This is a genomic window from Arthrobacter sp. 10T416 (assembly GCF_056394165.1).
This window is the reverse complement of sequence record NZ_JBFTHI010000001.1, coordinates 226,098-455,152: the sequence shown is the minus strand read 5'-3', so window position 1 is coordinate 455,152 and position 229,055 is coordinate 226,098. Positions and strand designations below refer to the sequence as shown.

At 67.7% G+C, this 229,055-nt stretch carries 203 protein-coding genes and 1 tRNA gene (2 of these 204 cut by a window edge); 98 read left to right on the top strand and 106 right to left on the bottom strand.

Annotated features, from left to right (window positions below):
• The 9 genes from carB to AC1DBE_RS02010 all read left to right on the top strand — a co-directional run.
• Positions 1-2,030 carry the 3' portion of a carbamoyl-phosphate synthase large subunit gene (gene carB / locus AC1DBE_RS02050; protein ID WP_476903351.1) on the top strand. It extends 1,321 nt beyond the left edge of the window, so the window shows 2,030 of its 3,351 coding nt (coding positions 1,322-3,351); its start codon lies beyond the left edge, outside the window; the stop codon is at positions 2,028-2,030.
• Positions 2,023-2,901, top strand: a complete 879-nt coding sequence (pyrF, locus tag AC1DBE_RS02045) for an orotidine-5'-phosphate decarboxylase (protein ID WP_476969447.1) — start codon at positions 2,023-2,025, stop codon at positions 2,899-2,901. Before carB ends, pyrF begins: the two co-directional genes overlap by 8 nt.
• A gap of 281 nt (positions 2,902-3,182) precedes the next feature.
• Positions 3,183-3,500: an integration host factor, actinobacterial type gene (mihF, locus tag AC1DBE_RS02040; protein WP_476880617.1), complete on the top strand. Its 318-nt coding sequence runs from the start codon at positions 3,183-3,185 to the stop codon at positions 3,498-3,500.
• 39 nt (positions 3,501-3,539) lie between these two features.
• Entirely contained in the window at positions 3,540-4,109 is a 570-nt protein-coding gene (gene gmk, locus AC1DBE_RS02035) for a guanylate kinase (RefSeq protein ID WP_476880618.1), read from the top strand.
• A gap of 44 nt (positions 4,110-4,153) precedes the next feature.
• Positions 4,154-4,417 (top strand): DNA-directed RNA polymerase subunit omega, encoded by a 264-nt coding sequence (gene rpoZ, locus AC1DBE_RS02030; RefSeq protein WP_138769242.1) that lies wholly within the window; start codon positions 4,154-4,156, stop codon positions 4,415-4,417.
• A gap of 26 nt (positions 4,418-4,443) precedes the next feature.
• Positions 4,444-5,733: a bifunctional phosphopantothenoylcysteine decarboxylase/phosphopantothenate synthase gene (locus AC1DBE_RS02025; RefSeq protein WP_476969446.1), complete on the top strand. Its 1,290-nt coding sequence runs from the start codon at positions 4,444-4,446 to the stop codon at positions 5,731-5,733.
• Between the two features lie 79 nt (positions 5,734-5,812).
• Complete coding sequence (gene metK, locus AC1DBE_RS02020; protein ID WP_476903353.1) at positions 5,813-7,048, top strand: methionine adenosyltransferase; 1,236 nt, start codon at positions 5,813-5,815, stop codon at positions 7,046-7,048.
• 147 nt (positions 7,049-7,195) lie between these two features.
• Positions 7,196-9,343: a primosomal protein N' gene (locus tag AC1DBE_RS02015; protein ID WP_476903354.1), complete on the top strand. Its 2,148-nt coding sequence runs from the start codon at positions 7,196-7,198 to the stop codon at positions 9,341-9,343.
• A gap of 55 nt (positions 9,344-9,398) precedes the next feature.
• Complete coding sequence (locus tag AC1DBE_RS02010; protein WP_476878911.1) at positions 9,399-10,004, top strand: NUDIX domain-containing protein; 606 nt, start codon at positions 9,399-9,401, stop codon at positions 10,002-10,004.
• On the opposite strand, the gene AC1DBE_RS02005 is transcribed toward AC1DBE_RS02010, so the two are convergent.
• Genes AC1DBE_RS02005 through AC1DBE_RS01990 form a run of 4 tightly spaced genes read right to left on the bottom strand, consistent with a single transcriptional unit; the run spans position 9,981 to position 13,894 of the window.
• Positions 9,981-11,066, bottom strand: a complete 1,086-nt coding sequence (locus tag AC1DBE_RS02005) for a glycosyltransferase family 4 protein (protein WP_476878910.1) — start codon at positions 11,064-11,066, stop codon at positions 9,981-9,983. The genes AC1DBE_RS02010 and AC1DBE_RS02005 overlap by 24 nt on opposite strands.
• A complete protein-coding gene (locus tag AC1DBE_RS02000) occupies positions 11,063-11,992 on the bottom strand; it encodes an alpha/beta fold hydrolase (protein ID WP_476878909.1) in 930 nt (309 codons plus the stop codon). Before AC1DBE_RS02000 ends, AC1DBE_RS02005 begins: the two co-directional genes overlap by 4 nt.
• Before the next feature lie 11 nt (positions 11,993-12,003).
• The gene (locus AC1DBE_RS01995) at positions 12,004-12,873 is read right to left on the bottom strand and encodes an aldo/keto reductase (RefSeq protein ID WP_476878908.1); all 870 of its coding nucleotides are present in this window, start codon (positions 12,871-12,873) and stop codon (positions 12,004-12,006) included.
• 58 nt (positions 12,874-12,931) lie between these two features.
• Positions 12,932-13,894, bottom strand: a complete 963-nt coding sequence (locus AC1DBE_RS01990) for a sugar-binding transcriptional regulator (protein ID WP_476878907.1) — start codon at positions 13,892-13,894, stop codon at positions 12,932-12,934.
• Between the two features lie 125 nt (positions 13,895-14,019).
• Between AC1DBE_RS01990 and AC1DBE_RS01985 the strand changes: the two genes are divergently transcribed.
• From AC1DBE_RS01985 to holA, 8 genes are all read left to right on the top strand, one after another.
• Positions 14,020-15,804: a glycerol-3-phosphate dehydrogenase/oxidase gene (locus AC1DBE_RS01985; RefSeq protein WP_476969445.1), complete on the top strand. Its 1,785-nt coding sequence runs from the start codon at positions 14,020-14,022 to the stop codon at positions 15,802-15,804.
• A gap of 152 nt (positions 15,805-15,956) precedes the next feature.
• Entirely contained in the window at positions 15,957-16,706 is a 750-nt protein-coding gene (locus tag AC1DBE_RS01980; protein WP_476878905.1) for an MIP/aquaporin family protein, read from the top strand.
• 77 nt (positions 16,707-16,783) lie between these two features.
• Entirely contained in the window at positions 16,784-18,298 is a 1,515-nt protein-coding gene (gene glpK / locus AC1DBE_RS01975; RefSeq protein WP_476878904.1) for a glycerol kinase GlpK, read from the top strand.
• Positions 18,299-18,642: 344 nt separating this feature from the next.
• Positions 18,643-21,177 (top strand): leucine--tRNA ligase, encoded by a 2,535-nt coding sequence (gene leuS, locus AC1DBE_RS01970; RefSeq protein WP_476969444.1) that lies wholly within the window; start codon positions 18,643-18,645, stop codon positions 21,175-21,177.
• Positions 21,178-21,246: 69 nt separating this feature from the next.
• Complete coding sequence (locus AC1DBE_RS01965) at positions 21,247-22,272, top strand: DegV family protein (RefSeq protein ID WP_476969443.1); 1,026 nt, start codon at positions 21,247-21,249, stop codon at positions 22,270-22,272.
• Between the two features lie 49 nt (positions 22,273-22,321).
• Positions 22,322-23,203 (top strand): helix-hairpin-helix domain-containing protein, encoded by an 882-nt coding sequence (locus AC1DBE_RS01960; protein ID WP_476969442.1) that lies wholly within the window; start codon positions 22,322-22,324, stop codon positions 23,201-23,203.
• A 1-nt stretch (position 23,204) separates the two neighbouring features.
• Complete coding sequence (locus tag AC1DBE_RS01955; RefSeq protein ID WP_476969441.1) at positions 23,205-25,166, top strand: ComEC/Rec2 family competence protein; 1,962 nt, start codon at positions 23,205-23,207, stop codon at positions 25,164-25,166.
• Complete coding sequence (gene holA, locus AC1DBE_RS01950; protein WP_476878899.1) at positions 25,085-26,098, top strand: DNA polymerase III subunit delta; 1,014 nt, start codon at positions 25,085-25,087, stop codon at positions 26,096-26,098. The genes AC1DBE_RS01955 and holA overlap by 82 nt, the downstream gene beginning before the upstream one ends.
• A gap of 183 nt (positions 26,099-26,281) precedes the next feature.
• Here holA and rpsT read toward each other — a convergent pair whose 3' ends face one another.
• Both rpsT and AC1DBE_RS01940 read right to left on the bottom strand, forming a co-directional pair.
• Positions 26,282-26,542 (bottom strand): 30S ribosomal protein S20, encoded by a 261-nt coding sequence (gene rpsT, locus AC1DBE_RS01945; protein WP_307036225.1) that lies wholly within the window; start codon positions 26,540-26,542, stop codon positions 26,282-26,284.
• A 241-nt stretch (positions 26,543-26,783) separates the two neighbouring features.
• Complete coding sequence (locus AC1DBE_RS01940) at positions 26,784-27,347, bottom strand: type II toxin-antitoxin system PemK/MazF family toxin (protein ID WP_476878898.1); 564 nt, start codon at positions 27,345-27,347, stop codon at positions 26,784-26,786.
• A 232-nt stretch (positions 27,348-27,579) separates the two neighbouring features.
• Between AC1DBE_RS01940 and lepA the strand changes: the two genes are divergently transcribed.
• On the top strand, positions 27,580-29,433 hold the full coding sequence (gene lepA / locus AC1DBE_RS01935; protein WP_476903357.1) for a translation elongation factor 4: 1,854 nt from the start codon (positions 27,580-27,582) through the stop codon (positions 29,431-29,433).
• 2 nt (positions 29,434-29,435) lie between these two features.
• Positions 29,436-30,674, top strand: coding sequence for a radical SAM family heme chaperone HemW (gene hemW, locus AC1DBE_RS01930; protein ID WP_476878896.1), 1,239 nt, complete (start codon positions 29,436-29,438; stop codon positions 30,672-30,674).
• A gap of 30 nt (positions 30,675-30,704) precedes the next feature.
• Here hemW and AC1DBE_RS01925 read toward each other — a convergent pair whose 3' ends face one another.
• On the bottom strand, positions 30,705-31,124 hold the full coding sequence (locus AC1DBE_RS01925; RefSeq protein WP_476903358.1) for a DUF4870 domain-containing protein: 420 nt from the start codon (positions 31,122-31,124) through the stop codon (positions 30,705-30,707).
• Positions 31,125-31,245: 121 nt separating this feature from the next.
• Positions 31,246-32,100, bottom strand: coding sequence for a DUF3097 domain-containing protein (locus tag AC1DBE_RS01920; RefSeq protein ID WP_476969440.1), 855 nt, complete (start codon positions 32,098-32,100; stop codon positions 31,246-31,248).
• 227 nt (positions 32,101-32,327) lie between these two features.
• On the opposite strand from AC1DBE_RS01920, the gene hrcA reads away from it, so the two are divergent.
• The 3 genes from hrcA (at position 32,328) to AC1DBE_RS01905 (ending at position 35,321) form a co-directional block, all read left to right on the top strand.
• On the top strand, positions 32,328-33,341 hold the full coding sequence (gene hrcA, locus AC1DBE_RS01915) for a heat-inducible transcriptional repressor HrcA (protein WP_476879365.1): 1,014 nt from the start codon (positions 32,328-32,330) through the stop codon (positions 33,339-33,341).
• 79 nt (positions 33,342-33,420) lie between these two features.
• Entirely contained in the window at positions 33,421-34,548 is a 1,128-nt protein-coding gene (gene dnaJ / locus AC1DBE_RS01910) for a molecular chaperone DnaJ (protein ID WP_476969439.1), read from the top strand.
• A 2-nt stretch (positions 34,549-34,550) separates the two neighbouring features.
• Complete coding sequence (locus tag AC1DBE_RS01905) at positions 34,551-35,321, top strand: 16S rRNA (uracil(1498)-N(3))-methyltransferase (RefSeq protein WP_476969438.1); 771 nt, start codon at positions 34,551-34,553, stop codon at positions 35,319-35,321.
• Between the two features lie 9 nt (positions 35,322-35,330).
• Here AC1DBE_RS01905 and AC1DBE_RS01900 read toward each other — a convergent pair whose 3' ends face one another.
• Positions 35,331-36,272, bottom strand: a complete 942-nt coding sequence (locus tag AC1DBE_RS01900) for a GerMN domain-containing protein (protein WP_476969437.1) — start codon at positions 36,270-36,272, stop codon at positions 35,331-35,333.
• A 333-nt stretch (positions 36,273-36,605) separates the two neighbouring features.
• Here AC1DBE_RS01900 and AC1DBE_RS01895 point away from each other — a divergent pair, with 333 nt between their 5' ends.
• From AC1DBE_RS01895 to AC1DBE_RS01875, 5 genes are all read left to right on the top strand, one after another.
• Positions 36,606-37,694 carry a PhoH family protein gene (locus AC1DBE_RS01895; protein WP_476903360.1) on the top strand — a complete coding sequence of 363 codons (1,089 nt, stop codon included), beginning with the start codon at positions 36,606-36,608 and terminating at the stop codon, positions 37,692-37,694.
• A complete protein-coding gene (gene ybeY / locus AC1DBE_RS01890) occupies positions 37,691-38,164 on the top strand; it encodes an rRNA maturation RNase YbeY (RefSeq protein ID WP_476903361.1) in 474 nt (157 codons plus the stop codon). Before AC1DBE_RS01895 ends, ybeY begins: the two co-directional genes overlap by 4 nt.
• Positions 38,161-39,492 carry a hemolysin family protein gene (locus AC1DBE_RS01885; protein WP_476903362.1) on the top strand — a complete coding sequence of 444 codons (1,332 nt, stop codon included), beginning with the start codon at positions 38,161-38,163 and terminating at the stop codon, positions 39,490-39,492. The genes ybeY and AC1DBE_RS01885 overlap by 4 nt, the downstream gene beginning before the upstream one ends.
• Entirely contained in the window at positions 39,476-40,435 is a 960-nt protein-coding gene (gene era, locus AC1DBE_RS01880) for a GTPase Era (RefSeq protein ID WP_476879372.1), read from the top strand. The genes AC1DBE_RS01885 and era overlap by 17 nt, the downstream gene beginning before the upstream one ends.
• Positions 40,436-40,573: 138 nt before the next feature.
• On the top strand, positions 40,574-42,157 hold the full coding sequence (locus AC1DBE_RS01875; protein WP_476879373.1) for an LCP family protein: 1,584 nt from the start codon (positions 40,574-40,576) through the stop codon (positions 42,155-42,157).
• A gap of 128 nt (positions 42,158-42,285) precedes the next feature.
• Here AC1DBE_RS01875 and AC1DBE_RS01870 read toward each other — a convergent pair whose 3' ends face one another.
• Positions 42,286-44,238, bottom strand: a complete 1,953-nt coding sequence (locus AC1DBE_RS01870; RefSeq protein WP_476969436.1) for a M13 family metallopeptidase — start codon at positions 44,236-44,238, stop codon at positions 42,286-42,288.
• 253 nt (positions 44,239-44,491) lie between these two features.
• Between AC1DBE_RS01870 and leuA the strand changes: the two genes are divergently transcribed.
• The 3 genes from leuA to AC1DBE_RS01855 all read left to right on the top strand — a co-directional run bounded on the left by leuA (position 44,492) and on the right by AC1DBE_RS01855 (position 47,917).
• Complete coding sequence (gene leuA, locus AC1DBE_RS01865; RefSeq protein WP_476880165.1) at positions 44,492-46,231, top strand: 2-isopropylmalate synthase; 1,740 nt, start codon at positions 44,492-44,494, stop codon at positions 46,229-46,231.
• Positions 46,232-46,319: 88 nt separating this feature from the next.
• The gene (gene recO / locus AC1DBE_RS01860; RefSeq protein WP_476880164.1) at positions 46,320-47,075 is read left to right on the top strand and encodes a DNA repair protein RecO; all 756 of its coding nucleotides are present in this window, start codon (positions 46,320-46,322) and stop codon (positions 47,073-47,075) included.
• 2 nt (positions 47,076-47,077) lie between these two features.
• Entirely contained in the window at positions 47,078-47,917 is an 840-nt protein-coding gene (locus AC1DBE_RS01855; RefSeq protein ID WP_476880163.1) for an isoprenyl transferase, read from the top strand.
• Here AC1DBE_RS01855 and AC1DBE_RS01850 read toward each other — a convergent pair.
• Together AC1DBE_RS01850 and AC1DBE_RS01845 are read right to left on the bottom strand one after the other, a co-directional pair.
• On the bottom strand, positions 47,914-48,900 hold the full coding sequence (locus tag AC1DBE_RS01850) for an alpha/beta hydrolase (RefSeq protein WP_476969435.1): 987 nt from the start codon (positions 48,898-48,900) through the stop codon (positions 47,914-47,916). The two genes, AC1DBE_RS01855 and AC1DBE_RS01850, sit on opposite strands and share 4 nt — an antisense overlap.
• Before the next feature lie 20 nt (positions 48,901-48,920).
• Positions 48,921-50,618 (bottom strand): FAD-binding dehydrogenase, encoded by a 1,698-nt coding sequence (locus tag AC1DBE_RS01845; protein WP_476969434.1) that lies wholly within the window; start codon positions 50,616-50,618, stop codon positions 48,921-48,923.
• 79 nt (positions 50,619-50,697) lie between these two features.
• Here AC1DBE_RS01845 and AC1DBE_RS01840 point away from each other — a divergent pair, with 79 nt between their 5' ends.
• Complete coding sequence (locus tag AC1DBE_RS01840; protein WP_476969433.1) at positions 50,698-51,771, top strand: quinone-dependent dihydroorotate dehydrogenase; 1,074 nt, start codon at positions 50,698-50,700, stop codon at positions 51,769-51,771.
• Positions 51,772-51,863: 92 nt separating this feature from the next.
• On the opposite strand, the gene AC1DBE_RS01835 is transcribed toward AC1DBE_RS01840, so the two are convergent.
• A complete protein-coding gene (locus tag AC1DBE_RS01835; RefSeq protein ID WP_476880364.1) occupies positions 51,864-52,463 on the bottom strand; it encodes a DUF3043 domain-containing protein in 600 nt (199 codons plus the stop codon).
• 93 nt (positions 52,464-52,556) lie between these two features.
• On the opposite strand from AC1DBE_RS01835, the gene AC1DBE_RS01830 reads away from it, so the two are divergent.
• The 5 genes from AC1DBE_RS01830 (at position 52,557) to AC1DBE_RS01810 (ending at position 57,756) form a co-directional block, all read left to right on the top strand.
• Positions 52,557-53,981: a M20/M25/M40 family metallo-hydrolase gene (locus tag AC1DBE_RS01830; RefSeq protein WP_476969432.1), complete on the top strand. Its 1,425-nt coding sequence runs from the start codon at positions 52,557-52,559 to the stop codon at positions 53,979-53,981.
• 172 nt (positions 53,982-54,153) lie between these two features.
• On the top strand, positions 54,154-54,543 hold the full coding sequence (locus AC1DBE_RS01825; RefSeq protein WP_476880362.1) for a HesB/IscA family protein: 390 nt from the start codon (positions 54,154-54,156) through the stop codon (positions 54,541-54,543).
• A gap of 205 nt (positions 54,544-54,748) precedes the next feature.
• A complete protein-coding gene (ctaC, locus tag AC1DBE_RS01820; RefSeq protein ID WP_476903366.1) occupies positions 54,749-55,621 on the top strand; it encodes an aa3-type cytochrome oxidase subunit II in 873 nt (290 codons plus the stop codon).
• 12 nt (positions 55,622-55,633) lie between these two features.
• Positions 55,634-57,358, top strand: coding sequence for an aa3-type cytochrome oxidase subunit I (gene ctaD / locus AC1DBE_RS01815; protein WP_476903367.1), 1,725 nt, complete (start codon positions 55,634-55,636; stop codon positions 57,356-57,358).
• Positions 57,355-57,756, top strand: coding sequence for a cytochrome c oxidase subunit 4 (locus AC1DBE_RS01810; RefSeq protein WP_441417762.1), 402 nt, complete (start codon positions 57,355-57,357; stop codon positions 57,754-57,756). Before ctaD ends, AC1DBE_RS01810 begins: the two co-directional genes overlap by 4 nt.
• Before the next feature lie 106 nt (positions 57,757-57,862).
• On the opposite strand, the gene AC1DBE_RS01805 is transcribed toward AC1DBE_RS01810, so the two are convergent.
• The gene (locus AC1DBE_RS01805) at positions 57,863-58,153 is read right to left on the bottom strand and encodes an HPr family phosphocarrier protein (protein ID WP_476969431.1); all 291 of its coding nucleotides are present in this window, start codon (positions 58,151-58,153) and stop codon (positions 57,863-57,865) included.
• Between the two features lie 183 nt (positions 58,154-58,336).
• On the opposite strand from AC1DBE_RS01805, the gene AC1DBE_RS01800 reads away from it, so the two are divergent.
• Positions 58,337-59,104 (top strand): GntR family transcriptional regulator, encoded by a 768-nt coding sequence (locus AC1DBE_RS01800; RefSeq protein ID WP_476903478.1) that lies wholly within the window; start codon positions 58,337-58,339, stop codon positions 59,102-59,104.
• 72 nt (positions 59,105-59,176) lie between these two features.
• On the opposite strand, the gene qcrB is transcribed toward AC1DBE_RS01800, so the two are convergent.
• The 4 genes from qcrB to ctaE all read right to left on the bottom strand — a co-directional run bounded on the left by qcrB (position 59,177) and on the right by ctaE (position 63,555).
• Complete coding sequence (qcrB, locus tag AC1DBE_RS01795) at positions 59,177-60,856, bottom strand: cytochrome bc1 complex cytochrome b subunit (RefSeq protein WP_476903369.1); 1,680 nt, start codon at positions 60,854-60,856, stop codon at positions 59,177-59,179.
• Complete coding sequence (qcrA, locus tag AC1DBE_RS01790) at positions 60,834-61,904, bottom strand: cytochrome bc1 complex Rieske iron-sulfur subunit (protein WP_476969430.1); 1,071 nt, start codon at positions 61,902-61,904, stop codon at positions 60,834-60,836. Before qcrA ends, qcrB begins: the two co-directional genes overlap by 23 nt.
• Before the next feature lie 100 nt (positions 61,905-62,004).
• Entirely contained in the window at positions 62,005-62,793 is a 789-nt protein-coding gene (qcrC, locus tag AC1DBE_RS01785) for a cytochrome bc1 complex diheme cytochrome c subunit (RefSeq protein WP_476879240.1), read from the bottom strand.
• An 87-nt stretch (positions 62,794-62,880) separates the two neighbouring features.
• Positions 62,881-63,555 carry an aa3-type cytochrome oxidase subunit III gene (gene ctaE, locus AC1DBE_RS01780; protein ID WP_476879239.1) on the bottom strand — a complete coding sequence of 225 codons (675 nt, stop codon included), beginning with the start codon at positions 63,553-63,555 and terminating at the stop codon, positions 62,881-62,883.
• A 112-nt stretch (positions 63,556-63,667) separates the two neighbouring features.
• Here ctaE and trpD point away from each other — a divergent pair, with 112 nt between their 5' ends.
• Positions 63,668-64,726 (top strand): anthranilate phosphoribosyltransferase, encoded by a 1,059-nt coding sequence (trpD, locus tag AC1DBE_RS01775; RefSeq protein WP_476879238.1) that lies wholly within the window; start codon positions 63,668-63,670, stop codon positions 64,724-64,726.
• A 3-nt stretch (positions 64,727-64,729) separates the two neighbouring features.
• Here trpD and AC1DBE_RS01770 read toward each other — a convergent pair whose 3' ends face one another.
• From AC1DBE_RS01770 to AC1DBE_RS01760, 3 genes are all read right to left on the bottom strand, one after another.
• Positions 64,730-65,011 (bottom strand): Lrp/AsnC family transcriptional regulator, encoded by a 282-nt coding sequence (locus AC1DBE_RS01770; RefSeq protein WP_146337532.1) that lies wholly within the window; start codon positions 65,009-65,011, stop codon positions 64,730-64,732.
• Between the two features lie 86 nt (positions 65,012-65,097).
• On the bottom strand, positions 65,098-65,514 hold the full coding sequence (locus AC1DBE_RS01765) for a DUF3054 domain-containing protein (protein ID WP_476969429.1): 417 nt from the start codon (positions 65,512-65,514) through the stop codon (positions 65,098-65,100).
• Between the two features lie 71 nt (positions 65,515-65,585).
• Positions 65,586-65,927: a YnfA family protein gene (locus AC1DBE_RS01760; RefSeq protein WP_476969428.1), complete on the bottom strand. Its 342-nt coding sequence runs from the start codon at positions 65,925-65,927 to the stop codon at positions 65,586-65,588.
• Positions 65,928-66,032: 105 nt separating this feature from the next.
• Here AC1DBE_RS01760 and AC1DBE_RS01755 point away from each other — a divergent pair, with 105 nt between their 5' ends.
• From AC1DBE_RS01755 to AC1DBE_RS01735, 5 genes are all read left to right on the top strand, one after another.
• Positions 66,033-66,605, top strand: a complete 573-nt coding sequence (locus tag AC1DBE_RS01755) for a cysteine hydrolase family protein (protein WP_476903370.1) — start codon at positions 66,033-66,035, stop codon at positions 66,603-66,605.
• Positions 66,606-66,639: 34 nt separating this feature from the next.
• Positions 66,640-67,176, top strand: a complete 537-nt coding sequence (locus AC1DBE_RS01750) for a GNAT family N-acetyltransferase (RefSeq protein WP_476969427.1) — start codon at positions 66,640-66,642, stop codon at positions 67,174-67,176.
• A 9-nt stretch (positions 67,177-67,185) separates the two neighbouring features.
• Positions 67,186-67,704 (top strand): GNAT family N-acetyltransferase, encoded by a 519-nt coding sequence (locus AC1DBE_RS01745; protein ID WP_476879233.1) that lies wholly within the window; start codon positions 67,186-67,188, stop codon positions 67,702-67,704.
• A 148-nt stretch (positions 67,705-67,852) separates the two neighbouring features.
• Positions 67,853-68,608: a hypothetical protein gene (locus AC1DBE_RS01740; RefSeq protein ID WP_476969426.1), complete on the top strand. Its 756-nt coding sequence runs from the start codon at positions 67,853-67,855 to the stop codon at positions 68,606-68,608.
• Between the two features lie 148 nt (positions 68,609-68,756).
• Positions 68,757-69,695, top strand: coding sequence for a methyltransferase family protein (locus tag AC1DBE_RS01735; RefSeq protein WP_476969425.1), 939 nt, complete (start codon positions 68,757-68,759; stop codon positions 69,693-69,695).
• 960 nt (positions 69,696-70,655) lie between these two features.
• Here the strand turns inward: AC1DBE_RS01735 and AC1DBE_RS01730 are convergent.
• Positions 70,656-73,049 (bottom strand): ATP-binding cassette domain-containing protein, encoded by a 2,394-nt coding sequence (locus tag AC1DBE_RS01730; RefSeq protein ID WP_476969424.1) that lies wholly within the window; start codon positions 73,047-73,049, stop codon positions 70,656-70,658.
• 130 nt (positions 73,050-73,179) lie between these two features.
• Here AC1DBE_RS01730 and AC1DBE_RS01725 point away from each other — a divergent pair, with 130 nt between their 5' ends.
• Genes AC1DBE_RS01725 through AC1DBE_RS01715 form a run of 3 tightly spaced genes read left to right on the top strand, consistent with a single transcriptional unit; the run spans position 73,180 to position 76,274 of the window.
• Positions 73,180-74,415: a type III polyketide synthase gene (locus tag AC1DBE_RS01725; RefSeq protein WP_476969423.1), complete on the top strand. Its 1,236-nt coding sequence runs from the start codon at positions 73,180-73,182 to the stop codon at positions 74,413-74,415.
• Positions 74,416-74,425: 10 nt separating this feature from the next.
• On the top strand, positions 74,426-75,142 hold the full coding sequence (locus AC1DBE_RS01720) for a class I SAM-dependent methyltransferase (protein WP_476969422.1): 717 nt from the start codon (positions 74,426-74,428) through the stop codon (positions 75,140-75,142).
• A complete protein-coding gene (locus AC1DBE_RS01715; RefSeq protein ID WP_476969421.1) occupies positions 75,135-76,274 on the top strand; it encodes an FAD-dependent oxidoreductase in 1,140 nt (379 codons plus the stop codon). The genes AC1DBE_RS01720 and AC1DBE_RS01715 overlap by 8 nt, the downstream gene beginning before the upstream one ends.
• Positions 76,275-76,285: 11 nt before the next feature.
• Here AC1DBE_RS01715 and AC1DBE_RS01710 read toward each other — a convergent pair whose 3' ends face one another.
• The gene (locus AC1DBE_RS01710; protein ID WP_476969420.1) at positions 76,286-76,690 is read right to left on the bottom strand and encodes a nuclear transport factor 2 family protein; all 405 of its coding nucleotides are present in this window, start codon (positions 76,688-76,690) and stop codon (positions 76,286-76,288) included.
• Positions 76,691-76,769: 79 nt separating this feature from the next.
• On the opposite strand from AC1DBE_RS01710, the gene AC1DBE_RS01705 reads away from it, so the two are divergent.
• Together AC1DBE_RS01705 and AC1DBE_RS01700 are read left to right on the top strand one after the other, a co-directional pair.
• Positions 76,770-77,726: a hypothetical protein gene (locus AC1DBE_RS01705; RefSeq protein WP_476969419.1), complete on the top strand. Its 957-nt coding sequence runs from the start codon at positions 76,770-76,772 to the stop codon at positions 77,724-77,726.
• Between the two features lie 9 nt (positions 77,727-77,735).
• Positions 77,736-78,431, top strand: coding sequence for a peptide deformylase (locus AC1DBE_RS01700; RefSeq protein WP_476969418.1), 696 nt, complete (start codon positions 77,736-77,738; stop codon positions 78,429-78,431).
• Here AC1DBE_RS01700 and AC1DBE_RS01695 read toward each other — a convergent pair.
• Positions 78,428-80,488 carry a S9 family peptidase gene (locus AC1DBE_RS01695; protein WP_476969417.1) on the bottom strand — a complete coding sequence of 687 codons (2,061 nt, stop codon included), beginning with the start codon at positions 80,486-80,488 and terminating at the stop codon, positions 78,428-78,430. The two genes, AC1DBE_RS01700 and AC1DBE_RS01695, sit on opposite strands and share 4 nt — an antisense overlap.
• A 120-nt stretch (positions 80,489-80,608) precedes the next feature.
• Between AC1DBE_RS01695 and AC1DBE_RS01690 the strand changes: the two genes are divergently transcribed.
• The 4 genes from AC1DBE_RS01690 to AC1DBE_RS01675 all read left to right on the top strand — a co-directional run bounded on the left by AC1DBE_RS01690 (position 80,609) and on the right by AC1DBE_RS01675 (position 83,830).
• Positions 80,609-81,478, top strand: coding sequence for a methyltransferase domain-containing protein (locus AC1DBE_RS01690; protein WP_476969416.1), 870 nt, complete (start codon positions 80,609-80,611; stop codon positions 81,476-81,478).
• Between the two features lie 101 nt (positions 81,479-81,579).
• Complete coding sequence (locus AC1DBE_RS01685; RefSeq protein WP_476880091.1) at positions 81,580-82,041, top strand: NfeD family protein; 462 nt, start codon at positions 81,580-81,582, stop codon at positions 82,039-82,041.
• Between the two features lie 121 nt (positions 82,042-82,162).
• Positions 82,163-83,131 (top strand): SPFH domain-containing protein, encoded by a 969-nt coding sequence (locus AC1DBE_RS01680; RefSeq protein WP_476969415.1) that lies wholly within the window; start codon positions 82,163-82,165, stop codon positions 83,129-83,131.
• 351 nt (positions 83,132-83,482) lie between these two features.
• Complete coding sequence (locus tag AC1DBE_RS01675) at positions 83,483-83,830, top strand: RNA polymerase-binding protein RbpA (RefSeq protein WP_026266329.1); 348 nt, start codon at positions 83,483-83,485, stop codon at positions 83,828-83,830.
• Positions 83,831-83,924: 94 nt separating this feature from the next.
• On the opposite strand, the gene AC1DBE_RS01670 is transcribed toward AC1DBE_RS01675, so the two are convergent.
• The 18 genes from AC1DBE_RS01670 to AC1DBE_RS01585 all read right to left on the bottom strand — a co-directional run bounded on the left by AC1DBE_RS01670 (position 83,925) and on the right by AC1DBE_RS01585 (position 104,832).
• Positions 83,925-84,662 carry a polyprenol monophosphomannose synthase gene (locus AC1DBE_RS01670; RefSeq protein ID WP_476880093.1) on the bottom strand — a complete coding sequence of 246 codons (738 nt, stop codon included), beginning with the start codon at positions 84,660-84,662 and terminating at the stop codon, positions 83,925-83,927.
• A 142-nt stretch (positions 84,663-84,804) separates the two neighbouring features.
• Positions 84,805-86,463: an amidohydrolase gene (locus AC1DBE_RS01665; RefSeq protein WP_476969414.1), complete on the bottom strand. Its 1,659-nt coding sequence runs from the start codon at positions 86,461-86,463 to the stop codon at positions 84,805-84,807.
• 97 nt (positions 86,464-86,560) lie between these two features.
• Positions 86,561-89,539: a DEAD/DEAH box helicase gene (locus tag AC1DBE_RS01660; RefSeq protein WP_476903377.1), complete on the bottom strand. Its 2,979-nt coding sequence runs from the start codon at positions 89,537-89,539 to the stop codon at positions 86,561-86,563.
• 24 nt (positions 89,540-89,563) lie between these two features.
• Positions 89,564-90,358, bottom strand: coding sequence for a twin-arginine translocase subunit TatC (tatC, locus tag AC1DBE_RS01655; RefSeq protein WP_476903479.1), 795 nt, complete (start codon positions 90,356-90,358; stop codon positions 89,564-89,566).
• A gap of 48 nt (positions 90,359-90,406) precedes the next feature.
• Positions 90,407-90,676 (bottom strand): Sec-independent protein translocase subunit TatA, encoded by a 270-nt coding sequence (gene tatA, locus AC1DBE_RS01650; protein ID WP_476880435.1) that lies wholly within the window; start codon positions 90,674-90,676, stop codon positions 90,407-90,409.
• A 35-nt stretch (positions 90,677-90,711) separates the two neighbouring features.
• On the bottom strand, positions 90,712-91,110 hold the full coding sequence (locus AC1DBE_RS01645) for a hypothetical protein (protein WP_476969413.1): 399 nt from the start codon (positions 91,108-91,110) through the stop codon (positions 90,712-90,714).
• Positions 91,111-91,115: 5 nt separating this feature from the next.
• Positions 91,116-93,134: a helix-turn-helix transcriptional regulator gene (locus AC1DBE_RS01640; protein ID WP_476969412.1), complete on the bottom strand. Its 2,019-nt coding sequence runs from the start codon at positions 93,132-93,134 to the stop codon at positions 91,116-91,118.
• 187 nt (positions 93,135-93,321) lie between these two features.
• Entirely contained in the window at positions 93,322-93,717 is a 396-nt protein-coding gene (locus AC1DBE_RS01635) for an FKBP-type peptidyl-prolyl cis-trans isomerase (RefSeq protein WP_175323652.1), read from the bottom strand.
• Between the two features lie 37 nt (positions 93,718-93,754).
• On the bottom strand, positions 93,755-94,687 hold the full coding sequence (locus tag AC1DBE_RS01630; RefSeq protein ID WP_476969411.1) for an FKBP-type peptidyl-prolyl cis-trans isomerase: 933 nt from the start codon (positions 94,685-94,687) through the stop codon (positions 93,755-93,757).
• Positions 94,688-94,799: 112 nt separating this feature from the next.
• On the bottom strand, positions 94,800-96,164 hold the full coding sequence (gene pafA / locus AC1DBE_RS01625; protein ID WP_476969410.1) for a Pup--protein ligase: 1,365 nt from the start codon (positions 96,162-96,164) through the stop codon (positions 94,800-94,802).
• 1 nt (position 96,165) lies between these two features.
• On the bottom strand, positions 96,166-96,873 hold the full coding sequence (gene prcA / locus AC1DBE_RS01620; RefSeq protein ID WP_476969409.1) for a proteasome subunit alpha: 708 nt from the start codon (positions 96,871-96,873) through the stop codon (positions 96,166-96,168).
• Position 96,874: 1 nt separating this feature from the next.
• Positions 96,875-97,702: a proteasome subunit beta gene (gene prcB, locus AC1DBE_RS01615; RefSeq protein WP_476969408.1), complete on the bottom strand. Its 828-nt coding sequence runs from the start codon at positions 97,700-97,702 to the stop codon at positions 96,875-96,877.
• 111 nt (positions 97,703-97,813) lie between these two features.
• Positions 97,814-98,014 carry a ubiquitin-like protein Pup gene (locus AC1DBE_RS01610; protein ID WP_476969407.1) on the bottom strand — a complete coding sequence of 67 codons (201 nt, stop codon included), beginning with the start codon at positions 98,012-98,014 and terminating at the stop codon, positions 97,814-97,816.
• 108 nt (positions 98,015-98,122) lie between these two features.
• The gene (gene dop, locus AC1DBE_RS01605) at positions 98,123-99,733 is read right to left on the bottom strand and encodes a depupylase/deamidase Dop (RefSeq protein WP_476969668.1); all 1,611 of its coding nucleotides are present in this window, start codon (positions 99,731-99,733) and stop codon (positions 98,123-98,125) included.
• A 47-nt stretch (positions 99,734-99,780) separates the two neighbouring features.
• Positions 99,781-101,583 carry a proteasome ATPase gene (arc, locus tag AC1DBE_RS01600; RefSeq protein WP_476969667.1) on the bottom strand — a complete coding sequence of 601 codons (1,803 nt, stop codon included), beginning with the start codon at positions 101,581-101,583 and terminating at the stop codon, positions 99,781-99,783.
• Between the two features lie 80 nt (positions 101,584-101,663).
• Positions 101,664-102,746 (bottom strand): tRNA (adenine-N1)-methyltransferase, encoded by a 1,083-nt coding sequence (locus AC1DBE_RS01595; protein WP_476903380.1) that lies wholly within the window; start codon positions 102,744-102,746, stop codon positions 101,664-101,666.
• Positions 102,747-102,845: 99 nt separating this feature from the next.
• The gene (locus AC1DBE_RS01590) at positions 102,846-104,000 is read right to left on the bottom strand and encodes a site-2 protease family protein (protein WP_476879335.1); all 1,155 of its coding nucleotides are present in this window, start codon (positions 103,998-104,000) and stop codon (positions 102,846-102,848) included.
• Positions 104,001-104,073: 73 nt separating this feature from the next.
• Positions 104,074-104,832: an HAD family hydrolase gene (locus AC1DBE_RS01585; RefSeq protein WP_476969406.1), complete on the bottom strand. Its 759-nt coding sequence runs from the start codon at positions 104,830-104,832 to the stop codon at positions 104,074-104,076.
• 121 nt (positions 104,833-104,953) lie between these two features.
• On the opposite strand from AC1DBE_RS01585, the gene AC1DBE_RS01580 reads away from it, so the two are divergent.
• Complete coding sequence (locus tag AC1DBE_RS01580; RefSeq protein ID WP_476879332.1) at positions 104,954-105,859, top strand: PAC2 family protein; 906 nt, start codon at positions 104,954-104,956, stop codon at positions 105,857-105,859.
• A gap of 57 nt (positions 105,860-105,916) precedes the next feature.
• On the opposite strand, the gene mshC is transcribed toward AC1DBE_RS01580, so the two are convergent.
• A complete protein-coding gene (gene mshC / locus AC1DBE_RS01575) occupies positions 105,917-107,200 on the bottom strand; it encodes a cysteine--1-D-myo-inosityl 2-amino-2-deoxy-alpha-D-glucopyranoside ligase (RefSeq protein WP_476969405.1) in 1,284 nt (427 codons plus the stop codon).
• Between the two features lie 15 nt (positions 107,201-107,215).
• Positions 107,216-108,049 carry an undecaprenyl-diphosphate phosphatase gene (locus AC1DBE_RS01570; RefSeq protein ID WP_476879331.1) on the bottom strand — a complete coding sequence of 278 codons (834 nt, stop codon included), beginning with the start codon at positions 108,047-108,049 and terminating at the stop codon, positions 107,216-107,218.
• 51 nt (positions 108,050-108,100) lie between these two features.
• Here AC1DBE_RS01570 and AC1DBE_RS01565 point away from each other — a divergent pair, with 51 nt between their 5' ends.
• Together AC1DBE_RS01565 and AC1DBE_RS01560 are read left to right on the top strand one after the other, a co-directional pair.
• Entirely contained in the window at positions 108,101-109,036 is a 936-nt protein-coding gene (locus tag AC1DBE_RS01565; protein WP_476969404.1) for an aldo/keto reductase, read from the top strand.
• Between the two features lie 62 nt (positions 109,037-109,098).
• Positions 109,099-110,424 (top strand): alpha/beta hydrolase, encoded by a 1,326-nt coding sequence (locus tag AC1DBE_RS01560; RefSeq protein ID WP_476903383.1) that lies wholly within the window; start codon positions 109,099-109,101, stop codon positions 110,422-110,424.
• Here AC1DBE_RS01560 and AC1DBE_RS01555 read toward each other — a convergent pair.
• From AC1DBE_RS01555 to AC1DBE_RS01545, 3 genes are all read right to left on the bottom strand, one after another.
• Positions 110,414-113,119, bottom strand: a complete 2,706-nt coding sequence (locus AC1DBE_RS01555) for a bifunctional lysylphosphatidylglycerol flippase/synthetase MprF (RefSeq protein WP_476969403.1) — start codon at positions 113,117-113,119, stop codon at positions 110,414-110,416. The two genes, AC1DBE_RS01560 and AC1DBE_RS01555, sit on opposite strands and share 11 nt — an antisense overlap.
• A 218-nt stretch (positions 113,120-113,337) precedes the next feature.
• Positions 113,338-115,872, bottom strand: coding sequence for a bifunctional lysylphosphatidylglycerol flippase/synthetase MprF (locus AC1DBE_RS01550; protein WP_476969402.1), 2,535 nt, complete (start codon positions 115,870-115,872; stop codon positions 113,338-113,340).
• Positions 115,873-116,045: 173 nt separating this feature from the next.
• A complete protein-coding gene (locus tag AC1DBE_RS01545; RefSeq protein ID WP_476880701.1) occupies positions 116,046-116,312 on the bottom strand; it encodes a hypothetical protein in 267 nt (88 codons plus the stop codon).
• Positions 116,313-116,351: 39 nt separating this feature from the next.
• Here AC1DBE_RS01545 and AC1DBE_RS01540 point away from each other — a divergent pair, with 39 nt between their 5' ends.
• Positions 116,352-116,585, top strand: coding sequence for a DUF5703 family protein (locus AC1DBE_RS01540; protein ID WP_476969401.1), 234 nt, complete (start codon positions 116,352-116,354; stop codon positions 116,583-116,585).
• A gap of 10 nt (positions 116,586-116,595) precedes the next feature.
• Here AC1DBE_RS01540 and AC1DBE_RS01535 read toward each other — a convergent pair whose 3' ends face one another.
• Both AC1DBE_RS01535 and AC1DBE_RS01530 read right to left on the bottom strand, forming a co-directional pair.
• Complete coding sequence (locus AC1DBE_RS01535) at positions 116,596-117,771, bottom strand: acyl-CoA dehydrogenase family protein (protein ID WP_476969400.1); 1,176 nt, start codon at positions 117,769-117,771, stop codon at positions 116,596-116,598.
• Positions 117,772-117,786: 15 nt separating this feature from the next.
• The gene (locus AC1DBE_RS01530; RefSeq protein WP_476879157.1) at positions 117,787-119,091 is read right to left on the bottom strand and encodes a M20/M25/M40 family metallo-hydrolase; all 1,305 of its coding nucleotides are present in this window, start codon (positions 119,089-119,091) and stop codon (positions 117,787-117,789) included.
• Between the two features lie 150 nt (positions 119,092-119,241).
• Here AC1DBE_RS01530 and AC1DBE_RS01525 point away from each other — a divergent pair.
• Positions 119,242-119,324 (top strand) — tRNA-Leu (locus AC1DBE_RS01525).
• A 137-nt stretch (positions 119,325-119,461) separates the two neighbouring features.
• On the opposite strand, the gene AC1DBE_RS01520 is transcribed toward AC1DBE_RS01525, so the two are convergent.
• Positions 119,462-119,752 (bottom strand): hypothetical protein, encoded by a 291-nt coding sequence (locus AC1DBE_RS01520; RefSeq protein ID WP_476879158.1) that lies wholly within the window; start codon positions 119,750-119,752, stop codon positions 119,462-119,464.
• A gap of 127 nt (positions 119,753-119,879) precedes the next feature.
• Between AC1DBE_RS01520 and AC1DBE_RS01515 the strand changes: the two genes are divergently transcribed.
• Positions 119,880-120,284, top strand: coding sequence for a nuclear transport factor 2 family protein (locus AC1DBE_RS01515; RefSeq protein ID WP_476879159.1), 405 nt, complete (start codon positions 119,880-119,882; stop codon positions 120,282-120,284).
• Positions 120,285-120,320: 36 nt separating this feature from the next.
• Here AC1DBE_RS01515 and AC1DBE_RS01510 read toward each other — a convergent pair whose 3' ends face one another.
• The 3 genes from AC1DBE_RS01510 to AC1DBE_RS01500 form a co-directional block, all read right to left on the bottom strand.
• The gene (locus tag AC1DBE_RS01510) at positions 120,321-120,953 is read right to left on the bottom strand and encodes a GNAT family N-acetyltransferase (protein ID WP_476879160.1); all 633 of its coding nucleotides are present in this window, start codon (positions 120,951-120,953) and stop codon (positions 120,321-120,323) included.
• A 177-nt stretch (positions 120,954-121,130) separates the two neighbouring features.
• Positions 121,131-123,317, bottom strand: a complete 2,187-nt coding sequence (gene malQ / locus AC1DBE_RS01505; RefSeq protein ID WP_476969399.1) for a 4-alpha-glucanotransferase — start codon at positions 123,315-123,317, stop codon at positions 121,131-121,133.
• Between the two features lie 7 nt (positions 123,318-123,324).
• A complete protein-coding gene (locus AC1DBE_RS01500) occupies positions 123,325-123,882 on the bottom strand; it encodes a hemerythrin domain-containing protein (RefSeq protein WP_476879162.1) in 558 nt (185 codons plus the stop codon).
• Positions 123,883-124,076: 194 nt separating this feature from the next.
• Here AC1DBE_RS01500 and AC1DBE_RS01495 point away from each other — a divergent pair, with 194 nt between their 5' ends.
• The 5 genes from AC1DBE_RS01495 to AC1DBE_RS01475 are packed head-to-tail and all read left to right on the top strand — an operon-like array spanning position 124,077 to position 128,785.
• Entirely contained in the window at positions 124,077-124,430 is a 354-nt protein-coding gene (locus AC1DBE_RS01495; protein WP_476969398.1) for a TraR/DksA family transcriptional regulator, read from the top strand.
• Between the two features lie 36 nt (positions 124,431-124,466).
• The gene (locus AC1DBE_RS01490) at positions 124,467-125,261 is read left to right on the top strand and encodes a M50 family metallopeptidase (protein WP_476879164.1); all 795 of its coding nucleotides are present in this window, start codon (positions 124,467-124,469) and stop codon (positions 125,259-125,261) included.
• A 54-nt stretch (positions 125,262-125,315) separates the two neighbouring features.
• Positions 125,316-126,377 carry a glutathione S-transferase family protein gene (locus AC1DBE_RS01485; protein ID WP_476879165.1) on the top strand — a complete coding sequence of 354 codons (1,062 nt, stop codon included), beginning with the start codon at positions 125,316-125,318 and terminating at the stop codon, positions 126,375-126,377.
• A gap of 43 nt (positions 126,378-126,420) precedes the next feature.
• Positions 126,421-127,566, top strand: a complete 1,146-nt coding sequence (locus tag AC1DBE_RS01480; RefSeq protein ID WP_476969397.1) for a serine hydrolase domain-containing protein — start codon at positions 126,421-126,423, stop codon at positions 127,564-127,566.
• 58 nt (positions 127,567-127,624) lie between these two features.
• Positions 127,625-128,785, top strand: coding sequence for an FUSC family protein (locus AC1DBE_RS01475; RefSeq protein WP_476879167.1), 1,161 nt, complete (start codon positions 127,625-127,627; stop codon positions 128,783-128,785).
• Between the two features lie 36 nt (positions 128,786-128,821).
• On the opposite strand, the gene AC1DBE_RS01470 is transcribed toward AC1DBE_RS01475, so the two are convergent.
• The 4 genes from AC1DBE_RS01470 to AC1DBE_RS01455 form a co-directional block, all read right to left on the bottom strand.
• Positions 128,822-129,355: an SRPBCC domain-containing protein gene (locus AC1DBE_RS01470; RefSeq protein WP_476969396.1), complete on the bottom strand. Its 534-nt coding sequence runs from the start codon at positions 129,353-129,355 to the stop codon at positions 128,822-128,824.
• Positions 129,356-129,519: 164 nt separating this feature from the next.
• Positions 129,520-130,434 (bottom strand): MaoC family dehydratase, encoded by a 915-nt coding sequence (locus AC1DBE_RS01465; protein ID WP_476903388.1) that lies wholly within the window; start codon positions 130,432-130,434, stop codon positions 129,520-129,522.
• On the bottom strand, positions 130,431-131,771 hold the full coding sequence (locus AC1DBE_RS01460; protein ID WP_476969395.1) for a 3-oxoacyl-ACP reductase: 1,341 nt from the start codon (positions 131,769-131,771) through the stop codon (positions 130,431-130,433). The genes AC1DBE_RS01465 and AC1DBE_RS01460 overlap by 4 nt, the downstream gene beginning before the upstream one ends.
• Before the next feature lie 9 nt (positions 131,772-131,780).
• A complete protein-coding gene (locus AC1DBE_RS01455) occupies positions 131,781-133,151 on the bottom strand; it encodes an acetyl-CoA C-acetyltransferase (protein WP_476880466.1) in 1,371 nt (456 codons plus the stop codon).
• 67 nt (positions 133,152-133,218) lie between these two features.
• Here AC1DBE_RS01455 and AC1DBE_RS01450 point away from each other — a divergent pair, with 67 nt between their 5' ends.
• Positions 133,219-133,953, top strand: a complete 735-nt coding sequence (locus tag AC1DBE_RS01450) for a TetR family transcriptional regulator (RefSeq protein WP_476969666.1) — start codon at positions 133,219-133,221, stop codon at positions 133,951-133,953.
• A 92-nt stretch (positions 133,954-134,045) separates the two neighbouring features.
• On the top strand, positions 134,046-136,184 hold the full coding sequence (locus AC1DBE_RS01445; protein ID WP_476969394.1) for an acyl-CoA dehydrogenase family protein: 2,139 nt from the start codon (positions 134,046-134,048) through the stop codon (positions 136,182-136,184).
• A 75-nt stretch (positions 136,185-136,259) separates the two neighbouring features.
• Here AC1DBE_RS01445 and glgA read toward each other — a convergent pair whose 3' ends face one another.
• Complete coding sequence (gene glgA, locus AC1DBE_RS01440; protein ID WP_476969393.1) at positions 136,260-137,459, bottom strand: glycogen synthase; 1,200 nt, start codon at positions 137,457-137,459, stop codon at positions 136,260-136,262.
• Positions 137,460-137,560: 101 nt separating this feature from the next.
• Here glgA and glgC point away from each other — a divergent pair, with 101 nt between their 5' ends.
• From glgC to AC1DBE_RS01425, 3 genes are all read left to right on the top strand, one after another.
• Entirely contained in the window at positions 137,561-138,961 is a 1,401-nt protein-coding gene (gene glgC, locus AC1DBE_RS01435) for a glucose-1-phosphate adenylyltransferase (RefSeq protein WP_476969392.1), read from the top strand.
• A gap of 39 nt (positions 138,962-139,000) precedes the next feature.
• Positions 139,001-140,509 (top strand): SDR family NAD(P)-dependent oxidoreductase, encoded by a 1,509-nt coding sequence (locus AC1DBE_RS01430; protein ID WP_476969391.1) that lies wholly within the window; start codon positions 139,001-139,003, stop codon positions 140,507-140,509.
• Between the two features lie 86 nt (positions 140,510-140,595).
• A complete protein-coding gene (locus tag AC1DBE_RS01425; protein WP_476878335.1) occupies positions 140,596-141,063 on the top strand; it encodes a pyridoxamine 5'-phosphate oxidase family protein in 468 nt (155 codons plus the stop codon).
• 40 nt (positions 141,064-141,103) lie between these two features.
• Here the strand turns inward: AC1DBE_RS01425 and AC1DBE_RS01420 are convergent, their stop codons facing one another.
• Positions 141,104-141,547, bottom strand: coding sequence for a universal stress protein (locus AC1DBE_RS01420; RefSeq protein WP_476969390.1), 444 nt, complete (start codon positions 141,545-141,547; stop codon positions 141,104-141,106).
• A gap of 369 nt (positions 141,548-141,916) precedes the next feature.
• Between AC1DBE_RS01420 and AC1DBE_RS01415 the strand changes: the two genes are divergently transcribed.
• Positions 141,917-142,645 carry a response regulator gene (locus AC1DBE_RS01415; RefSeq protein WP_476878333.1) on the top strand — a complete coding sequence of 243 codons (729 nt, stop codon included), beginning with the start codon at positions 141,917-141,919 and terminating at the stop codon, positions 142,643-142,645.
• 43 nt (positions 142,646-142,688) lie between these two features.
• Here AC1DBE_RS01415 and AC1DBE_RS01410 read toward each other — a convergent pair whose 3' ends face one another.
• The gene (locus AC1DBE_RS01410) at positions 142,689-144,386 is read right to left on the bottom strand and encodes a GAF domain-containing sensor histidine kinase (protein ID WP_476969665.1); all 1,698 of its coding nucleotides are present in this window, start codon (positions 144,384-144,386) and stop codon (positions 142,689-142,691) included.
• Positions 144,387-144,546: 160 nt separating this feature from the next.
• Between AC1DBE_RS01410 and AC1DBE_RS01405 the strand changes: the two genes are divergently transcribed.
• Positions 144,547-145,032 carry a pyridoxamine 5'-phosphate oxidase family protein gene (locus AC1DBE_RS01405; RefSeq protein WP_476969389.1) on the top strand — a complete coding sequence of 162 codons (486 nt, stop codon included), beginning with the start codon at positions 144,547-144,549 and terminating at the stop codon, positions 145,030-145,032.
• A 28-nt stretch (positions 145,033-145,060) separates the two neighbouring features.
• Here the strand turns inward: AC1DBE_RS01405 and AC1DBE_RS01400 are convergent, their stop codons facing one another.
• From AC1DBE_RS01400 to AC1DBE_RS01390, 3 genes are read right to left on the bottom strand one after another with little or no spacing between them, the layout of a single operon-like run.
• Complete coding sequence (locus AC1DBE_RS01400; RefSeq protein WP_476969388.1) at positions 145,061-145,912, bottom strand: transglutaminase family protein; 852 nt, start codon at positions 145,910-145,912, stop codon at positions 145,061-145,063.
• On the bottom strand, positions 145,909-146,835 hold the full coding sequence (locus AC1DBE_RS01395) for an alpha-E domain-containing protein (RefSeq protein WP_476878330.1): 927 nt from the start codon (positions 146,833-146,835) through the stop codon (positions 145,909-145,911). Before AC1DBE_RS01395 ends, AC1DBE_RS01400 begins: the two co-directional genes overlap by 4 nt.
• Positions 146,828-148,423, bottom strand: a complete 1,596-nt coding sequence (locus AC1DBE_RS01390) for a circularly permuted type 2 ATP-grasp protein (RefSeq protein WP_476878329.1) — start codon at positions 148,421-148,423, stop codon at positions 146,828-146,830. Before AC1DBE_RS01390 ends, AC1DBE_RS01395 begins: the two co-directional genes overlap by 8 nt.
• 109 nt (positions 148,424-148,532) lie before the next feature.
• Between AC1DBE_RS01390 and AC1DBE_RS01385 the strand changes: the two genes are divergently transcribed.
• Together AC1DBE_RS01385 and pepN are read left to right on the top strand one after the other, a co-directional pair.
• Positions 148,533-149,567: a YeiH family protein gene (locus AC1DBE_RS01385; RefSeq protein WP_476969387.1), complete on the top strand. Its 1,035-nt coding sequence runs from the start codon at positions 148,533-148,535 to the stop codon at positions 149,565-149,567.
• A gap of 46 nt (positions 149,568-149,613) precedes the next feature.
• A complete protein-coding gene (gene pepN / locus AC1DBE_RS01380) occupies positions 149,614-152,238 on the top strand; it encodes an aminopeptidase N (RefSeq protein ID WP_476969386.1) in 2,625 nt (874 codons plus the stop codon).
• A gap of 5 nt (positions 152,239-152,243) precedes the next feature.
• On the opposite strand, the gene AC1DBE_RS01375 is transcribed toward pepN, so the two are convergent.
• From AC1DBE_RS01375 to AC1DBE_RS01355, 5 genes are all read right to left on the bottom strand, one after another.
• A complete protein-coding gene (locus tag AC1DBE_RS01375) occupies positions 152,244-153,347 on the bottom strand; it encodes a lipoate--protein ligase family protein (protein WP_476969385.1) in 1,104 nt (367 codons plus the stop codon).
• A gap of 122 nt (positions 153,348-153,469) precedes the next feature.
• Positions 153,470-153,727, bottom strand: a complete 258-nt coding sequence (locus AC1DBE_RS01370; protein ID WP_056739465.1) for a type B 50S ribosomal protein L31 — start codon at positions 153,725-153,727, stop codon at positions 153,470-153,472.
• 199 nt (positions 153,728-153,926) lie between these two features.
• A complete protein-coding gene (locus AC1DBE_RS01365) occupies positions 153,927-154,736 on the bottom strand; it encodes a TrmH family RNA methyltransferase (RefSeq protein WP_476969384.1) in 810 nt (269 codons plus the stop codon).
• 7 nt (positions 154,737-154,743) lie between these two features.
• On the bottom strand, positions 154,744-155,529 hold the full coding sequence (locus AC1DBE_RS01360; RefSeq protein WP_476878324.1) for a sulfite exporter TauE/SafE family protein: 786 nt from the start codon (positions 155,527-155,529) through the stop codon (positions 154,744-154,746).
• A 19-nt stretch (positions 155,530-155,548) separates the two neighbouring features.
• A complete protein-coding gene (locus AC1DBE_RS01355) occupies positions 155,549-156,334 on the bottom strand; it encodes an ABC transporter ATP-binding protein (RefSeq protein WP_476969383.1) in 786 nt (261 codons plus the stop codon).
• A gap of 133 nt (positions 156,335-156,467) precedes the next feature.
• On the opposite strand from AC1DBE_RS01355, the gene serB reads away from it, so the two are divergent.
• Positions 156,468-157,364: a phosphoserine phosphatase SerB gene (serB, locus tag AC1DBE_RS01350; RefSeq protein ID WP_476878322.1), complete on the top strand. Its 897-nt coding sequence runs from the start codon at positions 156,468-156,470 to the stop codon at positions 157,362-157,364.
• A gap of 76 nt (positions 157,365-157,440) precedes the next feature.
• On the opposite strand, the gene AC1DBE_RS01345 is transcribed toward serB, so the two are convergent.
• The 3 genes from AC1DBE_RS01345 to fabG all read right to left on the bottom strand — a co-directional run bounded on the left by AC1DBE_RS01345 (position 157,441) and on the right by fabG (position 159,635).
• Positions 157,441-158,205, bottom strand: coding sequence for an SDR family oxidoreductase (locus AC1DBE_RS01345; RefSeq protein ID WP_476878321.1), 765 nt, complete (start codon positions 158,203-158,205; stop codon positions 157,441-157,443).
• A gap of 171 nt (positions 158,206-158,376) precedes the next feature.
• Positions 158,377-158,796: an Hsp20/alpha crystallin family protein gene (locus tag AC1DBE_RS01340; protein WP_476969382.1), complete on the bottom strand. Its 420-nt coding sequence runs from the start codon at positions 158,794-158,796 to the stop codon at positions 158,377-158,379.
• A gap of 113 nt (positions 158,797-158,909) precedes the next feature.
• Entirely contained in the window at positions 158,910-159,635 is a 726-nt protein-coding gene (fabG, locus tag AC1DBE_RS01335) for a 3-oxoacyl-ACP reductase FabG (RefSeq protein WP_476969381.1), read from the bottom strand.
• A 150-nt stretch (positions 159,636-159,785) separates the two neighbouring features.
• Between fabG and AC1DBE_RS01330 the strand changes: the two genes are divergently transcribed.
• The 4 genes from AC1DBE_RS01330 to AC1DBE_RS01315 are packed head-to-tail and all read left to right on the top strand — an operon-like array spanning position 159,786 to position 161,849.
• Positions 159,786-160,241, top strand: coding sequence for a DUF3099 domain-containing protein (locus AC1DBE_RS01330; RefSeq protein WP_476969380.1), 456 nt, complete (start codon positions 159,786-159,788; stop codon positions 160,239-160,241).
• Positions 160,238-160,492, top strand: a complete 255-nt coding sequence (locus tag AC1DBE_RS01325) for a hypothetical protein (protein WP_476969379.1) — start codon at positions 160,238-160,240, stop codon at positions 160,490-160,492. The genes AC1DBE_RS01330 and AC1DBE_RS01325 overlap by 4 nt, the downstream gene beginning before the upstream one ends.
• The gene (locus tag AC1DBE_RS01320; RefSeq protein ID WP_476969378.1) at positions 160,493-161,371 is read left to right on the top strand and encodes an SURF1 family cytochrome oxidase biogenesis protein; all 879 of its coding nucleotides are present in this window, start codon (positions 160,493-160,495) and stop codon (positions 161,369-161,371) included.
• Positions 161,355-161,849 carry a YbaK/EbsC family protein gene (locus AC1DBE_RS01315; protein ID WP_476969377.1) on the top strand — a complete coding sequence of 165 codons (495 nt, stop codon included), beginning with the start codon at positions 161,355-161,357 and terminating at the stop codon, positions 161,847-161,849. Before AC1DBE_RS01320 ends, AC1DBE_RS01315 begins: the two co-directional genes overlap by 17 nt.
• Positions 161,850-162,049: 200 nt before the next feature.
• On the opposite strand, the gene AC1DBE_RS01310 is transcribed toward AC1DBE_RS01315, so the two are convergent.
• The gene (locus AC1DBE_RS01310; protein WP_476903396.1) at positions 162,050-163,648 is read right to left on the bottom strand and encodes an ABC-F family ATP-binding cassette domain-containing protein; all 1,599 of its coding nucleotides are present in this window, start codon (positions 163,646-163,648) and stop codon (positions 162,050-162,052) included.
• A gap of 289 nt (positions 163,649-163,937) precedes the next feature.
• Here AC1DBE_RS01310 and AC1DBE_RS01305 point away from each other — a divergent pair, with 289 nt between their 5' ends.
• The 3 genes from AC1DBE_RS01305 to AC1DBE_RS01295 all read left to right on the top strand — a co-directional run bounded on the left by AC1DBE_RS01305 (position 163,938) and on the right by AC1DBE_RS01295 (position 166,143).
• Positions 163,938-164,681, top strand: a complete 744-nt coding sequence (locus AC1DBE_RS01305) for a biotin transporter BioY (protein WP_476969376.1) — start codon at positions 163,938-163,940, stop codon at positions 164,679-164,681.
• Between the two features lie 62 nt (positions 164,682-164,743).
• Entirely contained in the window at positions 164,744-165,514 is a 771-nt protein-coding gene (locus AC1DBE_RS01300) for an energy-coupling factor ABC transporter ATP-binding protein (RefSeq protein ID WP_476969664.1), read from the top strand.
• Entirely contained in the window at positions 165,511-166,143 is a 633-nt protein-coding gene (locus tag AC1DBE_RS01295) for an energy-coupling factor transporter transmembrane component T family protein (protein ID WP_476969375.1), read from the top strand. Before AC1DBE_RS01300 ends, AC1DBE_RS01295 begins: the two co-directional genes overlap by 4 nt.
• A 516-nt stretch (positions 166,144-166,659) precedes the next feature.
• On the opposite strand, the gene AC1DBE_RS01290 is transcribed toward AC1DBE_RS01295, so the two are convergent.
• Positions 166,660-167,937, bottom strand: coding sequence for a thiolase family protein (locus AC1DBE_RS01290; protein ID WP_476969663.1), 1,278 nt, complete (start codon positions 167,935-167,937; stop codon positions 166,660-166,662).
• A 7-nt stretch (positions 167,938-167,944) separates the two neighbouring features.
• Positions 167,945-169,396 (bottom strand): class I adenylate-forming enzyme family protein, encoded by a 1,452-nt coding sequence (locus AC1DBE_RS01285; RefSeq protein WP_476969374.1) that lies wholly within the window; start codon positions 169,394-169,396, stop codon positions 167,945-167,947.
• Between the two features lie 58 nt (positions 169,397-169,454).
• On the opposite strand from AC1DBE_RS01285, the gene ypfJ reads away from it, so the two are divergent.
• A complete protein-coding gene (ypfJ, locus tag AC1DBE_RS01280; protein WP_476879619.1) occupies positions 169,455-170,339 on the top strand; it encodes a KPN_02809 family neutral zinc metallopeptidase in 885 nt (294 codons plus the stop codon).
• Between the two features lie 151 nt (positions 170,340-170,490).
• Here ypfJ and AC1DBE_RS01275 read toward each other — a convergent pair whose 3' ends face one another.
• From AC1DBE_RS01275 to AC1DBE_RS01250, 6 genes are all read right to left on the bottom strand, one after another.
• Positions 170,491-170,823 carry a metal-sulfur cluster assembly factor gene (locus AC1DBE_RS01275; RefSeq protein ID WP_138769377.1) on the bottom strand — a complete coding sequence of 111 codons (333 nt, stop codon included), beginning with the start codon at positions 170,821-170,823 and terminating at the stop codon, positions 170,491-170,493.
• A 13-nt stretch (positions 170,824-170,836) separates the two neighbouring features.
• Positions 170,837-171,634 carry a Fe-S cluster assembly ATPase SufC gene (gene sufC, locus AC1DBE_RS01270; protein WP_476903397.1) on the bottom strand — a complete coding sequence of 266 codons (798 nt, stop codon included), beginning with the start codon at positions 171,632-171,634 and terminating at the stop codon, positions 170,837-170,839.
• Between the two features lie 112 nt (positions 171,635-171,746).
• Positions 171,747-172,106, bottom strand: coding sequence for a non-heme iron oxygenase ferredoxin subunit (locus AC1DBE_RS01265; RefSeq protein WP_476878767.1), 360 nt, complete (start codon positions 172,104-172,106; stop codon positions 171,747-171,749).
• An 18-nt stretch (positions 172,107-172,124) separates the two neighbouring features.
• The gene (gene sufD, locus AC1DBE_RS01260) at positions 172,125-173,411 is read right to left on the bottom strand and encodes a Fe-S cluster assembly protein SufD (protein WP_476969373.1); all 1,287 of its coding nucleotides are present in this window, start codon (positions 173,409-173,411) and stop codon (positions 172,125-172,127) included.
• A complete protein-coding gene (gene sufB / locus AC1DBE_RS01255) occupies positions 173,411-174,874 on the bottom strand; it encodes a Fe-S cluster assembly protein SufB (RefSeq protein ID WP_476969372.1) in 1,464 nt (487 codons plus the stop codon). The genes sufD and sufB overlap by 1 nt, the downstream gene beginning before the upstream one ends.
• The gene (locus tag AC1DBE_RS01250) at positions 174,874-175,704 is read right to left on the bottom strand and encodes a helix-turn-helix transcriptional regulator (protein ID WP_476878770.1); all 831 of its coding nucleotides are present in this window, start codon (positions 175,702-175,704) and stop codon (positions 174,874-174,876) included. Before AC1DBE_RS01250 ends, sufB begins: the two co-directional genes overlap by 1 nt.
• 113 nt (positions 175,705-175,817) lie before the next feature.
• On the opposite strand from AC1DBE_RS01250, the gene AC1DBE_RS01245 reads away from it, so the two are divergent.
• The 4 genes from AC1DBE_RS01245 (at position 175,818) to AC1DBE_RS01230 (ending at position 179,264) form a co-directional block, all read left to right on the top strand.
• Positions 175,818-176,783: an ABC transporter ATP-binding protein gene (locus AC1DBE_RS01245; protein WP_476878771.1), complete on the top strand. Its 966-nt coding sequence runs from the start codon at positions 175,818-175,820 to the stop codon at positions 176,781-176,783.
• Entirely contained in the window at positions 176,780-177,559 is a 780-nt protein-coding gene (locus tag AC1DBE_RS01240) for an ABC transporter permease (protein WP_476969371.1), read from the top strand. The genes AC1DBE_RS01245 and AC1DBE_RS01240 overlap by 4 nt, the downstream gene beginning before the upstream one ends.
• 7 nt (positions 177,560-177,566) lie before the next feature.
• Complete coding sequence (locus AC1DBE_RS01235; protein WP_476903399.1) at positions 177,567-178,511, top strand: COX15/CtaA family protein; 945 nt, start codon at positions 177,567-177,569, stop codon at positions 178,509-178,511.
• A gap of 114 nt (positions 178,512-178,625) precedes the next feature.
• The gene (locus AC1DBE_RS01230) at positions 178,626-179,264 is read left to right on the top strand and encodes a DedA family protein (RefSeq protein WP_476969370.1); all 639 of its coding nucleotides are present in this window, start codon (positions 178,626-178,628) and stop codon (positions 179,262-179,264) included.
• Here AC1DBE_RS01230 and AC1DBE_RS01225 read toward each other — a convergent pair.
• The gene (locus AC1DBE_RS01225; RefSeq protein ID WP_476878775.1) at positions 179,261-180,223 is read right to left on the bottom strand and encodes a heme o synthase; all 963 of its coding nucleotides are present in this window, start codon (positions 180,221-180,223) and stop codon (positions 179,261-179,263) included. The two genes, AC1DBE_RS01230 and AC1DBE_RS01225, sit on opposite strands and share 4 nt — an antisense overlap.
• 504 nt (positions 180,224-180,727) lie before the next feature.
• Here AC1DBE_RS01225 and tkt point away from each other — a divergent pair.
• The 6 genes from tkt (at position 180,728) to pgl (ending at position 189,013) form a co-directional block, all read left to right on the top strand.
• Positions 180,728-182,845: a transketolase gene (tkt, locus tag AC1DBE_RS01220; protein ID WP_476969369.1), complete on the top strand. Its 2,118-nt coding sequence runs from the start codon at positions 180,728-180,730 to the stop codon at positions 182,843-182,845.
• Positions 182,846-182,914: 69 nt separating this feature from the next.
• Complete coding sequence (gene tal, locus AC1DBE_RS01215; protein ID WP_476969368.1) at positions 182,915-184,033, top strand: transaldolase; 1,119 nt, start codon at positions 182,915-182,917, stop codon at positions 184,031-184,033.
• Positions 184,034-184,039: 6 nt separating this feature from the next.
• Entirely contained in the window at positions 184,040-185,689 is a 1,650-nt protein-coding gene (locus tag AC1DBE_RS01210; protein ID WP_476903402.1) for a glucose-6-phosphate isomerase, read from the top strand.
• Positions 185,690-185,704: 15 nt separating this feature from the next.
• Positions 185,705-187,267 (top strand): glucose-6-phosphate dehydrogenase, encoded by a 1,563-nt coding sequence (zwf, locus tag AC1DBE_RS01205; RefSeq protein WP_476878778.1) that lies wholly within the window; start codon positions 185,705-185,707, stop codon positions 187,265-187,267.
• Positions 187,264-188,205: a glucose-6-phosphate dehydrogenase assembly protein OpcA gene (locus AC1DBE_RS01200; RefSeq protein ID WP_476969367.1), complete on the top strand. Its 942-nt coding sequence runs from the start codon at positions 187,264-187,266 to the stop codon at positions 188,203-188,205. Before zwf ends, AC1DBE_RS01200 begins: the two co-directional genes overlap by 4 nt.
• Complete coding sequence (gene pgl / locus AC1DBE_RS01195; RefSeq protein ID WP_476969366.1) at positions 188,195-189,013, top strand: 6-phosphogluconolactonase; 819 nt, start codon at positions 188,195-188,197, stop codon at positions 189,011-189,013. Before AC1DBE_RS01200 ends, pgl begins: the two co-directional genes overlap by 11 nt.
• Here the strand turns inward: pgl and AC1DBE_RS01190 are convergent.
• From AC1DBE_RS01190 to AC1DBE_RS01105, 18 genes are all read right to left on the bottom strand, one after another.
• Entirely contained in the window at positions 188,966-189,361 is a 396-nt protein-coding gene (locus tag AC1DBE_RS01190) for an RNA polymerase-binding protein RbpA (RefSeq protein WP_476969365.1), read from the bottom strand. The two genes, pgl and AC1DBE_RS01190, sit on opposite strands and share 48 nt — an antisense overlap.
• 117 nt (positions 189,362-189,478) lie before the next feature.
• Positions 189,479-189,736, bottom strand: coding sequence for a preprotein translocase subunit SecG (gene secG / locus AC1DBE_RS01185; RefSeq protein ID WP_120950437.1), 258 nt, complete (start codon positions 189,734-189,736; stop codon positions 189,479-189,481).
• Between the two features lie 49 nt (positions 189,737-189,785).
• Entirely contained in the window at positions 189,786-190,601 is an 816-nt protein-coding gene (gene tpiA, locus AC1DBE_RS01180) for a triose-phosphate isomerase (protein ID WP_476879180.1), read from the bottom strand.
• A gap of 77 nt (positions 190,602-190,678) precedes the next feature.
• Positions 190,679-191,905 carry a phosphoglycerate kinase gene (locus tag AC1DBE_RS01175; protein WP_476879181.1) on the bottom strand — a complete coding sequence of 409 codons (1,227 nt, stop codon included), beginning with the start codon at positions 191,903-191,905 and terminating at the stop codon, positions 190,679-190,681.
• 10 nt (positions 191,906-191,915) lie between these two features.
• Entirely contained in the window at positions 191,916-192,926 is a 1,011-nt protein-coding gene (gap, locus tag AC1DBE_RS01170; protein ID WP_476879182.1) for a type I glyceraldehyde-3-phosphate dehydrogenase, read from the bottom strand.
• A gap of 266 nt (positions 192,927-193,192) precedes the next feature.
• Positions 193,193-193,816: a superoxide dismutase gene (locus AC1DBE_RS01165; protein ID WP_476879183.1), complete on the bottom strand. Its 624-nt coding sequence runs from the start codon at positions 193,814-193,816 to the stop codon at positions 193,193-193,195.
• 175 nt (positions 193,817-193,991) lie between these two features.
• Positions 193,992-194,972 (bottom strand): DNA-binding protein WhiA, encoded by a 981-nt coding sequence (whiA, locus tag AC1DBE_RS01160; protein WP_066438143.1) that lies wholly within the window; start codon positions 194,970-194,972, stop codon positions 193,992-193,994.
• Positions 194,973-194,982: 10 nt separating this feature from the next.
• Entirely contained in the window at positions 194,983-196,002 is a 1,020-nt protein-coding gene (locus AC1DBE_RS01155; protein ID WP_476969364.1) for a gluconeogenesis factor YvcK family protein, read from the bottom strand.
• Positions 196,002-196,925, bottom strand: a complete 924-nt coding sequence (rapZ, locus tag AC1DBE_RS01150; RefSeq protein WP_476879185.1) for an RNase adapter RapZ — start codon at positions 196,923-196,925, stop codon at positions 196,002-196,004. Before rapZ ends, AC1DBE_RS01155 begins: the two co-directional genes overlap by 1 nt.
• A 116-nt stretch (positions 196,926-197,041) precedes the next feature.
• Positions 197,042-199,051 (bottom strand): excinuclease ABC subunit UvrC, encoded by a 2,010-nt coding sequence (gene uvrC / locus AC1DBE_RS01145; RefSeq protein WP_476969363.1) that lies wholly within the window; start codon positions 199,049-199,051, stop codon positions 197,042-197,044.
• A 92-nt stretch (positions 199,052-199,143) separates the two neighbouring features.
• The gene (locus AC1DBE_RS01140) at positions 199,144-199,812 is read right to left on the bottom strand and encodes a lysophospholipid acyltransferase family protein (RefSeq protein ID WP_476879187.1); all 669 of its coding nucleotides are present in this window, start codon (positions 199,810-199,812) and stop codon (positions 199,144-199,146) included.
• 404 nt (positions 199,813-200,216) lie between these two features.
• Positions 200,217-203,072, bottom strand: a complete 2,856-nt coding sequence (uvrA, locus tag AC1DBE_RS01135; protein ID WP_476903481.1) for an excinuclease ABC subunit UvrA — start codon at positions 203,070-203,072, stop codon at positions 200,217-200,219.
• Between the two features lie 183 nt (positions 203,073-203,255).
• A complete protein-coding gene (locus AC1DBE_RS01130; RefSeq protein WP_476879510.1) occupies positions 203,256-203,648 on the bottom strand; it encodes a GntR family transcriptional regulator in 393 nt (130 codons plus the stop codon).
• A complete protein-coding gene (locus AC1DBE_RS01125; RefSeq protein WP_476969362.1) occupies positions 203,645-205,504 on the bottom strand; it encodes an ABC transporter ATP-binding protein in 1,860 nt (619 codons plus the stop codon). Before AC1DBE_RS01125 ends, AC1DBE_RS01130 begins: the two co-directional genes overlap by 4 nt.
• Complete coding sequence (locus tag AC1DBE_RS01120; protein WP_476969361.1) at positions 205,501-207,252, bottom strand: ABC transporter ATP-binding protein; 1,752 nt, start codon at positions 207,250-207,252, stop codon at positions 205,501-205,503. Before AC1DBE_RS01120 ends, AC1DBE_RS01125 begins: the two co-directional genes overlap by 4 nt.
• Before the next feature lie 169 nt (positions 207,253-207,421).
• Entirely contained in the window at positions 207,422-208,201 is a 780-nt protein-coding gene (locus tag AC1DBE_RS01115; protein ID WP_476969360.1) for a trans-aconitate 2-methyltransferase, read from the bottom strand.
• A gap of 96 nt (positions 208,202-208,297) precedes the next feature.
• Positions 208,298-208,930 carry an alpha/beta hydrolase gene (locus tag AC1DBE_RS01110; RefSeq protein WP_476969359.1) on the bottom strand — a complete coding sequence of 211 codons (633 nt, stop codon included), beginning with the start codon at positions 208,928-208,930 and terminating at the stop codon, positions 208,298-208,300.
• On the bottom strand, positions 208,930-209,571 hold the full coding sequence (locus AC1DBE_RS01105) for an NADPH-dependent F420 reductase (RefSeq protein WP_476969358.1): 642 nt from the start codon (positions 209,569-209,571) through the stop codon (positions 208,930-208,932). Before AC1DBE_RS01105 ends, AC1DBE_RS01110 begins: the two co-directional genes overlap by 1 nt.
• Before the next feature lie 184 nt (positions 209,572-209,755).
• On the opposite strand from AC1DBE_RS01105, the gene AC1DBE_RS01100 reads away from it, so the two are divergent.
• The 3 genes from AC1DBE_RS01100 (at position 209,756) to AC1DBE_RS01090 (ending at position 214,153) form a co-directional block, all read left to right on the top strand.
• A complete protein-coding gene (locus tag AC1DBE_RS01100; protein ID WP_476969357.1) occupies positions 209,756-212,302 on the top strand; it encodes a DEAD/DEAH box helicase in 2,547 nt (848 codons plus the stop codon).
• A 20-nt stretch (positions 212,303-212,322) separates the two neighbouring features.
• A complete protein-coding gene (locus AC1DBE_RS01095; protein WP_476969356.1) occupies positions 212,323-212,823 on the top strand; it encodes an N-acetyltransferase family protein in 501 nt (166 codons plus the stop codon).
• Positions 212,824-212,887: 64 nt separating this feature from the next.
• Positions 212,888-214,153, top strand: a complete 1,266-nt coding sequence (locus AC1DBE_RS01090) for an alpha/beta fold hydrolase (protein ID WP_476969662.1) — start codon at positions 212,888-212,890, stop codon at positions 214,151-214,153.
• 4 nt (positions 214,154-214,157) lie between these two features.
• Here AC1DBE_RS01090 and AC1DBE_RS01085 read toward each other — a convergent pair whose 3' ends face one another.
• The 4 genes from AC1DBE_RS01085 to coaE form a co-directional block, all read right to left on the bottom strand.
• Positions 214,158-215,510, bottom strand: coding sequence for an MFS transporter (locus AC1DBE_RS01085; RefSeq protein WP_476969355.1), 1,353 nt, complete (start codon positions 215,508-215,510; stop codon positions 214,158-214,160).
• Positions 215,511-215,584: 74 nt separating this feature from the next.
• Positions 215,585-216,613, bottom strand: coding sequence for a TerC family protein (locus AC1DBE_RS01080; RefSeq protein WP_476969354.1), 1,029 nt, complete (start codon positions 216,611-216,613; stop codon positions 215,585-215,587).
• Positions 216,614-216,791: 178 nt separating this feature from the next.
• Entirely contained in the window at positions 216,792-218,873 is a 2,082-nt protein-coding gene (uvrB, locus tag AC1DBE_RS01075; protein WP_476878378.1) for an excinuclease ABC subunit UvrB, read from the bottom strand.
• Positions 218,874-218,913: 40 nt separating this feature from the next.
• Positions 218,914-220,155, bottom strand: coding sequence for a dephospho-CoA kinase (gene coaE / locus AC1DBE_RS01070; protein ID WP_476969353.1), 1,242 nt, complete (start codon positions 220,153-220,155; stop codon positions 218,914-218,916).
• Positions 220,156-220,177: 22 nt separating this feature from the next.
• Here coaE and AC1DBE_RS01065 point away from each other — a divergent pair, with 22 nt between their 5' ends.
• The 3 genes from AC1DBE_RS01065 to AC1DBE_RS01055 all read left to right on the top strand — a co-directional run bounded on the left by AC1DBE_RS01065 (position 220,178) and on the right by AC1DBE_RS01055 (position 222,613).
• A complete protein-coding gene (locus AC1DBE_RS01065) occupies positions 220,178-220,903 on the top strand; it encodes an IMPACT family protein (protein WP_476969352.1) in 726 nt (241 codons plus the stop codon).
• On the top strand, positions 220,887-221,450 hold the full coding sequence (locus AC1DBE_RS01060; RefSeq protein WP_476969351.1) for a GNAT family N-acetyltransferase: 564 nt from the start codon (positions 220,887-220,889) through the stop codon (positions 221,448-221,450). The genes AC1DBE_RS01065 and AC1DBE_RS01060 overlap by 17 nt, the downstream gene beginning before the upstream one ends.
• Positions 221,451-222,175: 725 nt before the next feature.
• The gene (locus tag AC1DBE_RS01055) at positions 222,176-222,613 is read left to right on the top strand and encodes a DUF1810 domain-containing protein (protein WP_476969350.1); all 438 of its coding nucleotides are present in this window, start codon (positions 222,176-222,178) and stop codon (positions 222,611-222,613) included.
• Positions 222,614-222,735: 122 nt separating this feature from the next.
• Here the strand turns inward: AC1DBE_RS01055 and rpsA are convergent, their stop codons facing one another.
• From rpsA to polA, 3 genes are all read right to left on the bottom strand, one after another.
• On the bottom strand, positions 222,736-224,211 hold the full coding sequence (gene rpsA, locus AC1DBE_RS01050) for a 30S ribosomal protein S1 (RefSeq protein ID WP_476903408.1): 1,476 nt from the start codon (positions 224,209-224,211) through the stop codon (positions 222,736-222,738).
• 237 nt (positions 224,212-224,448) lie between these two features.
• Positions 224,449-225,735 (bottom strand): GNAT family N-acetyltransferase, encoded by a 1,287-nt coding sequence (locus AC1DBE_RS01045; protein ID WP_476969349.1) that lies wholly within the window; start codon positions 225,733-225,735, stop codon positions 224,449-224,451.
• Between the two features lie 135 nt (positions 225,736-225,870).
• A complete protein-coding gene (gene polA / locus AC1DBE_RS01040) occupies positions 225,871-228,510 on the bottom strand; it encodes a DNA polymerase I (protein WP_476969661.1) in 2,640 nt (879 codons plus the stop codon).
• Between the two features lie 247 nt (positions 228,511-228,757).
• On the opposite strand from polA, the gene AC1DBE_RS01035 reads away from it, so the two are divergent.
• Positions 228,758-229,055 carry the 5' portion of a hotdog fold thioesterase gene (locus AC1DBE_RS01035; protein WP_476969348.1) on the top strand. The gene runs 167 nt beyond the window's last position, so 298 of the gene's 465 nt are visible here — the first part of the coding sequence; its start codon is at positions 228,758-228,760; its stop codon lies beyond the right edge, outside the window.

Genomic DNA, 229,055 nt, shown 5'->3' with positions numbered 1-229,055 from the left:
TCGGCGGCGCCACCGTGGAGCAGCTGTTCGAGGCGACCAAGATCGACCCCTGGTACCTGGACCAGCTCCAGCTGCTGAACGAGATCTCCCAGGAAATCCGCCGCTCCACCGCCCTGACGCAGGAGATGCTGCAGCGGGCCAAGCGGCACGGGTTCTCCGACGCCCAGATTGGTGCCCTGACGCACAACTCCGAGGACGTCGTCCGCGGCGTCCGGCAGGCCCTGGGCATCCGCCCCGTCTACAAAACCGTCGACACGTGCGCGGCCGAGTTCGCCGCGTACACCCCGTACCACTACTCGTCCTACGACGAGGAGGATGAGGTGGCCCTGCACTCCAAGCCGTCGATCATCATCCTCGGATCCGGTCCCAACCGGATCGGCCAGGGCATCGAGTTCGACTACTCCTGCGTGCACGCCTCGATGGCGCTGCGCAAGGCCGGCTACGAGACCGTGATGGTCAACTGCAACCCGGAGACCGTGTCCACGGACTACGACGTCTCCACCCGGCTCTACTTCGAACCGCTGACCCTTGAAGACGTCCTCGAGGTCATCGCGGCGGAGGAACGCACCGGCGGCGTGATGGGTGTGTTCGTCCAGCTCGGCGGCCAGACCCCGCTCAAGCTGGCGCAGCAGCTCGCCGACGCCGGAGTGCCGATCCTCGGCACGTCCCCGGAAGCCATCGACCTCGCCGAACACCGCGGCGCCTTCTCCCGGGTGCTGGACGAGGCCGGCCTGGTCTCCCCGAAGAACGGCACCGCTGTGTCCTTCGAGGACGCCAAGAAGATCGCCGACGAAATCGGCTACCCGGTGCTGGTCCGCCCGTCCTACGTGCTGGGCGGCCGCGGCATGGAGATCGTCTACGACGAACCCAACCTCTCCCGCTACATTGCCAACGCCACCGAGATCACCCCGGACCACCCGGTCCTGATCGACCGCTTCCTTGAGGACGCCGTGGAGATCGACGTCGACGCCCTCTTCGACGGCAAGGACATGTACCTCGGCGGAATCATGGAGCACATCGAGGAAGCCGGCATCCACTCCGGCGACTCGGCCTGCGTGCTGCCGCCGATCACCCTAGGCAACAACGTGGTGGACCGGGTCCGGACCGCCACCCGCGCCATCGCCGAGGGGGTGGGCGTCCGGGGCCTGATCAACATCCAGTTCGCCCTCGCCTCCGACGTGCTCTACGTCCTTGAAGCCAACCCGCGTGCCTCCCGCACCGTCCCGTTCGTCTCCAAGGCCACGGGCGTGCAGATGGCCAAGGCTGCCGCGCTGATCGGCACCGGCGTGACCGTCAACCAGCTCCGCACCGCCTACAAGATGCTGCCGGAAACCGGTGACGGCTCCACGCTGCCGCTGGACGCACCGGTGGCGGTCAAGGAGGCTGTCCTGCCGTTCAGCCGCTTCCGCACCCTTGAGGGCAAGGTTGTTGACTCCCTGCTGGGGCCGGAGATGCGGTCCACCGGCGAGGTTATGGGCATCGACAAGCACTTCGACACGGCGTTCGCCAAGAGCCAGGCCGCGGCGAACAACGCACTGCCCACCGAAGGCAAGGTCTTCGTGTCCGTCGCCAACCGGGACAAGCGCGCCGTCATCATGGCCGTCAAGCGGCTCTCGGACCTCGGGTTCGAGATCGTCTCCACCGGCGGCACCGCCGACGTGCTGCGCCGCAACGGCCTGCAGGCCACCACGGTCCGCAAGGTCGCCGAGGGCTCCAGTGCCGAGGGGGAGGGCACCATCGCCGACCTCATCGTCGCCGGCGAGATCGACATGGTCTTCAACACCCCGTCCGGCGGCGAGGCCCGCGGTGACGGCTACGAAATCCGTGCCGCCGCCACTTCGATCGGCATTCCCTGCATCACCACCGTGGCCGAGTTCAACGCGGCCGTCCAGGCCATCGAGGCCATGCGGACCTACGAATGGTCCGTCACCAGCCTGCAGGAACACGCCAGCGCCCTCGCCGAGTCGCAGAAACGCGACGCCGAGGAACGGGTCGCGCAGGCTGCCGGTACGGTGTCCCAGCATGCCTGAGGCCGCCGGTACCGGCGGCCGCACCGGCCGGGAGTCCTTTGGCTCCCGGCTCGGGCGGGCCATGGCCCAGCGCGGCCCGCTCTGCGTGGGCATCGACCCGCATCCGTCGCTGCTGCAGCACTGGGGCCTGAACGACGACGCCGCCGGGCTGGAGCGCTTTTCGCTGACAGTACTGGAGGCCGTGGGATCCCTCGCTGCCGCGGTAAAACCGCAGGTGGCGCTGTACGAGCGTCACGGGTCGGCCGGGATGGCGGTGCTGGAACGCACCCTCGCCGCTGCGGCTGACTCCGGTGTGCTGACCATTGCGGACGCCAAGCGCGGCGACATCGGCTCCACCATGGCAGCGTACGCGGACGCCTGGCTGCGCGACGGCTCGGCCCTCGCGGCGGACTCGGTCACCCTGAGCCCTTATCTGGGGTTCGAATCCCTGCGGCCGGCCCTGGACCTCGCGGCAGAGAGCGGCCGCGGAGTGTTTGTCCTGGCGCTGACCTCCAACCCGGAAGGCGCCTCCGTGCAGCACGTCGGCGGGGACGACTCCGTCGCACGCCGGATCACCCGGGCCGCCGCCGTCGAAAACCAGCGCTACACCGCTGAAGCAGGTGAACTGGGGTCCGTGGGCCTTGTGGTCGGCGCAACCGTCGGCTCAGCCCTACAGGACCTTGGTCTGGACCTTGCGGCTGTGCGCGGCCCGATCCTCGCCCCCGGATTGGGGGCGCAGGGCGCCACGGCGGCCGATTTGCGGCGCACCTTCGGCAACGCGTACGGGCAGGTTCTGGGCACCTCGAGCCGGGACATTCTCGGCGCCGGACCGCGCCCCGCCGAACTCCGGGACGCGGCCCAGCGGACCCTCGACGGACTCCGCGACTCTTAGACGCGACGCAGCAGTACACCGTTTGCCAGGAATGGCCGCTATAGCCTCGGCTTTGCGGCCATTTCTGGCAAACGGGCGGCGACGGCGGGAGGCCAGCCGGCCGTCCGACGTCGGGCTGGTCCCCAAACATTGATTTCAGGTCCATCGATTTCGGATCCATTGATTTCAGCCGCTCCCAGCGGGTAGGTTCAGGATGAGTCCGCGGCACGGGCCCGGTGCCGCCCGGCTCGTCCGGCCGGGTGGTTATGCATCGCCTGTCCAGTTACGCAGGGAGGACCTCAGTGAGCTTGCGACCCCTCACCCCGCAGGAACGTTCCGCCGCCCTGCACAAGGCCGCCGCGGCCAGGGTGTCCCGGGCCGCCGCCAAGGAACGGCTCAAGACCGGGGACCTGTCAATCGAGGACCTGCTCAGCGCCGGCGAAACGGACGAGGCCATCGCGCGGATGCGGGTGGTGGAGCTGCTGGAGGCCTTGCCGGGCATCGGGCAGGTGCGGGCCGCGGCGATCATGGAGCGTTTCGGCATCGCGCCCTCACGGCGCATCCGCGGGCTGGGAATTCACCAACGCCGGGCGCTGGTAGATTTTATAGACGAGAAATAGTTTGGTCCGCCAGGCTGCCCCACCGCGACAAAGGAATACGTGAGCAAGAAACCCGGACTGACAGTCCTCGCCGGACCGACGGCCGTCGGCAAAGGCACAGTGTCCACCTACATTAGGGACAACTATCCCGGCGTCTGGCTTTCCGTGTCGGCCACGACGCGTGCCCCGCGTCCCGGGGAGCAGGACGGTGTTCACTACTTCTTCAAGTCCGCCGAGGAGTTCGACTCCCTGGTCGAGAACGGCGAGCTGCTCGAATGGGCGGTTGTGCACGGACGGAACCGCTACGGCACGCTGCGCAGCACGGTTGACGCCGCCATCGCCGATGGCCGGTCGGTCCTGCTGGAGATCGACCTGCAGGGTGCCCGGCAGGTAAAACAGGCCGTTCCGGACGCCCAGTTTGTCTTCCTCGCCCCGCCGAGCTGGGACGAAATGGTCCGCAGGCTCGTCGGCCGCGGCACGGAATCGGCCGAAGAACAGCAGCAAAGGCTGGAAACCGCTAAACTAGAACTTGCTGCTGAACCGGAGTTCGACCACACCGTCGTTAATGATGATGTTCGCCGGGCAGCGGACGAGCTTGTTTCACTCATGGGGCTGACCCCGAACCCGTAACCCAGGCCACGGGAAGTATCGGCCCGTAAGAATTTGGAGAATTCGTGTCCACGAACCTTGAAGGCATCATCAACCCGCCGATCGACGAGCTGCTGAAGGCCGCCGATTCGAAGTACGGACTGGTGATTTTCGGTGCCAAGCGCGCCCGCCAGATCAACGCCTACTACGCCCAGCTGCACGAGGGCCTCTTCGAGTACGTTGGCCCGCTGGTTGACACCAAGCTGAACGAAAAGTCGCTTTCCATCGCCCTGCGCGAGATCAACGAAGGCAAGCTCGTTTCCACGCCGATCGAGGCCGCCGCAGAGTAACAACTCTGCTGCTTGACGGAGGTCACGTGCGCATAGTCCTCGGAGTCGGGGGAGGGATTGCCGCCTACAAGGTGGCATCGCTCCTCCGGCTTTTTACTGAAGCCGGTCATGACGTCACTGTCATTCCCACTGAGGCCGCCACCCGGTTCGTAGGGGTGGCCACTTGGGAGGCGCTCTCCGGGCACCCGGTCAGCAACAGCGTCTTCGACGAGGTGCACACCGTTAACCATGTCCGGCTCGGCCACGAAGCGGAGCTGATCGTCGTCGCCCCGGCGACCGCTGACCTGCTGGCCCGCGCCGCGACCGGACAGGCCAACGACCTCCTGACCAACACCTTGCTGATGGCCGGCGGCCCGGTCCTTATGGCCCCGGCGATGCACACCGAAATGTGGCGCAACCCCGCGACCCAGGCCAACGTCGAAACCCTGCGCAGCCGCGGCATCACCGTCCTGGAACCGGTCTCCGGCCGGCTGACGGGTGCGGACTCCGGCCCCGGCCGGTTGCCCGAGCCGCAGGCGATCTTCGACGCCGCACTGGCCCTCGCGGGCGCCGCCGCCACGCCCGATCTAGCCACGCCCGGGCACCCGGACGGTCCGGCGTCGGACGCGCACCCCGCCGCCCACGGGCCGCTGGCCGGGCTCACCGTCACCATCAGCGCCGGCGGCACCCGCGAACCCCTGGACCCGGTCCGGTTCCTCGGCAACCGGTCCTCCGGCAAGCAGGGCGTGGCACTGGCCGCCGCCGCCCGCGACGCCGGCGCCCGGGTCCGCCTGCTGGCAGCCCACATGGACGTCCCCGCCCCCGGCGGCGTCGAAGTGGTCCGGGTGGAAACCGCGCTCGAGCTGCGCAAGGCTGCCCTGCACGCCGCCGCGGACTCGGACGTTATTGTGATGGCCGCGGCCGTCGCGGACTTCCGGCCGGCGGACGTTTCCGGGACCAAAATCAAGAAGCGGGACGACGTCGCGGACCCTGTCATCACCCTCGTCCGCAACCCGGACATCCTGCGCGAACTCGTCGAAATCCGGGACACGGCGGCGCGGAACCAGCTGATCGTGGGTTTCGCGGCCGAGACCGGTGACGACAACGGCGACGTCCTCGAGTACGCCCGGGACAAGCTGCGGCGCAAGGCGTGTGACCTCCTGGTGGTAAACCAGGTGGGACAGGACCAGGTCTTTGGCCAGGACCGCAACGCCGTAGTCATCCTTGCGCGGTCCGGCTCCGAACCCCAAGAGGCGTCGGGTTCCAAAGCCGACGTCGCGGCTGCCGTGATTGACCGCATCAGCGCCGAGTTGAGCCGGGTTGTCCCGCCCGCTTGAGCGCTGGCGTAATCAACGTCTCCTTAGCAGGACGACACACGCCGCCGGACGCCCGTATCCCAACCAGTAAGGTAGTTGAGTGACTTTACCGCTGCACATCCCAGACTTCCACGGGTCCACGCCCGCTTCGCTCCGGCTCTTTACCTCCGAGTCGGTGACTGAAGGACACCCTGACAAGATCTGTGACCAGATCAGCGATTCCATCCTTGACGCCCTGCTGGCCAAGGACCCCGAGTCCCGCGTGGCCGTGGAGACCCTGGCCACCACCGGCCTGGTCCACGTCGCCGGTGAAGTCACCACGGATGCTTACGTCGAGATCCCGCAGATCGTCCGGGAGACCATCCTCGGCATCGGCTACGACTCCTCGGCGAACGGATTCGACGGCGCCCGCTGCGGTGTCTCGGTGTCGATCGGCCAGCAGTCCAACGACATCGCCGGGGGCGTTTTCAACTCCCTCGAAGCGCGCGAAGGACGCCAGGAAGACGACTACGACCTGCAGGGCGCCGGCGACCAGGGCATTATGTTCGGCTACGCCAGCGACGAGACCCCGTCCTACATGCCGGTCCCGATCTGGCTCGCGCACCGCCTTTCCGAGCGGCTCACGGAGGTTCGCAAGTCCGGCCAGCTGGGCTACCTCCGCCCCGACGGCAAGACGCAGGTCACCGTGGGCTACGACGGCGACCGCCCGGTCTCGCTGGAAACCGTAGTAATTTCCAGCCAGCACGCCGAAGGCGCCAGCCTCGATCAGCTCCGCGCTGACCTCGCCGAGCACGTCGTCGACCCGGTGATGGCGCTCTCCAACCTGGACACCTCCCGCTCGCGCAACATCCTCAACCCGGCTGGCGCCTTTGTGATCGGCGGCCCCGTGGGCGACGCCGGCCTGACCGGCCGAAAGATCATCGTCGACACCTACGGCGGCATGGCCCGGCACGGCGGCGGTGCGTTCTCCGGCAAGGATCCGTCCAAGGTTGACCGCTCGGCCGCCTACGCCATGCGCTGGGTCGCCAAGAACGTGGTGGCGGCCGGCCTCGCGAAGCGGGCCGAAATCCAGATCGCCTACGCGATCGGCCAGGCCCGTCCGGTTGGAACCTACGTGGAGACGTTCGGCACCGAGACCGTCGACCCCGCGCAGATCAGCACGGCGATCGCCGAGATCTTCGACCTGCGCCCGCGGGCCATCATCGATGCCCTGGATCTCAAGCGCCCGATCTACGCCAAGACGGCCGCCCACGGCCACTTTGGCCGCGAGGATCCCGACTTCACGTGGGAGCGCCTCGACCGCGTGGATGACCTGAAGGCCTTCTTCAACGCCTAAGAGGCTCCGGTTCCGCTGAATGTCGTAGCTTTGTGATGTGCTGTAGCCAGGCCGCCAACCGGTGGCCTGGCTACAGTTCTTTGCCAGCAGTGCTGTGGCACCGGACCTTGACCACCCGCAACCAGCGATCGAAGGGAGACCGGTACCGTGGCTTCCACCCGTGGCAGCGCGACCGCCCAGGAAGAGCCCCTGCAGCTCTCCCTGCTGCAGGGCTTCCCTGCCTCTGCCGCTGCTGCCGGGCCGGCCCTGGCCGCGGAACTGCCGGTGGCCCGCGTCCTGCTCGAGTCCCCGCTGCCGCATCTCGACCGGCCCTTCGACTACAGCGTGCCGGCGGAGCTGGATGCCGCGGCCCGGCCCGGAGTCCGGGTCAAGGTCAAGTTCAGCGGCCAGGAACTCAGCGGGTACCTGCTTAAACGGGTAGCCGCCTCCGACGCCGGCCATACGCTGGTGCCCCTGCACAAGGTGGTCTCCCCGGTGCCGGTCCTCATTCCGGCCGTGGCCGAGCTTGCAGGGAGGGTTGCGGCGCGCTACGCCGGAACCGTCAGCGACGTGCTGCGTGTTGCCGTACCGCCGAGGATGGCCAAGCTTGAGAAAGAGTACGCCCCGGACGGTGTGCTGGACCCCGCACTGTTCGGCGCTGATGAGGCCACCGCGGCTCCTGCGGTGGCGGGGCACTCCAGCTGGGCGGACTATCACAACGGCCCCGCGTACCTTCAACACCTCGGCGCCGGGGAATCACCCAGGGCCGTGCTGAGTGTCCTGCAGGGGTTCGGCTCCAACAGCTGGCCCCGGATGATCGCCGAGGCCGTGGCTGCTGTCCGCCGGTCCGGCCGCGGTGCCGTGGTGGTGGTACCGGACTACCGGGACCTTGACCGCGTGGAGGCGGCGCTGCTCGAGCTTCTGCCCGCCGGTGACGTGGCACGGCTGACCGCCGACGACGGCCAGACGCCCAGGTACCGGAGCTTCCTGCGCCTGCTCAGTGGCGCCGCGGGCGTGGCCGTCGGCACCCGCTCTGCCGCCTACGCCCCGGTCCGCGAGTTGGGGCTAGTGGTGTGCTGGGACGACGGCGACGACCTCCACATCGAACAACGCGCACCCTACGCCCACGCCCGCGAGGTCCTCCTGCTCCGCGCAGCCCACGAGGGTGCCGCGTGCCTGCTGGCCGGGCACACCCGCAGCACTGAGACGCAGCGGCTGGTGGAATCCGGCTGGGCCAATGCCGTGGAGGCCGGCCGGTCCGTGCTGCGCCGGACAGTTCCCCGCGTCGTCAACACCGCGGACAGTTTTGAGCAGGAACGCGATCCGCTGGCCCGCATCGCCCGGCTCCCCGGGGCCGCCTGGCGGGCGGCAAAAGAAGGCCTCGAGCGCGGTCCGGTCCTGGTGCAGGTCGCCCGCGCCGGCTACGCGCCCTCCCTGGCATGTGAGCGCTGCCGCGAACCTGCCCGTTGCACCGCCTGCAGCGGCCCGCTCGCGATTGCCGGTCCGGCCGGCAGCGCAGCGGTACCCGTCTGCCGCTGGTGCTCTGCGGCGGCCCCCGAGTGGCGCTGCGTGCACTGCAACGGGGTCCGGCTGCGGCGTGGGGCCACCGGAGCCCTGCGGACAGCTGAGGAACTCGGCCGGGCCTTTCCCGGCAAACCCGTGATCACCTCATCCGGCGACCGTGTCCTGGCGGTCGTGCCCGATTCCAAGGCCCTCGTGGTCGCCACGGTGGGCGCGGAGCCGGTCGCACCCGGCGGGTACGCCGCGGCGCTGCTGCTCGACGGCGATTCGCTGCTGCGCCGGGAGAACCTGCGCGCGGGAGAGGACGCCGTCCGCCGCTGGTTCAACGCAGCGGCCTTGGTCCGGCCGGCCTCCGCAGGTGGCCTGGTGGTCATCACGGCCGAGGACGCGGCAGGGGTCGGGGCGTTGCTGCGCTGGGACCCCGCCGGATACGCCGGGCGCGAGTTGGCCCTGCGGCAGGAGCTGTCGCTTCCGCCGGCGGTGCGGATCGCGTCCGTCACCGGCGGCCGGACCGCCGTCGGGCACTTCACCCAGGCCGTTGAATCCGGGCTCGCCAAACAGGGGATTGTGCTGCGGACGGCCGGCCCCGCCCCGGTGCCCGGATCCGGCGCGGGCATGCCGGCGCCGGCCGGGGCAGGCCGGCCCGGGGGAGATGACGTCCGGACGCTGCTGTTTATCCCGTACGCCCAGGCCGCCGAGGTTACCAAAGCGCTGCGTGCCACGAAGGCAGCCGCCGCGGCCAAGCGCAGCGACGACCCCGTGCAGCTTCGGCTCGACGGTGTGGACGTGCTGTAGCGCCTGCGTCCAACGGTGGGGAACCACCCGCATCCGGCAACCACCAGGAGGTTCCATGCAGTACAAGCGTGTTGTGGATGAGGCGCTGCGGGATCTGTCGCTGGCGCATACCGCCGAAGAGGGACTCCAGGAGTGGATCGAATCCATCTGGCGTGCGGACCAGCGACCGCTGGCCGCCGACGTGTGGGTCTTCTCTCCGGACTTCCGCAGGATACTCGTTGTGGAGCATCGTTGGCGCGGGCTGGTGCCGCCCGGCGGAGAAGTCGAGGCGGGGGAGGCGCCGCGGGAGGCCGCCATCCGGGAGCTGGCAGAGGAAACAGGTCTGCGACCGGTTATTGCCGGCCGCCCGGCGCACGCCGCCCTCCGCTCCTACCACCGGGACCTGCCGGAAACTCTGAACGTGTCCTACTGGGCGACGGCGGACCCGGATGCGGAGCTGGTCCCGGAACCGGGCCAACCCGCGCTGTGGGTCGAAGTGGACTCGCCCTGGCGGACGTACCACGCCGACGACGCCGCGGTGATCTCACATTTCGCCGCCAGCCGTTTCGACGCTCGCCGTTTCGACGGTTCCGGGCCCACTCGACGTCCAGTCGCGTCCAACGGGCAGGGAACCGTCGAAGTGGCCGACGGGTGTGGGCTACCGCCGCTTGCGCCGCCGTAGTTCGACGGCCTCTTCGGCGGCGGCGAGCAGGTGCTGCGCGGAGGCGTCCCAGCTGAACTGCGACGCCCGCTGCACGGCCCGGGCGGACCGGTCCTTCCAAAGCGAGGGCTCCGCGAGTTCGCGGACCGCGGCTGCGAAGGCCGACGGCGACTCCGGATCGACGTAGCTGACAGCGTCCCCGCCCACTTCGCGGAAGATGGGGATGTCGCTGGCAATGACCGGTGTGCCGTGCGACATCGCCTCCACCAGGGGCAGGCCATACCCCTCGGCCCTGGAGAGGCTGACAAGTGCCGTGGTCCGGGCCAGCAGGGCCTCATACTCGGCGTCCGTCACCCCGTTGTGGAACACGACGTCGGCTCCCGCCGGCGTCAGCGCCTCCAGCTCGGTCCGGCGCTCCGGCGTGATCCGGCTCAGGAGATGCAGGGTCATGCCGGGCAGTTCCGCCATGCCGCGGACCATGGTTTCGACATTCTTGTACGGCATAAACGACCCCATGTAGAGCACCGTCCGGTCGGAGCCGGCGCCCGGATCACGCGGGGCCGGCACAGGCTGCGGAGCGTTGCCCACAATCCGGACCGGACGCTTGGTCAGGCGGTACTTGGCCATCAGCGCCTCGGTGGTGGCGCTAATGGTGGCGACGACGTCGGCCCTGTTCAGGAGGACCCGCTGCGGCCAGAACGCCTTGTGGTAGAGCCGCCACAGGACCCGGACGGGAGCAGGAAGGAAGCCCGGAGGGGCAGGGTGTTCATAGTAGATGAGGTCGTGCAGGGTCAGCACCAGCGCGTATTTCCGGCCCCAGGTGCCCATGGTCTGCATCGGGCAGACCACCACGTCCGCCCCGAGCGGGTTGATTTTGGCGGCCACGAACAGTTCGGCCGGGGACAGCGGGCTGTTGATCAGCGTGTAGGGGACGTCCGGCAGCAAGGCCAGCTGGCGGGTGTCACTGATCAGCATGGAGACATCGGCCACCTTAGCGGCAGCAGCGATGAGGCTTGAACCGTAGCGGCTGATGCCGTCGTGGTGGCCAATCCGGGTGAAGCGGGCGTCGATGAGGATTTTCACGCGGTGTGGTCCTTCAGGAAGCGGCGGATGAATTCCGCGGCGGGTTCCGGGGTCTCGTAGTGGATCAGGTGCCCGACGCCGGGAATGACCTCGAGGGTTCCGTCCGGCAGCAACGGCAACAGTTTGTACTGGTCGGGAAGGGTGGCGATCTCGTCCTTTTCGCCCGCCACCAGCAGGACGGGCAGGGTGAGCCGCGGCGCCACCTCGGCGACGTTGCTGCCGACAGAAGCCTTGAAGGCCTCAAGCAGGCTGTCCCGGTCCGCGAACGCCGAAAAGTACGCGCTGTGCTGGGCGTGGACGAACTCCCGCAGCGCCTTGTCCTTGGTCTTGGCCATGGTCTCGCTCATCACCCGGACTATCAGCTGGTTGCGCAGGAGCGCGTTCCCGAGCCTGCGCGGAAGCCGGGCCGCCGCCTCGTAATACAGCACGGCCGCCTTCGTCATCAGGCCCTTGGGGCCTTCCAGGGCGGGCGCGGCGATCGGATTGATGAGGATCAGTTCGGCGACGGCGCCGGGGTGGCTGGCCACGAAATGGCTGGCGATGATCGAACCGAAAGAATGGCCCAGGAGCACCGTGTCCGGCCCCAAGCCGAGGGCCGCCATAAAGTCGGCAACGAACCCGCCATAGCCGGCGACGCTGTGCCCCCCGGCACCGAAAGCACCCGATGCGCCGAACCCGGGCAGGTCGGGCATGATGAGGCGCATCCCGTGCAACTGGTCCACCACCCGCAGCAGGCCGTGGTGGTCGCCGCGGAAGCCATGGATGACGAGGATTGTCCGGGTCTCTGGCGATACGTGGGCCGGTTCGTAGCTCCAGTACGCCACCCGGGTGCCGTTGAGGTCGACGGCCGAGGCACTGGTGCGTGAATCAAGTTCCGCGCTGAGCAGTGGACGCGGGGGAGAGGGCTCGGTGGCCACGTGTTCCATTCGTTCGGATCCTAGTTGACGTTGTCAGGGTTCGAGCCGGTGCGGAACCCGCGCTCCAGTCCGGCGAGGACATCCAGGTCGGTGGTGCTGAGGCTGAAGCCGAAGATGTCGTGGTTCTCGCGGATCCGGGCGTAGGAGCTCGCCTTGGGAATGACCACGTTGCCCAGTTCCAGGTGCCAGCGCAGGATGATCTGCGCGGCGCTGCGGCCGTGCGCCTCAGCAAGCTGCAGGACCACCGGGTCCTCGAGGAGCTGTCCGCGGCCCAGCGGACTCCAGGCTTCGGTGGTGATGCCCAGGGAGGCGTGAAGGGCCCGCAGTTCGGCCTGCTGGAGCCACGGATGCAGCTCGATCTGGTTCACGGCCGGCACCACCTCTGCCGACTGCAGCAGCCGGTCCAGGTGCGCGGGCTGGAAGTTCGACACCCCGATGGCGCGGACCCTGCCCTCGCGGTACAGCGTTTCGAGGGCGCGGTAGCTCTCGGTGAAGAGCCCGCGCTGGGCGCACGGCCAGTGGATCAGGTACAGGTCGATGTATTCGAGTCCCAGCTTGGCGATGGACGTGTCGAAGGCCCGGAGTGTCGCGTCGTAGCCTTGGTCGTCGTTCCAGAGTTTGGTGGTGACGAAGATGTCCTCGCGGGCCAGGGCGGGGTGCAGTTCGCCGGAGCCCCCGGCCGAGCCGTCGAACGCGGAGAGGGCCCCGATGGCCTTTCCCACGCCGGTCTCATTCCCGTACATCGCGGCTGTGTCGACGTGCCGGTAGCCGGCCTCCAGCGCCATCGTGACCAGTCCGGCGGCGTCGGCCGGCGGTACCTTGTAGAGGCCGAACCCGAGGCGGTCCATCATCACGCCATTGTTCAAGGTCAGCCGGGGGGAGATTCGCATACCCCGACTCTACCCAGTCCGGCGCCCGGGACGGTGCTGCTGGGGGACGGCAACGCCGTCAGGCCAGGCCCTCGGAACTGACCAGTCGCCGGGCACTGGCCTCGTCCAGTATCAGGTCGGTGGCGAGGCCCGCGGCGAGCGCGCCCCGCAGTCCGTTGATCTTGGAGGCCCCGGACACCACGCAGATCCGGCGCCGGACCTGCCGCAGCTGCGCCAGGTCCGGCCCGGTGGACCGTTCGTTGAGCGTAATACCGTCGGAGGAGCCGTCGGCGCGGAAGAAGACGGTTGCGACGTCGCCGACGACGTCGGAACCTGCCAGGACGCTGAGATCGTCCTCGTCCAGGTAGCCGCCGGCGTACACATGGCTGGGGTAATCGGCGTCGACCGATCCGACGCCGAAAATGGCGATGCTCATCCGGGACTGCAGTTGCAGGATCCGCTGCACACTGCGCTCATTCCACATGGCCTTTTTGGTCTCGGCATGGTCAAAGAAGGCCGGCACGGGGAACTGCTCCACCCGGGCGCCGTAGGCGCTGCCGAAGCGCCGCATGATGTCCGAGGCGTAGGTGATGCCGGTGGTCTGCATGTTCCCGGCACCGTTGAGCTGGACGATGATGCTGTCATGGGTGATCTTCCGGGTCAGGTGCCGGCTGACGGCGCTCAGCGTGGAGCCCCACGCGACCCCGATGATGGCGTTCGAGTCCACCAGCGGCCCGATGGTCCGGGCCGCCTGCATGGCCACCCGGTCCAGGGTTTCGGCTTCGTTGAGCGTGTCGACCACCGGAACCACATGGACGTCCACCTTGTATTCGGCCCGGATCATGCTGGCAAGTTCGGGTCCGGTGTCCAGCGGGCTGCGGATCTGGATCTGCACCAGCCCCGACTCCCGGGCCGCTGAGAGCAGCCGCGAGACGGTCGACCGGGAGGTCCGCAACTCCCTGGCGATGGCGTCCATCGTGAGGTCCTGGAGGTAATAAAGCTGGGCGGCCCGGAGCGCATCGGACGGGCGTGTTGGCGACATGATGATTCCGATCTGCACGTTTGTGCATAGTGCTTGACTCCATTTTCCATTAGTCCAAACAATAGTGATGAACGACGGCGTGCCCTATTGGCGCGTCGCACAGCACCAATCCCTAGGGAGCAGTTTTGGGAAACAAGGTTTCATCCGGCCATCCGGCGTCGAGCGCACCCCGCACATCCGTGCAGGAGCTGCGAAACAGGCCCCACGCGCAAGTGCTGATCATCGGCGGCGGCATCAACGGAGTCGGAACCTTCCGTGACCTGGCGCTCCAGGGCGTCGACGTCGCGCTCGTTGAACGCGGCGACTTCTGCCAGGGCGCCAGCGGCGCCTCCTCGCATATGATCCACGGTGGTATCCGGTACCTCGAGAACGGCGAATTCCGGCTGGTCCAGGAGTCCGTGGTGGAACGCAACCGCCTCCTGAAGATCGCCCCGCACTACGTCAAACCGCTGCAGACCACCATCCCGATCTTCAGCACCTTCTCCGGCATCCTCGCCGCGCCGCTGCGGTTCCTGACCCACAAACAGCAGGGTGCGCCCAAGGAGCGCGGCGCCTTCCTGATCAAGCTTGGCCTGAGCATGTACGACTCCTTCTCCCGCGACGGCGGGACCGTTCCGCGCCACCAGTTCCGCGGACGCAAGCGTGCCCTGGCGGAGCTGCCCCGGCTGCACCCCGGCATCAAATACGCCGCGACCTACTTCGACGCTTCCGTGCACAACCCGGAGCGGCTCACCCTCGATGTCCTGCAGGACGGCGAGAAGGCCGGCGAAGCGGGCGGCAACGGAGCCCGCGCCAGCAACTATCTCTCGCTCGTCTCCATGGACGGCGCATCCGCCGGCGGAAAAGCAGGCACCGTCCAGCTCCGCGACGAACTGACCGGCGAGGTCTTCGACTTCAGCGCCGACGTCGTGGTCAACACCACCGGCGCCTGGGTGGACCTGACCAACCAGGCCATGGGTTCCGCGTCCGCCTTTATGGGCGGCACCAAGGGCTCCCACATTGTCCTGGACCACCCCGAGCTGCTGGAGGCCTGCCAGGGCCGCGAGATCTTCTTCGAACACACCGACGGCCGGATCGTCCTGATCTACCCGATGGGTGACAGGGTCCTCGTCGGCACCACCGACATCGACGCCGATCCCGCCGAGGACGCCGTGTGCACCGAGGCTGAGATCGACTACTTCTTCGACCTCATTGGCCACGTCTTCCCGGACGTCGCCGTGAACCGTGAACAGATCGTCTACAGCTTCTCCGGAGTCCGCCCCCTGCCCCGGCACGACGCCACGCAGCCGGGATTCGTCAGCCGCGACTACCGGATCGAACGCCGCGGCGGAGCCGGCAAGTCAGGCGCGGAAACCCCGGTCGTGCTCAGCCTGGTGGGCGGCAAGTGGACCACGTTCCGTGCCCTCGCCGAGCACCTGAGCAACGACGTACTCGCCGAACTCGGCCTGGAGCGGAAAGTCTCGACGGCGAAGCTCCCCATCGGCGGCGGTGCCGGCTTCCCGGAGACCGATGACGGCGTCCAGCGCTGGATCAAGTCCCACATGGCCGCCGGCCGCGACGCGGACCGCACCGCCGGCCTGCTGACCCGCTACGGCACACGCGCCGTGGACGTTATGGCCTATCTTGACGCCGGACAGGACCGGGCCTTGCACTCCACCCGGGAACTGAGCGTCCGTGAATTGGAGTTCATGGCCCACAACGAGCAGGTCGGCCACCTGATCGACGTCCTGGTCCGCCGCACCTCACTGGCATTCCGCGGGCTGGTGACCGGCGAACTCCTCAATGAGGTGGCCGGAATCCTGGCCGGACCGCTGGGCTGGGATGCGCAAAAGCGCAGCGCCGAGATCAACCACGCCCAGGAGGTGCTGCGGCGGAACCACGGCGTCCAGGTCCACAGCCTGGTCGCCTAAGAGCTTGTGCGACCGGACGGGTTTGTCCGGGAGCAAAGACTGCGGCTCCTTCCGGGGCGTCGCAGTGGCCGGCCGGCAGCGCGAAACCGCTGCCGGCCCAACGGCCCTTCAAACTCGCGAAGGGCTGACAACAGAAAATAGAGGAGTCAAAGATGTCTCTTGGAATAGTTTTCCTGTCCGAAGTATTCGGCACCGCAATGCTGACCCTGCTGGGTTGCGGCGTTGTGGCCAACGTTGCGCTCAAAGGCACCAAGGGCAACAACGGCGGGTTCCTGATGGTCACGTGGGGATGGGGCATTGCTGTCTTCTGCGGTGTCTTCGTTGCCGCCAAGTCCGGAGCGCACCTAAACCCGGCCGTCACCTTCGGCCTGCTGCTCAACGGCAAGAAGGAATACGCCCCCGGTGTCGCGGTGGACTTTGGTTCCACCCTGACCTACTTCGGCGGTGAACTGCTTGGTGCCTTCCTCGGCGCCGTCGTGATGTGGCTGGCCCACAAGCAGCACTTCGACGCCGAACCCGAGCCCGCCAGCAAGCTCGGCGTGTTCTCCACCGGCCCGGCCATCCGCTCCACCCCCTGGAACCTGATCACCGAGATCATCGGCACCTTCGTCCTCGTTTTCGTCATCCTGACGTTCGGCGGGACCCCCTCGGGACTTGGCCCGCTGGCAGTCGCCCTGCTCGTTGTCGGTATCGGTGTCTCCCTCGGTGGCCCCACCGGCTACGCCATCAACCCTGCCCGTGACCTCGGTCCGCGCATCGCCCACGCGCTGCTGCCCATCAAGGGCAAGGGCGCGTCGGACTGGAGCTACTCCTGGATCCCGGTCGTCGGCCCGCTCGTTGGCGGCGGACTCGCCGGCATCGTCGCAGCCATCGTGCCGATCATCGCCACTGCGGCCGCGTAGCCCCGCCGATCCAACCGTATTAGCCCGCTCGAATCGCATCACTTCAACCGTCAGGCCCACAAGACAAGGACGTCAGCATGAACCAGTATGTAATTGCCATTGACCAGGGAACCACGAGCACCCGTGCCATTGTGTTCGACCACAGCGGCAACATCGTTTCCTCCGGCCAGATGGAGCACGAGCAGATCTTCCCGCAGGCAGGCTGGGTTGAGCATGACCCCGCGGAGATCTGGAACAACACCCGCGAGGTCATCGCCTCGGCGCTGTCCAAGGCCAACCTCACCCGCCACGACATCGCCGCCGTCGGCATCACCAACCAGCGTGAGACCGCGGTGGTCTGGGACAAGACCACCGGCAAGGCCGTCTACAACGCGATCGTCTGGCAGGACACCCGCACACAGTCGATCGTTGACGAACTTGCCAAGGACGGCGGGCCGGAGCGCTTCAAGCAGAAGGTGGGCCTGCCGCTGGCGACCTACTTCTCCGGCACCAAGATCAAGTGGATCCTGGACAACGTCGAGGGCGCCCGCGCCAAGGCCGAGGCCGGGGACCTTGTCTTCGGCAACACCGACTGCTGGGTGCTCTGGAACCTGACCGGCGGTACCGACGGCGGCGTGCACGTAACCGATGTCACAAACGCCTCGAGGACCATGTTCATGGACCTTGAAACGCTGTCCTGGGACCAGGAAATCCTGGATGCCTTCGGTGTCCCGGCCTCGATGATGCCGGCCATCAAGTCCTCCTCCGAGGTCTACGGCAATGTCCACACCTCCCAGCTGCTGCGTGAGGTTCCGGTCGCCGGCATCCTCGGCGACCAGCAGGCGGCCACCTTCGGCCAGGCGGCGTTCGATACCGGCGAGGCGAAGAACACCTACGGCACGGGCTGCTTCCTGATCTTCAACACCGGTGAGGAAATCGTCCACTCCAAGAACGGCCTGCTCACCACCGTCGGCTACAAGCTCGGCGACGCCAAGCCGCACTACGCCCTGGAAGGCTCGATCGCTGTCACCGGTTCGCTGGTGCAGTGGCTGCGCGACAACCTCGGCATGATCGGCAGCGCCCCGGAGGTCGAGACCCTGGCCGCCTCCGTCGAAGACAACGGCGGCGTGTACATCGTTCCGGCGTTCTCCGGCCTCTTCGCACCGTACTGGCGTTCCGACGCCCGCGGCGCGATTGTCGGGCTGACCCGCTTCGTGAACAAGAACCACATCGCCCGCGCGGCCCTGGAGGCCACGGCCTTCCAGACCCGCGAGGTGCTCGACGCCGTGAATGCGGACTCGGGGGTTCCGCTCACGGAGCTGAAGGTCGACGGCGGTATGGTCGCCAACGACGCCCTGATGCAGTTCCAGGCCGACATCCTCGGTGTGCCGGTGATCCGGCCGAAGGTCGTCGAGACCACCTCCCTGGGTGCGGCCTACGCGGCCGGCCTGGCCGTCGGGTTCTGGAAGGATCTGGGCGAGTGCTCGGCCAACTGGTCCGAGGACAAGCGCTGGGAGCCGCAGATGGATCAGGCCGAGCGTGACCGCCAGATGCGTCTGTGGAAGAAGGCCGTCACCAAGTCCATGGAGTGGGTCGACGAGGACGTGAAGTAGGCCACAGCTCTGACGAGGGAGGCCGCACCCGCCCCGCCCGCTTCGCGGTGCCCACCACACCCTGGCGGGGTGCGGCCTCCCTCTTCTCAGCGTTCCGATCCAGCCGCTCGTGGCGACTTACCTTGGGGGCGGCGGGCTTTGCGCTAAAGTAGTCGTATGCGTGCGATCCTCCTGCTTAGTTAGCCGCCCGGCATCCCGACGAACAGCCGGATTGCCGAGCGGCAGCCCCTCCGTGTCGAGGGGCTTTTGTGTGTCCGGGGCAGTTACCGGCCAGCAGCAGGGGACCTGGGATCAGGCAGGACAGTCCTGATCCGACAAGATCGAAAGAACAGAAGAGGCCAGCAGTGAGCGTTCAGCCGGAGACAGAAACCGGAACAGCAGCAGCCATCGCAAGCGAAGGCCCCGAGGAGGGCGCCTACAGCTTCGCCGCCATGGAGGCCAAGTGGCCGCAGGTCTGGGAGGACCTCAAGGTCTTCACGCCGCTGGATGACGGGTCGAAGGAACGCCGCTACGTGCTGGACATGTTCCCGTACCCCTCCGGTGACCTGCACATGGGCCACGCCGAAGCGTTCGCGATGGGCGACGTCGTCGCCCGCTACCTGCGCCAGCAGGGCTTCGATGTGCTGCACCCGATCGGCTGGGACTCGTTCGGTCTGCCGGCCGAGAACGCCGCCATCAAACGCAACGCGCACCCCAGCGAGTGGACCTACGCGAACATCGACACCCAGGCGGCGTCGTTCAAGCGCTACGCGATTTCCGCGGACTGGTCCCGCCGGCTGCACACCTCCGACGCCGGGTACTACCGCTGGACCCAGTGGCTCTTCAAGCGCTTCTACGAACGCGGCCTGGCCTACCGCAAGAACTCGCCGGTCAACTGGTGCCCCAAGGACCAGACCGTGCTGGCCAACGAACAGGTCGTCAACGGCGCCTGCGAACGGTGCGGCACCGCCGTCACCAAGAAATCGCTGAACCAGTGGTACTTCAAGATCACGGACTACGCGGACCGCCTGCTCGATGACATGGACGAACTGCGCGGCCACTGGCCCGAGCGCGTGCTGGCCATGCAGAAAAACTGGATCGGCCGTTCCGAGGGTGCGCACGTCAACTTCGTCATCGAAGCCGACGCCGGCAAGCCCGCCAAGGACGTCACCGTCTTCACCACCCGTCCGGACACCCTGTACGGCGCGACGTTCTTCGTGGTCGCCGCGGACGCCCCGCTCGCCGTCGAACTGGTCACCGACGAGCACGCCGCAGCCCTGGACGCCTACCGCGAACAGGTCAAGGCGCTGTCCGAAATCGAACGGCAGTCAACCGAACGGGAGAAGACCGGCGTCTTCACCGGCCGGTACGCCACCAACCCGCTGAACGGCGAAAAGCTGCCCGTCTGGGCCGCCGACTACGTGCTGGCGGACTACGGCACCGGCGCCATCATGGCCGTGCCGGCCCACGACCAGCGCGACCTCGACTTCGCCAAGACCTTCGACCTGCCCGTCCGGGCGGTGCTGGACACCGGCGAGGAGGACCCTGCCGTCTCCGGCACGGCGACCTCCGGCGAGGGCACCCTGATCAATTCCGGCGCGCTGGATGGCCTGCCCAAGGCCGAGGCCATCCCGGCCGCCATCGAGATCTTGGCGCAGCAAGGAACGGGCGAGAAATTCGTGAACTTCCGCCTGCGCGACTGGCTGCTGAGCCGCCAGCGCTTCTGGGGAACCCCTATCCCGATCATCCACTGCCCGTCCTGCGGCGAAGTGCCGGTCCCGGATGACCAGCTCCCGGTCACCCTGCCCGAGGACCTGCGCGGCGAGGACCTGTCCCCGAAGGGCACCTCCCCGCTGGCCGCCGCCGAGGCCTGGGTCAACGTCGAATGCCCCACCTGCCACGGCCCGGCGAAACGGGACACGGACACCATGGACACCTTCGTGGATTCGTCCTGGTACTTCCTGCGCTTCGTTTCCCCGGACTACACCGAGGGACCATTCGACCCGGCCAAGATCAACGACTGGATGCCCGTGGGGCAGTACGTCGGCGGTGTGGAGCACGCCATCCTGCACCTGCTGTACGCACGCTTCTTCACGAAGGTCATCCACGACCTCGGACTGATCGAAGCCGACGAACCCTTCCGTGCCCTGCTCAACCAGGGCCAGGTTCTCAACGGCGGCAAAGCCATGAGCAAGTCCCTGGGCAACGGTGTGGACCTGGGTGAACAGCTGGACAAGTACGGCGTCGACGCCGTGCGCCTGACCATGATCTTCGCCTCCCCGCCGGAGGACGACGTCGACTGGGCCGACGTATCGCCGTCGGGCTCCGCGAAGTTCCTCGCCCGCGCCTGGCGGCTCGGCCAGGACGTTACGAGCGCACCCGGCGTCGACTTCTCCACCGGCGACCGGGCCCTGCGCACGGTCACCCACCGCACCATCGCCGACGCGCAGGCGCTGCTGGACCACAACAAATTCAACGTGGTGGTCGCCAAGCTGATGGAGCTGGTGAACGCGACCCGCAAAACGATCGACGCTGCAGGGGGCGCCGGCGGTGCGGATCCGGCCGTCCGCGAGGCTGTGGAAGCTGTTGCCGTCATCCTGAGCCTCTTCGCCCCGTACACGGCCGAGGACCTCTGGAACGTGCTGGGACACCCGGCGTCCGTCGCCAACGCCGGCTGGCCCACGCATGACGAGGCCCTGCTGGTGCAGGACTCTGTCACCGCCGTCGTCCAGGTCCAGGGCAAGGTGCGTGACCGGCTCGAGGTATCGCCGGACATCAGCGAGGACGAACTGCGCGAACTGGCCCTGGCGTCCGAGTACGTCCAGCGCGCAATGGACGGACGGGGCATCCGCACGGTTATTGTCCGGGCCCCTAAACTGGTCAACATCGTCCCGGCCTAGCCGGGCAGGCCATTTTCGATCCGGCCGCCGGCAGACGCCKGCGGCCGGAACTCTTCCAGGAGGTGTGTGGTGCCCGACCGTGAGCCCCCTGGCTGGCCCTGGCTGCGCGAACGCCTCATCAGGCTCCGCCAGGCCACCCGTCCGGGCGCCGTTGTTGAACCCGTGCCAGCGGTGGCCGTGCGGACCGCAGTGGTCACGGATTCGGCAGCCGCGCTGCCCGCGGAGTGGGTGCGCGACTTCACCGCCGACGGCCGCCTCACCGTGGTGCCGATGCCGGTGATGGTGGGCACCGAGATCTACGGCGAAGGTGAGGACGACATCGCCGAGACCATCGCCGTGGCGCTTGCCGGCGCGGTGCCGGTCCACACGTCGCGGCCCTCGCCCGGCCAGTTCGAGCAGGCTTACCTGGCGGCTGCGGCCCGCGGCTTCGAAGCAGTCGTCTCGATACACATCTCCGGCGAGCTCTCCGGTACAGCCGATTCCGCCCGGCTCGCCGCGGCCAGGGTCGGGATCCCAGTGGAGATCCTCGATTCCCGCACGGTCGGGATGGCTCTCGGCATGGGCGTGCAGAGCGCCGTGGTCGCGGCCGCCGACGGCCGGAGCGCCGGACAGGTCAGGGCTTTCGCCGAGGAACGGCTGGCCCGCACCAAGGTCTATTTCTACGTGCCGAGCCTCGAGCAGCTGCGCCGCGGGGGACGGATCGGTGCGGCGGCCTCCCTGTGGGGCACCATGTTCTCCATCAAGCCGATCCTCGCGGTCGACGGCGGCAAGGTAGTGCCGCTGGAAAAGGTCCGCTCCGCTGCGCGCGCCGTTGGCCGGCTCGAAGAGATCGTGGCAGCCGATGCGCGCTCCCGCCCCAACGGCGAGGCCCGGATCGCGGTGCACCACTTCGGTAACCGGGTGGAGGCTGAACAGATGGCCGCCCGGCTGGGTCAGCTGCTTCCGGATTGCCCGCCCGCCCAGCTCAGCGCACTGCCTGCGGTGTTGGCTGCCCACGCCGGGCTCGGCGTCCTGGCCGTCATTGTGGGGGAGAGCAGCACTCCACTGCCCGGGAGCGGTCAGACGCCGGAGACTGCCGGGCCGCTTTCCACATAGCCGTTTCCGCCCCTGTCGGCCCGATGGCTGCCGTTTTTACGCTGGGTGCATGTCAGGCCGATATCCGGACGCCGGGTCCCGCGGCGGAGCCGTCCCGGCCCGGCACCGCTGGGCCGCCACCTTAGGCGCCGCCCCGGACGAGGGGCTGCTCGGGCCCATGCCGGGCAGCAGGAACCCGACGGCGGTCTTCCCTCCGGTGCGGGGCGAGGCGAACGACGACGCGGGGGCCGCCGCGGGCGAGGCCGGTGTGCAGGGCGGGGCCGGATTCCGGTGGCGGACAGGCCGGCGGGCCGCTGCGCTCCTGGCGGTTGTCTCGGTGCTGCTGGGCGGCTGGTTCTGGTGGCAGGCGGCGAGCGGCGCACCACGGGTCGAGTCAATAGCGCAGAGGGCCGGAGCCGACGCGGGGGCCGGCGGAGAGCCCGGGACTGGCGCGACCGCAGCCCCGGCGGCCACCGCGCCCGCCGGAGGGACGGCAGCAGTCATCATCGTGCACGTCGCCGGCGCCGTCGCCAAAGCCGGAGTGGTGGAGCTGCCGCGCGGGAGCCGGCTCCACGAAGCCATCAAGGCTGCCGGCGGAAGTACCCGCACGGCCGACCTCGACCGGCTCAACCTCGCCGCTGTCCTCGAGGACGGCCAGAAGATCCTCGTTCCGGAGCGGGGCAGCCCGGACCCTGTGGAACCCGCAGGCCCGTCCACAACTTCGGGTGCAGGCACGGCAAATGGATCCGGAGAGTCTTCGGGGAGGGTCAACCTGAACACCGCCGGCGTCGAAGAACTCACCACCCTGCCCCGTGTCGGGCCGGTGCTGGCCCAGAGAATCGTGGACTGGCGGAAGCAGCACGGCCGGTTCGGCAGGGTCGAAGAACTCGATGCTGTAGATGGCGTCGGCCCAAAGATGCTTGCGGCGCTCCTACCCCTGGTGAGGGTCTGACATGGCAGCCTCACCCCGGCCCCGGTGGCAGATCATGCGGGACGCCGCCGCCGCAGGGATGGCCAGGGGCCCGGACACACCGGACCACACCCCGTCCGGGGACGGCGCCCAAGCGCGTACCCTGCGCCAAGTGCTGTCTGGGGCCCTGGCGGATGCGCTGCACCGGGCGAGGGGCCGGGAGCGGCAACAGAGCCCGAGCCCCCAGCGCCGCCGGACCGACGTGCGGCTGGTCCCCGCCACACTCCTGGTCTGGGCTACAGCGTTGGCCGGCGGTTGGCTGGCGCCGGCCGCCCTCGCCGTACTGTGCGCTGCTCTATCAGCCGCGGCTGCCGCCCTGTTGCTTGGGGTCCAGTCCCGCCGCCGGAGCCCCGTAGCGCGCAGCCTCCGGGCCACGATGGCCGTCGGTTTGCTGCTTTCGTCCGTCGCCGGTGCCCATTCGGCGGGGGCGTCCACGTTACGGAGCGAGGGAGCGGTGTCGGAGGCCGTCGCCGCCGGCGCCTCCGTGGTGGCCGAGGTCGACGTCGCCGCCACGCCCAAACGGCTACGGGCGCCAGGACGTTCCGGCCTCGCGGACCGTTGGCTGGTCCCGGTGACCCTTCGGGTTCTGGTCTTCGATGGCCGCAGGGTGGAGGCCCCCGCGAAGCTGCTGGTCGTCGGCGGACGCGGGTGGCAGATCGCCGAACCAGGCCAGCGGTTCCGGACAACTGGCACCCTCAAAACGGCCGGGCAAGGCGAAGCCGAGGCAGGAATGCTGGCCGCGTCCTCCGCGCCGCAGCAGCTGTCGGCCGCCCCGGGCTGGGAAAGCCTGCCAGCCAAGCTGGGCCAAGGGTTCCGTACCGCCGCAGAACGCCTGGCGGGGGACGCCCGCGGCCTGTTGCCCGGCATGGTCACGGGGGACACCGCCGCCCTGGACGCGCAGCTGGCCGCAGCCATGAAAACCGTCGGCATGACGCACCTGACCGCTGTCAGCGGAGCCAACTGCAGCCTCATCCTGGGCGCCCTGCTGCTCGCGGCCCGCAGCCTGCGGTTCCCCCGTGCTGTAGCCGCGACGGTTGCGGCCACCGGACTGGGGCTCTTCGTCCTAATGGTCGGCCCCGACGCCAGTGTGCTCCGGGCGGCCCTCATGGGGGCCATCGGACTCTCGGCCCTGGTGTTCGGCCGGGCCGGGCGCGGCCTCAGCCTGCTCTGCCTGGCGTCAACTGGACTATTGCTCGGGAGCCCCGAACTCGCCGGCGACTTCGGGTTTGTGCTGTCCGTCCTGGCGACCCTGGGCATCGTCGTCGCCGGAGGCCCCCTCATGGGCTGGTTTCCACCGGCTGTGCCTCGCTGGGCGGCTGCGGGCCTCGCGGTCCCGTTGTCGGCGCAACTGTTCTGTGGTCCCGTGATTGTGCTGCTTCAGCCCCAGTTCAGCAGCTACGCCCTGGCGGCGAACCTGGCCGCCGCTGCGTTCGTGGCGCCCGTGACGCTTACGGGTACGGCCGCGGTACCGCTGGTGCCACTCGTTCCGGACGTCGCTGCACTGCCCATCGCAGTGGCCGGCATGTTCGCCGACGGAGTGGCCGGAATAGCACGCTACTTTGCAGCCCTGCCTGGCGCGGCGCTGCCGTGGCCGGAGGGAGCCTTCGGTGCAGCCACGATGGCGGGCTTCTCCGCCGTGTCCCTGGCCGGGACGTGGGCGGCCACCCACCCCGCCGCCGTCCGGCGTCTGGTCCTGATCCTGCATGGGCAGGCCACACTGTTGCTCACCCGGATCCTCGACCACCCTGCGGCATCCGCAGCTGCCCGGAAACCGCCCGTCCGGCACAGACCGCGCGGCTTGGAGCACCGCCCCGGCCGTGGCACGCTTAGAGTCTGCAAACCAACTTCCCGGAGGAACCACCAGTGGCTGCTGCCCAGACCCAACGCACCCGGACCACGGCCGCGAACACCGCCACCTGGCGGGACGTTACGCCGGCGCCGGTAGTGCTGGTGGGCGGACCGGAAGACTATCTGGGGTCCCGGGCCATGGACCGGATCCGCTCCCAGGTCCGCGCCGCCGCGCCCGACGTCGAGGTCACCCGGCTCAACGCCGGCAGCTACGACCCCGGGGCCCTGGCCATGAACGTCAGCCCGTCGCTGTTCGGTGAGCAGAAGCTGATCGAAGTGGAAGGCCTCGAGGCAATGAATGATGCCTTCCTCGCCGACGCGCTCAAGTACCTGGCCCAGCCGGAACCGGACGCAGTCCTGGTGCTGCGGCACGGCGGGGGAGTGCGCGGCAAGAAACTGCTCGACGCCATTAAGGCCGGCGGGTGGCCCGTGGTTGACTGCCAGCCGTTGAAAAAAGACGCTGACAAGGTGGCCTTCGTCACCACGGAGTTCAAGGCGGCCTCGCGGCGCATCGAGCCTGAGGCAGTGCAGGCCCTGGTCAATGCCGTCGGGGCAAATCTGTCCGAGCTCGCCGCGGCCTGCAGCCAGCTGATCGCCGATGCCACGTCCGCCGTCGATGCCGAACTGGTGGACCGCTACTACGGCGGCAGGGTCGAAGCTTCCGGTTTCAAGGTCGCCGACGCAGCGATGGCCGGAAACGCGCCCCTGGCCCTGTCGACCCTCCGGCACGCCCTGGACACCGGGGCGGACCCCGTGCCGATCGTTGCCGCCCTTGCCTCGAAACTGCGCTCCCTGGCCAAAGTTGCCGGCGCGCAGGGTTCGTCTGCCCAGATCGCGAAACAGCTGGGCATGCAGCCCTGGCTGGTGGAACAGGCGCAGCGTGAGGTGAGGCGGTGGACCCCGGAAGGCCTGGTCCGGTCCATTCAGGTCACCGCCGAGGCAGACGCCCAGGTCAAAGGGCTGTCCCGTGATCCGGTTTATGCCGTCGAGCACGCCGTCACGGTCATCGCGGGATCGGTCCGGCGCTGACCCTCGGGGGCGCGGGCCGGTTGCCGATAGCTCCGCAGTGTGTCCCCGCAGGCGAGGGGCTGATCCCGCTCAGGCTGGCGCCGGCCCGCACCGCCGCAGAAAATGTGGCCGGGTTTTTAACTGGCTGTGGCCGGCACCCTGGGGTGCCGGCCACAATCGTCAGTTCAGTTGAACTGGAAAACCTTAGAGTGCGTTGACCTTCTTGGAGATCGCCGACTTGCGGTTTGCAGCGTTGTTCTTGTGAAGAACACCCTTGCTGACAGCCTTGTCGAGCTTCCGGCTGGCAGAAACCAGTGCAGCAGCAGCGGCATCCTTGTCGGTGGACGCAACGGCAGTGTTGACGGCGCGGATGGCCGTCTTCAGCTCGGACTTGACTGCGTTGTTGCGCAGGCGAGCCTTTTCGTTGGTCAGGATGCGCTTCTTCTGGGACTTGATATTAGCCACGTGTGAACTCTCTTTTTCAATGCGGAAAATGGTCTAGAGGGCTTTCAGATTGGCCATTGACTGAGCGGCGTGGGGATACCTATGGCGACCAACCATCTGTGGCCGTCGACCTGCACGGACACACAGCTGTCAATAATAGCAGAGCAGTGCACCCGCTGGCGATTTCGGGCCGGTTGCGCGGGTCGCGTCCGGCCGGACGGGGAGCGGCCGGGCCCCGCCGGAGTAAGACCTCCCGGCGGGATCAGGACCAGCCGTGGCGGGTGCGCAGGGCCGCGGCGATATCGCGGAACCGTCCGGCATCCAGGATTGCCCCTTCGCGGCGCACATCCTGGGGATTGATCTGCAGGACGCGGTCCACCCTGGCCTCGCTGGGGCGCCACTGTCGGTCCCAGGGTCCGGTACCGATGTCCACGTAGTCATCCGCGCGTCGGGCGTCGCTGTCGTGGTCCTTGCTGGTGAGCATCAGCCCCAGCAGATAGCGCCCCCGGGTCCCGACGAGCAGTACCGGGCGGTCCTTGCCGCGGCTGTGGTCCTCCTCGAACGGAACCCACGTCCAGACAATCTCGCCCGGCTCAGGCAGGCCGTTGACGGCGGGCCTGTACTGGACGGTGGATGTGCCCTGGAAGTCACCGGGGTAGCGGCCGCTCAGGCCAATGCTGCCTGCGCCTGCCTTGCCGGGGGCAGACGCGCGGCCGCGGGCGGTGCCCGAGGGCCGCCGGGTGGGTGCCGGCCCACCGCCCAGCCGGTCCAGGAAACGCAGGGTGCGGCGGAGGGCGTTGCCAAAGGAGCGAAGGTTCAGGGCCATGGGCACACCATACCGCCCGCCGCGCCCCGGCCCCGGCAGCAGCCCGGAGCTAGGTTCCTTTGCGCCGGCAATGGCCGGTCCGTGGCGGGAATGCGGTGCCGGAGACGCGGACGTGGGAGACTATAGGAACGACAAATGCGGTGCGCCGCAGCACGGCGGACAGCCGGCAGCGCCACCCCATGGATAAGCCCTCAGTACCGCTCCCGCGTATTGCCAACAGTAAGGACCCTGCGTGTCTCCCATGGCCCGCACCGCCCCGGTGCCTGCCGCAACAGATCCGGCCCTCATCCGGAACTTCTGCATCATTGCGCATATTGACCACGGCAAGTCCACGCTGGCTGACCGGATGCTCCAGTACACCGGCGTCGTCCAGTCCCGCGACATGAAGGCCCAGTACCTGGACCGCATGGACATCGAGCGCGAACGCGGCATCACCATCAAGTCCCAGGCCGTCCGTATGCCCTGGGAGCTCGATGACACCAGTTACGCACTGAACATGATCGACACGCCCGGCCACGTTGACTTCACCTACGAGGTCTCTCGGTCCCTCGCAGCCTGCGAAGGCGCCGTCCTCCTCGTGGACGCAGCCCAGGGCATCGAGGCGCAGACCCTCGCCAACCTCTACCTGGCGATGGAGAACAACCTCACGATCATTCCGGTCCTGAACAAGATCGACCTGCCGGCCGCCCAGCCGGAAAAATACGCCGATGAACTGGCCAACCTGATCGGCGGCGACCCGGACGATGTACTGCGCGTCTCCGGCAAGACCGGCGCCGGCGTCGAAGCCCTCTTGGACAAGATCGTCCACGACCTCCCGGCTCCGGTCGGCGACCCGACGGCGCCCGCCCGCGCCATGATCTTCGACTCCGTCTACGACACCTACCGCGGCGTCGTCACCTACGTCCGTGTGGTGGACGGCATGCTGCACCCGCGCGAACGCATCCAGATGATGTCCACCCGCGCCACCCACGAACTCCTTGAAATCGGTGTGAGCTCCCCGGAACCCACCCCGTCCAAGGGCCTGGGCGTCGGCGAGGTCGGGTACCTGATCACCGGCGTGAAGGACGTCCGCCAGTCCAAGGTCGGCGACACCGTCACCAACCTGGCCAAACCCGCCAGCGAGTCCCTCGCCGGCTACGCCGACGCCAAGCCGATGGTTTTCTCCGGCCTCTACCCGCTGGACGGCACCGACTACCCGGTGCTCCGCGACGCGCTCGAGAAACTGATGCTCAACGACGCCGCGCTGGTCTACGAACCGGAAACCTCCGCTGCCCTGGGCTTCGGCTTCCGCGTGGGCTTCCTGGGCCTGCTGCACTTGGAGATCACCCGTGAGCGGCTCGAACGCGAATACAACCTGGACCTGATCTCCACCGCGCCAAACGTGGAGTACGAGGTGACGCTTGAGGACAAGAAGGTGGTCCACGTCACCAACCCCAGCGAATACCCCACCGGCAAGGTCGCAGAGGTCCGCGAGCCGATGGTTTCCGCCACCATCCTGGCACCGAACGACTTCGTCGGCGCCATCATGGAGCTGTGCCAGAGCCGCCGCGGCGTGATGGGCGGCATGGACTACCTGTCCGAGGACCGGGTGGAGATCCGTTACCGCCTGCCGCTGGCCGAGATCGTCTTCGACTTCTTCGACATCCTCAAGTCCAAGACCCGCGGCTACGGCTCGCTGGACTGGAAGGCCGACGGCGACCAGGTCGCCGACCTCGTCAAGGTGGACATCATGCTCCAGGGCGAACAAGTGGACGCCTTCAGCGCCATCACGCACCGCGACAAGGCCTACGCCTACGGAGTGATGATGACCGGCAAACTGCGCGAACTGATCCCGAGGCAGCAGTTCGAGGTGCCGATCCAAGCAGCCATCGGCTCCCGGATCATCGCCCGCGAGAGCATCCGTGCCATCCGCAAGGACGTCCTCGCAAAGTGCTACGGCGGTGACATCACCCGTAAGCGCAAGCTGCTCGAGAAGCAGAAGGAAGGCAAGAAGCGCATGAAGATGGTGGGCCGCGTCGAGGTACCGCAGGAAGCCTTCATCGCCGCCCTGACCACCGAAGAGTCCAAGGACAAGGCCAAGAAGTAGCCATGCCAAGCGCGCTTCCCCTCGGTGACCCCGCGCCGTCGGACGGGCTCCTGCCCGCCCAGGCGCTGGAGGGCGCCGCGGACCGGGCTTTCGGGCTCTACGTCCACATCCCGTTCTGCGCCGTCCGCTGCGGCTACTGTGACTTCAACACCTACACCGCCACGGAGCTGGGCGGCGGCGCCTCGCAGGACGCGTATGCCAGCACAGCCGTCGCCGAAGTCGATTTCGCCGGCCGGGTCCTGAAGGCCTCGGGCCTGCCGGAGCGGCGGCTGGGCACGGTGTTTTTCGGCGGCGGGACACCCACGCTGCTGCCGGCGGAGGACCTCGCGAAGATCCTCGCCGCCGCGATCGGTACCTGGGGCCTGGAACCCGGCGCCGAAGTCACCACGGAAGCCAACCCGGATTCGGTCACGCCCGAATCCCTCCAGCTGCTCGCGGACGCCGGGTTCACCCGGGTGTCTTTCGGTATGCAGTCCGCAGTGCCCCACGTCCTCAAGGTCCTGGACCGAACGCACACGCCCAGCCGTGTGCCGCAGGTCGTCCAGTGGGCCCGGGACGCCGGCCTGGCGGTGAGCCTGGACCTGATCTACGGGACTCCCGGCGAGTCGTTGGATGACTGGCGGTTTTCGCTGGAAACCGCGTTGTCCTATGGACCGGACCACATCAGCGCCTACGCGCTGATCGTGGAGGACGGCACCAAGCTGGCCGCCCAGATCCGCCGCGGCGAAGTGCCGGGGATCGACGACGACGACCACGCGGCCAAATACGAGCTCGCCGAAGAACTGATCTCCGCTGCTGGCCTGGGCTGGTATGAGGTCAGCAACTGGGCGCGCACCCCGGACCAGGCCTGCCGGCACAACCTGGCCTACTGGCGCGGGGACGACTGGTGGGGGATTGGCCCCGGGGCGCATTCGCACGTCGGCGGCGTCCGCTGGTGGAACGTCAAACATCCCACGGCTTATGCCGGGCGGCTGGCCTCGGGTGTGTCACCCGCGGCTGGCAGGGAAACCCTCGACGCGGAAACCCGGGACATGGAACGCGTGATGCTCGAAGCGAGGCTGGTGACCGGCCTGGCGATTACCAGCCTGGGCGGCCTGGGCGACACCGGCCGCCACGCCATCGCCGGTCTGATTGCGGACGGCCTGGTGGACCCGGCGGCTGCCTTCAAGGGGCGCCTAGTGCTGACCCTCCGGGGCCGGCTGCTGGCCGACGCCGTTGTCCGCCGGATCCTGCCGGACTGACCTGCATGACCCGGCGCAATTAGTCCGGCGCTACTTGATCCAGCGGAGGTTGTAGTCGTAGCGGTGCGGCTGGCCACGGTTGACGTGGATGCCGGCCGCGACGGAGAAGCAGGCGAGGGCGATCCAGATGAGGGTCGCCAGCACGGCGAACAAGTTGCCGACCACCGGAATAAAGACCAGGAGATTGGCCACCACCGCGGCGATGGTGGGCGGCAGGGTGAAGTTCAGCGCCTCTTTTGATTCCTGGGCGGTGAACGGGCCCCGGTCCTTGAAGATCAGGTAAATCAGCAGTGCGGGGATGCAACCCAGGATGCCGCCGAAGTGCGCGAGGGTGGCCCACTGCCGGTCCTCGGCCGCCGTCAGCGGCAGTGCATTGGCGGGAACGCCGTGGTACGGAGGCTGGTCGTGACCGGCCTGGTGGTCCGGGTGTTCGCGTGCGTCTTCTGACACGTTTCATCCTTTGGATTGCGGTGGAGCTGCGGTACGGCAACGAGCAGCGGCTGCCGCAGTTCGCAGCAGGCGCCCTTCAAGAATACGTGCTCCGGCCGCCGGACGACGCACCCGGCCGGCGTTAGGGCACAGTGAGGAAGTCGATAACCTCTTCCACCCGGCCCAGGAGCGAGGGCTCCAGGTCCGCGTAGCTGCGCACGGCGCCGAGCAGCTTCTGCCAGCCCAGGCCGATGTCCTCCTTGGTGCTGTGCGGCCAGCCGAAGGCCGTCAGGATGCCGGTCTTCCAGTCCACGCCGCGCGGAATCACGGGCCACCGTTCAATGCCGAGGACCGCCGGCCTGATCGCCTGCCAGACGTCCACATACGGGTGGCCGACAATCAGGACGTTGCCGGCGGCACCCGGGGACGCCATCACGGCGTCGGCGATGCGGGATTCCTTCGAATCGGGGACCAAGTGGTCCACGAGGACGCCCAGGCGGCGACCGGGGCCGGGCCGGAAGTCCCGGACGGCGACGGCGAGGTCGTCAATGCCGTGCAGGGGTTCGACGACGATGCCCTCCACCCGCAGGTCATCGCCCCAGACTTTCTCAACGAGTTCGGCGTCGTGCTTGCCTTCCACCCAGATCCGGCTGGCCTTCGCCACCTGGGCGCGCTGCCCTTCGACGCGGACGGAACCGGACGCGGTCCGGACGCTCCGGGCGGGGCCGGCCGGGGCAGCCCGCGGGGCCGGCGGCATCAGCCGGATGGGCTGCCCCTCGAGCAGGAAACCGAAGCCCAGCCGGAAGGACCGCGACTTACCGCGCCGGTCCTCCAGGGCCACGACGTACATACCCCCGGATTTCTCCACCCGGGTCACGGCGCCGACCCAGCCGGACTGCACGTCCTCCAGCACCATTCCGCGTTCCACCGGGATCTCGGGCAGTTGGGCCTTGGCGGGCGCGGTGAGATCCTGCGCACCCCAGTTCTCGTACGACATCTGCTACACACTGCTTTGCACTCGGGAAATTCGGGGAAGGACCATGGGCGCGGCGCGTTGTCTGCCCGGAGACACGGTTCCCGGGGTTCACGCCCGCAGCGAATCCAATGCTAACAACGGCGCGACTCATATTAGACTGGTTAGCACTTAGGCATGTCGAGTGCTAACCGGGGGATTCAGGACCGGCCGGCACCGGCGAAGCGATACGTGTCGATTGGAGGTGGAGCGTGAGCGAGCCACGCAAACTCGAAGTGCTGCGCGCCATCGTCGAGGACTACGTCCACTCCCGCGAGCCCGTGGGGTCCAAAGCGTTGGTGGAGCGCCACCATTTGGGCGTTTCCAGCGCGACGATCCGCAATGACATGGCCGCACTGGAAGACGAGGGCCTGATCACGGCACCGCACACCAGTGCCGGCCGGATCCCAACGGACAAGGGTTACCGCCTGTTCGTGGATCAGATCTCTGCGGTCAAACCCCTGTCGCAGGCGGAGCGCCGGGCTATCCAGGCGCTCCTTGAGGGATCCGACGACCTCGACGACGTCCTTGACCGGACCGTGCGGCTGCTGTCGCAGCTGACCAACCAGGTGGCCGTGGTCCAGTACCCGCTGCTGAGCCGCGCCCGCGTCCGGCACATAGAGTTCGTGCTCCTGGCCCCGCGCAAAGTACTGACGGTGCTGATCGCGGACACCGGCAAGGTGGAACAGCGCGTGATCGACGTCGGACAGGACTTCGGCGACGACGCCCTGGCAGAGCTTCGTGCCCTGTTCCTCAATCGGCTCGCCGGGACGCGGTTGAGCCTGCTGCCGCAGTCGTTGCAGGCCGTGGTGGACAGCTGCCCGCCGGTGCGGCGCGGCCCCGCCCAGGCCCTGGCGCGGGGGCTGGAATCCCTGGCCGCCAGCAGCCGCGAGGAGCGGATGGTGATGGCCGGTACGGCCAATCTGGCGCGCTCCAACGTGGATTTCCCGCTCAGCATCGGTCCCGTCCTCGAGGCGCTGGAGGAGCAGGTAGTGATGCTGCGGCTGCTTAGCGACATGGCCCAGGACCCCCGCGGCGTCACCGTCAGCATCGGCCGGGAGAACCCCTACGACGGGTTGTCTGAAGCCTCCGTGGTTGCCACCGGCTACGGGCCGGACGCGACTGCCAAGGTAGGGGTCCTCGGCCCCACCCGAATGGACTATCCCACCACCATGGCCGCCGTGCGCGCGGTGGCCCGCTACCTGTCCCGGATCCTCGGCCCCTGACGGGCGGACCCGGTCACCACTTTGTTGCCTCTACCAGGCAGTGCCCCACTGGCAGTACAAAAAGGAAGAGATACACACTTTGAGCAGCCACTACGACGTTCTTGGAGTCTCCCGCGAAGCGACGGGCGAAGAGATCAAGAAGGCCTACCGCAAGCTTGCCCGGACCCTGCACCCGGACGTCAATCCCGGTGATGACGCCTCGGAGCGCTTCAAGGCGGTCACCCACGCCTACGAGGTCCTCTCCGACCCGCAGAAACGCCGCGTCTACGACACCACGGGCAACGAGAACGGGACGGACAACGGATTCGGCGGCGGCTACGCCGGCCAGGGCTTCGCGTTCCAGGACATCTTCGAGACGTTCTTCGGCGGGGCGGGCGGCCAGGGCGGTCCCGCGTCCCGGGTCCGGCGCGGCCAGGACGCCTTGATCAGCGTTCGGATCGACCTCCGGGACGCCGTGTTCGGCGTCAACAAGAAGCTGGAAGTGGACACGGCCGTCACTTGCCCCACGTGTGAGGGTTCCTGCTGCCGCGAGGGCAGCCACCCCGAACGCTGCGACATCTGCGGCGGAAGCGGCCAGGTCCAGCGCGCCGTGCGCTCCATCCTTGGCCAGGTCATGACCACGGCCCCGTGCGGAAGCTGCGAGGGCTTCGGCACCGTCATCAAGGACCCGTGCAACGAGTGCGCCGGCCAGGGCCGCATCCGCAGCCGCCGCTCCCTGACCGTGAAGGTCCCCGCCGGTGTGGCCACCGGCACCCGCATCCAGCTCTCCGGCCAGGGCGAGGCCGGTCCCGCCGGCGGCCCCGCGGGAGACCTGTACGTCGAGATCAGGGTCAACAGCGACTCCACCTACGTGCGCGAAGGCGATGACCTGCACGCCAGCCTGAACATCCCCATGACGGCCGCAGCCCTGGGCACCGAAGTGACCCTGGAAACCTTTGACGGCGAACAGGAGATCGACGTCAAGGCCGGGACCCAGTCCGGCGAGGTCATCACCCTCCGTGGCCTGGGTGTGACTCACCTGCGCGGCTACGGCCGTGGCGACCTGAAGGTCCACCTGCAGGTGGACACGCCCGGCAAACTCGACGCCGCCCAGGAGGACCTGCTCCGGCAGCTCGCCAAACTCCGCGGCGAGCAGTTCACCGAAGGCAAGCTCGCAGCCAGCGGCGGCGTGTTCGCAAAGCTGCGGGGACGGCTGGGTAACCTGTAGCAGTGAGCAACCCCGTCTTTTTCACCCCCGCAGGCACCCTGGACCAGCTGGTTCCCGGCGCGCACTTCGTCCTGGACGGCGCCGAGGCGCGCCATGCGGTGACGGTCAAGCGGCTGGCTGTGGGGGAGTCCGTTGACATCGCCGACGGCGCCGGGAAACGCATCACCGGCACCGTCACGGCCGTGGCGCCGCAGGAGCTGACGGTGGAGTGCGGTGCCCTGGCCGAGGAGCCACGGCCGGAGGTGCGGCTCGTGCTGGTGCAGGCCCTGGCCAAGGGCGACCGCGACGAACTCGCCGCGGAGACCGCGACCGAGCTGGGGATCGACGCCGTGATCCCCTGGCAGGCGGAGCGCTCGATCGTGCGGTGGAAACCCGAACGCGCAGCCAAAGCCCACGCTAAATGGCAGTCGGTGGTGACGGCCGCCGCGAAGCAGGCCCGGCGTGCCTGGATCCCGGAGGTCCGCGCCGCCGTGGACGCCAACGGGCTGCAGGCCGCCGTCGCCGCCGCGGACCTTGCCGTGATCCTGCATGAGGACGCGGTCCGGCCGCTGCGGCGGGTGTTGGAGGCCTGGCATGCCGACGCCGGCGACGGCGGAGGGTCCCGCGAGGTGCTTCTGATCGTTGGGCCCGAAGGCGGGATCAGCCCTCGTGAGGTGACCCGGCTCTGTGATGCCGGTGCGGTCACGGCCCTGCTGGGCCATCACGTGCTGCGTTCGTCCACCGCGGGCCCGGCCGCCACTGTTGTGGCCAGCGACATCCTCGGCCGCTGGTAAACCGCCGGGCTAGCGGACGGTGAACCCGCGGGTATCGACGTTGAGGTCCTGAACCTTGCCGGTCGGGTCCACCTGCGAGACCCGTGCCTCGTAATTCCCCTGGCCGAGGTTCACGGAGATGTTGAACAGGCCGGACTGGGCGGCGTCGGCGGACGCCGTGACGCTGCCGTTGAGATAGGGCGTCTTGTTGGTGCCGTCGACCCGCAGGATCTCCCAGTGCAGCTTTCCGCCGGGGACGGTGCTCCGGCCGGAGATTTTGACCGAACCGTCGGCTTCCTGGGTGCCCTCCTGCGGATCAATGATCCACACCGGCGCCACCATTCCCGCGCTGCGTGATGTGGGGGAGCCGAGCCGCACCCGGTTGAAGGCGACGTAGTCGGTATGGCCGTCGACGAGGATTACCACCTGGATCTGCTGCCCGGTATCGGTCAGCCCGGAACTGGCCCCGGCCGCGGTGGCTGTGTAGACCAGCTGCTGGATAGCGCGCTCGGCCATGTCGCCGTCGACATTGCTGTTGAACGCATCCGCGGAGACGTCCACGGTGATCACGTTCTTGCCGGAAATCGACGTGGCCAGCAGCCGGGGGTTCTGCCACGGGGTGAAGAAGTCAGGGTCCAGGGGTTTTTCCGACATCATGACCCGCAGGGCCCGCGTGATCGGATTGTCGTCCTGGGAGACATCCCGGAATTCGCGGTACAGGAAAACGTTGTTGTTGCTGCGCCCGATCCAGTACACCGGGGCCTTGTTGGACGCCTGCGTGGACTCCAGGGGTGCACTGGTGGTGGCGATCCCTGCGGCTGGCCCCGGAACCGCCTGTGACGGCGTCGTCGAGTTTGTGATCCCCGGCTGGGGCGTGGCCACGCAGCCGGACAGTGCGAGGGCGACGGCGGCAGGCAGCACAAGGCGCAACAGGCCGCGGCGCGTACGCCGTCCTGCAGTTGTCCTGGTCATTCCACGCCTGCTGATGGTCTGGTTCCCTTGCTGTTGCCCCGTCGAATCCGGCTCGTGCCGGGAAGGGCCCAATCCAGCATGTCACAGCGGCCTTGGAGTGCAGCCGGGTTTGCGGGCTGCCGGACGAACTGCAACGGGAACGATATGAGGCCGATATGAAGTTGATACCTAAAGACGCCGCCGCCCGGCCCGCGCGGCCACGGGACTGCACTGGCGTAAGATGGAAGGACCCGCTGGAACCCGGCGCGGACGGCCCCGACCGCCGTCGGCCGGCAACTGCAGCGGGCGACCGTTTCCGAACTGGAGGGGACCAGAGGCCCGCGGGCCAACACTATGACTGAAGCAGCCAACGGCAAGGCGCGGATCAGCGCGAGCGAGCGCACCGCAGGGGAATTCCCCCACTCCCTCCCAGGCCTGCGGACGGAGGTGGTCGTCTTCGACAATTCCGATCAGATGGTGCAATCCCTGGGCAGTCACGACGAGGCCCTGCGCTTTATTGAAACCCAGTTCCCGAACGTAGATTTCCACGTTCGCGGCAATGAACTCTCCATCAACGGCCCGGCCGCCGACGTGCCCCGGATCATGCGCCTGCTCAACGAGGTGCGGGGACTCGTGGCACGCGGAACGGTGATCACCCCCGCCGTTCTCCAGCAACTCGTGTCCCTGCTGCGCACACAGTCGCTGCAGAATCCGGTGGAGGTCCTGACCCACAACATCCTCTCCAGCCGCGGCAAGACCATCCGGCCCAAGACGCTGAACCAGAAAAACTACGTTGACGCGATCGACGCGAACACGGTGATTTTTGGAATCGGGCCCGCCGGCACCGGCAAGACCTACCTGGCCATGGCCAAGGCCGTCCAGGCGCTGCAGCAAAAGGAAGTCAACCGGATCATCCTGACCCGCCCGGCCGTCGAGGCGGGGGAGCGGCTGGGCTTCCTGCCCGGCACGCTCAGCGACAAGATCGACCCCTACCTGCGGCCGCTCTACGACGCCCTGCACGACATGATGGACCCCGAATCGATCCCGCGGCTGATGGCCGCCGGCACCATCGAGGTCGCCCCGCTGGCGTACATGCGCGGGCGCACGCTGAACGACGCGTTCATCATCCTCGACGAGGCGCAGAACACCACGCCGGAGCAGATGAAGATGTTCCTCACCCGTCTGGGCTTCGGGTCCAAGATGGTGGTCACCGGTGACGTCACCCAAGTGGACCTGCCCTTCGGCACCCGCTCCGGGCTGCGCATCGTGGAGGACATCCTGCACGGCATCGAAGACGTCAACTTCTCGGTCCTGGACGCCTCCGACGTCGTCCGGCACCGGCTGGTGGGCGACATCGTCAACGCTTACAGCATCTGGGACGAGACACAGAGGAACCGGGTCAAGCATTCTGTCACCCGGGAGAACCGGGGAGAACACGCATGAGCATCGAGGTCAACAACGAATCAGGCGTCGCCGTGGACGAAGCGGAGCTGGTGGCACTGGCACGGTTCGTCTTCGAGCGCCTCTTCATCCACCCGCAGGCGGAACTGTCCATCCTGCTGGTGGACGAGCCCGCGATGGAAAAGCTCCACATTGAGCTTATGGACGAGCCCGGCTCAACCGACGTGCTCTCCGTACCGATGGATGAGCTCACCCCCGGCACCCCGGACAAGCCGACGCCCCAGGGCATGCTCGGCGATATCGCGATCTGCCCGCAGGTGGCCGAGGTCCAGGCCAAGAACGCCGGGCATTCGACCCAGGACGAGATGCTGCTCCTGACCACCCACGGTATCTTGCACCTGCTCGGCTTCGACCACGCGGAACCGGAGGAAAAGGAGGAGATGTTCGGCCTGCAGCGCGAACTGCTCTCCGGATTCACCGGTAAGGACGCCCCGGCAGAGACGATTCAGTGACCCCACTGATTTTGGCCTGCATGGCGCTGGTCTTCCTGAGTTTTGCCGCCGTACTGACTGCGGCCGAGGCCGCCTTCAACTACCTGCCCCGGCACGACGCCGAACTGGCGATCCTGCAAAGCCGCGGGACGGCGCTCAAACGGATCATGGCCCAGCCCGTGGCCCACATGCGTGCCCTGCGGTTCTGGCGCATCTGGTTCGAGATGGCCTCCGCGGTGGCCGTCACCGTGCTCCTGCACAGCATGCTGGACAACGTCTGGCTCGCGGGCCTCGCCGCCACCGGGATCATGGCGCTGCTGGGCTTTGTGATCGTCGGTGTGTCCCCGCGCCAGCTCGGCCGGGTCCACTCGGCCGGCATGGTCCGCTTCGCCGCGCCGCTGATCCGCTGGCTCTGCTGGGTCCTCGGACCCATCCCTGCCTGGCTGGTCACCCTCGGCAGCGCCGTGGCCCCCGGGGCGCCGGCGGACAACGAGGCCTTCTTCAGCGAAGAGGAATTCCGCGAACTCGTCGAACGCGCCAGCGAATCCGACGTCATCGAGGACAACGAGGCCGAGCTCATCCAGTCCGTCTTCGATTTCGGCGACACCCTGGCCCGCTCGGTCATGGTGCCCCGCACCGACATCCTCTGCATCGACTCCGGCTCCAGCCTGCACCGGGCCATGTCCTTGTTCCTGCGCTCCGGCTACTCCCGGATCCCGGTCATCGGCGAGAACACCGACCAGATCCTCGGCATCGTCTACCTCAAGGACGTCGCCGCCGTGATCCACAACCTTCGCCCCGGCGAGGAGCCGCCGGTCGTCGACGAACTGGCCCGCGAAGTCCGTTATGTCCCCGATTCCAAGCCCGTGAGCGACCTGCTCCGCGAGCTGCAAAAGGAATCCACCCACGTGGCGATCGTCATCGACGAATACGGCGGAACGGCCGGACTGGTCACCCTCGAGGACCTCATCGAGGAAATCGTCGGCGAGATTGTGGACGAATACGACACCGAGGCTGCCGAAGCCGTGGAGCTGGGCGACGGCAGTTACCGGGTCAGCGCCCGGATGAGCATCGATGACCTCGGTGAACTTTTCGACCTCGAGCTCGACGACGACGAGGTGGACACCGTGGGCGGCCTCCTCGCGAAGGCGCTCGGCCGGGTGCCGATCGTTGGAAGCACGGTGGCCGTCGACGGCGTCACCCTCCGTGCCGACCGGCTCGAAGGCCGCCGGAACCGCGTCAGCCACATCATTGCGGCGGCCGTTCCAAAGGAAGAAACTGACCTTGACGATCTTCTCGACGAGGCCGAATCAACGCAACAGGGAGTTCCACGTGAGCAAGCAGAATAAGACCGACGGCGGCGCGCCCTTCGGCGGTTACCGGGCCGGGTTCGCGGTGCTGGTGGGACGGCCGAACGCGGGGAAATCCACCCTCACGAACGCCCTGGTGGGCCAGAAGGTCGCCATTACGTCGGCCAAGCCGCAGACCACGCGGCACACCATCCGCGGCATCGTCCACCGCGAGGACGCCCAGCTGATTATGGTCGACACCCCGGGCCTGCACCGCCCGCGCACCCTGCTGGGCAAACGCCTTAACGAACTCGTGGCCGACACGCTCGCTGAGGTGGACGCCATCGGTTTCTGCCTGCCCGCCAACGAGAAAATCGGGCCCGGCGATAAGTTCATCGCGGCGCAGCTTGCCGCGATCGGCAACAAGCCTGTCATTGCCATCGTCACCAAGGCCGACACCGTTGACCGCCAGGCCCTCACCGAGCAGCTGCTGGCCGTCGCCGCCCTGGGCCGCGAGGTGCTCGGGGAGGACGGCTGGCGGGACATTGTGCCCGTCTCCGCCACGGACGGCTTCCAGGTGGGCACCGTCGCCGACGTGCTGATCGGACACATGCCGCCGTCGCCCCCGCTGTACCCGGACGGCCACCTGACCGACGAGCCCGAGGCGGTTATGATCGCCGAACTCATCCGCGAGGCTGCCCTGGAGGGCGTCCGCGACGAGCTCCCGCACTCCCTGGCCGTCGTCGTCGACGAGATCGTCCCGCGCGAGGACCGGCCCGAGGACCGGCCGTTCCTGGACGTCCGCGTCAACCTCTACGTCGAACGCCCCTCCCAGAAGGCAATCATCATCGGCAAGGGCGGCGCCCGGCTGCGCGAGGTCGGGACCACCGCACGCAAGGCCATTGAGGCGCTGCTCGGGGCCCGCATCTACCTCGACCTGCACGTCAAGGTCGCCAAGGACTGGCAGCGGGATCCCAAGCAGCTGGTGAAACTGGGCTTCTAGGCCCACTGACCGGCCGCCGCTTGCCGCCGGACCGGGCCGCGCACACGCCGCGGCCCCGCGCGGGCATGCCCATCGGGTTTTTCCCAGACTCGGCCCGTAAAATAGGGAAACTCCCGTTCGCTAAGGAAGGCACCACCCGTGGTTCGACCCCCTGATAACCGTGCAGACGGAACCGGCCGTCCGGTTCGGTCCCACGCGGCTGCCCGGCATACGGGCGACTCCTCCGTCGGCCCGGCGCGCCATCTGGGGGGCGCCCGGCGGATCCCCACCTGGCTGAAAGCCACCACGATCGTGCTCTCCGTGCTGCTGGTCGGCGTCATCGCTTTTGGGGCCTACTGGGTCATCCGACTGCAAGGCAACATCAGCACCGAAGCCCTCGGCGCCGGCAACAACCGCACCGAGGCGGCCCCCGACGACGCCACCGGGCGCATGCAGATCCTGATCCTGGGCACGGATACCCGGGACGGCAAAAACTCGCAGTACGGCAGCAAGGATGACTCCTCCGGCTACGGCCACTCCGACGTCATGATGCTGATGGATATCTCGGCGGACAATAAACGCGTCAGCGTCATCAGCTTCCCCCGCGACCTCCTGGTGGACACCCCCGCCTGCAAGGATCCGAAGTCCAACAAGCAATACCCGGCCCAGAGCGGCGTGATGATCAACGCGGCCATGTCCGAGGCCGGCATCGGCTGCGCCGTGGACACCGTCAACAAGCTCACCGGCCTGGAGATCGACCACTTTATGATGGCCGACTTCAACGCCGTCAAGGAACTCTCCAACGCTGTCGGCGGCGTCGACGTTTGCGTCAGCGACTCCATTTACGATCCCGACTCCGGCCTCCGCCTGAAGAAGGGCACCTCACAGGTCAAGGGCGAGCAGGCCCTCGCGTTCGTCCGGACACGGCACGCCTTCGGTGACGGCAGCGACCTCGGCCGGATCAAGGCGCAGCAGGGCTTTCTGTCCTCGCTGGTACGGAAGATCAAGGACGACGGAACCCTGAGCAACCCGGGACGAATGCTCGGGATCGCGGACGCGATCACCAAGAACCTCACCATCGACGAGGGACTGGCATCGGTCCCGACGCTACTCACCGTCGGCAACCGGCTGAAGAACATCGACGTCGGCAAGGTGGCCTTTGTGGCCGCCCCCACCGAGCCTGCGGTCTCCGACACAAACCGGCTCCAGCTGGCCGAACCCGCTGCATCCGAGCTGTTCGCGGCTTTGCGCAAGGACGTCGACCTGACCGATCCCACCGCCAAGCCCTCGCCCACCCCGGCCGCTTCCAGCAGTGCTTCGGCCAGCGCCAAGCCGACGGCCACCAAGGCGCCGGCCGCGCCCGCTTATGACAAGACCCTCCAGCAGGTCGCCGTGGCGAACGGTTCCGGCACCCCGGCAAAAGCCCAGGAAGTGCTCGCTTCCCTCAAGGCCGGCGGCTTCACCCAGACCAGCCAGTTCGATGCCCAGGCGGTCGCCACCACGGCCGTCTACTACGGCGCCGACTACGCCGACGTCGCCGCCGACGTCGCCAAACTGCTGGGGATCCCGGCGCGGCAGGTCCTCCCGGCAGGGGTCAACGGGGTGCAGGTGTACCTTGGCAGCGACTTCAAATCCGGCACCAAGCAGACTGACGCACCGGTCTCGCTGCCGCCGGACATCGTCAACCAGACGGCCGGCGACACCGTCTGCCAGCAGGCGAATCCGGTCCTGATCGTGCCCTAGCCCGATCCCGGGACGCCTAACCCCATCCAGGGACAAAAAACCCCGGGGACACAAAAGAGGAGCCGGCCCACTGTGGGCCGGCTCCTCTTTTGCATAACACCGTTTCGGGGCCGTTGGACGCCCCCCGTTTACCAGATGCTGACGCGGTCCTCCGGTGCCAGCCACATTCCGTCCTGGTCCGTGGTCGCGAAGGCCGTGTGGAACGCATCAAGGTTCTGGGCGATGTTGTTGGTGCGGAACTCGTTGGGGGAGTGCGGATCCGTGGCGAGGCGGCGGATGGCTTCCTCGCTGCGGATCACCTGCCGCCAGCTGGCCGCCCAGGACGCGAAGAACCGCTGGGCGCCGGTGAGGCCGTCCAGGACCGGCGGTTCCTGCCCGCCAAGGCTGATCAGGTACGCCTTGTACGCAATGGTGAGGCCACCGAGATCGCCGATGTTCTCGCCCAGCGTCAGTTTGCCGTTGACGTGCTGGCCGTCCGCCTCGGCAGGGGAGAGGGCGTCGAACTGGGCCACCAGCTTGGCGGTCAGCGCCTCGAAGGCAGTCCGGTCGGCCTCGGTCCACCAGTTCCGGAGCAGGCCGCTGCCGTCGTACTGGGACCCCTGGTCATCGAAGCCGTGGCCGATCTCGTGCCCGATCACGGCGCCGATGCCGCCGTAGTTCACGGCGTCGTCGGCGTCGGCGGTGAAAAACGGCGGCTGCAGGATGGCCGCGGGGAAGACGATCTCATTGAGCAGCGGGTGGTAGTAGGCGTTGACGGTCTGCGGCGTCATCAGCCACTTCTCGCGGTCCACGGGCTGTCCAACCTCGTCCAGGTGCCGGTCGACGTCCGCGCTGTGGGCTCGTTCAACGTTGCCCAGCAGATCCCCGGCGTCCACCACCACGGCCGAGTAGTCGATCCACTTCTCCGGGTAACCGATCTTGGCCCGGAAGGAATCGAGCTTCTTCAGGGCCTCCGTCCGGGTTTCCTCGCCCATCCACGGCAGGCCAGTGATGGAGTCGCGGTACGCCTCGGTCAGGTTCCCCACGAGTGAGCGCATGTGCTCCTTATGGCTCTCCGGAAAGTGCCGGGCCACATAGATCTGCCCGACCGCTTCGCCCAGGGCGGCCTCGACGACGGCGACGCCGCGCTTCCAGCGGTCCCGGTTGCGGGGCGTGCCGCTGAGGGTGGTGCCGTAGAAGGCGAAGTTTGCGTCCACGAACGCCGCGGACAGGTAGGGGGCCGCGGCGCTGACCACGCGGGTGGCCAGCCATTCCTGCCACGTGGCCAGCGGCACCGAGTCCAGGAGCGCTGCCGCCCCTGCGAAGAAGTCCGGGGTGCTTACCACCAGCTCGGCGCGCTTTTCGGCGGCGATGCCGGCGGCGTCGAACCAGTCGGCGAGGAGCGGGAAGAGCTCTGCGGCTTCGTCGGCTGACTTGAGGTTGTAGGTCTTCTGCGGATTGCGGAGGGTGACTTTGTCCCAATGGTGGGATGCCAGGGAGGTTTCCAGTTCCACCACACGTGACGCGGCGGCCCCGGGTTCGGCGATGCCGGCGAGCTCCAGCAGGGTCCGGACGTGCTCCCGGTAGGCCTGCACCATCGGCGCGAATTTTTCCTCACGGTAGTACGACTCGTCGGGCAGGCCGAGGCCGCCCTGCCCGGTGTAGAGCAGGATCCGGTCCGGATTGCCCGCGTCAGGGGCCGGATAAATGTAGAACAGCCCGGACACATCAGCCCGGAACAGCCGCCCGGCCAGCCGGACCAGCTCGGCCACCGACGCGGTGCCGAAGACCTCGGCCAGCCGTTCCCGGATCGGTTCCGCGCCCTTGGCTTCGGCGGCGGCCTCATCCATAAAACTGCTGTAGAGGTCCCCGATCTTGCGTTCAATGCCGGTCGCGGCCTCCCCGCGGCCCGCGGCCTCGATGATGATTTCCTTGACCGCGAGTTCCGAGCCGTCCCGCAGCGCCGTGAAGGTGCCCTCCAGCGGCCGGTCATCCGGAATGGTGGTGGTCTTCAGCCAGCGCCCGTTGAAGTGCCGGTAGAGATCGTCCTGGGGTCGGACACTGGCGTCGATGGTGGCGGGGTCGATTCCGGAAAGCGGCACTGATGCTCCTTCGAGAGGACGGCTGTACCGGGCCTGGCACCGGTACAGCGTCTGCATGGTGGACGTTGCTGGGGTATGGCTCCTTCATCTTACGCACCCGTGTTACTGTGAAAATGTGCGTGCAGAACTGCTTCTTCTTAGCTGCCGCGGCGGGGCCTCAGACGCGATCTAGCGCAAGGCCAAACCTCGCTGCGGAGTTTGTGTTGCCCGGCCACCCTTTCACCAAGAACCACAGAAAAGGCCCCGATAAGTAATGCGAAACGCACAGCAGCCCTCAGGAATGCCGGTCCACCGCTATGTCCCCTTCCAGGACCTCATCAGTGTCGAACTGCCGGACCGCACCTGGCCCGGGAAGGTCATCACCAAGGCCCCGCGCTGGTGCGCCGTTGACCTCCGTGACGGCAACCAGGCCCTGATCGATCCGATGAGCCCGGCCCGCAAGATGAAAATGTTCGACCTGCTGGTCCGGATGGGCTACAAGGAAATCGAGGTCGGCTTCCCCTCGGCCTCGCAGACGGACTTCGACTTCGTCCGGCAGCTGATCGAGGGCAACCACATCCCGGACGACGTCACCATCCAGGTCCTGACCCAGGCCCGCGAGCACCTGATCGAGCGGACCTACGAGTCCCTGGTAGGCGCCAAGCAGGCCATCGTCCACCTTTACAACTCCACGTCGGTCCTGCAGCGCCGGGTGGTGTTCAACCAGGACGAGGACGGGATCCTGGACATCGCCCTGCAGGGCGCCCGCCTGTGCAAGAAGTACGAGGAAACACTCGAGGACACGCACATCACCTACGAGTACTCGCCGGAGTCCTTCACCGGCACCGAACTCGCCTACGCCGTGCGCGTCTGCAACGCCGTTGCCGATGTCTTCGAAGCCTCGGCGGACCGGCAGGTCATCATCAACCTGCCGGCCACTGTCGAGATGGCAACCCCGAACGTGTACGCCGATTCGATCGAGTGGATGAGCAGGCACCTGCATCCCCGCGAAGGCATCATCCTCTCCCTGCACCCGCACAACGACCGCGGCACCGGGGTCGCGGCAGCGGAACTGGGCTACCTCGCCGGAGCCGACCGGATCGAAGGCTGCCTGTTTGGCAACGGCGAGCGGACGGGCAACGTGGACCTGGTCACCCTTGGCCTGAACATGTTCGTCCAGGGCGTGGACCCCATGATCGACTTCTCGGACATCGACGACGTCCGGCGCACGGTGGAGTACTGCAACCAACTGCCCGTGGCCGAACGCTCACCCTACGGCGGGGACCTGGTGTTCACCGCCTTCTCCGGCTCGCACCAGGATGCCATCAAGAAGGGCCTGGAAGCCCTCGAGAAGGATGCAGCCGCAGCGGGCAAGGACGTTGCCGATTACACCTGGCAGGTACCCTACCTGCCGGTGGACCCGAAGGACCTCGGCCGCAGCTACGAGGCTGTCATCCGGGTGAACTCCCAGTCCGGCAAGGGAGGGGTAGCGTACCTGCTGAAGAACGAGCACAACCTGGACCTGCCCCGCCGGGCCCAGATCGAATTCTCCGGCGTTATCCAGCGCCGCACCGACACCGTGGGCGGGGAGGTCAGCGGCGCCCAGCTGTGGCAGCTGTTCCAGGACGAGTACTTGCCCTCCGCCGCAGCCGAAGCCCAGTGGGGCCGCTACGCCCTGGGCGCGGTCAGCACCGAGTCGGACGAGGACGGCACCATGACCCTGACCGCCGCCCTGAAGATCGACGGCAAGCCGTTGCGCCGCACCGGGGTGGGCAACGGCCCCATCGCGGCCCTGCTCAGCATCCTGCGGGAGGACGGCGTGGACGTCCGCGTCCTCGACTACAGTGAGCACGCCCTGTCCGAAGGCGGCAGCGCCCAGGCCGCGGCCTACGTCGAATGCGCCGTGGGGGAGCGGGTGCTGTGGGGCGTCGGGATTGACGCCAACACGTCCATGGCGTCGCTGAAGGCCGTCATTTCCGCCGTCAACCGCGCCATCCGGGACGCCCGCGCCTAGAGCAGTCCCACTGCGCCGCCGGAGGTTCCGGCGGCGCAGTGCTGTTTCCAATGGCGGCGAATCCCAAAAGTCAGTGCGAAGATTAACTGTGGCCCAACCTTCCTCCTTCGCAGCCCGCGCCTACCGCGACGACGCCGTGGTCCTGCGCACGCACAAGCTGGGCGAGGCGGACCGCATCATCACGCTGCTGACAAAACACCACGGCCAGGTCCGCGCCGTGGCCAAGGGTGTCCGCCGCACCAGCAGCCGGTTCGGGGCCCGGCTTGAGCCCTTTATGGTCGCCGACCTCCAGCTCATCTCGGGGCGCACCCTGGACGTGGTGACCCAGGCGGTCGCGAAGGGCGCCTACGGTTCGAGCATCGCCTCCGACTACGGCCGCTACACGGTGGCTGCAGCGATGACCGAGACCGCGGAGAAACTCACCGACGTCGACGGCGAAGCCGGCACGGCCCAGTACCTGCTGCTGGTCGGGGCCCTGGCATCGCTCAGCCGGGGCGACCACGCCCCGGAACTTATCCTTGACTCCTACCTGCTCCGCGCACTGTCCACGGGCGGCTGGGCGCCGAGCTTTACCGACTGCGCCCGCTGCGGCGCCCCGGGACCGCACACCGCGTTCTCGGCTCCTCTCGGCGGCATGGTCTGCGGGGAGTGCCGGCCCCCGGGCTCGCCGGCCCCCGCCGCGGAGACCGTGATCCTGCTCGGGGCGCTGCTGACCGGCAACTGGGTTGCAGCAGACGCATCCGCCCCCGGCCACCGGCGGGAGGCCGCTGGGCTGGTGGCAAGTTATCTGCAGTGGCATCTGGAACGTGTCCTGAAATCCCTCAAACATGTGGAGCGAACGTAAACGTGGCCCTGGGCAAAAAGAAGAATCCCGTCCGGCAGCGCAGCACCCCCGTGGTGGCGCCGTACCCGCATCCCTCCGGTGCCGTTGCACCGGCCATCCCCGCGGAGTTCATTCCGCGGCACGTCGCGATCGTCATGGACGGCAACGGCCGCTGGGCCAACCAGCGCGGCCTGCCCCGCATCGAGGGCCATAAGGCCGGCGAGCCGGCGCTGCTGGATGTGATGGCCGGCGCCATCGAGCTCGGCATCGAACACGTCAGTGTCTACGCCTTCTCCACCGAGAACTGGCGACGCTCACCCGAGGAAGTCCGCTTCCTGATGGGATTTAACAAGGATGTGCTGCGACGCCAGCGCAACCAGCTGGACGACTGGGGTGTCAGGATCCGCTGGTCCGGGCGGCGGCCCAAACTCTGGGGCTCCGTCATCAGGGAGCTCGAGGAGGCCGAGGAGTTCACCCGCGGCAACAGCACCTGCACGTTGAACATGTGTGTTAACTACGGCGGCAGGGCCGAGATCGCCGACGCCGTGGCCGCCATCGCGGAGGAGGTGGCCGCGGGCCGGCTCAAGCCCGGTGCCATCACAGAACGCACCATCCAGAAATACCTTGACGAGCCTGACCTGCCAGACGTTGACCTGTTCCTGCGCAGCTCCGGTGAACAGCGGCTCTCCAACTTCATGCTCTGGCAGTCCGCGTACGCCGAGTTCGTTTTCCTCGACACGCTCTGGCCCGACGTCGACCGGCGCACGCTGTGGGACGCCGTCGAAATCTACGCCCAGCGGGACCGCCGGTACGGCGGCGCGGTCGACGCCGCAGTCCCGACGGGGGAGCTTCCCCGCGGCTAGCCCGCCCCGCCGTCGTCCGGGACGTACGCCCTAATCCACCGCGCCAGCCGTGCGTACGCGTCGGCGCGGACCCGCGGCGCCGAGAGGAAGACGTCGTGCAGGGCACCGTCGATCCGTTCCAGGGTCACGGTCCGGCCGAGGCTCAGGGCGCGCAAGGCGATGGTGTTGACGTCAAGGACAGCATCCGTGCGCCGCATGGATTCCTTCCAGAACATCCCGTTGGCGCTGGCGCCGGAGATCATCACCAGGATGGGGGCGTCGATGTTCAGCCCCCGGGCCACCTTCGACTGACCGCTGAGGACGGCGCTGAGCCAACCGGCGCGCACGGGGAAGGCCCGGCGCGGCCTGTAGTTGTCGTCGAGGAGCCACTCGCCCTCCGCGGCGCTGCTGATACTGCGCCAGTAAAAGGCACGCTCGGGAAGCCGGATGACATACTCGGGCCGCAGCCGTGCCAGCGGTTCCACCATGGTCCGGGCAGCCCTGCGGATCGCCGGGCTGCCATGCATCTCCAGCCACGGGCTGTCGAGGACCAGCTGCGCGGCAATCCCCGGGTGCCGGCTCGCCCACAGGGCCGTGATGAGGCCGCCGGTGGAGTGGCCCATCAGAGTCACCGGCACGGCGGGCGCGTTGTCAGGACTGAGGGACCTGATGATGCCGATCGCGGCGGTGATCTCCGCGTCGTAGTCGGCCAGGTCCGCCACGTAGCCGCCATGGGTGCCATGCTGCAGGCTCCGGCCGTGGTTGTGCATGTCCAGGGCAAAGAACTCGAAGCCCTGGTCGGTCCAGAATCCGGCGAGCTCCTCATTGAAGAAGTAGTCGCTCCACCCGTGCAGGAACAGGACGGCACGCTGCGGGGCCGGCCCGGCTCCCGCCGCGGGGACGTGCCGGACCAGTGTGGCGGTGCGCTCCACGCCGTCGGGCCCGGCCGCCTGGAAGACGCAGGACGCGAAGTCCTCGCCCAGGATGTCTGCCTGCCACTCCATCGGCTCCTCCCGGCCCGCAGCTAGACCGCCGCGGCGGCCGCGCGGCCCGCCGTCCGGCCCGAGAACAGGCATCCGCCCAGGAACGTGCCCTCAAGGGCGCGGTAGCCGTGGATCCCGCCGCCGCCGAAACCGGCCGCCTCCCCGGCGGCGTACAGCCCGGCGACGGGCAGGCCGGAACGGCCCAGCACCCTGGATTGCAGGTCGGTCTGGATCCCGCCGAGGCTCTTGCGGGTCAGGACGGAAAGGCGCACCGCGAGCAGGGGCCCGTGCCGGGGATCGAGCATCGGGTGCGGGGGAGCCACCCGCATCACCCGGTCCGTGGTGAAGCGGCGGGCGGCGCGGATCGCGGCGAGCTGCGGATCTTTGCCCAGGCCGCTGGCGAACTGGCGGTCGCGGGAGCGGACCAGCCGGTCCAGTTCCGCGGCGTCAATCAGCGGCGAGCCTGTTAGGCCGTTCATTTTCCCGGCGAGCTCGGCCGGGCTGGCCGCCTGCAGGAAGTCCACACCGCGGTCCAGGAAACGCTGCAGTGGGCTGTCGCTGGAGGGTTTGAGGCGCGCGGCGAGCAGGCGGATGTCTTTGCCGGTGAGGTCCGGATTCTGCTCGGAGCCGGAGAGCGCGAATTCTTTGAGGGCAATTGACCGGTTCAGCACGAACCAGGAGTGCTGATGCCCGGTGGCCAGGATATGGCGCAGTGCGCCGAGGGAGTCGAAGCCCGGAAACAGCGGCGCCGGGAGCATCTTCCCCGTAGCGTCCAGCCACAGCGCCGACGGGCCCGGCAGGATCCGGATGCCGTGCTTCGGCCAGACCGGATCGTAATTGTGGATGCCTTCCGGGTAGTGCCACATCCGGTCGCCGTTGATAAGCCTGCCGCCGGCACTGTCCACGGCGGCCAGGAAATCGCCGTCCACCGACGCTGGGACCCCGCTGAGCATCGCCTCCGGTGCGCCGCCGCCCGGCCATTGCCGCCGGACGGCGGTGTGGTTGCCGCCAATTCCGCCACTGGTGACGACGACGGCGCCCGCGGCGGCCTCGAAAGCGCCGACGGCCTCACGGGATGATTGCTCGCCCCGTGCCGCGCCGCTCGGGACGAGGACCTCGCCGCGCACCCCGGTGACAGTGCCGCCGCTGGTGGCCAGTCCGGTGGCGCGGTGGCGGAAATGGAAGGAGACCCTTCCGGCAGCCTGGCCCTCCCTGAGCTTGGCGAGGAAGGGCGCGACAATCGCGGGCCCGGTGCCCCAAGCGACGTGGAAGCGGGGGACCGTGTTGCCGTGGCCGTCCGGGCCGTACCCGCCGCGTTCCGCCCACTGCACCAGCGGGAAGAGTCCGACGCCGAGGGAGGCGAGCCAGGCGCGTTTCTCGCCGGCCGCGAAGTTGACGTAGGCCTCCGCCCAGGCGCGGGCATGCGTGTCCTCGCTCCGGTCGAAACCGGCCGACGACAGCCAGTCCGCCAGTGCCAGGTCCGCGCTGTCCCGTACGCCCAGCCGGCGCTGCTCCGGTGTGTCGACCAGGAACAGCCCGCCAAATGACCAGTGGGCTTGGCCCCCGACGGAAGCCTCGGGTTCCTGGTCCAGGACCGCCACCCGCCGTCCGGCCGCGTACGCCTCGGCGGCTGCCGCCAGCCCCGCCAGACCGGCGCCGACCACTACAACGTCGGCCTCGATCCGTGTGCCGGGACCGGCTCCCACTACGCCGTTGGTGACTGCATCCTCGCTGCTCATGGCTTCATGCTAGCGCCCGGGCGGGATGCGGATTGGCCGGCATTTTGGTTTGTGCGCCGGGAACCGGAAAACTAGGGGCATGCGCGTATATCCCACCTTCTTCCGGCTTGCCTTCTCCTGGATGGACGCCGAGCGCGCCCATACGATCGGTTTCCGGGCCATCCGGCTGGCCAACCGCTGCGGCGCCGGACGGGTGCTGCAGCGCTTCACCGCGCCGGCCCCGTCCCTGCGCACCGAGGCGTTCGGGCTGACGTTCCCGTCACCGTTCGGACTCGCCGCGGGGTTCGACAAAGAGGGCCACGGCATTGAGGCCCTGACCGAGCTCGGCTTCGGCCACGTCGAGGTTGGCACCATTACCGGCCAGGCCCAGCCGGGCAACCCGGCCCCCCGGCTGTTCCGGCTCATCGAAGACCGTGCCGTGATTAACCGGATGGGCTTCAACAACGACGGTGCGGCTGCGGTCGCACCCCGGCTCCGCTCCGCCCGCGCCGCCCTGCAGCGCCGCTATCCGGGCGTCCGTCCGGTGATCGGCGTCAATATCGGCAAGAGCAAGGTGGTGGAACTTGAGGACGCGGTGGCGGACTACCTGGTGAGCGCCCGCAGCCTGGCCCCGGCCGCCGACTACCTCGTGGTGAACGTCAGTTCCCCGAACACCCCCGGCCTGCGGCTGCTGCAGGACGTTGACACACTCCGGCCACTCCTGACCGCGGTCGGCGAAGCCGCGGACACCGCCGCCGGCAGGCACGTCCCGCTACTGGTTAAGATCGCCCCGGACCTCAGCGACGAGGACATCGACGACGTCGCCCGGCTGGCGCTGGACCTGAAACTCGACGGCATCATTGCCACCAACACCACCATCGGCCGCACCGGGCTCGTCTCCAGCCCGGACACTGTCGAGGCGTGCGGCGCCGGCGGCCTGTCCGGTGCTCCGCTCCGTCAGCGGTCTCTTGAGGTCCTGGCCCGGCTGAAAGCCGCCACCGGCGGTGCCCTTACCCTGGTGTCGGTGGGCGGCGTGGAGTCCGCCCAGGACGTCCGCGACCGGATCGACGCCGGCGCAACGCTGGTGCAGGGCTACACGGCTTTCCTCTACGAGGGACCCTTCTGGGCGGCGCGGATCAACCGGGACCTCGCGAAGCAGGCCGCCCGACGCTGACCGGACGCGGCTCCGGAAAGAGTCCGCGGGCGCCCGTCAGACACAAATGGGCCCCCGGCAGTCCGACTGCCGGGGGCCTTTTGACGGCTGAATTAGGCGGGGAACTCGCCGCGCTTGACCTGCGGCTTGGGGAGCCGCAGGCGGCGGAACTGCAGGGAGCGCATGGAGCCGTACCAGACGGTGCCGCGCTCCACCTCGCCGAACTTCTCGGCCAGGCGCTTCTTCAGCTTGCGGGAGAGGATAAAGACATCCACGAACACGGCCAGGAACATGACCCAGAATCCGCCCAGGACGTAGATCATCTGGTCACTGCTGGCCGGAACCAGCAGGGAGATGATCACAAAAAGCAACGCACCGAACATCAGGTACTCGCCGAGGCTGAAACGGGCGTCCACGTAATCGCGGGCAAAGCGCTTCTGCGGTCCCTTGTCGCGAAGCGGCAGGAACTTCTCATCACCGGTGTCCATGGCCTGGCGCATCTTGAGCCGCTGGTCCGCAATGGCGGTGCGTTCTGCAGCCTTGGAGGCCTTGCGATCCTCCGGAACCAGGGGCCGCTTGCGGGCGGCGACCTGGGCGCTGCGCTTAGGCGTTGGGGCTCCCTTGCCGATGGCGGCGTCCCGGGCTGCTGCCTCGGCCACCTGCTGGTCAACTACGTCCTGCGCCGAGGGCGCTTCCTTTTTACGTCCAAACACCCCTACAGAATACCCTGCGGGCACCGGGGCGAGGCCCAGGCCACACCCGGTCGCCCGCTTGGCTGTAACAGCAGGCACGGTAGTGTTTTGGCCATGACTTCATCACCCGCGGGGAACCCGCAGACCCCAGCCGGCGGCGCCATCGATGCCGACGCCCTCCGCCAGGCCGTTACCGAATCCTTTGACACCACTGTCGAACAGCTCAAGCAGCTTGTGGCCATCCCCGGCATCGCCTGGCCCAGCTTCGACCCGGCACCGCTGAACGCCAGCGCCGACGCCGTCGCCGAACTGGTGCGGGCCACCGGGTTCGACGACGTCCGGGTGCTGCGATGCGACAAGGAAGACGGCACCCCTGGCGGTCCCGCCGTCGTCGCCCGCCGTGCCGCCGCGGCCGGCAAGCCGACCATCCTGCTCTACGCCCACCACGACGTGCAGCCGACCGGCGACCTGGCCCTCTGGGAGACCGAACCTTTCACCGCCGTCGAACGCGACGGCCGCCTCTATGGCCGCGGTGCCGCCGATGACAAGGCAGGCATCCTGGCCCACGTCGCCGCCTACTCCGCCGTAACACGCGTGTTGGGCGAGGAACTGGGACTGGGCGTGACCTTCTTCTTTGAAGGCGAGGAAGAAGCCGGTTCGCCGACGTTCCGTTCGTTCCTTGAAACGCACAAGGAACTGCTGCGCTCGGACGTGATCGTCGTTGCCGACTCATCGAACTGGAAGGTCGGCATCCCGGCACTCACCACCAGCCTCCGGGGCCTGGTCGACGGCACCATCGAGGTTAAGGTCCTTGACCACGCCGTCCACTCCGGCATGTTCGGCGGCCCCGTGCTGGACGCCCCCACACTGCTGGCCCGGCTGATCGCCACCCTGCACGACGACGAAGGCAGCGTCGCGATCGACGGCCTGGTCAGCCGCGACGACGTAACCGTCGACCTCACGGAAGAGGAGTACCGCAAGGACGCGTCCGTGCTCGACGGCGTTAAGCTCGCCGGTACCGGAACCATCGCGTCGCGGATGTGGACCAAGCCCGCGCTGTCCATCATCGGTTTCGACGCACCCGCCGTGGACGTTGCCTCCAACACGCTGCTGCCGCGCGCCCGCGCCAAGTTCAGCCTGCGGCTCGCCCCGGGGCAGAACCCGGCCGACGCCATGGACGCCGTCCGCCGCCACGTCGAATCCCACGCACCGTTCGGAGCCGAGGTGGTCTTCACCCCGGGGGAGAGCGGCAACGCGTTCCTCACGGACACCACGTCCACCGCGGCCAGCATGGCCATGTGGGCCCTCGGCGAGGCATGGGGCGTTCCGGCCGTCGAGACCGGCATTGGCGGTTCCATTCCCTTCATCGCGGACCTCACCGAGCTGTACCCGGACGTACAGATCCTCGTCACCGGCGTGGAGGACCCCGACTCGCGGGCGCACAGCGCCAACGAATCGCTGCACCTCGAGGACTTCCGGAACGCCATCGTCGCGGAAGCGCTGCTCCTGGCCCGGCTGAACGCTGACGGCCTCGCCTGAGGCCCGCGGCCCCACACCGCTTCCGGGGAACATCCAGCCGGCGGTGAGGGTTACGTCAGGAGTTAGAGCTACACGTCTGATCGACGTAGCATGTAGCTATAGCCCATACCGTTTAAGTAGGGGCGGGCACCGCGCAGGCGGAGCCGCCACGACCGTCGTAAGAAGGTAGGCCATGAGCACTACAACCAATGAAAACAGCGCCGACACCACCGTCCAGGCGGACCAGGACCTGGCCAGCCACGAGGTCCAGCTGACCGACGTGGCCGCCGGCAAGGTCCGCAGCCTGCTGGAACAGGAAGGCCGCACTGATCTTCGGCTCCGCGTTGCCGTGCAGCCGGGCGGTTGTTCCGGCCTGATCTACCAGCTCTACTTCGACGAGCGCCTCCTCGAGGGCGACGCCGTCCGCGACTACGACGGCGTCGAAGTCGTTGTCGACAAGATGAGCGTGCCCTACCTGAGCGGTGCCAGCATCGACTTCGAGGACACCATCTCCAAGCAGGGCTTCACCATTGATAACCCCAATGCGGGCGGGTCCTGCGCCTGCGGAGACTCCTTCCACTAAGGGCTAAGGCCGGGCCATGGGCCCGGCCTTAGCGCCGTCCGGGGGAGGGTCACCGGAATCGCCGAAAACTCCACGGAGGCACGGCGCGGACATGTGGGCGAAAACTCGCGGGGAGCGGTAAGCTCTACACCGAGTAGTAAAACTTTTAGTGTGCCCGGAACGCTTACGGCGGCCGGGCGACAGCAACAAGTAGGAAGGGCCGTCTGTGAGTTCGCAGAACCGAACCGGCAGCCGACGCAAACAGATCACTACGATCACTGGCTTGGCACTAGCCGGCGCGTTGGCATTGACTGGATGTTCACCAGAGGTACAGAAAGGGTGGCTGCCCACTGAGCGTGGCACCACCAACCACACTGACCGCATCATGGACCTCTGGGTCAACTCATGGATTGCCGCGCTGGTCGTCGGCATCATCACCTGGGGCCTGATGATCTGGTGCATCGTGGCGTACCGGCGCCGGAAGGGCACCGTCGGCTTCCCCCGGCAGAACAGCTTCAACCTTCCCCTCGAGGTCTTCTACCTGACGATCCCGCTCTTTATGGTCCTGGTGTTCTTCTACTTCACCGACCGTGACCAGCAGGCGATCGACAACCGTGACCAGCCGGCCGACGTCGTCGTCGACGCCCGCGCCAAGCAGTGGGCCTGGGACTTCAACTACAAGAAGGGCGACGTCGTCACCGGCGACGTCCACGAGGCCGGCGTCCAGGCACACCTCACCGGCAATGATGTCGACAAGGAAAAGCTGCCGACGCTCTACCTCCCCGTCAACAAGTCCGTTGACCTGGAGCTGAACGCCCGCGACGTCATCCACTCCTTCTGGGTACCCGCCTTCCTGCAGAAGCGCGACATGATCCCCGGCAAGACCAACTACATCCGGTTCACCCCCACTAAAGAGGGAACCTACGACGGCAAGTGCGCCGAACTCTGTGGTGAGTACCACTCCGAAATGCTGTTCCGCGTGAAGGTCGTCTCCGAGACGGAGTTCAAGGCCCACCTTGACCAGCTCCGCCAGGCCGGCAACACCGGACTGCTCGGCGAAGAGTACGACCGCAACCCGGCCCCGACCGAGAACAAGTAAGGGGAGCGCGACGTGGCTACGACCTACTCTCAGCCCTCCGGGATCCTTGAGGCTCCCGTAGTACCCAAATCCAAGGGGCGCATCGTCGTCAACTGGATCACCTCCACCGACCACAAGACCATCGGGTACATGTACCTGATCGCGTCCTTCGTGTTCTTCTGCTTCGGCGGCGTTATGGCACTGCTGATCCGTGCCGAGCTGTTCGAACCCGGCATGCAGATCCTGCAGACCAAAGAGCAGTACAACCAGCTTTTCACCATGCACGGCACCGTAATGCTCCTGATGTTCGCGACGCCGCTGTTCGCAGGCTTCGCCAACGTGATCATGCCCCTGCAGATCGGCGCCCCCGACGTCGCCTTCCCGCGACTGAACGCGCTGGCCTTCTGGTTCTTCCTCTTTGGTTCCACCATCGCGGTCTCCGGCTTCATCACCCCGCAGGGTGCAGCCTCGTTCGGCTGGTTCGCGTATGCGCCGCTGTCCAACACCACCTTCAGCCCCGGCGTCGGCGGTGACCTCTGGGTCTTCGGCCTGGCGCTCTCCGGCTTCGGCACCATCCTCGGCGCGGTGAACTTCATCACCACGATCATCTGCATGCGCGCCCCGGGCATGACCATGTGGCGTATGCCGATCTTCACCTGGAACGTCCTGGTCACCGCCATCCTCGTTCTGATGGCGTTCCCGCCGCTTGCTGCCGCTCTCTTCGCCCTCGGTGCGGACCGCCGCTTCGGTGCCCACATCTTCGATCCCGAAAACGGCGGCGCCGTCCTCTGGCAGCACCTGTTCTGGTTCTTCGGCCACCCCGAGGTCTACATCATCGCCCTGCCGTTCTTCGGCATCGTGTCCGAGATCTTCCCGGTCTTCAGCCGCAAGCCGATCTTCGGCTACAAGGGCCTGGTTTACGCCACCATCTCCATCGCCGCCCTGTCCGTCACCGTGTGGGCCCACCACATGTACGTGACCGGCTCGGTCCTGCTGCCGTTCTTCTCCTTTATGACGATGCTGATCGCGGTACCCACCGGCGTGAAGTTCTTCAACTGGATCGGCACCATGTGGCGGGGTTCCATCACCTTTGAAACCCCCATGCTGTGGAGCATCGGCTTCCTGGCCACGTTCCTCTTCGGCGGCCTGACCGGTATCATCCTGGCCTCCCCGCCGCTGGACTTCCACGTTTCCGACTCCTACTTCGTGGTGGCGCACTTCCACTACGTGGTCTTCGGTACCGTCGTCTTCGCGATGTTCGCAGGCTTCTACTTCTGGTGGCCGAAGTGGACCGGCAAGATGCTCAACGAGCGCCTCGGCAAGATCCACTTCTGGATGCTCTTCCTGGGCTTCCACGGCACCTTCCTCATCCAGCACTGGCTCGGCGTCGAGGGCATGCCCCGCCGCTACGCGGACTACATGCCGCAGGATAACTTCACCTGGATGAACCAGTTCTCCACCTACTCGTCCTTCCTGCTGGGTGCCTCGCTGATCCCGTTCTTCTGGAACGTCTACATCACCTGGCGCAGCAACGAGAAGGTCATGGTTGATGACCCCTGGGGCTTCGGCGCTTCGCTCGAGTGGGCCACGTCCTGCCCGCCGCCGCGCCACAACTTCACGTCGCTGCCGCGGATCCGCTCGGAACGTCCTGCCCTGGACCTGCACCACCCCGAGCTCTCCCAGAACTACACCATCGACTCGCCTGCCCCGGCAGCGGCCGCGCTGGGTAACGCCGACCAGAAGGACACCGCGAAGTGAAGATCGAATCACGGATTTTTGGGCTCGGAGTCTTCTTCTTCGTCCCTGTAGCCATCGTCTACGGTTTTATGACGCACTGGTCCGAATGGGTGGGCATCCTCGGGGTCCTGCTGGTCGCAGGCCTCGCCGGCATGATCGGCGCCTACCTGGGCTTCACCGGACGCCGGGTCGGTATGCGCCCGGAGGACCGCAGCGACGCTGAGATCCACGAAGGCGCCGGCGAGCAGGGCCACTTCAGCCCCTGGAGCTGGTGGCCCCTGGTGCTGGGCCTCGCCTGCGCCGGCGGCTTCCTCGGCCTAGCCGTGGGCTTCTGGATCACGTTCATCGCCGGCGGCCTCGCCGTCGTGGCACTCGTGGGCTGGGTCTACGAGTACAGCCGCGGTGACCACGCGCACTAGCACTCAATACTGAGAACAACGACGGCGGGCCCCACCTTTGAGGTGGGGCCCGCCGTCGTTTGGATGTTCCGGGGACCATGCTGGCCCAGCGTAACCAGGTCCAGCGCTAGCCGGACTGTGACTCCAGCAGGGCGCAGAGCTCCGTCAGGGCGTGCTCGGCGTCGGCCTCGCTCGAGCCGTCCGGAACCGAATCTGCCCGGACCGCGAGCTCCACTTCGCAGCCGTGCCCGAAGTCCTCGGTCATGACTTCCAGGAGGGACCGTGCATCGACGCCGGGCCGGCCTTCCTTGCTGATGGTCACGGCGAAGCCGGTCTGGGTGACCGCCCTGACGAACACGGCCGCGGGACGGGCGTGCAGTCCGATCGAGGCCTGGACGACCGCCTTGCGAGCTGGCAATGGAACTCCTTTGAAACAGGTGGGCCGGGAGTGCTCCGGCAAGTGTGCTTCCTAAGCGTAGCCGGGGGATTAGCACCGGGCGAACCGTAACGGCTGAGTGGTCTAGACCTGCTCCCATGGTGGCTTAAGATTGGAGCATGAAGCATTCCATCGGGCGGTTCCGTGGGTTCTAACGCAGCACGGATGGCCGGCGGGATCGACCGCAGCAGCGGAGTCCCCATCTACGTCCAGCTCCGGGAAATACTCCGCGCCCACATTGCCAGCTCCTGTCCGCCCGGATCGGCATTGCCCTCGGAGCGAGACCTCTCCGAGCGCTTCGGCCTCGCCCGCATGACCGTCCGGCAGGCCATCGACGCCCTCGTGGGCGAGGAAGTGATTGAACGCGTCGTGGGTTTAGGCACGTTCGTGCGCAAGCCCAAACTGGACCTCCAGGTGAAGCTGACCTCCTACAGTGAGGAGATGCAGCGCCGCGGCATGGTTCCGGCAGCCAAGGTCCTGAGCTTCGAACAGATCAGTGCCAGCGCGTTCCTCGCCCGTGAACTGCAGCTGGAGGAGGGCACCCAGTTGGTCCGGTTCCGGCGCCTCCTGCTCGCCGACAACGAACCGATGAGCGTCGACGAGAACTTTATCCCCGCGCACCGGGTGCCGGGGCTCCTGGACGGTCAGCCGCCGACGTCCCTCTACAACGTGCTGAGCGAACGCTACGGGCTGGTGATGGAGTGGGGGGAGGACATGATCGAGGCCACGGCCGCGTCGCCCTCCACGGCCCGCCTGCTGAATGTGGAGGTTGGTTCGCCGCTGTTGAAGATCCAGCGGCACGCGTTCGTCGCCAGAGCCATGGTGGACTACTCCGTGTCCTACTACCGGGCCGATCGCTACAAGCTGTGGGTGCCGCTGCAACGGCCGGGCGTCCGGCCCACGCGGAACTACGCATCGGGGTACCGCCCCTGATCAGCAGCCCGCGGCACACAAAAAAGGCCCGGTCCGTATGGACCGGGCCTCTCCTGTGGCTAGCGACGTGAACTAGTGGCTGAGGGTCTTCTGATCCGCAGCCGCGTCGATGGATTCGTGCGCGCCGTGGTGGCTGTGTGCCGCCGCGAGTTCCGCCGGGCTGGCGGGAGCAACGCGGTCCTCGAAGAACCACTTGGAGAGCAGCGCACGGCGCTTTTCCTTGCGGTCCACGATTCCGTGGCTGTTCGGCACGGCCGGGAGCGGCGACGGGGATTCGAAGCCGACCAGCTTGTAACGCTTGTACTCATCCAGCGGGGCGTGGACCTCGATGAACTCGCCGTGCGGCAAGCGGACGATACGGCCGGTCTCGCGGCCGTGAAGGGCAATTTCGCGGTCCTTGCGCTGCAGGGCCAGGGCGACGCGCTTCGTGACGATGAAGGCGAGGATCGGGCCGATGAAGAACAGGGCGCGGAGCCAGTAGGTGACGTCGTTCAGGGCCACGTGGAAGTGCGTGGCGATGAGGTCGGAACCTGCGGCGGCCCACATCACGCAGTACCAGACGAAACCGGCCATACCGATGGCGGTCCGGGTCGGGGCGTTGCGCGGGCGGTCCAGGACGTGGTGTTCACGGTCGTCCTTGGTGATCCAGCGCTCAATCCACGGGTAGGTGAACATCACGGTGAACAGGATGCCGGCCGGCACCAGGGCCGGCAGGAGGACGTTGAACGTGAAGACGTGGCCGAACCAGACCTGCTCAACGTGCCAGTTCCCGAAGGTGCCCGGCATAAGGCGCAGGGCACCGTCGACGAATCCGATGTACCAGTCAGGCTGGGTGCCGGCCGAGACGGGGGAGGGGTCATACGGGCCGTAGTTCCAGATCGGGTTGATCGTGAAGAAGCCTGCCATCAGCGCGATAACGCCGAACACGATGAAGAAGAAGCCGCCGGCCTTTGCCGCGTAGACCGGGCCGAGGGGGTAGCCGACGACGTTGCCGTCGTTGCGGCCCGGGCCGGGGTACTGGGTGTGCTTGTGCACGACCACCATAAAGAGGTGCGCAACGATCATCAGGAGGATGAGCGCCGGAACCAGCAGGATGTGGAGCATGTACAGGCGGCCGATGATCGCGGTGCCCGGGAACTCGCCGCCGAAGAGGAAGAACGAGATGTAGGTGCCGATCACCGGGATGGACTTGATCACGCCGTCGATGATGCGCAGGCCGTTGCCGGAGAGCAGGTCATCGGGGAGTGAGTAGCCGGTGAAGCCTGCAGCCATGGCCAGGATCAGCAGGACGCTGCCCACAACCCAGTTCATTTCGCGCGGCTTGCGGAAGGCGCCGGTGAAGAAGACGCGCAGCATGTGCACGGACACCGAGGCCACGAAGAGCAGTGCGGACCAGTGGTGGACCTGGCGCATGAACAGGCCGCCGCGGACATCGAAGGAGATGTTCAGGGACGAGTTGTACGCCACGGACATTTCAACGTTCTTCAGCGGCAGGTAGGAACCCTGGTAGTGGGTTTCCGCCATCGACGGATCGAAGAAGAACGTCAGGAAGGTGCCGGAGAGCAGCAGGATGACGAAGGAGTACAGCGCCACCTCGCCGAACATGAAGGACCAGTGGTCGGGGAAGACCTTCCGGCCGAATTCACGGAGGATGCCGGAGCCGCCGACGCGCTGGTCGACGAAGTCGGTGATGCGGCCGCCCTTGGTCTTGGCGACGAAGGTGGGGGTGTTAGCTGTTGACGTTGCGCTCATGCTCATCACGCTCCCAGTAGCTAGGTCCAACAGGTTCTTTGAAGTCGCTCGTAGCGTAGAGGTAACCTTCGTCGTCTACGGCGATGGGCAGCTGCGGGAGCGGCCGGCTGGCCGGGCCGAAGATAACCTTGCATTCCTGGGTCAGGTCGAAGGTTGACTGGTGGCACGGGCACAGCAGGTGGTGGGTCTGCTGCTCGTACAGGGCAACAGGGCAACCGACGTGGGTGCAGATCTTGGAGTAGGCAACGATGCCGTTGTAGCTCCAGTCCTCACGGCCCGGGGAGGGCTTGAGGGACTCGGGGTTCAGGCGCATGAGCAGGACGACCGACTTGGCCTTCTCGTTCAGCTTGCCTTCGTGCAGCTCGTTCAGGCCTTCCGGGATGACGTGGAAAGCCGAGCCGATGGTGACGTCCGCAGCCTTGATGGGGGTGCCATCGGGGTCGCGGGTCAGGCGCTTGGTCTTSCCGYCAACMGGGGCCCACATGGTGTGYGCCAGCTTGTTGTCCGGACGGGGGCCGAGGTCGCCGAAGACGGCCAGGGCCGGCAGCGGGGCGAGGGCGACGGCGCCAAGCAGGGTGTTGCGGATCAGCGGACGGCGCTTGATACCAGTTTCCTCGACGATGTCGTCGACGATCCGGACGGCGGCCAGGCGGTCCTCTTCGGTGCGGATAGCGTGGCGCTCTTCCGACACTTCGTGGTCCGGCATAAGGGCCTTGGCCCAGTGCACGATACCGGTGCCGATACCCAGCATGGCGAAGGCGGTGCCAATGCCCAGCAGGGTGTTCTGCAGCCGGATGGTGGCGATCGAGGAGTCATTTCCAAGATCGATGGCGAAGTACGCCACCAGGAATATCAGGGTGCCCACGACCGAGGCGCCGAACAGAAGGGCCACCTGCCGTTCCGCTCGCTTGGCGGCCCTCGGGTCCGTGTCAGCCAGGCGCAAACGATGCGGGGGAATTCCAGGATCCTGGAACTTCTCCACCTCATTCTGACCAGCCGTAGCTACGGTGCCCGAGTGGTTCGGACTGCCGTCACTATGGTTGCCCATAATTCGCCTCATCCTTCTCTCGTCTCGACCAGTGTCGAGTTAGTTTTCAATTCAAACTGCTGACGGATCAGCAGAAAATTCTTACAAGTGCCGCTGACGCCTAGGACGTCCGCGAAGTCAGCCAAATGGTGAAGGCGATGATGACGCCCAGGCCGGCGATCCAAACAAACAGGCCCTCGGAGACCGGACCCAGGGCGCCGAGGTCGTTGCCGCCCGGTGAGCCGTTGGCCTCAATCTGCTTGAGGAAGGTGATGATGTCGCGCTTGCCTTCAGGGGAGACGTTGGCGTCGCTGAAGACGGGCATGTTCTGCGGGCCGGTGACCATGGCCTCGTAGATGTGCTTGCCGGAAACGTCGGCGAGGGCCGGGGCGAACTTGCCCCGGGTCAGCGCACCGCCGGCGGCAGCGGCGTTGTGGCACATCGCGCAGTTGGTGCGGAAGAGCTCGCCGCCCTTGGCGGCGTCGCCCTTCTCATCAAGCACACCGGCCTCGGGGATCGAGGGGCCGGGTGCCAGCGAAGCGACGTACGCCGCGAGCTGGTGGGTCTGCTCCTCGTTGAACTGCGCCGGCTTCTTGTAAGCCTGCGGGCCGTTCATCTGCATGGGCATACGTCCGGTGCCAACCTGGAAGTCAACGGCGGCGGCGCCGACGCCCACAAGCGACGGTCCGGCCTGTGAACCACTGGCACCCATGCCGTGGCAGGTGGCGCAGTTGGCGGCGAACAACTTGCCGCCCTCTTCCGCGTCACTTGCACTGAAGGTGGTGGTGTCGGCCTTGGCCTGGTTGACGGTGGTGGCGACGGCGTACAGCCCACCAGTGATGAGGAGACCCATAAGCAGCAGCGCAACTGCTGCCAGTGGGTGACGTCGCTTCTGCGAGAGTGCCTTCACGTGGTGGTTCCTTTTTTCGATGCTGCGTTGGCTCCGGGAGCCGCTTCTTGAAATTCTGCCTCTTGTAGAAAAAGAGTCAAGCCGTGGCTACTTGAGGACGTAGATGACCAGGAAGAGGCCGATCCATACGACGTCGACGAAGTGCCAGTAGTACGAGGTGACGATCGCGGAGGTTGCTTCGAAGTGCCCGAACTTCTTCGCTGCGAAGGAGCGTCCGATGATGAGCAGGAAGGCAATGAGGCCGCCGATAACGTGCAGGCCGTGGAAGCCCGTGGTCATGTAGAACGCCGAACCGTAGGCGTTGGTGGAGAGCGAGACGTGCTCGGAGACGAGCATGGCGTACTCGGTCGTCTGGCCGGCCACGAAGAACGCACCCATGATGAATGTGAGTGTGAACCACTCATTCATTCCCCAGCGGGTGAAGCTCAGGGGACCGCCAAGCCGACGCGGCTGAAGCCGTTCGGCGGCGAAGACGCCCATCTGGCAAGTAAAGGAACTGGCCACGAGGACGATCGTGTTAACGAGCGCAAAGGGGAAGTTGAGCTTGGCTGTCTCTTCAGCCCACATCTGTCCGGACGTCGAACGGAGTGTGAAGTACATGGCAAAGAGACCGGCGAAGAACATCAACTCACTGGACAGCCAGACAACGGTTCCAACGGAAACCATGTTCGGGCGATTCAGCGTCGGGTGCGCCGGGGTACTGGGGGCATGGGTCGCAGATGTCACATAGACATTATGTCTGTAAAACTCTGTCCTGCCCAACGCAAACCGCGTTTTGAGGGGACTTTTTCTACAAAGACGCGAAATCACGCGGAAAAGTTCCCGGACCCCTTCGCATTGGGCATTGCAGCCCCCGGGTCGATAGCATCGGAACGTGACTTCCCAGGCATCTGAACAGGCGGCAGGCAAGACGTGGCCGCGCCTCATCGGCGCGCTGATCAACGGCACGGACCTCACCGCCGGCGACACGGAGTGGGCCATGAACTCCATCATGTCCGGCGAGGCCACCCCGGCCCAGGTGGCCGGCTTCCTGGTGTCTTTGCGCGCCAAAGGCGAGACGGTGGAGGAACTCACCGGTCTGGTCGAGGCAATGATTGACTCGGCGAACCCGCTCGAGATCGCCGGCCAGAAGCTCGACATTGTCGGTACCGGCGGCGACCAGTTGAACACCGTCAACATTTCCACCATGGCTGCCCTTGTCTCAGCCGGGGCGGGGGCCAAAGTGGTCAAGCACGGCGGCCGCGCGTCGTCGTCGACGTCGGGTTCCGCGGACGTCCTCGAAGCGCTGGGTGTCCGTCTTGACCTGCCGATCCCGCGGGTGGCCCGGAACGCCGAAGAAGCCGGCATCACGTTCTGCTTCGCCCAGGTGTTCCACCCGTCGATGCGCTACGCCGCCGTCGCACGCCGCGAACTCGGGGTGCCAACGGCATTCAACTTCCTGGGACCGATGACCAACCCGGCCCACGTCCAGGCTTCCGCCGTCGGAGTCGCCAATGAACGCATGGCGCCCCTGGTGGCCGGTGTCCTCGCCAAACGCGGCAGCCGGGGCCTGGTCTTCCGCGGTAACGACGGGCTTGATGAACTGACCACCACCGGACCGTCCCGCATCTGGGAAATCCGCGACGGCGTGGTCACTGAAGGCGTTTTTGACCCGCGGGACCTGGGGATCCGGCAGGCGACGGTTGAGGAACTGCGGGGCGGGGACGCCGTGGCCAATGCCGCCGTCGTCCGGTCTGTCCTGGCGGGTGAGCCGGGTCCGGCAAGGGACGCTGCCCTGTTGAACGCTGCTGCCGGCCTGGTCTCCTTCGACCTCGAGGCCACCGGCCCGTTGACTGAGCGGATGGCCGCGGCGATGGCCCGGGCCGAGGAATCGGTCGGGTCCGGCGCTGCGGCTGCGGTCCTGGACCGGTGGGTCGCGCTGTCGCGCGACTAGGTCTTACTGTTCGAAGCCCAGGGCGAAGGCCGCGTCGAGATCGTGCTGCGAGTACGCGCGGAACGCAATGTGGGTGGTGGTGTGAACCACCGCGGGAACCTTTGAGAGTTTGTCCGCGATGACGTCCGCGAGTTCCTCATGCTTGGCCACCCGGGCAATCGCGATCAGGTCCCACTCGCCGGTGACGGAATAGACCTCGCTGATGCCGGGAATCGCGGAGATTTTCTCGGCCGTTTCCGGAATTGCGGAAGCGTCAGTCTTGATCAGGACGAAAGCGGTGATCACAGGGGAACCTTTCGGATCTGTCGCGCCGTTGCCGGCGTATCGATTGGCCTCAAAGGGGCGTGCCATCTGCCTGCAAGCCTAGTGCATCAGCCCCGCTGGCGCCGTGCCTTTAGGCGACGCGCGGCCGCCACCAGCAGCCGATAGCCAAGCAGGAATACCGCGAGGCTGATCAGGGCCACGATCACGAACGGCAGCACCACAACCTGCCCGGTCAACGCCCGGAGGAGCATCCCCACCGCCACCGTTCCCAGCCAGACTGCGACGCCGGCCGGCCACACCGCGAGGGGTCCGCGCCACAGCCGGAAGGCGAGCCAGGCCGCCGCGGCCCCGGCCAGGAACGGCCACGCTGTGGCCAGGACGCCGGTAATGATTTCGCCGCGCTGGTGTGCGTCACGGCCGATGGCCGCAAAGAGGAGGATCAGGACGACGTCCGCGACGGCGGACGCCACGGTTGCGCGTGTGGTGGCGGGGCGCAGCGTCGGCAGGGAAGTGTTCGAAGGCATACTTCCAGCGTAGCCGCGCCTGACGGAGCTGCTGACCGTCGTCGGTGTTCCCGGGCATTCCTCAGCGTTCCTCAGGTCACGGGAGCGCGTGGGGCAAACATAATCACCGCGACTCCCACGAGGCAGACCATGGAACCGATGACGTCCCACCGGTCTGGCCGGAATCGGTCGAAGACCATGCCCCAGGCGAGGGATCCCGCGACGAAGACGCCGCCATACGCGGCCAGGATACGTCCGAAGTGCGCCTCCGGCTGCAGGGTGGCCACGAATCCGTAGAGTCCCAGGGCAATGATCCCCAGCCCGGCCCACCACCAGGCCCGGCCCTCCCGGATAGCCTGCCAGACTAACCACGCCCCGCCGATTTCCGCGACGGCGGCAAGCACAAAGAGCATGACGGACTTCAGAATTGTCATGTCCACATCATCGCGCATCCGGGATCCGAGCGCGCGGCGGCCTGTGGTGCATAGCGGGGCGGCGGCCTACCATGATGCCGGTAGGCGGACGCGGAGGAGAGCGCTATGACAACACTGCCCGGCAGGCCCAACACGGCCCTGATGGTCATCGATGTACAGAACGGCGTGCTGGAGGGGGTGGTGCAGCGCGATGCCGTCATCACGAACATCGCCGAGCTGCTCGGCAAGGCCCGCGAAGCGGCGGTTCCAGTCGTCTGGGTGCAGCATTCGGATGCCCAGCTGGAGCGGGGGAGTGAAGCGTGGAAATACGTGCCCGCCCTAACGCCCCAGGACTCCGAGGCCCTGGTGCACAAGTCGTACGGGGACTCCTTCGAGGGGACCGACCTTGAGGACGTCCTGGCGCACGCCGGCGTCGGCCGGCTCTTGGTGACCGGGGCGCAGACGGACGAATGTATCCGGTCCACCATCCACGGTGCTTTTGTGCGCGGGTATGACGTGACCCTGGTGGCCGATGCCCACACAACGGAGGACTTGACCGACTGGGGTGCACCCCCGCCGGAGCAGGTCATAGCGCACACCAATCTCTACTGGGAGAACCACTCCGCCCCCGGGCGTACCGCCGAGGTGGTGCAGACCAGGGATGTGACCTTCGACGGCGGGACAGAGCCGGCCGCCTGAGCGCACATTTCCAGCGGTCCGGCATGATGTTGGGATGCGACTGAGGACTGAACGGCTGATCCTGCGTGAGTACACCATGGACGACTTCGCTGCGGTCCACACATTCGCCTCGGACGAGCGGGTCGCCGAGTTTGTTGAATGGGGCCCGAACACTGAGTCCGACACCAGGGGGTTCCTGGAATCCTGCGTCCAGGCACAAGGTGCCTCCCCGCGGGTCGACTTCACGCTCGCAGTGGCCGCTCCATTGGGCGGCCCGCTGGGAACTGTCGGTTTGACTCTCGCCCACGGCCACGGGGAGCTTGGCTACGTCATCGCCCCGGACCATTGGGGCAGCGGCTACGCCACGGAGGCCGCCTCAGCACTTCTGGCGTTCGGGTTGGACGAACTGGGTCTGCAATCCGTCAGCGCCACCTGCAGGCCGGAGAACGCCGCCTCAGCGCGGGTGCTCTCGAAGATCGGGATGTCCTGTAAGGGGCTTCGGAGGGCCGACAGGCTGATTCGGGGACAGTGGCGCGATTCCCTGGTTTTCGCCGTGTCGCGGCCTACCGCTCGCCCGCTTCATGGGACGTAGGATCGACGGATGACCAGCCTGACTGCACCCGACGTTCGTTTCCATAGCTCGTGGCTGGAAGGGTCGGCAGAGTTCGACGGCGCCCATCGCGACGGCGGCGGGGGAGAGGACTGGTCGCTCCAGAACCTGCAGGACCCCGGGGCTTTCGCCGCATTTGTCGAGGAATTGGTCAGTGCCGCGTTGCCTGAAACTCCCCGAAAGCCTGGGTATGTCCCGTGCACGTACCTGTGGATTGTGGACGGCGGCACGTTCCTTGGATCGCTGGCCATTCGGCACGAGCTGAACGACTTCCTCCTCAACGAGGGTGGCCATATTGGCTACAGCGTTAGGCCGTCCGCCCGCCGTCGCGGACACGCGTCACGGGCGTTGGCGGATGCGTTGCCGGTGGCCCGGGACCTTGGGATCGGCCCCGCACTCATCACCTGCGACGAAGGCAACGTTGGATCCCGGGCAACCATCGAGAAGAACGGCGGTGTGTACGAGGACTCGCGCAAGGGCAAGCGGCGCTACTGGGTGGCAACCGCCTGACCCCGGGTTCCACCTCGGTGCCGCCAGCTGCGGGCCCGCCTGGTCAATCAAGTTTCGTAGGTGCGCCCGTAATTTTCGTCCCTCGCCGGGAAACCTAATGTCTAGCGGGCGGTTCAGCCCGCGATAACGGATATTTGGGGGTTAGACAATGAAAAGCAACCGCACCAGCCTTTGGACGACTGTCACGTTGGCAGGCTTTGCCGCCAGCCTGGTGCTCACCGGATGTGGGTCACAGGCAGGAACCGCAGCTTCACCCGAACCCCGGCAGGTGACCGACGTGTCCGATCTGGCCGCCCCGCTTTCCGTCGTTCCTGCGGCGGCTGCCCGGCCGGCGGTGCAGGCCAATGCCGCCGAGCGTGCCTTGACGGCTCCGGCGTCGCCGTCCAAACACGCACCGCAGGCGCTGAAGTCGTTCACCTTTCCGGACGGGCACATTTCCTTCCAGTACCCCGCATCGTGGACTGTCCGGACCGTGCAGCCTCCGGCGGGACTGCCCGGCATCGAAGTCATCGTCACGGACGGCGCGGGCAACGATCTGTTGTCCTTTGCCAATGGTGTCACTGCCGGCTGCGCCGCTGGTCCGGTGACACGCCACGTGCTCGACCAGGCGGCGGTTCCCGGAATGACGGCGCCCGACGGAACGGAGCCGGTCTTCGGGTTCGCCGTCGAAGCCATCGGCGACGTCAACGCCTATTACATGGGCCTGGTCGATCCACGGTCTTTGGCGCAGGGGGAGGGCATCGCTTCGTGGTGCAGCCTCGTCCAGACGGGTAACGGCGGGCTGTTCAGCCGCGTGCTGTTCGACGAGCCCGCGTTCAAGAACCAGGGCGCGGCACGGGCATGGATGAATACCGACCAGTACGCCCAGCTCAGGGCCCTCTTGCTGAGCCTCGACTACGCGTGAGCACGTCCTGATCGGACGAAGGAGCCCGCCGGCGGGGGACCGGCGGCTTTCTTTCGCGCCTGAACGGTCCGGGCGCAAGAGATCGGTAGGCTGATGCCGGAGCTGGCACGAGCCAGCTCCGGAGCAACCATTGATGGGGCAATGACGCATGACAGGCATTGACCGGTGGGGCCGGTCTTACTTCGGATTGCAAGCTGCTGCAGGGGCCTGTTGGTGGGTCGGAGTCTGGTTGTGGCCTGCACTGCGTCAGGTGACGCTCGGCAACCTCGACCCCGCAGGCATCGCCGTCGTTGATATTCCGTTGTTCGTGATGGCCTCCGCCGCCGCAGCTTTCGGTGTGCGGGCGGCAGCTGCCGTGAACGCCGGCTGGACTGCCGCCGTCGCCCTCGCCCTCGCGGTCTACGCAACGCTCACCGGCCAGGCCGGCTGGGGTGTGCTGGGCATGGGCGCCGCAACGGCGGGATCCCTGATCGCCCTGTGCGCGGTGTGGCTGGGCCGCGTTCCTACGGAATGGATCCTCCGCGGTCCGTTCGCCTTCAGGACCGCCACCAGGCGGCCGACGACGGCTCCCCATGTGCTCGCTACCTTCGGGCAGATCGTGATCTTTTGGGGATTCTTCCTTGGTCTGTTGCCGTGGGTCATTCGCTTCTTCGAGATGCGCTGGCAGGTGGCGCTTCCGTTTCCGCCGGGGGCCGGACTTGCCGGTGCCGCGGCGCTGGTAATAGCAAGTGCCCTCGGGATTTGGTCGGCAGTAGCCATGTCAACGCGCGGGCTAGGGACCCCGCTTCCGTCGGCGATGCCGAACCGGCTGGTCATTGCCGGCCCTTATCGCTGGATTCGCAACCCGATGGCGCTGGCGGGCGTCGTCCAGGGCGCGTCGGTCGGCCTCATCATGAATTCCTGGCTGGTCATCGCGTACGCCGTCGCAGGCTCGCTGGTCTGGAACTACGTGGTCAGGCCGTTGGAGGAGTCCGATCTCCGGACCCGGTTCGGGGACGACTTCGAGCGCTACCGCGCCGCTGTGCGCTGCTGGATCCCGCGACTGCCGACGGCCCACTCCGTGGCGAGCGACGCGCCAAAGGCGTAGGCCGGATGACCGTTGTAGGAGACAGGCGCTGTCGACGGCGGGGGAGAGGGACGGTGAACCTGGCTCACATCGCCCGGCTCTGTTCCGACGGCTGTACGTGTGTGATCGGAGTCCGACGTCGACCTTGCCGCGTTGGTGTATCGCCGGGTTCCCGTCGACGACGATGTTGCAAACCGATTGATCCGCTGTGGGCAGATGGTTGGGCGACGGAGGCCCGTGGCGTACCAGCGCGTAATTCCTTCGGGAGTGATCGCTGACGTCGAAGGCAACCGCATGGCGGGCGGCAGGCGGGGAGCTGTGTTACGAGAACCTGTCCAGCGCTTTTCATGTTACTTGACATAATGTTGATTATCGGCGTTATGGAATACTCCGAGAGCGGGCCCGTATCCAGGCAGATTTAGTCTCCACCGAGTCGTTTCAGTAAGCGTCTGCGGCTGACATTGTGAGTCGCGTTCGTTATTTCGCCTGACTCAACGCCAGCCAGGTTTACAGAGAACGAACGACAGTGTCGATGGCAAAAAAGTGCACTGGTGATTTCAGCAGGCTTTCCAGTGACATCAAATGATTTCATCGGTGAACCGGAAAATGCACTCAGCTAAATATGTCCGGGTTGAATTGATGAGCTCTCAGTCGCCTGCTGAGGCCGATTCGTGGGCTTACGCACAATCTCGCTGTTAGCGCTACGGCGCCGTCCGGCATCAGCTGTTCCTTGGACTCTCCTGAAGCGCATGTCCCACAGGACCGCAGGGGCAACGCAGGTGGCCACGTGACGCCACCCACGGGGACTGCGGTTGATCAAGACTGCGGTTGATCAAAAGGGCAGCTACTCCCCCGGCAATTTATGCGATAAATCCGCTTTTAGGAATAATTCTAATTAGCGTACACCGAAATTATAAGGCTTTACGAAGAATTACCGGGATGAATTCAGTTAGTGCAAACAATATGCCGCACGCGCCGGATCTATTTCCCGACATACGCTGCCAGATGTTCGCCTGTGAGCGTGGACTCGGCCGCCACCAGCTCAGCCGGCGTCCCCTCAAAAACGATCTTGCCGCCGTCGTGCCCGGCGCCCGGCCCGAGGTCAATGATCCAATCCGCATGCGCCATGACTGCCTGGTGGTGCTCGATGACGATGACGGACTTGCCGCCGTCGACCAACCGGTCGAGAAGCCCCAGCAAGTTCTCCACATCGGCCAGGTGCAGGCCCGTCGTCGGTTCGTCGAGGACGTAGACGTCGCCCTTCTCGGCCATCTGGGTGGCAAGCTTGAGCCGTTGACGCTCGCCTCCGGACAGTGTGGTGAGCGGCTGCCCCAGGCTCAGGTAACCGAGGCCGACGTCGGCCAGGCGGTCCAGCACCTTGTGCGCTGCCGGCGTCTTGGCATCCCCCTCGGCAAAAAACGCCTCAGCCTCGGTGACTGACATGGCGAGCACCTCGGCGATGTTGCGGCCGCCCAGCGTGTACTCCAGCACCGACGCCTGGAACCGTTTCCCCTCGCATTCCTCGCAGGTCGATTCCACGGTGGCCATCACGCCCAGCTCTGTGTAGATCACGCCGGCCCCGTTGCACGTGGGGCAGGCTCCTTCGGAGTTCGAACTGAACAACGCCGGTTTGACGCCGTTGGCCTTCGCGAACGCCTTGCGGATGGGCTCGAGCAGCCCGCTGTAGGTTGCCGGGTTGCTGCGGCGGGAACCGCGGATGGCGCCCTGGTCGATGATGACCACGCCGTCCCGGCCCGCCACCGAACCGTTGATCAGGCTACTTTTGCCGGACCCGGCCACACCGGTCAGAACGCACAGCACACCGAGGGGAATGTCGACGTCGACGTTCTGGAGGTTGTGCGTCGCAGCGCCACGGACTTCCAGGGCACCCGCGGACTGGCGGAAGGAGCCCCGAAGCCCGGCACGGTCATCCAGGTGTTGTCCGGTGATGGTGCCGCTCCCTCGCAAATCCTCGACACTCCCCTCGAAGACCACCTGACCGCCGCCGGAACCGGCGGCCGGCCCCAGGTCGATGACATGGTCCGCGATCGCGATGGTCTCGGGCTTGTGTTCCACCACCAGGACAGTGTTGCCCTTATCCCGCAACTGCAGCAGCAGGCCGTTCATCCGTTCAATGTCGTGCGGGTGAAGGCCGATCGTGGGCTCATCAAAAACGTAGGTGATGTCGGTGAGCGAGGACCCCAGATGCCGGATCATTTTGGTCCGCTGGGCCTCTCCCCCGGACAGCGTGCCCGCCGGGCGGTCCAGTGAGAGATAGCCCAGCCCGATGTCGGCGAACGAATCCAGCAGGTGCTGCAGACCGCGCAGCAACGGCGCGACGGACGGTTCCCGCAGCTCGCGGACCCAGCCGGCCAGGTCACTGATCTGCATGGCACAGACGTCCGCGATGTTCTTTCCGTTGATCCTGGCGGACCGTGCCTCCTTGCTGAGCCGGGTGCCGTCGCACTCAGGGCAGAGGGCAAACGTGATGGCCCGGTCAACGAAGGCACGGATGTGCGGCTGCATGGATTCCGGATCCTTGGACAGCATGGATTTTTGGATCTTGGGGATCAGGCCTTCATAGGTGAGGTTGATGCCCTCGACCTTGATCTTGGTGGGCTCTTTGTAGAGGAGGTCGTGGAGCTGCTTCTTGGTGAACCTGCCGATCGGCTTGTCCATGTCGAAAAAGCCTGAGCCACTGAAGATCCGCCCGTACCACCCGTCCATGCTGTAGCCGGGAATCGACAGCGCGCCCCCGGCCAGCGACTTGGACTCGTCATAGAGGGCCGTCAGGTCGAAGTCGGAGACCGAGCCCATGCCTTCGCAGCGAGGGCACATCCCGCCCAGGTAGACCGCGTTCTGCACAACGCTTTTCTCGACCCGGCCGGCCTTTTCCGTGCTCATCACACCGCTGGCCTTGCGTGTGGGGACATTGAAGGAGAACGCCGTCGGCGGCCCGACGTAGGGGGTGCCGAGCCGGCTGAAAAGGATACGCAGCATGGCGTTGGCGTCGGTGGCGGTCCCGACGGTGGAGCGCGGGTTCGATCCCATCCGCTCCTGGTCGACGATGATCGCCGTCGTCAGCCCCTCGAGCAGGTCCACGTCCGGCCTGGCCAGGGCGGGCATAAAGCCCTGGACGAAGGCGCTGTAGGTCTCATTGATCATCCGCTGGGACTCCGCAGCGATGGTGGCGAAGACCAGGGAGCTCTTCCCCGAGCCGGAGACTCCTGTGAAGACCGTGAGCCGGCGTTTTGGAATTTCCACGCTGATGTCTTTGAGGTTGTTCTCGCGGGCGCCCTGGACCCGGATGAGGTCGTGTGTGTCGGCAATATGCGGCGCCGGGCCCTGCGTGTCGGTGGTCGCTGCCATACTCATCGAGTCTCCCTCTGTTCCCGCCCGGCCGTCCCCAGGCGGGCTCGACGGCGTCGCCCGCTGGATGTGAACAGCTTAGAACAGTCGGTGGGCTAATCATTGTGCTATCCGCGGCCCTCACTGAGAATGAACCATGACGGTCTACCTGAGGTCCCTCGAAACTGCTGTCCCGCCCACGCTCCTGATCCAAGCCGAAGCCCGCGACGTCTTCGCCGCCCAGCCGGGGCTCAGCCGGCTCGGCGCCCGCCTGGTCAGCACCTGCTTCGACTCCGCCGCCATCGACACCCGCTACACCGCCGTCCGGGAACTCACCACCGACTTCCGGTCGGAGGATCCGCAATTCTTCGACCCGGCCACAGGGCTGCTGCTCAGCCCCAGCACCAAGGTCCGCAACGACATCTTCGCCACCGAGGCCAGCAAACTCTTCGTCGAGGCAGCAGCCAAGGCCCTCGCGGCCTGTCCCGGTATGCTGCCCGGGGACATCACCCACCTGGTCACGGTTTCCTGCACGGGTTTCTTCAATCCGGGGCCCGACTACAAAATCGTCCGCGCACTCGGCCTAAACCCCGCAGTCCAGCGCTACCACCTCGGGTTTATGGGCTGCTACGCAGCCTTCCCGGCGCTGCGGGCCGCCAAATCGTTCTGCGACGCCGACCCGGACGCTGTGGTCCTGGTGGTCTGTGCCGAACTCTGCTCGCTGCACGTCCGGACCTCTAACGATCCGGACACCATCATGGGTTCGGCGCTGTTCGCCGACGGCGCTGCGGCCGCCATCATCAGCGCCCGTGAGCTCCCGGATCAGCCGGCCCTGCTGACCCTGGACCACTTTGAGACCGTCCTGACCCCGGTGGGAGAAGAAGCGATGGCGTGGAACATCGGGGACGAAGGCTTCGAAATGGTCCTCGGCACCTACGTGCCGCACATCATCGACGACCACATCGTCGGGGCCCTCGAACCATTGCTGGCCCACGACGCGGCGCTGGCCGGTCTCGACTACGCGGATATCCAGCACTGGGCCATCCATCCGGGCGGGCGGTCCATATTGGACAAGGTCCAGTCCCGGCTCGGGCTGAGCGATGACCAGCTGGTGCCCGCGCGCGAAACCCTGCGCAACTACGGCAACATGAGCAGCGCCACGGTGCTGTTCGTCATCCGGCACATCCTTGACCTCCCGGCGGCCACGAACGACGACGACGGGGACGGAAGTGTGGACGCGGCCGACGGCGGGGAGCGGATCTGTTCCATGGCGTTCGGGCCGGGATTGACGGTTGAAACAGCGCTGTTCACTAAACTCATCCCACCGCGGGCCGTGAACAGCGACGCCCATGAACGCCGCGGGGTGCCGCGGCCGGAAACCGCCGTGGTCTGAGGGCCGGCCCATGCAAGCGCTCCGCCGGCGTGACGTCGATGCCGTCGAGGAAATGGACCGCGAGGACTGCGATCCGCTGCGGTTGCGCCGAACCTACGCCCAGTTCGCCCTGGTCAACCGCGCCGTGTCCGGCTGGCGTGGCATCTACCGGCGCGAACTGCGGCCGCTGCTCTCCGCTACCCGCACCACAACCCTGCTGGACATCGGCTGCGGCGGCGGCGACGTCCCGGTGCTCCTGGCCCGCTGGGCAGCCCGGGACGGGTTTACCCTCTCGGTAACGGCCATCGATCCTGACCCGCGGGCCGCAGCTTTCGCGACCGGCCGCCGGGGCCATGCAGGCGTCGAATTCCGGCAGCAGACAGCCGCAGAGCTGCTGGCGGGCGGCGCTCGCTACGACGTCGTGGTCTCCAACCATGTCCTGCACCATCTGGCACCGGACGAGTTGCCGGTCTTCCTCGACGAATCGGCGGCCCTTGCCAGCGGCAAAGTCATCCACAACGATCTGCGCCGCAGCGCCGCAGCGTACGCCTTGTTCGCCGTCGGCGCGTTGCCCTTGCGCGGCTCCTATATCCGGCAGGACGGTCTGACCTCGATCCGGCGAAGCTACACGGCGGCCGAGCTCTCGGCCGCCGCTCCCCCGGGCTGGGCCGTGGCCCCCCGGGCGCCCTTCCGCAATCTGCTGATCCTAGACAGCGCCACGGCCGTCCCGGGGCGAGTCAGTGAATGACGTCCTGATCATTGGCGGCGGCCCGGTGGGGCTCTTTGTGGCCGCCCTGCTGGTGCAGGACGGCGTTCCGGTAACCGTGCTGGAACAGCGCTCCGGACCGGAGCCGAACTCGCGGGCCATCGGAATCCACCCGCCGGCCCTTGAGGCACTGCGGCGGATCGGGGTAGACCGGGAACTCATCCACCGCGGCGTTCCCATCCGGCGCGGGGTCGCCCTGGCCGGCGGGAGCATCAGGGCTGAAATGTCCTTCGCACGGGTATCGGAGCGGTATCCGTTTGTCCTGTCGCTGCCGCAGGACCGGACCGAAGCCATCCTTGAGCAGCGCCTCCGCGCCCTCGACCCGCAGGCGCTCCAACGCGGCGTGCGGGTGTCCTCGCTGAACGACGACGGCCGTCAGGTCGCCGTGCAGGCATGGGCCGGCGACCAACAGCTGACATTCACGGCGCCTCTGGTGATCGCCGCCGACGGGGTGAGGTCCACGGCCCGGGCTGGCCTGGGCGTGCACCTGCGGCGCCGCGACTATCCGGACTGCTACGTCATGGGCGACTTCGCCGACGGCACGGGCCTGGGTCCTGACGCCGCGCTGTTCCTGGCCGGCGCCGGGATTGTGGAGTCCTTCCCGCTGCCCGGCCGGCTGCGCCGCTGGGTTGTGCGCCTATCCCAGGCATCCCCCGGCGCGGAAGGGGTTGCCGACGCCGCCTGGCTCGCCCGAGAGATCCGGCGGCGGACAGGGATCGACGTGGACGCCGGGAGCAACAGCATGCTGAGCAGGTTCGGCGCCCGTTCAGGCCTGGCCCGCAGGATGGTGGCAGGCCGCGGGATCCTGATCGGGGACGCGGCCCATGAAATCAGTCCGATCGGCGGGCAGGGTATGAGCCTGGGGTGGCTCGACGCGCTGGCCCTGGCGCCGCTGGTACCGGCGCTCCTGGCCGGGGACGCATCCGGGCTGCCGCTGTTCGAAACAGCCCGGATGCGCCATGCGGCGCGGGCGGCCCGCCAGGCCGAGCTCAACATGGCACTGGGCCGGCCGCTCCGGCAGGGCCCCCTGGTGGTGCGCAACCGCGCCATCGCCGCCGTTGCGGGGGTCCCGGCGATAAACCGGTTCGTGGCCCGCAGGTTCACCATGCACTAGGGCCCTGCGGGCTACTGCGGCTTGTAGTAGCAGTCGTAGCTGTGCTGGCTAACGATCCTGCCGTCGCGGACCTCGAAAATCGATGCCGTCCGGGCCCGGATCTGCTCGCCCCGGTCCCAATGCGGCAGGTCGATCTGCAGCGTCGCGGACCATTCGGCCTCCACCACCACCCGCCCGCCCTCACACGTGGTGCGCTCCACGTCGAAGCGCTGCCCGGAGACAATTTCACTGCTGTGCTCGGCACCCTCAAGGACCTGGGACCGGTTGCGCGTGGACCCGTCCGGGCCCAGTAGGTGCGGGGCTTCGGTGAGGACGTAGTCGTCGGCCAGGAACGGTTCCAGCGCCGCCGCGCCGCCGTCGGCTTCGATGGCGCGGAGCAGGCCGAGGACGCAATCGAGCGGAGTGGGGGAAGTCATGGACCGAGACTAGCCGACGCATGGCCGGCGGGAGGTACAACGCGGTGCGCCCGGACCCGGCCCCGCCTAGACTGACCGCATGGGCCGCCTTTCCCTGATGCTCTGCCGATCCGCCACCGTACTGGCGGTGGTGGCCGCCGCCTCCTGCAGCGCGGTTCCGGCCCCGGGGACACAGACCGGTTCGACGACGGCGGGTCCTGCCGCCGGACCGCTGACGGCCCAGATCAACCAGTTCCGCGACAACTACAGCAAACAGATCATCGAGATCCAGCTGACCAACACCACGGCCGTGCCCATGACCGTGATCGCAGCCGGCCTGCGGAGCCCGCAGTTCGAGTCCGGTATCAACTGGAGCTCGGCAGCGGCCGGGACGGAGCTGCCGCCGGGCCAGACCAAGAGCCTGCCGGCCCGGCTGCCGCCCGCGTCATGCAGGTCTCTGGCGCAACCTGGTCAGGCGCAAGCCGGCCAGCCCTCCCCCGACGGAAGTTCGGCACAGTCCGCCGTCGTCGAGGTCCGGGTGGCGGCGGCCGGCGGGGAGCCGGCGAGGACGGTGACGGCACCCGCAACGGACCCTTTCGGCGTCTTGGACCGGAACAACGCCGAACTCTGCACCGCCCAGGCGGCCGCCGCGGTGGCCGACTTCCGGCTGGGGCCCGGACTCGCGGTGTCTGCGGACGGCCGGAGCGCCGTCCTGACCCTGGTGGTGACCCCGCGGAACCAGACCGGAACGGCCGGCCCTGCCGGGGCGGGGCTGACGCTTGACAGCATCGGCGGGACCACGCTGGTGGAGGAGGATCCCAGCGCCCGCTGGCCGGTCGGGCTACGGGTGTCCTCAACCGGCCCGGCGTACGAAATCCGGCTCGGTATCCGGCCGGCCCGCTGCGACCCGCACGCCGTAGCTGAGGACAAAGTGGGGACCCTGTTCCCCGTGCGGATCACCGTCGCCGGCCGGCAGGGCATCCTCAAAGTGGGTGCCAGCACTCAGTTGAAGGGACGCGTGCAGGATTTCGTCACGTCGGCATGCGGACGACAGTAGTCTGTTGCCATGTCCCCCAACGTACGGAACGAACACGACCATAACGCCCCGAAATCCCGGGTCAGCGACGACCACATCCGGGAATCCGTCGTGGAGGTCGTCAACGCCGGGGTGCTGCCACCCATCGTCCAGGTAGGCCATCCGGCCCTCCGCCACGTGGCTGTTCCGTACACCGGCCAGCTCACCGACGACGAGCTCGGCCGCCTCATTGACCTGATGCGCAGGGTTATGCACAAGGCGCCGGGCGTTGGACTTGCCGCGCCCCAGCTGGGCATCCCGCTCCAGCTGGCCGTCCTCGAGGACAGGTTCGACGTCGACCCGGATGTCGCCGCCGTCCGGGGCCGGGAACCACTGCCGTTTTTCGCCATGCTGAACCCCAGCTACGAGCCCCTCGGCGCGGCCCGGGCGGCGTTCTACGAGGGTTGCCTGTCCCTGAACGGTCTGCAGGCCGCCGTGATGCGTCCCGAGTCGGTGCGCCTGACTTTCATGGCCGTGGACGGCAGCACACAGCAGCGGGATTTCACCGGCTGGCAGGCCCGGATCGTCCAACACGAAACCGACCACGTGCACGGGATTGTCTATCTGGACCGGGCCGAGCTGCGCTCGCTGAGCAACAATGCCGAGTATGCGGCGCGCTGGGCACAGCCGGACATCGGGCACGCCCGGCAGGAACTCGGATTCCTGCCGGACGAGCCCACCGGCTAGCCTGCCGCCGGCGCCGGATTGGACGCCGTCGGCAAGTGCTTGGCCCACCAGGCCAGGATGTGATCGAAGCGCTGGCGGCGGTGGTGCGGGGTGCCGGACCGGGAGAGTTCATGGTTCTCACCAGGGAAAACCAGGAACGCCGCTTCGACGCCCTGCTGCTTGAGCGCCGTGAAGTACCGCTGCCCCTGTTCCACGGGGCACCGGAGGTCCTCCTCGCTGTGAATGACCAAGGTGGGCGTCCGGACGTGCTCCAGCCGGGCCATGGGACTCTGTGCCGCCATTTGTTCTGAGGACCGGCCGGTGTATTCACCGCCGAAGAACCAGCCGATGTCCGAGGACCCGGTGAAGCTCACAGGATCCAGGAAGCCCCGCTCTACGATCGAGGCCCTGAAGCGGTGGTCGTGGCTGATGGTCCAGGCTGTCAGGTAGCCGCCGTAGGACCCGCCCATAATGCCCAGCGCGCCGCCGTCGAGCTCCTGGAACTTCTGCAGGGCGCCGTCCAGGAAGGCCAGGACGTCCTGCATGTCCACCGTGCCCATACGCTCCTTGATGGAGCGGCCGTGGGCCTGGCCGTACCCGGCAGAACCGCGCGGATTGCACATCAGCACCGCGTATCCGGCCGCCGCGTACACCTGGGCTTCGTCGAACAGCGCGCCGGTGAACTGCGCGAACGGGCCGCCGTGGATGTTCAGCAACACCGGGTGCGGACCCTCGCCGGCCGGTGCGACCAGCCAGCCGTGCACCGGATAGCCGTCCGCGGAGGCGAACGTCAGTTCCTGCGGCGGGATGATCCCGGCCTGGTCCCGCAGCGGTGCGGAGAAATCGGTCAGGCTCCGTGGCCGGCCGGCCTCGAGGACCGCGACATCGCCTGAGGTGGTCGCGTCGGTGTAGCTCAGCACCACCGCTCCCCCGTTCTCGGCGGCGCCCGTGACGACGCGCCCATCGGCCACCAGCGCCGCCCGTTGCCCCGACGGCCCGAACTCGAGAAGCTGCACCGTTCCTCGGGCGTTGTTGAGTGCCAGGACCCCGTCCGGGCCCATCAACTCCAGGCTGCCCCCGACGTCCATTGTTTCCACGTCGCTCAGCGCCACCGGTTCTCCGCCGGCAGCGGGCATGACGTAGAGCACCGTGTTGCGGGCCACGAAATCCTGGCCGGCGTCCCCGAGGTCCTGTGCGGCGAAGTACAGCCACTGCCCATCCCGGCTCTGCCGGACTGCGGTGACGGACAGCCGGGCAAGCGCGGCCGGGGCTACCGCCTCGGGATCAGCAGCCGCAGTGTCCACGTTCGCAGCACTGTCCAGCGGCAGCCGGTAGATCCCGGTAATGAGGTCGTTGTCGCGGCCTTCATGCAGGGCGGCCGTGAAGTACAGGAACCGTCCGTCGTTGCTGTAGTTGGCTCCCTCGTGGTCAGTGGCCGCAGTGGTGAGCTGGCGCGCCTTCGGCAGGTTGCCGGGTTCCTCTCCGCTCTTGTCCGCAGAGGCCCCGGCGGCCTTCAACGCCCGGCCCGCGGGGGCGACCCACGGCTCCTCGTCAAGGCCCGGGACGTCGATGGCGAACAGCTGGACGGGCTTGTCAGCGGTGTAGCCGACGCCGTTCATCCGGTACTGGTACGTGGTGATCAGCCGTGCATCTTCACCGCCGGCAGAGACTCCGTCGACGGTGCCGTAGCGGCCCTCGTCGGGAGTCCGCGCGCTGAAGACCAGGCCGCGCGAGTCCGGCGACCAGGTGAAGGCGCCGACCCCCAGCGGAGCATCGGTCAGCTGAACCGGCTCGCCGCCGGTGGCTTCCACGATGTACAGCTGGGGCTTGCCCCCGGCCGGCGCCCGCAGGAACCCGAGGACGCGCCCATCCGGGGAAAACGCTGGAGCGGAGTCCCGGAACCCGCGGGTCAGCCGCCGCGGAGGCAGCGCCGGATCCACCGGCACCGTCCACAGCTGGCCCACGTAGGCGTCGGCGTCGAAATCGGGGCGGACCACGGACACTACGGCTTTGGAGCCGTCAGGGTGCACCGCGGGAGCCGAAACGGACTTGAGCAAGGGAAGATGTTCGGATTTCACGAGTGCGAGCCTAACCGCTGCGGCGCGGGAGGTGAAGTAGCTCACACCGGCGCGGCGTTCCGCCCGAATGGCCGGGAAGGAGAGCGGCGGGGCCGGCGCCGCGGCCCTACGATGGACTCTATGCTCCCCGCTTCCCTCGCCGCCCTGGCGTGCCCCGTGTGCCGGAAGCCCCTCGCGGCCGACGCTGGGATGCGTTCGCTCATGTGTTCGGCCGGGCATAGTTTCGACGCCGCCAAACAGGGATATTTCAATGTCCTGACCGGCAAAGGCACCGTCTTCGAAGCGGACTCGGCCGCGATGGTGGCCGCCCGCTTCGACTTTCTCTCCGCCGGCCACTACCGGCAGGTGGCGGCAACCCTTGCCGAGCTGGCCGGTCCTTTCCTCGCCGGCCCCGAGGCAGCCGTGCTCGACGCCGGGACGGGTACCGGCCACTATCTCCGGGCCCTCCTGGACCGCTCCCCCGCGGCCGCCGTCGGCCTCGACATCTCCAAGTTCGCGCTGCGACGGGCAGCCCGGCTGAACCCCGAGGCGGTCAACCTTGTGGCCGATGTCTGGCAGCCGCTCCCGCTCGCGGACGACGCCGTCGACGTCGTGACGGTGGTCTTCGCGCCGCGCAACGCACCCGAGTTTGCCCGGGTGCTCCGGCCGGGCGGCCGCTTGATCGTGGTCACACCGCTTCCCGGGCATCTCGCCGAGGTGGCGACGGTCACGGGAATGCTGGGCATTGAGCCGGCGAAGGAAGAGCGCCTCGCGGCGACCCTCGGCACACATTTCAGTGCCCACGAAGTCCAGGAACTGAATCTGGCCCTGGAGCTGGCGCCGGAAGACGTCGCGAAGCTGGCCATGATGGGACCGGCCGGGCACCACCTCGACCCCGCGTCCCTGTCAGCCATTGCGGCGGGGCTGCCGCCGCGCACCCCGGTCACTGCCCGCTTCAGGGTCAGCGTCTTCGAGCCGCTGCCCTCCCCCGCCGCGCCGCAGTCAACGTAACGACTTGGCCACGTTCGCCCCCTAGTCCGGACTGCCCGCCCCCTGCACCACCCTCCGGCCTAGGATGGGAAGACAAGGTGCAGCGTGGCTAAGGGGGAAAAATGTTCGACTGGCTGGCCGACAACTGGTGGGCTCTCTGGCTCACGGTCTTCCTGGTGTTCGCTGTGGTGGAAATGCTCACCCTCGATCTGTTCTTCATCATGCTCGGCGGCGGCGCGCTGGCCGGACTCGTTGCGGCCTTTGCCGGCGCGGATTTTTGGCTCCAGATCGTCATTTTCAGCGTCGTGTCCCTGCTCATGATCGGCTTCGTCCGTCCCGTCGCCCTCAAGCACCTGCGCAGCAGCCCGGCTGACCAGCGCAGCAACGTCGAGCGCCTCATCGGCGAATCGGCCCTGGTGATGGAACCCGTCAGCGCCACCGGCGGACTGGTCAAAATTGGCGGCGATGTCTGGAGTGCCCGCATGGAGGTGGGCGAGCTCGCCCCCGGGCAGCACGCCGTCGTCCGCTCGATCGACGGCGCCACCGCCGTGATTGTCCCGGAGCCGGATCCGGCAGCCGAGTAGGCAGCCCGCCCGGGAACAGAACCCGGGGCACAGTCTTCCTGCCGCCGCCACCGGCTTCAGGATCTGCGGCAGTACCGCTGCCGCGCACAGCAAAACCACATATCTGGGGAAAAGGTGATGTATGGATATCGCAGTCGCAATAGTGCTGCTGGTACTCGTTGCGTTCGTAATAATCGTCCTGGTGCGCTCGGTGCGGATTGTTCCGCAGGCACGGGCCGGCGTCGTCGAACGGCTTGGCAAGTACCAGCGGACGCTGAATCCGGGCCTGACCATCCTGATTCCGTTCGTTGACCGGCTGCTGCCGCTCCTTGACCTGCGCGAACAGGTGGTTTCCTTCCCGCCGCAGCCAGTCATCACCGAAGACAACCTGGTGGTCTCCATCGACACTGTGGTCTATTTCCAGGTGACGGACGCGCGGGCAGCAACGTACGAGATTGCCAACTACATCCAGGCCGTCGAACAGCTCACCACCACCACGCTCCGAAACGTCGTGGGCGGACTGAACCTCGAAGAGGCGCTGACTTCCCGTGACCAGATCAACGGCCAGCTGCGCGGCGTCCTGGACGAAGCGACCGGCCGGTGGGGTATCCGTGTATCCCGGGTTGAGCTGAAGGCGATCGATCCGCCCCACTCCATCCAGGATTCGATGGAAAAGCAGATGCGCGCCGAACGTGACCGCCGCGCGGCGATCCTGACGGCCGAGGGCACCAAGCAGTCGGCCATCCTTACGGCCGAAGGCCAGCGGCAGTCCTCGATCCTGAAGGCCGAAGGTGATGCCCAGGCAGCCATCCTGCGCGCCGACGGTGAGGCCCAGGCCATCCAGAAGGTTTTCGAGGCCATCCACAAGGGCAACCCGGACCAGAAGCTGCTGGCCTACCAGTACCTGCAGACGCTGCCGAAGCTTGCCGAGGGCACATCCAACAAACTGTGGATCATCCCCAGCGAAGTTGGCGAAGCGCTCAAGGGCATCGGCAACGTCCTGGGCGGCACCAACCCGGATCCGACGTCGGACGGCCCGTTCGCTGGGCCGGCCGCACAGTCTTCGCCGTCAGAACCAGCCGCGTCGTCCACCGGCGTCCCGGGCGCCTAGCCGCGAAGCGAGATGGACCGCTCCGTGCGGCCAGGCTAAACAGGGAGGCATCCGCTGCGGCGGGTGCCTCCCTTCCTGTTGACCCCGCCCGCTGCCGGAAGGCTCCCCCGCCGGGCTGCCCGGGTCCGCTCCGCCGGGAGGTCCCGGGTTTACCTGGGACGCTGGGGCCGCGTATACTTGTGTATTTGTCCGGTCGGTTCAGCCCGCCGGAACATTTACGCTTCGCGGCGCGTTATATCTACTGACGATTTCTGCAGTGGGAACGCAATGCAAAAAGTAGTCCGGCGGGGTCCTCGTGGCCCCCGGCTAGCGCAGGGCCCGGCCCTGCGAACCGATCATAAGGGAGAAAAGATGAGCGATCGCAGCCTGCGGGGTATGCGCCTTGGCGCACAGAGCATGGAGACCGAATCCGGTGTCGAACCGGCTCCGCGCCAGCGTGTTGAGTACCGTTGCGAGGACGGCGAGCAGGTCTTTGTGACGTTCTCCTCGGAAGCGGAGATCCCCCCGGTATGGGTTTCGAAGACCGGTAAGGAAGCCCTCCTGGTCGACGGCGAACGCCCCGTCAACAGCAATGAGAAGGCTGTCCGCACCCACTGGGACATGCTGCTCGAACGCCGCTCGCTGCCCGAGCTGGAGCAGATCCTCGAAGACCGCCTCACCATCCTGCGTGAGCGCCGCGGCGAACGCCGCTCGGCCTAGGGTTCCTCCGCTGCCCGGCAGCCGGCACCATAGCAAAAAGGCCGGTCCGGCACCTGAGAAGGTGCCGGACCGGCCTTTTTTGCGCCTGCTGTGGCTACTTGCGGCCGAGCTTGCCGGCCAGCGTGTTCCAGCGGGCGCTGAGGCCCCACTTGGTCACGTTGATCATGGCCTCGACCACAATGTTGCCGCTCATTTTCGAGGCGCCGAGTTCACGCTCCACGAAGGTGATGGGGCGTTCGACGATGTTCAGTCCCAGCTTGGCCACGCGCCACGCGAGGTCCACCTGGAAGCCGTAGCCCACCGAATCCACCGAATCCAGGTTGAGCTTCTCGAGGGTGCTCCGGCGGAACGCGCGGAAACCACCGGTGACGTCCTTGATCTTGACGCCGAGCATCAGGCGGGCGTAGGTGCTGCCGACGCGGGAGATCGCCTGCCGGTACAGCGGCCAGTTGACCACGCTGCCGCCCGGAACCCAGCGGGAGCCCATGGCGAGGTCGGCGCCCTGTTCCACGGCCTCGATCAGCTGGGGCAGCTGCTCGGGCTTGTGCGAGCCATCGGCGTCCATCTCGACCAGGATGTCGTAGCCGGCGTCCAGGCCCCACTTGAAGCCTGCAATGTAGGCCGCACCCAGTCCGGCCTTGCCCTGGCGGTGCAGGACGTGGACCTGGCTGTCCTCGGCGGCGATGCGGTCCGCGAGCTGGCCCGTGCCGTCGGGGCTGTTGTCGTCAACGACCAGGACGTCGGAGGCAGGCACGGCAGTGCGCAGACGCCCGAGGGTCTTGGGCAACGATTCCAGCTCGTTGTAGGTCGGGATAATCGTGAGGACACGCACTGCGGGGCCTTTCCTTGGAGGGAGCGGTCGGTGGGCCGGGCCGGCAATTAGCCGGCGACAGGCACAGCTCCCCATTATAGACAGTCAGGGGCCGGGAACCCGGCCTTCCGGGACGGTGGCGTGCACCACGCCACCGTCCCGGTCAGGCTCCGAGCGAGCCGTTGGAGAAGAGTTCGACGCCGTCGCGCACCGTCTGCAGGCAGATCGGATCGGCGCCGGTGTCCAGCGCCGGGAGCAGCGGTGTGCGGGCCCGCGGGTCTGTGCTCCAGGACTGCACCCGGCCGTCGGCCACCTGGACCATAAGCTCTTCGACTTCCCAGACCGCAAAGCTGGCCGGTGCGCCCGGGACCAGCTGGCCGGCCATCGGGTTGCGGTAGCGGGCGGCCCGCCAGCCGGCCCGGGTGTGGCCGAGGAAGGCTGCCCGGGCAGAGATTTGCTCGGCGGCGTTGTGGTGCTCCAGGCAGGCCCGCACACTGGACCAGGGCCGGAGCGGGGTGACGGGGCTGTCGCTGCCGAAGGTGATGGGGACGCCGGCCGAGTAGAACGACGCGAACGGGTTCATCGCCGTGTGACGGGCTCCGAGCCGCTGCGCGTACAGGCTGTCCCCGCCGCCCCAGAGCGCGTCGAAGACAGGCTGGGCGCTGACGGTCACCGAGTATTTGGCGAGACGCTGGATAGCCGCCGCGTCGGCGATCTCGACGTGTTCGAACCGGTGGCCCGCGGCGCGGACCCGCTGTTCACCTACCTCGGCGGCGGCACGGTCCAGGGCGTCGAGGGCGGCGTCGAGCCCGGCGTCGCCGATCACGTGGAAACCGGCCTGGATGCCCAGCACCGAACAGGCGGCAAGGTGCGCGGCGGCCTCGTCCACAGAGAGGTACTGGCTGCCCCGCTCCCCCGGGGCGTCGGCGTAGTCGCCGCGCAGCGCCGCGGTCCGGGATCCAATGGACCCGTCGATATTGAGGTCGCCGGCAAGACCGAGGACGGCGACGCCGAGGCTGTCCAGGATGGACCGGGCCTCGTCAGCGGAAGCAGCGAGCTGGCCCCAGTAGGGCAGGACCTCCGGGACAGCCTGCCCGGGACGGCCGGCCGCATTCCAGCCGGCGGCCAGCTGCAGGTCTTCGATGCCGCCGATGTGCGGGGCCGCCATCTCAGCCAGCGCCACGTAGCCGTTGGCAGCCGCCTCAGACAGGGCCGCCTGCTGGTAGCCGCGAAGCGTGTCGGCGGGCAGATCGCGGGCGGCCAGCCGCGCCGCGGTGTGTGCTGCACGCTTGAGATGGCCGTCGGCGTCGTACCCGTCGAGGGTCTCAATGCCGGTCGTCGAGGCCAGGGAACCGGAGACAAGCGCCGAGTGCACGTCAACCCGGGACAGGTAGACCTTGCGGCCCCCGGCCGCGCGCTCGAGTTCTTCCCGACTGGGCAGGGTCTGGTCGTCCCAGAGGGTTTCGTCCCAGCCGTGGCCCAGCACCGTGCCTTCCGCGGTCGAGCCGGCGACGGCGTCGAGCAGCTCGGCCGCGGAGCGGACCTCACCAAGCCGGAGTGAGTCCAGGGCGAGGCCGGTCTCCGTCAGRTGCACGTGGGAGTCCACGAACCCCGGGGCGAGGAGGGCACCCTGCAGGTCGATGACGTCCATGGGGGAGTCCGCAATGGACGAGGCCGCCTGCTCGGAACCAACCCAGGCCACGGTATCGCCGTCCACCAGCATGGCCGAGGCGAAGGGATCCGCAGCGGTGTAGACGGAACCGTTGCGGTACAGCGTCACTTTGCGCGGGGCACCGGCGGCCGGGGTTGGTGAAGCAGTCATGATGGAGAACTCCTCGTAGGGGGTCCGGCGGCTGGCCGGCCCGGTGGGATGGGAAAAGTGGATGGCGGCCCGGGATAACCGGGTTTCGGGAAGGGGGTCAGGCCACAGCGGAGTAGGCGACGACGCCGCGTTTGATCAGGGTGATCGCCTCGCCGCAGAGGCGGGCGACCCGCGGGTCCAACTGGGGGATCTTGGCCAGCTGGTCCAGGAGGTCGATGACTTGTTTGACCCAGCGGACAAAGTCGCCGGCGGCCAGGTCGGTGCCGCTGAGGACCTCCTGCAGGTGCCGGCCCTTGGCCCATTTGAAGATGGGCCATACCAGGCCGAGTTCGGGTTCGCCGGTCAGCGGGAGCTTGTTGGCTTCCTCGACATCCTCAAGGGCTGACCATTCACGCACCACGGTGTCCACCGCTGACTCCAGGGAGATGCTGGGCATCTTGGGCCGCAGGCCCCGGTCCTCCCGTTTGGCCTGGTACACCAGCACACTGGCCAGCGCCGCGATTTCGGCGGCATCGAGGTCACCGAAGGCACCCATCCGCAGACTCTGCGAGATCAGCAGATCCTTCTCACCGTAAATCCGGCGCAGCCGCTGCCCGTCAGCGCTGATGGAGATCACGCCGGAATCGGAGGTTTCCAGGTAGCCGTAACTCGACAGGACCCCGCAGACCCGGTCGAAGGTCTTGGCGATGGTGTTGGTGCGCCCCTGGATCTGGCGGATCAGGCCGTCGGTCTCCTGGCGCAGCTTCCACCAGCGGTCAGACCAGCGGGCATGGTCTTCGCGGTCGCTGCAGCCGTGGCAAGGGTGCGCCCGGAGTTCGCGGCGCAATTCGGCGATCTTCTTCTCCATGTTCGGCTGGGCCGCGGCACGGCCGAAGTCCTCGTTGCGGTTCGGCGGTGCCGGCGGCCGGTTTTCCCGGACCGCGTTCCGGACGGAGGATGCCAGGTCCCGGCGGGATTTTGGCACCTTGGCGTTGAACGATTTGGGGATCCGGACCCGGGTGATTGGGGCCAGGGGGCCCTCGACGTCGTGCAGCCCGATCCGCCGCAGCTGGTTGTCCAGGGTCATCACCGCCGGGCGCGGCTCGCGGGAGTGGTGATCGGAGCTGAGCACGACCGCGAGGCCAGGCGCGCGGCCGGACGGCACGTCCACCACGTCGCCCGGCAGAAGCCGGCTCAGCGAATCCTCGGTGAGGGATTTCCGGGCACGCGAGGTGCTCTTGGACGCCGTCTTTTCGGCATCGTTGAGGGCCCGGCGGAGCCTGGAGTACTCAGTGAAATCCCCCAGGTGGCAGTTCATGGCGGCGCTGAAACCGGCCAGTGATTCCTCCCGGCTGCGCACCTGCTTGGCCAACCCGACGACGGAGCGGTCGGCCTGGAACTGGGCGAAGGACGATTCGAGAATCTCGCGGGCCCGGGGCCGGCCGAACTGGGCCACGAGGTTGATCGACATGTTGTAGGTGGGCCGGAAGCTGGAGTTCAGCGGGTAGGTCCGGCGGGAGGCGAGGCCGGCGACGGCGGCCGGATCCGTTCCCGGCTGCCACAGCACCACGGCGTGTCCCTCGACGTCGATCCCGCGCCGGCCCGCCCGACCGGTTAGCTGGGTGTACTCCCCCGCGGTGATGTTGACGTGCGCCTCGCCGTTGAACTTGTCCAGCTTCTCGAGGACGACACAGCGTGCGGGCATGTTGACGCCGAGGGCCAGGGTTTCCGTGGCGAAGACGGCCTTGACCAGGCCCTCCACGAAGAGCTTCTCCACGACTTCCTTGAAGGTGGGCAGCATGCCGGCGTGGTGCGCTGCCAGGCCCCGGAGCAGGCCGTCGCGCCAGCTCCAGAAGCCGAGGACGTCGAGATCGTCGGAGGGGATGTCCTGGGCCGCCTCATCGACCATCCGGGCGATGATGGCCTGTTCCTTCTCCGTGGTCAGCCACAGTCCGGCGGAAACACACTGGGCCACGGCGGCATCACAGCCGGCGCGGGAGAAAATAAAGGTGATGGCGGGCAACAGGTCCATCCGGTCAAGGCTGGCGATGACCTGGGGCCGGCTGGCTTTCCGGACCGGGCTGCGGGTGCCGCCCTGGGGTGCCTCATCCCGCTGGCGTTGTTGCCGGCGCTGGTTGCGGCCGCCGTGGCCGAAGCGGCCGCGAAAGTTCATCTGGCTCTCGGCGCGGGCCATGGAGAGCAGCTCGGGATTGACCTCGTAGCCGGCCCGCTCGGTGGTGACAGTGCCGGAAGCCACGCTGCCGGCGGAGCTGGCTGCAGCGGCGCCCCGGGCAGCGTGACCACCGGCGCCCCGGCCTCCGCCGTCGGCTGCCGCAGCAGCGCCGTCGTCCTCGACGTCGGCGTCGGCGCCCGCGGGCGCGATCTCATCGAAACTGGTGTCGCCGGCGAACAGGTCCACAATCTTGCGGCCCACCATCACGTGCTGCCACAGCGGTACCGGGCGGTGCTCGGAGACGATTACGTCGGTCTGGCCGCGAACGGTGTCCAGCCAGGCACCGAATTCCTCGGCGTTGGAGACCGTTGCGCTCAGCGAGGCGACCTGCACTTCGCTGGGCAAATGGATGATGACTTCTTCCCAGACGGCACCGCGGAAGCGGTCGGCGAGGTAGTGCACCTCATCCATCACAACGAACCCGAGGTCGTCGAGGGTTTCCGAGCCGGCGTAGAGCATGTTGCGAAGCACTTCGGTGGTCATCACCACCACCGGCGCCTCGCCGTTGATGCTGGTGTCGCCGGTTAGCAGGCCCACCTGCGAAGCGCCGTACTTCTCGGCCAGCTCGGAGTACTTCTGGTTGCTCAGCGCTTTGATGGGGGTGGTGTAGAAGGCCTTGAGGCCGCGCTGGAGGGCCAGGTAGATGGCGAATTCGCCCACGATGGTCTTACCAGCGCCGGTGGGCGCGGCAACGAGCACTCCCCGGCCGGCCTGCAGGGACAGGCATGCCTCGCGCTGGAAGGGATCGAGATCAAACGTGAGGGTGCGGGTAAATCCGCCCAGGTACGTTTTGGCTTCGGCGGCCCGCTCGGCGCTGGCGCGGTAGCGCTCGGACGGCGATTCCGGCCCGGGTTGTGACGACATGTTTCCAGCCTAATGGGCGGAAGGCTACAGATTCTCCAGCTCGGAGCTGGGAGTCGCCTGGTCTGCTGTGGCTTCGGTCTCGGCGGCCACCTTGGCGGCACGCTTCTCCCGCCGCCGGTCGTTCAGAAGGCAGAGCCCGATCGCGGTGAAAAACAGCACCAGCATGGGGACGGCGAGGTAGAACATGCTCATCGCGTCCGCTCCCGGGGCGGCCATGGCGGCGAAAAGGCACACCAGGAACACCGTGATCCGCCAGCTCTTGAGCAGCTGCTGGCCCTTGATCAGTCCGGCGAGGTTCAGGCCGAACAGCACCACCGGGAGCAGGAACGCTATGCCGAACGCGAGCAGGAGCCGCAGCACAAAGGACAGGTACACCTGGGCGCTGATGAAGTTGGAGCCGCCGGACGGTGTGAAGTCGGTCAGCACCCGCACCGCGTTCGGGAGGACCAGCCAAGCCAGCAGGACACCGCCCACAAACAACGGGACGGCGGCCGCGACAAAGGACAGGGCCAGCCGACGTTCCTTTTTGTGCAGACCAGGGACAATGAAGGCCCAGAGCTGGTAGAGCCAGACGGGGCTCGCCACGATCAGGCCCAGGAACACGGACACTTGGATCATCAGGTCGAAAGAGCTCGCCACGCCGTCGAAGTTCAGCGACGCCTGCCGACCCTCATGCAGGTTCAGGTCGCGGATCGGTTTGATCAGTGCGGCCAGCATGGGCTGGTAGACAACGAACCCGGCGACGGTTCCGAGGACGACGGCGATCGCTGACTTAAAGAGCCGGTTCCTGAGCTCTTTGAGGTGATCGAGGAGGGCCATCCGGCCCTCGGGGTTCGATCGGCGGTTCATGGTTACTGCCATGTGGTTCTAGGCGCGGTTCGGCGGCGGAACGTCAGTTCCCTCGCCCGGGCGGCTCTCGGTGCCGTTGGACCGGGGGTGGTTCACAACTTTGCCCTCGACCGCGTCCGGATCAGCCTTCGCCTCGGGCGTGCCGTCCTTTTTCATTTCGCGGACCTCGGATTTGAAAATCCGCATCGACTGGCCCAGGCTGCGGGCCATTCCGGGCAGCTTGGGCGCCGCGAAGAGCACCAAGGCCAGGACGATGATGATGATGAGATGCCAGCCTTCAAGCCTCATGCCGGGTGGTCCTTTCGTTTGTGTACATCCTATGTCTAACGGAGATCGATGTCGCGCAGCGCCTGTGGCTGGCCACGGTCCGTTTTGCGCCGGATCCGGCGTAACCTCCGGGCTTCCTGCCGGGCGGCTTTGGATGCATGGTAATCATGACGCATCGACGCAGGCTCGGCAAAAACGGCAGACCCGGGGACGGCGTGCGCGCCGGGCCGTTGACCGGCGTCGATGTCATCCGAGCCTACGGACTCGACATGAACAACGGCTGAACTGGCGGTTCGGGGGCCGGCAGCGAAGTCGGAGAACCGATCCCCTGCCTCACCAAGTTCCTTGACGGTGGCCATGAATTGCCGGAAGAGCCGCACGCCGAGCACACCGAAGAAGAGCAGCGACAGGGCGACGAGCGCTATCCAAATTACGATCCAGGACCACCAAGGCATGCTGATCAGTCTAACCGGCGGGCGGCCGGCTCCCCGTACACCGCAAGGGCCGCGTCGAGCCATTCACGTACCGTGTCTGCCAGGGACGCAGGCTGCAGGATGCGGACGGCGCCGCCGTGCTGGGCCACGAACATCGGCAGCCAGTCTGCGCTGCCAAAGCGGATTTCCGCCAGGGTGTTGCCATTTGGAAGCGGCGCGGTCCGCTCGGCGTAGTACTCGTCAGCCAGCCCGGCACCTTGCCGGGTCAGTTCGACCACCACCACGGCGTCGTCGTCGTTCGGGGTAAACAGCTTTACGGGAAAACCGTCGGCCGGGCTGGCGGCGGAGGACACCGGACGACCGTTGGGCTCCAGGCTCCGGATCCGGTCCAGCCGGAAGTTGCGCAGGCCCTGCGCCGAGTGGCAGTACGCCTCCAGGTACCAGGTGCTGTCCATCGAGTAGAGCCGCAACGGGTCGATATCCCGGTCGCTGACCGTGTCCCGCTGCGGGGACAGATAGCTGAGCCGCAGCTGGGAACCGTTACGGATCGCCGTGCGGGCGGTCTCCAGGGTGCCCGAGTCTTCCGGTGCGACCTCGGGTCCGGAGACGGCGGCAGCCTTCAGGCCCTCCTCGCCGGCGGCGGCCATCAGTTTGAGGGTCACCGACTCCAGCGTGCCGCCCTCGGCGATGCCGGGAAGGCCGTTGAGGGCCTCCAGCCCGGTGAGCAGGGCGCAGGCTTCGTCCACCGTAAAACGGACCGGCCGGTTGAGGTCCAGGTCCTCCATGATGTAAACGTGGTCATCGTCCCAGCGGATGTCGAGGAGATCGTCGGGGTAGCCTTCGGGCAGCCCGGAACAGATCAGGATGCGCAGGTCCTCTTCAAGTTCCTTGCGGGTAATGCCGAAACGCTCCGCCACGTCGCTGATGTGCAGGCCCTGGTTGTGGACGAGGAACGGCACCAGCTGCAGCATCCGCTTTAGCTGGTCCTCGGAGGTGCGCTTCCGCGACCGCTTGTCGGGTCCTGTGCGCGGGAAGTCGATGGCCGGGGCCGGCTCTGCCGCGAATGCCGCAGCGGAGGCCAGACGCCGGCGGACAGCGGTGTGCAGGTCCGCGGGCGCAACAACGACCGCTTTGGGGCCGTACGAGGCGAGTTCCTGGGCGAGGGTTTCGAGGTCCCGGTACGGTACCGAGAGGCGGTCGAAGCCGTCGCGGGCCGGGGCGGGCTGCCCGGCGTCGGCCGTCCTGTCGAACGGTGCTGAGTGGCCGCGCAGGCCGAGCAAAGCGCCGGCGGCGACGTCGACTAGTGCGGACTGCACGGGTAGCTCGGGGAGCGTGGCCAGCTCGTCCCGGACGTTGAACGTCGACGGCGGGTTGAAGTCCTCCTGCTCGAGGACGGTGACGGCGGAGGTGAATCGCGAGAGCCGGAAGAACCGCCGCTCTTCGCGGGCCCGGTCGTAGCCCACCAGGTACCACTGCCCGAAGCGGCTCCCGAGGCCCCACGGCTCGACAATCCGTGTCTCTTCCCGGCCGGTGCTGCCGGCCAGGTAGCCGAAAGTCACGGGGTGCTGGGCGTGGATGGCGGCCACGAGGTCCTCGAAGGCCTGCCCGGCCGGCCGGATGCGCGGCTGGACGCCGGGTGGAAGTTCGGCCTCCAGCGGGCCGCCGGCGGCCTGCAGCTTGCGCACGGCGTTGCGGGCGGCCGATCCGAGGGCAGCCTGCTCCCAGAGCTGCGCCGCCAGGATCAGGACGGTGCACTCGGCCGGGGTGAGGCTGACATCGGGCAGGCGGTTGGACTCTTTGCCGATCCGGTACCGGGTGGTCGCGGGATCGTCGGAGCCCCAACCCTTGTCTGTCACCGCTTCGACGTCGAACCCGAACTGGCGCAGTTCGCCCTTGTCCCGCTCGAACATCCGCCCGAAGGCAACCTCGGAGCTGGTGGTGTCGTGGTAAACCTTCTCGCGCAGCTCGGCGCGGCGCAGCCCGTACTTGGTGTTGAGCAGGGCGATCAGCAGGTTCAGGAGGCGTTCTGTACGTGAGGCGGACACTCCGCAAGGGTACTAAAGCCGCGGCGCCAAAAACGCCGAAAGCGCGGCAACAGCCGGAAGAACTTTCCGATTGTTACCGCGCTTTCGAGGGCCCGGGCCCGAGCTTGCGAGGGCAGGGAGCCGGTGGGTGGGCCCACGCCGGCGGGGGCCCCGGCCCGAGCGTGCGAGGGCTGGGAGCCGGTGGGGACTAGCGGACCGCCACGAGGTCCACGACGAAGATCAGGGCCTCGTTGGGGCCAATCGCTCCGCCGGCGCCGCGGGCGCCGTAGGCCATCTCCGAGGGGATCTCCAGGCGGCGGCGGCCGCCGACCTTCATTCCGAGCAGGCCCTGATCCCAGCCCTGGATAACCTGGCCGACGCCAACGCGGAAGTCCAGGGGCGCGCCCCGGCCCCACGAGGCGTCGAATTCTTCGCCGGTGGACCAGGCCACGCCGACGTAGTGGGTGGAGACGGTGTCGCCGGCCTTGGCCTCGGCGCCGTCGCCTTCGATCAGGTCGGTGATGACGAGTTCGGTGGGTACGTCGCCTTCGGGGAAGTCAATTTCCGGCTTCTGGCGGTCGAGGTTGCGCTGTCCAAATGACATGGTTGCTCCTTCTGTGGTGGTTTGCTGGCGGGGAGTGCTACTTGACGCCGAGGATATCGACGACGAACGTCAGATCGCCCTTGGCATCGCCCTGGCCCTTGTCGCCGTAAGCGAGTGCCTTGGGGATGACGAGGAGGACACGGGAGCCCACGGTCTTGCCGGCAAGGCCCTGGGTCCAGCCCTTGATGACGCCGTTCAGCGGGAACGTTGCCTTCTTGCCGCTGGTGAAGCTGGAATCGAAGACCTTGCCCGAGGCAAGGGCGACACCGACGTAGTTCACGGTGATGGTGTCGGATTCCTTGACCGTCTGGCCCTTGCCCTTGATGAGGTCCTGCGAGATGAGGGCCTTGGGGGCGGCGACGCCCTTGACCGAGATTTCCGGGACGCCCTTGTCGTTTTCCTTCACGGTGGGCAGACCGGCGGGCGGGGTCACGGCGTCGCCCTCGGGCTTGTCGAGAACCTTGGGCGCATCCTGCGCGCCAAGGATCTTGATCACGAGCAGCTGGGACGGCTGGGCAGCGCCCTGGGCGCTGGCGGCCTGGCCGGGGACAGCCAGGGCGAGGTTGGAGCCGACCTTGGCGCCGACGAACGCGTTGTAGATGACGGCGCTGCCGGTCTTGAGCTCGTCGTTCAGTTCGAGCTTCTCGGGATCCTTGGCGAAGGTGTCCTCGAGCTTGGAGCCGTCCTTGCCGTTGAAGGCGACGATTGAGATATCGGCGACCTGGTTGGCCTTGATACGTTCGCCGTCGCCTTCCTTGACCACCTTGATGGTGGGGTCCTTGACCTCAAGGGGCTTGGTGAACTCGACGCCGGGGGCCTTCTTGTCGCCGTTCTCGGTCAGTTTCAGGGAGTCCAGCTTCGCGGTCTCGCCGGCGGACTGGCTGGTGGGCTCCGGGGTGGCAGCTTGGCCGCCACCACAAGCGGTGAGCAGCAGCAGTCCGGGGAGGAGAATTGCTAATAGTCGGCGCACGTAAAAACTTTCGTCGGGGCAGGATGGACGCTTCGCCGGACATGAGCCAGCGGCAAAGCACGCGGTGGCCGTCAAACGGCACCTTATCCAGAGTAACGCGGAAAGCTGGGTATCAGCCCATAGAGTCCAGCAGGGCATCCACACGGTCATCGACGCTGCGGAAGGGATCCTTGCAGAGGATGGTCTGGTGTGCGCGGTCGTTCAGCTTCAGATGGACCCAGTCCACGGTGTAGTCCCGGCCCAGTTCCTGCGCCCGGCGGACGAAGTCGCCGCGCAGTTTCGCCCGAGTGGTCTGCGGAGGGGCGTCGACGGCGTCCTTCACGGCCGTATCGTCAACCAGCCTCCGGGCTGCACCCCGGGACTGCAGCAGGTAGAAAAGCCCGCGGGTGCGTGAGATGTCGTGGTATGTGAGGTCCAGCTGCGCGATCCGCGGTGCATCGAGGTCCAGGCTGTGCCGTTCGCGGTAGCTGTCCATCAGCTTCTTCTTGATGGCCCAGTCGACCTCAGTGTCAATGGTGCTGGTGTTGCCGCTTTCGATCGCGTCGAGGGTGCGCTCCCACAAGTCCAGGATGACCGGGACGTGGGCGTTGTGTGCTCCCCGGTCGGCCACGAATTCGGTCACCTTGTTCAGGTACTCGCGCTGGATTTCCAGGGCAGTCAGCTGGCGGCCGTTGGCCAGGCGGACCAGGGCCCGGCCGCTGAGGTCGTGGGAGATCTCGCGGATGCTGCGGATCGGGTTCTCCATCCGCATGTCGCGCATGATGACGCCCGCCTCGATCATCCGCAGGATCAGGTCCACGGTGCCGACTTTGAGCAGCGTGGTGGTCTCGGACATGTTTGAGTCGCCCACAATCACATGCAGCCGCCGGTAGAACTCGGCGTCCGCGTGCGGCTCGTCCCGGGTGTTGATGATCGGCCGGGACCTGGTGGTGGCGGAGGAGACGCCTTCCCAGATGTGGTCGGCGCGCTGGGAGAAGGCGTAGGTGGCCCCGTGCGGGGTCTTCAGGATCTTGCCCGCACCGGCGATCAGCTGGCGGGTCACGAGGAACGGGATGAGGATTTCGGCGAGCCGGGAGAACTCCCCGCGGCGCGGAATCAGGTAGTTCTCGTGGCTGCCGTAGGAGTTCCCTGCCGAGTCGGTGTTGTTCTTGAACAGGTACACCGTGCCGTTGAAGCCCTCGGCGGCCAGGCGTTCCTGGGCCTCGTCGACAAGGTCGTCCAGGATCAGCTCGCCTGCCCGGTCATGGGAGATCAGCTGGGCGAGGTCATCGCATTCGGCGGTAGCGTACTCCGGGTGCGAACCGACGTCGAGGTAGAGCCGTGAGCCGTTGGTGAGGAACACGTTGGAGGATCTCCCCCAGCTGACCACTTTGCGGAAGAGGTACCGGGCCACTTCTTCCGGCGCCAATGGTCGTGACTCCGGGCTCGAATAGGAAATGCCGAACTCGGTCTCGATGCCGAAAATACGCTTGTCCATCTCAGTTCTCCTCAGCCAGCAGGGCCTCAATTGTGGCGTCGTCCAGGCGGCGGAACGCGCGGCGGCTGCCGCGGCTGCTTTCCGAGCCGCGGTCCAGGACGCCAACCTCCACGGCGGACGCGGGCAGCGCCGTCGCTTCCTTGTCCGCGACGAGCCCGGCCAGCGCCAGCCGGATGGCACCCGCGAAGTCGAGTTCGCTGCGCCATCCCGCGGCCACGGCCTCGGAGACCTTGTCGGCCTGGCCGCCCATCACAATAAACCCGTGTTCGTCGGCGATGGAGCCATCAAACGTCAGGCGGTAGAGATGGTCGGCGTCCTGGCTCTCCCCCACCTCGGTCACCGCCAGTTCCACCTCGAACGGCTTCTGTTCGGTGGTGAAGACGGCGCCGAGGCTTTGGGCGTAGACGCTGGCCAGCCCGCGGGCGGTGACGTCCTCACGGTCGTACGAGTAACCCCGTACGTCGGCATAGCGCACACCGGCCTGGCGTAGGCTCTCGAATTCGTTGTACTTGCCGACGGCGGCGAACGCGATTTTGTCGTAAATCTCGCTGATCTTGTGCAGCGAGGGCGACGGGTTCTCGGCCACCAGCGCGATGCCGTCCCGGCAACTGATCACCACTACCGACCGGCCCCGGGCGATGCCCTTCCGGGCGAAGTCCGCCCGGTCCTTCATTAGCTGTTCAGGGGAGACATAGAACTGCTGGGTCATTTCAGGCCTCCCGCTGGGCCGCAGCCCGTGCCTCGATGATGGTGCCCGCTACGGCGGCGAGCTCGCGTTCGGGAACGCGCACGGCGCCGGAACGGCTAACGGCGTAGACCACCGGCCAGAGCTGGCGCACCGGGTCCGGGCCTCCGGTGGCTGAGTCGTCGTCGGCGGCGTCGTACAGTGCCTCGACGGCTACCCGGACGGCCTCGGCTTCGGAGAGATTGGGGCGCCAAAGCTTTTTCAGTGCCCCGCGCGCAAACATGGACCCGGAGCCGACGGTATGGTGCTCCTGCTCCTCGTAGCGGCCACCGGTGACGTCGTAGGAGAACAGGCGCCCGATGCCGGCCGGGCGGTCGAACCCGGCGAAGAGCGGGATCACGGCCAGTCCCTGCATCGCCATCGGCAGGTTGCCGCGGATCATGGCGCCCAGTCGGTTGGCTTTGCCGTCCAGGCTCAGCTGGGTTCCCTCGATCTTCTCGTAGTGTTCCAGCTCCACCTGGAACAGCCGGGTGATATCAAGCGCGATCCCTGCCGTACCGGCGATTCCCAGAACCGAGTACTGATCCGCGGGGAAAACTTTTTCGATGTGCCGGCTGGCGATGACGTTGCCCATGGTCGCGCGGCGGTCCCCGGCCATGAGGACTCCCCCGGCGTAGGTCATGGCCACAATCGTGGTGGCGTGCGGCGCCTGGAGCGGCGCGGACGACGCTGCGGACAGCACGCCCGCCTGGTGGGCGCTGAACGGCAAGAGCTCGGGCCGGGAGCGCTGCAGGTGCTCGGTGAATGAGGACGTCGCGTTCGCCGCTACCTGGTTGGCTGATGTTTCCTGCACTGGTGCACTCCCTCAACGTAGTGGATCAACGACTTCCGGCTCTCAGCCCCATGAATCCTCAGCCCGGTCCTCCTCCAATAGTGCCCGCCAGCCAGCCGCCGGTCGGCGGCCCTACTGGCCGCCTTTCTGGACAAAAGCCCGGACAAATTCCTCGGCGTTGGACTCCAGGACGCCGTCGATCTCGTCGAGAAGGTCATCCACGCCCTGGGTCGCTTCCGACGCCTGCGCCTCGGGCGCGACCGGTGGTGCCGGTGGGGTGTCCTCGATTTCGGTCTCGCGGGACTGCGGCTGCTGCTGCTCCTGGCCTGCCATTGTTCTCTCCTTAGATCCCACTGCATTTCCACCGGATGCCGCGCCGTGAGCGGGACACCCTGTAAAGCCATATTGCCACGTCAGGGCCCCTCACGGGGGGCTTTGGGCTCACGAACCGGGCGGCAGTCCGAGGAGCTCGGCGAGGAACGGTGCGGCCTCGCGGTGCCGGGCAAACAGGCCTGCCGTGAGCGCCTCAGTGCCGCGCAGCGGTTCCCGGGTTGGCACCCTCTGCAGCTTGCCCCGGCCGGGCAGATCGAAGATCACCGAGTCCCAGCTGGCGCCGACCAGATCGGAGCCGAAGCGGCTGACGCAGCGGCCGCGGAAGAAGGCCCTGGTGTCCGACGGCGGTTCCGTCACCGCCCGGGCGATCGCGGCGTCGTCGACGATTCGCTGCATCCTCTCGCGCGCCAGGAGGCGGCGGTAGAGCCCCTTCTCCGGCCGGATGTCCGCCCACTGCAGGTCCACGAGCCCCAGCCGTGCATCGGACCATTCCAGGCCGTCACGCTGCCGGTAGCCCTCGAGCAGGGTGAGCTTGGCCAGCCACTCCACGGTTGATGCTGCGGCGGCCCGGTCGCTGTCGAGCGCGGTCAGGGTCGCCGACCAGCGCTCCAGCACGGCGTGGGTGTGGCCGTCCCCGTCCACCGCGTCGGCGACGCCGGTGTCCTGGGCAAGCTTGGCGGCGGCCTCGAAGTAGATCCATTGCAGGTCCAGGGCGGTGATGCGGCGGCCGTCGGCCAGCCGGAGCGTCGCCGTGAGTGACGTGTCGTGGCTGACGGTTTGCAGCGCGGCGACAGGCTCGTGGACCTCGATCCTGGGCGCCAGCCCGGCCTCGATGAGGCTCAGGACCATGGCGGTGGTGCCGAACTTGAGGAAATTGGCGCCCTGGCTGAGGTTGGCGTCGCCGATGATGACGTGCAGGCGCCGGTACCTGTCCGCCGTGGCGTGGGGTTCGTCGCGGGTGTTAATGATGGGGCGCCGGATGGTGGTTTCGAGCCCCACCTCGGTCTCGAAGAAGTCCGCGCGTTGGCTGATCTGGTAGCCGGGCCGTGAGCTGTCCTGGCCCAGCCCGACGCGCCCCGCCCCGCACATGATCTGGCGGGTGATGAAGAACGGCGTCAGGCCCCTCACGATTTCGCCGAACGGGACAGAGCGCGGCATCAGGTAGTTCTCGTGGGAACCGTAGGACACGGATTTGTTGTCCGTGTTGTTCTTGTAAAGGTTGATCGGCGGCAACTCGGGGTCGGCGGCGAGCCGCCGGACCGCGGCCAGCGCCACCAGGTCCCCGGCGGCGTCCCACGTCACGGCGTCGCGCGGGTTCGTCACTTCCGGACTGGAATACTCCGGGTGGGCGTGGTCGACGTACAGGCGCGCCCCGTTGCCGAGCACCATGTTCATCAGCAGGGACCCGGACTCGTCATCGCCGTCGTGGTCCAGTTCGGCACGGCCGTAGGCCAGGGCCACGGCCTCCGCGTCCAGGACCGGCGGCCGGTCAGTGAGCTGCTCCGGGTCGGCCCTGCTCCGCTCGAGGGTCCAGCCCCTGGCGTCGTGGAGCGGCTCCTCGTCGGTGTAGTCCCAGCGGGTCTCGGCCCCGCCGGCGGCGCGCTGGCGCGTCACCTGGGCGTAGGCCTGGATGACCCGTGCCGACATCATCGTGGCGTTCGCGCCGGGCGCCGACGGCGCGTGGATGCCGTACTCGGTCTCCGATCCCATGACCCGCATGGCGCCGCCGACGGGCAGGGCCGAGGATGCCGACGCGGGACCCGCGGTCACAGGTACTGGCCCGTGGTGGGCATCGTCTCGATGGACTTCCCGGGCTCCTGGCCGGCCTTGCCTTGGACGATGGTGCGGATGTAGGTAATGCGTTCGCCCTTTTTACCGGAGATCCGGGCCCAGTCATCGGGATTGGTGGTGTTGGGCATGTCCTCGTGCTCGCGGAACTCGTCCACCACTGCGCGGAGAAGATGGTCGATGCGAAGACCCTTCTGGCCCGTGGTCAGCAGGTCCTTGATGGCGGACTTTTTGGCCCGGTCCACCACGTTCTGGACGACGGCGCCGGAGTTGAAGTCCTTGAAGTAGAGCATTTCGGTATCACCGTTGGCGTAGGTGACCTCCAGGTATTCGTTGGACTTCTCGGTGGAGTACATGGCCTCAACGGTGCGCTGGATCATGGCGTCCACTGTGGCCTGGGCATCGCCGTGGTGCTCGGCGAGGTCCTGCTGATGGAACGGCAGGTCCGGGGTGATGTATTTGTTGAAGATATCCGCAGCCGCCTCGGCGTCGGGCCGTTGGATCTTGACCTTGACGTCCAGCCGGCCCGGCCGCAGGATGGCGGGGTCGATCATGTCCTCGCGGTTGGAAGCGCCGATCACAATGACGTTGTCCAGCCGTTCGACGCCGTCAATTTCGCTGAGCAGCTGCGGCACGATGGTGGTCTCCACGTCCGAGGAGATGCCGGTGCCCCGGGTGCGGAACAGCGAATCCATCTCATCGAAGAACACCACCACGGGGCTGCCGTCGGATGCCTTTTCCCGGGCCCGGGAGAAGATCAGCCGGATGTGCCGTTCGGTTTCGCCGACGTACTTGTCCAGCAGCTCCGGTCCCTTGATGTTCAGGAAGTAGCTCTTCATGTCGGACTTGCCCGCGCGCTCCGCTGCCCGCGCCGCCAGCGAGTTGGCGACGGCTTTGGCGATGAGGGTCTTGCCGCAGCCGGGAGGTCCGTAGAGCAGGATCCCCTTGGGCGCCTTCAGGCCGTGTTCCCGGTACAGGTCCGGGTGCAGGAACGGAAGTTCGACGGCGTCGCGGATCTGCTCGATTTGTGGCCCCAGGCCGCCGATGTCCTGGTAGGTGATGTCCGGGACCTCCTCGAGGACGAGGTTCTCCACCTCGGAGCGCGGGATCTTCTCCAGGGCGTAGCCGGTGCGGCTGTCGATGGAAAGGGCATCCCCGACCCGGAGTTTCTGGGACAGGAGAGCACCGGAGAGCCTGATGACACGTTCCTCGTCGGCGCGTCCCACCACCAGGGCGCGGTCGCTGCCCAGAAGCTCCTTGAGCGTTACGAGGTCCCCGGCCCGTTCGTAGCCGAGCCCGGCCACTATCAGGAGGGCTTCGTTGAGCAAGACTTCCTGGCCGACGGAGAGCTGGTTGAGGTTCACGAGCGGGCTGATGCCTACGCGCATTTTGCGCCCGGCGTTGAAGATGTCCACGGACTCTTCAGTTGCTGCCTGCCCGCTGCTTCCCGGCTCGGGCCGCCGCTTGGGGTTCAGCTGCAGGATGGTCCCGAAGCTGTACGGCGGCTGCCCTTCCTGGTCCAGCGCGTTCTTCAGCCGCAGGATTTCGGCCTTGGCCGTTTCCAGCATGCCCACGAGCTTGGAGTTGTTTTGCGTGGCAGCCGCCAGCTGGCGGTCAATGTGGCGGAGTTTGTCCCGGAGGATGTTGACCTGACGCTCAGCGACCGACAGCTCGTTCGCAGCAAAGTCCACACCTCCGGCCACCGGCTGGCCGGCCCCGCCTGCCCCCTGGGCCTCGTCCTCCGCCGGCGTTCCGCCGTGTTCGTTATTCGGAGTCTCCATCATCATCAGCCCCTTCCGTCCTTCTATTAAGACCATAGCCCCAAGACGGCGGGTGCTGTTGAAGACATCCGAAATGCGGACTAGTTCGTGACCTCGGGGGTGTCTTTGACGTTGGTGCCTGCGATCGCGTCGCGGGCAGCACGCCGGAGTTTCTTGTCGGAGACCGCACGTTCGCCAACGGCACCGGGAGTCCAGGCGTTCACGTCCTCGGCGTCGAACTCGGTCTTAGAGGGCCGTCGCTTCACGGAGATGCCGGTAACGCCGTCGGCCAGCCGGCGGGTCACCAGCAGGAAGCCGGTGTGGGCGACCATCCGGTGGTCCGGGCGTACAGCCAGGCCCTCCAGGTGCCAGCCGCGGACCATAGATTCCCAGGCATCCGGTTCGGTGAACCGGCCGTCGGCGCGGATGGCCTCTGCGGTGCGGGAAAGCTGAGTGACAGTGGCGACATAATTGATCCACACGCCACCCGGTGCGAGGACGGTGGCAACGGCGTCGAGGCATTCCCACGGTGCCAGCATGTCCAGGACCACGCGGTCCACGGAGCCGGGGGCTTCAGTCCGGACCACTTCCTCCTGGAAGTCGCCGAGGCTGATCTGCCAGGCCGGGTGTGCGCCGCCAAAGATGGTTTCGACGTTGCCGCGGGCAATGTCGGCGAACTCCTCGCGGCGTTCAAAGGAGTGCAGGTAGCCGTTGTCCCCCACCGCCCGGAGCAGGGAGATGGAGAGCGCACCCGAGCCGACGCCGGCTTCGACCACGCGGGCACCCGGGAAGATGTCGGCCATCGTGACGATCTGGCCGGCGTCCTTGGGATACACCACAGCGGCACCGCGGGGCATCGACAGGACAAAGTCCGAGAGCAGCGGGCGAAGCGTCTGGTACTGCTGTCCGACGTTGTTCACAACCACCGAGCCGTCCGGCTTGCCGATGATTTCGTCGTGGTTGAGGAAACCGCGGTGCGTGTGGAAGGCGCCGCCCGCTTCCAGGCTGATGGTGTTCATCCGGCCGCGTTCATCGGTCAGCTGCACACGCTCACCCTCGCGGAACGGTCCGCGGCGGCGGTTGGCACCGACCGGTGCGGAAGCCCCGGCGTCGGGCGCTGCGGCACCGGCGGCGGCTGCCGTGTCGTCGGTAGGGGTGGGGTTGGCGGCGGTGTCGCTGCTCATGAAGGTGTTCCTCGCTCCTGTAAAGCTGGGTGGCCGCGGATGGGCGGCGGGCACCGGCCCGTGGTCGTGGGCCGGGAAATTCACGACCGGCAGGTAACTCTACCGGTTCTGGTCCTGGTTCCGGGCCTCGCCGCCGGCCCGTGGACGGACGGAGCCGCGCGTTTGCTTTCCCGTGAGGGCGTTGAGGACGGTCAGTTGCCGCAGGAGTCCGGTGACAGTTCCGGCGTTGTTAACCACCGCGTAATCCGAGCCCTGCAGCTGGGCTAGATAGGACAGCAGGTCAGCGCCCCGGTCACCTTCCTTGACGTAAGCGCCGGCAGCCAGAGGGTAGGCGACTGCGGTTGCCGGTGTCGCTGCCGCCAGCGCTTCGGGGACGTCCGCCGCGGCGGACTCGTCGACGACGGCGGCCGGCCGCAAGTCCGGGCCGTACAGCACGACGGCGGGCGCGCCCCGGGGCGAATGCCGCAGCACGTCCAGCACGCTCGCGGTGTCCGGAAGCCCGACGGCGGGTTCGGCCAGGGCCGCGGCGTCCACCAGGTGGAGCCTGCCCCGGTATCTGGCCTGCTGGATCGAGGCCGAGGCGCCCATCCACAGGAAGCCGCCCACCAGGACAGTGATCAGCATCAAGGACGTGTCCGGCCGGTTACCGCTCAGCAACGGCAGGACCACAAACCACGTTGCCAGGGCGATGACGATGATCCGCCCGGCCCAGCCGGCCGCGATAGTGCCCTGTTCGTGGCTGCCGGTGACTTTCCAGACCGCGGATTCCACCAGTCGCCCGCCGTCCAGCGGCAGGCCGGGGAGGACATTAAAGATGCCGATCAGCAGGTTGGCCCAGACGAAAATGTTGGCCAGGGTGTCCGCCACGCCGTGCAGCTGCCCGCCGGCGAGGACCAGCCAGCCGGCGCCGGCCAGCACCAGGTTGGCCACAGGTCCGGCCATGGCCACCAGCACAGACCGGCCAGGGGATGCGGTGAATTCTTCGAACTGGGTGTGGCCGCCCCACAGGTTGAGCACAATTTTCCGGGTCGGCCAGCGATAGAGGCGGGCGGTGAGCGCGTGGGCCAGTTCGTGCACCAGCACGGAGACCAGCAGCAGTACCGAGTACGCGAACGCCACGAGATAGGCCGAGGCGCCAAGCCGGGGATCGTTGTGTGCGAGCACCGGGCCATAGGCGATCACGGTGAAGGCGGCGATAGCGAACCACGAGTAGGCCAGCACCACGGGAATCCCGGCGATCCTGCCGAGCGGGATCCCGCCGCGGAGCGAGAACGGGACTTCCCCGGGCTCCCCTGTCGGGTTCCCTGCGGGCTTCTGCGGCGGCTGCTCAGTCAAGGCTCCGGCCCCCACGGGTTCCGGCCAGTTCGGGGATTGAGCCCGGGAGTCCGCCGTCGTTCGCGTGCCGGAGGGCGACGAGTTCTTCAAGGTCCGCAACACCGCGTCCGGCCAGGGTGTCCCACGTGGCGCGGCGCGGGTCATCCGGCAGCGGCACGAGGTGCGGGATGGCCACTGTGATGACACCGGACGCAACCGCCGCCGCCACGCCCGGCCCCGAGTCTTCCAGGGCCACGCAGTGCCGGTGGTCCAGGCTAGGGTCATCCTCCTGCAGGAGTTCCACCGCTTTGAGGTAAGCCTCCGGATGGGGCTTGCCCTGCGCCACGGTGTCCCCCGTGATGAGGAACTCGAAGTAGGGCTTGGGCAGGCTGGCCACGATCTCGCGGGCCAGCGGGGCCTCGGACATGGTCACAAGGGCGCAGCGGACGCCGGCGGTGTGCAGTTCCTCGAGCAGCTCGCGTGCCCCCGGACGCCAGGGGACGGACTGGCGGACCAGGCTGACGACATGCCCGGTCAGGGTGTCGATGATTTCGCGGACTTCGAGCTCGACGCCGGCGTCCTGCAGGATGCCGGCGGAGAAGACCAGTGACTGGCCAACAAGCTGCATCGCTTTTTCGTGCGACCACTGTCCGCCATGGGCCGCCACAAGGGCGTGCTCAGCTTCGATCCAGTAGCGTTCCGTGTCCACGATCGTGCCGTCCATGTCCCATAAGACGGCTTTGAGCGGGGGCTGGGAGGCTGGGGATCGCATGCCCTTCAGTCTACGGTGCGGGTACTGCGGGGTGCCCGGGGCTACGCCGTCGGCGAATTTCAAGGTGGCTTGGGCGTTTTCCTTCCTGCACGCGCCCGCGACTTGGACGTAGGGTGAACACATGAATAGCTTCGAGCCAGACACCGCGGAGACTGGCGCCACGCCTGAGCCGGAACGGCTGCTGCAGCCCGTGCCCGAGGGCCAGCGCGTCACCGTGATGCTCGCGGCCTTTGAGGGCTGGAACGACGCCGGTGAGGCCGCCAGTGATGCGTTGCGCTACCTCAACAAGCTGTGGGGCGGCAAGAAGGTCGGCTCCATTGATGCGGACGAATACTACGACTTCCAGTTCACCCGCCCCACGATCCGCCGGACGGCCTCCGGCGAGCGGAAGATCAAGTGGCCTTCCACCCGCATTTTCAAGGCCAGGGTGCCCGACTCAAACGTGGACGTCATCTTCGTCCAAGGCACGGAACCCTCGTACAAGTGGCGGGCCTACACGGCTGAGCTGCTGGTCCACGCGGAGGCGCTGAACGTGGACTACGTGGTGTTGGTCGGCGCCCTGCTCGCGGACGTGCCGCACAGCCGGCCGATTCCCGTCAGCGCCTCAACGGACGACGCCGCGCTGCGGGAACGGATGGACCTTGAGGCCTCGCAGTACGAGGGCCCGGTGGGGATTGTCGGCGTGCTCGGTGAAGTGGCGTTGCTTGCCGGCCTGCCTACAGTCTCGCTGTGGGCCGCGGTGCCGCACTACGTCGCGCAGGCACCCTCCCCGAAGGCCCAGCTGGCGTTGCTGCACCGGATCGAGGAGCTGCTGCAGGTTCCGGTGGACACCCAGGAACTGGTGGAGGACGCGGACGCGTGGGAGCGCGGCGTCGACGAGCTCGCCACCGAGGATCCCGAGATCGCTGCCTACGTCCGGCAGCTTGAAGAGGCGAAGGACACCGCCGACCTCCCGGAGGCCAGCGGTGAATCCATCGCCCGCGAATTCGAGCGGTACCTCAAGCGCCGCGGCAAGGACAAGCCCTAGCTTCCAGGCAGGCCCTTCGGTCCCGGCGCTGGTCATACCGCGCCGGGAGCTACCAGCCTAAAGTTCGACGCCGAGCAATGCGTCGACGGCGTCGCCCACGAGTGCGGCATCGGCCGCGGACCCCTGACCGGCGTCGGCCGTCAGCGCCGCGCCTGCCCAGGCGTCCACAGCTGCCAGTGCGCGGGGGGCGTCGAGGTCGTCCGAGAGTGCTGCCCGGAGCTGGCCAAGGAGCGGAGCGGCTGAACCTGAGGGCGCGACCTCGGCCGCGGCGCGCCAGGTGCGGAGGCGTTCTTTGGCTTCGGCGAAGCCCTCCGCCGTCCACGACCAGTCGCTGCGGTAGTGGTGGGCCAGGATGGCCAGCCGGATCGCGGCCGGTTCCTCACCTTCCGCCCGGAGCTTGGAGACGAGGACCAGGTTGCCCTTGGACTTGCTCATTTTCTCGCCGTCCAGCCCCACCATGCCGGCGTGGGTAAAGTGTTTGGCCAGCGGCACCCCCGTCAGGGAGTAGGCGTGGCCTGCGCCCATCTCGTGGTGCGGGAACACGAGGTCTGAGCCGCCGCCCTGCACAGTGAAGGGTGCGGGCAGGTACTGCTGGGCGATCACGGTACATTCAATGTGCCAGCCGGGACGGCCCGCACCCAGGGCGCCGCCGGGCCAGCTTGGTTCGCCGTCGCGGGCAACGCGCCACAACAACGGGTCCAGGGCCTGCCGCTTTCCGGCGCGGCCGGGGTCGCCACCGCGCTCGGCAAACAGCTCGAGCATTTCGGCGTCGGAGAGCCCGGAGACGGAGCCGAGGGTCCAGGCGTCTTCTGCCTCGGCAGAGTGCTTGCCGGCGGCCTCGACGTCGTAATAGACGTCCCCGTCAGGCTCGCCCGCTCCCCCGGCCACGCGGTACGCCAGGCCCCGCTCCAGGAGCGACTCGATGGCCGGAACAATCCGCGGGATCGCCTCGACGGCACCCACGTAGTGGTCCGGCGCGAGGACGTTGAGGGCTTCCATGTCGGTCTGGAACAACTCGATCTGGCTGGCGGCAAGTTCACGCCAGTCAACGCCGGTCGCCGTGGCGCGCTCCAGGAGCGGATCGTCGACGTCGGTGACGTTCTGCACGTAGGACACCTGCTGGCGGCCGTCGCGCCAGGCCCGGTTCAGCAGGTCGAAGGCCACGTAGCTGGCCGCGTGCCCCATGTGGGTGGCGTCGTACGGGGTGATGCCGCATACGTACATGGACTGCTGCCCGGTCGCCTCAAGGGTGGCCGGGCCTCCCGTTACGGTGTCGAAAAGTCGCAGTGCAGGCATACTGCCCGGAAGCTGGGGAACGGGGCGGGAGATCCAGGATTTCACATCCCAAGCCTAGTGCTAGGCGCTGATGACATTGAAACCGAGGAGCAGGTACAGGGCCAAGCCCAGCAGGATGCGGTACCAGACGAAGATGCGGTAGCTGCGGGTCGAGACGTAGCGCAGGAACCAGCCGATGATGACGTAACCGACCACGAAGGCGATCACGGTGGCCAGGGCGGTCTCGGGCAGGCCGTAGGGACCGGTGATCCCGTCCTTGGAAACCACCTTGTACAGCTGGTACAGGCCGCTGCCGAATACTGCCGGGATGGCGAGCAGGAATGAGTACCGGGCTGCGGCCTCCCTGGTGTAGCCCATCAGCAGGCCGGCCGTGATGGTGCCGCCGGAGCGCGAGACGCCGGGGATCAGGGCCATGGCCTGGGCGAGTCCGTAGAAGATGCCGTGCTTGTAGCTGAGGCTGGTGAGGTCGCGTTCCTGGCGCCCGACGGCGTCGGCTACGGCGAGGATCATGCCAAAGACGATCAACGTGGTGGCGACGATCCACAGGCTGCGCAGCACCGATTCAATCTGGTCCTGGAAGAGCAGGCCCAGGATGATGATCGGGAGGCTGCCCAGGATCACCAGCCAGCCCATCCGGGCGTCGGGATCCTGGCGGGAGACCCGGCCGGTGAGCGAGCCGAACCAGGCCTTGACGATCCTGACGATGTCACGCCAGAAGTAGACGATCACCGCGGTCTCGGTACCCAGCTGGGTGATGGCGGTAAAGGCGGCTCCGGGGTCCGCGGCGTTGGGAAGGAAGGCCCCCACAATCCGCAGGTGGGCGCTCGAGGAGATAGGGAGGAATTCTGTCAGTCCCTGTACAAGGCCCAGAAAGGCAGCTTCTAACCAGTTCACGTTTATAGACCCTACGTTATGGACGTTCCGAAGCACCGTAAGCTTGCAGGCATGCAGCAGCGTTATGTCGGCAACAGTGGGTTGCGTGTCTCGTCCCTTTCCCTTGGCACTATGTCGTGGGCCGGTGAGACGGATGAGCAGGACGCCTCGGCGCTGCTCCACGCCTTTGTCGACGGCGGCGGCACCCTGATCGACACCGCGGCGTCCTACGCCGGTGGCGGGGCCGAGGCGGTCCTCGGCGGAATGCTCGGCGACGTCGTCGCGCGGTCAGAGGTTGTTATCTCCACGAAAGCCGGGCTGACGACGTCGGGCAGCCGCCATAGCGTCGATACGTCCCGGAACGGGATGCTGTCCGGCCTCGACGCGAGCCTGGCCCGCCTCGGCACCGACTACGTGGACATCTGGTTCGCCCAGGCCTGGGATCCAAACGTGCCGTTGGAGGAAACCCTGTCGGCCCTGGAATTCGCGGTGCGGTCCGGCCGGGCGCGGTACGCCGGCATCTCCAACTTCACCGGCTGGCAGACGGCCAAGGCGGCCGCCGTGGCAGATTTCCCTCTGGTGGCCTGCCAGGCTGAGTACTCCCTGCTGCAGCGCAAGGCCGAAGCCGAACTGATTCCAGCCATCGAGGACGCCGGGCTCGGGCTGATGGCGTGGGGTCCGCTGGGCCGCGGGGTGCTCACCGGTAAATACCGCGGACACCTCCCGTCGGATTCCAGGGGTGCGCACCACAAACTGGCCGCTTACGTGGAGCCCTACCTTGAGGGCACCGCCTCCAGTGTTGTCGAGGCCGTCGCAATGGCGGCGAAGGGTTTGGGCCGGACTGCCCTGGACGTGTCCCTGAGCTGGCTCTTGTCGCAGCACGGCGTCGCCACGGCCGTGGTGGGGGCCCGGACGCCGGTCCAGTTGAAGGAAATTATGGACTCAGTGCTGACGCCATTGCCTCCTGAGATTGCGGCGGCTCTCGAGGACGTCTCCGCTCCCGCCTAACCCGCAGGATTCTTTCGGCCCATTCCGGGCAAACTCCCGGGTTCCGGACTTAATCTGAGTCCATGAACTTGCAGAACCTCGCGATAACGACCGGCGTTGTGCCCGTGGTTCTCTACATTCTGGCTGCCGCGTCCCTCGCTTGGCTGGTTTGGGGGCGCCGTCGGCATATCAGTCGCTGGGTGCCGGCCGCGGTTGTCGTGGCGGGCATTCTCAGCATTATAGTCTGGCTTTTTTCCGAACCTATCTGGAACCTGTGGGGTTCCCCGCTGCCCAAGCGCGTCTACGCGTTTGCAGGCATCGGCATCCTGGCGCTCCTCCTGGTGGTGCCGAAGATCCGGGACCTGCGGCGGCTGCCGGCCCGGATCGCCGTGCTGCCGGCGGCCCTTGTGGTGGTCCTGGCGTCCGGGTCCCTGATCAACCAGAACTTCGAGTACTACCCCACGCTTGGCTCCATCTTTGGGGACACCGGCGTGAAGATGGAAACCCTCGACCAGTTCAAGAACCAGGAACGCGGGAACCCGGTTCCGTTGTCGACGCCGAGTGAGGCTCCCACCACGCTGGCAAACTGGACGGCGCCGGAGGGTATGCCCAGCCAAGGGACCGTGATCCGGGCGTTCATCCCGGCACCCATCTCCCATGAGGTCTCCTCCACCGCCTTTGTCTACCTTCCCCCGGCGTACCTTTCCACTCCGCGGGCCGACCTGCCCGTGCTGGTCCTGATCCACGGAGTCCCGGGAGAACCGGTCGACTGGCTGCGCAACGGCCGGATCGCCCAGTTTATGGACGACTACGCGGCCTCGCACAAGGGGCTGGCGCCGATCATCGTGATGCCCGACGCCGGAGCCAAGTGGGCCAACTACCCCCCGCTGTGCATGAACAGCAAGCAAGGCCAGGCCGGCAGGTACCTCAGCGAGGACGTGCCCAACTGGATCAAGGCCACCTTCGGTGCCGGCAAGCACTCCACCAGCCAGTGGGCCATCGGCGGGTTCTCCTACGGCGGGACGTGCGCCATGCAGTTGGCCATGAACTACCCCGAGGTCTACCCGACGTTCATCGACAGCTCCGGCGAAAACCAGCCGACCATCCGGCAGGGCCACCAGGTGCTCCTGCAGCAGTACTTCGGCGGCAGCGCCGCGGAGTTCAAGAAGCAGAACGCCCTGGATGTCATCAAGACACGCAAGTACCCGCACACCGCCGGCATTGTCACCGTAGGCGCCGGGGATCCGTTCTTCCGGGCCCAGGGAGTCCAGGTCTACCAGGGCATGAAGAAGGCGGGTATCAACGTGCAGTTCCAGGAAGCGCCGGGCGGCCACGCCTGGACGGCCTGGAAGTACGGGGTCGAGAACAACATGGACTGGCTGATGACCCGCCTGGGGGTCAACGGCTGAGCTGCTGCTCGGGCTGGCCTGCCCGGACCGGCCGGCGCGCGGACTGCGGACCGGCGGTGACGTCGCGAAGCAGCCGCGCCGTATGGCGCAGTGACCAGGTTGGCAGATAGGCCTCGGCCAGGGCACGGCCGATCAGGGGCAGCGCCAGCGGATCCTGGTAAAGGATAAAGAGCGTCCGGTGCTGCGGCTGGAACCGCTGCTTGAACGCCGCCAGCGACCGGAAGCCATACACCGGCTCGAGGACGTCCCCCAGCCAGCGCAGCAGCCGGCCGGCGGGGGCTGCATCGACGTCGGCGGCCGCGACGTCCGGACCGCCGGGTTCCAGCACGGGAGCATCCTGCCCCCCGGATTGACCGCCCTGCCGGCGGCGCACCAGCGCCGTCGCCGKCACCAGGGGCGAGCCGGACAGCGAGATCTCGGTCATTGTGCCTTTGAAGCGGAGCACTGCGGAGGCGATCAGGAACTCCATCACGCCGTTAAAGCAGTCGTCGCGGCGGCGCATGAAGTCCAGCGTCCGGCTGACCAGTTCACCGTCGTGGAAGACCGGCAGCCAACTGGTGACGCCGAGGACCGCGCCAGCAGGGTCCACGGCCAGGCAGAGCAGCACGTGATCGTCCTTGAGTTGCTCCACGCCACCGAGGGTGAAGCCCATTTCCGGAAGCGACCGGGAGGCGGCCCACTGGCCGGAAATCTCGTGCACCTGGGTCTGCAAGGATCCCGGCAGGTCACTGTAGGCGCCCCAACGGGCGGTGATGCCAAGCTTCCTGGCCTTGTTCATGGCGGTCCGGACGCTTTGCCATTCCCGGCCCCGGAAGTCGACGTCGGCCAGGGGCAGGACGGTTTCCTGTGCCACCTCCAGGCTCTTGAAGCCCATGGACCGCAGCTCGGCACAGTGGGCGTCCGCCACGGAGTACCAGCACGGCGTGAGGGTCTGCTCCGCGCAGTATCTGGTGAATTCGCGCTCCGCGGCTGCGAAGTCCACGTCGTGGCCGAACGGGCCGCCCGCCGTCAGCGCGATGCCGTGCCGCAGCTGGTAGGCAATGCCCACCGTGCCGGCGGAGTTGAACCAGTACCGGTTGTTCGGCCACAGGGCCATCCACGAAAGTGATCCGCCGCCCTGGAAGACCAGCCGACGTGCGACGTCACGGTCGGTTTCCATACGGCGGTCCCAGAGCCGGCGCTTGGTGAAAATCACGAGGACGGCGATTAGGCAGATGAGCCAGAACGCAGCGCCGCCGTAGCTGAAGAGCAGCGAGGACCAGTAGCCCCGCGGGTGTACGGACACCGAGTACTTGAAGGAGAACGGGTAGGGCAGGAACATCCGCGGCAGGGTGGCCCCGAGAGCGAGCAGACCGGCACGGTGCCGGTCGTTGCCCTCGGCGAACCAGGCAATGACATACACAGCGACGAAGGCCCCGAAGACGGCCGGCACGATCACCAGTGCCCGGCGCCCGAGGACCGGATCCGTGTCCACGGCAAAGTGCCGGCGGTTGAACCACAGGGCAGCGGCAATGAGCAACGGCACCAGCACCACCGGAAGGATCTCCACGATGCCCGAGTCGACCGGAATCCTGCGCCGGCCGCTCCTGACGTACACCCCGAAGTGCGCGAAGAGCTGGAGGTACACCGCTGAGATCACCCCCACGGCCAGGTGCGCTCCGGTCGCGATCCACAGCGCCACCCGGTTCCCCCGCCGCAGCCCTTCCGCGCACGCGAGCAGGAGAAGCAGTGGCACCACCGACAGGGCCGCTCCCCCGGGCCCGTGCAGGCCGGGGCTGTGCATGATCTGGGGGCAACCGGCGTTGACGGCGGCGACGCAGTCGGTTTGGAGTTCGCTAAGGCTGGGCACGGGATTGACGATCAGGTTCCGGAGGGCCGCCAGCGGCCCGACGGGTGCCTGGGACAGTCCCGCCAGGACCGGACCTGCGGCGAAGACCGCCACGGTCATGGCCAGGACGGACCTGACGTCAGGGCCGGTCCAGGGGTTCTCCCCCGCGGTGCGCCGGTCCGCCGTCCGTAGCCCTGCACGCGTCACCGGAGGGGCTGAGGAACGGGCTGAGGAACGGGCTGAGGCCACGGACGCCGCCCATCCGCTGGCCAGCCCGCACAGCGCGCCAAGGAACGTGAGCAGGTTCTGGGGGTGGCCGACGTAGAGCAGGAGCATGATCGTCACCGCCAGGCCGACGGAGCGTACCCGCCGCCGCCACAGCGGACCAAGGGCCGGGCCCGCGGCCATGACGGCAGCCAGGCTTCCCGCGAAGGGGCCCGCCAATGCCGGGTGTTGCATGGAACTGAGCCAGCTGCTGCCGAGTTCATCACCGGCAGCTACGATCCCGACATAGAACAGGACGGCGGCCACATGGCCGGCTACCAGCGCCGCCGCGGCCTTTCCGCTTCCCAGCGCGAGTTCGGCGACGCCGACACATATGAGCAACACCAGGCTGGCAAGCACATACGAAGAGATGCCGCCGGGAAACAGCATGCTCGCCGGGATCGAAGCCCACTGTGAACTCGTCAGGGTGTCCGGGCCCACGTCCACGAACGCGCTCAACGCTGACGCCGGGCCGGAAATCAGGGATCCGGTGGCGGCGCCGGCTACCCACAGCAGGAGAACCGACAGCCACGTCACAGGGATCTGCCGCAGGCCATAGCCCAGTTGCGGCCTGGTCCGCCGGGTTGCTGTTGGCCCCTGCACACGTTCGTCCAAGCGGACCGGTGTGCTGCTCGTAGGCTTCATGTCCCCCGTCACTTCGAGTGCGGCAGCGCAACCCGTTACCGTGGCAGGGCTACGTCATGGCTGAAGCATATTCCGGTCCAGCCTGACGTTCGGGAGTAGTACGTACTCACTTTTCAGCACCCCCGGCTGGGCTACCACTCGGGTGCCGGCAAGTACCGTGCCGGCCTCCGGGGCCGTTACCGGATGGCGCCCCGCAGCAGCCTGGCGGTGTGCCGGATGGACATCGTGGGCAGGTAGGCCTCAGTGACGGCACGGCCGATGACCGGCAGCGCCAGGGCGTCGTGATACATCATGTACAGCGTCCGGTGGCGTGGGTGGAATCGCTGTTTGAAAGCGGCGAGGGACCGGAATCCGTACACGGGTTCGAGCACGGCGCCCAGCCAGTCGAGAAAGCGGCCGATCGTGGCGCCGTCGTGCGTCTTTTGGTCGGCGTCGCCGTCGCGGACGGGCGCCAGCGGCGAACCAGACAGCGAAATTTCAGGCATGCTGCCGTCGAAATGGAGGACCGCGGAGGCCAGCAGGAATTCCATCACGCCGTTGAAACCGTCGGGGCTTCGGCGCATGAAGTCCAGGGTGCGTCCGGTGACGGCATCGTCCGTGAACACGGGGAGCCAACTGGTCACGCCGTGGACCTTGCCTTCGGCGTCGACGGCAAGGCACAGCAACACGTTCTCGTCCTTCAGCTCCTCAATGCCGCCAAGGGTGAATCCCATCTCCGGAAGTGTTTTCTCCGAAACCCATTCCTCGGAAATCTCGTGGACCTGGGTCCGGAGCGGGCCCGGGAGCTCGGCGTAGGCACACCACCGCGCTTCGACGGAGAGTTTGCGGGCCTTGTTGAGGGCGGTGCGGACGCCCTGCCACTCCTTGCCTTTGAATTCAATGCTGCCCAGCGGCAGCAGGGTCTCCTCGGCTACACGCACACGGCTAAACCCGAGGCCCTGCAGCAGTGGCCAGTGTTCGTCGGTGACGGAATACCAGCAGGGGGCGAGGGACTCCTGGGCGCAGAACGCCGTGAATTCCGTGATGGCACCCTCCACGTCCTCGGCCCGGCCGAACGGTTCGCCGACGGTCAGCGCCACGTTGTAGTGCAGCTGGTAGGCAATGCCCACCGTCTCGGCGTCGTTGAACCAGTACCTGTTGTTGGGCCAGAGCGCCATCCAGGACAGCGAGCCGCCGCCTTGGCGGACCAGCCTCCGTGCCAGGGTGATTCCCCTGTCTGCCCGGAGGTCCCGGAGTTTACGGCTGGCGAACATGGCGAGGATGCTGATGAGGCAGATCAGCCAGAACACGGCCCCGCCGTAGCTGAAGATCAGCGGTGACCACACGCCGTGCGGATATACCGACACCGAGTAGCGGAAGGAGAAGGGGTAGGGAAGGAACATCCGCGGCAGGGTGGCAAGCAGGGCCACCAGCCCGGCCCTGTGGTGGTAGTTGTCCTCGGCGAACCACGCCACCACGTATGCGGCGACGAACACCGTAAAAACTCCGGCCAGCAGCAGCAGGGACCGCCGGCCGAGCACCGGATCCGCATCGACGTTGAAGTGCCTCCGGGAGGCAAACAAAGCCGCGGCGATGAGCAACGGCACCAGCACCACCGGCAGCACTTCAGTGACCCCGGCATCCACGGAGATCACCCGGGACCCGCTCCGGACGGACGCCCCGAACTGGGAGAACAGCTGCAAATAAATGGCGGAGAGCACGCCGATGACCAGCTGGACGGAGATCGCGACCCAGAGCGCGGCACGGTTGCCCCGGCGGAGTCCTTCGGCGCAGACCAGGAGGAGCACCAGCGGGACCAGGGACAGGGCTTCCAGGCCAGGGCCGCGGAGCCCCGGGCTGTGGATGATCTGGAGGCAGGATAGGTCGACGGCGGCCGAACAGCTCGCTTGGAGGTCGTTGATGGTGGGCAGCGGGTTTACCACCAGGTTCCGGAGCACGGCGAGCGGGCCCGAGGGTGCCTTGGCCAGGCTCGCCAGCGCCGGTCCGGCGGCAAAAACGGCGACCACCATAGATAGCAGCGCCCTGACTTCGCGGCTCGTGGAGTGCACAAAGTGGCCGGTCCCGCGCCGTCCGCCCAGGACGGCGCCGATGCCCAGGCCGCAAAAGACGCCCAGCATACTGTGCAGGCTCTGCGGGTGCCCGATGTACAGCAGCAGCATCACCGTCACGGCTATGGCTACGGAGCGTACCCGCCGGCGCCAGAGCGCGCTGATCCGTGGACTGGCTGCCATCAGGGCGGCCAGCGCCGCAGCAAACGGACCCATCAGCGCAGGGTGGCGGAGCGAGGCGAGCCAGTCGCTGCCGATCGCCGCCCCCAGCTCAACTGTTGCCACGTAGAGAAAGAGTGCCCCGAGGTGGCCTCCGACGAAGGCGATGGCCGTCCGGCGGACACCCATGGTGGCTTCGGCCAATCCGACGCACCCCAGGATCAGGGCAGTGGCGAGGATGTACGAAGCAAGAGGCCCGGGAAAGAAGACTGAGGAGAACACCGGCCACCAGCGCCCGGCCAGCAGGAGGTCAGGGCCTACCGAAACGGCGGCGAGCAGGCCCGGCGGGGGTCCGGAGACGACTGACCCGGTGCCGATTCCCAGGGTCCACATAAAGGCCGTCAGCGACAGGGCCAGCGGCATGCCCGCGGCGGTGCGGCCGAGCCGCCGCAACAATCGTCCCAGCAGCAGGGCAGGCCTGCTGCGGATCAATGGTGCAGGCAACAACATCCTCCGAAAATAACCCAACGTGGACCACGAACTCGGCTCATCGGTCGGAGCCAACAGGCCACCGAATGCATTCCGTGGGGAACATCCACAGAATATGCCTGCAAGCTGGGGAATTCCGGGGAGCAAGCTGGGGACGCCAGCGGAGTCGCCGGCGTCGTCCGTCCTGCTTAGTCCTTCAGGAGCTCGAGGTCTTCCTCGTCGTCCACGTCTTCGTCCTCGTCGTCGTCATCTTCTTCGTCAATGACTTCGAGGGGGGTCACCTCGCCGTACGCTTCGTAGAGGGAGTCGTCATAAACCTCGAAGGCATCGGCTACGGCGAAGAAGGCTGCCTCAACCGCGGGATCGCCGTCCCCCCGCCGTGCGGCGGAAGCGGCCAGATGTTCTTCGAGGGCGCCGGTTAGGGACTGAAGCGCGACACGCGGATCGATGCTCATGACTTCACGTTAGCCCGAAAAAGACGAAAATGGAGAGCGATGAAGGAACATTTTCTGAACAGCTCGGTCCGTCGGGAACGGGACTACGCACGTCAGTACGAGTACCTCGTATTGACGGTCAGCCCTGAGGATTCGCTGCCCGAGGCCCGCCGGGTTCTTGCGGCGCATTCCGAGTACGGTAAGTGGGAGCTCGAACGCAGCGTCCTGTACGTGGGCGGCGGACGGCGCTTCTGGCTTCGCCGTAAGGTGATCCAGGTCCAGCGGACCGTCTAGGCTCAGCTGGCTAGGACTCCAGGGGACCCAGCCATGCCGACGCCACCGTGCCGTGCGCTGATTCGTCGTCCGACGGGTGGAATATACCCGCCAGGACATCTCGGTAAAGCCGTTCCAGCTCCGAACCCCGGAAGTAGCTCGATCCCCCGGAGACCCTGATGGCCAGGTCCACCACGGTGCGGGCGGTCTCGGTGGCACGCACCTTGACCCCGACGAGCTTGGGGAACCACTGTCCGCCGTGGTCGGCGAGGGCGTCGACGTCAGCCGCGACGGTGGCCAGCTGCGGGTAGAGGGCATCCATGGCCATCGCAGCCTCCGCCACCTTCCACCGGATATCAGGATCCTGGGCATAGCTGCGGCCGCCGTTCTTGAACGAGGTACGGCGCTTGACCGCCTCGACGCCCAACTGCAGGGCCCTTTCGCCAATCCCCGTGTACACCGCGGCCAGCAGGGTCTCAAAGCAGGCAAAGATGGCGAAAATCAGCGGATCGGCGTTCGGACCGACCGGGAGCTTGCGGAAAATACGGGCCGGCGGCACCACAGCTCCCTCGAGGACGGTGGTGTTCGACTGGCTGGCCCGCATCCCCAGGGTGTCCCAGTCGGGCAGGATCTGGTACCCGGGAGTCTCGCGGTCAATAAAGCCGTGTACCAGCTCGCCGTCGCCGTCCCGGGCAGCTGCGTCCTTGCCGAAGATCCCCAGCCGGGTCCACGCCGGCGAGAGGCTCGTAAAGATTTTTCGTCCGGTGAACCCGTAGCTGCCGTCCGGCAGCGGCGTCGCCTCCGTACGGGAGTCGAAGAGCACGGAATCGTTGCCGGCCTCCGAATTGCCGAAGGCAAAGATTTCCCCCTGGGCCGCCTCTTGCAGGACGAAGTCCAGGGACGAATCACCGCGGGCGGCCAGCACATGCGCGACGCCGGTCCAGACCAGGTGCATGTTGATCGCCAGCGCCGTGGCCGGGGCCGCCGTTGCCAGCCGCCGTTGCAGTTGCGCGGCGCCGGCCAGGCCCAGGCCCAGCCCGCCGTCGGCCTCCGGGACGAAGATCTTCAGGTAGCCGGCGTCCGCTAGGTCCCGCAGGTCTTCGGTGAAAAACGTGTTCTCACTGTCATAGCCGGCCGCACGGCTGCGGATACGCTCCAGCAGGGCATCGGGAAGGATCTGCTCCAGGGAGGTCGTGGAGAGGGACATACGCTGTTCTTCCGCTCAGTAGTTGCTTAGCAGGGTGTTCAGCACCCTGGCGCCAAACTTCAGCGAGTCCGCGGGCACCCGCTCGTCCACGCCGTGGAACATACCCGTGAAGTCGAGCTCGTCCGGCAGCATCAGCGGCGCGAAGCCGTAACCGGTGATGCCGAGCCGGCTGAGGGCCTTGTTGTCCGTTCCGCCGGAGAGCGTGTAGGGCAGCACCTTCGCACCGGGGTCTTCGGAGTGGAGGGCGTCGATCATGGAGTCGACCAGGTTTCCGGCGAACGGCACCTCGAGGGAGACATCCTTGTGGACGTAGCTCACATCCACCCCGCTGCCGGCCAGGTCCCGGACAATTTCGAGGACCTGGTCCTGCTGGCCGGGCAGCGTCCGGCAGTCCACCAGGGCTTCCGCCGATTCGGGGATGACGTTGTGCTTGTAGCCGCCCTTGAGCAGGGTGGGGTTGGTGGTGTTCTGCAGCGTGGCGCCGACAAAGCGGGCCACGGTGCCGAGTTCCTTCAGGATCTTGTCGGGATCATCCGGGTCGAACTCCACCCCGGTGAGTTCCGTCACGCCGTCGAGGAATTGCCGGGTGGTGGGCGTCAGCTCCACCGGCCACTTGTATTCGCCGATCCGAGAGACGGCGCTGGCCAGCCGGGTCACGGCGTTGTCAGTATTGATCTGCGATCCGTGACCGGCGCGGCCGTGGGCCACCAGCCGCAGCCAGGAAAGACCCTTCTCGGCCGTCTGCAGCAAGTAGGTGCGCTGGCCCCCGATCGTGGCGGAGAACCCGCCGACCTCGGAGATCGCCTCGGTGGCGCCCTCGAAGAGCTCGGGGCGGTGTTCGACGGCGTAGCCCGCGCCGTACTTGCCGCCGGCTTCCTCGTCGGCGAAGAATGCGAAGATCAGGTCCCGCTTGGGTTTGCGGCCGGTCCTGGCAAAGTCCCGCAGGACGGACAGGATCATCGCATCCATGTCCTTCATGTCCACGGCGCCGCGGCCCCAGATCAGGCCGTCCTTGAGCTCGGCGCCGAAGGGATCCACGGACCACTGCTCACGGAGGGCAGGGACGACGTCGAGGTGGCCGTGAACCACCAAGGCGCTGGCGGACGGGTCCTCCCCGGCCAGCCGGGTGACCACACTGGCGCGGCCCGGGGCGGATTCGAAGATCTCGGCTTCCAGCCCTACCTCCGAGATGAGCCCTGCGGTGTACTCGGCGGCTGCGCGCTCCCCCGGGCCGGACCCATCGCCGAAGTTGGATGTGTCTATCCTGATCAGTTCCTGGCAGATCCGGACGACCTCGTCTTCGGGCCGAATGTCAGTCATATCGCTCCTCGTCGCAGTGGCTCAGTACTGGCTTCAGCCTACCCATTGGCCCCGATTATTTGTTTCCGGAAACTTCGTGTAGAGTCTTTCTCGCTGCTTCCGAGAAAAGCAAAACGCTGAAAGGCGAAATTCTTCCCGGAAATACCACCTGCGCGGGTGGCGGAATGGCAGACGCGCTAGCTTGAGGTGCTAGTCCTCGAAAGGGGGTGGGGGTTCAAGTCCCCCTCCGCGCACAATGAGAAAGGCCCTTAGGATCCACGGATTCTAGGGGCCTTTTCTTTGCTATCCAAGCTAACTCCGGGTTCGCCCTCAGACTCCCACCGAAGCGGCCTCGTTCCGTCCCGGTCGCCGAGAGAACGGCAGCCGCGTCTCAGACGTTGGCCGTGAAATAGTTGGCGACCTCGTAATAGGTGGTCGTCGGGGGTGCCGGGAAGCCGGCCTCCATACTGAGCGGCCCGATCTTCTCCTGAGCGAACTGGTCGTACCGTTCGCGGGATTCCCACACGTCGGTGATGAGCAACTTGCCATCCGTTTCGGCGGCCCAGTGGGAAATGGACCCTTCCGGGCCGGGTCCGCCCGGGGTGAGGCCCATTTTCTGGTTGACCTCGTTGTACTGCGCCAAGGTGGCGCCCTTGAATTCCATGATGATTGCGACAGCCATTTCGTGCTCCTCTGCACTTGCAGGCACGCAAGTTGCGGCCCGCGATTGAACCGGCAATTCCCGGTTTACGCTTCCCGTCCGACGCCGTCAACGGTCTTTCGCGCCCGCCCGGGAGCATACTTGGACCATGACGGACCGTGAGGATTTCCTGGTCTGGGTGGAGTCAGCGCTCCACCAGGCGGAACTTGCACTGCACAGCGGGGATGCTGGACCGCGGCGGCGCATCTGGTCGCGCACGGAACCCGTCAGTGTCCTCGGGGCGTGGCGCAACGCGCAGGGTGTAAGCGAACTCGATGAGCTGTTTAGCGCGTTGGAGAAGAGCTTCTCGAACTGCACCTCGTACAGCTTCGAGGTTCTGTCATACGACGTCGTAGGCGACATGGCCTATACGGCGGGCCTGGAGCACATTTCCGCGGAGGTTGACGGCACCCCGCGCACCTATACCCTCAGGGCTACCCAGGTGTACCGCCGGGAGGCGGGCCAGTGGCGGGTGGCACACCGTCACGGCGACACCGTAGTCCCGGAGGCGTAGTCCCAGAGCCTTAGTCACAGAACCGTAGGCCGGCCGCTAGACGGCGAGCAGGTCCGCCGGCATGTGCCCTGTCAGGGACGCCAGGGCACGGGGCCGCACGTCGGCCCACTCTTCAGTCAGCATGGACAGGATGACGAAGTCCCGCCACATGCCGTCGACGTTTCGGGAGGACCGCCGTCGGGTCCCTTCGGCCGTAAAACCGAACCGTACCAGCGAGGCCAGGGACCGTTGGTTGCGGGCATCAACGTCGCACTCCACCCGGCCGGCGCCGCTGGAGAACAGCCAGTCGAGCAGGGAAATTTTCACTTCGTGATTCACCTTGGCGCCCCAGAAATCCGGATCGAGGACGGTCCGGCCGATTTTCACCCGCTCGGTCCAGGCGTCGTGCTCGGTGATCCCGGTTGTCCCGATGAATCTGGACTGGCCCAGCGGAAGCTGCTGATAGACCGAAAAGACCTGCAGCCCGGCGAAGCGGCGGTCCACGAAAGCGTTCAGGGCGCGCTCCCCCGCGGGCCGGGGTTCACTGTCGCTGAAGCCCTGCGACCAGATTTCGTCGCGGGCCAGCAGGCGCGCGAGCGGCTCGACGTCGAGGGGTGTGAACGGTGCCAGGACAAACCTGCCGGTGACCGTGTGAAGGGTCGGCAGGGTGTCAGGAAGCAGCAGCGCCATTGCGGCCTTTCTGGTGCGCGGTGATGCGCCGGTCAGGGGGAAACGGGGGCCAGGAATGTCCGCTGAAATGCGCTGGCAAGAGAAATTATCACCCCGGAACCGCACCCCGCAACGACACGCGGGAACCGGCCCGGCAGCAGCGCCTCCGCCGGTCCGTCCGGCGTTGTTGCAGGCCGGTTAATAGACTTCCGGCACTGGCTGACCGGCGGCGGGATGGAGGGCCTGCTGGACTGTTTGGAGGAGGGACCGGAACCGCTCGTCACCGGGCAGATCCTCGATCAGGACGACGCCGTCGGGCCCCGCCAGCGGGATGCGCCAGTTCGGATATTCGGTACTCGTTCCCGGCTGGTTCTGGATCCGGCTCTCCCCTACGGCGTCCACCAGCGCCACCCCCAGCAAGGACGACGGCGTCAGGGCGGTGAACTCATACAGCGCCTCGACGGTGGCTTGCTCCCCTGCCTCCCCCGTTGCCGGCAGCAGCCCGCGCTCCCGAACCAAAGCCAGCACGGCCTCCTGTTCGGCGGCATCCGCGGTCCGTTCCTCCGCGACAGGTCGCCGCAGCAGTCCGAGAGACTCACGGAGGGCTACGTGCACACCCGCCAGGTAGCCCGCGGTCGGCGGCAGGTCATGGGTGTTGACGCTCGTGAGGCACGCCGGCCGGTACCGCTCGGGGACGAGCGGGCCGTCGTCGTCGTGCTCGAACCACAGAATCGAGGTGCCGAAGATGCCCCGCTCGGCCAGATAGTCCCGCACCCAGGGCTCAAACACGCCAAGGTCCTCCCCGATGACCACCGCCCCGGCACGCTGGGCCTCCAGGGCTAGGATCCCGATCAGCGCCTCGTGATCGTAGTAGACGTACGTTCCCTGGTCCGGCCCTGCGCCCTCGGGGATCCACCAGAGCCGGAACAGGCCGAGAATGTGGTCCACCCGAATGCCGCCCGCATGGCGCAGCACGGTCCGCAACATGTCGCGGTAGGCGGCGTAGCCGGATTCCGCGAGCCGGGCCGGGTGCCAGGGCGGCTGGGTCCAGTTCTGGCCCTGTTGATTGAACATATCCGGCGGGGCGCCCACCGTGACGCCCTGGGCCAGGACACCGGCGAGGGTCCAGGCGTCCGCCCCGCCGCGCTTCACCCCGACTGCGAGGTCGTGGATGATGCCGAGGCCCATGCCGGCCCGGCGTGCGGCGTCCTGGGCCGATTCCAGCTGCTGGTCGCAGATCCATTGCAGCCAGCGGTAGAAGTCGATCCGGTCCGCGAGCGCAACGCGTTGTCCTTCGCAGTAAGCGCTATCCGGGGAGACGGCGTCTCCGGCCCACTCGGCAGCCCCGGGGTCCAGGGTTTCGGCGAGCGCGCACCACAGCGCGAAGTCGTCCAAACCCCGGCCATGCTCCCGGCAGAAGTCACTGAAGTATCGGGAGCGGCCCGGGCCCCGCCAGACACGGAACACGAGCTCCAGCGCAGTCAGCTTCGCCGCGTAACTGGAATTGCGGTCCAACAGCTCCGCCTGTGTGTTGGCAGCCTTTTGGCTGGCGGCCAGCCGGGATGCCTCGGCGAGTGCGCCCGGCTCGAGGTAGGCGTACTCCGGAATGTCCTCAACCCGGATGTACAGGGGGTTGAAGAACCGCCGCGTGGCCGGCAGATACGGGGAGTCCTCGACCGGGGGCCGCGGTTCGGCGGCGTGCAGCGGGTTCACCAGGACGAACCCGGCTCCCTCCGCACCCGCCACCGCGGCCAGCTCCGCCAGATCCGCGAAGTCGCCGATGCCCCAGGACCGCCCGGACCGGACGGAGTAGAGCTGTGCCGTCAGCCCCCAGCTGCGGCGCCCTCCGAGGGCGGCGGTGGTGCGCAGCCTGTCCGGCGTCACCACCAGCGGGCACTGGGCGCTCCGTCCTGCGGTGTCCGCGTGGATGGTGTGCCAGCCGAGGCCCAGGCCATCAGGCACCGCGAAACTGGCCTGCCCGGTCAGGACGCCGTCCACGTCGACGGGAGGCTCCCAGTTCTCCAACTGCCGGGCCTCGTGCCGGTCTCCGTCCTCGGCCACGATCCACACACTGACGCTGCTCCCGTGCGGGACGTGGACGTGGAACGACGCCGCCGCCCCCTCCCGCGCTACCACGATGGGAGGCAGCAGCCGGCGCCACGGCGCCTTTCCGGCGTCCTCCAGGGCGAGCCGCATTTGCTTCGACCCCGTGCAGGGAACGCCGAGGGCGGTAAGGACGCCGCGCAGGGTCTCGGCGGCGACGGACCTCTCCGCCCCGTCCCAGCCCCAATAGGAGGTGTCCACCCCATGGGCAGCCGCCAGCCCGCGGAGCAGGGCATCGTCGTCCGCCGGTTCCTGGCGGGAATTCGCCGCGAGATCGTCCATGAGGGCCTCAGCCGCTGACCGGGGGTGCCGCCGGCCCGGGACCGGGCTGAGTCTCGTGGGTGTGCTCCCCGTGGATGTGCGCCTCCCCCACCAGTTCCTGAAGGCCCGCCACGGACTCGGCAAGGCTGAGCCCCGGTGTCGCGATAATGAGGGGCATCAGCAGCCGGTTTTCTTTGTCCAGGTGCAGGGCGAAGATGTGGCCGATGGCGCCGGCGGCAACGGCGGCGTCCACGCCGCGGGAACCGCGCAGCCGTTCGACGAGCGCGACGATCACCTGGTGTTCGGCAAGCATCGCAGCCACAAGCAGGCGGCCTTCCGGGACGGCGCCCGCGCCGCCGTACAGGGGTCCTTCCTCCGCGAGCGCGTGCGGGACGAGCTCAGTCTCACACCACTCGACCAGCACCTCATGGGCCTCGTGCTCGCCTGCTGTGTCCCGGGCGCCCACGGCACGGGTGAGGGCGGCAATCAGGGCCTCGAGCCGTCTGAGCATCCCGGCATGGTGGGTCTCCACGGCGGCGAGGGCCCGCTCGTCGTCCTGCCCGTCGCTGGAAACCGGCATATCCATGGCATCTCCCTGGTCGGGCCTGACTCTGCTGCTGATCAAACTGCTTCTGGTCGCACTGCCTCTAGTCACACTGCATCTGCTCAAACTGTACGGCCGGCCCGTCACCGCGAACAGGGCCTGTCCCCGGATCCCGGAACCGGGAGCCCGTCAGCCGGTTCGGCAGTGCCCAGGTAGCCGCGCTAGCCTTGCACCTTATGGTCGACGTCGAACGGTTCCGGAAGCTCCTTGTTGAGGAGCGCCAACGAAAACTTGCGTTGCTGCCCGCGCTACGCAGCGACATCGCTTCCGTGAACGCTGCCCGGCAGGACTCCAATGTCGACGACGAACACGACCCCGAGGGTTCAACGATCGCTTTCGAACTGTCACAGGCCTCCGCGCTCCTGGAACAGAGCCGGGCCGGCCTGGCCCAGATCGACGCCGCCCTCGCCCGGATCGAGCACGGCACCTACGGCATCTGCGCCGTGTGCAGCGGACCGATCGCCGAGGGCCGGCTGGAAGCCAGGCCCTGGACGCCCTACTGCATCCGGCACAGCGCCGGCAAGCCCTGACAGCTACGGCATCACACGAAAGGCCCCACCGCTCACATGAGCATTGAATCAACGGCTCTGACCGCCAGCGACCTCGCCGGAACCTGGTGGCAAAGGATCATCGCCGGATTCGGCCATGCCCCGGTACCCGTGGTCACCGGAACCGAACTCCTGCTGGTGGTGGCTGTCGCCATCGCGCTGTCCCTGCCGCGTGCCAGCTGGCGGTACTTCGGCCTCCTCGCCACCGTGACCCACGAACTGGGCCACGCCTTCGCCGCCCTGATGACCGGCCAGCGGCTCGGCGGCATCAAGCTGAGCCTGGACCACTCCGGCACCACCACCACCTTCAGCCGCCGTCCCTTGGCGGCCGTCTGGTCCACGTTCTGGGGCTACCCGGTCCCGGCCGTGGTGGGCGCTGCCATGGTGTGGTCCGGCGTCAACGGCTGGGGACCGGCGGCGATGTCTGTCGGCACGCTGCTGCTGCTGCTTTCCTTCCTGTTCCTGCGTAACGGCATCGGTGTGCTGATCACGGCGGCGGCTGTCCTGGCTGCGGTGCTCCTGGTCCTGTTCGTCCCAGCCCAGTTCATCGGCCACGTCATGATCGGGCTGGGCCTCGCCCTGCTGGTCGCCGCCGTCCGGGACCTGGCCAAACTCGCCGCGGTGCATACCCGGCACCGCACCCGCCTCTCGACGTCGGACGCCTACCTCCTCGCCAGGTCCACCCGGGTGCCGGCAGCAGCATGGATCGGACTCTTCACCCTGGTGGTGGCAGGTGCATGGTGGGCCGCCTGGCTGTCCATTGCCCCGGTCTTCACCGGACTCATCGGCCAGGCGCTTCACCAGGCCGGCTAAGCCCCCGGGGCCCCGCTCCAGCCCGCCGCGCCGGACTGCGCATAGGCTGGGACCATGACTGAGACAACCACTGGAACCGAGTTCAGTACCCGGGGCGCCTATGTCACCGGCGGCGCGGAATTCACCCGGGACACCAATTACATCGAGGACCGGATCACCCGCGACGGCGCCCCTGGCCCGCACGGCGAACCCGGCTGGCCCGTGGAACCGGGCCGGTACCGCCTGGTCGCGGCCCGGGCCTGCCCGTGGGCCAACCGGACGGTCATTGTCCGCCGCCTGCTCGGCCTCGAAGACGTGATCTCCCTCGGCCAGCCCGGCCCCACCCACGATGCCCGGTCCTGGACTTTCGACCTGGACCCCGGCGGCAAGGACCCGGTCCTCGGGATTGAACGGATCCAGGAGGCCTACTTCCGCCGCTTCCCGGACTATCCGCGCGGCATCACGGTCCCGGCGATCGTCGACGTCCCCAGCGGAGCCGTCGTCACCAACAACTTCCCGCAGATCACCCTGGACTTCTCCACGGAGTGGACCGAATTCCACCGCGACGGCGCCCCGGACCTGTACCCGGAGGCCCTCCGCGAGGAGATCGACGCCGTCAACAAGCGTGTTTTCACCGAAGTGAACAACGGGGTCTACCGCTGCGGTTTCGCCGGTTCCCAGGAAGCCTACGACGCCGCCTACGACAGGCTCTGGACCGCACTGGACTGGCTGGAGGAACGCCTCACCGGACAGCGGTACCTGGTGGGCGACACCATCACCGAGGCGGACGTCCGGCTCTTCACCACACTGGCCCGCTTCGACGCCGTCTACCACGGGCACTTCAAATGCAACCGCCAGAAGCTGAGCGAAATGCCCGCACTGTGGGCCTACGCCCGTGACCTGTTCCAGACACCCGGGTTCGGCGACACCACGGACTTCGTCCAGATCAAACAGCACTATTACATCGTTCATGAGGACATCAATCCCACCGGCATCGTGCCGAAGGGCCCGGACCTGGCGAACTGGCTCTCGCCGCACGGCCGGGAAACCCTCGGCGGGCGGCCCTTCGGCGACGGGACACCGCCCGGACCGGTCCGCGCCGGCGAGGAGGTCACCGCGGGACACGGCGCAGCCTGACCCGGACAGATCCGTGTCCGGGGCGGCGGGCTAGGGTGGTCCAATGAATTCTTCCCCGGGTCCTGTCTGTGAACCGCACACCCGCGCGCTGTCCCGCGGGACGGCCGCGCCGGAGTTCACGCCGGTCCGTGAACTCTTCGACTCCTTCCTGGCCGAGGATCCGGAGTACAGCGCACAGCTTGCGGTCTACCGCGCCGGCACCAGGGTGCTTGACCTTAGTGGCGGACCGGGGCTCGGCCCGGGTGAGATCACCGGGACCTACTCGTGCTCCAAGGGGGCCGCGGCCCTGGTCATCGCCCTGCTGGTCCAGGACGGACTGCTGGACCTGGACGCCGCGGTGGCCTCCTACTGGCCGGAGTTCGGTGCCCATGCGAAGGGCCGGATCACCGTCCGGCAGGCCCTCTCGCACCAGGCCGGACTGCCGGGCATTGCAGGCGGATTCGCGCTCGCAGAGTTTCCGACGGCGGCTGCCGCCAGTCGGCTGGCGGCGGCCGCCCCGCTCTGGCGTCCGGGAGGGACGTTCGGCTATCACGCCCTCACCATCGGCATCCTGATGGAGGAGCTGTGCCGCCGGGCCGCCGGCACCCCGCTCCAGGAGCTCTACGACCAGCGCATCCGACTGCCGTTCGGCGTCGACTTCTTCCTCGGACTGCCGGCGGAAGACGAGCCGCGCTACCGCCCCGTGCTCTACACGGAGGATGCCGACACCTGGCTCGACCCGCTCAGCCAGGCCGGGCTGAACAGCAATGCGCCCGTGAGCACCATCATGGAACTGCCCAACCACCGCATCATCCGGGCCGGCGGCATGAGCAGCGCCGGCGGCGTGGGCTCCGCGGACGGACTCGCCCGGCTCTACGCCGCGGCCACCACCGGGGTGGACGGCAAGTCCGGCTTCCTCTCGGCCCGCACCATCTCACTGATGGCCGAGGAGCAGGTCTGGGGACTGGACCGTTCCTCGGGACAGGACAACGCCTTCGCCGTGGTCTTTATGAAACCCCAGCCCGGACGGGACTTCGGCAGCCACCTGGCCTTCGGCCACGAAGGCGCCAATGCCGCCCTGGGCTTCGCCGACCCCGGGCACGGAATCGGGTTCGGCTACGTCCCCCGGCGCAGCGAGGAGGGCCGCACCAACGGACGGGCCCAGCGCCTGTCCGCCGCGGTCCGGAGGGCCTGCCTCGCAGCCCGCTGACCAGGGACGGAGTTCGTCCAGTTGTCGCAGCGACGCCGCGGCCCTAGGGTGAGCCGGGATGGCAAATGCAACCAACCCCGACACCGGCGGCCACCCTTCCCTGGCCCGACGGCTCGCGCGGACCGTCACCGGAAGCGTCACCGCCGCCGTACTGTGGCCGCGGCTCCAACTGGCGACCAAGGCGGGGCTGGCGGCAGGGATCGCCTTCTTCATCGCCCCGTACATGCCCGGCTCGGCGGCGGAATACCCGTACTACGCACCCCTCGGCGCCCTTGTGGCCATGTACGAGAACGTGTCCGGTTCAATGCGGCAGGGCGTCCAGACGCTGGTGGGCCTGGCGATCGGCGTCGGCCTCGCGTTCACCCTTTTTAGCCTCGGCAACCCCACGCCGCTGACGGTGGCGCTGGTGATGGGCCTGGGCGTCATCCTGGCCGGCCTGCCGCGCATCGGGTCCGGCAGCGACTGGATCCCCACCGCCGCCCTGCTGGTGCTGCTGGTGGGCGGGCACAACCCGGACAAGTTCTCCTTCGGCTACCTCTTCCAGATGGGCGTCGGCGTCACCGTCGGCATCGTGGTGAACCTCCTCGTCTTCCCGCCCCTGCACTTCCGCGCCGCGGCCCTCAGCCTGGCCGAACTGCGGCTGGCCCTGTCCCAGCAGCTGGTGGACATGGGCAAAGCGCTGCGGGAAAACTGGCCGCCGGAGCACGAGGACTGGTCCCGCCGCTCCGAAGCCCTGGCCGCGCACGCCCGCTCGGTGCGCGCGGCTGTGCAAAAGGCCGACGCCAGCCGCCAGGCCAATCCCCGGCGCCGGCTGCATCCGCGCGACGTCGACGCCGACTACAGCAACCTGCGTGACCTTGAGCGGCTGACGTTCCATATCCAGGACGTCACCCAGGTGCTCTCGGACGTCATCTGGGCTACGGACAACCCGTTTGTCATCCCGGACGGTCATGCCGAGCCGCTCGCGGAGGCGATGACCACCGTGGGCGAGGTCATTCGCGCCGCCGACGAGGACGATCCGCAGCGCCAGGCCGAACTGGCAGCCAAGGCTGATGCCACCGTCACCGCGTTCACGGCGCGGATCGCCGGGGACGACCGGCCCGTCGAGGCCCCGAGCGCCGTGGAATCGATCCTCCTGAGCCTGCACCGGATGCTGCGTGTCCTGAAGTCGGGCGAGGGGAATCCGGGGCCGGCGGATTCCCCAAAGGCCCCGGCCTAGCCCAGGCCTGTCCGGACCTCCAGTGAGCCTGTTCCCTTAGGCCAAGCCGCCGGCCAGCTGCTGGTACGCGGGGTGGAGTTCCTGCCAGCGGGCAGCGGCGTCGCAGGGTCCGCCGCCGGCGAGGTAGGCGCCGAGGTCTTCAAGATGGATCTGGTCGCCCGCACCGTAGGCGGCGATCTGTGCCACCGGCATCCCGCGGTCCTCGAGGACGACGGCGGTGTGGTCCCCGTCCGCGGTGAGCGTCACTTCCATGGCACCGTCCGGCTCGCCGGGCGACGTCGTAGAAATCAGCAGCCGCTGCCCGGGGTCGCACACGTCCACGCGGCAGGTCCCTTCCCAGCCGCTGGCGAAGTAGCGCGCCCGGAAAACACCGCCGAGGCGCAACTCCCCGTCCACGACGCCGAGCCAGCGGGCCAGGCGCGCAGGGTCGGTCAGGGCCAGCCACACCTCCCGGCTTCCGGAGTTGAGTCGAGCTTCCAGCCGGACAATCCCGCCGTCCTCCGTGGCGCTCAGGGTGCCCAGGACCCGGACGCTTTGGGACTCAGTGCCGGTCGATTCGGTGCTGGTCATTGCGTACTCCCTCAGCCGTGGGCGCCGCGGGCCATCCCGCCGCGCCGGTGTGACGTGCTGCTCGTCGGTGAACCGGAAACGCTTTGGAGACTACCCGACGGCGGCCGCCCTGTGATCCCCCGGGCGGCCGCCGTCGTCGTGCAGGTTGCGCCGAGGCGCGGAGCTTACGCCAGCGAGGCCACGGACCCGCTGAAGTGTTTCCGCCCCGAGCGCGGGCTCCACGCCACGTAGTCAGAACGCAGCCATGCGCCGTCGTCGGCCTGCCCAGTGCTGATGTCCAGCGCCACCCGCGCGGGCAGGAACACCGGGGCCTCAAACGCAACATCCCAGCTGAACGCGTCGCCCTTGGCGGCGCCGACGTCCGCCAGCGCCCTCGAGGCCAGGTACATGCCGTGGGCGATCGAGCGCCGCATCCCCAGGGCCTTGGCGCTGAGGACGCTGAGGTGGATCGGGTTGAAGTCACCGGAGACGGACGCGTAGGCCCGGCCGGTGTCCACCCCAAGCTGCCAGAGCGCGGTCGGATCCGGCGGGGTGAAGCCGTTCGGCGTTGCCGCGGCAGTCGGCTTGTCGATCCCGGGCAGGAACACCCCTTTGGCGAGATAGGTGGATACCCCGCGCCACCGCAGGGTTTCCTCTCCGGCCCCGCGGACCTCGGCCACCAGGTCCAGCTGTGTCCCGGCCCGGTGGCCGCGCAGGTTCTCGGCCCAGGCCCGAATGTCCAGGGCCTCGGAGAAGAGGACCGGCCCGGACTGGACCACCTTGTTGGTGAGATGGATCATTCCCAGCAGCGGCAGCGGGAAATCATCCCGGTTCATCACCGACATGGACAGCGGAAACGCCAGGGCGTGGATGAATCCCGCCGGCAGGGTATCGCTCGCGGTCTCGCCGATCAGGTGCTGGTAGGCGGTCAGGTTGGCCACCCCGGCCCGGACACCCCGCACCTCATGGCTGCAGCCGGGCAGTTCCGTCCCGGTCTGCGCCCCCAGGAGTCGCCGGCGTGCGGCCGTCGCGGCGGCATTCACGTACAGCTTGGACAGGGAGGGCATCTCGCCAAGAATGACCGGCTGGGTGCCGCTCATGCGCCCACCAGGTTCTGGCCGCAGACGCGCAGCACCTCGCCGGAGATTCCGCCGGCGGCATCACTGGCGAGGAAGGCGATGGCCTCGGCCACGTCGCCTGGCTGGCCGCCCTGCTGCAGGGAGTTGAGCCGGCGTGCCACTTCGCGGGTGGCGAAGGGGATCCGCGCCGTCATTTCGGTCTCGATGAAACCGGGGGCGACGGCGTTGATGGAGCCGCCGCGGTCCGCCAGCAGCGGCGCCGTGGCCCTGACCATGCCCATCACGCCGCCCTTGGAGGCAGCGTAGTTCGTCTGGCCGCGGTTGCCGGCGATGCCGCTGGTGGAGGCGACGGAGACGATGCGCGGGGAGTTCCGGAAGTGCTCGGAGGCCAGCAGGGCCTCGTTGATGCGCAGCTGCGCGGCGATGTTCACGCCGATCACGGAGCTCCACCGGCCCTGGTCCATGTTGGCCAGGAGTTTGTCCCGTGTGATGCCGGCATTGTGGATGACAATGTCCAGCCCGCCGTGCCGTTCCACGGCGTGGTCGATGATGCGCCGGCCGGCGTCGTCGCGGCTGATGTCCAGTTGCAGGGCCGTGCCGTGGACTTCGTTGGCGACCTTGGCCAGGTGGTCCCCGGCGGCCGGGATATCGACGACGACGACGGTCGCGCCGTCGCGGTACAGCGTGCGGGCGATGGCGGCACCAATGCCCCGGGCGGCGCCGGTGACAACCGCGACCTTACCGGCCAGCGGCTTCTCGGCGTCAGCCGGCAACTGGCCCGCGCCGGAGGTGACGGTGAGGAACTGCCCGTCCACGAAGGCGGAGCGGCCGGAGAGGAAGAAGCGGAGGGCGCCGAGGGTGCTCGGGCTGGTGGTGGTGGCGCCGTCGGCGAGCAGGATGCCATTCCCGGTGGCGCCGCCCCGCAGTTCCTTGGCCAGTGACCGAAGCAACCCGTCGATGCCCTGCCGGGCGGCGGCCGCGGCCGGGTCGGCGGTTCCCGCGGCGGCCCGCGAGACAGTGATCACGCGGGCGTTGGCGGCGAGGTCCCGCAGCGACGCCGCAGCGGAGAGCACCGGCTTTTCCAGGTCCTCGGGCCGGGCGGCCTCGTCCAGTACCAGGATGATCGCGCCGAGCTTCTCACGCGGCACCGCGTGGCGGCGGACATCCAGGTCCCAGGACAGCAGGGTGGCGGCCAGTTCGTCGGCGCCGCTTCCGGTGCCCTGCACCAGAACGGGTCCAACCACCAGCGGCTGGCCGGGCCGGTGCCGGCGCAGCACGGCAGGCTGTGGGAGCCCGAGCTTCTTGGCGAGGTCCTTGCCGAGGCCCTTGCTCACGAATTGTGTGTATTTGTCAGTCATCCGGTCCCCCTAGTGTGCTTCAAGAATGGCGACGACGCCCTGGCCGCCGGCGGCGCAAACGGAAATGAGGCCACGGGCCGGGCGGCCGCCGACCTGCCCCTTGGCGTGCAGCATCTTTGCCAGTGTGGCGACGATGCGCCCGCCGGTCGCCGCGAACGGGTGCCCGGCGGCGAGGGAGGAACCGTTGACGTTGAGCTTGGCGCGGTCCACGCTTCCAAGGGCCCCGTCCAGGCCCAGCCGGGTCCGGCAGAACTCCTCGTCCTCCCACGCGGCCAGGGTGCTCAGGACGGTTCCGGCGAAGGCTTCGTGGATTTCGAAGAAGTCGATGTCATCGAACGTGAGGCCGTGGCGGGCCAGCAGGCGCGGGACGGCGAAGGCGGGCGCCATGAGCAGGCCGTCCTTGCCGTGGACGAAGTCGACGGCGGCGGCCTCCCCGTCAAGGACGGTGGCGAGCTTGGGCAGGTCGTGGGCGTCGGCCCACTCCTCCGTGGCGAGCAGCACAGTGGACGCGCCGTCGGTCAGCGGGGTGGAGTTGCCCGCCGTCATGGTCGCCTCGGCCCCGAGGTTCTTGCCGAAAACCGGCTTGAGCCCGGCGAGCTTTTCCTTGGTGGTGTCCGGGCGCAGGTTGGAGTCCCTGCTCAGGCCCCGGTAGGGGGTGAGGAGCTCGTCGAAGAAGCCGGCATCGTACGCGGCGGCAAGGTTGCGGTGGCTGTTGTAGGCCAGTTCGTCCTGGGCTTCGCGGGTGATCTTCCATTGCGCGGTGGTGAGGGCCTGGTGTTCGCCCATGGACAGTCCGGTGCGCGGCTCGCCGGTGTTCGGCGCGTCCGGGGCGAGGTCCTTGGGGCGGATCCGGCTCAGGACCTGGAGACGCTGCGGCAGGGTCTTGGCGCGGTTGAGGTCCAGCAGGATTTCACGCAGACCTTCGCTGACGGCGATGGGGGCGTCGGAGGCCGAGTCCACGCCGCCGGCAATGGCGGAGTCGATTTGGCCGAGCTTGATCTTGTTCGCCAGGCCCAGCACGGTTTCGAGACCGGTGGCACAGGCCTGCTGCAGGTCGTAGGCGGGGGTTTCGGCCGAGAGCGCCGAGCCAAGGACGGCCTCCCGGGTGAGGTTGAAATCCCGGGAGTGCTTCAGGACGGCGCCTGCGGCGACTTCGCCGATCCGTTCATCCTGCAGCCCAAACCGGGCAATGAGGCCGTCGAGTGCAGCGGTGAGCATGTCCTGGTTCGAGGACTTGGTGTACGCGCCGCCGGTGCGGGCGAAGGGGATGCGGTTGCCGCCGACGATCACGGCCTTGCGGAGCTGCGGGGCTGCGGTCGCGCGCGGGGTGCGGGAAGCCGTCTCCTGCGGTCCGGTTGCGGACGTTCCGTTTTCAGTCATGAGCTGTCTCCTTTGATCCAAGCGGTTACTGATACCCAGCGTACCTGATACGCTGGGTATCGTGAACATCCTGAAGGCTGAACCCCCCGTCCCGGCCGCGCCCACGCCGTCGGGCGGCAGCGCTGGAGTTTCCGCCGCGCCCGCTGCCGCGGTGGACGGCCGGGCGTCCCGCTGGCAATCGCACCGCGAAGAGCGGCGCCGCGAGTTGATCAAATCGGCCCGCAAGGCGGTCCACTCACTCGGGAGCGAAGCATCGATGGAAGACATCGCGGCGGCGGCCGGAACATCCAAATCCGTGTTCTACCGCTACTTCGGCGATAAGGCCGGGCTCCAGCAGGCTGTAGGCGAGGTGGTCCTGAACCAGATGCAGCGGAAGATCCAGGAGGCGGCCCAGAGCGCCCAGACGCCGCGGGAGGGCCTCTATGCCATGGTCTCCGCGTACCTCCAGATGGCCGAGACCAGCCCGAACGTCTATACCTTTGTCACCCGGTATGCCCCGGGCGACGCCGACAGCCACAGCGGGTCGATTGCCGCGGCCGGGGCCCTGGGGCACTTCTTCGCCGCCATCAGCGAGATGATCGCCGTGCCGATGCGCCACCAGCTGCGCGCCATCCCCGGCAAGGAAGCGGTCATCGGCTACTGGCCCAACGCCGCGATCGGCCTGGTGCGGAACGCCGGCGAACAATGGCTGGCCAGTCCCGCCTCCCCCGTCAAGCCCGGCCAGGAGGCCATGGCCCGCCAGATCACCGACTGGTTGTGCGTCGGCGTCGCCCCCGAGCTCCGGGAACCCCCGCCGCTTTAGCCGTGCTGGAGCCGCGGCCCCGCACCACCCCGCGAACACCACCCATCAACGACCGCCAGAACCACAGTGTCAGTACCAACGAAGGAATCGACATGACTGAACTCGCCAACCGCCCCGCCGCGTCGCCTGCCGCCCCACCGGCCGCCGCCGCAGCCGGAGCACCCGCCGTCGACGTCGCCGCCCTCGGCGAACTGCTGCTGGGCAAATGGGCCACGGTCCGCCTCACGGCCCGGGAACTGGCAGGCCGTCCGGAACTGTACAAGACCGAGGGCCTGACCCACACCGAGCACCGCAAGCGCGTGTTCGACCAGCTGAAGATCCTGGTGGACAACGGCGCCGTGCACCGGGCCTTCCCCGTGGAGGTCGGCGGCGAGGACGAACACGGCGGCAACGTGGCCGGCTTCCAGGAACTCGTGATCGCCGATCCCTCCCTGCAGATCAAAGCCGGGGTGCAGTGGGGACTCTTCGGGTCAGCGGTAAACCACCTCGGCACCGAAGAGCACCACCGCAAGTGGCTTCCGGGCATCATGAGCCTGGAGATCCCCGGCTGCTTTGCCATGACCGAGACCGGGCACGGCTCGGATGTCGCCAGCATCGCCACCACTGCCACCTACGACCCCGCCACCGAAGAGTTCGTGGTCCACACTCCGTTCCGCGCCGCCTGGAAGGACTACATCGGCAACGCGGCCGTGGACGGCCTGGCCGCCGTCGTCTTCGCGCAGCTCGTCACCAACGGCGTCAACCACGGCGTCCACGCCTTCTACATGGACCTCCGCGACCCCGAGACCAAGGAATTCCTGCCCGGGATCGGTGGTGAGGACGACGGCGTCAAGGGCGGCCTTAACGGCATCGACAACGGCCGGCTCCACTTCACCCGGGTCCGGATCCCCCGGACCAACCTGCTCAACCGCTACGGCAACGTCGACGCCGACGGCACCTACACTTCGCCGATCGCCAGCCCCGGCCGGCGCTTCTTCACCATGCTCGGCACCCTGGTGCAGGGCCGGGTGTCCCTCGACGGCGCCGCCGTGACCGCGTCCAAGCTGGCCCTCAAGACCGCTATCCAGTACGCCTCGGAGCGGCGCCAGTTCAACGCCTCCTCCCTGACGGACGAGGAAGTCCTCCTGGACTACCAGCGGCACCAGCGCCGGCTGTTCACCCGGCTCGCCACCACCTACGCCGCCGGCTTCGCCAGCGAACAGCTGCTGCAGAAGTTCGACGACGTCTTCTCCGGCCGGAACGACACGGACGAGGACCGCCAGGACCTGGAGACCCTCGCCGCCGCCCTCAAGCCGCTGAGCACCTGGCACGCGCTCGACACCCTGCAGGAATGCCGCGAAGCCTGCGGCGGCGCCGGCTTCCTGATCGAGAACCGGTTCGCGTCGCTGCGCGCCGACCTCGACGTCTACGCCACGTTCGAAGGCGACAACACGGTGCTGCTGCAGCTCGTCGCCAAGCGGCTGCTCGCCGATTACGCCAAGGAGTTCCGCAACGTGGACTTCGGTGTCCTCGCCCGCTATGTCGTGGGCCAGGCCACCGGCGCGGCCATCCACCGGACCGGGCTGCGCGGCGTGGCCCAGTTCATGGCGGACTCCGGGTCCGTGCAGAAGGCCGCCACCGCCATCAAGGACGAGTCCGGGCAGCGTGCCCTGCTGACCGAACGGGTCCAGGCCATGGTGGCCGACGTCGGGGCCGCCCTCAAGGGCGCGAACAAGCTGCCGCAGGCGCAGGCCGCCGCGCTGTTCAACAGCCACCAGAACGAGCTCATCGAGGCCGCCCTGGCGCACGCCGAACTGCTGCAGTGGGAGGCCTTCACCGAGGCGCTCGGCACAGTCACCGACCCGGGAACCAAGGCCGTGCTGACCTGGCTGCGGGACCTCTTCGGCCTGTCCCTGATCGAAAAGCACCTGTCCTGGTACCTCATGAACGGCCGGCTTTCGATGCAGCGGGCCCGCACCGTGGGTGAATACATCAACCGCCTCCTCGTCAAGATCCGTCCACACGCCCTGGACCTGGTGGACGCCTTCGGTTACGGCCCCGAACACCTCCGCGCGGCCATCGCCACCGGGGCGGAAAAGACACGGCAGGATGAGGCCCGGGAGTTCTTCCGGCAGCAGCGCGCCAGCGGGAGCGCCCCGCTCGACGAAAAGATCCTGCTGGCCCGAAAAGCCCGCGAAGGCAAACAGGGCGGCAAGACCGGGTCCGGTCCGGCGCGCGCCAAGCGCGGCTAGGTCCCCCGACGCATAACGACGGCGCCGCCCCGATTGGGGGCGGCGCCGTCGTTGTTGCTTACGGGGGAACTGGCCCTACTGCGGGAGGACCGAGCGGTAGACCTCAAGGGTGGTTTCCGTAATGGATTCCCAGGAGAAATGTCCCTCGGCCCGGCGCCGGCCTGCGCGGCCCATTTCACGGGCCCGGGCGGGGTCGGAAACAACCTCGGTCAGGGCCGCCGCGAATTCCGTCACGAACTTCTCCGGATCCAGCGGCGTTCCGGTGCCGTCGGTGACCTGTTCAAGCTGCACCAGCAGGCCCGTCTCGCCGTGCTGCACGACCTCCGGGATGCCGCCGGTGGCGCTGGCCACCACGGCTGCTCCGCAGGCCATGGCCTCAAGGTTCACAATGCCCAGCGGCTCGTAAATCGACGGGCAGGCGAAGGCGGTGGCGTGGCTGAGGACCTGGATCAGTTCCCGCCGCGGGAGCATCCGCTCCACCAGGACCACACCACTGCGCTGGGCCTGCAGCTCCTCGATCAGCCGCGCGGTTTCCGCGGCCAGCTCCGGGGTGTCCGCCGCGCCCAGGCACAGCACCAGCTGGACGTCCGCGGGAAGCTTCGCGGCCGCCCGCAACAGGTAGGGCACACCCTTCTGCCGGGTGTTGCGGCCCACAAAGACCACACTCGGGCGCTCCGGGTCGATGCCGAGGGCGCGGACGACGTCGTCATCCTCGTCCCGGTTCCAGAGGCTGACGTCGATGCCGTTGTGAACCACCCGGACCTTTGCCGGGTCCACGTCGGGGTAGCTGCGCAGGATGTCCTGGCGCATGCCTTCCGAGACAGCGATGATGGCGGCCGCGGCCTCGTAGGCGGTCTTCTCCACCCAGGAGGACAGTGCGTAGCCGCCGCCGAGCTGTTCGGCCTTCCACGGCCGCAGCGGCTCCAGGCTGTGGGCGCTGAGCACATGCGGGATCCCGTGCAGGAGCGAGGCGATGTGCCCGGCCATGTTCGCGTACCAGGTGTGCGAGTGCACCAGGTCCGCGCCGGCGATGTCCGGGACGATCCGCAGGTCCACGCCCAGGGTCTGTACCGCGGCGTTCGCGCCGGACAGATCCTCGGGCACGGGATATGACGTCACGGTGGCTCCGTGGTAGTCCGGGGTGCGCGGCGCGCCGAAGGCCCGCACCTGCAAATCGACCCTCCCGGCCAGCACCCGGCTGAGTTCGGCTACGTGGACGCCGGCGCCCCCATAGATTTCGGGCGGGAATTCCTTGGTCACAATGTCTATACGCACAACCCCAAGGTAGTCGTTCCGGCTGATCTGTTCTAGTGTGAAGAGGTCCGGGAACACCGGACAGTTTTGGGGAGCAACGAAGGCGTTCAGGAGCTATCACTATGCCGCATCAGAAGAAAGTCCTGGCCATTGTCCTCGCAGGTGGCGAGGGAAATAGGCTGATGCCATTGACGGCCGACCGGGCCAAGCCGGCCGTACCTTTCGCCGGCAGTTACCGGCTCATTGATTTCGCCCTTTCGAATCTGGTGAATTCGCGGTATTTGCAGATTGTGGTGCTCACGCAATACAAATCCCACAGCCTCGACCGGCACATTTCCGAGACCTGGCGGATGTCCACGCAGCTGGGCAACTACATCGCCTCCGTGCCGGCCCAGCAGCGCGTCGGCAAGAGCTGGTTCCTCGGCAGCGCCAACGCCATCTACCAGTCGCTGAACCTGATCCACGACGCGAATCCGGACATCGTCGTCGTCGTCGGCGCCGACCACGTCTACCGCATGGACTTCGCGCAGATGGTGGCCCAGCACGTGGCCAGCGGCGCGAAAGCGACCGTGGCCGCCGTCCGCCAGCCCCTCCACATGGCCGACCAGTTCGGCGTCATCGAAGTGGACCAGCAGAACCCCGAGAAGATCGCGGCGTTTGTGGAGAAGCCGTCCTCGACGCCGGGCCTCGCCGCCGACCCCAGCCAGTTCCTGGCCTCCATGGGCAACTACGTCTTCGACGCCGACGCGCTGGTCGAGGCGCTGCACGTTGACGCCGAACGCCTGGACACCAAGCACGACATGGGCGGGGACATCATTCCCTACTTCGTGGACCAGGGCGAAGCCGGCGTGTACGACTTCACCCTCAACGACATTCCCGGCTCCACGGACCGGGACCGCACCTACTGGCGTGATGTCGGCACCATCGACTCGTTCTACGACGCGCACATGGACCTGATCTCCCCCGTCCCGGTGTTCAACCTCTACAACTCCGAATGGCCGATCTACACCCGGCAGAGCATCTCCCCGCCGGCCAAGTTCGTCCGCGGCGAGGGCCGCACGGTCGGCACGGCGCTGGACTCGATTGTGGCCAGCGGCGTGGTGATCTCCGGCGGCATCGTGGAGGGCTCCGTGCTCTCCAACGACGTCTACGTCGGCACCGCGGCACGGGTGCTCGATTCGGTCCTGATGGACAAGGTCCAGGTCGGGGCGGGCGCAGTGATCAAGCGCGCCATCATCGACAAGAACGTCCGGATCCCGGCCGGCGCCGCTATTGGCCTGGACCCGGACCTGGACCGGGCCCGCGGGTTCAAGGTCACCGAGTCGGGCATCACCGTGCTCGCGAAGGGCCAGGAGGTTCCCGAACCCGGTGACGACGAACGGTCGCTGTCGGCGGCCAACCTCTACCTGGTCCCGGACGCCGTGAAGACGGCCACCGAGAACTGGCCGGCCGGACGTGAGTCCGTCGAGAAGGTTGGCGAGGTGCACGCGGCCGCCGTCGGCGTCGAACCCCCCGCGCAGTAGCTGTAAAACCCCTGCGCAGTTGGCTGTAAAATTGGGTCAATGAGCTCCCCCGATCTGCCTCCTGCGCCGTTCACTGAATTGCAGTCCAGTGAATCGCCGGCCACTGCTGAACTGACCCCCGAGGAGATCGAGGCCTGCCTCAAAGTCCTGAACAGCATCCACGTCTACGACGAGGAGCACCCGGATTACGTCTCGGTCCGCCGCGCCACGGGGAAAATGTTCAAGGCCGTCAAGCGCCACCGCCGGGTGACCAAGCGGGACCTGATTGCCGAAGCCGACCGCGCCGTGATTGCCCAGACCGCGACGGCGGCGCCGGACCGGATCGACGACGAGACCCGCGGCAACAAACTGGCGACCTCCGCCACGGGGGAGGTCGCCGGTCACCTGATCAGGTCGCGGCCCTGCTACATCTGCAAGCAGCACTACACCCAGGTGGATGCGTTTTACCACCAGCTGTGCCCCGAGTGTGCGCTGTTCAGCCACAGCAAGCGCGACGCCCGCACCGACCTGACAGGCCGGCGGGCCCTGCTGACGGGTGGACGGGCGAAGATCGGCATGTACATCGCGCTGCGGCTGCTCCGGGACGGCGCCCACACCACGATCACCACCCGTTTCCCCAAGGACGCGGCACGGCGTTTCGCCGCGATGGAGGACAGCGGCGACTGGCTGCACCGGCTCCGGATCGTCGGCATCGACCTGCGGGACCCCTCGCAGGTGATGGCGCTGACCGACTCCCTGGACGCCGCGGGACCGCTCGATATCATCATCAACAACGCGGCCCAGACGGTGCGCCGCTCCGGAAACGCGTACAAACCCCTGGTCGACGCCGAGGACGAGCCCCTGCCGGCAGCCCTGGAGGCGGCCAACGGCGGACCCGAGCTGGTCACCTTCGGGCACGCGCACGACAAGCACCCCCTGGCCCTGGCCAGCTCCGTGCTGGAACACCCCGTCCTGGCAGGGGACGCCATCACCTCGCTTGCACTCTCCACCGGGTCGGCATCCCTTGAACGGATCGCTTCGGGCACCGCTATCGACGCCGGCGGACTGGTCCCGGACCTCGCCACCATCAACAGCTGGACCCAGGTGGTGGACGAGGTGGATCCGCTCGAAATGCTCGAGGTGCAGCTCTGCAACGTCACGGCGCCGTTCCTGCTGGTCAGCCGGCTGCGCGGGGCCATGAAACGCTCCACGGCACGGCGGAAGTACATCGTCAACGTCAGCGCTATGGAGGGGCAGTTCTCCCGCGCCTACAAGGGGCCCGGCCACCCGCACACCAACATGGCCAAGGCCGCACTGAACATGATGACCCGCACCAGCGCCAAGGAAATGCTCGAGTCCGACGGCATCCTGATGACCGCCGTCGACACCGGCTGGATCACCGATGAGCGGCCGCACTACACCAAGGTCCGGCTGATGGAGGAAGGCTTCCACGCCCCGCTGGACCTGGTGGACGGCGCCGCGCGGGTTTACGACCCCATTGTGATGGGCGAAGCCGGCGAGGACCAGTACGGCGTCTTCCTCAAGGACTACAAGGCCTGCCCCTGGTAGCAACCGCGTTGCGGCCCCTCCCGGGCCCGGTTGCACGGGCCTTATGGCCCTAATGGGGTTCCGGAAGCGGTCCGTAACGTGGAGCCGTGACTACGACGACTCCGCAGCCGAATTTCCAGTTGTCCATCGACCAGTGCTGGGTGCTGCTCGACAGCGAGGTGGTGGGACGGATCGCCCTGATTGTGGACGCGCACCCGGAGGTCTTTCCGGTGAACTTCGTCCTGCACCGCCGCTCGATCGTGTTCCGGACCGCCGGCGGGACGAAGCTGTGGGGCGCGATCACGGCCAAACCGGTGGCCTTCGAGATTGACGGCTATGACGCCCACGAGCAGGCGGCATGGAGCGTCGTGGCCCGCGGCGAGGCCGAGCTCATCGAGGACCAGGCTGAAAAGGACGCCGTGGACGAGCTGCTGCTGGAGCCCTGGCAGCCCGGCGAGAAGAACTACTACGTACGGCTGGCACCCAAGGCCCTGACCGGGCGCCGGTTCAAAGTGAACAACCCCGATGTGTGGCGCACCCGGCTCGCGGATCCGCGGCGGGCAGCTTTCGAATAGAGCCGGAGGCCTGGGCGCTGCGGCTCAGCGCTTTACGGAGTCAGCGCTTCTCCGGGGCATGCACCACCAGCACGGGACAGTGTGCATGGGCCACGAGGGCCGAGCTCACGGACCCGAGCAGCAGCCCGCCGAAACCGCCGTGGCCGCGCCGGCCCAGCACCAGCAGGTCCGCCGTCTTGCTTTCGTCCAGCAGTACCCGGCGCGGATGCCCCTGCACCAACCGGGTTTCCACATTGGCAGGCAGGTCCTCACCGAAGGCCTTGGTCACCGTGGATTCAAGGATCTCCCCGGCCCTGACGTCGAAGTCGTCGATGCCCATCGCCACGTAGCCGTCGTAGACCGGGGGAACGTCCCAGCAGGCCATCGCGATAATCGCGGCCGATAGCGGTCCGGCGAGCTGTTGGGCCTGCCGCAGCGCCTCGACGGACGCGTCAGAGCCGTCGACGCCCACCACGATTCTCCGGATGCCCGTTGCCTCGCTCATAACTCTTCCCTTCATCCCGCCCGGCCGGGCGTTGCACCAACGATCGCGCCGTGCCGCGCCGCGGGCTAGGGCCGAAGGTCACGGCGCCACGGCGGCGGGTCCGCTACAACCTGTCCCGTAGGTCTAAGGGCCCTTGCCCGGCGAGGGTACCAGCCGGAGACTTGCTGTGCGCGGCCAAGAAATATTCTGGCCCAGCAACCACTGCGGTCCCCCAGGGGCCACAATGGAGGATACTATTCCACCGCACTCCAGGGACCAGCAGCCGGGGTCCCGCACAACATGGACGGACGCGGCCTGCCACGGGCCCACACCGCGAGCTTGGGGGCTCGGCGGGACCCGGGGCCTGGCAAGCGCCCGGACGGGAGAAAGATGATTGCCTGGACTGACGCCGGTCTCACCGCAGCCGAGGACCCCACGGCGGTGATCCGCGTCTTCATCCTCGACGACCACGAGCTGGTGCGCCGCGGCCTGCAGGAGCTGCTGGAGGGTGAGGGTTTCCTGGTGGTCGGCAGCTCCGGTTCCGCGGTGGAGGCAACCCGGCGTATCCCCGCGCTGCATCCGGACGTCTGCGTCCTGGACGCGCGGTTGCCCGATGGCACCGGGATCGAAGTCTGCCGTGACGTGCGCTCCGTCGATCCCACCCTCAACTGCATCATCCTCACCAGCTTCGACGACGAGCAGGCCCTGCGCGGGGCGGTGCTCGCCGGTGCCTCGGGGTATGTGCTGAAGGAGATCGGCGGGACCGACCTGATCGGGGCCCTGCGGCGCGCAGCGGCCGGCGAATCCCTCTTCGAGGACGGCGTGGCCGCGGGCGTGGTGGAAAGCCTCGTGGAGACCGAAGAAGTGGACCCGCGGACAGCGGCCCTCACCCCGCAGGAACGCCGTGTGCTGGAGCTGGTCGGCGGCGGTCTGACCAACCGGCAGATAGCGGCCGAGATGTTCCTGGCAGAGAAAACGGTCAAGAACTACGTTTCATCGCTGTTGGCCAAACTCGGATTCGAGCGCCGCACCCAGGCGGCGGTCTTTATTGCCAGCCCCTCGGGGAATGCCGCGGCGGGCGTCCCGTCCGAGGCTGCCAGGCAGCACAGCGTCCACTGATCCCGGCGGCCCTTACCGGCTGGCGCCCGCCGCCGGGCAGGTGCTACACCGGCACGGACCATTCGACGCTGGTCCCGGCCTCCGGCGCCGTCGTGATGGTGCAGTGACCGTCCAGCATCCGGGCCCGGTCCTCGAGGTTGGCGAGTCCGTTGCGTTCCTGGTTCTCGTCAAACCCGGACCCGTTGTCCGTGATGACCACCGTGACCTGGCCCTTGATGACGGCTACCGATACCGAAATCGCGTCCGCCCCGGAGTGCCGGATCGCGTTGCTCAGGCCCTCCGACACGACGGCCACCACGTTGTCTGCCTTCTCCGGAGTGACGGCGTCCACCGGACCGGTCAGGGTCAGCCGGGGCGTGAACGGCATGGATTTGGCGGAGCTGCGGGTGACCCGGCGGATCCGGCCGCTCAGCAGCTCGGTTTCGCCGCTGCTGCTGCGCAGCGAGTAGATCGTGTCCCGCAGGCTCCTGATCGCCTCATCCAGTTCGCCGGTGATGTTCCGTATCCGCTCGGTGGCGAGTTCGTCCTTGGTGTAGCGGGTCAGGCTCTGCACGCTCAGCCCGGCGGCGAAGAGCCGCTGGATGACGAGGTCGTGCAGGTCCCGGGCGATCCGGTCCCGGTCGGTGAACACTAACAACTCCTCGCGGAGCCGGTGCACGCGGGCGAGTTCCAGGGCGAGGGCGACGTGCGATCCGAAGACGGCGCCCATCTCGATATCGGTGCGGGTGTACCGCAGGGACTCCGGCTTGCGGGCCAGGAGCAGGAGTCCGTGGTGTGCGCCCTGGGTGCTCAGGGCAACGGCCAGTACGGGCCCGAGCGAGCCGCCGTCGAAGTCCTGCAGCACTCCTGCCGAGGGCTCCACCATGACAGGTTCGCCGCCGGCTAGGACGTCCGCCAGCTCGGGCGCGCCGAGCTCCAAGACTTTGCCGGCGAAGTCCTTCGCCTGCTCCCCCGCGGCCCCGGCCACCACGTAGCCGGTCCCGGACGCGGCCGGCGCCGCGATGAGCGCCAGCCGGGAATCCGATTCCTGCAGGGCGCGGGCGGCGATCGGGTCGAGCCCGCCCGCGGTGTAGTCCAGGTCGCTGCCCAGCAGCAGCCCGGAGACGTCCATGCAGGCTTCGAGCCAGCGGGCCCGGCGGCGGGCGTCGTCGTACAGTTTGGCGTTTTCGATGGCGACGCCGGCAGCGGCTGCCAGCGCCACCGCAAGGCCTTCGTCCTCGTCGCTGAAGTCCCCGCCGCCCTCTTTTTCGGTCAGGTACAGGTTGCCGAACACGGTATCCCGGACCCGCACCGGCACGCCCAAAAAGGATTTCATGATCGGGTGGTGCGTCGGGAATCCGTAGGCTTCAGGATGTTTGCGCAAGTCCTCGAGCCGCAGCGGCCGGGGTTCCCTGGTGAGCAGGCCCAGCACTCCGTGGCCCACTGGAAGGGCCCCGATCTGGCTGGCCAGTTCGCCGTCGATCCCGACGCTGATGAAGTGGTTCAGCCCTTGGTCTTCCCCGATCACCCCGAGCGCCCCGTACCGGGCACCGAGCAGGTGGCAGGCGGACTGGACGACGCGTTCGAGGACCGCATCAAGGCTGAGGTCCTCGGCAACGGCGACGACGGCTTCGAGGAGTCCGGCCATCCGCTCCTCGGACTGGTGCAGGGCGCCGGCGCGGGACACGAAATCCTTGAGCAGGTCCTCGATCCGGGACGCCCCGGAGCTCATGACTTCCGGGCTGTTACCAGGAGATTGCATCTTCAATGGCCCCAATCCTCAGCACGTACATCCGCGCCGATGCCGTGATGCCAGAATACCCTCATCCCTTACTAACAGGCCCCTATGACCGGTGGTTTATTACGCCGCCGGGCACTTGTGCCCTACCCCGCCCGGCGCTGCCCGGCATAGGCTCGCCGCCATGAGCACCGATCCGAAAGCGGCTGCTGGCCAGCCCCACGCCGTCGAGAACCTGGATAACCACGAGTGCTGGCGGTTGTTGCGTAGCGTCACTGTGGGCCGGATGGCTGTGTGGGTGGACGACCACCCGGACATCTTCCCGGTCAACTACAAAGTGGACCACGGGACCCTGGTCTTCCGGACAGCGGAGGGCACCAAGCTGCAGGCCGCCACGGGCGACACGCCGGTGGCCTTGGAGGCCGATGGCGTCGATGCCGACAGCGGGGTCGCCTGGAGCGTGGTCATCAAGGGCCAGGCCGCCGCGGTGAACAACCAGGAAGAAGTCCTCGACACGGTCGGGCTGCTGCTGTTCCCCTGGCAGGCCGGCAAAAAGGAACACTTTGTGCGCATTACTCCGGACACCATCACCGGCAGGCGGTTCAAGATTGTCCCGCCGCTGACCTGGTGGACGCCGCTGGACGACGCCACCCGGTCCGGCCTCGAGTAGCCCTGCCGGGACTCTCCGGGCCGTGCGACTAGGCCAGCCGGGTGATCTCCACCGTCACTGAGAGCGCCGATCCGCCGCCGCCGGAGAGGATGCCCTTCAGCGGGGGAACATCCCGGTAGTCCCGGCCGCGGGCCACGGTGACATGGAAATCGCCGGCGGGTTTGTGGTTGGTCGGGTCCCAGCTGCGCCACTCCCCGTCCCACCATTCCAGCCACGCGTGCGACTGTCCGGCGACCGTCTCGCCGAGGTCCGCCGTCGAGCGCGGGTGCAGGTACCCGGAAACGTAACGGGCAGGGATTCCGCAGCTGCGCAGCGCCCCGATCGCGAGGTGGGCGAGGTCCTGGCAGACACCCTGCCGCTGGTTCCACGCCTCTTCGGCGTTGGTGGTCACACCGGTGGAACCCTTCATGTAGGTCATCTCGCCGCGCATCCACTCGAAGACGGCCATCGCCGCTTCGTGCGGGTTACGGCCCTCGACGACGCCCGGAACGATGGCGAGCACCTCGTCGCCCGGTCCGGTCAGCTGGGACTGCGGAATCCAGTCGCTGAACTGGTTCAGGGTTTCCGGGGCGGAGAGCACGTCCCAGCCGACAATGTCCGCTTCCGCCGCGATCCGCTCCACGCGGTGCACCTCCACCGTGGTGGTGGAGAGGACCTCGAGGTGGTCGTGCGGCATCTGCATGTCGAAGGCCGTGACACGGGTCCCCCAGTAGTCCCGGTAGCTGCTGAGCGCGGCCTGGGACGGCGAGACCTTCATGGAGGACTCCAGCACCACCTGCTGCGGGTCCGTCAGCGGGGTCATCCGGGCCTCGTTGTAGGAGAGGGTGACCCGCCGGTTGTATTTGTAGGCGGTCTTGTGCGTGATGCTGAGCCGGGTCATGAAACTTCTCCCACCCAGGCCAGTTCGTCTGCCTGATTGAAGTACTTACGGGAAATGGCGTCGGAGGCCTGCGATACGGCCTTCTGCACGCGCTCCATGTGTTCGGGCAGCTCGGACATGAGGTCGTCGGTGCGGTGGAACTCGAGGAACGTCCGGGCCTGCCCGACAATCCGGCGGGCGTCGTTGATGAACCCGACGCGCTGGGCCGAGGGGTCCAGCTTGGCCAGGCACTCGTCCGCGTCCCGCAGGGCGTAGACGATCGAGCGCGGGAAGAGCCGGTCCAGCAGCAGGAACTCGGCCGCGTGCTGGTCGCCGAACGCGGCGCGGCGGGTGCGCAGGAACGATTCGTAGGCGCCGGCGCAGCGGAGCATGTTCACCCAGGACATCCCGGCGGAGAGTACGTCCCGGGTGGAGAGCATACGGGCCGTCATGTCGGCACGCTCCAGTGACCGGCCGAGGACCAGGAACAGCCAGCTCTCGTCGTGGCTGACCGTGGTGTCCGCCAGGCCGCTGACCATGGCGGTGCGCTCCAGCACCCAGTTGCAGAAGCGGTACGTGCCCACCACGTCCTTGCGGTGCTGGTTCAGCCCGTAGTAGGTGGTGTTCAGGCTCTCCCAGAGCCCGGAGGACACGGTTTCCCGTGCACGGCGGGCGTTCTCCCGCGCCGCCCCTAGGGAACCGGCTATGGAGGTGGCGCTCTGCTTGTCGTAGGCCAGGGCGTGCAGGAGCTCGTCGAGGCCGAAGTCATCGGACTGCGGGCGGGCGCCCATCACGGCGAGGAGTTCCTGCGCGACGCTGCGCTGTTCGTCCATCGGGAGGTGGTTGAGCCGCTCAAGGTGCACGTCCAGGATGCGGGCTGTACCGTCGGCGCGTTCCACGTAGCGGCCGATCCAAAAAAGTGACTCGGCAATACGGCTAAGCATTCGCGGCTACCTCCTGCGCGTCGGACATCTGCTGCTGTTGCTGCTCTTTCTGGCTGTCGCGCCAGTTGCTCTCCACGGGCCAGACCGAGACCCGCTCGCGGACCGCGATCGCCGGGCGTGGCAGGACCTCCACCGGGACCTGCGGGGAATCCGCCAGCACCCAGGTGTCCTTTGAGCCGCCGCCCTGGCTGGAGTTCACAATCAGGGACCCTTCCTTCAGCGCCACCCGGGTCAGGCCGCCGGGCAGGACCCAGACGTCGTCGCCGTCGTTGACTGCGAAGGGCCGCAGGTCCACGTGCCGCGGTCCGAACTTGTCGCCGCTGAGGGTGGGGACTGTGGACAGCTGCAGGACCGGCTGTGCGATCCAGCCGCGCGGGTCTGCGATGATGCGTTTGCGCAGCGCCTCGAGTTCGTCCTTGGAGGCGTCGGGCCCGATGACCAGGCCCTTGCCGCCGGAGCCGTCCACGGGCTTGACCACCAGTTCGTCGAGCCGGTCCAGGACGTGCTCCCGGGCCTCGGCCTCTTCCAGCCGGAAAGTATCCACGTTGGCGATGACCGGCTCTTCGCCCAGGTAGTAGCGGATCAGGTCCGGCACGTAGCTGTAGACAAGCTTGTCGTCCGCGACGCCGTTGCCCACCGCGTTGGCGATCGTGACGCCGCCGGCGCGGGCGGCGTTGACCAGGCCGGGGCAGCCGAGCATGGAATCGGAGCGGAACTGCAGCGGGTCGAGGAACTCGTCGTCGATGCGCTTGTAAATCACGTCAACGCGCTGCTCGCCCGCGGTAGTGCGCATATAGACGCGGTTGCCGCGGCAGATGAGGTCGCGGCCCTCGACGAGCTCGACGCCCATCAGGCCGGCCAGGAGGGTGTGCTCGAAGTAGGCGCTGTTGAACACGCCCGGGGTCAGGACCACCACGGTGGGGTCGTCCACGCCCGACGGGGCCGTCTTGCGCAGCGCGGAGAGCAACCGGCGCGGGTATTCCTCGACCGGGCGGATGAGCTGCTGGCCGAACGCCTCAGGCAGGCCCTTGGCCATGGCACGGCGGTTCTCCAGGACGTAGCTGACACCCGAGGGGACCCGGACGTTGTCCTCCAGGACCCGGAACGTGCCCGCGGCGTCGCGGACGACGTCGATGCCGGAAATGTGGACGCGGACGCCGCCGGCCGGCTCGAAGCCGTGGACCTGGCGGTGGAAGTGCGCGCTGGTGGTGACGAGCTGGCGCGGGATGACGCCGTCGGCGACTACCGCCATCTTGCCGTAGACATCGTTAAGGAACGCTTCAAGGGCCTTGACGCGCTGCGCCACTCCGCGTTCGAGGACAGCCCACTCGTCGGCCGGGATCACCCGGGGCACGATGTCGAGGGGGAAAGGCCGTTCCTCGCCGGCGAAGTCGAACGTGACGCCGCGGTCCAGGAAGGTCCGGGCCATGGAGTCGGCCCGGGCGGTGACGTCGGCCAGCGAGAGTTCCTGCAGCGCCCCGGCAACCTGGCCGTAGGAGCGGCGGGCCTCCTGGCCCGGAGTGAACATCTCGTCGTAGGCGCCGCTGCGGCCGGCGGCCTCGGAGTAATCCTGGAAAAGGTCAGACATGCCCACTAGCCAACCACCTTTTCGTTACGAAATCATTTCGACTGGCCCTGCGGGGCGTGTTGCAGCTCACACTGCAATGTTTGTCCCGCGATTAGGGCAAGGTTGAGGCGTGCCCCGATTTGTTAACGTTTTCCGGCAGCGCCGCCCGGGCAGTTTCCGGCGGCTGGTGCCGGGCCTGCTGGCGTGCGCTGCCGCCGTCGTCATCGCCCTCGGCGTCCACCTGCTGCTGCCCGCCGTGCCGGCCATGACGGTGGCGGTGGTCCTGGGGCTGCTGGCCGCCAATCTTCCGGGCCTGGCCGGCTGGAGCGCCGGGACGGGCCGGCCCGGCCTGGACTTCGCAGGCAAGCACCTGATGCGCAGCGGCGTGGTGGTACTGGGCATAAAAGTCAGTGTGGTGGACGTCCTGGGCCTCGGCTGGCCCGCCCTGCTGCTGATCACCGGCGTGGTGCTGGCGGCGTTTGCCGGCACGTACGGCATTGGCCGGCTGTTCCGGCTGACGCCCACAGTGTCCCTTCTCATCGCCACCGGCTTCTCCATCTGCGGGGCCTCCGCGATCGGTGCCATGGCCGCTGTGCGCCGCATCCGGCAACAGGACACCGTGCTGCCGATCGCCCTCGTCACCCTGTGCGGCACCCTGGCCATCGGTGTGCTGCCGCTCCTGATCGGCCCGCTGGGGCTCGGGCCGGAAGCCTTCGGCGCGTGGGCGGGCGCGTCGGTCCACGACGTGGGCCAGGTGGTCGCCACGGCCCAGACCGCCGGCGCCTCGGCGCTCGCCGTCGCCGTGATCGTCAAGCTCACCCGTGTGCTGCTGCTCGCGCCCATGGTCGCAGCTGCCGGGATCCACCACCGGATCGGGTCCGACGCCGGCGGACGCCTCCCGCCCGTGGTGCCGCTGTTCGTCGTGGGCTTCATCGCGATGGCCGCCCTCCGCAGCACCGGCTGGCTCTCCCCCGGGGTCCTCGAGGCCGCCGCCCTGCTGCAGGACCTGCTGCTCGGGATGGCGTTGTTCGGCCTCGGCTCCGCCGTCCGGGTGGGGCACCTGCTGCGGACGGGGACCAGCGCGCTCCTGGCTGCGCTCGCGTCGTGGCTCCTGATCGCCGCGCTGGGCCTGGGCGCCGCCGTCGTCCTCGTGCCCGGACGGTAGCCGGCCCGCGGCGGTGCGGCGGCACCGCGCGTGATTAGATAGCGGAGTGTCGAACCAGAACCTGAGCCGTGACGAAGCGGCAACCCGCTCAGCCCTGATCACCACCCACAGCTACGACGTCTCCCTGGACGTCCGGGAGGCGGCCGATCCCACCGTGGCCGGCTACACCAGCCGCAGCGTCATCACCTTCTCGGCCAGCGAACCCGGCGCCTCCACGTTCCTGGACTTCATCGGCAGTTCCGTGCACAGCGTGTTCCTCAACGGCAAGGGCCTGCCGGTGGCAGACGTGGTGGATGGCTCCCGGATCCTGCTGGAGAACCTGCAGGCCGAGAACCAGGTCACCGTCACCGGAACGGCGCTCTTCAGCACCTCCGGCGAGGGCATGCACCGGTTCTTCGATCCCGCGGACGGCCAGTGCTACCTCTACACCCAGTACGAGCCCGCCGACGCGCGCCGGGTGTTCGCGAACTTTGAGCAGCCCGACTTCAAGGCCGAATTCACGTTCCATGTGATGGCACCCTCCGGCTGGCAGGTCTCCTCAAACGGCGCCGAAACCGGCCGGACGCAGCTGAGCAGCGACCCCGCGACCAGCCGCTGGGACTTCGCCCCCACCAAGCCCATGTCCACCTACATCACCACCGTCCTCGCCGGGCCCTACTTCAAGGCCGAGGACAGCTGGCAGGGAACCCTCAGCGACGGCTCGGCCCTGGACGTACCCCTGGCCCTCTACTGCCGGGCCTCGATGGCGTCCTCGTTCGACACCGACGAACTGTTCCGGCTGACCCGCAACGGCCTGGCCTTCTTCAACGAACTCTTCGACTTCCCGTACCCGTGGGGCAAGTACGACCAGGCCTTCGTCCCTGAATACAACCTCGGCGCCATGGAGAACCCCGGCCTGGTGACGTTCACCGAGAGCTACGTCTTCACGTCCCGGGCCGCCGATTCGCAGTACCAGGGCCGCGCCAACACGCTGCTGCACGAGATGGCGCACATGTGGTTCGGCGACCTCGTCACGATGCAGTGGTGGGACGACCTGTGGCTCAAGGAGTCCTTCGCCGACTACATGGGTAGCCTCGGGGTGGACCGCACCACGGATTGGGACACCGCGTGGGTTAACTTCGCCAACAACCGCAAGGCCTGGGCCTACGTCCAGGACCAGCTGCCCACCACGCACCCCATCGTCGCGGACATCCCGGACCTCGAGGCTGCCAAGCAGAACTTCGACGGCATCACTTACGCCAAGGGCGCCTCGGTCCTGAAGCAGCTGGTGGCCTATGTGGGCTTTGAGGCCTTCATCGCCGGATCGCGCCGGTATTTCCGCGACCACGCCTACGGCAACACCACCCTGGGCGACCTGCTGGCAGCCCTCAGCGCAGCGTCCGGCCGCGACCTGGCCGCCTGGGCCCGGCAGTGGCTCCAGACCTCCGGCATCTCCACGCTTACGGCCGATATCGAGGAGCACGACTGCGTCCTGGGAGCGGTTTCGCTGCACCAGCACGCTGAAGACCCCATCACCGGCCGGCAGGAACCCCGGCCGCACCGGCTGCGCATCGGCCTTTACAACCACAACGCCGCCGGCGCCCTGGTCCGCACCGACAGTGTGGAAACCGACGTCGACGGCGGCCTCACCCGGGTGGACCAGCTCACCGGCAAGCCGCGGCCGGCGCTGCTCCTGGTCAACGACGAGGACCTCAGCTACGCCAAGGTCCGGCTCGATCCGCGTTCCGAAGCCACCGTCCGGGCGTCCCTCTCGGCCATCAGCGATCCGATGGCCCGCGCCCTGTGCTGGACCGCGCTCTGGGATTCGGCCCGCGACGCCGTCAGCCCTGCCGCCCGCTACGTCGACGCCGTCCAACGGTTCGCCCCCGCGGAGCCGGGCATCGGCGTGCTCCTGGCCGTCCTGGGGAACGCCGGAACCGCAATCGAACGCTACGTCCCGGCCGCGGACCGGGACCGCGTCCGCCGCGAGTTCCTGGACACGGCCGCAGCGGAGCTGGCCCGGGCCGAAGCCGGCTCCGACCAGCAGCTGGCCTGGGCCCGCACCCTTGCCGCCACCAGCCGCTCTGACGCGGGCAGGCTCGACCTCATTGCAGCGCTCCTGGACGGCAGCACGGTGATCGAGGGGCTTTCCGTCGACGCGGAACTGCGCTGGAACTTCTGGCACGCCCTGGCGGCGCACGGCCGGGCGGACATTGGCCTGCTCGACGCGGAACTGGCCCGGGATAACACGGCCTCCGGCAAATCCGGGCACGCGACCGCCCTCGCGGCACGGCCGGACCCGGCGGTCAAGGATGCGGCCTGGGACGCAGCCGTGCACGGCACCGCGTTGTCCAACCAGTTGCTCAGCGCCAAGATCGCCGGGTTCAACACGGCTCCGGCCGCCCTGCTGGCCGGTTACGTCGAGCCGTACTTCGAGTGCATTGAACGGGTCTGGCGGAACCGCAGTATCGAGATCGCCAGCAGGATCGTCCGGGGGCTCTACCCTGCCGGGCAGGACCTCCCCCCGGCTGCGGCCGGCGGTGCGCCGGCGCGGCCTGAAGAGCACCCGGTCCTCGTGCGGACTGACAGGTGGCTTGCCGAGCACCCGAACGCGCCGCGTGCGCTGCGCCGCATCATCATCGAACAGCGCAGCCAGCTGCTGCGGGCACTCACGGCCCAGGCGGCCGGCTAGGGCCACTACGGGACCCGGTGCAACCATTCGGTGGTGCCGAACTTGCTGTCGACCCGCTGCCGGGCGGCGTCGAGTTCGGCCTCGGTCAGCTCGGCGGGCGTCGCGCCGTAGCGTTCCGTGAAGACCTCCATCATGGCCGCGACGATCTCGGCGCGGGCCAGTCCGGTCTGCCGGCGCAACGGATCGACGCGCTTTTTGGCGCTGGTGGTGCCCTTGTCCGAGAGTTTTTCCTTGCCGATCCGCAGCACCTCAACCATTTTGTCGGCGTCGATGTCGTAGCTCATGGTGACGTGGTGCAGCATGCCGCCGTTGGCGAGCCGCTTCTGCGCCGCCCCGCCAATCTTGCCCTGGTCGGTGGCGATGTCATTCAGGGGCACGTAGAAGGCTTTGATCCCCACCCTGTCGAGGGCCGCCATGACCCACGCGTCGAGGAAGCCGTAGGAGTCGGCGAAGCTGATGCCGTCCACCAGGGTCTGCGGCAGGTAGAGCGAGTAGGTGATGCAGTTGCCGGCCTCCATAAACATCGCGCCGCCGCCGCTGATCCGGCGGACCACGCTGATACCGTGCCGGCTCACTCCGTCCGGGTGGACCTCGTTGCGGACGGACTGGAAGCTGCCGATCACCACGGACGGTTCCTCCCAGTCCCAGAACCGGAGGGTCGGGTTGCGGCGCCCGGCCCCGACTTCTTCGGTGAGGACTTCATCGAGGGCCACGTTCACGTGGGTGGGGAGCACCGACGGGCCGATGATGTTCCAGTGGTGGTCTCCCCAGCCCGTGGCTTTTGCCAGGGCGCGGCGGACGGCGATTGCGACGGCCTCGGCCGAGAAGCCGAACAGTACGGTGTCCTCGGGCAGCGCCGCCGTGACGGCAGCCGCGAGGTCTGCGGCGCTGGAGTCGGCCGGGAGCCCGGTGAGGCTGTGGTTGATCTCCGGCAGGGCCTCGTCGGGTTCGAGGAAGAAGTCCCCGCTGACCGAGACATGCGCCAGGACGCCGTCCGCGACCTCAAGGTCCACCACCACCAGTTTGCCGCCCGGGACTTTGTACTCGCCGTGGCGGCGGCCGCCGTCGTCCTCGGTGGTGGATTCTGCGGAGGCGGGGAAAGAAGTCATACCGCCATCCTCCCCCACTGCCGGGCCCAAACAGAACCGGGCGGCGGTGCGGCCGGCCCGGTACGCAAAAAGCCCGCACCGTTACCGGTGCGGGCTTTCCAAAAGACCTTGGGAGCAGAAAGTTACTTCTTGCCGCCGAAGCCCTTGAAGCGAGCGTTGAAGCGCTCGACGCGGCCTGCAGAGTCCATGATGCGCTGCTTGCCCGTGTAGAACGGGTGGGACTCGGAGGAGATTTCGACGTCGATGACCGGGTAGGTGTTTCCGTCTTCCCACTCGATGGTCTTCGAGGAAGACACGGTGGACTTGGTCAGGAACTTGACGCCGGAAGCCAGGTCGTTGAAAACAACAGCTTCGTACTTCGGGTGGATATCAGACTGCATAATTGGACCTTTGTTCGCGCAACTGGATTTTGCCAGCTGCCAGGTATGAGTGGGAGTGGCTGCCCGGCGCCTGAAGACGCAGCACGGCCAGCTACCAATACTAGCCCAGATCCGGCGGCCGGACGAACCGGCCGTACACTGGCCTCCAGCGGATCTCCGCCGGTTCCCGGCCAGGCGCCGGCCCGGTGCCGTGGCCGCGTCAGTCGCGGGAGCGCAGCTCCCAGAACGCGACGGCGGAAGCCGCCGCGACGTTGAGCGAGTCGATGCCGGCGCGCATCGGGATTTTGACGGCGAGGTCGACGGCGGCCAGGGTCTCGGCGCTCATGCCCGCGCCCTCGGTGCCGAGGACCAGGGCCAGCCGTTCGGGGTTCCGGGCGGCGAGCACATCAACATCCACCGCGTCAGGGGTCAGTTCCATCGCCGCGACCAGGAAGCCGTGGTCCTTCAGCACCGACAGGTCACCGGGCCAGAGGTCCAGTCGCGCCCAGGGGACCTGGAAGACGGTGCCCATGCTGACCCGCACGCTCCGCCGGTAGAGCGGGTCGCCGCAGCGCGGGCTCACCAGCACGGCGTCGAGCCCCAGGGCGGCTGCGGAGCGGAAGATGGCCCCGACGTTGGTGTGGTCCACGATGTCTTCGAGGACGGCGACCCTCCGGGCGCCGGCGAGCAGTTCCGGCAGCGGCACCGGCGCGGGCCGGTGCATGGCGGCCATCGCCCCGCGGTGCAGGTGGAACCCTGTGATCTCCTCCAGCAGCGCGGCCGAACCGATGTAGGCCGGCACTTCCGGGTACGCGGCGAAAACGTCGTCGAGGTCCTGCAGCCACTTCTCCGCGAGGAAGAACGAGCGCGGCCGGTGACCCGCCGCGAGGGCACGGCGCAGCACCCGGGAGGACTCGGCGATGTACATCCCCTCCGCGGGCTCCCTGAGTTTGCGCAGGTGAACGTCGGTCAGCTGGGTGTAGTCGGCCACACGCGGGTCGGCGGCGGAGTCGAGGTGGTGAAAGGTCACGGCCGGCTCAGTTCACCAGCTTGGCGATCATAAAGCCCAGCGCCACGGTGCCGAGGACGAAGATGACGCCGCGGAGGACCCGCGGGGAGAGCCTCCGGCCCACCTTGGAGCCGACGAGGCCGCCGATCAGCGAGCTGACGGCGATCAGGCCCACTGCACCCCAGCTGATCCGGTCGAAGGCGAAGAGCAGGTAGGACGTGGCGGCGACGAGGTTGACCCCAAGGACCAGGATGTTCTTCATGGCGTTGGCGTTCTGCATGGTGCCGGCCATAAACACCCCGAGGATCCCGACCAGGAGGATCCCCTGCGCGGCCACAAAGTATCCGCCGTACACGCCGGCGAGGAAAACGAGCACCACCAGCAGGAACCCGTGGCGTTTGTCCCGGCTGGCCTGTTCCGGGTCTGATTCCCGGTTCTGTACCCAGCTCTGGAGCCTGGGCTGGAACGCCACCATAAGCAGGGCCACCACGATCAGCGCGGGCGCGGCGTAGTGGAAGACCACCTCCGGGAGGTGCAGGAGCAGGTAGGCGCCGGTGATGCCGCCGAGCAGGGATGCCGGCAGCAGGCGGAGGAGCTGGGTCCGGCGTCCGGCCAGTTCCCTGCGGTAGCCCCACGCGCCGGCCGCGCTGCCCGCGACCAGGCCCATGGCATTACTGATCGAGGCGGTGACGGGAGCGAATCCGAGCGCGATCAGCACCGGGAAGGTGACGAGTGTGCCGGAGCCGACCACGCTGTTGATGGTGCCGGCCCACAGGCCGGCGAAGAAGATGAGGACGCTGTTGAGTAACTCCACGCGCTGTCAGCGACCCCCGTCAGCGGCGGGCGGTGGCCGTGTACCGGCCGCCGGAGACATTGACGTCGAGTTCGACGCCGAACGTCTCACTGAGGTTTTCCGCGGTCAGCACCTCGCTGATCGGACCGGAGGCGACGATGCCGCCGTTGCGCATCAACAGGGCGTGGGTGAACCCGGGCGGGACCTCTTCGAGGTGGTGGGTCACCAGGACGATCGCCGGGGCGGCCTCGTCGCGGGCGAGCCCGCTGAGCCGGTGGACGAGGTCTTCGCGGCCGCCGAGGTCTAGGCCCGCGGCGGGTTCGTCGAGCAGGAGCAGCTCGGGGTCGGTCATGAGGGCCCGGGCGATCTGCACGCGCTTGCGTTCACCTTCGGAGAGCGAGGCGAAGGGGCGGTTGAGCAGCGGGCCCATGCCCCATTCGTTGAGGAGGGCGAAGGCGCGCCGTTCGTCGTCTTTTTCGTAGCCTTCGCGCCAGCGGCCGGTGACACCGTAGGCGGCGGTGACGACGACGTTGAGGACCTTCTCGTGTTCCGGGATCTGATTGGCCAGTGCCGCCGAGGACAGGCCGATCCGCGGGCGGAGTTCAAAAACGTCCACGGCGCCGAGGATYTCYTCRAGGATCCCGGCCATGCCGCTGGTGGGGTGGATCCGGGCGGCGGCAACCTGCAACAGAGTGGTCTTGCCGGCGCCGTTGGGGCCCAGGATTACCCAGCGCTCGCCCTCCTTGACCTGCCAGTCGACCTTGTCCAGGAGGGTTTTCGCTCCACGTACAACGCTGACGGCGGCCAATTCAAGAACATCACTCATAGGAGTAGACATTAGGTCAAAAAACCAGACGACTGATAACCGGACAAACGGCCGCCGGGCGTCCCCATCCGCCTGCGTCACCGGAGCGAAACGAATTCAGGGCGGCCGGGCCGTGCTCGGTAGCATGGAAGCCATGAGTTCGAACGTGACCGCGGTCAGCTACGGCGCCCACCTTTCCGCCCCCGAGCTCGCGCAGGTCCGCGGGACGCTGGCAGCGATCGGGCTGGAGATCGGCGCCGAAAAAACCACGGGAGACGGCCGATTTTCCGTCTACACCGCCGACTGCACCTCCGGGGCACCTGTCACGGCGGCCGGCCTGGCTGGACTGCGGCAGAGCCTGGCAGCGGCCGCCGTCCCCGGCATCGGCACTGCGCTCGTTCCGGCGGCCCTGCGGGAGGCTCCGCGGAAGTTCCTGATCATGGACGTGGACTCGACGCTCATCCGGCAGGAAGTCATCGAACTGCTTGCCGCGCACGCGGGCAAGCGCGAGGAAGTTGCCGCGGTGACGGAGGCGGCCATGCGCGGCGAACTCGACTTCGCTCAAAGCCTGCACGCCCGGGTAGCTGTCCTGGCCGGGCTGCCGGCCGACGTCGTCGATTCCGTCCGCGCAGAAGTGCTGCTCAGTGACGGCGCCGCCGACCTGGTGGCGGCGTTTAAGGCGGCCGGGCACGTGGTGGCCGTGGTTTCCGGCGGCTTCAACCAGATTCTCGGGCCGATAGCCGAGGGCCTGGGACTGGACTACTGGATTGCCAATGAACTTGAAATCGTGGACGGTGCGCTCACCGGCAAGGTGCTCGGTGATGTGGTGGACCGTGCCGCAAAGGAGAAGTACCTCCGGGAGTGGGCGGCGGCGGAGGGCATTCCGATGGAGCACACCATCGCCGTGGGCGACGGGGCTAACGACCTCGATATGCTCGGCGCGGCGGGGATAGGGGTGGCGTTCAACGCCAAACCGGCAGTCCGCGCGGCCGCTGACGCGGCCCTCGACCTGCCCTATCTTGACGCGGTCCGGTACATCGCCGGCGTCTGAGGCCCGTTAACGCGAAATGACCCCTGGCGGCAGTGTCCTTGAAGGACACTGCCGCCAGGGGTCATCGCAGTAGTGGCTAGTTGGTGCCCGCGCCGCTTGACTTGTCGAAGTAGTCGGCGCCGCCGACGTATTCGGTGTGGCCGGTTTCGACGTCGGCGGTGGCCATCTTGGCGACCTCGGCAGCGAATTCCTTCACGGAGTACAGCTTGCCGGCCTCGGCGCGGCGGGCCTCGATGGCGCCGGGGTTGGAGCGGTCCAGCAAGGTGGCCGTGACGGTGCCCTCGATCATGTCGCCGGAGACAACCACCAGCGAGATGCCCTTGTCGGCCAGGGCAGGCACCAGGTCGCGGAGCGCGTCTTCGCCGGCGCGCTTGCTGCGGGCTACCGGCTCGTACTCCGGCATGGTGGGCACGGTGTCGATGAAGTGGGCCTGGTGGCTGGTCACGAAGACCACGCGGGAGCCCTCGGCCATCAGCGGTACGGCGGCGTTGAGCATGTTGACCTGGGCGTCGCGGTTGAGCTTGAGGGCGTAGCCCTCTTCCATACCGGATTCCATGCCGCCGGAGGCGTTCAGTACCAGCAGGTCCAGCGAGCCGAAGTTCTCCATCGCGGCGCTGGCCAGGGCCTGGACGCCTTCCTGCGTGGTCAGGTCGGCCCCAACGGCTGCCGCGCGGCCGCCCGCGGCCTCGATTTCCGCGACCACCTTGTTGGCGCGCGGCGCCTTCTGGCGGTAGTTGACGACGACGGCGGCACCCTCGGCGGCGAGGAACTTGGCCACGTCCGCGCCGATTCCCCGTGATGAACCGGTAACGATAGCGGTCTTGTTATCCAGCAGTCCCATACGAGCTCCTTTGTTCCAAACATCCAAATACTGGTGGGTCTGCTGTCCATCATGCCAGCGGTCCGGGCCAATCCGGTTGTTTGGGATCCACAAAGAAGCCGCACGGGCCTAGTTCAGGCAGCTGGGCGGCCGGGCCGCCAGTGCAGCCCGGCCTCCCTCGCGCGGCGGGCCTCAGCCGCGGTCCACCCGGATTTTGGTCCCGGACGTGCCCGGCGCCGCTACCGGGGCGGGCGCCCGCACTTCCAGGACTCCGTCCTTGTAGCTTGCCGTGATGTCTTCTTCTTTAGCTCCCGCCGGCAGGGCGATGCTGCGCTGGAACGAGCCATAGCGGAATTCGGAGCGGTAGCCGTCCTTCTCCTTGTGCTCGGACCGTTCCTCGCGTTCGGCCTTGATATGCAGCATGCCGCCGCTGACCGAGACGTCGACGTCCTTGTCCGGATCGATGCCAGGGATTTCCGCCCGCACCACCAGGGTGCTGCCGTCCTGGAACTGTTCAACCTTGATACTCGACGCCATGGTGAGGTCGCCATCAAGGAAGCGGCGGACAGGCTCCAGCATGTCCGATGGTGCCCACTTGCTCAGATCAGCCATGATTCTCCTCCTGGGTGCACGCCCCTGCCGCGCGTGGTCCGGGGCTGTGGGTCCATTACACGCCTGCGGCAGCGCGCGCGCCAAGGGCCAAAGACCCGCCGTCGGACTGTCTGTTAGTGGCCCATCCCGAGTCCGCCATCCACCGGGATGACCGCGCCGGAAATGTAGGCGGCCTCGTCGCTCGCGACCCAGCGGACGACGTCGGCCACTTCCGAGGCCTCGGCAAAGCGGCCGGCGGGGACCTTGGAGAGGTAGTCCTTCTGCGTTGCTTCGGGCAGTTCGGCGGTCATGTCCGTGTTGATGAAGCCGGGTGCGACGACGTTGGCGGTGATGCCCCGGCCGCCCAGTTCGCGGGTGAGGGACCGGGCGATGCCCACGAGGCCGGCCTTCGATGCGGAGTAGTTGATCTGGCCCGGGGCGCCGTAGAGGCCGGAGACCGAGGAAATCAGGACCACGCGGCCCTTGCGGGCCCGGATCATGCCTTTGGAGGCGCGCTTGATGACCCGGAAGGCGCCGGTGAGGTTCGTGTCCAGAACAGAGGTGAAGTCGTCTTCGCTCATCCGCATCAGGAGGGTGTCCTTGGTGATGCCGGCGTTGGCCACCAGCACTTCGACGGGACCGTGCGCCGCCTCGACTTCGGCAAAGGCTGCGTCCACCGAGGCTTCATCGGTGACGTCCGCCTTSACGCCGAGGATGCCSTCCGGAAGSGTSGCCKSGCTGCGGTAGGTGACGGCCACCTTGTCGCCATTGGCGAGGAAGGATTCGGCGATGGCCAGTCCGATGCCGCGGTTGCCGCCGGTGATGAGGACGCTGCGGCCGGTGGTGGGTGCTTCAGTCATGGTGGGCTCCGGGATTCTGCGGCGCACGGGCGCCGCGTTGGGTCGGCTGGATTTTCCTGCCTCCGATCTTAGCCTCCGGCCGGCACCTTCCCGCCCGGCCCGCCGGCGTTTGGGCGGCCCTGCCAATGGTGAGAGAATCGAAGTAAGCCTATGGAGCGTGATCTGACAGCCGTGACAAACAAGAACCGACCCGGTGAACGGACGTCCGGGGAGGACTCCGGCGACACCGAGGTCCACAGCATTACGGACGCTGCCGCGGCCCACTCGGAAGAGATGCGCCAGCGGATGATCAAGTATGCCGTGGCCATGGGCATCCGTATGGTCTGCCTTGTCCTGGTGTTTGTGGTGGACGGCTGGTTCAAGATCCTGCCCGTGATCGGCGCCGTATTCCTGCCCTGGGTGGCGGTGGTGATTGCCAACGGCAGCGACCACGCCGAGGTGCACAGCGAGTCGCTGCTGGACTACGTGCCCATGGGCGAGCTGGACGCGCCGCGCCCCACGGAAACACCCGGGCAAGGGCCAGCCCCGGCGGACGATGTCCCCGGCACCCTGTTGCAGGGTGAACTGATTGACGACGACGAGGACCACGGACGGGCTGCATCATGAATATCTTTGACCTCGCGGGAGCCGCAGCCGAGCCTGCCGAAGCGACCTGCTCCCGCAAGGCCTGCCGCGCTAACGCCGAATGGCAACTGTTGTGGAACAACCCCAAGATCCACACCCCCGAGCGCCGCAAGACCTGGCTCGCGTGTCCGGATCACCGCGGGTGGCTGGAGGACTACCTGCAGACCCGGGGGCTGTGGAAGGCCACCGTTCCGCTGGACGACGCGGCCGGTGCCGCGGGCAAGGCCTGCTGAATGTATCGCTTCCTCTTTTCGAGCAAATGGCTGGGCTATCTCCTGCTGGCCGCGATCTTCGCCACCGCCTGCGTCTTCCTCGGCCGCTGGCAGATGGACCGCCGGGCGGAGACGCTTGCCGAGATCAACCGGGTGGTTTCGAACTATTCGGCCACCCCGATTCCCTTTGCCGCGGCGCGCCAGGAGTTCATCAGCATGGACGCGGAGCGCGAATGGACGCAGGTGGAACTCCACGGCCGCTACGACGAAGCAGGCCAGCGGATTGTCCGCAACAGGCCGCTCAACGGTCAGCCGGGCTACGAAGTGGTGGTGCCGTTCAGGCTCGTCTCCGGAGAGACGGTGGTGATTGACCGGGGGTGGCTTCCGATCGGAAACAAGACCCCCGGCAGCCCGGACTCCGTACCGGCCCCGCCGTCCGGGGATGTGACGGTGGTGGCGCGGCTGAAGCCCGCCGAACCGGCCCTGCAGCGCGGCGCCCCCGAGGGCCAGCTGGCATCCATCGACCTGACCGCCTATTCCAAACAGCTTGGGTATCCCCTGCTCACCGGCGCGTACGGCCAGCTGGCCTCCGAGACGCCCCCGGTCGCGGACATGCCGGTCCCCTTCCTCAAACCCTCCACCGACGAGGGGACGCATCTGTCCTATTCGCTGCAGTGGTTTGCGTTTGGCGTCCTGATGTTCATCGGCTTTGGTTACGCCGCCCGCCAGCAGGCACGCAACGCCGCGATCGACGCGGAGGACGCCGAGGCCCAGGCGGAGGAGGGTGTGTACGTGCATGCCAGCCGGCCGGGGCCCCGCCGTCGTCCGGCACCGCGGAAGGGAAGAAATCCCACGGCCGAGGAAGAGGAAGACGCCATCCTCGATGCCCAGGGATTCTGAGGTCCACGCCATGGATGACGACGCCGTCGCCAACGTCCGGCGGGCCCTTGTCGCAGCAGGTTCAACTGACACCGTGGCGGTGTTCGACACCGCAGTTCCCACCGCCGCCGCCGCGGCCGCCACCCTGGGCTGTGATGTCGCGGCGATCACCAACAGCCTCGTCTTCGACCTGGACGGCGCTCCCCTGCTGATTCTGGCCAGCGGCGCGGCAAAAGTGGACGTCCGGATGGTGGCCGACCGCCTGGGCTGCGGCAAGATCCGCCGGGCGGCCCCGGAATTCGTCCTGCGCCACACGGGCCAGCACGTCGGCGGCGTCGCCCCGCTCGGCCACCCGCAGCCCATCAGGACACTGCTGGACGAATCCCTGGCGGCGCACCCCCTCCTCTGGGCAGGAGCCGGTGACCACAACTCGATGTTCTCGATCACCTACAAAGAACTCCACCGCATCACAGCAGCAGAGGAACTCCAGGTCCGCTAACACCACACCAGCCCTATAGCTAGCGGAACGGCGCGGCTGCCGGACAGCAAAGCGGCGAACGCGGCCAAGCCCCTAGCGGAACGGCGCGGCTGATTTGCGTAGCGTGCGTCTAAGCGAGGAACGAGCGAGCACGCGGCAAATCGGGCGCGCCGAGCCGCGAAGGTGACCGAAGGTCCGAAGCTACGAAGGCGAAATTCGGTCTAGGCGAGCGTAATCAAGTCCAGGTAGTCCGCGTTCCACAGGTCTTCGACGCCGTCGGGCAACAGCACAACGCGCTCCGGGTTCAGCGCCTCTACGGCCCCCTCGTCGTGGCTCACCAGGACGACAGCCCCGGTATAGTTGCGCAGCGCGCCGAGGATTTCGGAGCGGCTGGCGGGGTCGAGGTTGTTGGTGGGCTCATCGAGGAGCAGCACGTTCGCGCTCGAGGCGACGATGGTGGCCAGTGCCAGCCTGGTCTTCTCGCCGCCGGAGAGCACGCCCGCCGGCTTGTCGACGTCGTCCCCGGAGAACAGGAACGAGCCCAGGATGCCGCGGACCTCGGAGTCGTTCATGTCCGGGGCGGCCGAACGCATGTTCTGCAGCACGGTGCGGTCGACGTCGAGCGTCTCATGCTCCTGCGCGTAGTAGCCGACCTTCAGCCCGTGGCCCGGGATGACCTCGCCGGTGTCCGGTTTGTCCACGCCGGCGAGCATCCGCAGCAGCGTGGTCTTGCCTGCGCCGTTGAGGCCCAGGATGACCACCTTGGAGCCGCGGTCGATCGCGAGGTCCACGTCGGTGAAGATTTCCAGTGACCCGTAGGACTTGCTGAGGCCGTCCGCCGTGAGCGGGGTCTTGCCGCAGGGCGACGGGTCCGGGAAGCGCAGGGCTGCCACGCGGTCGTTCTCGCGGACCGCTTCGAGGCCGCCCAGCAGACGCTCGGCGCGCTTGGCCATGTTCTGCGCGGCGACCGCCTTGGTGGCCTTGGCGCGCATCTTGTTGGCCTGGTCCATAAGGACCTGGGCCTTCTTTTCCGCATTGGCGCGTTCGCGTTTGCGGGCGCGTTCGTCCGTCTCGCGCTGAGTGAGGTAGCGCTTCCAGTCCATGTTGTAGAAGTCGATCTGCGCGCGGTTGGCGTCCAGCAGGAAGACCTTGTTGACCGTGGCCTCGAGCAGCTCGGTGTCGTGGCTGATGACAATCAGGCCGCCCTGGTGGTTCTTGAGGAACTCACGGAGCCAGGCGATGGAATCGGCGTCGAGGTGGTTAGTGGGCTCATCCAGCAGCATCGTCTCGGCGTCGGAGTACAGGATGCGGGCCAGCTCCACACGACGGCGCTGGCCGCCGGAGAGGGTCTTCAGCGGCTGGTTGAGCAGGCGGTCCGGCAGTGCGAGGTTGGAGCAGATCGCCGCTGCCTCGGCCTCGGCAGCGTAGCCGCCGGCGGCGAGGAATTCAGATTCCAGGCGGTCGTAGCGGTTCATGGCCTTGCGCTGGATGGTGGCGTCCTCGCTGGCCATTTCCTCATGCGCGATGCGGAGCTTGCCGACGGCGATGTCGAGGCCGCGGGCCGAAAGGATCCGGTCCCGGGCGAGCTGCTCCATGTCAGGGGTGCGCGGGTCCTGCGGCAGGTAGCCGATCTCGCCGCTACGCGTGACCTTGCCGGCGGCGGGCAGACCCTCGCCTGCCAGCACACGGGTCAATGTGGTCTTGCCTGCACCGTTACGGCCGACAAGGCCGATTTTGTCCCCCTTGTCGATCCGGAAGCTCACCGAGTCCATCAGCAGACGGGCGCCGGCGCGCAGTTCGAGGTCCTGGACGGTAATCAATGCAGGTAAGGCCTTTCACAACAGGGGACGCCGCGGCACGACGGATGGAGTCTGGACGGGGCCGGGGCAGTATGGCCGAGAGGACGGCCTCTGCCAGTCTACCGGCAGGTACTCCGGCGGGTGACATCGGGAGGTGCTGTGCACGACGGCGGGAGCTACTGTCCGGTTTGGCGGGGTTGTCCAGCCGGAGCGGCCCCGCTTAGTGGAGGGCCTACAAAATGGCATGTGCGCCGCCGCCGTATCGTCGAAAGTGAGCTTCCCCACCACCGACCACCCGACAGGAACCAGCATGAGCAACACCGACAACCCCGTCAGCGGCACCACTGCGGGCAACACGACTGCCTCCCCGGCCGGCACCCGCCAGCCCCGGCGCCGCTGGGACACCACCGACCTTGCCCTCATCGCCGTCTTCGCCGCGATCATCGCGGCATTCGCGCTGATCGCGGCCATCCCGGTGGGCGGTTTCGGCGTCCCCATCACACTTCAGACGCTTGCGGTGATGCTGACAGGGCTCGCGCTGGGCGCCGGCCGCGCCTTCGCCGCCGTCGGACTTTATCTTCTCCTGGGCTTCGCCGGGCTGCCGATCTTCAGCGGCGGCCGCGGCGGGCTGGGCGTCCTGGCCGGGCCGTCGGCGGGCTACATCTTCGGCTTCCTGCTCGCGGCCACGGCGGCAGGCGCCCTGACCGCCGTCGTACTGCGCCGCACCGCCGGGCGCTCCTCGAAGGTGCGGGGGCTCCTGCTTTTCGGCGCCGCCATGGTGAGCAGCATTGTCTTCATCCACGGCCTGGGGGTCCTGGGCATGATGGTCAACGCCAAGCTCAGCTTCCCGGCGGCCTTCGTCGCCGACCTCGCGTTCTATCCGGGCGACATCGTCAAGAACATCCTCGCCGTGACGGTGGCCCTGGCGCTGCACAAGGCATTCCCGGACCTGCTGCTCCGCCGCGTGGGCCAGGCTTTTCCCGCGGGCCGGGCTCTTCCCGCGGGCCGGGCCGCTCAGGCCGACGAGGCAGCCGGGGCAGCTGTCCGGCCGTGAGCATCGTCCTAGACCGGGCCGGAGTCCGGGTGGTTGTTGACGGCCGCCCGGAGCCCAGGACCCTGCTCGAACCGGTCTCGCTCACGCTGGCGGAGCGGCACATCGGCGTCATCGGCGCGAACGGGTCCGGCAAGTCCACCCTGCTGCGGATGCTCAACGGCCTCGTTGCCCCGACGTCCGGGACAGTGGCGGTGGCGGGCGCCGATACCGTCCGGGACGTCCGTGCTGTGCGCCGCAGGGTGGGCTTTGTGTTCACCGATCCCCTGTCGCAGCTGGTCATGCCGACCGGCCGTGAAGACGTCGAGCTGTCGCTGCGCCGCTCGGTGCGGAACGCCGTCGAACGCCGTGCCCGCGCCGAAGCCTGCCTCGACCGCTTCGGGTTGCTGGGGCTCGCCGACCAAAGCGTCTACGAACTCTCGGGCGGTGAAAGGCAGCTCATCGCCCTGGCGGCGGTGCTGGCTGTCGACCCGGAAATCCTGGTGCTGGACGAACCGTCAACGCTCCTGGATCTCCGAAACCGGGAACTGCTGCGCCGGACGCTGGCGGGTCTCGACCAGCAAATCATTCTGTCCACGCACGACCTTGACCTTGCCCTCGACCTGGACAGGGTGCTGGTGGTCGACGCCGGCACGATCGTGTTCGACGGCGGTGCCGCCGACGCCGTCGCGCACTACCGGGCGCTGTGCGCGGTGGAGTCGGAACGCGTCGGCGGGGGCGTTGGTGGCGGGGCCGGAGGTTTCGCAGGGGCCAGCGGGGCCGTAGGCCTCGCCGGGGGCGGGGGCGGGGGCCGCGGGGACGTGGCCGTGCGCCGCGGGGACGGCGACCGGCCGTGAGAGGCCACGGATTCCTGCTGGCCACTTTTGTGCCGGGGTCCTCTCTGGTCCATCGGGCGCCGCTGTGGCTGAAGTTTCTGTTGGTCGTGGCGTGCGGGATGGGCTCGTTCCTGATCGCCGATTGGGCCGCTGCCGCCGTGGGTTTGGCCGTGCTGTGCGGGGTGTATCTGTTGAGCGGCGCCGGTCCTGGCCGATTGCTGCGTGCTGTCCGGCCGGTCCTGCCGGTGCTGGCCGTGATCGGTGCTTTCCAGTGGTGGCAGCTGGGCGGTCCCGTGGCCGCCAAGATCGTGCTCAATGTCCTTGTCTGCGTGGTGGCCGCCGCAATTCTGACCGCCACGACCCCGGTCCAGACGCTCTTGGACGGCGTGGCGTCACTGGCACGCCCGTTCCGGCGGCTCGGCGCGGATCCGGAGCGGTTTGCCCTGACCATCGCGGTGGTGTTGCGCAGCATCCCATTCATCGCGGGCGCGTATGCCGATGTCCGCGATTCCGCCCGCGCCCGTGGCCTGGAGCGGAATCCGCGCGCCCTGGTGCTGCCGGTGTTCATCACGACAGTGGCCTTCGCCCGACAGACCGGCGACGCCCTGGCTGCGCGAGGCCTGGGCGAAACGGAAGACCACGACGCCTGACGGGTTTGTGGCCCTGCCCGGATGGACATGTCCGTCTGGTGCCTGCCCGGATGGACATGCTCATTCGTGGCCTCGGACAGTGGACATATTTGCACTATGTCCAACCCTCAAGACCAGGAATGGACATGCCCGTTGGTGCACCACGCAAGCCGACGGTCCACGGAGACGGCGGATGAGCATGTCCATCAGCGGGCTCAGGCAGTGGACATGTCCGCGCCTCGCTGGCGGCACCGGACATGTCCTTCCCAGTAAGCCACCGGCCTCCGGCTCCCGACTGCGCGCCGATGAGCATGTCCGCCCCTGGCATCAGCAAATGGACATGTCCAACCTTCAGTCCTACGGATGGACATGTCCGTTGCTGCACTGTCCAAGCCAGCCCTCGGAGCTACTCCGGATGAGCATGTCCACTCGCTGCGCCAGCCAGTGGACATATCGGCATTATGTCCAACGCTCAAGCCCAGGAATGGGCATGTCCATCTCTGGCGCCCGCGGATGGGCATGTCCGCCAGGAGGCAGCTACCCCAGCGCCCGGTATTCGAACAGCGCCGCGGTCCCCATCCCGCCGGCGATGCTGATCATGGCCAGGGCGAGGGTACCGTCCTGGGGTTTCCGGCGGGCCTGAGCCAGCAGCCGGGTGACGAGCACCGCACCGGATGCACCGTAGGCATGGCCCAGGGCGAGAGCTCCGCCGTCGAGGTTGGCCCGCTCCGGATCGATGCCGAGCCGGTCCAGGCACGCCAGTGTCTGGGAGGCGAAGGCCTCGTTGAATTCGATGAGGCCGAGGTCGCCGGGGGCCACCCCGGAAGTACCGAGGAGGCGCTCCGCGGCGGCAGCCGCGCCCATCCCGAGCAGTTCCGGGTCCACCCCGGCCGTGTCCGTCCCGAGCACCAGCAACCCGTCGCGGGCGCCCAGTTCCCTTGCCCGCGCCAGGGACGTGACGACAACGGCGGCAGCCGCATCAGCGTCGAAGCAGGAGTTGCCGGCCGTGACCGTTCCGCCGGGGACGAAGGCGGGACCGAACCGGGCCAGCACACCCGGGGTGAGGGAGGATCGGGGGCCGTCGTCGGTCACCACCGGTCCCGCGGGCCCCGGCAGGGCCACGATCTCGGCGTCGAAGGCGCCGGACGCCGCGGCGTCGAGGGCACGCCGGTGGCTGCGCAGGGCAAAGTCATCCTGACGCTGCCGGGAAATACCGCAACGGGCCGCCACGTTCTCCGCCGCGACCCCCATGTCCGGATCACCGAAACGCTCCGGGACGAACTGTGCGCGGCTGAAGAACTGCGGTCCGGCATCGGCGTCCGGACGGGCACGCAGCGGCGCGGTGCTGATGCTCTCCACACCGCCGGCGAGGTACACGTTGGCTCCCGGCCCGCCCGCAGCGACGAGCCGGGAGGCCAACACCACCGCGTCCAGGCCGGACCCGCACTGCCGGTCGACGGTGAGTCCGGGCACGTCGATGCCCAGTCCGGCTTCGAGGGCCGCGAGCCGGGCCACATTGCCGCCGCCGCCCACCGCGTTGCCGATCACGACGTCGGCCACCAGGTCGGGCGGCACCCCGCCGCCATCCAGTAGCCCGTCGAGCAGCCCTGCGGGCCGCCCGTCCGGCCCGTCGAGCAGCCCTGCGGGCCGCCCACCCACCCCGCCCCCGGCCACCAGGCCGGCCAGGACCGGTGCCAGCAGTTCGTGGGCCTGCAGGGATTTCAGGGCGCCGTGCGCGCGCCGCACCGGGGTCCGCAGCGCGGCAATGATGACGGGCTGCCGGTCATCCGGCAGCCCGGCGCGCGCCGGAGTCACCGGGTCCTCAGCCAAGGCGCCGGACCCGCGGGTCGTTGCCAAGGATCCATTCGAGGAGGAGCGGCCGGCTGGGCTTGCCCCGGTCCGTGACGGGCAGATCGGTGAGCAGGTAGTAGTCCAGGGGTCGTTTGTTCCGGGCCAGGATGTCCTCGAGGCCGGATTTGAGCAGGGTTGCCGTGAGCCCGCCGTGCGAGGGCAGCACGGCCGCCACCACGCGCTGGCCGCGGAGATCGTCGGCCTGGCCTGCGGCAATGGCGGCGGCCACCCCAGGCACGGAGGCGAGGGCAAGTTCCACTTCATGCGGGTACACGTTGGTGCCGGCAGTGACGATCATGTCCGAGCGGCGGCCCAGCAGATGCAGGACGCCGTCAGAGAGGTAGCCCTGGTCCCCCACGGTGTACCAGCCGTCGAAGCACTGCAGCGCCTCGCCGTCGTCCCCCCACAGGTAGCCGTCGCTGACGAGGCCGCTGCGGACGCAGACGTTGCCCGGCTGCCCGTCCGGAACCGGGGAGCCGGCGGCGTCGAGGATCCTGACGGCGACGCCGGGGAACGGCGCGCCTATTCCGGTCCCGCCGGCCGCGGGTACTTCGCCGGGCGGCAGTCCGGCGCCGGCGACGAAGCTGAGTTCTGCGGCGCCGTAGTACTCGAAAATTGTGGCGTTCGGTGCCCAGCGCCGGGCGGCCTCCAGGGTCCGCGCGTCGAGCTTGGAGCCGGCGCAGATGATGCTCCGCAGTCCGGAGCCGTCCACTCCCCCGGCCAGGCCGCGTTCGCTGAGCAGCCGCAGCATGGTGGGCACCAGGACCAGTCGGGTGATGCCGTCGTGGCTGACCGCGGCGTGCGCGTCGCCGACATCGAACTCCGCCAGGGTGTGGAACTCGGAACCCGCGTACAGGCATTCGGCGAGGGCGTAGAGGTTCAGGCTGGCCGCCAGCGGTCCCGGCGCCAGGGTCTTGTCGTCGGTCCCCAGGCCGAAGAACTCCACGGAGGACTCGAAGGAGCGCCGCCAGGACTGCCGCGACCGGATGAACGCCTTGGGCAGCGCAGTGGTGCCGGAGGTCAGTCCGATCAGGAACGGCGACGCCCCCGGGCCGTCCGCCAGCTCACAGCCCAACTCGCTGCCCGGCTCGTTGCCCGGCTCACCACCCGGCCCAGTACCCGTCCCGCCACCCCCGGCCGGGCAGGTTTCGGCGATCCGTCCGGTCAGGGCATCCAGGAGCGGCCGGGGCCAGGTTGGATCCAGGACGGCGCAGCGGCGGCTTCCCGCTACGGCCGCCGCGAAGGAGACCGCGAAACCGGTGGAGTTCGGCTCGGCCAGCACCGTCACCGCCGGTGTGTCGGCAACAAGAGCGGCCGCGGCATCCCGCAGCCCGGACCAGCTCAGGCGCTGTCCGGCCACGACGACGGCGGTGGCGTCGGGGCGGTCGTCGGCCCAGCGCTGGAGTCTGTCGAGAAAAGGCATCGGACCAACTTTACCGGGCAGCGACGTATCGGCGGGCGGCAGGGGATATTGTGACAGCATGAGCTTCAATGACAACGTCCAGCTGGACCCGTCCCAGGTCCAGAGCCGCGGCGGCATGGGTCGCGGCACCAAAATCGGCGGCGGGATCGGCGGCGGGATTGTGCTGCTCCTGGCAGCCCTGTTCGGCATCAACCCCAGCCTCCTCGAAGGCCTGACCGGCACCACCCAGGACCAGACGCAAAGCCAGGCAACGGCTCCGGCGTGCAAGACCGGCGCCGACGCCGACGCCCGTCTGGAGTGCCGGATCGTGGGTACAGTGAACAGCCTCAACGCGTTCTGGCCGGAGTATTTAGCGAAGTACAACAAGAAGTACCCGCAGCCGGAAACCGTCCTGTTCCGGGGCGGCACCAACACCGGGTGCGGCGCGGCGACCTCCGAGGTGGGCCCGTTCTACTGCCCCGCGGACCAGACGGCCTACTTCGATCCGGGTTTCTTCCAGGAACTGGTGGACCGGTTCGGGTCCTCGGGCGGGCCGCTGGCGCAGGAGTACGTCGTGGCGCATGAGTTCGGCCACCACATCCAGAACCTGCTCGGCACCATCGACCGGGCCCAGCAGGATCCGCAGGGCCCGCAGTCCGGTGCTGTGCGGGTTGAGCTGCAGGCCGACTGCTACGCCGGCCTGTGGGTTCGGTACGCCACCACCACTAAGGATCCCAAGTCCGGCCAGCCGTTCCTGGAGCCGTTGAAGACGCAGGACCTGCAGGACGCCCTGTCAGCGGCGTCCTCCGTGGGCGATGACCGGATCCAGAAGGCCGCCACCGGGCGGGTTTCCCCGGAGTCCTGGACCCATGGCTCCAGCGCCCAGCGGCAGAAGTGGTTCTACCAGGGCTACAAGACTGGTGACATCAACCAGTGCGACACGTTCAGGGCCGCCACCCCGTAGCCCCAAATCCATCGACTGCTCCGAAACGGCCGTACTGGGCCGCCAAAAGGGCCGTTGCGGAGCAACCGATAGAACGACGACGGCGGGCCCGCCTCCTGGAGGTGGGCCCGCCGTCGTCGTTCCTGCGGGTGCCGCGTGGGCGGCCGGGGATCTAGATGTTGAAGCCGAGGGCCCGCATCTGGTCGCGGCCGTCCTCGGTGATCCGTTCCGGACCCCATGGCGGCATCCATACCCAGTTCAGGCGCCAGTCGTCGACGATTCCGTCGAGGGCCTTGCCGACCTGCTCCTCGATCACGTCGGTGAGCGGGCAGGCAGCGGTGGTCAGGGTCATGTCGATCAGGAGGGCGCCGTCGTCGTCTGAATACTTCAGGCCGTACAGCAGGCCAAGGTCAACGATGTTCACGCCCAGTTCAGGGTCGATCACATCCTTGAGTGCCTCTTCGACATCCTCGAGGCCCGTGCGGGCCATATTGATTTCGGTCATGGCGTAGTCCTAACTAGGCCTGTGCTGCGGCGTCGGCGGCAGCGATGGTGGCGGCTCCGGCGCCCTGGACGTAGCGGTCGTAGCCTTCTTCTTCGAGGCGGTCGGCAAGCTCCGGGCCGCCTTCTTCAACTACCTTGCCGTCAACGAACACGTGCACGAACTCCGGCTTGATGTAGCGCAGGATCCGGGTGTAGTGCGTGATGAGCAGGGTGCCCATGTTGCCTCCGGAGTGGGCGCGGTTGACGCCCTCGGAGACGACCTTCAGCGCGTCGACGTCGAGGCCGGAGTCGGTCTCGTCGAGGATGGCGAACTTCGGTTTGAAGAGTTCGAGCTGGAGGATCTCCACGCGCTTCTTCTCGCCGCCGGAGAAGCCTTCGTTGACGTTGCGCTGGGTGAAGTCGGCGTCGATGCGCAGCTGGGCCATGGCAGCCTTGACGTCCTTGGTCCAGTTACGCAGCTTCGGGGCCTCGCCGTCGATGGCGGTCTTGGCGGTGCGCAGGAAGTTGGTCATGCTCACGCCCGGGACCTCCACCGGGTACTGCATGGCCAGGAAGAGGCCGGCGCGGGCGCGCTCGTCGACGCTCATCGCGAGGACGTCTTCGCCGTCGAGCGTGATGGTGCCGCTCGTGACGTTGTAGCGCGGGTGGCCGGCGATGGTGGAAGCCAGGGTGGACTTGCCGGAGCCGTTCGGTCCCATGATGGCGTGGGTCTGGCCGGTCTTGATGGTCAGGCTGACGCCCTTCAGGATTTCCTTGGTGCCCTGCTCGGTGTCAATGCTGACGTGCAGGTCCTTGATCTCAAGAGTAGACATATGTCTTGTTCTCCTCTGCCCCGTGCCCCTCGGCGGCGGTGCGTGGTCTGGTCGAATACGTTTCTGGTGATGCTGGCCGGTCCGGCGGGGCAAGCGGGGCTTGCCGCCGGGTTCAGCTGAAGTTCGGTGCCTCGGCGCCGTTGAGGATAGTGCTGACATCCACGTAGACATCGTCATCCTGGATGGTGACAGCGAAGACGGGCACCGGGTCGTAGGCCGGCAGCTGGAGCGGCTGGCCGCTGCGCAGGTCGAACTGGGAGCCGTGGCCCCAGCACTCGATCTTGCAGCCTTCCACGTCGCCCTCGGAGAGCGAGATGTCCGCGTGCGAGCAGGTGTCGCCGATGGCGTGGATCTCCCCCATCGAGTCCTTCACGACGGCTACCGGGTAGTCGTCGATCAGGATCCGCAGCGCCTGCTTGAGCTGGATCTCGCTGGCGCTGCAGACCAGCTCGCCCTTTGGCTGTTCCGTCATGTTCGCTGTCCGTGTCCCTTAGTTGTCCGTGGCGGCGAGTTCGCGCTCGACGGCGGCCGTGAGGCGTTCCTCGATGGCCGGAACCCGGATCTGCTGGATGATCTCGTTCAGGAAGCCGCGGACCACCAGACGGCGGGCCACCTTTTCCGGAATGCCGCGGGCCATCAGGTAGAACAGGTGCTCGTCGTCGAAGCGGCCCGTGGCGCTGGCGTGGCCTGCGCCGGCGATCAGGCCGGTTTCGATCTCGAGGTTCGGCACGGAGTCGGCCCGGGCACCGTCGGTGAGGACCAGGTTGCGGTTGGCCTCGTAGGTGTCGGTGCCTTCTGCTTCCTTACGGATCAGGACGTCACCCACCCAGACGGTGTGCGCGTTGCGGCCCTGCAGGGCGCCCTTGTACAGGACGTTGGACTTGCAGTTGGCGACAGCGTGGTCCACAAACAGCCGCTGTTCCAGGTGCTGGCCGGCGTCGGCGAAGTACAGGCCGAACATTTCCGCTTCGGCGCCGGGGGCGGTGAAGCGGGTGGACGGGGTGACGCGGACCAGGTCGCCGCCGAGGCTGACCACGATGTGCTTGAACTTGGCATCGCGGCCGAGCTTCGCCTGCTGGGAGGAAGCGTGCACGGCGTCGTCGTTCCATTCCTGGAGCGAGATGACGGTGAGCTGCGCGCCGTCCTCAACCAGGATTTCGATGTTTTCGGAGACGACGGCGGTGCCCTGGTGGTCCAGCACCACAACGGCCTTGGAGAACTTCTCGGCGATGATGACGACGTGCTGCGCGGCGGCCTCGGAGCCCTGGCCGGTGAGGAGCACGCTGACCTCGCCCTCGGCCTGGACCTCGGCGGGAACCGTGATGACCGTGGCTTCGGTGAAGTTTTCCCAGGCGTTGGCGGCTACCCGGTCTTCGGGGATGGCTGCCGAGCCGATGCGGGCATCGTCGCGGCCGACGGTTTCGACGCGGACGCTGTCCGGACCGGTGACGGACACGGCCGGAGCGGCGCCGTTGAGGACCTCGGTGTGCAGGCCGCGGAGGCGCTTGAGCGGGGTGAACCGCCAGTCCTCCTCCATGCCTGTCAGCGGCTTGAAGTCCGCCAGCTTGTACGAGGTCAGGCGGCCGGCGCGGGAGCTGTCCGGGATGCCGACGCCGCCGCCGTGCGAGTGGGCCTTGACGGCTTCGCCGGCCAGCGGGGACTTCGACTCGGCCACGTTCAGCGGCGAAAGGCTTTCGCCCTCCTCCGTGAAACCGTCGATGAACGGCTGGGATGAGGGGGCGCCGATGCGCGCCTTTTCAGTAGTGATGTCAGTCATTAACCGACCGATCCTTCCATCTGCAGTTCAATCAGGCGGTTCAGCTCAAGGGCGTATTCCATCGGCAGTTCACGGGCGATCGGCTCGATGAAGCCGCGCACGATCATCGCCATGGCCTCGTCCTCGCGCATGCCGCGCGACATCAGGTAGAACAGCTGCTCTTCGCTGACCCGGGAGACCGTGGCCTCGTGGCCCATAACAACGTCGTCCTCGCGGATGTCGATGTACGGGTAGGTGTCCGAGCGGCTGATGGTGTCCACCAGGAGGGCGTCGCAGCGCACCGTGTTGGCGGAGTGCTTGGCCCCTTCGCGGACCTGGACCAGGCCGCGGTAGGCGGCGCGGCCGCCGCCGCGGGCGACGGACTTGGAGACGATGGAGCTCTTCGTGTTCGGCGCGATGTGCACCATCTTGGAGCCCGTGTCCTGGTGCTGGTTTTCACCGGCGAACGCGATGGAGAGGGTCTCGCCCTTCGCACCCTCGCCCACGAGGTAAACGGCCGGGTACTTCATGGTGACCTTGGACCCGATGTTGCCGTCGATCCACTCCATGGTGGCGCCCTCTTCGCAGATGGCGCGCTTGGTGACCAGGTTGTACACGTTGGTGGACCAGTTCTGGATGGTCGTGTAGCGGACGCGGGCGCCCTTCTTCACAACGATCTCCACAACGGCGGAGTGCAGCGAGTCCGAGGTGTAGATCGGCGCCGTGCAGCCCTCGATGTAATGGACGTAGGAGTCCTCGTCCGCGATGATCAGGGTCCGCTCGAACTGGCCCATGTTCTCGGTGTTGATGCGGAAGTAGGCCTGCAGCGGGATGTCCACGTGGACGCCCTTGGGCACGTACACAAACGAACCGCCGGACCACACCGCGGTGTTCAGCGAGGCGAACTTGTTATCACCCACGGGGATGATGGTGCCGAAGTACTCCTGGAAGATTTCCGGGTGTTCGCGCAGCGCGGTGTCGGTGTCCAGGAAGATCACGCCCTGGGCTTCGAGGTCCTCGCGGATCTGGTGGTAAACCACCTCGGACTCGTACTGGGCGGCCACGCCGGAGACCAGGCGGCTGCGCTCGGCTTCCGGGATGCCCAGCTTCTCGTAGGTGTTCCGGATGTCCTCGGGCAGGTCCTCCCAGGTGGCGGCCTGCTTCTCCGTGGAGCGCACGAAGTACTTGATGTTGTCGAAGTCGATGCCGGACAGGTCCGCGCCCCAGGTGGGCATGGGCTTGCGGTCGAAGTACTTCAGGCCCTTCAGGCGCAGGTCCAGCATCCATTCCGGCTCGTTCTTCTTGGCCGAGATGTCACGTACGACGTCCTCATCGATACCACGGCGGGCGTTGGCGCCGACGTCGTTCTTGTCGGCCCAGCCGTACTCGTAGGTTCCGATTCCGTGGAGCTCGGGATTCTTTTCCAGAATCTCAGAGATCACAGTGGATTCAGCAACCTTCTTCTCTGATAGTTGGTCCGTCATCACGGCCTTTCTTGCAGATGGTTGGATACTTCGTCCGGGTTGCCCGGGCCTGCGGGGCTGGCGGCCCCTGCGGCGGCCGGACGGCCCGTAGGTATGTGGGTGGTGCAGACGTGCCCGCCGCGGGCGAGCGTGGAAAGCCTGCGGACGTCGACGCCGACCAGCCGGGAGAACAGCTCGGTCTCGACGTCGCAAAACACGGGGAACTGCGCCGCGAGCTGCTGGATGGGGCAGTGTCCCTGGCAAAGCTGGACGCTGGAGAGTGCGGCAGGGAGCGGAGCCTTGGCCTCGATTGACTGGGCCGAGGCGACGAACCCGTCGCGGCTTAGGGCCTCGGAGAGAGCCCGGGCACGGGCCGTAATATCCGTCCCGGCCTGCTCGATCTCCGGGGCGTACCGGCGTTCCATGTCCGCGAAGCGCTCGACGGCGAATTCCCGCACCGCGTCGGACCCGGCCATATCGCTGAGCTTCTGCAGCGCCGACCCGGCGATGTCGAGGTAGTCGTTGCCCAACGTCGACTGGCCCTGCGAGCTGAGGACATAGCGCCTGGCGGGCCGCCCCGCGCCCGCACCCGCACGCGCGGCCCGCTTGACCTCGATGACGCCGTGGCGTGAAAGGTGGTCCAGGTGGCGGCGGACCGCTGCAGGGGTGAACCCGAGGAGTTCGCCCAGTTCCGCGGCGCTGATGGGGCCGTGCTCCAGAACAGCTGCGAGGACGCGGTCACGCGTGCGGTCCTCCGCATCGGAGGCATGCGTCGAGGAAGCCGGCGCTCCCCCGGCGGGCTCATGCGCCTCCGCCCGCGCGGAAGGCACGGCAGACGTTGTTGGACTCATGGAATACACAACACAATCATGTCGTAATTTAGTCCCCTGATCCAGTAAGGCATGGCTTTGCTGGGCCCGCCCGCGGTCAGGGAACGTCCTACTACATCGCGTAGAATGCTCTGGTGCGATCTCCCGAATCCCCCGCCCTGACAATCAGCGGGCTCGTCAAGGACGTTGGCCCGCTGCCCAGCCTCGACGGCAAGATGCTGCGGGTGGTCAGCGACCTCTCCCTCACGGCCGAGCGCGGCCAGGTCACGGCCCTGTTGGGAGCCAACGGGGCCGGAAAGACCACCACCATCGAATGCGCCCAGGGCCTGCAGAAACGTACCGGCGGGAGCATCAGCCTGCTGGGCCATGACCCTGACACGTCCGGCGCGGAGCTGCGTGCCCGCGTCGGCGTGATGCTCCAGGACGGGGGCCTGCCGCCGTCGGCCCGCCCCATCCCTCTGCTCCGCCACATCGCGGGCATGTACCAGGACCCATGGCCGCTGGATGAACTGATCGGCCGGCTGGGCATCGAGGCCTTCAGCCGGACCTCCGTCCGGCGGCTCTCGGGCGGCCAGAAGCAGCGGCTGGCACTCGCGGCCGCCCTTGTGGGGCGCCCGGAAGTGCTGTTCCTCGACGAGCCGAGCGCCGGCCTGGATCCGCAGTCGCGGCAGCTGGTGTTCGAACTGATTGGCGAACTGCGGGACCGCGGGATGGGCATCATCCTGACCACGCACCTGATGGACGACGCCCAGCGCCTCGCGGACTACGTCTACATCATCGACGCCGGCAGGAACGTCGCCGAGGGCACCGTTGCCCAGCTCCTGCGCCATGAACTGGCACCGGCCGGCGGGCAACACATCCGCACCCTGCACTTCGAGGCCACCCCGGGGCTCGACCTCGCCGGCGTCCTGCCGCCGGGCATCGAGGTCCGGGAAACCCGCGCCGGAAGCTACACCGCCACGGGGGCGCTGACACCGGCCGACCTCGCGGCCATCACCGCCTGGTGGGCGGAGCGCGGCATCATGCCCGCGTCCATGAGCCTGGCCGCCCGCAGCCTCGAGGACGTCTTCCTCGACATCTCCGGAAGGGACATCCGATGACCCCGGTTACCGCCCCCGCAGGCAACCCGCTGGGCAGCGGACCGGCGCCGCTCCTGCGCCGTGTCCTGCTGCAGGGCAGGTACGAGACCGTCACCATGATCCGCAACGGCGAGCAACTGATCCTCGCGATCATCCTGCCGCTCCTGGCCCTGATCGGCCTGACCGTCACTCCACTGCTCGACGGGCTCGGCGCCAGCCGGGTCAACGTCGCAGTACCGGGCATCCTGGCCCTGTGCGCCATGTCCACCGCCTTCACCGGCCAGGGCATCGCCACGGGCTTCGACCGCCGGTACGGTGTGCTCCGTTTCCTGTCCACCACTCCCCTCGGCCGCACCGGCCTGATCCTTGGCAAAGTGCTCGCCGTCCTCGCAGTGCTGCTGCTGCAGGTACTGGTGGTGGCCGCCGTCGCACTGCCCCTGGGCTGGCGGCCGTCCGCCGTCGGCATCCTGCCAGGCATCGGCCTGCTGATCCTTGGTGCGGCGGCCTTCACGGCCCTCGGCCTCCTGGTGGCCGGCACAGTCCGGCCCGAGGCGACACTCGCGATCACCAACCTGCTCTGGATCCTGCTCGGCGCTCTGGGCGGCATCGTTATTCCGGCCGAGCGGCTCCCGGCCCTCGCCCAGGCGGTGGTCCACTTCCTGCCCTCCGGCGCGCTGGGCCAGGCGCTGAGGGATGCCTTCCTGCACGGCAGCGTCAACCTGGCCGCCGTATTTGTCCTGCTGCTCTGGACGGCGATTGCCGGCTTCGCAGCAACCCGTTGGTTCAAGTGGAATTGAGAAAACTGTGAGTACGGCGTCCCGCCCTTCCCGCATCGTGTCCCGGATTTCCTCCCGGCTGCCCGTCACCGTCGACAAAACGATCCGCCGGCTGGCCGTCCTGTCCCTGATCGGCCAGACGGTCCTGGTGGTAACCGGCGGGGCTGTCCGGCTGACGGCCTCAGGCCTGGGCTGCCCCACGTGGCCCCGCTGCACCGACGGCTCGCTCGTGAACACCCCCGAAATGGGAATCCACGGCGTCATCGAATTCGGCAACCGGCTGCTGACTTTCGCGCTGGCCGCCGTCGCCGTCATGATGCTGGTCTACCTGTGGAACCTGCGCAAGGAACGCCGGGACCTCTTCCTGCTGGCCCTCGGACTGCTCGCCAGCATCCCGGCCCAGGCCGTAATTGGCGGAATCACCGTCCTGACGGGGCTGAACCCGTGGGTGGTGGGCCTGCACTTCCTGGTCTCGATGGCACTAGTGGTCCTGGCCACCCTTCTGGTCAACCGGGCCTACGGCAGGACCGGCCGCGCCCTGGCCCGCGAGCTTCCGGCGCTCCCCGGCGCCGCGCGCCCCGTGATGGCCGCCGTCGCCCTGTTCTCGGCCGTGGCCGTATGCCTCGGTGTTGTGGTGACCGGCGCCGGACCCCACGCCGGCGACGCCACTGCCCCGCGCAACAACCTCGACTGGGACCTGTTCTCGCACATCCACGCTGTCCCCGCGTACCTCGTGACCGCCGGCGCCCTCGTCGGCGTGTTCCTGGTGGTCCGCGGCCGCATCACGGGCCCGTTCCGTGCCGCCGTGCTGATGCTCCTCGGCGTCACCGTACTCCAGGCCGTTATCGGCTTCACGCAGTATTACAACGGCATCCCGGCACTCCTGGTCGGCGCCCACATGCTCGGCGCTGCCCTGCTGATGAGCGCATCCACCAACGCGGCGGACATCGCGCGGAACAGCCCGCGGAGCTGACCCGCCTCTTCCTTCAATCCCTCACACGGGGTCACTGGCCGCCTCTCCGGCGTCGGGTGGCCCCGTGTAGCGTTGTCGGCCGGTAACCTGACTCTGTCGAGGGAGAGGGCAGTAGTGAACGCGATCATCGAGGGCATCCTGAACATCAGCCCCGCGCTGGCGTTCACGCTCGTGGCCGGTCTGGTGTTCGCGGAGGACGCCATCTTCGTGGGCTTCGTCATTCCGGGCGAGACGGCCGCGGTGCTCGGCGGTGTCATCGCGAGCCGCGGTGAGGTGCCGCTGTGGGGCATGGCGGCCGTGGTGGTTGCCGCGGCCATCGCCGGTGACACGGTGGGCTACGAAATCGGCAAGCACGTGGGGCCCCGGCTGCTGGATATACGGCTGATGAAACGGCGGCGGCGCGGCTTGGCCAAGGCGCAGGCCTTCTTGCGCCGGCGCGGCGGTTCGGCCGTCTTCCTGGGCCGCTTCGTGGCGTTCTTCCGGGCTGTGATGCCGGCCCTGGCCGGAGCCTCGCGGATGCACTACCCGCGCTTCCTGGCCTTCAACGCAGCGGGCGGGGTGGTCTGGGGTACAGGGTTCGTGCTGCTGGGCTTCTTCGCCGGCAACTCCTACGACGCCGTCGCAAAAGTGGCCGGCCGTGACATCACCGCGGTGGTGGTGACCCTCGGCGTGCTGGGGCTGATCGTCTGGCACCTGCGCCGGACGCGGCGCGCCCGGCGGGAACCGGCAGGGGATGCCGGCGGCGGGAACTAGCCGCCGACGATCGCCGATCCGATGAACGGATCGACGGCCAGCGCGATGAACAGCAGCGTGAGGTAGCTGATCGAGCCGTGGAAAACCTTCATGGCTCCCTTGTTGGACACGTCCCCGCCCTGGGCCCGGTTGTACAGCGCATGGGACTCGTACAGGAACCAGGCACCCGCGGCGACGGCGGTAACGGTGTACACCCAGCCGGCCCCGCCCACCGGGATCAGGAGCAGCGAGCAGGCCACCATCGCCCAGGCGTAAAGCACCACCTGAACGGAGACCACCTTGGCGCCGGCGATCGCGCCGAGCATCGGGACGTTGGCGTTGCGGTAGTCCTCGCCGTAGCGCATGGACAGCGGCCAGTAGTGCGGGGGCGTCCAGAGGAAGATGACCATAAAGAGGACGACGGCGGGCCACTCGACGGTGTTGGTCACSGCGGCCCARGCGATCAGYACSGGGAAGCAGCCSGCGGCGCCGCCCCAGACGATGTTCTGCGCGGTSCGGCGCTTGAGGATCATCGTGTAGATGACCACGTAGAAGACGATGGCGCCCAGGCCCAGCCAGGCGGACAGCGGGTTGGCGCCGAACCAGAGGATGACGATCGCGGCCGCGCCGAGGAGCCAGGAGAAGACCAGCGCTTCGCGCGGGGTCACTTCACCGGTGACCAGGGGCCGGTTCTCGGTCCGGTGCATCAGCTTGTCGATGTCCCGGTCGATATAGCAGTTGAACGCCCCCGCACTGCCGGCAGCGAAAGCCCCACCGACCAGGGTTGCCAGGATCAGGCCCAGCGACGGGAATCCGCGTTCAGCGTAAATCATGGTGGGCAGCGTACTGACCAACAGGAGTTCGATCACCCGCGGTTTTGTGAGCGCCAGGTAGGCCTTGGCTTTACGGCCGAAGCCGATGCGGCCGGGGGCCCGGGAAGCGTTCAGTGGCGTATCAGTTGTGCTCACGGTGGCAGTCACTCTGTTCTGTCTGGCTGTTCAGTCCGGCTGGTCATCGCAGTGCGTCCTGGATCCGGCGCACGGCATTCGGAGGGGGTCCACGCGCGGCGCACAGGCATGTCCTCGCCCCCGTTGGTAGCCACCACCCATCATACCGTGGCGGCACGAGCCGCCGGCCCTGCCGCGGGCGGCCATAATTCGGGCATGTTAACGCGGGTTCACCGCCCCGGTATTCCACGGTGATTCATATAAGCCGGAAAGCGGTCCAATTCGTGAGATGTACGCCGCTGGGCCGGTGGAATGGGGATAAGCTGTCACACAGATCAGCATGCTCGGCTGCCCGCCCTTTCGGGGCGTTAGGGCCGCCGCGGATGCGACTGAATGATAGATCAACGTTTCGATGGTGAACGGCTGGTACGAACCGCAGCGGGCACCGACCTGTGCTCCAGCGGGAAATCCTTCCCAAAGCGAAGAACCGTACCACCGGCCGTCAGCACAGAGAGGGGCCCGGTTTACGTGCCACATTTGGAAGAGCAAGAACTGTCATGGACCGACGTCGACGCCCGAGCCGTGGACACTGTCCGGGTGCTGGCGGCGGATGCGGTGGAGAAGGTCGGGAACGGCCACCCTGGCACGGCCATGAGCCTGGCCCCGGCGGCGTACCTGCTTTTCCAGAAACTGATGCGGCACGATCCGGCGGATCCGGAGTGGCTGGGCCGTGACCGGTTCGTCCTCTCCCCCGGGCACACCTCCCTGACGCTGTATATCCAGCTGTTCCTCTCCGGCTACGGCCTGGAGCTGAAGGACCTCGAGGCGCTGCGGACCTGGGGGTCGCTGACCCCCGGGCACCCGGAGTACAAGCACACCGCCGGGGTGGAGATCACCACCGGCCCGCTCGGGCAGGGCCTGGCCTCCGCGGTCGGGTTCGCCTACTCGCAGCGGCGGATGCGCGGGCTGTTCGACGCCGAGGCGCCCGCCGGGCAGTCCCCGTTCGACCACACCGTCTGGGTCATCGCCTCCGACGGGGACCTGCAGGAAGGCGTGACGTCCGAGGCGTCCTCTCTCGCCGGGCACCAGGAACTGGGCAACCTCGTGGTGATCTACGACGAGAACCACATCTCCATCGAGGACGACACGGACGTGGCGTTCACCGAGGACGTCCTGGCCCGCTACAAGGCCTACGGCTGGCACACCCAGCGGGTCGACTGGACCCGGACGGGTGAATACAAGGAAGACATCGCCGAACTCCACGCGGCCCTGCTCGCGGCGAAGGCCGAGACGGACAAGCCCTCGATCATTTCGCTGCGGACCATCATCGGCTGGCCCGCACCGAAGAAGCAGAACACCGGCAAGATCCACGGCTCGGCCCTCGGCGCGGAGGAAGTCGCCGGCCTGAAGACGGTCCTCGGGTTCGACCCGGAGAAATCGTTCCAGGTCGAGGAGGACGTCCTCGCCCACACCCGGGGGGCCCGGGACCGCGGCGCCGCCGAGCGCAAGATCTGGCAGGAAGGCTTCGACGCCTGGCAGGCCGCCTACCCGGAGTCCGCTGCCCTGCTCGAACGCATCGAGTCCCGCACCCTGCCCGAGGGCTTCGACGCGGCGCTGCCGGTGTTCGAGGCCGGGAAGGACGTCTCCACCCGGGCCGCGTCCGGGAAGGTGCTGAACGCGATCGGACCGGTCATGCCCGAACTCTGGGGCGGCTCGGCCGACCTCGCCGAGTCGAACAACACCACCATCGAGGGCTCGCCCTCGTTCATTCCCGCGTCCCGGCAGACCGAGGCGTGGAAGGGCAACCCCTACGGCCGGGTCCTGCACTTCGGGATCCGCGAACACGCCGCCGCCTCGATCGTGAACGGCATCACCCTGGCCGGCCCCACCCGGGCGTTCTCCGGCACGTTCCTGATCTTCTCGGACTACCAGCGCCCCGCGATCCGGCTCGGCGCCCTCATGGGGGTCCCGTCGCTCTACGTCTGGACCCACGACTCGATCGGCCTCGGCGAGGACGGCCCCACCCACCAGCCGGTCGAACAGCTCGCCGCGCTCCGCGCGATCCCGGGCCTGGACGTCGTCCGGCCAGGTGACGCGAACGAGGTCGCCGCGGCCTGGAAGACCATGCTCGAAAACCACGCCCACCCCGCCGGGATCGTCCTGACCCGGCAGAACATCCCCACCTACGCCCGCGGGACCGGCGAGGCCGACGGCGACACGTTCGCCTCCACCGCCGGAGTCGCACGCGGAGGCTATGTCCTGGCCGAAGCCTCCACCCAGGGCCGGTCCGTGACACCCCAGGTCATCCTGATCGGCACCGGCTCCGAGGTCCAGCTCGCCGTCAACGCCCGCGAAGCCCTGCAGGCCGAAGGGATCCCCACCCGGGTCGTGTCCATGCCCTGCGTCGAATGGTTCCACCGCCAGGACCAGGCCTACCGCGACGTCGTGCTGCCCCCCGCTGTGAAGGCACGCGTCTCCGTGGAAGCCGGACTGGCCCTGGGCTGGCGCGAGTTTGTCGGCGACGCCGGCCGCTCCATCAGCCTCGAACACTTCGGCGCGTCCGCGGACTACAAACGCCTCTTCCAGGAATTCGGCATCACCACCGAAGCCCTCACCACCGCAGCCAAAGAATCCCTCCACGGACTCAACGCCTAAACCCCAACTTCACGCTTTCCGGGCCGCCGCCCCACTGACGGCGGCGGCCCCAGACTTCAGGAGTTACACATGAACACCACCCCCACCCAGCAGCTCTCCGATGCCGGCGTCTCCATCTGGCTCGATGACCTCTCCCGCGGCCGCCTGGCTACCGGCACCCTGCGCAAGCTGATCGAAGAGAAGAACGTCGTTGGGGTCACCACCAACCCCAGCATCTTCCACGCAGCCATCACCGCCGGCACCGATTACGACGCCACCATCAGCGAACTGGCCGCGGCGGGCGCCAGCGTTGAAGAGACCGTCTTCTCGATCACCACCACCGACGTCGCGGACGCCTGCGACCTCTTCGCACCGGTTGCCGCGGCAACGCAGGGCGTGGACGGCCGCGTCTCCATCGAGGTGGACCCCCGCCTGGCGTGGGACACCGCAGGGACCATTACCGAGGCCAAGAAACTCCACGGCCAGGTCAACAAAGACAACGTCCTGATCAAGATCCCCGCCACGGTCGAGGGCCTTGAGGCGATCACCGCCACGCTGGCCAGCGGCATCAGCGTTAACGTGACCCTGATCTTCTCGCTCGAACGCTACCGCGCAGTGATCAACGCGTTCCAGAGTGGACTGGAGCAGGCGAAGGAAAACGGCCACGACCTCTCCAAGATCCACTCGGTGGCATCCTTCTTCGTTTCCCGCGTTGACTCGGAAATCGACAAGCGCCTCGACGCCATCGGCACCGACGAAGCCCGGGCCCTCAAGGGCAAGGCCGGCCTGGCCAACGCCCGGCTGGCCTACCAGGTCTACGAGGAACTCTTCTCCACCGAACGCTGGGCCCTGCTCGCCGAGGCCGGTGCCCGCCGGCAGCGTCCGCTGTGGGCCTCCACCGGCGTCAAGGATCCGGCGTACCCGGACACCCTGTACGTAACGGAACTGGTCGCCCCCGGCGTGGTCAACACGATGCCCGAGAAGACCCTCGACGCCACCTACGACCACGGAGCCATCACCGGCGACACCGTGACCCGCGGTTACAACGACGCCAACGCCACCCTGAACTCCCTCGACGCGCTCGGCATCTCCTACAACGAGGTGGTGGCCCTGCTCGAGACCGAGGGCCTGGACAAGTTTGTGGCAAGCTGGAAGGAACTGCTGGCCGACGTCGAGGGCGCCCTCGCCGCTGCACGGAAGGACGCATAGCCTCCTATGACCACTCTCAGCTACGACGCCACGGGCGCTGCCCGCCAGGCCCACGAACAGCACCTGCCCGCCCTGCTTGAGGACCGGGTCGCCACCCGGATCTTCGCCAAGGACGCCACCCTGTGGGGTCCGGACGCCGAGTCCGAGGCCGCGGTCCGGCTGGGCTGGGTGGAGGCCGCTTCGGTCTCCCAGCCGCTCGTCGCGGACATCCTCGCCCTGCGTGATGCGTTCCGCGCCGAGGGCGTGAGCCGGATTGTCCTGTGTGGCATGGGCGGTTCCTCCCTGGCCCCCGAGGTCATTGCCGGAACCGCCGGCGTCGAGCTGACGGTCCTGGACAGCACCGACCCCGAGCAGGTCGCTGCCGCCCTCGCCGACCGCCTGGCCGAAACCGCCATCGTGGTGTCCTCGAAGTCAGGCTCCACCCTGGAAACGGACTCGCAGCGGCGCGTCTTCGAGCACGCCTTCACCGAGGCAGGACTCGACGCGAAGAGCCGCATCGTCATTGTCACCGATCCCGGTTCCCCCCTGGACAAGGCCTCCCGCGAGGCCGGCTACCGCGCCGTGTTCAACGCCGACCCCAACGTGGGTGGCCGCTACTCGGCGCTCACCGCTTTCGGCCTGGTGCCGTGCGGGCTGGCCGGTGTCGACATCCAGGCGTTCCTTGACGAGGCCGAAGAAACGGCGGAGATCCTGAACGATGACAGCGCGGAGAACATCGGCCTGGCCCTTGGCGCCGCACTGGGCGGCACCAACCCGCTGCGCGACAAGGTGGTCATCGCCGAGGACGGCTCCGGGATTGCCGGATTCGCTGACTGGGCCGAACAGCTGATCGCCGAATCCACTGGCAAGCTCGGCACCGGCGTCTTGCCGGTAGTCGCCGGCCCTAACGCCCCCGAGGTTACCGGCGGCGCCGCTGACGTCCTGGCCATCCGGCTGGTGGCCGCGGACGCCGACGTCGAACTCGGCGCCAACGAGGCGGCCATTGCCGGCGGCCTGGCCGCGCAGATGATGACGTGGGAGTTCGCCACGGCCGTCGCTGGCCGTCTGCTCGGCATCAACCCCTTCGACCAGCCCGACGTCGAGGCCGCCAAGGTGGCCGCCCGCGGGCTGCTGGACGCCCAGCCGGAGCCCACGCCCGCCAACTTCACCGACGGAACCATCGAGGTCCGCGGCGGCGACTGGCTGGGCGGCGCCGGGACGGCGGCGGACGCCGTCAAGGCCCTCCTGGGCCAGCTTGGCGCGGACGGCTACCTGAGCGTCCAGGCCTACTTTGACCGGCTCAGCTACGCCCCCCTCGAAGGCATCCGGGACGAGCTCGCCGCCGTAAGCGGCCGTCCCGTCACCTTCGGCTGGGGCCCGCGCTTCCTGCACTCCACCGGCCAGTTCCACAAGGGCGGACCGGCGATCGGGGTCTTCCTGCAGGTCACCGCGGCCGCGGCGACGGACCTTCCCATCCCGGACCGGCCGTTCACGTTTGGTGAACTGATCACGGCCCAGGCGGCAGGCGACGCGCAGGTCCTCAGCGAACACGGCCGGCCCGTCCTGCGGCTCCACCTCACGGACCGTGCTGCCGGCGTCCGCCAACTGCAGCAGCTCATCTCGTCGCTGGCCGGCACGTCATCGGCCGCCCGTCCGGCGTCATCCACCGAAAGCTAAGGCACTTCAGCAACCATGCCACTCTCGCAAAACGGCGGCGCTAAGTCCGCGGGCCGGGGGCGTAATCCGCTCCGGGACCCGCGGGACCGCCGACTGAACCGCATCGCCGGCCCGTCCTCCCTGGTGCTTTTCGGCGTCACCGGTGACCTCGCCCGCAAGAAACTCATGCCGGCCGTCTACGACCTCGCCAACCGCGGGCTGCTTCCGCCCAGCTTCGCGCTGGTCGGCTTCGCCCGCCGGCAGTGGGACAACGAGGACTTCGCCGCGGAGGTGAAGGAATCGGTCAAGAACTACGCACGCACGCCGTTCGACGAGACGGTGTGGAAGCAGCTCTCCGAGGGCATCCGGTTCGTGGAGGGCGAGTTCGACGACGACGACGCTTTCGAGCGCCTCAGCGAGACAATCGACGAACTCGACGAACAGCGCGGCACGCGGGGCAACCACGCGTTCTACCTGTCCATCCCGCCGAAGGCCTTTGAACTGGTCTGCCGCCAGCTCTCCAAGCATGGGCTGGCCCAGGCCGAGGGCGACAAGTGGCGCCGCGTGGTGATCGAGAAGCCTTTCGGGCATGACCTCGAGTCCGCGCGCCAACTCAATGACATCGTCGAATCGGTCTTCCCGCCGGACGCCGTTTTCCGGATCGACCACTACCTTGGCAAGGAGACGGTCCAGAACATCCTGGCCCTGCGCTTCGCCAACCAGCTGTTCGAACCCCTGTGGAACGCCAACTACGTGGACCACGTCCAGATCACCATGGCGGAGGACATCGGCACGGGCGGCCGCGCAGGCTACTACGACGGCGTGGGCGCGGCCCGCGACGTCATCCAGAACCACCTGCTGCAGCTCCTGGCCCTGACGGCCATGGAGGAACCAATCTCCTTCAACGCTGATGACCTCCGGGCCGAGAAGGAAAAGGTCCTGGCTGCGGTGCGGCTGCCCGAAGACCTGTCCTCGCACTCGGCCCGCGGGCAGTTCACCGGCGGCTGGCAGGGCGGCGAGGAGGTTCTTGGCTACCTCGAGGAGGAGGGCATTCCCGCCGACTCCAAAACCGAGACGTTCGCCGCGATCCGGGTGGACATCAACACCCGGCGCTGGAGCGGCGTGCCGTTCTACCTTCGGGCCGGTAAGCGGCTCGGCCGCAGGGTCACGGAAATCGCCGTTGTTTTCAAGCGCGCCCCCAACCTGCTCTTCCGCGACCACGGCGAGGACGACTTCGGCCAGAACGCCGTCGTGATCCGGGTCCAGCCCGACGAAGGCGCCACCATCCGCTTCGGTTCCAAGGTGCCGGGCACGCAGATGGAAGTCCGCGACGTCACCATGGACTTCGGCTACGGCCATTCGTTCACCGAATCCAGCCCCGAGGCCTACGAGCGGCTCATCCTGGACGTCCTGCTCGGCGAACCGCCCCTGTTCCCCCGGCACCAGGAAGTCGAACTGTCCTGGAAGATCCTTGACCCGTTCGAGGATTACTGGGCAGGGCTCAAGGAACAGCCCGAGCCGTACGCCCCGGGAAGCTGGGGTCCCGGCTCCGCCGATGAACTGCTCGCCCGCGACGGACGGACCTGGAGAAGGCCATGATCGTAGATCTCCCCGACACAACAACCTCCAAGATCTCCAAAAAGATCATGGCCCTGCGCGAACAGGGCGGCGTGATCGCCCTGGGCCGCGTCCTCACCCTGGTGGTGGTGACCAAGTCCGGGCTCGAAGAGGAAGCCATCGAGGCCGCCAACGAGGCCAGCCGGGAGCACCCCTGCCGGATCATCGTCCTGGCCGACGCCGGCGCCGAGGCACCCACCCGGCTGGACGCCCAGATCCGCGTGGGCGGCGACGCCGGCGCGTCCGAGGTAATCCTGCTCCGCGGCTACGGCGAACTCGCGGAAGAGAGCGAATCCCTGGTGGCCGCCCTCCTGCTCCCGGATGCACCGATCGTGGCCTGGTGGCCGCACGGCGCCCCGCGGAATGCCTGCGAAACCTCCATCGGCCGGATCGCGCACCGCCGGATCACCGACTCGGCCAACGAATCCGATCCCCTCGCGGCGCTGGACAACCTCCGGAGCACCTACAAGGCCGGCGACACCGACCTCGCCTGGACCCGCCTGACCAACTGGCGGATCCAGCTGGCCGCGGTCCTGGACCAGGTGGATGCCTCCCCCGTCACCGCGGTGGCCGTCGAAGGCGCCTCCGACTCCCCCAGCACCATGCTGCTGGCGGCGTGGCTGACGCTCGCGCTGGACGCTCCGGTGACCATCGTGGCGGACCCGGCCGGCACCGGCATCCGGCGGGTGCGGCTGACCCGCACCGGCGGCGATGTGCAGCTGTTCCGTCCCGGCCTGACCGTGGCCGAACTGACCCAGCCGGGCCAGCCAGCGCAACGGATCTCGCTCCCCCGCCGCAGCCTGAAAGACTGCCTGGCCGAGGAGCTGCGGCGTCTGGACCCGGACGAAGTCTTCGGCGAAGTGATTACTATTGGACTGCCCCGTACCAACCTAAGGAGTGTCCGTCCCAGTGAGCGCTGACCCGAGAGTAAGCATCCATCCAGACTCGGCTGTCCTGATGGCGGCCATCGCGGCGCGCCTGATCACCAAGCTTGTGGACATCCAGGACAAGCACGGCGAGGCGACCGTGGTGCTTACCGGAGGAACGATGGGCATCGGTTCCCTCAAGGCAGTCGCCGAGTCACCGGCCGCCGGTGCGGTGGACTGGGCCAAGGTGAACTTCTGGTGGGGGGATGAGCGGTTCGTCGGCACCGACGACGCCGACCGCAACGCCCGCCAGGCCCAGGAGGCGCTGCTCTCCCATATCGACGTCGACCCTGCCCGCGTCCACATCCCCGGCTCCTCGGATGACTTCGGGACCCCCGAGGAGGCTGCCGCCGACTACGCCCGGCGGCTCGCCGAGGCTGCCGCGGCGGAACACGCGGCCGACATGTCCGATGACCGGCCGGAGGAACCGGGCCGTCTGCCGCGCCTGGATATTGTGCTGCTGGGTGTGGGGCCGGACGCCCATGTGGCCTCGCTCTTCCCCGAGCAGGCCGGCATACGGGAGAAGGAGCTGACCGTCGTCGGCGTCCGCAACTCCCCCAAGCCGCCGCCGGCCCGCCTGTCCCTCACGCTGCCGACGATCAACACGGCCAGCGAGGTGTGGATGGTGGTGGCAGGTGACGACAAGGCCGGTGCTGTTGGCCTGGCCCTGGCCGGCGCCAACCCGGTCCAGGTACCCGCGGCAGGGCCCCGCGGCCGGTTCCAGACGCTGTGGCTGATCGACGAGGACGCGGCCTCACGCGTCCCCGAGCAGCTCGTCCGGAAGGGCGCGTCGGGCGCGTAGCCTTTCGAGCGCTCCGGCCAGCACGTCTTCGGCGTCCTGGCTGGAGCGCCGCTCTTTAACGTATTCGAGGTGGCTCTTGAACCCCTCGACGGCTTCGTCTTCCAGCGCGAACCGGGACTCGTCCCGCGTGGCCGCAGCACCACAGCGCCGGCAGTCCCACACGCCCGGGATCTGGTCTTCGGGGATCTTCGCGAACACCAGCGTGGTTTCGTGGCCCTTGGCGCACGTGTAGGTCACACCGATCCGGGGTTGTCCGGCGCCACCGCCGTCGAGGGGTTCGTGGCGGGCCGGGGCTCCGGCGACAGCACCAACGCGGATGCCCCTGAATCCGGAAGCAGAATGCAGCATCGGGAACTCCTGGCTACGTGGCTGGTGGAATGGTGCTTGCCAGCGACAGTGTAATCCGGGAGTTCCCGATGCCGGGAGGGCCCCAAGGCCCCTTATGAAGTTATGGAAAGTGGCGTATTAAGAGTCGGCGCCGGTGCTGAAGCGCATCAGCAGGCCGAGGGCGATAATAACGACGCCCCACGTGACACCGAGGATGATCGTGAAGCGGTTCAGGTTCCGCTCAGCCACGCCCGATGAGCTSAGSCCGGARCTCATGCCGCCGCCGAACATGTCGGACAGACCGCCGCCGCGSCCCTTGTGRAGCAGGATGAGCARGGTCAGCAGGAGGCTGGTGATGCCCAGCAGCACCTGGAGAATGACATGAAGAACGTCCACGACGGCCTTTCGGAAGATGGGGATTGCGGGGGCCACAACTGCGTCCGGACTAATCCGTCACCAGGTGACTCTCGAACCTGACAATATTAGCAAACTCGGCCGCATCCAGGCTGGCACCGCCCACCAGCAATCCGTCCACGTCGCGTTCCTTCAGGATGGACGCGGCGTTATTCGCCTTGACCGAGCCGCCGTAGAGGAGCCGCGTCTTGGCCGCCACGTCCGCCCCGAACAGGGTGGCGAGCTCGGCGCGGATAGCGGCGCACATTTCCTGGGCGTCTTCGGGGCCGGCGACTTCGCCGGTGCCGATGGCCCAGACGGGTTCGTAGGCGACGACGAGTTCCGCGGCCTGCTCGGCCGTGAGGCCCTCGACGCCGGCGCGCAGCTGCGCGAGCGTGTGGTCAACGTGGGTGCCGGCCTGGCGGACCTCCAGGCCCTCCCCGACACACAGGACGGGTGTGATTCCGTGACGGAAGGCGGCCTTGGTCTTGGCGTTGAGGAGCTCGTCGGACTCCTGGTGGATGGTGCGGCGTTCGCTGTGGCCGACCAGGACGTAGCCGCAGCCGAGCTTGGCGAGGAACTGGCCGGAGATGTCTCCGGTGTAGGCGCCGGAGTCGAACTGGGACAGATCCTGCCCGCCGTAGACGACGTCGAGTTCGTCGCCCTGGACCAGGGTCTGGACGCCGCGGAGATCGGTGAACGGGGGAAAGACGGCGACCTCCACGCGGCTGTAGTCGTGCTTGGCGTCGGACAGGGTCCAGGCCAGCTTCTGCAGGAGGGTGATGCCCTGGACGTGGTCCATGTTCATCTTCCAGTTGCCGGCGATGAAGGGCTTGCGGTCGAACTTGCCGTTGGTTGACGTTGTCACGTGATCTCCAAAAGAGTCGTAGCAGTGAAAGAGCCGGCGGCGTGCCCGCAGTGCGGGCCCGCCGCCGGCTGGAGTTTCTAGCGGTCCAGGACGCTCAGGCCCGGAAGTTCCTTGCCTTCAAGGTATTCCAGGCTGGCCCCGCCGCCGGTCGAGATGTGCCCGAACTGGTTATCGGCGAAGCCGAGGGTGCGGACGGCGGCGGCGGAATCGCCACCACCCACCACCGTGAAGCCACCGGTTTCCGTGAGCGCCTGGGCAACGGCCCGGGTGCCCGCGGCGAACGCGGGGAATTCGAAGACGCCCATGGGCCCGTTCCAGAACACGGTCTTGGCGCCCTTGATGCGTTCCGCGAAGGCGGCTGCCGAGTCGGGTCCGATGTCGAGGCCAATGCCGGCGGTGCCGAAGCTGCTGGACTCGATCGCGTCGGCCGGAACCGTTTCGTGCGCGGCGTCGGCGGCGAACTTCGCGGCCACCACAACATCGGTGGGGACGACGAATTCGGTACCGGCATCCGCTGCCCGCTTGAGGTAGTCCTGCACTACGGGGATCTGGTCCTCTTCGAGCAGGCTGCCGGCKACTTTGTGTCCGGCCGCGGCKAGGAAGGTGAACAGCATGCCGCCGCCCACCAGGATCGTGTCAGCTTTGCCGATCAGGTTATCGATCACGGCGAGCTTGTCCGAGACCTTGGAGCCGCCGAGCACCACGACGTAGGGCCGCTGGGTGTCGGTGGTGAGCTTGCGCAGCACCTCAACTTCCGTGCGGACCAGGTCGCCCTGGTAGGACGGCAGCCGGGTGGCGACGTCGTACACGCTGGCGTGCTTGCGGTGCACGGCCCCGAACGCGTCATCGACGAAGGCCCCGTTGTCGCCGGTGAGGGCGACGAGCTCGTCCGCGAAGGCGCCGCGCTCGGCGTCGTCCTTGGAGGTCTCGCGGGCGTCGAAGCGCACGTTTTCAAGGACGAGGGCTTCGCCGTCCTGCAGGGCAGCGGCCGCGTCCCTGGCCGCGTCGCCCACGGTGTCGCCGGCAAGGGTGACCTTGAAGGTCGCCAACTCGGCGAGGCGCGCTACGGCGGGCTTGAGCGAGTACTTTTCCTCGGGCGCGCCCTTCGGGCGGCCCAGGTGGGCGGTGACGAGTACGCGGGCACCGGCGTCCGTAAGCTGTGAAAGCACTGGCAGGGAGGCCTTGATGCGGCCGTCGTCAGTGACTGCAGAGCCGTCGAGCGGCACGTTCAGGTCACTTCTGACCAGAACGTACCGCCCGCGGACACCATCAGCGATCAGTTCGTTGAGGGTGTGGAATGTCATGAGTCTTACCCTAGCCCAGCTTGGAAGCGACGAGCTCCGTGAGGTCGACGAGGCGGTTGGAGTAGCCCCACTCGTTGTCATACCAGGAAACAACCTTGACCTGGTTGCCAATGACCTTGGTCAGGCCGGAGTCGAAAATGGACGACGCCGGGTCCCCGACGATGTCGGAGGAGACGATGGGCTCGTCCGTGTAGGTGAGCAGGCCCTTGAGTTCCTCGGTCTCGGAGGCGGCCTTGAGGGCGGCGTTGACTTCCTCGACGGTGGTCTCGCGGGAAACGGTGACGGTGAGGTCGGTGGCGGAGCCGGTGGGGACGGGGACGCGGATGGCGTAGCCGTCCAGCTTGCCCTTCAGTTCCGGGAGGACCAGGCCGATTGCCTTGGCGGCACCGGTGGAGGTGGGGACCATGTTGATGGCGGCGGCGCGGGCGCGGCGGAGGTCCTTGTGCGGGCCGTCCTGGAGGTTCTGGTCCGCGGTGTAGGCGTGGACGGTGGTCATCAGGCCGCGTTCGATGCCGAAGGCGTCGTTGACCACCTTGGCCAGCGGGCCGAGGCAGTTGGTGGTGCAGGAGGCGTTGGAGATGATGTTGTGCGCGGCCGGGTCGTAGAGGCCGTCGTTGACGCCCATCACGATCGTGATGTCCTCGTCCGAGGCGGGGGCGGAGATCAGGACCTTCTTGGCGCCGGCGTCGATGTGCTTCTGCGCGTCGGCGGCCTTGGTGAAGAAGCCGGTGGACTCGATGACGATGTCCACGCCCAGCTCGCCCCACGGCAGCTTGGCGGGGTCGCGCTCGGCGAGGACCTTCACGGTCTTGCCGTCGACGACGATGTTGCCGTCCTTGACCTCGATGCTTTCGGCCAGGCGGCCGCCGACGGAGTCGTACTTGAAGAGGTGGGCGAGTGCCTCCGGGCTGGTGAGGTCGTTGACTGCAACGATCTCGAGGTCTGCGCCCTGGGCCAGTGCGGCGCGGAAGTAGTTGCGGCCGATGCGGCCAAAGCCGTTGATACCAATACGTGTCGTCACGTTTTCAGTCTCCTTGGTGCTCTATCAAGCACGACTAGTTGAGTAGGCGTTCAAGCCAACTAACAGATCCCGCACGCCATTGGGCAGAGATGATTACCAGATCGGAGGGCGACCAGCCACGTTGCTGAAGGCTAACCGCCTTCCGTGATCCATCTTACGTTTAAGTGTGCCCGCCCCCGCAACTGCAGGGGCGGGCGGTCCACGATTCGGGCCGAACGGCACGAAATGTGAGCTTTGTTACAGCCCGGTTTCGGCTGCGGCCACCCTTAAAGGGTGATCAGGCCGGTGGCGTTGGTGCGCGCGGCGTCGAAACGCTTGGCGACGTCGGCCCAGTTCACGATGTTCCAGAACGCCTTGACGTAGTCGGCCTTGACGTTGACGTAGTCCAGGTAGAAGGCGTGCTCCCACATGTCCAGCATCAGCAGCGGGGTGGTGCCCAGTGCCACGTTGCCCTGCTGGTCGTAGAGCTGCTCGATGACGAGGTTGCCGCCGATCGGTTCGTAGGCGAGGAAACCCCAGCCGGAGCCCTGCAGGCCCATGGCCGCAGCGGTGAACTGGGCGCGGAAGGCGTCGAAGGAGCCGAACGCGTCGTCGATCGCGGCGGCCAGCTCACCCTCAGGCTTGTCGCCGCCGTCCGGGGAGAGGTTCTTCCAGAACACGGAGTGGTTGATGTGGCCGCCGGTGTGGAACGCGAGGTCCTTCGAGAGGCGGTTGATGTTGGCGAAATCGCCCTTCTCGCGGGCCTCCGCCAGCTGCTTCAGCGCGTTGTTGGCGCCCGTCACGTAAGCGGCGTGGTGCTTGCTGTGGTGCAGCTCCATGATCTTCGCGGAGATGTGGGGCTCCAGCGCGGCGTAATCGTAGTCAAGTTCGGGAAGTACGTACTCGGTCACAAAATCCTCCAATGTCGTGGACGGGTTCGTCCGGTTTTGCTAACTCTCGGATTGTGCATCCGGATGGTTGGACATCCGGAAATCTGTGGATGCGGATCCAGTGGGCATAGCCTCCGGTTCCCTCCGGGTATTCCCGGGCGCTGGATCCGATTCTGTCCCTGTTTCCTGGCCGCGGCTACTCGTCGAGCATTTCCGGCGTAACGTTCGCCTCGGTCCCGGGGATGCCGAGGTCCTGCGCACGTTTGTCGGCCATGGCCAGGAGCCGGCGGATCCGGCCCGCGATGGCGTCCTTGGTCATCACCGGATCGGCCAGCCGGCCAAGTTCGTCGAGGCTTGCCTGTTTGTGCGCCACGCGCAGCTCGCCGGCGTACTTGAGGTGGTCGGGGACGTCGTCGCCGAGGATTTCCAGCGCCCGGTCAACCCGTGCGCCCGCGGCGACGGCGGCCTGTGCCGAGCGGCGCAGGTTGGCGTCGTCGAAGTTGGCCAGCCGGTTGGCCGTGGCACGGACTTCCTTGCGCATCCGGCGTTCCTCCCAGACCATCAGCGCGTCGTGGGCGCCCATCCGGGTCAGCAGCGCCGCGATGGTGTCGCCGTCGCGGATGACGACGCGGTCCACTCCCCTGACTTCACGGGCCTTGGCCTGGATGCCCAGGCGGCGGGCCGCGCCGACGAGGGCGAGGGCGGATTCGGGTCCGGGGCAGGTGACCTCCATCGCGGAGGACCGCCCGGGCTCGGTGAGTGAACCGTGGGCCAGGAACGCACCGCGCCAGACGGCCTCGGCGTCCGCCGCCGAACCGTTCACCACCACGGAGGGCAGGCCGCGGACGGGACGGCCGCGGGCGTCGAGCAGGCCGGTCTGGCGGGCGAGGGCCTCGCCGTCGCGGACCACACGCACCACGTAACGGCTGCCGCGGCGCAAGCCGCCGCCGGAGACCACAATGATCTCGCTCTGGTGTCCGTAGACCTCTGCGATCGCGGCACGCAGCCGGCGGGCGGTCGAGGCGAGGTCCACCTCGGCTTCGATCACGATCCGGCCGGAGATGATGTGCAGCCCGCCCGCGAAGCGGAGCATAGCGGACACTTCAGCCTTGCGGACCGAGGATTTCTTGATGTCCAGCCGGGAAAGTTCTTCCTTGACTGATGCTGTCAGTGCCATGGCACCTTTCCTACCTGTTCCCGAAAATGTCGTGGTACGCCGTTGCCAGGCGCAGGGGGTCGTGGATCGGCCGGCGGCTCGACGCCCTTACTTTACCCAAGACCACCTCGGCGCCGAGCATCCCGGCGGCCTGCTGGAAGTCCGGGAGGTCGGGCACCGACGCAGGGTCGGCCAGGACGACGTCGACCGTGAATTCCGGCGCGTAGTCCCGCAGCACCCGCAGGTGGTCGGCGGCGGACATCCCGTGGGTTTCCTTGGTGTCCGTGGCGAGGTTCATGGTGAGGCAGCGCCGGGCCTCGGTCTTGCACAGCGCATCCCGCATCTCGGGCAGCAGCAAGTGCGGCAGCACCGAGGTGTACCAGGACCCGGGGCCCAGGACCACCCAGTCGGCGAGTTCGATGGCCGTCAGCGCCTCCACGCAGGCCGGGGCCGAGTCGGGCAGCAGCCGGACCGCTTCCAGCGACCCGGCGACGGCGCATTTGGCCTGCCCGCGGACGGTCTGCAGCCCGGTGGTGCCGTCCGGGAGTTCCACCCGGGCTTCGCCCTCGATGGTCAGCGGCGTGGTGGACATCGGCAGCACCTGGCCCCGGGCGCCGAGGAGCGCCCCGGCCCACTGGAGGCCGACGACGGCGTCGCCCAGCAGTTCCCAGAGGGTGACGATCAGCAGGTTGCCCATGGCGTGTTCGTCGAGGGAGCCGCCGGAGCCCTTGCCGGGTTTGAAGCGGTGCTGCATCACGTCGCGCCACGTCCGGCCCCAGTCCGTGTCGTCGCACAGGGCGGAGAGCGCCATCCGCAGATCCCCGGGGGGCAGGACGCCGTACTCCTCGCGCAGCCGTCCGGAGGAACCGCCGTCGTCCGCCACCGTCACGATGGCGGTCAGCTCGGAGGTCAGCAGGCGCAGCGCCGAGAGGGAGGCCGACAGTCCGTGGCCGCCGCCGAGGGCGACGACGGAGGGTCCTTTGTCCTGTTGGCCGGCGGAGGCCGCGCTGGCGGCCGGCACCAGGGGCAGTGGCCCGGTCAGTAGCGCCATTACTCGCGGCCCAGATCCCGGTGGGTGGTGGTGACCGTGACACGGGGGTACTGCGCGAGCCGGCGGGAGAGTTCCACGGCCACGGCCACGGAGCGGTGCTTGCCGCCGGTGCAGCCAACGGCGATGGTGGCGTAGTGCTTGTTTTCGCGGCGGTAGCCGTCCAGGACGGGTTCGAGGGCCAGGACGTAGCGTTCCACGAAGTTGCCGACCCCCTCGGCCTCGAGCACGTAGTCGCTGACGTCCTTGTCCAGGCCGGTGTGCGGGCGCAGCTGCGGAACCCAGTGCGGGTTCGGGATGAAGCGGGCGTCGGCGACGAAGTTGGCGTCCACCGGCAGCCCGTACTTGAAGCCGAAGCTCATCACATTCAGGCGCAGCGCCACCGGGCCGGTCTCGCTGAAGAGTTCGGTGATGGCGGTGGCGAGGCCGTGGACGTTGAGCGTGGAGGTGTCCAGGACGATGTCCGAGGATTCACGCAGCTCGTGCAGGAGGTCGCGTTCGGCGGCGATGCCGTCGAGGATCCGGCCGCCGCCCTGCAGCGGGTGCGGGCGACGGCCCTGTTCGAACCGGCGCACCAGGACGTCGTCGCTGGCGTCCAGGAACAGGACCCGGAAGGTGATGCCGCTGGTTTCCAGGTTGCGCAGGGCGGTGCGGATGTCGGCGAAGAGGTCCTTGCTGCGGACATCCACCACAACGGCGAGCTTCGAGATGGAGCCGGGCGCGTGCGAGACAAGCTCCGCGAGGGTTCCAAGCATCTGCGGCGGGAGGTTGTCCACCACGTACCAGCCGTGGTCCTCGAGGGCATCCGAGGCGGTACTGCGGCCGGCTCCCGACATTCCGGTGACCACCAGCAGCTCGGCCTCGATCGGTTTGACGGGGGTTAAGCCGTCCGTCTCGGTGCCGGATCCCGCCGTTGACTCTGCCATCAGTCGTGCTCCATCTCTGCTGTCTGCTCTGCCATGAGGCCGGCGCACGTGGCAGTCGCCTGCCGGCCGCGGCCCGTACCTCAGCTCCTAACCCTAGCTAAGAATGCCGGGGCTAGCTAAGTTTCGAGGATTTCGCCGGTTGTCATGTTGATGGCGGGCGCCGCCGGTTCACCGGCGTCCTCCGCGGCAGAGAAATGCCGGACGATCGCCCCGGCGAGGGCCGGTCCGATTCCCTTGGCGGCCGTGAGCTCCTCGACGCTGGCGGCCTTGATGCTTTTGACCGAGCCGAACTGGTTCAGGAGGGCCTTGCGCTTCGAGTCCCCGAGCCCGGGGACCCCGTCCAGCGCGGACACGGTCATGGCCTTGCCGCGCTTTTGCCGGTGGAAGGAGATCGCGAAGCGGTGCGCCTCGTCACGGATGCGCTGGAGGAGGTAAAGACCCGCCGAGGCGCGGGGCAGGATGACGGGGAAGTCACTGTCCGGCAGCCAGACCTCCTCGAGCCTTTTAGCCAGCCCCACCACGTAGACGTCCTCGACGCCGAGCTCGGCGAGGGCCTTGGCGGCGGCGTTGACCTGGGGTTTGCCGCCGTCGACGACGACGAGGTTGGGCGGGTAGGCGAACTTGGCCTTGGGAGCCGGGGTGGTGGTGTCCTCCAGCGGTGTGTCGGCCACCGCGGCGGCCTGGGCGGCGGCGAGCGGGCCGGAGCCGGGCTCGGCCTTCTCCGCCTGTTCCTGCAGGTAGTTCCGGAAGCGGCGGGTGAGGACGTCGTGCATGGCGGCGGTGTCGTCGTTGGCCGCGGCGCCGGTGACCGAGAACTTCCGGTAGTCGGACTTCTTCGGCAGGCCGTCTTCGACCACCACCATGGACCCCACCACGTTGGTGCCCTGGATGTGGGAGATGTCGAAACATTCGATCCGCAGCAGCGCCACGGGCAGGTCCAGGGCTTCCTGCAGTTCCTGGAGGGCCTGGGACCGCATGGTGAGGTCTCCGGCGCGCCGGGACTTGTGCAGTTTGAGGGCGTGCTCGGCGTTGTCCCGGACGGTGGAGAGCAGGGTGGCCTTGTCGCCGCGCTGCGGGACCCGGATGTCCACCCGGGCTCCGCGCAGGCCGCTGAGCCACTGGGCGAGTTCGGCGGCGTTGCTCGGTTCGGCGGGGACCAGCACTTCGCGGGGCATCCGGCCCTGGCTTTCGCCTTCCTCGCCGTAGACCTGCTGGAGGAGGTGTTCGACGAGGTCCGGTGTGGTGGAGTCCTCGACTTTTTCGACCACCCAGCCGCGCTGGCCGCGGATCCGGCCGCCGCGGACGTGGAACACCTGGACCGCTGCCTCGAGTTCGTCCTCGTGCAGCGCGAAGATGTCGGCGTCGGTGTCCTCGGCGAGGACCACAGCGTTGCGTTCGAAGACCTTTTTCAGCGCGATGATGTCGTCGCGGACCCGGCCCGCGCGTTCGTAGTCGAGTTCGGCGACGGCGGCGGCCATGTCCTTCTCCAGGCGGGAGACGAAGCGTTTGGCCTCCCCGCCCATAAAGGCGCAGAAGTCCTCTGCGAGGGCCCGGTGGTCCTCGGCGGAGATCCGGCCGACGCATGGCGCGGCGCACTTGTCGATGTACCCCAGCAGGCAGGGCCGGCCGCTGGCCTGGGCGCGCTTGAGGACGCCGGGGCTGCAGCTGCGGACCGGGAAGACGCGCAGCAGAGTGTCCATGGTGTCGCGGATCGCCCCGGCCGTGTAGGGCCCGAAGTAGCGGGTCCCCTTCCGCCGCTCGCCGCGGAGGACCTGCACGCGCGGGTACTTCTCCGCCATCGTGACGGCGAGGTAGGGGTAGGACTTGTCGTCGCGGAACATCACGTTGAACCGCGGTTTGAATTCCTTGATCCAGGTGTATTCGAGCTGCAGGGACTCCAGTTCGCTGCCGACTACGGTCCATTCCACGCTGCTGGCAGTGTGCACCATGGCATAGGTCTTGGGCAGCAGGCCTGCGGGGTTGGCGAAGTAGGAGTTCAGCCGGGAACGGAGGTTCTTGGCCTTGCCGACGTAAATGACCCGGCCATGCGGGTCGCGGAAACGGTAGACGCCCGGGTTGGTCGGGATCTCCCCCGTCTGGGGCCGGTAACTAGCTGGATTCGCCACTGGTCTATTCTACTAAGCCGGCCGGGTCCGCGCCCGACGGCGCTCCCCCGGCGGCGTGTGCCGCGGACCGTGCGTCCTGCCGGGAAACGCGCCTAGTCGACGCTTTTGCTCTGGTTGTAAGTGGTGGCCCGTTCCTGGCCGCTGAGTTCGGCGATCGCGTCCATGATCCGGTCCGTGACCTGGCGCCGTGCGGGCAGCGAGTGGTCCGGGCCGGTCTTGTCGAAGTAGAGCGGCTCCCCCACCTTCATGGTGAAGTGCTGCGGCCTGACCTTGTTGCTGTCCGCCGGCTGCAGATTCTCGGTGCCGATGAGGCCCACCGGGATGACCGGGGCCCCGGTGGTGAGGGCCAGCCAGCCGACGCCGGTGCGGCCGCGGTAGAGGATACCGTCGCGGGAGCGGGTGCCTTCGGGGTAGATCCCGACGCCCTTGCCGGAGTCAAGGATGTCCAGCAGCGTCTTCAAGGCCTGCACGCTGGCGGCCTGTTCGCCGCGTTCGACCGGAATGGATCCGACGGCCTCGAAGAAGGACTTCATCAGCTTGCCCTTGGCGCCGCCGGTGGTGAAGTACTCGGCCTTGGCGAAGAACGCGACGGGGCGCGGCATCAGGGCCTGGACGATCACGCTGTCCAGGAAGGAGAGGTGGTTCGGCGCAACGATGAAGGGGCCGGACTTGGGCACATTCTCGAGTCCGATCACGGTGGGCCGGCAGGTGGACGTGACCAGACCACGCGTCGTCCAGCGGATTGCGTCAAACATTGCCAATGGTGTGCACCTCTTTTAGGGCTGTGGTCCCCGGGCAGTCGGAGATTCTGGTGATCGTAGCGGGTAACCCCGTGGCGGTGCGCGCAGGTTCAACTTCTCCGGCGGTCCGCCGGCCGCCGTCGGACACAAAACCCCAGCCTACGCCCGCGGCGGGAGGCGGTGGTGCAGCCGGTCCGGCGGGCGGGCCGTGGAGGCCGGCAGTCACTGCCGCCGATGTATGCGTCACCGGAGTAGTTTCTCACGACGATGGGGATGCTTGAAATTCACATACCCCTGCAGGCATACGTCGCTGCCGACCGGCCTGCTGCCCGGCGACGCGCAAATGCCCTGCCGCGGCCGGAATAACCGGGGCGGCAGGGCATTTGCGCGTCGTGGGACAAAGTCCGCGTCGCCAGGGGCCGGGGTCAGCCCAGGATGTCCGCGAGGAATGTCGCCGTGTGGCTTTCCTTGGACTTGGCCACCTGCTCGGGCGTACCCGAGGTGACAATCCTGCCGCCGCCGGAACCGCCGTCGGGCCCCAGGTCGACAATCCAGTCGGCGCTCTTGATGACATCGAGGTTGTGCTCGATGGTGATCACGGTGTTGCCCTTCTCGACCAGGCCCTGCAGGACCATCAGCAGTTTGCGGATGTCCTCGAAATGCAGGCCCGTGGTGGGCTCGTCCAGGACGTACACGCTGCGGCCGTTGGAGCGCTTCTGCAGTTCGGCGGCCAGCTTCACGCGCTGCGCCTCACCGCCAGAGAGGGTCGTGGCGGGCTGGCCCAGCCGGACGTAACCGAGGCCGACGTCCACCAGCGTCTTCAGGTGCCGGGCGATCGGCGAGAACGCGGCGAAGAACTCCGCGCCTTCCTCGATCGGCATGTTCAGGACGTCCGCGATGGTCTTGCCCTTGTAGTGCACCTCGAGCGTCTCGCGGTTGTAACGCGCGCCGTGGCAGACCTCGCAGGGCACGTAGACGTCCGGCAGGAAGTTCATCTCGATCTTCAGGGTGCCGTCGCCGGAGCAGGCTTCGCAGCGGCCGCCCTTGACGTTGAAGGAGAACCGGCCGGGCATGTAGCCGCGGACCTTGGCCTCGGTGGTCTCGGCGAAGAGCTTCCGGATGTGGTCGAAGACGCCCGTGTACGTGGCCGGGTTGGAGCGCGGGGTCCGGCCGATGGGGCTCTGGTCCACGTGCACCACCTTGTCGAGGTGCTCGAGGCCCTGCACGGTCTTGTGCCGGCCGGCCACCTGCTTGGCGCCGTTGAGCTTGTTGGCGAGCACCTTGTAGAGGATCTCGTTGACCAGGGTGGACTTGCCGGAGCCGCTGACGCCGGTGACCGCGGTGAACAGGCCCAACGGGAAGGCCGCGTCCACGTTCAGCAGGTTGTTTTCCTTGGCCCCGACCACCTTCAGCTCGCGCTTCTTGTCGTACTTGCGGCGCTTCTTCGGGACCTGGATGGACTTCCGCCCGGACAGGTAGTCGCCGGTGAGGGATTCGGTGTTCTTCAGCAGGTCCTGGTAGGAACCGGAGTGGACCACCATGCCACCGTGCTCGCCGGCGCCGGGTCCGATGTCGACCACCCAGTCGGCCTCGTGGATGGTGTCCTCGTCGTGCTCCACCACAATCAGGGTGTTGCCGAGGTCCCGGAGCCGGGTGAGGGTTTCGATCAGCCGCCGGTTGTCGCGCTGATGCAGGCCGATGGACGGTTCGTCGAGGACGTACAGCACCCCCACCAGGCCGGAGCCGATCTGGGTGGCCAGCCGGATGCGCTGGGCCTCGCCGCCGGACAGGGTGCCGGAGGGGCGTTCCAGGTTCAGGTATTCGAGGCCGACGTCGAGGAGGAACGTCAGGCGGGCCTGGATCTCCTTGAGGACCTGGTGCGCGATCTGCGCCTCACGGCCGCTGAGCACCAGGGTGTCCAGGAAGTGCGCGCATTCGCGCATGGGCAGCGCCGCGACCTCGGCGATGGATTTGCCGTTGATGAGGACGGACAACGACGCCGGGTTCAGCCGGGCACCGTTGCAGGCCGGGCACGGGACCTGGCGCATGTACTCCTCGTAGCGGTCCCGGGCGGAGTCGGAGTCCGTCTCGGTGTGCTTGCGGTGCACGTACTGGACCACGCCTTCGAAGCCGGTGCTGTATTTGCGTTCACGGCCGAACCGGTTGCGGTACTGGACCACCACCTGGTGGTCCTTGCCGTGCAGCACGGTCTGCCGGGCCTCCGCGGAGAGTTTCTCCCACGGGGTGGTCATCTTGAAGCCGATTTCCTTGGCCAGGCCGCCGAGGAGCCGGTTCCAGTATTCCGTGGTGGCCGTGCCGAGGGACCACGGGGCGATGGCACCCTCGGACAGCGAGAGCTCGGGGTTGGGGATGAGGAGTTCCTCATCGACCTCGAGCTTGGTGCCGATGCCGCTGCAGGCGGAGCAGGCGCCGAAGGGGTTGTTGAAGGAGAACGAGCGGGGCTCGATCTCGTCGATTGCCAGCGGGTGCTCGTTGGGGCACGCGAGGTGTTCGGAGAACGCGCGGATGCGTCCGGGATCGTCGGCCTCCAGGTCCACGAATTCGGCGAGGACCCGGCCCTCGGCCAGTCCCAGTGCGGTTTCGACGGAGTCCGTCAGGCGCTGGCTGATGCCGTCCTTGACCACCAGCCGGTCCACCACCACCTCGATGGTGTGCTTGAACTGCTTACCGAGCTTGGGCGGGTCGCTGAGCTGGATCAGCTTGTCATCCACCCGGGCGCGGGAGTAGCCCTTGGCGGTGAGCTCCTTGAACAGCTCGACGAACTCGCCCTTGCGGCCGCGCACCACGGGCGCGAGGACCTGGAAGCGGGTGCCCTCGGGAAGTTCAAGGAGCTGGTCGACGATCTGCTGCGGGGTCTGCTTGGTGACCGGCTCGCCGCAGACGGGGCAGTGCGGGCGGCCCACCCTGGCCCAGAGCAGGCGCATGTAGTCGTAAATCTCGGTGATGGTGCCCACGGTGGAGCGGGGGTTCTTGCTGGTGGACTTCTGGTCGATGGAGACCGCGGGCGAGAGGCCCTCGATGAAGTCGACGTCGGGCTTGTCCACCTGGCCAAGGAACTGGCGGGCGTAGGCGGAGAGCGACTCGACGTAGCGGCGCTGCCCTTCGGCGAAGATCGTGTCGAAGGCGAGGGAGGACTTGCCGGAGCCCGAGAGTCCGGTGAAAACGATCATGGCGTCGCGCGGCAGGTCGAGGTCGACGTTGCGGAGGTTGTGTTCGCGCGCGCCCTTCACCACCAGGCGGGACAGGTCGGGACGGGCCAGCTCCGTACCGGACGACGCCGGGCTGGAGCGCTGTGGGGCCGCTTTTCCGGACTTCACCGGAACGGCGGCAGGCTGGACATCGACGGCAGGTTGATCAGCTACGGCTTTAGGCACGCCTCCAATGCTAATCGAAAACTTCTTCGAATATCCATTCCGGGCCGGGATGTGCTAATGGCGGCCCCGTTAGTGGCGGTCGTACGCCGCCGCGAGGAGTTGGACGGCCTCCGCGAAGCTGGCGCCCTGGGCCTTGGCGGCGTCAGCGAACTCCGCAGCGGCGGCGGCGAGCGAGCCCCAGGCCTCGTCGCGGGCGCACACGACGGTGCCGTTCCGACCGCGGGTGGCAACGACGCCGGCGGCTTCGAGTTCCTTGTAGGCCCGCGCCACGGTGTGCGGTGCAACGCCGAGCTCGGCCGCGAGGCTGCGCACGGCAGGGAGGCGGGTTCCTGGGGCCAGGGTGCCTTTGTCCGCGTGTTCGATGATGTTCAGCCGCAGCTGCTCGAACAGCGGCACGGAACTGCCGGTGTTGGGCTTCCAGGCGCCGGGGAACTGCGCCGCGGCATGCTCTGCGGCGCTCACCGGTCCGACTCCGGCACCCGTGCGGGCTGCTCGCGGCCGGCAAATTGAGCGCGGTAAAGCCCGGTGTACACACCGTCCGCGGCCATCAGGTCCTGATGGGTCCCTTGTTCAACAATCCGTCCGTGGTCCATGACCAGAATTAGATCAGCGTCGCGGACTGTGGACAAGCGGTGGGCTATCACGAAGCTGGTCCTCCCCTGCCGGAGCCGGGCCATGGCCTGCCGGATCTGCATTTCCGTCCGGCTGTCCACGGAGCTGGTGGCCTCGTCAAGGATCAGGATGCTGCGGGCGGCCAGCTGGGCGCGGGCGATCGAGATGAGCTGGCGCTGGCCGCGGCTCAGGGAGTCGCCGTCGTTGCCCAGCATGGTGGCGTAGCCGGCCGGGAGGGCCCGGACGAACTGGTCCACGTGGCTTGCCTGGGCGGCGGCCACAATGTCGTCGTCGTCTGCGCCGGGCCGGCCGTATTCGATGTTCTCCCGGATGCTGCCGGTGAACAGCCAGGCGTCCTGCATCACGGTGCCGAAGGTTGCCCGCAGTCCGTCGCGGGGCAACTCGGCGATGTCCACCCCGTCGACCGTGATCCGCCCGGAGTCCAGCTCGTAGAACCGCATCAGGAGGTTGACCACGGTGGTCTTGCCGGCGCCGGTGTGACCGACGATCGCCACGGTCTGGCCCGGTTCCACCGTGAAGGTCAGGCCCTCGACGACGGGAGAGGCGGGGTCGTAGCCGAACGTGGCGCCCTCGAAGGTGACCCTGCCGGCGGGCGGCGGGGATCCGGCGTCGGCCGCGCGGACCGCGGCGGCCCGGGCGGACCCGGCGGCGGGCCCGGCCGCGTCGGCGGGGATTTCCGGCGCGTCCAGCAGCGCGAAGACGCGCTCGGCGGAGGCGATGCAGGACTGCATGAGGTTCAGCATTCCGCCGATCTGGCCCATGGGCTGGCTGAAGAGCCTGCTGAACTGGATGAAGGCCTGCACCCCGCCGATGGTCATGGTGCCGGCGGCGACCTGCAGGGCTCCGATGACGGCCACGGCGATGTAGTTGAGGTTGGCGACGAAGATCATCAGCGGCTGCACAGCCCCGGAGACGTACTGTGCGTTGGAGGAGGCCCGGAAGAGCCGGCCGTTGCTGGTGCTGAAGACGGCCGCCGCGGCCTCCTGCCGGCCAAAGGCCTTGACTACCTCATGGCCGGTGAAGAATTCCTCCAGGTGGGCATGGAGGGCCCCGGTGCTGTCCCACTGGTCGGTGAAATAGGCCTGCGATTTCCGGGCGACAAGCACGGTGATCAGGGTGGAGAGCGGAACCGAGGCCAGGGCAATGAGCGCCAGCAGCGGGGAGAGCCAGAACATCATGGCCAGCGCGCCGGTAAGCATCAGCACGGACATGATCAGCTGGTTGAGTAGCTGGTTGAGGGCCTGGGAGACGTTGTCGACGTCGTTGGTGGCACGGCTGAGCACGTCGCCGCGGTGCTGGTCGTCGAAGTGGCTCGAGGGCAGGACGTGCAGCTTTTGTTCCACCGAGGCGCGCAGCCCGTAACTGAGCCGTTGCACGGCCGTCGCCGTGAGTGCGCCCTGGATCCAGCTGAACAGGGACGCGCCGAGGTACATCAGCGCTACCGCCAGGAGCAGGCGTCCGAGTTTTTGGTCGTTAAAGGTGCCGCCCACAACGCTGTGGACCACGACGTCGGTGGCGTCGCCGAGGTATTTGGGGGCAGCGACGTTGAGCGCCGCGAACCCGCAGGTGGCGGCGACGACGCCGGCCATACGAAGGCGCACGGGTTTCAGAAGTCCCAGCAGCCGGCCGGCCGCCCGCCACTTGGCGGCGGCTCCGGCCCGCGGTGCAGGGAATCCGGCGCTCATGGGGTTTCCTCGAGGACCAGCTGCGAGGCGGCGATTTCCCGGTAGGTCAGCGATGACGCCATGAGCCCGGCATGGGTTCCCTGGGCGACCAGCCGGCCCTCTTCAAGGACCAGGATGAGTCCGGCATCTTCAATCGTTGCTACCCGCTCGGCCACCACCAGCACGGTGGCTGAGCGCAGGAGGGGCTCCAGCGCCGAGCGGAGCCGGGCGTCGGTGCCGTAGTCCAGGGCGGAGAAGCTGTCGTCGAAGAGGTACACGGGAGCGGGGCGCAGCAGTGCCCGGGCGATGCAGAGCCGCTGGCGTTGTCCGCCGGAGAGGTTGGTGCCGCCCTGGCTGACCGGAGTTTCCAGGGCGTCGGGAAGATCCCGGACGAAGTCGGCTGCCTGGGCCGTCTCCAGCGCCGCCCACAGCTGGTGGTCAGTGGCTTCCGGACCACCGACGCGCAGGTTCTGGGCGAGGGTCCCGGAGAACAGGTAGGAGTGCTGCGGCACCACGGCCATCAGGTCCCGGAGCGACGCCAGCGGCAGCGTGTTGATCTCGCGGCCGCAGATGCTGATGCTGCCGGCGGTCGCGTCCAGGAACCGGGGCAGCAGGTTCAGGAGGGTGGTTTTGCCGCTGCCCGTGGCTCCGACGATGGCTGTCACCGTTCCGGGAACGGCGGTGAAGCTGATTCCGCTGAGGACGGGGGCTTCCGCCCCGGGGTAGCCGAAGGCCACGTCGCGGAACTCGACGGTTCCGGCGGCGACATGCCGGAGGCCCGCCGCTCCGGGCACCGGGGACGAAGCGGCCGACGCCGGGTCCGGGTCACCAATGGAGGGGTCCGTATCGAGGACCTCGCGGATACGTTCGGCGCACGCAGCGGCGCGGGGGGCGGTGGTGAAAACGTACATGGCCATCAGGATGGCGATGAGGATCTGCAGGATGTAGGCGATGAACGCGGTCACGGCGCCGAGCCGCATCTGGCCGGACTGGATCCGGTGGCCGCCGAACCAGACGATCGCGACGGAGGAAAGGTTTACCACCACCATGATCATGGGGTTCATTCCGGCGACCAGCAGGGCGGAGTCCAGGTTGTTCCTGGTGAGTTCCTTGTTGGCGGCATCGAAGCGGCGGATCTCGTGGTCCTGCCGAACGAAGCCGCGGATGACGTTCGCGCCGATGATCTGTTCGCGCAGCACCCGGCTGATCCGGTCAATGAGTGCCTGTCCGCGCCGGTAGAGCGGAATCAGCCGCCGCACGATCAGGACCATCAGGCCCGCGAGCAGCGGGATCACCACCACCACGACGCCGGACAGTGCGAGGTCCTGGTGCAGGGCGAGGACGATGCCGCCGATGAAACTCGCGGGAKCGGCGACCAGCATTGTGAAGACCAGGACGGTGAGGTTCTGGATCTGGGTGACGTCGTTGGTGGCCCGGGTCACCAGGCTGGGCGCACCGAAGGCACCGACGTCTTGTGAGGAGAACGTCTGGACCTTGGCGAACAGCTCTTCGCGCAGTTCGTGCCCCACCCGCATGGCCACGACAGCGCCAAGGTAGCCGGCGGCGACGGCGGACCCGACCTGGAGGGCGGCCACCGCGGCCATCCAGCCGCCGAGCCGAAGGATCACCGGCGTGTCGCCGGCGACAATGCCGTCGTCAATGATGGCGGCGTTCAGGGTGGGCAGCATCAGGTTGGCGCTGGTCTGCACCAGCTGGAGGCAGATGATGGCCAGGACGGTCACCCTGTGGGCCGCCAGCAGGCGCCTCATCAGGCTAAGTAGCACCGAACCTCCATCACTAGAACAGGGCCCGGATGTGGAGCAGGACGCGGTCGCCCCAAAGACCGCTTTGTCATTGTAAGCCCCATCACATGCCGATCTTTGTCATGCGGCATGTCACATTGGTCAATGGTGCTGGCACGGGTGCCCCGGCCGGGTCTCAGCCGCGCTTGCGGGCGACGGCGAAGACCCGCCGGAAGGGGAAGACGGTCCCGTGGTCCCCGGGCGGGTAGGCGACGCGCAGCTGCCGGGCGTACTCGGCCTCGAAGCGTTCGGCGTCCGCCGGGCCCAGCGCCGCGAGGACGGGGCGCAGGCCGGTTCCCCGGAGCCACTCAAGCACCGGGTCGGTGCCGGGGAGGACCTGGAGGTAGGTGGTCTCCCAGGCGTCGGCGTCACAGCCGGCATCCAGCATGAGCTGGAGGTATTCGGTGGGGCCGGCCGCGGCGTCACTGTGCCGGAGCACGCCGGCCAGGCGCCCGGACCAGTCGTCTGATTCCGCGAGGGAACGCATCAGGGCGTGCGAGGGGGCGTTGAAGTTACCGGGAACCTGCAGGGCGAACCAGGCGCCGGGGCGCAGGGCTTCGAGCCAGTGCGGCAGGAGTTCCAGGTGGTTGGGTACCCATTGCAGGGCGGCATTGGTGACCACGACGTCGGTGTCCGGTGCCGGCATCCAGTCGCCGATGTCCGACTGGCGGAAGGAGAGGTTGTCCGCGCCGGCCGCCAGACCGCCGGCCTTGGCGAGCATTTCGGCCGAGGAATCCAGCCCGGTGACGGCGGCTCCGGGCCAGCGGGCCGCCAACGTGGCGGTGAGGTTTCCCGGGCCGCAGCCCAGGTCCGTCACCTGCAGCGGGGAGCCGGCGCGGATTCGCGAAGTCAGGTCAAAGAACGGCCGGTCCCTGTAGCCGCCGAATTCCTCGTACTTTGCTGGATCCCATTTCACGCTTTGCCCCCGCTTCGCCGTGTCTTCAGCCGAAGCCTACCGCCGCGGGCCAGTCCCGAAGGACCGACCCGCGGCGGAGTGGCGCCACTGCCGGGCCTAGGCTGCGGGCAGCCCGTCAATCCAGCTGCCGAGCTCCGCCAGCGTCTGGCCGGTAATGCCGTGCCCGCCGGGATCGCGGCGTGAGGTGGCGGCGGCTCCGGAGCCCGTCAGCAAATAGTCCCAGGTCTTTTCGAGGAGCTCGTGCGGGATGACCCTGTCCTGGTCGCCGTGGGCAACAAAGACCGGGACGCCGGCCAGCTGTCCTGGTGCGACCGGAACACCGGCGTCGAACGGCAGGGTGCCGCAGAGGATGGCAGCTCCGGCATAGCGTGACGGGTCGGCCAGCAGCAGGCCGCCGGCAAAGGCCGCCCCGCCGCTGAAGCCGACCAGCACTACCGGCCGGCCGGCCGGTGCCGCCGCGTCGAGCCAGGCGCGGAACCAGGCCATCGTCGCGTCCAGGGATTCGGCCACGGGCCGGCCGATGCCGCGGTTGGCGAACCAGGCGTAGCCGCCGCCCTCGGCAATGGGCGCCCGGACCGCGGCGTAGGCGGGTCCGGCCGGCAGCCGGCCGGCGAGGCCGAGGATTTCCCGCTCGTCGGAGCCGCGGCCGTGGAGAAGCACCACCAGCGGAGCCGCCGGGTCTTCGGACCCGGCACTTGCTACCACCGGGTCCGGGAAGGTGGCATCCATTAGTTGGTGACCTTCAGGCCGGTGTCCCAGTTGAAATCGGCAAACTCGGGGTTGGCCTGCATCGTCATGAGGACAAACTGGAAGCCTTCCAGCTCACCGGAGCGCTTGAGCGGGCCGACCACGAGCGGCCGCATGCCGGCGTCGGCAACGAAGCTGCTGACGGCCGAGGTGGCGGCGGCGTCGTCACCCGCGATGAACACATCCAGGGGCTGGCTGCCGGACTTGCCCGCCACCAGGGTTCCCGCGAACGTGGTGTTGAAGGCCTTGACCACTGCGGCACCGGCCGGGGCGAGCTTGGCAATTTCCTCGGCAGCGGACGTGCCCGGCTCCACCACCAGGGAGTCGAAGGTCTCGAAGTTGACCGGGTTCGTGATGTCCACGAGCGTCTTGCCGGCCAGGGCATCGCCATAGGCGCGCATCACGGACTTGGCGGCGTCGAACGGTACTGCGAGGACTACCAGGCTGCCCTGCGGCGCATCCGCCGTCGTGCCATAGCGCACGCCCCCGCCCAGCTCCTCCGCCAGGGCCTGGGCTTTGGCTGCATCCTGGCCGAGAATCTCGACCGTCCGGCCGGCGGCGAGTGCGCGAGTGGCGATGCCGCGGGCCATGTTGCCGTTGCCGATGATGGTGATGTTGGTCATGGGGGTCTTCTTTCCAAAGATTCGGGCCAGGAAGTTCGTCATCAGATTCTGTTCTGTCGGATACTGGATGTTTTGTTGAAGCTACAACCAACATACGCCTAAAAGGTTGAATCATCAAGTACCTGCTGTCTGCGGTTATCCGGCCCGGCTGCGGGAGCGCCGCGGGACACTAAGCTGGAAGGCAATGAAACTCGTAGATCAGCTTCCCGCCCCGGCCGCCCGAGTCCCCGGCCGGACCGGCCTCGATCCGGATGAGCTTTACACCCGGTTCGTCGAATGGACCGAGAGCCGCGGCCTTGCCCTCTACACCGCCCAGGACGAGGCCGTGATCGAGCTGGCGGCCGGCGCCAACGTCATTCTCGCCACCCCCACCGGCTCGGGGAAGTCGCTCGTGGCCATCGCGGCGCATTTCCAGGCCATGGCCCGCGGCCAGCGCAGCTATTACACGGCCCCCATCAAGGCGCTCGTCTCGGAGAAGTTCTTCGCCCTCTGCGAAATCTTCGGGGCCGAGAACGTCGGCATGATCACCGGAGATTCGGGCGTTAACCAGGACGCGCCCATCATCTGCTGCACCGCAGAGATCCTGGCCAACATCGCCCTGCGCGAAGGGGCCGACGCCAGCCTCGGCGCGGTGATCATGGACGAGTTCCACTTCTACTCGGACCCCCAGCGCGGCTGGGCGTGGCAGGTTCCGCTGCTGGAACTCCCCCAGGCCCAGTTCCTGCTGATGTCCGCGACCCTGGGCGACGTGAGCCGCTTCGAGGACGGCATCACCGAGCTGACCGGCCGCCCGACGACGACGGTCAGTTCCGCCGAACGGCCCATCCCGCTGCACTTCTATTACCAGCAGACCCCCGTGCACGAGACGCTGGAGGAGCTGCTCTCCACCAAGCAGGTCCCCGTCTACGTGGTCCACTTCAGCCAGCTCGAGGCCATCGACCGGGCGCAGAACCTGATGAGCATCAACATCTGCACCCGTGAAGAAAAAGACAAAATCGCCGAGCTGATCGCGGGATTCCGCTTCGCCGCGGGCTTCGGCAAGACCCTCAACCGGCTGGTCCGCCACGGCATCGGGGTACACCACGCCGGGATGCTGCCCAAATACCGCCGGCTCGTCGAGCAGCTGGCCCAGGCGGGCCTCCTGAAGGTTATCTGCGGCACGGACACTCTGGGGGTCGGCATTAACGTCCCCATCCGCACCGTCCTCCTGACCGCGCTCAGCAAGTACGACGGCGTCCGCACCCGCCTGCTGAACTCCCGTGAGTTCCACCAGATCGCCGGCCGCGCCGGCCGGGCCGGCTATGACACGGCGGGCACGGTGGTGGTCCAGGCCCCCGAGCACGTGATCGAAAACGTCAAGGCCATGGCCAAGGCCACCGCGAAGTTCGGCGACGACCAAAAGAAGCTGCGCCAGGTGGTCAAGAAAAAACCGCCGGAAGGCTTTGTGTCCTGGGGCGAACCCACCTACAAGCGCCTGGTGGAATCCGTCCCGGATCCGCTGGGCTCGAGCTTCACCGTGACGCACTCGATGCTGATGAACCTGATGGAACGGCCCGGGGACCCCTTCAAGGCCGCGCGCCGGCTGCTCACGGAGAATCATGAGACCCGGTCCGCACAGCTGCAGCTGATGAAGAAGGCCCTCGGCATCTACCGCGAACTGCTGGCGGCCGGCGTCGTCGAGCGGATTCCGGCGGCAGAGCAGGGTCCGGACGGGCGCAGCGTCCGGCTGACCGTGCACCTGCAGGCGAACTTCGCCCTGAACCAGCCGCTCTCCCCCTTCGCCCTCGCGGCCCTCGACCTGCTGGACCCGGAGTCGCCGTCGTACGCCCTCGACGTCGTGTCGGTCATCGAGTCCACGCTGGAGAAGCCGCGGCAGATCCTGTCCGCCCAGCAGAAGAAGGTCCGCGGGGAGGCGATCGCCGCAATGAAGGCCGACGGCATCGACTACGACCAGCGCATGGCCATGCTCGAGGACGTCACCTACCCGCAGCCGCTCGCCGAGATCCTCGGTGAAGCGTTCGACGTGTACCGCAAGGCCGCACCTTGGATCGGCGACTTTGAGCTGGCGCCCAAGTCCGTGGTCCGCGACATGTACGAACGTGCCATGAACTTCGGCGAATTCGTCCAGTTCTACGGGCTGGCCCGGTCCGAAGGCATCGTCCTGCGCTACCTGGCCGACGGCTTCAAGGCCCTCCGGCAGACAGTCCCGCAGGACGCCCTGCGCGAAGACCTCGCAGACCTGATTGCCTGGCTGGGCGAATTGGTCCGGCAGGTGGACTCCAGCCTGCTCGATGAGTGGGAGGAACTCACGTCCGGTGCCGCGCCGACCCCGCATGATGCCCCGCCGCCCCCTCCGCCGTCGCTGACCTCCAATGTGCGGGCCTTCCGCGTGATGGTCCGGAACGAGATGTTCCGCCGGGTGGAGCTGTTCGCGGACGAGGCCGCCACTGCCCTCGGCGAGCTCGACGGCGGCTCGGGCTGGGACGCTGAGCGCTGGGAAGACGCGCTTGATGACTACTTCGAGGAGCACGGCGACATCGGCACCGGCCCGGATGCCCGCGGCCCCGGACTGCTCATCATCACCGAGGAGCCCGGGGTGTGGAAAGTCCGGCAGATCTTCGACGATCCCGCCGGAAACCACGACTGGGGCATTTCCGCCGAAGTGGACCTGGCAGCCTCCGACGAAACCGGCACCGCGGTGGTCCGGGTCAGCGACGTGAACCGGCTGTAGCCGCTAGTAAACTCGTGCCCATGAGTGTAATCCGCCCGGCCGCCGCCGCCGACGTTCCCGCCATCCTCCGGATGATCCACGACCTGGCCATCTACGAGAAGGAACCGGACGCGGTCCGAAACACCCCGGAGATGTTGTCCGAGGCCCTGTTCGGCGAAAACCCGCGCGTTTACGCGACCATGGCGGAGAACGAGGCCGGCGAGGTCCAGGGTTTCGCGTTGTGGTTCCTGAACTACTCCACGTGGGAAGGCGTCCACGGGATCTACCTTGAGGATCTCTACGTGATGCCCGAGGCGCGCGGCGCCGGGCACGGCAAGGCCCTGCTGCAGCACCTTGCGACCACGGCCGTGGAGCGCGGCTACGCCCGCGTGGAATGGAGCGTGCTGGACTGGAACGAGCCCTCGATCGCTTTCTACAAAAACCTCGGGGCGGCCCCAATGGACGAATGGTCGACATTCCGGCTGACCGGTGAAGCCCTCGCCGCATTCGGCGCGGCCCGGACGGCAACCGCCCGTGGCTAAGGCCGCAGCGGTGGCGCCCGGCGTCGTCCCGCACATCGTCAAAGCGCGGCACGACTACCGCGGCATGCGCACCACGGAACACTATTTCGAAGTTCCGCTGGACCATTTCGGTGCCGGCACCGAAACCATCACGGTCTTCGCCCGCGAGTACGTCTCGGCCGACCACAGCGAAGAGGCTGCCGCGGACCTGCCGTGGCTGCTGTTCCTGCAGGGCGGCCCCGGGGGCCGCGGCAACCGCTTCCCGGCCCTGGGCGGCTGGAGCAAGGCCGCGGCCAGGGACTTCCGCATCCTGATGCTGGACCAGCGCGGCACCGGCCTGTCCTCCCCCATCGACCGCAACACGCTGCCGTTGCGCGGCGGCGACCGGGACCAGGTGGAGTACCTCGAGCACTTCCGGGCCGATTCGATCGTGGCGGATGCCGAGGCTATCCGCAGGGCCCTCGGTGCAGCGCCGTGGACCATTTACGGTCAGAGCTACGGCGGCTTCTGCGCGCTGACCTACCTCTCCTTCGCCCCCGAAGGCCTGCGGGAGGCACTCATCACCGGCGGCCTCGCCCCGCTGGCCGGTCCCGCAGACCGGGTCTACCAGGCCACCTTCCGGCGGGTCGCGGCCCGCAACGCCGAATACTTCAGCTGGTATCCGCAGGACCGCGAGCTGGTCACCCGGATCGCCCGGCACCTCCGGGAGACCGAGGAAGTCCTTCCCGACGGCACCCGGCTCACGGTGGAGCGGTTCCAGATGGTGGGTGCCTACCTCGGCGGCAACACCCGCGTCGACGGGCTCCACCACCTGCTGGAGGATGCGTTCGTTGCCACGCCCGACGGCGAGCAGCTCTCCGACGGCTTCCTGGAGCAGGTCCGCAGCCTCGTTTCCCGCGCATCCAACCCGCTCTATGCCCTTATGCATGAGTCCATCTACGGCCAGGGCGAGGCCACCGATTGGGCTGCCCTGCGCGTGCTCCAGGACTTCCCCGAGTTCCGCCCGGACGCCGCCGAGCCCCTGCTGACGGGTGAGATGGTCTATCCGTGGTACTTCGATCAGGATCCGGCGCTGCGGCCGCTCCGCACCGTGGCGCAGTTGCTCGCCGAGAAGGACGATTGGAAGCCGCTCTACGATCCCGAGCGCCTCGCACTGAACAACGTCCCCGTGGCAGCGGCCGTTTACAGCGACGATATTTACGTGGACCGGGACCTCTCGCTGGAGACAGCACGTGCAGTCCGCGGCCTGCAGGTGTGGGAAACGGATGAGTTCCACCATGACGGCATTGCCGATGACGGGGAAGCCATCTTCGGGCGGCTGCTCGGCATGGCGCGCGCGGCCGGGGCCTGAGGACTCAGCTGTCCTGGGCCGGCTCCGTGCGCGGCGCTCGCGCTGCCAGGATCACGGTCAGGACCGTGACGGCGACGGCGGCGGCTACCAGGTTCAGCCCCTGGTAGCCGATTCCACTCATCAGCAGTCCGGCGAACCCGGATCCGACGGCGCCGGCGATGCCCATCAGGGTGTCCGAGACACCCTGCACGAGGACCCTGTCCCCGGGGGCCACACTTTCGGCGAGCAGCGTGGATCCGGCAATGGTGGCAGCGGACCAGCCCAGCCCCAGGAGCACCAGTCCGATGGTCACCAGGGCCGGCTGCGACTGACCGAACCCGGCCACGCACACGGCCACCAGGATCAGCCCGTGGCCCAGAAGGATGACCTGGCGGCGGCCCACCCGGTCGGTGAGCCAGCCCATCACGGGTGAGAGCGCGTACATCCCGGCGATGTGCAGCGAGATGGTGAAGCCGATCAGCACGAACACATCGGTCCCGGTGGTGTGGGTGTGACCGGCCATGGGGCCGGCCATCGGCCCTTCGGTGAGCAATTGCAGGTGGAGCGGCGTCATGGACATCACGGCCGCCATGCAGCCGTGCGCGGCCACGACGGCGAGCAGCGCCAGCCGCGCCCGGGGCGAGGAGCGGACGGCACGGAGGCCGTCCCGCAGGGCGTGCCTCCCCCGGCTGCCTTGCGTTCCCTTGGCGGGACCCTCGGCGGCGGTACGCAGCCGGCCGGCCAGCAGCAGCGGGTCGGGCCGCAGCGCGACCAGCAACAGCAGGGCTGCGAGGAACAGTCCCGCCGTCGAAAACACGAACGGCCCTGAGATGGCGGGCAGCCCCAGCGCCTCCCCCACTACCGCGCCGGGCTGGATGAGGTTGGGGCCGGCAGCGGCGCCAACCGTCACCGACCACACGACGATTGCGAGGGACCGTCCGCGGTGTTGGGCATCGGCGAGGTCGACGGCGGCAAAGCGCGCCTGCAGGTTGGCCGCGGTGCCAAGGCCCAGCAGGGCCGCGGCCGCGAGCAGGATCGGGAAGACCCCGGTCACGGTGGCCAGAATCACCAGCAGGGCGCCCGTCATCGCGCAGAGCAGGCCGGTCACGAGAGCGGCCCGGCGCCCCCTCCGGCCGGCCAGTCCGGCCAGCGGCAGGGCGGTCAGGGCTGCCGCGAGAGTCATGGTGGTGGTGACCGAGCCGGCCCAGGCGTTGGAGCCGGAAAGCTGGACCGCCAGCAGCGATCCCACTGACAGGCTCGCGCCGTTGCCGATTCCGCTGAGGAGCTGGGCGATGCTGAGGACAACAACGGTACGGCGCTGCACCCGTTGGGGGTGCAGCGCCGTATCGGCCGCCGGTGCGGCATCAAACGTTTTCACGCTCCGAGCTTAGCCCGTCGAGGCTCCGCGGCGGCCCAGGCGCGTGGCCTGCCCGTTCGGTGCCCGCGTGGTGGCTACTCGGCGTCGCTGAGGCTCTTGCGGGAGTCCTCTTCCAGCCGGCTGTCGAGTTTGGCCTTGGAGGCCTTGGAGCTGAGCAGGCTGGCGACCACCGCGATGATGATGGTGCCGATGATCACGGCGAGCGAGACGAACGTGGGGATCTCCGGCGCCCATTCGATGTGCTTGCCGCCGTTGATGAACGGGAGTTCGTTCACGTGCATGGCGTGCAGCACCAGCTTGACGCCGATGAAGGCCAGGATGACCGAGAGCGCGTGCTTGAGGTAGATGAGCCGGCTCATGAGACCGCCCAGCAGGAAGTACAGCTGGCGCAAACCCATCAGGGCGAAGATGTTGGCCGTGAAGACGATGAATGCGCTCTGGGTGAGGCCGAAGATGGCCGGGATGGAGTCCACGGCGAACAGCAGGTCCGTCAGGCCGATGGTCACGAAGACGATGAGCATCGGGGTGAAGACCTTTTTACCGTCCACCACGGTGCGGAGCTTGCCGCCGTCGAACTTTTCGGACATCGGCAGGACCCGGCGGATCCGGGCGATCAGCGGGTTTTCCTTGTCTTCCTCGTCTTCGCCTTCGTCCTGGGCCTGCTTCCATGCGGTCCAGAGCAGGAACGCGCCGAAGATGTAGAAGATCCAGCTGAACTGTTCGATCACGATCGCGCCGAGCAGGATGAAGATGCCACGCAGGACCAGTGCGATGATGATCCCGACCATAAGCACCTCCTGCTGGTACTTACGGGGTACCGAGAAGCGCGCCATGATGATGATGAACACGAACAGGTTATCGATGCTGAGGCTGTACTCGGTGACCCAGCCGGCGATGAACTGGCCGCCGTATTCCGGGCCGGTAAACATGAACATGGCGCCGGCGAAGACGAGGGCCAAGGCAATGTAGAAGGAGACCCAAAGGCCTGCTTCCTTCATGGAGGGCTCGTGCGGACGCTTCAGGACCAGGAGCAGGTCGACGGCGAGGATGAGGCCGAGGACGACAAAGGAGCCGATCTCAAACCAGAGGGGAAGTTCGAGCACGAAGTGACCTTTCGCAGGGTACAGCTCAGCGGTGTAAGTCTCTCCGGCTAAGCTCCCGCACCCGGGCCGTGGCCTCCGGTGTCAGTCTGCTGCCCGCTACGCCCGGCATGGCATCTGTGCCCTGCGTGTTGACGATCGTAGCGCTTGGGATACTCCCCTACGTTCCATCTACTTTACCTTAGGCGTGACCCGCCGACTGCATCTGGCGCAGCTCCTTCTTGAGATCGCCGACCTCGTCGCGGAGCCGTGCCGCCAATTCGAACTGCAACTCGCCGGCTGCCGCGTGCATCTGCTCCGTGAGTTGTTCGATCAGGCCCACCAGGTCCTCGGCGGGGGCGGCGGCAAGTCCGTCGGTGCGGACCTTGGCCCCGCCTTTGCCCTTGCCGCGGGCCTTGTTCGCGCTGGCCAGCAGCTCGCGGGTATCCGCGTCTTCCTTGGCCAACTGGTCGGTGATGTCGGCGATCTTCTTGCGCAGCGGCTGCGGGTCGATCCCCCGCTCGGTGTTGTAGGCCACCTGGATGGCCCGGCGGCGATTGGTCTCGTCGATGGCCTGGGCCATGGAATCGGTAATCCGGTCCGCGTACATGTGAACCTGGCCGGAGACGTTTCGGGCGGCACGGCCGATGGTCTGGATCAGGGACGTCGCGGAGCGGAGGAATCCTTCCTTGTCCGCGTCGAGAATGCTGACCAGCGAGACCTCGGGCAGGTCCAGGCCTTCCCGGAGCAGGTTGATGCCGACCAGGACGTCAAAGACGCCCATCCGGAGTTCGCGGAGCAGCTCCACGCGGCGCAGGGTGTCTACGTCTGAGTGCAGGTATTCGACTTTAACGCCGTGGCCCAGCAGGTAGTCGGTGAGGTCCTCCGCCATCCGTTTGGTCAGGGTGGTGACCAGCACGCGTTCGTTGTTGGCGGTGCGGGTGCGGATCTCGCCCAGCAGATCATCGATCTGGCCCTTCGTGGGCTTGACGATCACTTCCGGGTCGATCAGGCCGGTGGGCCGGATGATCTGCTGCACGAAGCCGTCGGCCTTGCCGAGCTCGTATTTGCCCGGGGTCGCGGAGAGGTACACGGTCTGGCCGACACGCTCGAGGAATTCGTCCCATTTGAGCGGACGGTTGTCCATGGCCGACGGCAGCCGGAAACCGAAGTCCACCAGGTTCCGTTTGCGGGACATGTCGCCCTCGTACATGGCACCGATCTGCGGGACCGTAACGTGGGATTCGTCGATCACGAGCAGGAAATCGTCCGGGAAGTAGTCCAGGAGGCAGTGCGGAGCCGTCCCGCGGGCACGGCCGTCAATGTGCGACGAGTAGTTCTCGATGCCGTTGCAGAAGCCCATCTGCTGCATCATCTCAAGGTCATAGGTGGTGCGCATCCGCARCCGCTGGGCCTCGACSAGCTTGTTCTGGCTCTCCAGGACCTTGAGSCGGTCGGCGAGTTCGTCYTCGATCCGYTTGATCGCCCGGGCCATCCGYTCSGGKCCGGCGACGTAGTGCGAGGCCGGGAAGACGTACATTTCCTCTTCCTCGCGCAGCACTTCGCCGGTGAGCGGGTGCAGGGTCTGGATGTTTTCGATCTCGTCGCCGAAGAACTCGATCCTGATGGCCAGTTCCTCGTACATCGGGATGATCTCCACGGTGTCGCCGCGGACCCTGAAGGTCCCGCGGTGGAAGTCCATGTCGTTGCGGGCGTACTGCATGGAGACGAACTTCCGGAGCAGGTCGTCGCGGTTCATTTCCGCGCCCTTGCGCAGGGTGACCATGCCGGAAATGTACTCTTCCGGCGTGCCGAGGCCGTAGATGCAGGACACGGTGGCCACCACGATCACGTCGCGGCGGGTGAGGAGTGCGTTCGTGGCGGAGTGCCGGAGCCGCTCCACTTCCTCGTTGATGGAGGAGTCTTTCTCGATGAAGGTGTCCGTCTGGGCCACGTAGGCCTCGGGCTGGTAGTAGTCGTAGTACGAGACGAAGTACTCCACCGCGTTGTTCGGCAGCAGCTCACGGAATTCGTTGGCCAGCTGGGCGGCGAGGGTCTTGTTCTGCACCATCACGAGGGTGGGGCGCTGGACCTGCTCGACCAGCCACGCCGTTGTGGCGCTCTTACCCGTACCGGTGGCGCCCAGGAGCACCACGTCCTTTTCGCCATTCTTGATGCGCTCGGTCAGCTCAGCGATCGCGGCCGGCTGGTCGCCGGCCGGTTTGAACTCGCTGATGACTTCGAAGGGCGCCACAACACGGTTGATTTCCTGGGCAAGGCTCATGTTCCTAATCTACCGCTGCACTCCGACAGGAAACCCTGATTCAGCTTTGGGCGCTACCCTGCGGTCCTGCGGCGGCGTACGACGGCGGCCGCCAGCCCGTTCGGCGGGCCCACTCATCCATCCGCGGGGCGGCCTGCGCAGTGAACCAGTCTTCTTTGTCTGCGGCGTAGGCCGCCGTGGACTTGTCCACCCCGTGCCGCCGCGCGGCGCGCCGCTTTTCGGCGAGGTAGTCGATACGCGCGGCGTCGTCGTCGCGCAGCCAGTCCCGGAAGCACAGGGCATAGCGCCAGCCCGGGGAGCCGGCAGCCCGGACGTGCAGGTTCACTGGCCGGCCCGGGTCCGCGCTGCCGTGGACGCGCTTGTCCCAGGCCGCAGGGTCCGGGTGGCCGGGCTTCGGGTTGTCAGGGCCGCTGCCCGGCCAGCGCGGGAAACCCGCCTCCGCCAGCAGCGGCTCCAGCCGGTCCGCGGCGGCGAGGTCGCGGACGGTGAGCTGCAGGTCCAGGACGTCCTTGGCGGCCAGCCCGGGAACCGCCGTCGAGCCGATGTGGTCGACGCCGAGGATGTCCTGCGGGGACACTGCCCGGAGCCGGGCGATGAGCCGGGCAGCCTCGGCCGTCCAGGCCGGGGTGGCGGGGCTGAGCACCGGGCCGCCGGAGCGCGGCGCCAGCCGGTGTTTAACCAGGTTCTCCGCGAACGGCACTAGCCGGCCGGACCAGAGCCGGTCCACGGCGTCGCGCAGTTCCTCCCTGGCGCCGGAATTGTCCAGGACCACATCCGCCGCTGCCAGCCGCTGCTCGCGAGTGGCCTGGGCGCCCATTCTGGACCTAGCCTCATCGACCGTCATCTTCCGGTGCTCGACCATCCGCTGGATCCTGAGGTCTTCGGGTGCGTCCACCACCACCACCAGGTGGAAGTTGGCGCCCTGGCCGGTCTCGACCAGCAATGGGATGTCCTGGACCACGACGGCGCCTTTGGGGGCGGCCGCGGCGATGGCGGCGGCCCGTTCCCGGACGAGGGGGTGGATGATGCCGTTCAGCACGGCCAGCCGCTCGGGGTTTCCGAAGACGAGGGCGGCCAGGCGAGCGCGGTCCAGGGCGCCGTCGGATCCCACCACGGTAGAACTGAAGGCCGCCACAACGCGCGCCAGCCCGGGCGTGCCCGGTTCCACGACCTCGCGCGCCAGGGCGTCGGCGTCGACCACCACGGCCCCAAGCTCGCGCAGCCGCGAGGCCACCACTGACTTCCCTGAGGCGATGCCGCCCGTCAACCCGATCTTCAGCACCCCACCAGACTAAACTGAAGCGGTGCCAGTCGACGCGGTTTCCCCGGAAAGCAAGGCCAGCGCTTTCCCGGACAGCAGAGCCACGGCGTACACCACGCTGGCGGCCGGCGGCAGCTTCCGGCACGAGCTGGAGATCAAACGGTCCCGTTTCATTACCGTCCTGCAGCGCACGGCCGACGAGGACCAGGCCCGGGTGCTGGTGGCGTCGCTCCGCCGGGAATTCCATGACGCCCGGCACCACTGCTCGGCGTTCGTACTGGGCCCAGACCGTGAGGTGCAGCGCTCCAGCGACGACGGCGAACCCTCGGGAACGGCGGGTATCCCCATGCTGGAGGCCCTGCTGAAACGCGAAACCGGGCCCGGCCTGACCGACCTCAGTGACGTGACCGCCGTCGTCGTCCGCTATTTCGGCGGCATCCTGCTCGGTGCGGGCGGACTGGTGCGGGCGTACTCGGAATCGGTGTCTTCCGCACTGGAACGCGCGCCCCTGGTGCGGCGGCAGCGGCTGCGGATCTGTGCCGTGCCGATCCCCCACGCTTCCGCCGGCCGGCTTGAAAACGACCTCCGCGCCGCCGGGTTCCTCATGGCCGGGACCAGTTACGATGCGCAGACAACGGTGCTCCGGATGGCGTTGCGGGACAGCCCGGCCAAGCTGGAGCAGGCGTCGGCGCGGCTGGCTGAACTCTCGGCCGGAAGTGCTGTGCTGTCGCCGGAAGGAACGGAGTGGGTCGATGCCGCCATCAACTGAGCCGGTTTCGGTGGTCGCGCTGGTCGACGTGACGAACGCGGTGCTGGACGGGCTTCTGGCCGTGGCGTTGCATGACGCCGACGCCGACGAGGTCACCCCGCCGCTCGGCACGACCGCCGGTTGGAACACCGAACGGATCAGCTGGTTCCGCGCCTACCACCGCGCCGCGGCGGCCGGGCTCGACGGTCCGGCCCGGCAGCGGACCTGGGCCATCACCGCCGACGGGGAGCTGGCGGGGTCGGTCCGATTGATGCGGGTGGACGGGGTTGGGGGTGATGTTCGTACTCCGGAAGCCGGGGGCACGCTGGGTCCGAAGGACGGGGGCACGCTGGAGACCGGCATCTGGCTGGGCCGGAGCTTCCGCGGCCGGGGCATCGGCGGAGAGGCACTGCGGCTCATCAAGCTCCAGGCAGCTGAGGCGGGAGCAGCCGACCTGGAAGCGGAAACAACCTCGGGCAACCTCGCCGCGCAGGCCCTATTGCGTTCGATGGGTGCAGAACTGACATCAGACGCCCTGCGGGTCCGGGCCACCTTCAAACTCCCCTAGCCCGCGGGCTGCACCGGCGCACCGACGGATGGACATGCCCATCCCTGCCTCGCCGGGACGGACATGTCCACCGGCGGCGCTTAGCAATGGGCATGATGCCACTATGTCCAACGGCCGGCACCAAGGATGGGCATGTCCATCCCCACCATCCAAGGACGGACATGTCCATCGGCGGACGTCAGCAATGGGCATGATGCCACTATGTCCAACGGCCGGCACCGAGGATGGGCATGTCCGTCCTTCCCCACGGCCCCGGATGGACATGTGCATTCCTCAAACCCCCGAACGGACATGTCCATCGGCGGACCCAGGGAATGGGCATGTTGGCCTTTGCGACCAACTCCGCATACCAGGGATGGACATGCTCGTCCCTAAGGCGGCCCAAGGAAGGGCGTGCCCATCGCTCACAACCACGGACGGACATGTCCAACGGCGGACCTCAGCAATGAGCATGATGCCACTATGTCCAATGCCCGGCACCACGGATGGGCATGTCCGTCCGTGGTGGAGCGGGGTGCGGCGTTCCAGATGGTTGTTGCGGGAGGCGGGGCGGTGCTTGGATGAAGGGGATACGGGGCGAACCCCAGAAGCGCGCAACTCACCGGGCTCTTGAGGGCGTCTGTGACGGTCCAATGCGGAGGCCCGATGTTGCCTGGTGGCGCGCCGGAGACCACCGCCGACGCTCAGGGCTACCGCGGAGCGCCAAGACAACGAGGAGAACTGACGTGGATGATCCGTACAACCTGGCCCGCTTCGTCGAGGCTCAGGACTCGGCGGGCACGTACCGGCAGGCGCTGTCGGAGCTGAGTGCCGGGGCCAAGCGAAGTCATTGGATGTGGTTCATTTTTCCGCAGATCGCCGGGCTCGGGTTCAGCGCCACCTCGCGGAAGTATGCGATCGCCTCGGTCGACGAAGCCCGGGCCTATCTGGACCACCCGGTCCTGGGCGGCCGGCTGCGGGAGTCGTGTGACGCCGTCGTCGCCGTCGAGGGACGAACCGCAGAGCAGATCTTCGGCGGCATCGACGCGCGGAAACTTCACTCGTCGGCAACCCTGTTCCACCGGGCGGCCCCGGGGGAGCCGGTGTTTCAGCAAATTCTGGACAAGTACTTCGACGGCGAACCTGACGTTGCCACGGATCGCATCCTCGGCAACGGCGCCTGACCGGCCGGGCCGCAGCCAGTCCCGCCGCAGCCACCCCCACCCCGCCCCTTAAACCACAACGGGCCCCCGCACTTGGCGGGGACCCGTGGTGGCTGGCCCGGGCAAACCCGGGCCGGTGGCAACTAGTTGCCGGTCAGCTTCTCGCGCAGGGCAGCGAGGGCCTCGTCCGAAGCAAGCGTGCCTGCACCGGTCTCGGTCGCAGCCGGCTCGGAGGAGTAGCTGGTGGTGCCGGAGTCGCTCTCACCGGACGTTGCAGCAGCAGCGTCGTCGGCAGCGTGCTGGGCAACCTGCTTCTTGTGGGCTTCCCAGCGGGTCTGGGCGTCAGCGTACTGCTGCTCCCAGGCAGCGCGCTGCGTCTCGTAGCCTTCAAGCCACTCGTTGGACTCCGGGTCGAAGCCCTCCGGGTACTTGTAGTTGCCCTCTTCGTCGTACTCAGCGGCCATGCCGTAGAGAGCCGGATCGAATTCGGTGCTGTCGGCGTCGACGCCCTCGTTGGCCTGCTTGAGGGACAGCGAGATGCGGCGGCGTTCGAGGTCGATGTCGATGACCTTGACGAACAGCTCGTCGCCAACGGAGACAACCTGCTCGGCCAGCTCAACGTGGCGCACGGCGAGCTCGGAGATGTGGACCAGGCCTTCGATGCCGTCTTCGACGCGAACGAACGCACCGAACGGAACCAGCTTGGTGACCTTACCCGGAACAACCTGGCCGAGGGCGTGGGTGCGGGCGAAGGTCTGCCACGGATCTTCCTGCGTAGCCTTGAGCGACAGGGAAACGCGCTCGCGGTCCAGGTCGACCTCGAGAACCTCGACGGTGACTTCCTGGCCAACTTCGACAACCTCGGACGGGTGGTCGATGTGCTTCCAGGACAGCTCGGAAACGTGAACGAGGCCGTCTACGCCGCCCAGGTCCACGAAGGCACCGAAGTTGACGATGGAGGAAACGACGCCGGGACGGACCTGGCCCTTTTCCAGCTTGTTGAGGAACGTGGAGCGGACCTCGGACTGGGTCTGCTCGAGCCAGGCACGGCGGGACAGAACAACGTTGTTGCGGTTCTTGTCCAGCTCGATGATCTTGGCTTCGATCTGCTGACCGATGTACGGAGCCAGGTCGCGCACACGGCGCATCTCGACGAGGGATGCGGGCAGGAAGCCGCGCAGGCCGATGTCGAGGATAAGACCACCCTTGACAACTTCGATGACGGTACCGGTAACGACGCCGTCTTCTTCCTTGACCTTCTCGATGTCGCCCCAGGCACGCTCGTACTGAGCACGCTTCTTGGAGAGGATCAGACGGCCTTCTTTGTCTTCCTTGGTGAGCACCAGGGCTTCGACCTGATCGCCAACGGAGACGACGTCTCCGGGGTCAACGTCGTGCTTGATGGAAAGCTCGCGGGAGGGAATGACACCTTCGGTCTTGTAACCGATGTCGAGCAGAACTTCGTCGCGGTCGACCTTGACGACGGTACCTTCGACGAGGTCTCCGTCGTTGAAGTACTTGATGGTCGCGTCGACAGCTGCGAGGAAGTCCTCAGCGGTACCGATGTCGTTAATCGCGACGACGGGGGTACCGGGCTTCTCGGTGGAGGTGATGGTCATGTAGTAGGGGCTCCGTTGTGGATAGTTAGTCGGTCAGGCAAACCGTCCCGACCGCGTCGGCGACACGGGCGAAGAGCGCGGCGAATCAAAGGCGATCAGCCGGGTCATCCTGATTTTGTGGATTTAGTTGCGCACACGTAGTACACGCCCGTTTAGTCTAGTCGTTTCCGCCAACGCGGGTCAAAGCGCGACGGGGCCCGCCGGCCCCGTCGCGCTGCCGTCGTCCTACGCGTCGTCCTAGAAGTGCGTCAGGCAGTGCGGCGCGCGCTCGACGGCGAACATCAGCCGCGCAACCAGGGCCGCCCCGGCCGAATGTTCGGCCACCCTGCCTGCGGCAGCCAGGGTCACGGGGCAGACGGCGCCGAGGTAGATCGAGCCGAGATCGGCCACATCCAGGGACAGGTCCGGCGTCGCTTCCGGCGAGGGCGTAACGGTGGCCTCTCCCCCGGCGACCGCCAAGGTGAACGTTCCGGCGGCGAATCCGAGGCTATCGGCCACACGGAGCACCAGCGAACCGTCGGTCGGGTAGCGCCGCGCGGCCAGGGCTTTCTGCACATCCAGGACCCGCAGCCAGAGCATGTCCCGGGCGTCCGAGGCGTCCACGCAGCGCGGATCCTGCAGCGCCCACGGAAGCGGGTCGTCCACGGGAGCCTCGTCCCACGTCACACGCTCCACCAGGTCGATGGCGCCGAGGTACTGCCACAGTTCCAGGTACGCGGCGCGGGTGGCCGCCACCAGGTCCACGACCTCCATTGTGTACGGAGTGCTCGACCAGCCGCCGAACCGGTAGGAGACGTAGCCGTCCACATCGCCCTCGGGCCCGTAGTGCAGCGCGACCTTGACCTTCGGGTCCTCGTTGTCCTCGCGGCTGATGGAGCCGGAGACGAACTGCCGGTAGAACTCGTGCCGGCCGATGGAGCCCGGCGTCAGGCGGTGCGTGCGGTCGAAGATGACCGGGGCCAGCTCAAGGAGCACCTTGGGGTCCGCCACCTCGACGCTGCCCACCGGGGTGTGGTTGACGACGAAGCGGGAGCTCGTGTCGACCTTGATCGACTGTTCGGACGTCGCGACGCCGAAGCCGAACCGGCCGTAGATGGACGCTTCCGAGGCGGTCAGCGCCGCCATGGCCAGGCCTTCCTGCTGTGCCTGTCCCAGCTCGTCGGCCATCATGCGGCGCAGCAGCCCGCGGCGGCGGTGCGACGTCCTGACGGTCACGGCGGTCACGAGCCGGGTGTCTAGGAGCCGCCCGAAGCCGATGTTCAGCGTTTTGGTCATGGTGCCGAAGGTCGCCACGGGAACGCCAGGCTCGAGTGCATGGGTGGCGACGGGACCGGTCTGGTAGACGCCGGTCAGGATCCGCCCGTCCGCACGCTGCATCTCCAGTCCCCGGTCGACCCGCTCATCGCTGCGCCGGGCGTCGTGGAAACCAAACGCGACGGCGCGCATCCAGGCGACGGACTCCGGGTATGCCGGGTGCTCCTTCGCCGCAGGTTCGAAGCGCCGGATTTCGTACTGCTCTGCCACGTGATTCTCCCCTTGAATAACTGCAACGTTGAAAACCTGAAAACCTAGTGGCGCCGCAGCGTCAGTCCCACACCACCCCGGCTGTGCCGCCGGCCGCGCAGGCCCGGCACTAGCCCCCGGTTTTAGTGCCCGGTTTTAGTGCCCGGCTTCGTACCAGCTGGCGCCGATGCCGATCTGGACGTCGAGCGGAACGCTAAGATCCGCAGCCGACCCCATCTGCTCGGTGACGAGCTTCTCTACCGCCTCGCGTTCGCCCTCGGCCACCTCGAGGACCAGTTCATCATGGACCTGCAGGAGCATCCGTGATTTCAGCCCCTGCTCGGCCAGCGCGCCGGAAACACCCAGCATGGCCCGCTTGATGATGTCCGCGGCAGAGCCCTGGATCGGCGAGTTCAGCGCCACCCGCTCCGCGTTCTCACGCAGCTGCCGGTCGGTGCTGGTCAGGTCCGGGAGGTACCGGCGGCGGCCTTCGATGGTGGCCGTGTATCCGTCGATCCTGGCTTGGTCCACCACCCCGCGCAGGTAGTCGCGGACGGCGCCGAAGCGGTCGAAGTAGTCCTTCATGAGGGTCCGGGCCTCGTCGACGGAGATCTCCAGCTGCTTCGACAGGCCGAAGGACGTCAGTCCGTAGGCGAGGCCGTAGGACATGGCCTTGACCTTCGAGCGCATGGCGCTGGTGACCTGGTCGGTGGGCACGTGGAAGATGTTGGAGCCGACGAACCGGTGCAGGTCTTCGCCGTCCTTGTACGCCTGGATCAGACCGGCGTCGCCGGAGAGGTGGGCCATGATCCGCATCTCGATCTGCGAGTAGTCGGCGGAGAGCAGGCACTCGTAGCCGTCGCTGACCACAAAGATGCCACGGACCCGGCGGCCCTCCTCGCTGCGGATCGGGATGTTCTGCAGGTTGGGATTGTTCGAGGAAATCCGGCCGGTGGCGGCGACGTTCTGGGCGTAAGTGGTGTGGATGCGCCCGTCCTCCGTCACGGATTTCTTCAGCGACTCCAGCATCTGGCGAAGCTTCGAGGATTCCCGGTGCGCCATCAGCTGGACCAGGAATTCGTGGCCGGTTTTTTCCAGCAGGTTTTTCAACGATGCCGCGTCCGTGGTGTACCCGGACTTGATCTTCTTGGTCTTGGGCAGGCCCAGCTCCTCGAACAGGACAGTCTGGAGCTGCTTGGGCGAACCGAGGTTCACCTCGTGGCCGATCGCCGCGAACGCCAGTTCCTGGGCATTGTCGATCACCTTGGCGAGGTCGGAGAGCTGCTCGTCCATCCGGGGCATGTCGATGGCGATGCCTGCCAGTTCCATGTCCGCGAGGACCCGGCTGACGGGAAGTTCAAGGGTGGTCAGCAGGTCCTGGGCTTTGCGCTCCCGGAGTTCGGCCTCGAAGTAGCGGCTCAGGGCCCCGACGACGGCGGCGACATGGACCAGCGCTCCGGCGGCTGCCGCGTCGTCGCCGTCGAACGCCAGCTCCAGCTGGCCCTCCTTGGCGGCGTCGGCCGACACCGAGACGTTGAGGTGGTGCAGGGCCAGTTCGGCGAGCTCGTAGCTGCGGCGGTCCGGCTGGATGAGGTAGCCCGAGATGGAGGTGTCATCCACCACCCCGTCGAGGGCGAGTCCGCGGGCGGTCAGGGCCTTCAGCGCGGCCTTGAACCCGTGCACCACCTTCGGTGCCTGCGCGTCCCGCAGCCAGTCTGCCAGGACGTTCTCGGCGTCGGCGTCCTGGCGGGAGAGCTCGATGTACGCCGCGGCGTCGTCGCGGACGATCGCCAGCGCGCTGGCGTCCTCGCCGATCCGGCCAGGGACCAGCTCAACGGCGACGGCTGAACGCTTGCCCGCCCCGGCGGCCAGGAAGGCGCTGAGCTGGGCGGCGTCCGCCGGGGTGATGAACTCCGGCATGTCGAGGGTTTCGCGCTCGGCCTCCGTCACTTCACTGCCGTAGAGGGCGAAGAGCCGGGTCCGGATGGTTTTGAATTCGAGGGCATCGAACAGTTCCTCCAGGGCGGCCTGGTCCGGGCGCGGGTCCGCCAGGTCCTCGAGCGTGACGGGCAGTTCGAGGTCCGTTCGAAGCCGGTTGAGCCGCCGGTTGCGTTTGACGTCCTCCACGTTCTCGCGCAGCGCGTCACCGACCTTCCCGCCGATCGTGTCCAGGTTCTCCAGGACGCCTTCCAAGCCGCCGTAGAGGTTGATCCATTTGGCGGCCGTTTTGGGTCCGACGCCGGGAACGCCCGGCAGGTTGTCCGCGCTCTCGCCCACCAGGGCGGCGAGGTCCGAGTACTGGGCGGGGGTGACGAAGTACTTGTCCTGAATGGCGCCCGCGTCCATCCGGGGGATGTCGCTGACGCCCTTCTTGGGGTAGAGCACGAACACGTTGTCGGTGATGAGCTGGAACGCGTCGCGGTCACCGGAGACCAGCAGGACCTCGTAGCCGGCTTTCTCGCCCATGGCGGCCAGCGTGGCCAAAATGTCATCCGCTTCCCAGCCGGGCATCTTGATGGTCTTGATGCCCCAGGCACCCATAACCTTGTCTATGAGGTCGATCTGGCCGCTCATTTCCCGCGGCGTCTCGTTGCGTCCACCCTTGTAGCCGTCGTACTCGGCCTTGCGGTGCGTCGTGTCATCGGAGACATCGAACGCCACCGCCACGTGGGTGGGCTTTTGTTCCTTGATCAGATTGATCAGCATGGACGTGAAGCCATGCACGGCGTTGGTGTGCTGCCCTGCCGCGGTGGAGAACTTGTCAGCGGGCAGCGCGAAGAACGCCCGGAACGCCATCGAGTGGCCGTCCAGCACCAGCAGCCGGGGTTGGTCTGTGAGGGGGATGACCGGCGCCTCGGTCGCGGAAACCTCCGCCGACCGGCCGCGCGGCTTCTTCACCGCGTCGGCCACGAGCACGGAGCCCCCGGCAGTGTCCGTCAGGGTTTCCGGGGCGGTGCCTGCGGCGGCGTCCGTTGCGGTGCCCGCGGCAGAAAGGGATGGGGCCGGTTTGGTAGTTTCGCTCACAGGTGCCAGCCTAGTTGCCATGATCGACAATTTCACGCCCGCCCCGTTCGCCGCCGAACTCGAGGCGGCCGGTGTTCCCGCGGAACTGCACGGCTGGCTGGGCCGGATGGGTGTGGGCGCCCTGGTGGTAAAGATGGGGATCCACTTCCTGGAACTGGGCCCGGAGCGGACCGTCGCCACCATGCCGGTGGAGGGCAACACCCAGGTGGCGGGGATCCTGCACGGCGGCGCGCATGTGGTGCTGGCCGAAACCCTGGGATCCTTCTCGGCGGCGATGCACGCGGGGCCGGGGCGGCAGGCACTGGGGATCGAGGTCG

Excerpts from the sequence above, each read along its gene's own strand:
- zwf (WP_476878778.1), top strand. The coding sequence starts at position 185,705 with ATGCCACTCTCGCAAAACGGCGGCGCTAAGTCCGCGGGCCGGGGGCGT.
- AC1DBE_RS01105 (WP_476969358.1), bottom strand. The coding sequence starts at position 209,571 with ATGACCAACATCACCATCATCGGCAACGGCAACATGGCCCGCGGCATC.
- AC1DBE_RS01420 (WP_476969390.1), bottom strand. The coding sequence starts at position 141,547 with ATGAGCGAGGCAACGGGCATCCGGAGAATCGTGGTGGGCGTCGACGGC.
- hemW (WP_476878896.1), top strand. The coding sequence starts at position 29,436 with ATGCCAAGCGCGCTTCCCCTCGGTGACCCCGCGCCGTCGGACGGGCTC.
- AC1DBE_RS01580 (WP_476879332.1), top strand. The coding sequence starts at position 104,954 with ATGAATAGCTTCGAGCCAGACACCGCGGAGACTGGCGCCACGCCTGAG.
- AC1DBE_RS02000 (WP_476878909.1), bottom strand. The coding sequence starts at position 11,992 with ATGGAACACGTGGCCACCGAGCCCTCTCCCCCGCGTCCACTGCTCAGC.
- AC1DBE_RS01535 (WP_476969400.1), bottom strand. The coding sequence starts at position 117,771 with ATGTCCCTCTCCACGACCTCCCTGGAGCAGATCCTTCCCGATGCCCTG.
- AC1DBE_RS01325 (WP_476969379.1), top strand. The coding sequence starts at position 160,238 with ATGAATATCTTTGACCTCGCGGGAGCCGCAGCCGAGCCTGCCGAAGCG.
- AC1DBE_RS01960 (WP_476969442.1), top strand. The coding sequence starts at position 22,322 with ATGTCAGGCCGATATCCGGACGCCGGGTCCCGCGGCGGAGCCGTCCCG.
- AC1DBE_RS01920 (WP_476969440.1), bottom strand. The coding sequence starts at position 32,100 with ATGTCGTACGAGAACTGGGGTGCGCAGGATCTCACCGCGCCCGCCAAG.
- serB (WP_476878322.1), top strand. The coding sequence starts at position 156,468 with ATGAGTTCGAACGTGACCGCGGTCAGCTACGGCGCCCACCTTTCCGCC.
- AC1DBE_RS01415 (WP_476878333.1), top strand. The coding sequence starts at position 141,917 with ATGATTGCCTGGACTGACGCCGGTCTCACCGCAGCCGAGGACCCCACG.
- AC1DBE_RS01700 (WP_476969418.1), top strand. The coding sequence starts at position 77,736 with ATGTCCCCCAACGTACGGAACGAACACGACCATAACGCCCCGAAATCC.
- AC1DBE_RS01705 (WP_476969419.1), top strand. The coding sequence starts at position 76,770 with ATGGGCCGCCTTTCCCTGATGCTCTGCCGATCCGCCACCGTACTGGCG.
- AC1DBE_RS02010 (WP_476878911.1), top strand. The coding sequence starts at position 9,399 with ATGCAGTACAAGCGTGTTGTGGATGAGGCGCTGCGGGATCTGTCGCTG.
- dop (WP_476969668.1), bottom strand. The coding sequence starts at position 99,733 with ATGCGGGTCATGGGATCGGAGACCGAGTACGGCATCCACGCGCCGTCG.
- AC1DBE_RS01100 (WP_476969357.1), top strand. The coding sequence starts at position 209,756 with ATGAAACTCGTAGATCAGCTTCCCGCCCCGGCCGCCCGAGTCCCCGGC.
- AC1DBE_RS01545 (WP_476880701.1), bottom strand. The coding sequence starts at position 116,312 with ATGAGCATCGATCCGCGTGTCGCGCTTCAGTCCCTAACCGGCGCCCTC.
- AC1DBE_RS01900 (WP_476969437.1), bottom strand. The coding sequence starts at position 36,272 with ATGACCAGGACAACTGCAGGACGGCGTACGCGCCGCGGCCTGTTGCGC.
- AC1DBE_RS01560 (WP_476903383.1), top strand. The coding sequence starts at position 109,099 with ATGAACTTGCAGAACCTCGCGATAACGACCGGCGTTGTGCCCGTGGTT.
- AC1DBE_RS01485 (WP_476879165.1), top strand. The coding sequence starts at position 125,316 with ATGACTGAGACAACCACTGGAACCGAGTTCAGTACCCGGGGCGCCTAT.
- AC1DBE_RS01455 (WP_476880466.1), bottom strand. The coding sequence starts at position 133,151 with ATGACTGAAAACGGAACGTCCGCAACCGGACCGCAGGAGACGGCTTCC.
- AC1DBE_RS01470 (WP_476969396.1), bottom strand. The coding sequence starts at position 129,355 with ATGACCAGCACCGAATCGACCGGCACTGAGTCCCAAAGCGTCCGGGTC.
- AC1DBE_RS01740 (WP_476969426.1), top strand. The coding sequence starts at position 67,853 with ATGAAAAGCAACCGCACCAGCCTTTGGACGACTGTCACGTTGGCAGGC.
- AC1DBE_RS01110 (WP_476969359.1), bottom strand. The coding sequence starts at position 208,930 with ATGGATGCCACCTTCCCGGACCCGGTGGTAGCAAGTGCCGGGTCCGAA.
- whiA (WP_066438143.1), bottom strand. The coding sequence starts at position 194,972 with ATGGCACTGACAGCATCAGTCAAGGAAGAACTTTCCCGGCTGGACATC.
- AC1DBE_RS01610 (WP_476969407.1), bottom strand. The coding sequence starts at position 98,014 with ATGGCAGGCCAGGAGCAGCAGCAGCCGCAGTCCCGCGAGACCGAAATC.
- AC1DBE_RS01690 (WP_476969416.1), top strand. The coding sequence starts at position 80,609 with ATGCTCCCCGCTTCCCTCGCCGCCCTGGCGTGCCCCGTGTGCCGGAAG.
- AC1DBE_RS01445 (WP_476969394.1), top strand. The coding sequence starts at position 134,046 with ATGACTGAACTCGCCAACCGCCCCGCCGCGTCGCCTGCCGCCCCACCG.
- AC1DBE_RS01800 (WP_476903478.1), top strand. The coding sequence starts at position 58,337 with ATGGCCGGCGGGATCGACCGCAGCAGCGGAGTCCCCATCTACGTCCAG.
- AC1DBE_RS01375 (WP_476969385.1), bottom strand. The coding sequence starts at position 153,347 with ATGACTTCTTTCCCCGCCTCCGCAGAATCCACCACCGAGGACGACGGC.
- sufD (WP_476969373.1), bottom strand. The coding sequence starts at position 173,411 with ATGACTGACATCACTACTGAAAAGGCGCGCATCGGCGCCCCCTCATCC.
- AC1DBE_RS01430 (WP_476969391.1), top strand. The coding sequence starts at position 139,001 with ATGAGCTCCCCCGATCTGCCTCCTGCGCCGTTCACTGAATTGCAGTCC.
- AC1DBE_RS01200 (WP_476969367.1), top strand. The coding sequence starts at position 187,264 with ATGATCGTAGATCTCCCCGACACAACAACCTCCAAGATCTCCAAAAAG.
- AC1DBE_RS01275 (WP_138769377.1), bottom strand. The coding sequence starts at position 170,823 with ATGACCGAAATCAATATGGCCCGCACGGGCCTCGAGGATGTCGAAGAG.
- AC1DBE_RS01940 (WP_476878898.1), bottom strand. The coding sequence starts at position 27,347 with ATGGCCCTGAACCTTCGCTCCTTTGGCAACGCCCTCCGCCGCACCCTG.
- AC1DBE_RS01490 (WP_476879164.1), top strand. The coding sequence starts at position 124,467 with ATGAGCATTGAATCAACGGCTCTGACCGCCAGCGACCTCGCCGGAACC.
- AC1DBE_RS01090 (WP_476969662.1), top strand. The coding sequence starts at position 212,888 with ATGCGCACCACGGAACACTATTTCGAAGTTCCGCTGGACCATTTCGGT.
- AC1DBE_RS01460 (WP_476969395.1), bottom strand. The coding sequence starts at position 131,771 with ATGACTGACAAATACACACAATTCGTGAGCAAGGGCCTCGGCAAGGAC.
- AC1DBE_RS01370 (WP_056739465.1), bottom strand. The coding sequence starts at position 153,727 with ATGCAGTCTGATATCCACCCGAAGTACGAAGCTGTTGTTTTCAACGAC.
- ybeY (WP_476903361.1), top strand. The coding sequence starts at position 37,691 with ATGAGCATCGAGGTCAACAACGAATCAGGCGTCGCCGTGGACGAAGCG.
- prcA (WP_476969409.1), bottom strand. The coding sequence starts at position 96,873 with ATGACCCAGCAGTTCTATGTCTCCCCTGAACAGCTAATGAAGGACCGG.
- tatA (WP_476880435.1), bottom strand. The coding sequence starts at position 90,676 with ATGAGGCTTGAAGGCTGGCATCTCATCATCATCATCGTCCTGGCCTTG.
- AC1DBE_RS01745 (WP_476879233.1), top strand. The coding sequence starts at position 67,186 with ATGACCAGCCTGACTGCACCCGACGTTCGTTTCCATAGCTCGTGGCTG.
- AC1DBE_RS01760 (WP_476969428.1), bottom strand. The coding sequence starts at position 65,927 with ATGACAATTCTGAAGTCCGTCATGCTCTTTGTGCTTGCCGCCGTCGCG.
- AC1DBE_RS01305 (WP_476969376.1), top strand. The coding sequence starts at position 163,938 with ATGAGCAACACCGACAACCCCGTCAGCGGCACCACTGCGGGCAACACG.
- AC1DBE_RS01635 (WP_175323652.1), bottom strand. The coding sequence starts at position 93,717 with ATGTCATTTGGACAGCGCAACCTCGACCGCCAGAAGCCGGAAATTGAC.
- AC1DBE_RS01645 (WP_476969413.1), bottom strand. The coding sequence starts at position 91,110 with ATGCCTTGGTGGTCCTGGATCGTAATTTGGATAGCGCTCGTCGCCCTG.
- AC1DBE_RS01540 (WP_476969401.1), top strand. The coding sequence starts at position 116,352 with ATGAAGGAACATTTTCTGAACAGCTCGGTCCGTCGGGAACGGGACTAC.
- AC1DBE_RS01895 (WP_476903360.1), top strand. The coding sequence starts at position 36,606 with ATGACTGAAGCAGCCAACGGCAAGGCGCGGATCAGCGCGAGCGAGCGC.
- pyrF (WP_476969447.1), top strand. The coding sequence starts at position 2,023 with ATGCCTGAGGCCGCCGGTACCGGCGGCCGCACCGGCCGGGAGTCCTTT.
- arc (WP_476969667.1), bottom strand. The coding sequence starts at position 101,583 with ATGGAGACTCCGAATAACGAACACGGCGGAACGCCGGCGGAGGACGAG.
- glgC (WP_476969392.1), top strand. The coding sequence starts at position 137,561 with ATGCCGCATCAGAAGAAAGTCCTGGCCATTGTCCTCGCAGGTGGCGAG.
- AC1DBE_RS01190 (WP_476969365.1), bottom strand. The coding sequence starts at position 189,361 with ATGCTGCATTCTGCTTCCGGATTCAGGGGCATCCGCGTTGGTGCTGTC.
- AC1DBE_RS01845 (WP_476969434.1), bottom strand. The coding sequence starts at position 50,618 with ATGAGCAGCGAGGATGCAGTCACCAACGGCGTAGTGGGAGCCGGTCCC.
- AC1DBE_RS01585 (WP_476969406.1), bottom strand. The coding sequence starts at position 104,832 with ATGCGATCCCCAGCCTCCCAGCCCCCGCTCAAAGCCGTCTTATGGGAC.
- AC1DBE_RS01515 (WP_476879159.1), top strand. The coding sequence starts at position 119,880 with ATGACGGACCGTGAGGATTTCCTGGTCTGGGTGGAGTCAGCGCTCCAC.
- AC1DBE_RS01830 (WP_476969432.1), top strand. The coding sequence starts at position 52,557 with ATGACTTCATCACCCGCGGGGAACCCGCAGACCCCAGCCGGCGGCGCC.
- AC1DBE_RS01265 (WP_476878767.1), bottom strand. The coding sequence starts at position 172,106 with ATGACGGAACAGCCAAAGGGCGAGCTGGTCTGCAGCGCCAGCGAGATC.
- AC1DBE_RS01530 (WP_476879157.1), bottom strand. The coding sequence starts at position 119,091 with ATGACTGACATTCGGCCCGAAGACGAGGTCGTCCGGATCTGCCAGGAA.
- AC1DBE_RS01410 (WP_476969665.1), bottom strand. The coding sequence starts at position 144,386 with ATGCAATCTCCTGGTAACAGCCCGGAAGTCATGAGCTCCGGGGCGTCC.
- AC1DBE_RS01765 (WP_476969429.1), bottom strand. The coding sequence starts at position 65,514 with ATGCCTTCGAACACTTCCCTGCCGACGCTGCGCCCCGCCACCACACGC.
- rapZ (WP_476879185.1), bottom strand. The coding sequence starts at position 196,925 with ATGGCAGAGTCAACGGCGGGATCCGGCACCGAGACGGACGGCTTAACC.
- AC1DBE_RS01825 (WP_476880362.1), top strand. The coding sequence starts at position 54,154 with ATGAGCACTACAACCAATGAAAACAGCGCCGACACCACCGTCCAGGCG.
- AC1DBE_RS01060 (WP_476969351.1), top strand. The coding sequence starts at position 220,887 with ATGCCGCCATCAACTGAGCCGGTTTCGGTGGTCGCGCTGGTCGACGTG.
- AC1DBE_RS01710 (WP_476969420.1), bottom strand. The coding sequence starts at position 76,690 with ATGACTTCCCCCACTCCGCTCGATTGCGTCCTCGGCCTGCTCCGCGCC.
- AC1DBE_RS01510 (WP_476879160.1), bottom strand. The coding sequence starts at position 120,953 with ATGGCGCTGCTGCTTCCTGACACCCTGCCGACCCTTCACACGGTCACC.
- AC1DBE_RS01500 (WP_476879162.1), bottom strand. The coding sequence starts at position 123,882 with ATGGATATGCCGGTTTCCAGCGACGGGCAGGACGACGAGCGGGCCCTC.
- AC1DBE_RS01755 (WP_476903370.1), top strand. The coding sequence starts at position 66,033 with ATGACAACACTGCCCGGCAGGCCCAACACGGCCCTGATGGTCATCGAT.
- AC1DBE_RS01210 (WP_476903402.1), top strand. The coding sequence starts at position 184,040 with ATGACCACTCTCAGCTACGACGCCACGGGCGCTGCCCGCCAGGCCCAC.
- malQ (WP_476969399.1), bottom strand. The coding sequence starts at position 123,317 with ATGGACGATCTCGCGGCGAATTCCCGCCAGGAACCGGCGGACGACGAT.
- AC1DBE_RS01750 (WP_476969427.1), top strand. The coding sequence starts at position 66,640 with ATGCGACTGAGGACTGAACGGCTGATCCTGCGTGAGTACACCATGGAC.
- AC1DBE_RS01995 (WP_476878908.1), bottom strand. The coding sequence starts at position 12,873 with ATGCGAATCTCCCCCCGGCTGACCTTGAACAATGGCGTGATGATGGAC.
- AC1DBE_RS01315 (WP_476969377.1), top strand. The coding sequence starts at position 161,355 with ATGCCCAGGGATTCTGAGGTCCACGCCATGGATGACGACGCCGTCGCC.
- AC1DBE_RS01480 (WP_476969397.1), top strand. The coding sequence starts at position 126,421 with ATGAATTCTTCCCCGGGTCCTGTCTGTGAACCGCACACCCGCGCGCTG.
- sufC (WP_476903397.1), bottom strand. The coding sequence starts at position 171,634 with ATGTCTACTCTTGAGATCAAGGACCTGCACGTCAGCATTGACACCGAG.
- AC1DBE_RS01405 (WP_476969389.1), top strand. The coding sequence starts at position 144,547 with ATGAGCACCGATCCGAAAGCGGCTGCTGGCCAGCCCCACGCCGTCGAG.
- AC1DBE_RS01125 (WP_476969362.1), bottom strand. The coding sequence starts at position 205,504 with ATGAGCGCCGGATTCCCTGCACCGCGGGCCGGAGCCGCCGCCAAGTGG.
- AC1DBE_RS01595 (WP_476903380.1), bottom strand. The coding sequence starts at position 102,746 with ATGAGCAGCGACACCGCCGCCAACCCCACCCCTACCGACGACACGGCA.
- AC1DBE_RS01095 (WP_476969356.1), top strand. The coding sequence starts at position 212,323 with ATGAGTGTAATCCGCCCGGCCGCCGCCGCCGACGTTCCCGCCATCCTC.
- AC1DBE_RS01675 (WP_026266329.1), top strand. The coding sequence starts at position 83,483 with ATGAGCGATCGCAGCCTGCGGGGTATGCGCCTTGGCGCACAGAGCATG.
- rpsA (WP_476903408.1), bottom strand. The coding sequence starts at position 224,211 with ATGACCATCACCTCCACCGAGAAGCCCGGTACCCCCGTCGTCGCGATT.
- AC1DBE_RS01680 (WP_476969415.1), top strand. The coding sequence starts at position 82,163 with ATGGATATCGCAGTCGCAATAGTGCTGCTGGTACTCGTTGCGTTCGTA.
- AC1DBE_RS01850 (WP_476969435.1), bottom strand. The coding sequence starts at position 48,900 with ATGGAGTGGCAGGCAGACATCCTGGGCGAGGACTTCGCGTCCTGCGTC.
- AC1DBE_RS01395 (WP_476878330.1), bottom strand. The coding sequence starts at position 146,835 with ATGCTTAGCCGTATTGCCGAGTCACTTTTTTGGATCGGCCGCTACGTG.
- AC1DBE_RS01735 (WP_476969425.1), top strand. The coding sequence starts at position 68,757 with ATGACAGGCATTGACCGGTGGGGCCGGTCTTACTTCGGATTGCAAGCT.
- AC1DBE_RS01465 (WP_476903388.1), bottom strand. The coding sequence starts at position 130,434 with ATGAGCGGCACCCAGCCGGTCATTCTTGGCGAGATGCCCTCCCTGTCC.
- AC1DBE_RS01390 (WP_476878329.1), bottom strand. The coding sequence starts at position 148,423 with ATGTCTGACCTTTTCCAGGATTACTCCGAGGCCGCCGGCCGCAGCGGC.
- AC1DBE_RS01565 (WP_476969404.1), top strand. The coding sequence starts at position 108,101 with ATGCAGCAGCGTTATGTCGGCAACAGTGGGTTGCGTGTCTCGTCCCTT.
- tal (WP_476969368.1), top strand. The coding sequence starts at position 182,915 with ATGAACACCACCCCCACCCAGCAGCTCTCCGATGCCGGCGTCTCCATC.
- AC1DBE_RS01840 (WP_476969433.1), top strand. The coding sequence starts at position 50,698 with ATGCGCGTATATCCCACCTTCTTCCGGCTTGCCTTCTCCTGGATGGAC.
- AC1DBE_RS01155 (WP_476969364.1), bottom strand. The coding sequence starts at position 196,002 with ATGGCGCTACTGACCGGGCCACTGCCCCTGGTGCCGGCCGCCAGCGCG.
- AC1DBE_RS01400 (WP_476969388.1), bottom strand. The coding sequence starts at position 145,912 with ATGACCCGGCTCAGCATCACGCACAAGACCGCCTACAAATACAACCGG.
- ypfJ (WP_476879619.1), top strand. The coding sequence starts at position 169,455 with ATGAGCTTCAATGACAACGTCCAGCTGGACCCGTCCCAGGTCCAGAGC.
- AC1DBE_RS01520 (WP_476879158.1), bottom strand. The coding sequence starts at position 119,752 with ATGGCTGTCGCAATCATCATGGAATTCAAGGGCGCCACCTTGGCGCAG.
- AC1DBE_RS01345 (WP_476878321.1), bottom strand. The coding sequence starts at position 158,205 with ATGGGACTGCTGGATAACAAGACCGCTATCGTTACCGGTTCATCACGG.
- AC1DBE_RS01990 (WP_476878907.1), bottom strand. The coding sequence starts at position 13,894 with ATGTCGCCAACACGCCCGTCCGATGCGCTCCGGGCCGCCCAGCTTTAT.
- AC1DBE_RS01340 (WP_476969382.1), bottom strand. The coding sequence starts at position 158,796 with ATGGCTGATCTGAGCAAGTGGGCACCATCGGACATGCTGGAGCCTGTC.
- AC1DBE_RS01980 (WP_476878905.1), top strand. The coding sequence starts at position 15,957 with ATGTCTCTTGGAATAGTTTTCCTGTCCGAAGTATTCGGCACCGCAATG.
- AC1DBE_RS01240 (WP_476969371.1), top strand. The coding sequence starts at position 176,780 with ATGACCCCGGTTACCGCCCCCGCAGGCAACCCGCTGGGCAGCGGACCG.
- polA (WP_476969661.1), bottom strand. The coding sequence starts at position 228,510 with ATGGCGTTCCGGGCGTTCTTCGCGCTGCCCGCTGACAAGTTCTCCACC.
- AC1DBE_RS01475 (WP_476879167.1), top strand. The coding sequence starts at position 127,625 with ATGGCAAATGCAACCAACCCCGACACCGGCGGCCACCCTTCCCTGGCC.
- AC1DBE_RS01725 (WP_476969423.1), top strand. The coding sequence starts at position 73,180 with ATGACGGTCTACCTGAGGTCCCTCGAAACTGCTGTCCCGCCCACGCTC.
- AC1DBE_RS01660 (WP_476903377.1), bottom strand. The coding sequence starts at position 89,539 with ATGTCGTCACAACCCGGGCCGGAATCGCCGTCCGAGCGCTACCGCGCC.
- glpK (WP_476878904.1), top strand. The coding sequence starts at position 16,784 with ATGAACCAGTATGTAATTGCCATTGACCAGGGAACCACGAGCACCCGT.
- AC1DBE_RS01685 (WP_476880091.1), top strand. The coding sequence starts at position 81,580 with ATGTTCGACTGGCTGGCCGACAACTGGTGGGCTCTCTGGCTCACGGTC.
- AC1DBE_RS01720 (WP_476969422.1), top strand. The coding sequence starts at position 74,426 with ATGCAAGCGCTCCGCCGGCGTGACGTCGATGCCGTCGAGGAAATGGAC.
- AC1DBE_RS01330 (WP_476969380.1), top strand. The coding sequence starts at position 159,786 with ATGGAGCGTGATCTGACAGCCGTGACAAACAAGAACCGACCCGGTGAA.
- tatC (WP_476903479.1), bottom strand. The coding sequence starts at position 90,358 with ATGGCCCTCCTCGATCACCTCAAAGAGCTCAGGAACCGGCTCTTTAAG.
- AC1DBE_RS01285 (WP_476969374.1), bottom strand. The coding sequence starts at position 169,396 with ATGCCTTTTCTCGACAGACTCCAGCGCTGGGCCGACGACCGCCCCGAC.
- AC1DBE_RS01320 (WP_476969378.1), top strand. The coding sequence starts at position 160,493 with ATGTATCGCTTCCTCTTTTCGAGCAAATGGCTGGGCTATCTCCTGCTG.
- AC1DBE_RS01955 (WP_476969441.1), top strand. The coding sequence starts at position 23,205 with ATGGCAGCCTCACCCCGGCCCCGGTGGCAGATCATGCGGGACGCCGCC.
- qcrB (WP_476903369.1), bottom strand. The coding sequence starts at position 60,856 with ATGAGCGCAACGTCAACAGCTAACACCCCCACCTTCGTCGCCAAGACC.
- sufB (WP_476969372.1), bottom strand. The coding sequence starts at position 174,874 with ATGACGGACCAACTATCAGAGAAGAAGGTTGCTGAATCCACTGTGATC.
- pafA (WP_476969410.1), bottom strand. The coding sequence starts at position 96,164 with ATGGACAAGCGTATTTTCGGCATCGAGACCGAGTTCGGCATTTCCTAT.
- leuA (WP_476880165.1), top strand. The coding sequence starts at position 44,492 with ATGCGAAACGCACAGCAGCCCTCAGGAATGCCGGTCCACCGCTATGTC.
- AC1DBE_RS01495 (WP_476969398.1), top strand. The coding sequence starts at position 124,077 with ATGGTCGACGTCGAACGGTTCCGGAAGCTCCTTGTTGAGGAGCGCCAA.
- AC1DBE_RS01250 (WP_476878770.1), bottom strand. The coding sequence starts at position 175,704 with ATGAGTCCAACAACGTCTGCCGTGCCTTCCGCGCGGGCGGAGGCGCAT.
- AC1DBE_RS01730 (WP_476969424.1), bottom strand. The coding sequence starts at position 73,049 with ATGAGTATGGCAGCGACCACCGACACGCAGGGCCCGGCGCCGCATATT.